This window comes from Bacillus sp. KNSH39 (genome assembly GCF_052656585.1).
The window spans coordinates 4,600,001-4,830,686 of sequence record NZ_JBQXYO010000001.1; the positions used below are offsets into that span (position 1 = coordinate 4,600,001).

233 protein-coding genes, 20 tRNA genes, 2 rRNA genes, 14 pseudogenes and 5 riboswitches (2 of these 274 cut by a window edge) are annotated in these 230,686 nt (G+C 35.1%); of the genes and pseudogenes, 202 read left to right on the top strand and 67 right to left on the bottom strand.

Going from position 1 to position 230,686, the window contains the following annotated elements:
- The 24 genes from ACUL40_RS23410 to ACUL40_RS23525 form a co-directional block, all read left to right on the top strand.
- Positions 1 to 2,393: ribosomal RNA gene (locus ACUL40_RS23410) — 23S ribosomal RNA — on the top strand; it begins 529 nt to the left of the window's first position.
- Positions 2,394 to 2,495: 102 nt separating this feature from the next.
- Positions 2,496 to 2,611: ribosomal RNA gene (gene rrf / locus ACUL40_RS23415) — 5S ribosomal RNA — on the top strand.
- Between the two features lie 5 nt (positions 2,612 to 2,616).
- Positions 2,617 to 2,692, top strand: a tRNA-Val gene (locus ACUL40_RS23420).
- An 8-nt stretch (positions 2,693 to 2,700) separates the two neighbouring features.
- Positions 2,701 to 2,784, top strand: a tRNA-Tyr gene (locus ACUL40_RS23425).
- Positions 2,785 to 2,795: 11 nt separating this feature from the next.
- Positions 2,796 to 2,870 (top strand) — tRNA-Gln (locus ACUL40_RS23430).
- 4 nt (positions 2,871 to 2,874) lie between these two features.
- Positions 2,875 to 2,950 (top strand) — tRNA-Lys (locus tag ACUL40_RS23435).
- 14 nt (positions 2,951 to 2,964) lie between these two features.
- Positions 2,965 to 3,045: transfer RNA gene (locus ACUL40_RS23440), tRNA-Leu, on the top strand.
- A 29-nt stretch (positions 3,046 to 3,074) separates the two neighbouring features.
- Positions 3,075 to 3,149 (top strand) — tRNA-Gly (locus ACUL40_RS23445).
- 16 nt (positions 3,150 to 3,165) lie between these two features.
- Positions 3,166 to 3,254: transfer RNA gene (locus ACUL40_RS23450), tRNA-Leu, on the top strand.
- 3 nt (positions 3,255 to 3,257) lie between these two features.
- A tRNA-Arg gene (locus tag ACUL40_RS23455) sits at positions 3,258 to 3,331 on the top strand.
- A 10-nt stretch (positions 3,332 to 3,341) separates the two neighbouring features.
- A tRNA-Pro gene (locus ACUL40_RS23460) sits at positions 3,342 to 3,415 on the top strand.
- Positions 3,416 to 3,431: 16 nt separating this feature from the next.
- Positions 3,432 to 3,504: transfer RNA gene (locus ACUL40_RS23465), tRNA-Ala, on the top strand.
- 20 nt (positions 3,505 to 3,524) lie between these two features.
- Positions 3,525 to 3,617 (top strand) — tRNA-Ser (locus ACUL40_RS23470).
- A 55-nt stretch (positions 3,618 to 3,672) separates the two neighbouring features.
- Positions 3,673 to 3,765 (top strand) — tRNA-Ser (locus ACUL40_RS23475).
- A gap of 20 nt (positions 3,766 to 3,785) precedes the next feature.
- Positions 3,786 to 3,862, top strand: a tRNA-Met gene (locus tag ACUL40_RS23480).
- Between the two features lie 3 nt (positions 3,863 to 3,865).
- A tRNA-Asp gene (locus tag ACUL40_RS23485) sits at positions 3,866 to 3,941 on the top strand.
- An 8-nt stretch (positions 3,942 to 3,949) separates the two neighbouring features.
- Positions 3,950 to 4,025 (top strand) — tRNA-Phe (locus ACUL40_RS23490).
- A 9-nt stretch (positions 4,026 to 4,034) separates the two neighbouring features.
- Positions 4,035 to 4,107: transfer RNA gene (locus tag ACUL40_RS23495), tRNA-Thr, on the top strand.
- A 6-nt stretch (positions 4,108 to 4,113) separates the two neighbouring features.
- Positions 4,114 to 4,184 (top strand) — tRNA-Trp (locus ACUL40_RS23500).
- Positions 4,185 to 4,194: 10 nt separating this feature from the next.
- A tRNA-Ile gene (locus ACUL40_RS23505) sits at positions 4,195 to 4,271 on the top strand.
- Between the two features lie 8 nt (positions 4,272 to 4,279).
- Positions 4,280 to 4,354, top strand: a tRNA-Asn gene (locus ACUL40_RS23510).
- Between the two features lies 1 nt (position 4,355).
- A tRNA-Glu gene (locus ACUL40_RS23515) sits at positions 4,356 to 4,427 on the top strand.
- A 128-nt stretch (positions 4,428 to 4,555) separates the two neighbouring features.
- On the top strand, positions 4,556 to 4,975 hold the full coding sequence (locus tag ACUL40_RS23520; RefSeq protein ID WP_000199006.1) for a CBS domain-containing protein: 420 nt from the start codon (positions 4,556 to 4,558) through the stop codon (positions 4,973 to 4,975).
- Between the two features lie 321 nt (positions 4,976 to 5,296).
- Positions 5,297 to 6,448, top strand: coding sequence for a DUF3965 domain-containing protein (locus tag ACUL40_RS23525; protein ID WP_000648912.1), 1,152 nt, complete (start codon positions 5,297 to 5,299; stop codon positions 6,446 to 6,448).
- 240 nt (positions 6,449 to 6,688) lie between these two features.
- Here ACUL40_RS23525 and ACUL40_RS23530 read toward each other — a convergent pair whose 3' ends face one another.
- Together ACUL40_RS23530 and ACUL40_RS23535 are read right to left on the bottom strand one after the other, a co-directional pair.
- Positions 6,689 to 7,021, bottom strand: coding sequence for a hypothetical protein (locus tag ACUL40_RS23530; RefSeq protein ID WP_445422764.1), 333 nt, complete (start codon positions 7,019 to 7,021; stop codon positions 6,689 to 6,691).
- 5 nt (positions 7,022 to 7,026) lie between these two features.
- Positions 7,027 to 8,181 (bottom strand): SH3 domain-containing protein, encoded by a 1,155-nt coding sequence (locus tag ACUL40_RS23535; RefSeq protein WP_445422763.1) that lies wholly within the window; start codon positions 8,179 to 8,181, stop codon positions 7,027 to 7,029.
- 269 nt (positions 8,182 to 8,450) lie between these two features.
- Positions 8,451 to 8,562, top strand: a riboswitch (TPP riboswitch).
- A gap of 60 nt (positions 8,563 to 8,622) precedes the next feature.
- Positions 8,623 to 8,726, top strand: a riboswitch (TPP riboswitch).
- Between the two features lie 85 nt (positions 8,727 to 8,811).
- On the opposite strand from ACUL40_RS23535, the gene tenA reads away from it, so the two are divergent.
- The 18 genes from tenA (at position 8,812) to kdpDN (ending at position 23,784) form a co-directional block, all read left to right on the top strand.
- The gene (gene tenA / locus ACUL40_RS23540) at positions 8,812 to 9,507 is read left to right on the top strand and encodes a thiaminase II (RefSeq protein ID WP_000666827.1); all 696 of its coding nucleotides are present in this window, start codon (positions 8,812 to 8,814) and stop codon (positions 9,505 to 9,507) included.
- Positions 9,476 to 10,225, top strand: coding sequence for an ABC transporter ATP-binding protein (locus tag ACUL40_RS23545; protein ID WP_001256799.1), 750 nt, complete (start codon positions 9,476 to 9,478; stop codon positions 10,223 to 10,225). The genes tenA and ACUL40_RS23545 overlap by 32 nt, the downstream gene beginning before the upstream one ends.
- The gene (locus ACUL40_RS23550) at positions 10,225 to 10,977 is read left to right on the top strand and encodes an ABC transporter permease (RefSeq protein WP_001080855.1); all 753 of its coding nucleotides are present in this window, start codon (positions 10,225 to 10,227) and stop codon (positions 10,975 to 10,977) included. Before ACUL40_RS23545 ends, ACUL40_RS23550 begins: the two co-directional genes overlap by 1 nt.
- Positions 10,974 to 11,975, top strand: coding sequence for an ABC transporter substrate-binding protein (locus ACUL40_RS23555; RefSeq protein WP_000670416.1), 1,002 nt, complete (start codon positions 10,974 to 10,976; stop codon positions 11,973 to 11,975). Before ACUL40_RS23550 ends, ACUL40_RS23555 begins: the two co-directional genes overlap by 4 nt.
- Positions 11,976 to 11,985: 10 nt before the next feature.
- Positions 11,986 to 12,606: a thiazole tautomerase TenI gene (gene tenI, locus ACUL40_RS23560; protein ID WP_000787170.1), complete on the top strand. Its 621-nt coding sequence runs from the start codon at positions 11,986 to 11,988 to the stop codon at positions 12,604 to 12,606.
- Positions 12,599 to 13,708, top strand: coding sequence for a glycine oxidase ThiO (thiO, locus tag ACUL40_RS23565; RefSeq protein WP_445422762.1), 1,110 nt, complete (start codon positions 12,599 to 12,601; stop codon positions 13,706 to 13,708). The genes tenI and thiO overlap by 8 nt, the downstream gene beginning before the upstream one ends.
- A 15-nt stretch (positions 13,709 to 13,723) precedes the next feature.
- Entirely contained in the window at positions 13,724 to 13,927 is a 204-nt protein-coding gene (thiS, locus tag ACUL40_RS23570; protein ID WP_001049502.1) for a sulfur carrier protein ThiS, read from the top strand.
- A 2-nt stretch (positions 13,928 to 13,929) separates the two neighbouring features.
- Positions 13,930 to 14,700 (top strand): thiazole synthase, encoded by a 771-nt coding sequence (gene thiG, locus ACUL40_RS23575; RefSeq protein ID WP_000931981.1) that lies wholly within the window; start codon positions 13,930 to 13,932, stop codon positions 14,698 to 14,700.
- Positions 14,693 to 15,712 carry a thiazole biosynthesis adenylyltransferase ThiF gene (gene thiF, locus ACUL40_RS23580; protein ID WP_445422761.1) on the top strand — a complete coding sequence of 340 codons (1,020 nt, stop codon included), beginning with the start codon at positions 14,693 to 14,695 and terminating at the stop codon, positions 15,710 to 15,712. The genes thiG and thiF overlap by 8 nt, the downstream gene beginning before the upstream one ends.
- 15 nt (positions 15,713 to 15,727) lie before the next feature.
- Positions 15,728 to 16,540, top strand: a complete 813-nt coding sequence (gene thiD / locus ACUL40_RS23585; protein ID WP_048655918.1) for a bifunctional hydroxymethylpyrimidine kinase/phosphomethylpyrimidine kinase — start codon at positions 15,728 to 15,730, stop codon at positions 16,538 to 16,540.
- Between the two features lie 85 nt (positions 16,541 to 16,625).
- Positions 16,626 to 16,773, top strand: a riboswitch (cyclic di-AMP (ydaO/yuaA leader).
- 93 nt (positions 16,774 to 16,866) lie between these two features.
- Positions 16,867 to 17,253, top strand: a complete 387-nt coding sequence (locus ACUL40_RS23590; RefSeq protein WP_000424087.1) for a hypothetical protein — start codon at positions 16,867 to 16,869, stop codon at positions 17,251 to 17,253.
- Positions 17,254 to 17,266: 13 nt separating this feature from the next.
- Positions 17,267 to 17,500, top strand: a complete 234-nt coding sequence (locus ACUL40_RS23595) for a hypothetical protein (RefSeq protein ID WP_001985933.1) — start codon at positions 17,267 to 17,269, stop codon at positions 17,498 to 17,500.
- A 260-nt stretch (positions 17,501 to 17,760) separates the two neighbouring features.
- Positions 17,761 to 17,906: riboswitch (cyclic di-AMP (ydaO/yuaA leader) on the top strand.
- A gap of 96 nt (positions 17,907 to 18,002) precedes the next feature.
- Positions 18,003 to 18,107, top strand: a complete 105-nt coding sequence (locus ACUL40_RS23600) for a SipW-dependent-type signal peptide-containing protein (protein WP_000887894.1) — start codon at positions 18,003 to 18,005, stop codon at positions 18,105 to 18,107.
- Entirely contained in the window at positions 18,107 to 18,184 is a 78-nt protein-coding gene (gene kdpF / locus ACUL40_RS23605; RefSeq protein WP_223153441.1) for a K(+)-transporting ATPase subunit F, read from the top strand. The genes ACUL40_RS23600 and kdpF overlap by 1 nt, the downstream gene beginning before the upstream one ends.
- A gap of 19 nt (positions 18,185 to 18,203) precedes the next feature.
- The gene (gene kdpA, locus ACUL40_RS23610) at positions 18,204 to 19,871 is read left to right on the top strand and encodes a potassium-transporting ATPase subunit KdpA (protein ID WP_000638330.1); all 1,668 of its coding nucleotides are present in this window, start codon (positions 18,204 to 18,206) and stop codon (positions 19,869 to 19,871) included.
- A 13-nt stretch (positions 19,872 to 19,884) separates the two neighbouring features.
- Positions 19,885 to 21,975: a potassium-transporting ATPase subunit KdpB gene (gene kdpB, locus ACUL40_RS23615; protein WP_001248003.1), complete on the top strand. Its 2,091-nt coding sequence runs from the start codon at positions 19,885 to 19,887 to the stop codon at positions 21,973 to 21,975.
- Between the two features lie 16 nt (positions 21,976 to 21,991).
- Positions 21,992 to 22,573 (top strand): K(+)-transporting ATPase subunit C, encoded by a 582-nt coding sequence (gene kdpC / locus ACUL40_RS23620; RefSeq protein WP_445422760.1) that lies wholly within the window; start codon positions 21,992 to 21,994, stop codon positions 22,571 to 22,573.
- A gap of 56 nt (positions 22,574 to 22,629) precedes the next feature.
- Complete coding sequence (kdpDN, locus tag ACUL40_RS23625; protein ID WP_003269552.1) at positions 22,630 to 23,784, top strand: KdpD-like non-kinase potassium sensor; 1,155 nt, start codon at positions 22,630 to 22,632, stop codon at positions 23,782 to 23,784.
- 24 nt (positions 23,785 to 23,808) lie between these two features.
- Here the strand turns inward: kdpDN and ACUL40_RS23630 are convergent, their stop codons facing one another.
- Positions 23,809 to 24,990 (bottom strand): MFS transporter, encoded by a 1,182-nt coding sequence (locus ACUL40_RS23630; protein ID WP_065212395.1) that lies wholly within the window; start codon positions 24,988 to 24,990, stop codon positions 23,809 to 23,811.
- A 140-nt stretch (positions 24,991 to 25,130) separates the two neighbouring features.
- On the opposite strand from ACUL40_RS23630, the gene ACUL40_RS23635 reads away from it, so the two are divergent.
- Together ACUL40_RS23635 and ACUL40_RS23640 are read left to right on the top strand one after the other, a co-directional pair.
- Positions 25,131 to 25,592 (top strand): MarR family transcriptional regulator, encoded by a 462-nt coding sequence (locus ACUL40_RS23635; RefSeq protein WP_000679681.1) that lies wholly within the window; start codon positions 25,131 to 25,133, stop codon positions 25,590 to 25,592.
- Positions 25,593 to 25,720: 128 nt separating this feature from the next.
- Entirely contained in the window at positions 25,721 to 26,575 is an 855-nt protein-coding gene (locus ACUL40_RS23640; RefSeq protein WP_000892679.1) for a patatin-like phospholipase family protein, read from the top strand.
- A gap of 125 nt (positions 26,576 to 26,700) precedes the next feature.
- On the opposite strand, the gene ACUL40_RS23645 is transcribed toward ACUL40_RS23640, so the two are convergent.
- Entirely contained in the window at positions 26,701 to 28,002 is a 1,302-nt protein-coding gene (locus ACUL40_RS23645) for an NCS2 family permease (RefSeq protein ID WP_000482713.1), read from the bottom strand.
- Positions 28,003 to 28,204: 202 nt separating this feature from the next.
- On the opposite strand from ACUL40_RS23645, the gene ACUL40_RS23650 reads away from it, so the two are divergent.
- The 3 genes from ACUL40_RS23650 (at position 28,205) to ACUL40_RS23660 (ending at position 30,254) form a co-directional block, all read left to right on the top strand.
- Entirely contained in the window at positions 28,205 to 29,071 is an 867-nt protein-coding gene (locus ACUL40_RS23650) for an SDR family oxidoreductase (RefSeq protein ID WP_001136261.1), read from the top strand.
- A gap of 66 nt (positions 29,072 to 29,137) precedes the next feature.
- The gene (locus tag ACUL40_RS23655; RefSeq protein ID WP_025921749.1) at positions 29,138 to 29,899 is read left to right on the top strand and encodes a L,D-transpeptidase; all 762 of its coding nucleotides are present in this window, start codon (positions 29,138 to 29,140) and stop codon (positions 29,897 to 29,899) included.
- Between the two features lie 103 nt (positions 29,900 to 30,002).
- Positions 30,003 to 30,254 (top strand): hypothetical protein, encoded by a 252-nt coding sequence (locus ACUL40_RS23660; protein WP_000834195.1) that lies wholly within the window; start codon positions 30,003 to 30,005, stop codon positions 30,252 to 30,254.
- Between the two features lie 13 nt (positions 30,255 to 30,267).
- Here the strand turns inward: ACUL40_RS23660 and ACUL40_RS23665 are convergent, their stop codons facing one another.
- The 13 genes from ACUL40_RS23665 to ACUL40_RS23725 all read right to left on the bottom strand — a co-directional run bounded on the left by ACUL40_RS23665 (position 30,268) and on the right by ACUL40_RS23725 (position 42,030).
- The gene (locus ACUL40_RS23665) at positions 30,268 to 31,209 is read right to left on the bottom strand and encodes a carbohydrate kinase family protein (RefSeq protein ID WP_445422759.1); all 942 of its coding nucleotides are present in this window, start codon (positions 31,207 to 31,209) and stop codon (positions 30,268 to 30,270) included.
- A complete protein-coding gene (gene scrB, locus ACUL40_RS23670) occupies positions 31,206 to 32,681 on the bottom strand; it encodes a beta-fructofuranosidase (RefSeq protein WP_000049750.1) in 1,476 nt (491 codons plus the stop codon). Before scrB ends, ACUL40_RS23665 begins: the two co-directional genes overlap by 4 nt.
- A 17-nt stretch (positions 32,682 to 32,698) precedes the next feature.
- Positions 32,699 to 34,075, bottom strand: a complete 1,377-nt coding sequence (locus ACUL40_RS23675; RefSeq protein WP_445422758.1) for a sucrose-specific PTS transporter subunit IIBC — start codon at positions 34,073 to 34,075, stop codon at positions 32,699 to 32,701.
- A 135-nt stretch (positions 34,076 to 34,210) separates the two neighbouring features.
- Positions 34,211 to 35,197, bottom strand: a complete 987-nt coding sequence (locus tag ACUL40_RS23680; RefSeq protein ID WP_001140401.1) for a LacI family DNA-binding transcriptional regulator — start codon at positions 35,195 to 35,197, stop codon at positions 34,211 to 34,213.
- Positions 35,198 to 35,314: 117 nt separating this feature from the next.
- Positions 35,315 to 35,530: a DUF1540 domain-containing protein gene (locus ACUL40_RS23685; protein ID WP_001115482.1), complete on the bottom strand. Its 216-nt coding sequence runs from the start codon at positions 35,528 to 35,530 to the stop codon at positions 35,315 to 35,317.
- 72 nt (positions 35,531 to 35,602) lie between these two features.
- A complete protein-coding gene (locus ACUL40_RS23690) occupies positions 35,603 to 36,058 on the bottom strand; it encodes a thioredoxin family protein (RefSeq protein WP_000738435.1) in 456 nt (151 codons plus the stop codon).
- Between the two features lie 12 nt (positions 36,059 to 36,070).
- The gene (locus tag ACUL40_RS23695) at positions 36,071 to 36,490 is read right to left on the bottom strand and encodes a disulfide formation protein C (protein WP_000532265.1); all 420 of its coding nucleotides are present in this window, start codon (positions 36,488 to 36,490) and stop codon (positions 36,071 to 36,073) included.
- Between the two features lie 165 nt (positions 36,491 to 36,655).
- The gene (locus ACUL40_RS23700; RefSeq protein WP_001195459.1) at positions 36,656 to 36,904 is read right to left on the bottom strand and encodes a YhdB family protein; all 249 of its coding nucleotides are present in this window, start codon (positions 36,902 to 36,904) and stop codon (positions 36,656 to 36,658) included.
- Positions 36,905 to 37,024: 120 nt separating this feature from the next.
- Positions 37,025 to 37,537 carry a PCYCGC domain-containing protein gene (locus tag ACUL40_RS23705; protein ID WP_000761036.1) on the bottom strand — a complete coding sequence of 171 codons (513 nt, stop codon included), beginning with the start codon at positions 37,535 to 37,537 and terminating at the stop codon, positions 37,025 to 37,027.
- Between the two features lie 54 nt (positions 37,538 to 37,591).
- Entirely contained in the window at positions 37,592 to 38,692 is a 1,101-nt protein-coding gene (locus ACUL40_RS23710) for a GerAB/ArcD/ProY family transporter (RefSeq protein ID WP_001095038.1), read from the bottom strand.
- Between the two features lie 16 nt (positions 38,693 to 38,708).
- Positions 38,709 to 39,794 carry a Ger(x)C family spore germination protein gene (locus tag ACUL40_RS23715; RefSeq protein WP_445422757.1) on the bottom strand — a complete coding sequence of 362 codons (1,086 nt, stop codon included), beginning with the start codon at positions 39,792 to 39,794 and terminating at the stop codon, positions 38,709 to 38,711.
- Positions 39,791 to 41,308 carry a spore germination protein gene (locus ACUL40_RS23720; RefSeq protein WP_000467485.1) on the bottom strand — a complete coding sequence of 506 codons (1,518 nt, stop codon included), beginning with the start codon at positions 41,306 to 41,308 and terminating at the stop codon, positions 39,791 to 39,793. The genes ACUL40_RS23715 and ACUL40_RS23720 overlap by 4 nt, the downstream gene beginning before the upstream one ends.
- Before the next feature lie 125 nt (positions 41,309 to 41,433).
- Positions 41,434 to 42,030, bottom strand: a complete 597-nt coding sequence (locus ACUL40_RS23725) for a hypothetical protein (RefSeq protein ID WP_000276978.1) — start codon at positions 42,028 to 42,030, stop codon at positions 41,434 to 41,436.
- A gap of 238 nt (positions 42,031 to 42,268) precedes the next feature.
- Between ACUL40_RS23725 and ACUL40_RS23730 the strand changes: the two genes are divergently transcribed.
- Positions 42,269 to 42,829 (top strand): nitroreductase family protein, encoded by a 561-nt coding sequence (locus tag ACUL40_RS23730; protein ID WP_000214819.1) that lies wholly within the window; start codon positions 42,269 to 42,271, stop codon positions 42,827 to 42,829.
- A gap of 235 nt (positions 42,830 to 43,064) precedes the next feature.
- On the opposite strand, the gene ACUL40_RS23735 is transcribed toward ACUL40_RS23730, so the two are convergent.
- Genes ACUL40_RS23735 through ACUL40_RS23745 form a run of 3 tightly spaced genes read right to left on the bottom strand, consistent with a single transcriptional unit; the run spans position 43,065 to position 45,755 of the window.
- Positions 43,065 to 43,370 carry a YkgJ family cysteine cluster protein gene (locus ACUL40_RS23735; protein WP_000627670.1) on the bottom strand — a complete coding sequence of 102 codons (306 nt, stop codon included), beginning with the start codon at positions 43,368 to 43,370 and terminating at the stop codon, positions 43,065 to 43,067.
- The gene (locus ACUL40_RS23740; protein WP_000739847.1) at positions 43,367 to 44,731 is read right to left on the bottom strand and encodes a hypothetical protein; all 1,365 of its coding nucleotides are present in this window, start codon (positions 44,729 to 44,731) and stop codon (positions 43,367 to 43,369) included. The genes ACUL40_RS23735 and ACUL40_RS23740 overlap by 4 nt, the downstream gene beginning before the upstream one ends.
- 10 nt (positions 44,732 to 44,741) lie before the next feature.
- On the bottom strand, positions 44,742 to 45,755 hold the full coding sequence (locus ACUL40_RS23745) for a hypothetical protein (RefSeq protein WP_001130767.1): 1,014 nt from the start codon (positions 45,753 to 45,755) through the stop codon (positions 44,742 to 44,744).
- Between the two features lie 735 nt (positions 45,756 to 46,490).
- Between ACUL40_RS23745 and ACUL40_RS23750 the strand changes: the two genes are divergently transcribed.
- From ACUL40_RS23750 to ACUL40_RS23760, 3 genes are all read left to right on the top strand, one after another.
- Positions 46,491 to 47,318, top strand: coding sequence for a hypothetical protein (locus ACUL40_RS23750; RefSeq protein ID WP_445422756.1), 828 nt, complete (start codon positions 46,491 to 46,493; stop codon positions 47,316 to 47,318).
- Between the two features lie 970 nt (positions 47,319 to 48,288).
- A complete protein-coding gene (gene spoVR / locus ACUL40_RS23755; RefSeq protein WP_001202693.1) occupies positions 48,289 to 49,707 on the top strand; it encodes a stage V sporulation protein SpoVR in 1,419 nt (472 codons plus the stop codon).
- Positions 49,708 to 49,814: 107 nt separating this feature from the next.
- Positions 49,815 to 51,077, top strand: a complete 1,263-nt coding sequence (locus ACUL40_RS23760; protein ID WP_000048638.1) for a neutral/alkaline non-lysosomal ceramidase N-terminal domain-containing protein — start codon at positions 49,815 to 49,817, stop codon at positions 51,075 to 51,077.
- Between the two features lie 108 nt (positions 51,078 to 51,185).
- Here ACUL40_RS23760 and ACUL40_RS23765 read toward each other — a convergent pair whose 3' ends face one another.
- Complete coding sequence (locus ACUL40_RS23765) at positions 51,186 to 51,656, bottom strand: MarR family winged helix-turn-helix transcriptional regulator (RefSeq protein ID WP_000372891.1); 471 nt, start codon at positions 51,654 to 51,656, stop codon at positions 51,186 to 51,188.
- A 146-nt stretch (positions 51,657 to 51,802) separates the two neighbouring features.
- On the opposite strand from ACUL40_RS23765, the gene ACUL40_RS23770 reads away from it, so the two are divergent.
- The 11 genes from ACUL40_RS23770 (at position 51,803) to ACUL40_RS23820 (ending at position 59,540) form a co-directional block, all read left to right on the top strand.
- A complete protein-coding gene (locus tag ACUL40_RS23770; RefSeq protein WP_065212394.1) occupies positions 51,803 to 52,387 on the top strand; it encodes a DUF3238 domain-containing protein in 585 nt (194 codons plus the stop codon).
- A 135-nt stretch (positions 52,388 to 52,522) separates the two neighbouring features.
- Positions 52,523 to 53,107 (top strand): DUF3238 domain-containing protein, encoded by a 585-nt coding sequence (locus ACUL40_RS23775; RefSeq protein ID WP_000182101.1) that lies wholly within the window; start codon positions 52,523 to 52,525, stop codon positions 53,105 to 53,107.
- A gap of 201 nt (positions 53,108 to 53,308) precedes the next feature.
- On the top strand, positions 53,309 to 54,973 hold the full coding sequence (cdr, locus tag ACUL40_RS23780; protein ID WP_017673121.1) for a CoA-disulfide reductase: 1,665 nt from the start codon (positions 53,309 to 53,311) through the stop codon (positions 54,971 to 54,973).
- 184 nt (positions 54,974 to 55,157) lie between these two features.
- A complete protein-coding gene (locus ACUL40_RS23785; RefSeq protein WP_000456206.1) occupies positions 55,158 to 55,421 on the top strand; it encodes a metal-sensitive transcriptional regulator in 264 nt (87 codons plus the stop codon).
- 88 nt (positions 55,422 to 55,509) lie between these two features.
- Complete coding sequence (locus tag ACUL40_RS23790) at positions 55,510 to 56,070, top strand: sulfurtransferase TusA family protein (protein ID WP_445422755.1); 561 nt, start codon at positions 55,510 to 55,512, stop codon at positions 56,068 to 56,070.
- Between the two features lie 38 nt (positions 56,071 to 56,108).
- Positions 56,109 to 57,239, top strand: coding sequence for an MBL fold metallo-hydrolase (locus ACUL40_RS23795; protein ID WP_000382623.1), 1,131 nt, complete (start codon positions 56,109 to 56,111; stop codon positions 57,237 to 57,239).
- A gap of 27 nt (positions 57,240 to 57,266) precedes the next feature.
- Positions 57,267 to 57,497: a sulfurtransferase TusA family protein gene (locus ACUL40_RS23800; protein ID WP_002093886.1), complete on the top strand. Its 231-nt coding sequence runs from the start codon at positions 57,267 to 57,269 to the stop codon at positions 57,495 to 57,497.
- A 38-nt stretch (positions 57,498 to 57,535) separates the two neighbouring features.
- Positions 57,536 to 57,895, top strand: coding sequence for a rhodanese-like domain-containing protein (locus tag ACUL40_RS23805; protein WP_001092318.1), 360 nt, complete (start codon positions 57,536 to 57,538; stop codon positions 57,893 to 57,895).
- A 14-nt stretch (positions 57,896 to 57,909) separates the two neighbouring features.
- The gene (locus tag ACUL40_RS23810; RefSeq protein WP_000661810.1) at positions 57,910 to 58,206 is read left to right on the top strand and encodes a rhodanese-like domain-containing protein; all 297 of its coding nucleotides are present in this window, start codon (positions 57,910 to 57,912) and stop codon (positions 58,204 to 58,206) included.
- Positions 58,207 to 58,263: 57 nt separating this feature from the next.
- Entirely contained in the window at positions 58,264 to 58,743 is a 480-nt protein-coding gene (locus tag ACUL40_RS23815; RefSeq protein ID WP_017673123.1) for a DsrE/DsrF/DrsH-like family protein, read from the top strand.
- Between the two features lie 32 nt (positions 58,744 to 58,775).
- Positions 58,776 to 59,540, top strand: a complete 765-nt coding sequence (locus tag ACUL40_RS23820) for a sulfite exporter TauE/SafE family protein (protein WP_000017249.1) — start codon at positions 58,776 to 58,778, stop codon at positions 59,538 to 59,540.
- Between the two features lie 32 nt (positions 59,541 to 59,572).
- Here the strand turns inward: ACUL40_RS23820 and ACUL40_RS23825 are convergent, their stop codons facing one another.
- Both ACUL40_RS23825 and ACUL40_RS23830 read right to left on the bottom strand, forming a co-directional pair.
- Positions 59,573 to 60,013 carry a hypothetical protein gene (locus tag ACUL40_RS23825; protein ID WP_000642362.1) on the bottom strand — a complete coding sequence of 147 codons (441 nt, stop codon included), beginning with the start codon at positions 60,011 to 60,013 and terminating at the stop codon, positions 59,573 to 59,575.
- 148 nt (positions 60,014 to 60,161) lie between these two features.
- A complete protein-coding gene (locus ACUL40_RS23830) occupies positions 60,162 to 61,361 on the bottom strand; it encodes an LCP family protein (RefSeq protein ID WP_000437391.1) in 1,200 nt (399 codons plus the stop codon).
- 314 nt (positions 61,362 to 61,675) lie between these two features.
- On the opposite strand from ACUL40_RS23830, the gene ACUL40_RS23835 reads away from it, so the two are divergent.
- Positions 61,676 to 62,671 (top strand): YhdH/YhfP family quinone oxidoreductase, encoded by a 996-nt coding sequence (locus ACUL40_RS23835; RefSeq protein WP_163061606.1) that lies wholly within the window; start codon positions 61,676 to 61,678, stop codon positions 62,669 to 62,671.
- 37 nt (positions 62,672 to 62,708) lie between these two features.
- On the opposite strand, the gene ACUL40_RS23840 is transcribed toward ACUL40_RS23835, so the two are convergent.
- On the bottom strand, positions 62,709 to 64,364 hold the full coding sequence (locus ACUL40_RS23840; protein ID WP_000456278.1) for a Na/Pi cotransporter family protein: 1,656 nt from the start codon (positions 64,362 to 64,364) through the stop codon (positions 62,709 to 62,711).
- A 351-nt stretch (positions 64,365 to 64,715) separates the two neighbouring features.
- Positions 64,716 to 65,918, bottom strand: coding sequence for an MFS transporter (locus ACUL40_RS23845; RefSeq protein WP_000503239.1), 1,203 nt, complete (start codon positions 65,916 to 65,918; stop codon positions 64,716 to 64,718).
- A gap of 319 nt (positions 65,919 to 66,237) precedes the next feature.
- Here ACUL40_RS23845 and ACUL40_RS23850 point away from each other — a divergent pair, with 319 nt between their 5' ends.
- The 7 genes from ACUL40_RS23850 (at position 66,238) to ACUL40_RS23880 (ending at position 72,804) form a co-directional block, all read left to right on the top strand.
- Positions 66,238 to 67,326: a DUF871 domain-containing protein gene (locus ACUL40_RS23850; RefSeq protein WP_001253349.1), complete on the top strand. Its 1,089-nt coding sequence runs from the start codon at positions 66,238 to 66,240 to the stop codon at positions 67,324 to 67,326.
- A gap of 76 nt (positions 67,327 to 67,402) precedes the next feature.
- Positions 67,403 to 69,343 (top strand): BglG family transcription antiterminator, encoded by a 1,941-nt coding sequence (locus tag ACUL40_RS23855; protein ID WP_440042430.1) that lies wholly within the window; start codon positions 67,403 to 67,405, stop codon positions 69,341 to 69,343.
- Between the two features lie 110 nt (positions 69,344 to 69,453).
- Positions 69,454 to 69,774, top strand: a complete 321-nt coding sequence (locus tag ACUL40_RS23860) for a PTS lactose/cellobiose transporter subunit IIA (RefSeq protein WP_000774631.1) — start codon at positions 69,454 to 69,456, stop codon at positions 69,772 to 69,774.
- 1 nt (position 69,775) lies between these two features.
- Entirely contained in the window at positions 69,776 to 70,081 is a 306-nt protein-coding gene (locus ACUL40_RS23865) for a PTS sugar transporter subunit IIB (RefSeq protein WP_000275641.1), read from the top strand.
- Between the two features lie 83 nt (positions 70,082 to 70,164).
- The gene (locus ACUL40_RS23870; RefSeq protein ID WP_001013053.1) at positions 70,165 to 71,475 is read left to right on the top strand and encodes a PTS sugar transporter subunit IIC; all 1,311 of its coding nucleotides are present in this window, start codon (positions 70,165 to 70,167) and stop codon (positions 71,473 to 71,475) included.
- Positions 71,451 to 71,729 (top strand): hypothetical protein, encoded by a 279-nt coding sequence (locus tag ACUL40_RS23875; RefSeq protein ID WP_000900048.1) that lies wholly within the window; start codon positions 71,451 to 71,453, stop codon positions 71,727 to 71,729. The genes ACUL40_RS23870 and ACUL40_RS23875 overlap by 25 nt, the downstream gene beginning before the upstream one ends.
- Positions 71,719 to 72,804: a DUF871 domain-containing protein gene (locus ACUL40_RS23880; RefSeq protein ID WP_000440054.1), complete on the top strand. Its 1,086-nt coding sequence runs from the start codon at positions 71,719 to 71,721 to the stop codon at positions 72,802 to 72,804. The genes ACUL40_RS23875 and ACUL40_RS23880 overlap by 11 nt, the downstream gene beginning before the upstream one ends.
- Before the next feature lie 276 nt (positions 72,805 to 73,080).
- Here the strand turns inward: ACUL40_RS23880 and entC are convergent, their stop codons facing one another.
- The 4 genes from entC to ACUL40_RS23900 all read right to left on the bottom strand — a co-directional run bounded on the left by entC (position 73,081) and on the right by ACUL40_RS23900 (position 77,885).
- Entirely contained in the window at positions 73,081 to 74,472 is a 1,392-nt protein-coding gene (gene entC, locus ACUL40_RS23885; protein ID WP_000421966.1) for a cell wall-binding protein EntC, read from the bottom strand.
- A 457-nt stretch (positions 74,473 to 74,929) separates the two neighbouring features.
- Positions 74,930 to 76,084: an ABC transporter permease gene (locus tag ACUL40_RS23890; RefSeq protein ID WP_001986269.1), complete on the bottom strand. Its 1,155-nt coding sequence runs from the start codon at positions 76,082 to 76,084 to the stop codon at positions 74,930 to 74,932.
- Positions 76,085 to 76,110: 26 nt separating this feature from the next.
- Positions 76,111 to 76,785, bottom strand: a complete 675-nt coding sequence (locus tag ACUL40_RS23895; protein ID WP_000609104.1) for an ABC transporter ATP-binding protein — start codon at positions 76,783 to 76,785, stop codon at positions 76,111 to 76,113.
- On the bottom strand, positions 76,782 to 77,885 hold the full coding sequence (locus ACUL40_RS23900) for an efflux RND transporter periplasmic adaptor subunit (protein WP_000728807.1): 1,104 nt from the start codon (positions 77,883 to 77,885) through the stop codon (positions 76,782 to 76,784). Before ACUL40_RS23900 ends, ACUL40_RS23895 begins: the two co-directional genes overlap by 4 nt.
- A gap of 211 nt (positions 77,886 to 78,096) precedes the next feature.
- On the opposite strand from ACUL40_RS23900, the gene ACUL40_RS23905 reads away from it, so the two are divergent.
- The 3 genes from ACUL40_RS23905 to ACUL40_RS23915 all read left to right on the top strand — a co-directional run bounded on the left by ACUL40_RS23905 (position 78,097) and on the right by ACUL40_RS23915 (position 80,805).
- Positions 78,097 to 78,831, top strand: coding sequence for a YwaF family protein (locus ACUL40_RS23905; protein ID WP_000388698.1), 735 nt, complete (start codon positions 78,097 to 78,099; stop codon positions 78,829 to 78,831).
- Positions 78,832 to 78,932: 101 nt separating this feature from the next.
- Positions 78,933 to 79,799: an ABC transporter permease subunit gene (locus ACUL40_RS23910; protein WP_141547924.1), complete on the top strand. Its 867-nt coding sequence runs from the start codon at positions 78,933 to 78,935 to the stop codon at positions 79,797 to 79,799.
- Between the two features lies 1 nt (position 79,800).
- Entirely contained in the window at positions 79,801 to 80,805 is a 1,005-nt protein-coding gene (locus ACUL40_RS23915; protein ID WP_000269966.1) for an ABC transporter permease, read from the top strand.
- 41 nt (positions 80,806 to 80,846) lie between these two features.
- Here ACUL40_RS23915 and brnQ2 read toward each other — a convergent pair whose 3' ends face one another.
- The 4 genes from brnQ2 to ACUL40_RS23935 form a co-directional block, all read right to left on the bottom strand.
- Positions 80,847 to 82,163, bottom strand: a complete 1,317-nt coding sequence (gene brnQ2, locus ACUL40_RS23920) for a branched-chain amino acid transport system II carrier protein BrnQ2 (RefSeq protein ID WP_001260934.1) — start codon at positions 82,161 to 82,163, stop codon at positions 80,847 to 80,849.
- A 217-nt stretch (positions 82,164 to 82,380) separates the two neighbouring features.
- The gene (cotJC, locus tag ACUL40_RS23925; protein ID WP_000265278.1) at positions 82,381 to 82,950 is read right to left on the bottom strand and encodes a spore coat protein CotJC; all 570 of its coding nucleotides are present in this window, start codon (positions 82,948 to 82,950) and stop codon (positions 82,381 to 82,383) included.
- Positions 82,951 to 82,962: 12 nt separating this feature from the next.
- Complete coding sequence (cotJB, locus tag ACUL40_RS23930; RefSeq protein ID WP_001075543.1) at positions 82,963 to 83,226, bottom strand: spore coat protein CotJB; 264 nt, start codon at positions 83,224 to 83,226, stop codon at positions 82,963 to 82,965.
- A gap of 8 nt (positions 83,227 to 83,234) precedes the next feature.
- On the bottom strand, positions 83,235 to 83,450 hold the full coding sequence (locus tag ACUL40_RS23935) for a spore coat associated protein CotJA (protein WP_000362187.1): 216 nt from the start codon (positions 83,448 to 83,450) through the stop codon (positions 83,235 to 83,237).
- A 34-nt stretch (positions 83,451 to 83,484) separates the two neighbouring features.
- Here ACUL40_RS23935 and ACUL40_RS23940 point away from each other — a divergent pair, with 34 nt between their 5' ends.
- Together ACUL40_RS23940 and ACUL40_RS23945 are read left to right on the top strand one after the other, a co-directional pair.
- Positions 83,485 to 83,913 (top strand): VOC family protein, encoded by a 429-nt coding sequence (locus tag ACUL40_RS23940; protein WP_162837398.1) that lies wholly within the window; start codon positions 83,485 to 83,487, stop codon positions 83,911 to 83,913.
- A gap of 14 nt (positions 83,914 to 83,927) precedes the next feature.
- A complete protein-coding gene (locus ACUL40_RS23945) occupies positions 83,928 to 84,707 on the top strand; it encodes a DUF2935 domain-containing protein (RefSeq protein ID WP_000440988.1) in 780 nt (259 codons plus the stop codon).
- Between the two features lie 18 nt (positions 84,708 to 84,725).
- On the opposite strand, the gene ku is transcribed toward ACUL40_RS23945, so the two are convergent.
- Positions 84,726 to 85,538 carry a non-homologous end joining protein Ku gene (gene ku / locus ACUL40_RS23950; protein WP_000557740.1) on the bottom strand — a complete coding sequence of 271 codons (813 nt, stop codon included), beginning with the start codon at positions 85,536 to 85,538 and terminating at the stop codon, positions 84,726 to 84,728.
- A 352-nt stretch (positions 85,539 to 85,890) separates the two neighbouring features.
- On the opposite strand from ku, the gene ACUL40_RS23955 reads away from it, so the two are divergent.
- From ACUL40_RS23955 to ACUL40_RS23970, 4 genes are all read left to right on the top strand, one after another.
- On the top strand, positions 85,891 to 86,172 hold the full coding sequence (locus ACUL40_RS23955) for a YkvA family protein (protein WP_000733844.1): 282 nt from the start codon (positions 85,891 to 85,893) through the stop codon (positions 86,170 to 86,172).
- A gap of 17 nt (positions 86,173 to 86,189) precedes the next feature.
- Positions 86,190 to 86,795 carry a DedA family protein gene (locus tag ACUL40_RS23960; protein ID WP_000435017.1) on the top strand — a complete coding sequence of 202 codons (606 nt, stop codon included), beginning with the start codon at positions 86,190 to 86,192 and terminating at the stop codon, positions 86,793 to 86,795.
- Between the two features lie 98 nt (positions 86,796 to 86,893).
- On the top strand, positions 86,894 to 87,262 hold the full coding sequence (locus ACUL40_RS23965; protein WP_001277537.1) for a DUF3992 domain-containing protein: 369 nt from the start codon (positions 86,894 to 86,896) through the stop codon (positions 87,260 to 87,262).
- Between the two features lie 20 nt (positions 87,263 to 87,282).
- Complete coding sequence (locus ACUL40_RS23970; RefSeq protein WP_106823068.1) at positions 87,283 to 87,627, top strand: DUF3992 domain-containing protein; 345 nt, start codon at positions 87,283 to 87,285, stop codon at positions 87,625 to 87,627.
- 56 nt (positions 87,628 to 87,683) lie between these two features.
- On the opposite strand, the gene ACUL40_RS23975 is transcribed toward ACUL40_RS23970, so the two are convergent.
- Positions 87,684 to 88,067: an S-Ena type endospore appendage gene (locus ACUL40_RS23975; RefSeq protein ID WP_232306849.1), complete on the bottom strand. Its 384-nt coding sequence runs from the start codon at positions 88,065 to 88,067 to the stop codon at positions 87,684 to 87,686.
- Here ACUL40_RS23975 and ACUL40_RS23980 point away from each other — a divergent pair.
- From ACUL40_RS23980 to ACUL40_RS23995, 4 genes are all read left to right on the top strand, one after another.
- Positions 87,952 to 88,200 (top strand): hypothetical protein, encoded by a 249-nt coding sequence (locus ACUL40_RS23980; protein WP_002025365.1) that lies wholly within the window; start codon positions 87,952 to 87,954, stop codon positions 88,198 to 88,200. The genes ACUL40_RS23975 and ACUL40_RS23980 overlap by 116 nt on opposite strands.
- 261 nt (positions 88,201 to 88,461) lie before the next feature.
- Complete coding sequence (locus tag ACUL40_RS23985; RefSeq protein ID WP_445422754.1) at positions 88,462 to 90,921, top strand: LamG-like jellyroll fold domain-containing protein; 2,460 nt, start codon at positions 88,462 to 88,464, stop codon at positions 90,919 to 90,921.
- Positions 90,922 to 91,000: 79 nt separating this feature from the next.
- The gene (locus ACUL40_RS23990; protein ID WP_000435797.1) at positions 91,001 to 91,204 is read left to right on the top strand and encodes a hypothetical protein; all 204 of its coding nucleotides are present in this window, start codon (positions 91,001 to 91,003) and stop codon (positions 91,202 to 91,204) included.
- Between the two features lie 12 nt (positions 91,205 to 91,216).
- The gene (locus ACUL40_RS23995) at positions 91,217 to 91,387 is read left to right on the top strand and encodes a hypothetical protein (RefSeq protein WP_001174839.1); all 171 of its coding nucleotides are present in this window, start codon (positions 91,217 to 91,219) and stop codon (positions 91,385 to 91,387) included.
- 28 nt (positions 91,388 to 91,415) lie between these two features.
- Here ACUL40_RS23995 and ACUL40_RS24000 read toward each other — a convergent pair whose 3' ends face one another.
- Positions 91,416 to 92,876, bottom strand: a complete 1,461-nt coding sequence (locus ACUL40_RS24000; RefSeq protein WP_210734248.1) for an amino acid permease — start codon at positions 92,874 to 92,876, stop codon at positions 91,416 to 91,418.
- 105 nt (positions 92,877 to 92,981) lie between these two features.
- Between ACUL40_RS24000 and ACUL40_RS24005 the strand changes: the two genes are divergently transcribed.
- The 9 genes and pseudogenes from ACUL40_RS24005 (at position 92,982) to ACUL40_RS24045 (ending at position 100,685) form a co-directional block, all read left to right on the top strand.
- Positions 92,982 to 94,205, top strand: a complete 1,224-nt coding sequence (locus ACUL40_RS24005) for a cation:proton antiporter (RefSeq protein ID WP_060852387.1) — start codon at positions 92,982 to 92,984, stop codon at positions 94,203 to 94,205.
- A gap of 124 nt (positions 94,206 to 94,329) precedes the next feature.
- Positions 94,330 to 94,644 carry a hypothetical protein gene (locus tag ACUL40_RS24010; protein WP_000704958.1) on the top strand — a complete coding sequence of 105 codons (315 nt, stop codon included), beginning with the start codon at positions 94,330 to 94,332 and terminating at the stop codon, positions 94,642 to 94,644.
- A 29-nt stretch (positions 94,645 to 94,673) separates the two neighbouring features.
- Positions 94,674 to 95,537 (top strand): MurR/RpiR family transcriptional regulator, encoded by an 864-nt coding sequence (locus tag ACUL40_RS24015; RefSeq protein WP_000648168.1) that lies wholly within the window; start codon positions 94,674 to 94,676, stop codon positions 95,535 to 95,537.
- Positions 95,538 to 95,692: 155 nt separating this feature from the next.
- Complete coding sequence (murQ, locus tag ACUL40_RS24020) at positions 95,693 to 96,577, top strand: N-acetylmuramic acid 6-phosphate etherase (RefSeq protein WP_000892350.1); 885 nt, start codon at positions 95,693 to 95,695, stop codon at positions 96,575 to 96,577.
- A gap of 24 nt (positions 96,578 to 96,601) precedes the next feature.
- A complete protein-coding gene (locus tag ACUL40_RS24025; RefSeq protein WP_065381884.1) occupies positions 96,602 to 97,966 on the top strand; it encodes a PTS transporter subunit EIIC in 1,365 nt (454 codons plus the stop codon).
- A 48-nt stretch (positions 97,967 to 98,014) separates the two neighbouring features.
- Positions 98,015 to 99,088 (top strand): DUF871 domain-containing protein, encoded by a 1,074-nt coding sequence (locus tag ACUL40_RS24030; protein ID WP_445422753.1) that lies wholly within the window; start codon positions 98,015 to 98,017, stop codon positions 99,086 to 99,088.
- A gap of 152 nt (positions 99,089 to 99,240) precedes the next feature.
- Entirely contained in the window at positions 99,241 to 99,645 is a 405-nt protein-coding gene (locus ACUL40_RS24035; RefSeq protein WP_001077751.1) for a DoxX family protein, read from the top strand.
- A gap of 154 nt (positions 99,646 to 99,799) precedes the next feature.
- Positions 99,800 to 100,201: a nuclear transport factor 2 family protein gene (locus ACUL40_RS24040; protein WP_001126706.1), complete on the top strand. Its 402-nt coding sequence runs from the start codon at positions 99,800 to 99,802 to the stop codon at positions 100,199 to 100,201.
- A pseudogene (locus tag ACUL40_RS24045) lies at positions 100,201 to 100,685 on the top strand (PRK06770 family protein). Before ACUL40_RS24040 ends, ACUL40_RS24045 begins: the two are co-directional and overlap by 1 nt.
- A gap of 34 nt (positions 100,686 to 100,719) precedes the next feature.
- Here the strand turns inward: ACUL40_RS24045 and ACUL40_RS24050 are convergent.
- Positions 100,720 to 101,631: a DMT family transporter gene (locus ACUL40_RS24050; protein WP_001146242.1), complete on the bottom strand. Its 912-nt coding sequence runs from the start codon at positions 101,629 to 101,631 to the stop codon at positions 100,720 to 100,722.
- A 205-nt stretch (positions 101,632 to 101,836) separates the two neighbouring features.
- On the opposite strand from ACUL40_RS24050, the gene ACUL40_RS24055 reads away from it, so the two are divergent.
- Together ACUL40_RS24055 and ACUL40_RS24060 are read left to right on the top strand one after the other, a co-directional pair.
- Positions 101,837 to 102,331: an Lrp/AsnC family transcriptional regulator gene (locus ACUL40_RS24055; RefSeq protein WP_000446097.1), complete on the top strand. Its 495-nt coding sequence runs from the start codon at positions 101,837 to 101,839 to the stop codon at positions 102,329 to 102,331.
- Between the two features lie 129 nt (positions 102,332 to 102,460).
- On the top strand, positions 102,461 to 102,916 hold the full coding sequence (locus tag ACUL40_RS24060; protein WP_000686663.1) for an N-acetyltransferase: 456 nt from the start codon (positions 102,461 to 102,463) through the stop codon (positions 102,914 to 102,916).
- 80 nt (positions 102,917 to 102,996) lie between these two features.
- On the opposite strand, the gene ACUL40_RS24065 is transcribed toward ACUL40_RS24060, so the two are convergent.
- Positions 102,997 to 103,767, bottom strand: a complete 771-nt coding sequence (locus ACUL40_RS24065; protein WP_336766386.1) for an SDR family NAD(P)-dependent oxidoreductase — start codon at positions 103,765 to 103,767, stop codon at positions 102,997 to 102,999.
- A gap of 134 nt (positions 103,768 to 103,901) precedes the next feature.
- Between ACUL40_RS24065 and ACUL40_RS24070 the strand changes: the two genes are divergently transcribed.
- The 6 genes from ACUL40_RS24070 to ACUL40_RS24095 all read left to right on the top strand — a co-directional run bounded on the left by ACUL40_RS24070 (position 103,902) and on the right by ACUL40_RS24095 (position 108,739).
- Positions 103,902 to 104,261, top strand: coding sequence for a MerR family transcriptional regulator (locus ACUL40_RS24070; protein ID WP_000288068.1), 360 nt, complete (start codon positions 103,902 to 103,904; stop codon positions 104,259 to 104,261).
- Between the two features lie 782 nt (positions 104,262 to 105,043).
- On the top strand, positions 105,044 to 105,634 hold the full coding sequence (locus tag ACUL40_RS24075; protein WP_063220057.1) for a VanZ family protein: 591 nt from the start codon (positions 105,044 to 105,046) through the stop codon (positions 105,632 to 105,634).
- Between the two features lie 297 nt (positions 105,635 to 105,931).
- On the top strand, positions 105,932 to 106,276 hold the full coding sequence (locus tag ACUL40_RS24080; RefSeq protein ID WP_000790626.1) for a DMT family transporter: 345 nt from the start codon (positions 105,932 to 105,934) through the stop codon (positions 106,274 to 106,276).
- Positions 106,277 to 106,278: 2 nt separating this feature from the next.
- The gene (locus tag ACUL40_RS24085) at positions 106,279 to 106,593 is read left to right on the top strand and encodes a DMT family transporter (RefSeq protein WP_000539671.1); all 315 of its coding nucleotides are present in this window, start codon (positions 106,279 to 106,281) and stop codon (positions 106,591 to 106,593) included.
- Between the two features lie 152 nt (positions 106,594 to 106,745).
- Positions 106,746 to 107,324: a TetR family transcriptional regulator gene (locus ACUL40_RS24090; protein WP_002025356.1), complete on the top strand. Its 579-nt coding sequence runs from the start codon at positions 106,746 to 106,748 to the stop codon at positions 107,322 to 107,324.
- Between the two features lie 212 nt (positions 107,325 to 107,536).
- The gene (locus tag ACUL40_RS24095; protein ID WP_445422752.1) at positions 107,537 to 108,739 is read left to right on the top strand and encodes an MFS transporter; all 1,203 of its coding nucleotides are present in this window, start codon (positions 107,537 to 107,539) and stop codon (positions 108,737 to 108,739) included.
- 33 nt (positions 108,740 to 108,772) lie between these two features.
- On the opposite strand, the gene ACUL40_RS24100 is transcribed toward ACUL40_RS24095, so the two are convergent.
- Complete coding sequence (locus ACUL40_RS24100; protein ID WP_061113258.1) at positions 108,773 to 109,111, bottom strand: winged helix-turn-helix transcriptional regulator; 339 nt, start codon at positions 109,109 to 109,111, stop codon at positions 108,773 to 108,775.
- A gap of 169 nt (positions 109,112 to 109,280) precedes the next feature.
- On the opposite strand from ACUL40_RS24100, the gene ACUL40_RS24105 reads away from it, so the two are divergent.
- Entirely contained in the window at positions 109,281 to 109,820 is a 540-nt protein-coding gene (locus ACUL40_RS24105; protein ID WP_234574362.1) for an ester cyclase, read from the top strand.
- Positions 109,821 to 109,843: 23 nt separating this feature from the next.
- Complete coding sequence (locus ACUL40_RS24110; RefSeq protein WP_000789191.1) at positions 109,844 to 110,392, top strand: NAD(P)H-dependent oxidoreductase; 549 nt, start codon at positions 109,844 to 109,846, stop codon at positions 110,390 to 110,392.
- A 72-nt stretch (positions 110,393 to 110,464) separates the two neighbouring features.
- On the opposite strand, the gene ACUL40_RS24115 is transcribed toward ACUL40_RS24110, so the two are convergent.
- Positions 110,465 to 112,204: an SgrR family transcriptional regulator gene (locus ACUL40_RS24115; RefSeq protein WP_445422751.1), complete on the bottom strand. Its 1,740-nt coding sequence runs from the start codon at positions 112,202 to 112,204 to the stop codon at positions 110,465 to 110,467.
- Positions 112,205 to 112,310: 106 nt separating this feature from the next.
- Here ACUL40_RS24115 and ACUL40_RS24120 point away from each other — a divergent pair, with 106 nt between their 5' ends.
- A complete protein-coding gene (locus ACUL40_RS24120; protein ID WP_065212388.1) occupies positions 112,311 to 113,573 on the top strand; it encodes an MDR family MFS transporter in 1,263 nt (420 codons plus the stop codon).
- A 52-nt stretch (positions 113,574 to 113,625) separates the two neighbouring features.
- Here the strand turns inward: ACUL40_RS24120 and ACUL40_RS24125 are convergent, their stop codons facing one another.
- Positions 113,626 to 113,829, bottom strand: coding sequence for a hypothetical protein (locus ACUL40_RS24125; protein ID WP_001063866.1), 204 nt, complete (start codon positions 113,827 to 113,829; stop codon positions 113,626 to 113,628).
- A gap of 99 nt (positions 113,830 to 113,928) precedes the next feature.
- On the opposite strand from ACUL40_RS24125, the gene ACUL40_RS24130 reads away from it, so the two are divergent.
- Positions 113,929 to 114,078, top strand: coding sequence for a hypothetical protein (locus tag ACUL40_RS24130; protein WP_162900581.1), 150 nt, complete (start codon positions 113,929 to 113,931; stop codon positions 114,076 to 114,078).
- 62 nt (positions 114,079 to 114,140) lie between these two features.
- Here ACUL40_RS24130 and ACUL40_RS24135 read toward each other — a convergent pair whose 3' ends face one another.
- The 4 genes from ACUL40_RS24135 to ACUL40_RS24150 all read right to left on the bottom strand — a co-directional run bounded on the left by ACUL40_RS24135 (position 114,141) and on the right by ACUL40_RS24150 (position 119,554).
- Positions 114,141 to 114,656, bottom strand: coding sequence for a type 1 glutamine amidotransferase domain-containing protein (locus ACUL40_RS24135; RefSeq protein WP_043936798.1), 516 nt, complete (start codon positions 114,654 to 114,656; stop codon positions 114,141 to 114,143).
- Between the two features lie 23 nt (positions 114,657 to 114,679).
- Complete coding sequence (locus tag ACUL40_RS24140) at positions 114,680 to 116,677, bottom strand: catalase (RefSeq protein ID WP_001035773.1); 1,998 nt, start codon at positions 116,675 to 116,677, stop codon at positions 114,680 to 114,682.
- Positions 116,678 to 116,869: 192 nt separating this feature from the next.
- On the bottom strand, positions 116,870 to 118,069 hold the full coding sequence (locus ACUL40_RS24145) for an ABC transporter permease (protein ID WP_445422750.1): 1,200 nt from the start codon (positions 118,067 to 118,069) through the stop codon (positions 116,870 to 116,872).
- Positions 118,070 to 118,129: 60 nt separating this feature from the next.
- Positions 118,130 to 119,554 (bottom strand): amino acid permease, encoded by a 1,425-nt coding sequence (locus tag ACUL40_RS24150; RefSeq protein ID WP_001186301.1) that lies wholly within the window; start codon positions 119,552 to 119,554, stop codon positions 118,130 to 118,132.
- A gap of 147 nt (positions 119,555 to 119,701) precedes the next feature.
- A riboswitch (Lysine riboswitch) is annotated at positions 119,702 to 119,883 on the bottom strand.
- Between the two features lie 201 nt (positions 119,884 to 120,084).
- Here ACUL40_RS24150 and racE point away from each other — a divergent pair.
- Together racE and ACUL40_RS24160 are read left to right on the top strand one after the other, a co-directional pair.
- On the top strand, positions 120,085 to 120,915 hold the full coding sequence (gene racE, locus ACUL40_RS24155; protein WP_000109674.1) for a glutamate racemase: 831 nt from the start codon (positions 120,085 to 120,087) through the stop codon (positions 120,913 to 120,915).
- A 110-nt stretch (positions 120,916 to 121,025) separates the two neighbouring features.
- Positions 121,026 to 122,111 carry a DUF3626 domain-containing protein gene (locus ACUL40_RS24160; protein WP_445422749.1) on the top strand — a complete coding sequence of 362 codons (1,086 nt, stop codon included), beginning with the start codon at positions 121,026 to 121,028 and terminating at the stop codon, positions 122,109 to 122,111.
- A 78-nt stretch (positions 122,112 to 122,189) separates the two neighbouring features.
- On the opposite strand, the gene gapN is transcribed toward ACUL40_RS24160, so the two are convergent.
- The gene (gene gapN / locus ACUL40_RS24165) at positions 122,190 to 123,629 is read right to left on the bottom strand and encodes an NADP-dependent glyceraldehyde-3-phosphate dehydrogenase (RefSeq protein ID WP_000213634.1); all 1,440 of its coding nucleotides are present in this window, start codon (positions 123,627 to 123,629) and stop codon (positions 122,190 to 122,192) included.
- A gap of 596 nt (positions 123,630 to 124,225) precedes the next feature.
- On the opposite strand from gapN, the gene ACUL40_RS24170 reads away from it, so the two are divergent.
- The 5 genes from ACUL40_RS24170 (at position 124,226) to ACUL40_RS24190 (ending at position 130,523) form a co-directional block, all read left to right on the top strand.
- Positions 124,226 to 125,986 carry an ABC transporter ATP-binding protein gene (locus tag ACUL40_RS24170; RefSeq protein WP_000953783.1) on the top strand — a complete coding sequence of 587 codons (1,761 nt, stop codon included), beginning with the start codon at positions 124,226 to 124,228 and terminating at the stop codon, positions 125,984 to 125,986.
- The gene (locus ACUL40_RS24175; RefSeq protein WP_445422748.1) at positions 125,983 to 127,983 is read left to right on the top strand and encodes an ABC transporter ATP-binding protein; all 2,001 of its coding nucleotides are present in this window, start codon (positions 125,983 to 125,985) and stop codon (positions 127,981 to 127,983) included. The genes ACUL40_RS24170 and ACUL40_RS24175 overlap by 4 nt, the downstream gene beginning before the upstream one ends.
- A gap of 294 nt (positions 127,984 to 128,277) precedes the next feature.
- Entirely contained in the window at positions 128,278 to 129,075 is a 798-nt protein-coding gene (locus ACUL40_RS24180) for an amino acid ABC transporter substrate-binding protein (protein ID WP_000732840.1), read from the top strand.
- On the top strand, positions 129,062 to 129,760 hold the full coding sequence (locus tag ACUL40_RS24185; RefSeq protein WP_000281501.1) for an amino acid ABC transporter permease: 699 nt from the start codon (positions 129,062 to 129,064) through the stop codon (positions 129,758 to 129,760). Before ACUL40_RS24180 ends, ACUL40_RS24185 begins: the two co-directional genes overlap by 14 nt.
- Positions 129,761 to 129,788: 28 nt before the next feature.
- The gene (locus ACUL40_RS24190; RefSeq protein WP_000623610.1) at positions 129,789 to 130,523 is read left to right on the top strand and encodes an amino acid ABC transporter ATP-binding protein; all 735 of its coding nucleotides are present in this window, start codon (positions 129,789 to 129,791) and stop codon (positions 130,521 to 130,523) included.
- 51 nt (positions 130,524 to 130,574) lie between these two features.
- On the opposite strand, the gene sasP is transcribed toward ACUL40_RS24190, so the two are convergent.
- On the bottom strand, positions 130,575 to 130,778 hold the full coding sequence (sasP, locus tag ACUL40_RS24195) for a small acid-soluble spore protein, SasP family (RefSeq protein ID WP_000013338.1): 204 nt from the start codon (positions 130,776 to 130,778) through the stop codon (positions 130,575 to 130,577).
- A 458-nt stretch (positions 130,779 to 131,236) separates the two neighbouring features.
- On the opposite strand from sasP, the gene ACUL40_RS24200 reads away from it, so the two are divergent.
- Positions 131,237 to 131,482, top strand: coding sequence for a hypothetical protein (locus tag ACUL40_RS24200; protein ID WP_000510476.1), 246 nt, complete (start codon positions 131,237 to 131,239; stop codon positions 131,480 to 131,482).
- A 19-nt stretch (positions 131,483 to 131,501) separates the two neighbouring features.
- On the opposite strand, the gene ACUL40_RS24205 is transcribed toward ACUL40_RS24200, so the two are convergent.
- Together ACUL40_RS24205 and ACUL40_RS24210 are read right to left on the bottom strand one after the other, a co-directional pair.
- Positions 131,502 to 132,959, bottom strand: a complete 1,458-nt coding sequence (locus ACUL40_RS24205; RefSeq protein WP_000658062.1) for a YheC/YheD family endospore coat-associated protein — start codon at positions 132,957 to 132,959, stop codon at positions 131,502 to 131,504.
- Between the two features lie 20 nt (positions 132,960 to 132,979).
- On the bottom strand, positions 132,980 to 134,032 hold the full coding sequence (locus ACUL40_RS24210) for a YheC/YheD family endospore coat-associated protein (protein ID WP_000242825.1): 1,053 nt from the start codon (positions 134,030 to 134,032) through the stop codon (positions 132,980 to 132,982).
- A gap of 129 nt (positions 134,033 to 134,161) precedes the next feature.
- Between ACUL40_RS24210 and ACUL40_RS24215 the strand changes: the two genes are divergently transcribed.
- The 12 genes from ACUL40_RS24215 (at position 134,162) to ACUL40_RS24270 (ending at position 146,732) form a co-directional block, all read left to right on the top strand.
- Positions 134,162 to 135,298: a DUF445 domain-containing protein gene (locus ACUL40_RS24215; RefSeq protein WP_002195186.1), complete on the top strand. Its 1,137-nt coding sequence runs from the start codon at positions 134,162 to 134,164 to the stop codon at positions 135,296 to 135,298.
- Between the two features lie 142 nt (positions 135,299 to 135,440).
- A complete protein-coding gene (locus tag ACUL40_RS24220; RefSeq protein ID WP_000164614.1) occupies positions 135,441 to 135,797 on the top strand; it encodes a YlbF/YmcA family competence regulator in 357 nt (118 codons plus the stop codon).
- A 320-nt stretch (positions 135,798 to 136,117) separates the two neighbouring features.
- Positions 136,118 to 136,363 (top strand): hypothetical protein, encoded by a 246-nt coding sequence (locus ACUL40_RS24225; RefSeq protein WP_063220063.1) that lies wholly within the window; start codon positions 136,118 to 136,120, stop codon positions 136,361 to 136,363.
- A gap of 542 nt (positions 136,364 to 136,905) precedes the next feature.
- Positions 136,906 to 139,206, top strand: coding sequence for an ATP-binding protein (locus tag ACUL40_RS24230; protein ID WP_445422747.1), 2,301 nt, complete (start codon positions 136,906 to 136,908; stop codon positions 139,204 to 139,206).
- Between the two features lie 63 nt (positions 139,207 to 139,269).
- Complete coding sequence (locus ACUL40_RS24235) at positions 139,270 to 139,929, top strand: response regulator transcription factor (protein WP_063220065.1); 660 nt, start codon at positions 139,270 to 139,272, stop codon at positions 139,927 to 139,929.
- Positions 139,930 to 140,265: 336 nt separating this feature from the next.
- A complete protein-coding gene (locus tag ACUL40_RS24240; RefSeq protein WP_445422746.1) occupies positions 140,266 to 142,884 on the top strand; it encodes a WxL domain-containing protein in 2,619 nt (872 codons plus the stop codon).
- Positions 142,885 to 142,937: 53 nt separating this feature from the next.
- Positions 142,938 to 143,285: an LPXTG cell wall anchor domain-containing protein gene (locus ACUL40_RS24245; RefSeq protein ID WP_445422745.1), complete on the top strand. Its 348-nt coding sequence runs from the start codon at positions 142,938 to 142,940 to the stop codon at positions 143,283 to 143,285.
- Positions 143,286 to 143,308: 23 nt separating this feature from the next.
- Positions 143,309 to 144,058 (top strand): WxL domain-containing protein, encoded by a 750-nt coding sequence (locus ACUL40_RS24250; RefSeq protein WP_445422744.1) that lies wholly within the window; start codon positions 143,309 to 143,311, stop codon positions 144,056 to 144,058.
- A 52-nt stretch (positions 144,059 to 144,110) separates the two neighbouring features.
- Positions 144,111 to 144,851, top strand: coding sequence for a WxL domain-containing protein (locus ACUL40_RS24255; RefSeq protein ID WP_445422743.1), 741 nt, complete (start codon positions 144,111 to 144,113; stop codon positions 144,849 to 144,851).
- A gap of 112 nt (positions 144,852 to 144,963) precedes the next feature.
- Positions 144,964 to 145,983: a DUF916 and DUF3324 domain-containing protein gene (locus ACUL40_RS24260; protein ID WP_445422742.1), complete on the top strand. Its 1,020-nt coding sequence runs from the start codon at positions 144,964 to 144,966 to the stop codon at positions 145,981 to 145,983.
- Between the two features lie 351 nt (positions 145,984 to 146,334).
- Positions 146,335 to 146,490 carry a hypothetical protein gene (locus ACUL40_RS24265; RefSeq protein ID WP_201107610.1) on the top strand — a complete coding sequence of 52 codons (156 nt, stop codon included), beginning with the start codon at positions 146,335 to 146,337 and terminating at the stop codon, positions 146,488 to 146,490.
- A 68-nt stretch (positions 146,491 to 146,558) separates the two neighbouring features.
- Complete coding sequence (locus ACUL40_RS24270; RefSeq protein ID WP_326038010.1) at positions 146,559 to 146,732, top strand: hypothetical protein; 174 nt, start codon at positions 146,559 to 146,561, stop codon at positions 146,730 to 146,732.
- A 549-nt stretch (positions 146,733 to 147,281) separates the two neighbouring features.
- On the opposite strand, the gene ACUL40_RS24275 is transcribed toward ACUL40_RS24270, so the two are convergent.
- A complete protein-coding gene (locus tag ACUL40_RS24275; RefSeq protein ID WP_445422741.1) occupies positions 147,282 to 147,887 on the bottom strand; it encodes an NDxxF motif lipoprotein in 606 nt (201 codons plus the stop codon).
- A gap of 21 nt (positions 147,888 to 147,908) precedes the next feature.
- Positions 147,909 to 148,469, bottom strand: a complete 561-nt coding sequence (locus ACUL40_RS24280) for an HAAS signaling domain-containing protein (protein ID WP_445422740.1) — start codon at positions 148,467 to 148,469, stop codon at positions 147,909 to 147,911.
- 436 nt (positions 148,470 to 148,905) lie between these two features.
- Here ACUL40_RS24280 and alsS point away from each other — a divergent pair, with 436 nt between their 5' ends.
- Entirely contained in the window at positions 148,906 to 150,594 is a 1,689-nt protein-coding gene (gene alsS, locus ACUL40_RS24285) for an acetolactate synthase AlsS (RefSeq protein WP_000103533.1), read from the top strand.
- A 16-nt stretch (positions 150,595 to 150,610) separates the two neighbouring features.
- Positions 150,611 to 151,369 carry an alpha-acetolactate decarboxylase gene (gene alsD, locus ACUL40_RS24290; RefSeq protein WP_259416871.1) on the top strand — a complete coding sequence of 253 codons (759 nt, stop codon included), beginning with the start codon at positions 150,611 to 150,613 and terminating at the stop codon, positions 151,367 to 151,369.
- 221 nt (positions 151,370 to 151,590) lie between these two features.
- Here the strand turns inward: alsD and ACUL40_RS24295 are convergent, their stop codons facing one another.
- On the bottom strand, positions 151,591 to 152,208 hold the full coding sequence (locus ACUL40_RS24295) for a DNA-3-methyladenine glycosylase (protein WP_445422739.1): 618 nt from the start codon (positions 152,206 to 152,208) through the stop codon (positions 151,591 to 151,593).
- 134 nt (positions 152,209 to 152,342) lie between these two features.
- Between ACUL40_RS24295 and ACUL40_RS24300 the strand changes: the two genes are divergently transcribed.
- Together ACUL40_RS24300 and ACUL40_RS24305 are read left to right on the top strand one after the other, a co-directional pair.
- Positions 152,343 to 153,215 carry a Cof-type HAD-IIB family hydrolase gene (locus tag ACUL40_RS24300; protein WP_000640431.1) on the top strand — a complete coding sequence of 291 codons (873 nt, stop codon included), beginning with the start codon at positions 152,343 to 152,345 and terminating at the stop codon, positions 153,213 to 153,215.
- 393 nt (positions 153,216 to 153,608) lie between these two features.
- Positions 153,609 to 157,406, top strand: a complete 3,798-nt coding sequence (locus tag ACUL40_RS24305) for an MSCRAMM family protein (RefSeq protein WP_445422738.1) — start codon at positions 153,609 to 153,611, stop codon at positions 157,404 to 157,406.
- 67 nt (positions 157,407 to 157,473) lie between these two features.
- On the opposite strand, the gene ACUL40_RS24310 is transcribed toward ACUL40_RS24305, so the two are convergent.
- Complete coding sequence (locus ACUL40_RS24310; RefSeq protein ID WP_063220041.1) at positions 157,474 to 159,177, bottom strand: S-layer homology domain-containing protein; 1,704 nt, start codon at positions 159,175 to 159,177, stop codon at positions 157,474 to 157,476.
- 251 nt (positions 159,178 to 159,428) lie between these two features.
- On the opposite strand from ACUL40_RS24310, the gene ACUL40_RS24315 reads away from it, so the two are divergent.
- Both ACUL40_RS24315 and ACUL40_RS24320 read left to right on the top strand, forming a co-directional pair.
- Positions 159,429 to 160,919, top strand: coding sequence for a coproporphyrinogen III oxidase (locus ACUL40_RS24315; protein ID WP_445422737.1), 1,491 nt, complete (start codon positions 159,429 to 159,431; stop codon positions 160,917 to 160,919).
- 322 nt (positions 160,920 to 161,241) lie between these two features.
- Positions 161,242 to 162,798 carry a fatty acid--CoA ligase gene (locus ACUL40_RS24320; RefSeq protein WP_000281991.1) on the top strand — a complete coding sequence of 519 codons (1,557 nt, stop codon included), beginning with the start codon at positions 161,242 to 161,244 and terminating at the stop codon, positions 162,796 to 162,798.
- Positions 162,799 to 163,349: 551 nt separating this feature from the next.
- On the opposite strand, the gene ACUL40_RS24325 is transcribed toward ACUL40_RS24320, so the two are convergent.
- A complete protein-coding gene (locus ACUL40_RS24325) occupies positions 163,350 to 163,547 on the bottom strand; it encodes a hypothetical protein (RefSeq protein WP_001098258.1) in 198 nt (65 codons plus the stop codon).
- 134 nt (positions 163,548 to 163,681) lie between these two features.
- Positions 163,682 to 164,146, bottom strand: a complete 465-nt coding sequence (locus tag ACUL40_RS24330) for a hypothetical protein (protein WP_000954998.1) — start codon at positions 164,144 to 164,146, stop codon at positions 163,682 to 163,684.
- A gap of 187 nt (positions 164,147 to 164,333) precedes the next feature.
- Between ACUL40_RS24330 and ACUL40_RS24335 the strand changes: the two genes are divergently transcribed.
- The 4 genes from ACUL40_RS24335 to ACUL40_RS24350 all read left to right on the top strand — a co-directional run bounded on the left by ACUL40_RS24335 (position 164,334) and on the right by ACUL40_RS24350 (position 170,900).
- Positions 164,334 to 165,803 (top strand): SulP family inorganic anion transporter, encoded by a 1,470-nt coding sequence (locus ACUL40_RS24335; protein ID WP_000486653.1) that lies wholly within the window; start codon positions 164,334 to 164,336, stop codon positions 165,801 to 165,803.
- 335 nt (positions 165,804 to 166,138) lie between these two features.
- Positions 166,139 to 167,659, top strand: a complete 1,521-nt coding sequence (locus ACUL40_RS24340; protein ID WP_001043999.1) for a putative polysaccharide biosynthesis protein — start codon at positions 166,139 to 166,141, stop codon at positions 167,657 to 167,659.
- 143 nt (positions 167,660 to 167,802) lie between these two features.
- Positions 167,803 to 168,891 (top strand): polysaccharide pyruvyl transferase CsaB, encoded by a 1,089-nt coding sequence (csaB, locus tag ACUL40_RS24345; RefSeq protein WP_001241591.1) that lies wholly within the window; start codon positions 167,803 to 167,805, stop codon positions 168,889 to 168,891.
- Between the two features lie 146 nt (positions 168,892 to 169,037).
- Positions 169,038 to 170,900 carry an S-layer homology domain-containing protein gene (locus ACUL40_RS24350; protein WP_000847509.1) on the top strand — a complete coding sequence of 621 codons (1,863 nt, stop codon included), beginning with the start codon at positions 169,038 to 169,040 and terminating at the stop codon, positions 170,898 to 170,900.
- A gap of 42 nt (positions 170,901 to 170,942) precedes the next feature.
- Here the strand turns inward: ACUL40_RS24350 and ACUL40_RS24355 are convergent, their stop codons facing one another.
- On the bottom strand, positions 170,943 to 172,337 hold the full coding sequence (locus ACUL40_RS24355; protein ID WP_000247538.1) for an O-antigen ligase family protein: 1,395 nt from the start codon (positions 172,335 to 172,337) through the stop codon (positions 170,943 to 170,945).
- Between the two features lie 301 nt (positions 172,338 to 172,638).
- Here ACUL40_RS24355 and ACUL40_RS24360 point away from each other — a divergent pair, with 301 nt between their 5' ends.
- From ACUL40_RS24360 to ACUL40_RS24370, 3 genes are all read left to right on the top strand, one after another.
- The gene (locus tag ACUL40_RS24360) at positions 172,639 to 173,451 is read left to right on the top strand and encodes an enoyl-CoA hydratase (protein ID WP_001999174.1); all 813 of its coding nucleotides are present in this window, start codon (positions 172,639 to 172,641) and stop codon (positions 173,449 to 173,451) included.
- Positions 173,452 to 173,560: 109 nt separating this feature from the next.
- Positions 173,561 to 173,878 (top strand): hypothetical protein, encoded by a 318-nt coding sequence (locus ACUL40_RS24365; protein ID WP_000738198.1) that lies wholly within the window; start codon positions 173,561 to 173,563, stop codon positions 173,876 to 173,878.
- A gap of 17 nt (positions 173,879 to 173,895) precedes the next feature.
- On the top strand, positions 173,896 to 174,222 hold the full coding sequence (locus tag ACUL40_RS24370; RefSeq protein ID WP_001277350.1) for a nucleoside triphosphate pyrophosphohydrolase: 327 nt from the start codon (positions 173,896 to 173,898) through the stop codon (positions 174,220 to 174,222).
- Between the two features lie 21 nt (positions 174,223 to 174,243).
- Here the strand turns inward: ACUL40_RS24370 and ACUL40_RS24375 are convergent, their stop codons facing one another.
- Complete coding sequence (locus tag ACUL40_RS24375; protein ID WP_001027083.1) at positions 174,244 to 174,423, bottom strand: hypothetical protein; 180 nt, start codon at positions 174,421 to 174,423, stop codon at positions 174,244 to 174,246.
- 126 nt (positions 174,424 to 174,549) lie between these two features.
- Here ACUL40_RS24375 and ACUL40_RS24380 point away from each other — a divergent pair, with 126 nt between their 5' ends.
- From ACUL40_RS24380 to ACUL40_RS24390, 3 genes are all read left to right on the top strand, one after another.
- Positions 174,550 to 175,599, top strand: a complete 1,050-nt coding sequence (locus ACUL40_RS24380) for a M42 family metallopeptidase (RefSeq protein WP_000930028.1) — start codon at positions 174,550 to 174,552, stop codon at positions 175,597 to 175,599.
- A 391-nt stretch (positions 175,600 to 175,990) separates the two neighbouring features.
- On the top strand, positions 175,991 to 177,583 hold the full coding sequence (locus ACUL40_RS24385) for an N-acetylmuramoyl-L-alanine amidase (RefSeq protein ID WP_033695769.1): 1,593 nt from the start codon (positions 175,991 to 175,993) through the stop codon (positions 177,581 to 177,583).
- Between the two features lie 153 nt (positions 177,584 to 177,736).
- Complete coding sequence (locus tag ACUL40_RS24390; RefSeq protein WP_001059321.1) at positions 177,737 to 178,690, top strand: TRM11 family SAM-dependent methyltransferase; 954 nt, start codon at positions 177,737 to 177,739, stop codon at positions 178,688 to 178,690.
- 105 nt (positions 178,691 to 178,795) lie between these two features.
- On the opposite strand, the gene ACUL40_RS24395 is transcribed toward ACUL40_RS24390, so the two are convergent.
- Positions 178,796 to 179,071, bottom strand: coding sequence for a YflJ family protein (locus tag ACUL40_RS24395; RefSeq protein ID WP_113732248.1), 276 nt, complete (start codon positions 179,069 to 179,071; stop codon positions 178,796 to 178,798).
- A 105-nt stretch (positions 179,072 to 179,176) separates the two neighbouring features.
- Between ACUL40_RS24395 and ACUL40_RS24400 the strand changes: the two genes are divergently transcribed.
- The 11 genes from ACUL40_RS24400 to ACUL40_RS24450 all read left to right on the top strand — a co-directional run bounded on the left by ACUL40_RS24400 (position 179,177) and on the right by ACUL40_RS24450 (position 190,418).
- Positions 179,177 to 180,181 carry a proline racemase family protein gene (locus tag ACUL40_RS24400; protein WP_000868679.1) on the top strand — a complete coding sequence of 335 codons (1,005 nt, stop codon included), beginning with the start codon at positions 179,177 to 179,179 and terminating at the stop codon, positions 180,179 to 180,181.
- 19 nt (positions 180,182 to 180,200) lie between these two features.
- On the top strand, positions 180,201 to 181,178 hold the full coding sequence (locus ACUL40_RS24405; protein ID WP_000960320.1) for an ornithine cyclodeaminase family protein: 978 nt from the start codon (positions 180,201 to 180,203) through the stop codon (positions 181,176 to 181,178).
- Between the two features lie 361 nt (positions 181,179 to 181,539).
- Positions 181,540 to 183,126: an ABC transporter substrate-binding protein gene (locus ACUL40_RS24410; RefSeq protein WP_016125551.1), complete on the top strand. Its 1,587-nt coding sequence runs from the start codon at positions 181,540 to 181,542 to the stop codon at positions 183,124 to 183,126.
- 55 nt (positions 183,127 to 183,181) lie between these two features.
- Positions 183,182 to 184,132, top strand: coding sequence for an ABC transporter permease (locus ACUL40_RS24415; RefSeq protein WP_000278778.1), 951 nt, complete (start codon positions 183,182 to 183,184; stop codon positions 184,130 to 184,132).
- Between the two features lie 6 nt (positions 184,133 to 184,138).
- Positions 184,139 to 184,990 carry an ABC transporter permease gene (locus tag ACUL40_RS24420; RefSeq protein WP_001065278.1) on the top strand — a complete coding sequence of 284 codons (852 nt, stop codon included), beginning with the start codon at positions 184,139 to 184,141 and terminating at the stop codon, positions 184,988 to 184,990.
- A gap of 26 nt (positions 184,991 to 185,016) precedes the next feature.
- Positions 185,017 to 186,009, top strand: coding sequence for an ABC transporter ATP-binding protein (locus tag ACUL40_RS24425; protein ID WP_001291146.1), 993 nt, complete (start codon positions 185,017 to 185,019; stop codon positions 186,007 to 186,009).
- Positions 186,002 to 186,973 carry an ABC transporter ATP-binding protein gene (locus ACUL40_RS24430; protein ID WP_000544136.1) on the top strand — a complete coding sequence of 324 codons (972 nt, stop codon included), beginning with the start codon at positions 186,002 to 186,004 and terminating at the stop codon, positions 186,971 to 186,973. The genes ACUL40_RS24425 and ACUL40_RS24430 overlap by 8 nt, the downstream gene beginning before the upstream one ends.
- A gap of 603 nt (positions 186,974 to 187,576) precedes the next feature.
- Positions 187,577 to 188,197 (top strand): DsbA family protein, encoded by a 621-nt coding sequence (locus ACUL40_RS24435; RefSeq protein ID WP_000448622.1) that lies wholly within the window; start codon positions 187,577 to 187,579, stop codon positions 188,195 to 188,197.
- 326 nt (positions 188,198 to 188,523) lie between these two features.
- Positions 188,524 to 189,345 carry a cytoplasmic protein gene (locus ACUL40_RS24440; protein ID WP_063220033.1) on the top strand — a complete coding sequence of 274 codons (822 nt, stop codon included), beginning with the start codon at positions 188,524 to 188,526 and terminating at the stop codon, positions 189,343 to 189,345.
- Positions 189,346 to 189,349: 4 nt separating this feature from the next.
- The gene (locus tag ACUL40_RS24445; protein ID WP_001046359.1) at positions 189,350 to 189,742 is read left to right on the top strand and encodes a nuclear transport factor 2 family protein; all 393 of its coding nucleotides are present in this window, start codon (positions 189,350 to 189,352) and stop codon (positions 189,740 to 189,742) included.
- Between the two features lie 151 nt (positions 189,743 to 189,893).
- Entirely contained in the window at positions 189,894 to 190,418 is a 525-nt protein-coding gene (locus ACUL40_RS24450) for a nuclear transport factor 2 family protein (RefSeq protein WP_445422736.1), read from the top strand.
- A 419-nt stretch (positions 190,419 to 190,837) separates the two neighbouring features.
- Here ACUL40_RS24450 and ACUL40_RS24455 read toward each other — a convergent pair whose 3' ends face one another.
- Entirely contained in the window at positions 190,838 to 191,122 is a 285-nt protein-coding gene (locus tag ACUL40_RS24455) for a hypothetical protein (protein ID WP_016125553.1), read from the bottom strand.
- A complete protein-coding gene (locus tag ACUL40_RS24460; RefSeq protein WP_001265863.1) occupies positions 191,122 to 192,216 on the bottom strand; it encodes a response regulator aspartate phosphatase in 1,095 nt (364 codons plus the stop codon). Before ACUL40_RS24460 ends, ACUL40_RS24455 begins: the two co-directional genes overlap by 1 nt.
- A 204-nt stretch (positions 192,217 to 192,420) precedes the next feature.
- Here ACUL40_RS24460 and ACUL40_RS24465 point away from each other — a divergent pair.
- A pseudogene (locus ACUL40_RS24465) lies at positions 192,421 to 192,647 on the top strand (hypothetical protein); the annotation flags it as partial.
- Positions 192,648 to 192,902: 255 nt separating this feature from the next.
- Complete coding sequence (locus tag ACUL40_RS24470; protein ID WP_445422735.1) at positions 192,903 to 193,346, top strand: DUF5065 family protein; 444 nt, start codon at positions 192,903 to 192,905, stop codon at positions 193,344 to 193,346.
- Between the two features lie 202 nt (positions 193,347 to 193,548).
- Here the strand turns inward: ACUL40_RS24470 and ACUL40_RS24475 are convergent, their stop codons facing one another.
- Complete coding sequence (locus ACUL40_RS24475; RefSeq protein ID WP_000394762.1) at positions 193,549 to 193,704, bottom strand: hypothetical protein; 156 nt, start codon at positions 193,702 to 193,704, stop codon at positions 193,549 to 193,551.
- A gap of 843 nt (positions 193,705 to 194,547) precedes the next feature.
- On the opposite strand from ACUL40_RS24475, the pseudogene ACUL40_RS24480 reads away from it, so the two are divergent.
- From ACUL40_RS24480 to ACUL40_RS24520, 9 genes and pseudogenes are all read left to right on the top strand, one after another.
- Positions 194,548 to 194,733 (top strand): annotated as a pseudogene (locus ACUL40_RS24480) (DUF4176 domain-containing protein); the annotation flags it as partial.
- Between the two features lie 116 nt (positions 194,734 to 194,849).
- Positions 194,850 to 195,002, top strand: coding sequence for an ornithine cyclodeaminase (locus ACUL40_RS24485; RefSeq protein WP_230641402.1), 153 nt, complete (start codon positions 194,850 to 194,852; stop codon positions 195,000 to 195,002).
- A 126-nt stretch (positions 195,003 to 195,128) separates the two neighbouring features.
- On the top strand, positions 195,129 to 195,425 hold the full coding sequence (locus tag ACUL40_RS24490) for a WXG100 family type VII secretion target (protein ID WP_000918587.1): 297 nt from the start codon (positions 195,129 to 195,131) through the stop codon (positions 195,423 to 195,425).
- Positions 195,426 to 195,587: 162 nt separating this feature from the next.
- On the top strand, positions 195,588 to 195,863 hold the full coding sequence (locus tag ACUL40_RS24495; RefSeq protein WP_212105571.1) for a TIGR04197 family type VII secretion effector: 276 nt from the start codon (positions 195,588 to 195,590) through the stop codon (positions 195,861 to 195,863).
- Between the two features lie 40 nt (positions 195,864 to 195,903).
- Complete coding sequence (locus tag ACUL40_RS24500) at positions 195,904 to 196,266, top strand: DUF3958 family protein (RefSeq protein WP_063220031.1); 363 nt, start codon at positions 195,904 to 195,906, stop codon at positions 196,264 to 196,266.
- The gene (locus ACUL40_RS24505; RefSeq protein WP_445422734.1) at positions 196,263 to 197,552 is read left to right on the top strand and encodes a T7SS effector LXG polymorphic toxin; all 1,290 of its coding nucleotides are present in this window, start codon (positions 196,263 to 196,265) and stop codon (positions 197,550 to 197,552) included. The genes ACUL40_RS24500 and ACUL40_RS24505 overlap by 4 nt, the downstream gene beginning before the upstream one ends.
- A gap of 1 nt (position 197,553) precedes the next feature.
- On the top strand, positions 197,554 to 197,745 hold the full coding sequence (locus ACUL40_RS24510) for a hypothetical protein (RefSeq protein ID WP_001147556.1): 192 nt from the start codon (positions 197,554 to 197,556) through the stop codon (positions 197,743 to 197,745).
- A gap of 30 nt (positions 197,746 to 197,775) precedes the next feature.
- Positions 197,776 to 197,964: a hypothetical protein gene (locus ACUL40_RS24515; protein ID WP_445422733.1), complete on the top strand. Its 189-nt coding sequence runs from the start codon at positions 197,776 to 197,778 to the stop codon at positions 197,962 to 197,964.
- A complete protein-coding gene (locus tag ACUL40_RS24520; RefSeq protein WP_000771612.1) occupies positions 197,965 to 198,213 on the top strand; it encodes a DUF4176 domain-containing protein in 249 nt (82 codons plus the stop codon).
- A gap of 18 nt (positions 198,214 to 198,231) precedes the next feature.
- Here the strand turns inward: ACUL40_RS24520 and ACUL40_RS24525 are convergent.
- A pseudogene (locus ACUL40_RS24525) lies at positions 198,232 to 198,495 on the bottom strand (tyrosine-type recombinase/integrase); the annotation flags it as partial.
- A gap of 127 nt (positions 198,496 to 198,622) precedes the next feature.
- On the opposite strand from ACUL40_RS24525, the gene ACUL40_RS24530 reads away from it, so the two are divergent.
- The 18 genes and pseudogenes from ACUL40_RS24530 (at position 198,623) to ACUL40_RS24615 (ending at position 205,661) form a co-directional block, all read left to right on the top strand.
- Complete coding sequence (locus ACUL40_RS24530) at positions 198,623 to 199,291, top strand: hypothetical protein (protein ID WP_000742398.1); 669 nt, start codon at positions 198,623 to 198,625, stop codon at positions 199,289 to 199,291.
- Between the two features lie 129 nt (positions 199,292 to 199,420).
- Entirely contained in the window at positions 199,421 to 199,684 is a 264-nt protein-coding gene (locus ACUL40_RS24535) for a DUF4176 domain-containing protein (RefSeq protein WP_050821693.1), read from the top strand.
- Positions 199,685 to 199,694: 10 nt separating this feature from the next.
- Positions 199,695 to 199,875 (top strand): annotated as a pseudogene (locus ACUL40_RS24540) (ornithine cyclodeaminase family protein); the annotation flags it as partial.
- Positions 199,876 to 200,010: 135 nt separating this feature from the next.
- A complete protein-coding gene (locus ACUL40_RS24545) occupies positions 200,011 to 200,319 on the top strand; it encodes a hypothetical protein (protein WP_445422732.1) in 309 nt (102 codons plus the stop codon).
- A 1-nt stretch (position 200,320) separates the two neighbouring features.
- A complete protein-coding gene (locus ACUL40_RS24550; RefSeq protein ID WP_445422731.1) occupies positions 200,321 to 200,539 on the top strand; it encodes a hypothetical protein in 219 nt (72 codons plus the stop codon).
- 275 nt (positions 200,540 to 200,814) lie between these two features.
- The gene (locus tag ACUL40_RS24555; protein ID WP_212105565.1) at positions 200,815 to 201,078 is read left to right on the top strand and encodes a hypothetical protein; all 264 of its coding nucleotides are present in this window, start codon (positions 200,815 to 200,817) and stop codon (positions 201,076 to 201,078) included.
- A 14-nt stretch (positions 201,079 to 201,092) separates the two neighbouring features.
- Positions 201,093 to 201,302, top strand: a complete 210-nt coding sequence (locus tag ACUL40_RS24560) for a hypothetical protein (protein WP_001036924.1) — start codon at positions 201,093 to 201,095, stop codon at positions 201,300 to 201,302.
- A 1-nt stretch (position 201,303) separates the two neighbouring features.
- Entirely contained in the window at positions 201,304 to 201,567 is a 264-nt protein-coding gene (locus ACUL40_RS24565; protein WP_166572431.1) for a DUF4176 domain-containing protein, read from the top strand.
- Between the two features lie 80 nt (positions 201,568 to 201,647).
- Positions 201,648 to 202,085, top strand: a complete 438-nt coding sequence (locus ACUL40_RS24570) for a hypothetical protein (RefSeq protein ID WP_013141783.1) — start codon at positions 201,648 to 201,650, stop codon at positions 202,083 to 202,085.
- Positions 202,086 to 202,236: 151 nt separating this feature from the next.
- The gene (locus ACUL40_RS24575) at positions 202,237 to 202,404 is read left to right on the top strand and encodes a hypothetical protein (protein ID WP_000490949.1); all 168 of its coding nucleotides are present in this window, start codon (positions 202,237 to 202,239) and stop codon (positions 202,402 to 202,404) included.
- Between the two features lie 201 nt (positions 202,405 to 202,605).
- Complete coding sequence (locus ACUL40_RS24580) at positions 202,606 to 203,178, top strand: imm11 family protein (protein WP_000707085.1); 573 nt, start codon at positions 202,606 to 202,608, stop codon at positions 203,176 to 203,178.
- Between the two features lie 133 nt (positions 203,179 to 203,311).
- Entirely contained in the window at positions 203,312 to 203,962 is a 651-nt protein-coding gene (locus ACUL40_RS24585; RefSeq protein WP_445422730.1) for a Yip1 family protein, read from the top strand.
- Between the two features lie 33 nt (positions 203,963 to 203,995).
- A pseudogene (locus ACUL40_RS24590) lies at positions 203,996 to 204,109 on the top strand (EndoU domain-containing protein); the annotation flags it as partial.
- A gap of 33 nt (positions 204,110 to 204,142) precedes the next feature.
- A complete protein-coding gene (locus ACUL40_RS24595; protein WP_000877046.1) occupies positions 204,143 to 204,496 on the top strand; it encodes a type II toxin-antitoxin system toxin in 354 nt (117 codons plus the stop codon).
- 108 nt (positions 204,497 to 204,604) lie between these two features.
- Positions 204,605 to 204,835: pseudogene (locus tag ACUL40_RS24600) on the top strand (hypothetical protein); the annotation flags it as partial.
- A gap of 117 nt (positions 204,836 to 204,952) precedes the next feature.
- Complete coding sequence (locus tag ACUL40_RS24605) at positions 204,953 to 205,078, top strand: hypothetical protein (RefSeq protein ID WP_069461631.1); 126 nt, start codon at positions 204,953 to 204,955, stop codon at positions 205,076 to 205,078.
- Position 205,079: 1 nt separating this feature from the next.
- Positions 205,080 to 205,172 (top strand): HNH endonuclease, encoded by a 93-nt coding sequence (locus tag ACUL40_RS24610; protein WP_088351714.1) that lies wholly within the window; start codon positions 205,080 to 205,082, stop codon positions 205,170 to 205,172.
- Positions 205,173 to 205,190: 18 nt separating this feature from the next.
- Positions 205,191 to 205,661: an SMI1/KNR4 family protein gene (locus ACUL40_RS24615; RefSeq protein WP_445422729.1), complete on the top strand. Its 471-nt coding sequence runs from the start codon at positions 205,191 to 205,193 to the stop codon at positions 205,659 to 205,661.
- A 154-nt stretch (positions 205,662 to 205,815) separates the two neighbouring features.
- On the opposite strand, the pseudogene ACUL40_RS24620 reads toward ACUL40_RS24615, so the two are convergent.
- A pseudogene (locus tag ACUL40_RS24620) lies at positions 205,816 to 205,890 on the bottom strand (integrase); the annotation flags it as partial.
- Between the two features lie 9 nt (positions 205,891 to 205,899).
- Between ACUL40_RS24620 and ACUL40_RS24625 the strand changes: the two are divergent.
- The 4 genes and pseudogenes from ACUL40_RS24625 to ACUL40_RS24640 form a co-directional block, all read left to right on the top strand.
- Positions 205,900 to 206,358 (top strand): annotated as a pseudogene (locus tag ACUL40_RS24625) (hypothetical protein); the annotation flags it as partial.
- Between the two features lie 129 nt (positions 206,359 to 206,487).
- A pseudogene (locus ACUL40_RS24630) lies at positions 206,488 to 206,635 on the top strand (DUF4176 domain-containing protein); the annotation flags it as partial.
- A 178-nt stretch (positions 206,636 to 206,813) separates the two neighbouring features.
- Positions 206,814 to 207,284 (top strand): hypothetical protein, encoded by a 471-nt coding sequence (locus tag ACUL40_RS24635; protein ID WP_065211932.1) that lies wholly within the window; start codon positions 206,814 to 206,816, stop codon positions 207,282 to 207,284.
- A gap of 3 nt (positions 207,285 to 207,287) precedes the next feature.
- Positions 207,288 to 207,496 (top strand): annotated as a pseudogene (locus ACUL40_RS24640) (hypothetical protein).
- Between the two features lie 80 nt (positions 207,497 to 207,576).
- Here the strand turns inward: ACUL40_RS24640 and ACUL40_RS24645 are convergent.
- Positions 207,577 to 207,823, bottom strand: a pseudogene (locus tag ACUL40_RS24645) (tyrosine-type recombinase/integrase); the annotation flags it as partial.
- A gap of 127 nt (positions 207,824 to 207,950) precedes the next feature.
- Here ACUL40_RS24645 and ACUL40_RS24650 point away from each other — a divergent pair.
- The 5 genes and pseudogenes from ACUL40_RS24650 to ACUL40_RS24670 all read left to right on the top strand — a co-directional run.
- Complete coding sequence (locus tag ACUL40_RS24650; protein ID WP_445422728.1) at positions 207,951 to 208,619, top strand: hypothetical protein; 669 nt, start codon at positions 207,951 to 207,953, stop codon at positions 208,617 to 208,619.
- Positions 208,620 to 208,640: 21 nt separating this feature from the next.
- Positions 208,641 to 208,724, top strand: a pseudogene (locus tag ACUL40_RS24655) (DUF4176 domain-containing protein); the annotation flags it as partial.
- A gap of 11 nt (positions 208,725 to 208,735) precedes the next feature.
- The gene (locus tag ACUL40_RS24660; protein ID WP_001147552.1) at positions 208,736 to 208,927 is read left to right on the top strand and encodes a hypothetical protein; all 192 of its coding nucleotides are present in this window, start codon (positions 208,736 to 208,738) and stop codon (positions 208,925 to 208,927) included.
- A gap of 110 nt (positions 208,928 to 209,037) precedes the next feature.
- Complete coding sequence (locus tag ACUL40_RS24665; protein WP_445423160.1) at positions 209,038 to 209,472, top strand: AHH domain-containing protein; 435 nt, start codon at positions 209,038 to 209,040, stop codon at positions 209,470 to 209,472.
- Between the two features lie 34 nt (positions 209,473 to 209,506).
- Positions 209,507 to 209,656, top strand: a pseudogene (locus ACUL40_RS24670) (imm11 family protein); the annotation flags it as partial.
- A gap of 95 nt (positions 209,657 to 209,751) precedes the next feature.
- Here ACUL40_RS24670 and ACUL40_RS24675 read toward each other — a convergent pair.
- From ACUL40_RS24675 to ACUL40_RS24685, 3 genes are all read right to left on the bottom strand, one after another.
- Complete coding sequence (locus tag ACUL40_RS24675; protein WP_001045663.1) at positions 209,752 to 209,994, bottom strand: hypothetical protein; 243 nt, start codon at positions 209,992 to 209,994, stop codon at positions 209,752 to 209,754.
- Between the two features lie 88 nt (positions 209,995 to 210,082).
- Positions 210,083 to 210,538: a hypothetical protein gene (locus tag ACUL40_RS24680; protein ID WP_445422727.1), complete on the bottom strand. Its 456-nt coding sequence runs from the start codon at positions 210,536 to 210,538 to the stop codon at positions 210,083 to 210,085.
- A 579-nt stretch (positions 210,539 to 211,117) separates the two neighbouring features.
- On the bottom strand, positions 211,118 to 212,440 hold the full coding sequence (locus ACUL40_RS24685; RefSeq protein ID WP_044783267.1) for an MFS transporter: 1,323 nt from the start codon (positions 212,438 to 212,440) through the stop codon (positions 211,118 to 211,120).
- A 225-nt stretch (positions 212,441 to 212,665) separates the two neighbouring features.
- Here ACUL40_RS24685 and ACUL40_RS24690 point away from each other — a divergent pair, with 225 nt between their 5' ends.
- The 13 genes from ACUL40_RS24690 to ACUL40_RS24750 all read left to right on the top strand — a co-directional run.
- The gene (locus tag ACUL40_RS24690; RefSeq protein WP_134266344.1) at positions 212,666 to 214,255 is read left to right on the top strand and encodes an ATP-binding protein; all 1,590 of its coding nucleotides are present in this window, start codon (positions 212,666 to 212,668) and stop codon (positions 214,253 to 214,255) included.
- A gap of 19 nt (positions 214,256 to 214,274) precedes the next feature.
- Positions 214,275 to 214,952, top strand: coding sequence for a response regulator (locus tag ACUL40_RS24695; protein ID WP_134266343.1), 678 nt, complete (start codon positions 214,275 to 214,277; stop codon positions 214,950 to 214,952).
- Positions 214,949 to 215,929, top strand: a complete 981-nt coding sequence (locus tag ACUL40_RS24700; RefSeq protein ID WP_445422726.1) for a tripartite tricarboxylate transporter substrate binding protein — start codon at positions 214,949 to 214,951, stop codon at positions 215,927 to 215,929. Before ACUL40_RS24695 ends, ACUL40_RS24700 begins: the two co-directional genes overlap by 4 nt.
- A gap of 258 nt (positions 215,930 to 216,187) precedes the next feature.
- On the top strand, positions 216,188 to 217,996 hold the full coding sequence (locus tag ACUL40_RS24705) for a DNA cytosine methyltransferase (RefSeq protein ID WP_445422725.1): 1,809 nt from the start codon (positions 216,188 to 216,190) through the stop codon (positions 217,994 to 217,996).
- Between the two features lie 92 nt (positions 217,997 to 218,088).
- Entirely contained in the window at positions 218,089 to 219,573 is a 1,485-nt protein-coding gene (locus ACUL40_RS24710) for an ATP-binding protein (protein ID WP_000379807.1), read from the top strand.
- Positions 219,554 to 222,247, top strand: coding sequence for a Z1 domain-containing protein (locus ACUL40_RS24715; protein ID WP_000285202.1), 2,694 nt, complete (start codon positions 219,554 to 219,556; stop codon positions 222,245 to 222,247). Before ACUL40_RS24710 ends, ACUL40_RS24715 begins: the two co-directional genes overlap by 20 nt.
- On the top strand, positions 222,240 to 223,250 hold the full coding sequence (locus ACUL40_RS24720; RefSeq protein ID WP_000608322.1) for a PD-(D/E)XK motif protein: 1,011 nt from the start codon (positions 222,240 to 222,242) through the stop codon (positions 223,248 to 223,250). Before ACUL40_RS24715 ends, ACUL40_RS24720 begins: the two co-directional genes overlap by 8 nt.
- A gap of 12 nt (positions 223,251 to 223,262) precedes the next feature.
- Positions 223,263 to 225,110: an AIPR family protein gene (locus ACUL40_RS24725; protein ID WP_001006071.1), complete on the top strand. Its 1,848-nt coding sequence runs from the start codon at positions 223,263 to 223,265 to the stop codon at positions 225,108 to 225,110.
- A 169-nt stretch (positions 225,111 to 225,279) separates the two neighbouring features.
- Complete coding sequence (locus ACUL40_RS24730) at positions 225,280 to 226,110, top strand: HNH endonuclease (RefSeq protein ID WP_000381208.1); 831 nt, start codon at positions 225,280 to 225,282, stop codon at positions 226,108 to 226,110.
- Positions 226,111 to 226,528: 418 nt separating this feature from the next.
- A complete protein-coding gene (locus ACUL40_RS24735) occupies positions 226,529 to 226,813 on the top strand; it encodes a hypothetical protein (RefSeq protein WP_000747922.1) in 285 nt (94 codons plus the stop codon).
- 1,082 nt (positions 226,814 to 227,895) lie between these two features.
- The gene (locus ACUL40_RS24740; RefSeq protein ID WP_001137575.1) at positions 227,896 to 228,903 is read left to right on the top strand and encodes a DUF6731 family protein; all 1,008 of its coding nucleotides are present in this window, start codon (positions 227,896 to 227,898) and stop codon (positions 228,901 to 228,903) included.
- Positions 228,904 to 228,908: 5 nt separating this feature from the next.
- A complete protein-coding gene (locus tag ACUL40_RS24745) occupies positions 228,909 to 229,400 on the top strand; it encodes a hypothetical protein (protein ID WP_000818544.1) in 492 nt (163 codons plus the stop codon).
- 759 nt (positions 229,401 to 230,159) lie between these two features.
- Positions 230,160 to 230,686 carry the 5' end (the start) of an AIPR family protein gene (locus ACUL40_RS24750; RefSeq protein ID WP_000048911.1) on the top strand. Its footprint extends 1,240 nt past the window's final position, so 527 of the gene's 1,767 nt are visible here — the first part of the coding sequence; it begins with the start codon at positions 230,160 to 230,162; the stop codon falls past the right edge of the window.

Sequence of the window (230,686 nt, forward strand, 5' to 3'; positions counted from 1 at the left end):
ACCCCGGAAGGGGAGTGAAAGAGATCCTGAAACCGTGTGCCTACAAATAGTCAGAGCCCGTTAATGGGTGATGGCGTGCCTTTTGTAGAATGAACCGGCGAGTTACGATCCCGTGCGAGGTTAAGCTGAAGAGGCGGAGCCGCAGCGAAAGCGAGTCTGAATAGGGCGTTTAGTACGTGGTCGTAGACCCGAAACCAGGTGATCTACCCATGTCCAGGGTGAAGTTCAGGTAACACTGAATGGAGGCCCGAACCCACGCACGTTGAAAAGTGCGGGGATGAGGTGTGGGTAGCGGAGAAATTCCAATCGAACCTGGAGATAGCTGGTTCTCCCCGAAATAGCTTTAGGGCTAGCCTTAAGTGTAAGAGTCTTGGAGGTAGAGCACTGATTGGACTAGGGGTCCTCATCGGATTACCGAATTCAGTCAAACTCCGAATGCCAATGACTTATCCTTAGGAGTCAGACTGCGAGTGATAAGATCCGTAGTCAAAAGGGAAACAGCCCAGACCGCCAGCTAAGGTCCCAAAGTGTGTATTAAGTGGAAAAGGATGTGGAGTTGCTTAGACAACTAGGATGTTGGCTTAGAAGCAGCCACCATTTAAAGAGTGCGTAATAGCTCACTAGTCGAGTGACTCTGCGCCGAAAATGTACCGGGGCTAAATACACCACCGAAGCTGCGGATTGATACCAATGGTATCAGTGGTAGGGGAGCGTTCTAAGGACAGTGAAGTCAGACCGGAAGGACTGGTGGAGTGCTTAGAAGTGAGAATGCCGGTATGAGTAGCGAAAGACGGGTGAGAATCCCGTCCACCGAATGCCTAAGGTTTCCTGAGGAAGGCTCGTCCGCTCAGGGTTAGTCAGGACCTAAGCCGAGGCCGACAGGCGTAGGCGATGGACAACAGGTTGATATTCCTGTACCACCTCTTTATCGTTTGAGCAATGGAGGGACGCAGAAGGATAGAAGAAGCGTGCGATTGGTTGTGCACGTCCAAGCAGTTAGGCTGATAAGTAGGCAAATCCGCTTATCGTAAAGGCTGAGCTGTGATGGGGAAGCTCCTTATGGAGCGAAGTCTTTGATTCCCCGCTGCCAAGAAAAGCTTCTAGCGAGATAAAAGGTGCCTGTACCGCAAACCGACACAGGTAGGCGAGGAGAGAATCCTAAGGTGTGCGAGAGAACTCTGGTTAAGGAACTCGGCAAAATGACCCCGTAACTTCGGGAGAAGGGGTGCTTTCTTAACGGAAAGCCGCAGTGAATAGGCCCAAGCGACTGTTTAGCAAAAACACAGCTCTCTGCGAAGCCGTAAGGCGAAGTATAGGGGGTGACACCTGCCCGGTGCTGGAAGGTTAAGGAGAGGGGTTAGCGTAAGCGAAGCTCTGAACTGAAGCCCCAGTAAACGGCGGCCGTAACTATAACGGTCCTAAGGTAGCGAAATTCCTTGTCGGGTAAGTTCCGACCCGCACGAAAGGTGTAACGATTTGGGCACTGTCTCAACCAGAGACTCGGTGAAATTATAGTACCTGTGAAGATGCAGGTTACCCGCGACAGGACGGAAAGACCCCGTGGAGCTTTACTGTAGCCTGATATTGAATTTTGGTACAGTTTGTACAGGATAGGCGGGAGCCATTGAAACCGGAGCGCTAGCTTCGGTGGAGGCGCTGGTGGGATACCGCCCTGACTGTATTGAAATTCTAACCTACGGGTCTTATCGACCCGGGAGACAGTGTCAGGTGGGCAGTTTGACTGGGGCGGTCGCCTCCTAAAGTGTAACGGAGGCGCCCAAAGGTTCCCTCAGAATGGTTGGAAATCATTCGTAGAGTGCAAAGGCATAAGGGAGCTTGACTGCGAGACCTACAAGTCGAGCAGGGACGAAAGTCGGGCTTAGTGATCCGGTGGTTCCGCATGGAAGGGCCATCGCTCAACGGATAAAAGCTACCCCGGGGATAACAGGCTTATCTCCCCCAAGAGTCCACATCGACGGGGAGGTTTGGCACCTCGATGTCGGCTCATCGCATCCTGGGGCTGTAGTCGGTCCCAAGGGTTGGGCTGTTCGCCCATTAAAGCGGTACGCGAGCTGGGTTCAGAACGTCGTGAGACAGTTCGGTCCCTATCCGTCGTGGGCGTAGGAAATTTGAGAGGAGCTGTCCTTAGTACGAGAGGACCGGGATGGACGCACCGCTGGTGTACCAGTTGTTCTGCCAAGGGCATAGCTGGGTAGCTATGTGCGGAAGGGATAAGTGCTGAAAGCATCTAAGCATGAAGCCCCCCTCAAGATGAGATTTCCCATAGCGTAAGCTAGTAAGATCCCTGAAAGATGATCAGGTTGATAGGTTCGAGGTGGAAGCATGGTGACATGTGGAGCTGACGAATACTAATAGATCGAGGACTTAACCATATAATATGTAGCAAATGTTATCTAGTTTTGAAAGAATATAAAAAACTTGTTGACTTTCGAGGTCAAATGAGTTACAATGATTCTTGTCTTAAATGAATACAGTCTGGTAATGATGGCAGAGAGGTCACACCCGTTCCCATACCGAACACGGAAGTTAAGCTCTCTAGCGCCGATGGTAGTTGGGACCTTGTCCCTGTGAGAGTAGGACGTTGCCAGGCAAAATGGAGGATTAGCTCAGCTGGGAGAGCACCTGCCTTACAAGCAGGGGGTCGGCGGTTCGATCCCGTCATCCTCCACCATATATGTCGGAGGGGTAGCGAAGTGGCTAAACGCGGCGGACTGTAAATCCGCTCCTTCGGGTTCGGCAGTTCGAATCTGCCCCCCTCCACCATTCTTAATTAATGGGCTATAGCCAAGCGGTAAGGCAACGGACTTTGACTCCGTCATGCGCTGGTTCGAATCCAGCTAGCCCAGCCATTAAGAGCCATTAGCTCAGTTGGTAGAGCATCTGACTTTTAATCAGAGGGTCGAAGGTTCGAGTCCTTCATGGCTCACCATTTTAATGAAATATGCGGGTGTGGCGGAATTGGCAGACGCACTAGACTTAGGATCTAGCGCCTTTGGCGTGGGGGTTCGACTCCCTTCACCCGCACTTTTAATAAAATAACTCATACATGTCTTGCGGAAGTAGTTCAGTGGTAGAATACAACCTTGCCAAGGTTGGGGTCGCGGGTTCGAATCCCGTCTTCCGCTCCAATTTTCAATATGACATGCCGGGGTGGCGGAACAGGCAGACGCACAGGACTTAAAATCCTGCGGTGGGTGACCACCGTGCGGGTTCGACCCCCGCCCTCGGCACCATATGCGCCCGTAGCTCAATTGGATAGAGCGTTTGACTACGGATCAAGAGGTTAGGGGTTCGACTCCTCTCGGGCGCGCTTTTATTAACGGGAAGTGGCTCAGCTTGGTAGAGCACCTGGTTTGGGACCAGGGGGTCGCAGGTTCAAATCCTGTCTTCCCGATATTCCCAAAAAACATGGGGCCTTAGCTCAGCTGGGAGAGCGCCTGCCTTGCACGCAGGAGGTCAGCGGTTCGATCCCGCTAGGCTCCACTTTATTTAATATATGTCTCGGAGGTATACCCAAGTTCGGCTGAAGGGATCGGTCTTGAAAACCGACAGGCGGTGAGAATCGCGCGGGGGTTCGAATCCCTCTACCTCCTCCATTTTTTCTTTAATGGCTTAGACATATAATAATAAAATATTTATTTTTTCCTTCATGGAGGTATACCCAAGTTCGGCTGAAGGGATCGGTCTTGAAAACCGACAGGCGGCGAGAGTCGCGCGGGGGTTCGAATCCCTCTACCTCCTCCATTTTTAAAACTTTATATTGTCGCGGGGTGGAGCAGCACGGTAGCTCGTCGGGCTCATAACCCGAAGGTCGCAGGTTCAAATCCTGTCCCCGCAACCAAATGGTCCCGTGGTGTAGTGGTTAACATGCCTGCCTGTCACGCAGGAGATCGCCGGTTCGACCCCGGTCGGGACCGCCATTTATGTTGGCTCGGTAGCTCAGTCGGTAGAGCAGAGGACTGAAAATCCTCGTGTCGGCGGTTCGATTCCGTCCCGAGCCACCATTTTTTTATGCCGGCTTAGCTCAATTGGTAGAGCAACTGACTTGTAATCAGTAGGTTGGGGGTTCAAGTCCTCTAGCCGGCATCATTTAGGGGCATAGTTTAAAGGTAGAACTGAGGTCTCCAAAACCTCCAGTGTGGGTTCGATTCCTACTGCCCCTGTAAAGTATATGGGCCTATAGCTCAGCTGGTTAGAGCGCACGCCTGATAAGCGTGAGGTCGATGGTTCGAGTCCATTTAGGCCCACCATATATTATTCCGCAGTAGCTCAGTGGTAGAGCTATCGGCTGTTAACCGATCGGTCGTAGGTTCGAGTCCTACCTGCGGAGCCATGGCCCGTTGGTCAAGTGGTTAAGACACCGCCCTTTCACGGCGGTAACACGGGTTCGAATCCCGTACGGGTCATACCAAAAAGAGTCAGCATTATGCTGGCTCTTTTTTATTTTGTTAATCCTTTTTATTACGTTACTTTCCAGAAATAAATAAAGGAATTTTGGAAAAGCTATGGTATGTATAAAAAGGAGGAAATCATAATGACACGAGTGAGAGACTTAATGAGTACCCATATTGTACATTGTACACCGCTAGACAATGTATATGAGGCAGCTGTAAAAATGAAGGAAGAATCGATTGGATTAATTCCTGTTGTTGAAAATGAGCAAGTTGTTGGGCTTGTTACTGATCGTGATTTAGTCGTTCGAGGGATTGCTGAAAAACATCCTGGATCTAATAAGATTACAAATGTAATGACAACAAATATTATCTCAGTTTCTCCAAATGATTCTATTGAAAAAGCTACAGAGCTAATGGCACAGCATCAAATTAGACGATTACCAGTAGTTGATAGTGGTCAACTTATTGGCATGTTAGCACTAGGAGATTTAGCTATAAGGGAATCAGCAGATGATCAAGCTGGATTTGCCTTGAGCGAAATCTCAGAGCGTACAGAGTAAATTGAAACTTTCATTAACCGAGAGTTTAATGGTCACTCATAAAGAGCTAAATTATATATAAATTTCAGATACATTATTCTAGTATATATGGATTAAACTAATATGTTAGCGTGATGTATCTGAGACATTATATAATAAGTATGTGGTTAATAATTTCGACATTTTTTTAAAATTTGTTATTCTTAATTTTTAATAAGAGAAAAGATGATATACTGATAGATATAAGTATTATGAGAGATTTTGAATATAACAATATTAATTTTTAGTGGTGCGATAATAAATTAATATTTCCTACATAGATGAAAAGGGAAGGGGAATTATATGAAGGCTGTACAGGGCGATCCAAATTGGAATTTGGTTACAGATACATATATAGAACCAAATAATTTCGCTGAATTATTTTCTTTGCTTGTACCTTGTCACCCAAAAGGTGAGGGGAAAGAACGAACTATATTAGTATGGAAAGAGAAAGAATTTTATAAAGAAGAAAATTTAGCGGCATTTATCGTATATGGCATGAATAAAGCAAAGAAATTACCGCAGTTTCATAAAGATGAAATTCCAACTTTAGTGCGTATTCTTCGCTTATGCCAAGAGATTGGTTGGTATGAAGAGGCAAATGATTTTATGATAGCGCAAGGATTAGCTGAGTTTGTTCATACTTCATTGGAATATGAAACATGGGATCTTTTGACGCAATCAGTTGCTTTAAATTATTTAATTATTAAATATCGTATAGGTGAATTGACAGATAGGGATATTGAAATTTGGGATAGAGTTAAATTTAATGAGAAGTGTATAACCGATTGTAAACATTTATTATCTCATAAAGAAGTATTGGAATTTACATTCTTTTATATGTGCAAGAGAGCGAAATCATTATCAAAAGAGCAATTAAATAGTGATATGATGAGTTTAGCAATGTATTGTAATACTTTTGTATATGATTTGTATACACATGATTTATTACGGAAATATCGTAAGTGTACAGATTTCCTATCATATTATGGACCTAGTCAGGCAGTTTTAGCATGTCAAAGAGCTGTATTATCTCAAATTTCCGATCGCTTAGACCCATTAAAGACAACGCATGTAGATGATTATTTATATGTGATGAAAGAAATGATGGAGCATATGACGATAGGAGTAATGGATCGATATGGTCATTTTATTGGAAAGCTACTATCTTATGTGCCATTTTTCGAAATGATACAAGTTCCACAGCATGCATATTATTGTGAAGAATTACTGTATATTTGTAAGGGCATTGAATATAAAGAAGAAACACTACGCAATTATATATTTATACAATTACATGATTGTTTACCATCATTTTTTAGGCTATTTCTTAAAAATAAGCGTTACGCAACGATTCATGATATTCTTTTCTATTGGTGCGATGACGAACAACGAATGAGCTTAGAGAAAAAATATAATCTGAGCTTTATTTATGAAAAATATGCTTGTGGATAAACAATATTTTCGATATGAAAAATTAATATAAATTAAAAAGGATCTCCAGTTTATGTGAGATCCTTTTTTGTTAGTAAAACAAGGAGAAAGTGATTAAGACAAGAAACAACATTCCATATAGGAGAAGTTGTGCAGTATAACTTCCTTGTATACCAAAAAAAGTATTGGCTTTCTTATACAAATGCAATATGTATTTTATTGGAGTATCTTTGAAAGATTGGTACACAGTGTCTCCTCTTTCTAAGCTTCTTGTTTTCGTTTTTGGTTATAAGGGACATTAATATATCTAGCTACAAATAATAAAACAGCCATAAAGAATACTGGAAATACAGTAGATAAATAAAAGCCATTACTAATTATATTTGTTATGAGAGCACTCAAAAGAAAAATAGCATTATAAATATGGGCAATTTTTTGTTTTAGTTGCACTTGAAATGATTCCATCATAATTTCTAATGCAACAAAAGCAATAATAATAGATAAAAATACAATGTTTGTATTGTAAATGATTAAACAACAGATTAAACCTAAAAAGGCTACGTATTCAATTATAAGAGGTATATTGCGTGGCATACAATTTACCTAACTAAATATGGCAGTGGATTTACTGCATTTGTTTTTTCAAAATTCCATTCTCCATTATGTAATTCAAAATGAAGATGTTGCCCGTATGAATGACCTGTGTTTCCCATATGACCTATTAATTGTCCAGTTTGTACTTGATCACCAGCTTGTACAGTGCGATCCTTCATATGAGCATAAACAGTTGTATATAATTTCCCATTGATTTGATGCGCAATGAAAACAACATTGCCATAGCTAGCTGAATAATAAGATTTCACAACTTTACCTGCAGCAGCAGCTTGGATAGAGACGTTTCCTGGAGCGGCAATATCTATACCATAATGCATTTGTTCCCAGCGTATATCAAAGGTTGAGCTAATTCTTCCTTGAGCGGGGAATTTGAAAGCAGCTGGAATTGATGAAGGCTGATCTGTTTTAGCTTGTGGTTGATTTTGTACTACATAGTGTTTTGCTACATATCCGTATCCTGTGCCAAAACGAATTTTATACCAAGTACCTACAGTTTCTACTACTTGTACTTGAGTACCGTTTTGTAATGAACCGAGTAGAGCGCTACTTGTACTAGCTGTGCTACGTACATTTAGATTAGGTGTTGCAACAGTATATTTTGTATTATTTTGAACGGTGATTCCTTTTACTAAGGGTTGTGAACCATTAGAGATGAATGCTTTTTGTACGTAACCTGTTTGGCCATTATGTGATATTTTATACCATTCGCCTTGATCTTCTTGAACGGTAATAAACTTACCATTTGGTAATACATCTAAAATGGAAGATTCTAAATTAGGTTCAGAGCGAACGTTTAATGCATTAGCATTAACGATGTATTGATCATTAGATTGAAGTTTGTTTTTTAGTAAAATAGCATCTTTTTGTACATAACCTACTTTATTATGAACAGACACTTTATACCAACCATTAGTTGTTTCAATGATGTTCACTTTTGTATTAAAGCGAATTGTATCAATTGATGTGCTTTTTACGTTATCTTCTGTATGTAATGCTACTTGATCGACTTTGACATACCCAGTTTTAATATTAGATAATTGTTCAGCGTTTGCTTTTTGTACATTTGTTTCACCCATAGAAGGAAGTAAAGAAGCAATCACTACAGTAGTTGCTGTTAAAGCAGTAGCTTTCATATTCATGGAATAGAGACCTCCTCTAGTTGTATAGTTGTAATTTTATTATAGTATAAAGATATAATATAGTGGGGGTATTCACATAAATGTAATATGAAATCAATATAAAAATAAATTTTTTGAGGATAATGATTCCTTTTTATACAATTAATTGGGGTTTTATTTTCTAAAATAGAATGTATGTATTGTATAATTTTGATATTATGTTGACAATTAAGAAAATTAAAAAAGTTGATGATGTCTTATTAGGGTGTTATACTGACAGTGATAATTTTATAGTTTGCTAGGAGAGCTGGTGTTGCCAGCTGAGAGTAGGCCGTAAGCCTTTGATCCTTTTTATTACCTGATCTAGATTATGCTAGCGTAGGGAAGCAATTCGGACACTAACAATGAGTCCCCGTTTCTTTGCGTATAGAAACGGGGCTTTTTTATTTGAAAATTTCATATTGAAACCACTAGGGGTGCTTGACTTGCTGAGAGAGGAATAATCCTTAACCCTTACAACACCTGATCTAGGTAATACTAGCGAAGGGAAGTGGAACATCGAATAAATGTATAACTTTATTTGCTGTAACCACTTCTTATATATAGAAGTGGTTTTTTATTTAGATACATATATTGAAAGGGGATAGAGAAATGAAATTTTGCGATAGATTATTAGAAACTGTGCAACCGGTTTGGGAGATGAGTCATAATCATCCGTTTGTAGTGGGTATGGGAGATGGCACGTTAGAAAAAGATAAATTCCAGTATTATATTATTCAAGATTATTTATATCTGCTAGATTATGCAAAGTTATATGCGATTGGTGTTGTAAAAGCAACGAATCCACAAGTGATGGGAAAGTTCGCTGAACAAATTGATGGAATATTAAATGGCGAAATGACAATCCATAAACAATATGCAAAAAGACTTGGAATTTCTATAGAGGAGATAGAGTCTGCGAAACCATCTGCTAAAAATTTAGCTTATACAAATTACATGATGTCTGTATCTCAAAATGGCACACTTGCGGAATTAATAGCAGCGCTTCTTCCATGTATGTGGAGCTATTGGGAAATTGGAAAGCGTTTAAATGATATTCCTGGAGCAAGAGATCATGAGTTTTTTGGTGAGTGGATTCAAGGATATAGTTCGGAAGAATACGGTAATCTTTGTATTTGGTTAATAGATTTATTAAATGAAATGGCAGTTGGAAAGTCTGAGAAAGAACTAGAAAGATTAGAGGAGATCTTCTTATATTCCAGTCGATTTGAATATTTATTCTGGGATATGTCCTATCGTAAGGAGATGTGGGGATTTGAGGAGCAAGAACATACTACAGTTTCATAATGTTTCTTTTCATTACGATGAGAAACCAATCATCCATGAATTAAATGCTTCTATATATGAGAAAGAGTTTGTCAGTATTATCGGACCGAGTGGATGTGGAAAAAGTACTTTATTTCGCCTTATTACAGGTCTAGAAAAGGTAAGTACTGGACAGATAGAACTGACAGAAACAAAGAACCATCCTGTAGGATATATGCCGCAAAAAGATATGCTTTTGCCGTGGAGAACAATTATTGAGAATGCTGCCCTGCCGCTAGAGTGCCAAGGTGTACAGAAGAAAGAAGCAGAAGTAAAGGCAAAGGAACTGTTACATAAATTTGGTTTGCAAGGGTATGAGCAAAAATATCCGAAAGATTTATCTGGTGGGATGAGACAACGTGTATCTTTTATTCGAACTTTATTAACAGGCGGGGAGATATTGCTGTTAGATGAACCATTTAGTGCGTTGGATGCTTTAACGAAGACCTCTTTGCAAGAATGGTTGTTTGAACAATGGCAAGAGTGGGAAAAAACAATTTTATTCATTACTCATGATGTTGAAGAAGCGTTATTTCTTTCAAACAGAGTTTTAGTAGTGGAACAGCAGCCGATAACGACTTTGACTGAGCGGACTGTACCGCTTGATCATAACAGAACACGAAAAGATTTATATAAACCGGAAGTATTAGCGCTGAAAGATGAGCTTCTTAGTATGTTACAAAGGCAGGTACTTGTGTGATGAACCGATTGAAAGAATTAGTTCCTGCTATTACACTTTCTAGTATTTTACTAGCTGTGTGGGAAATAGGAGCAAGAATTGTAGATGAGATGTACATTTTACCGTCACCGTCTGCGATTGTAATGAAGATATGGAAACTAAAAGACATATTATTTACAGTTCATTTACCTGCAACGTTATACGTCGTTTTAATAGGTGTTGTTATCTCTATCGTATTAGGTGTAGGGCTAGCGATGTTAATGAATGCGAGTACATGGATGGAAAGAGCATTTTATCCATTATTAGTTGCTTCACAAACGATTCCAATTACTGCGCTTGCTCCGCTATTTGTTTTATGGTTTGGATATACAATTTGGAGTAAGGTTGTTGTCACAGTTTTAATTACGTTTTTCCCAATTGCGGTCAATACGTATGATGGACTGCGTAGTACGAAAAAAGAATGGGAGGAGCTCTTAGTTACATATGGAGCAACAAAAAGAGATATTTTTCTTAAATTAAAGTTGCCGTCTGCTCTTCCTTATTTTTTCTCAGCTTTAAAAATTGCAGTTCCGCTTAGTGTTATCGGAGCAGCAATTGGAGAATGGCTCGGTGCACAAGCTGGGCTTGGATATTTCAGTAAGAGAATGATGACGCAGTTAGATGGAGCTGGCGTATTTGCACCTATTGTATTGTTATCATTATTAGCTATTTTCTTCGTCGTAATTATTTCCATATTAGAAAAGAAATTCATTAGTTGGAGGAAGCATTCATGAAATTTTTAAAGCGCATCTTTGTGTTTACATTATTAATTGCAATAATTGCAGGATGTTCGAGTAATTCAGCATCAGATAAAAGTAAAAAAGAGAAAGAAATAACAGTCATGTTAGATTGGTATCCAAATGCGGTACATAGCTTTATCTATGCAGCAATTGAAAAAGGATACTTTAAAGAAGAAGGTGTAAAGGTAAATATTAAATTCCCTTCTAATCCGACTGATCCATTAACGCTAGCAGCAGCAGGGAAGGTGACAGTTGGCTTGTATTATCAGCCAGATGTTGTTATGGCGAGAGCGAATGAGCAAATTCCAGTGAAATCAATTGGGGCTGTCGTACGTTCACCATTAAATCATGTTGTATCACTGAAATCAGCGGGCATTCAATCACCGAAAGATTTAGAAGGAAAAACAGTAGGATACTCTGGAACACCATTAAGTGAGATGTATTTAAAAACGATGGTAAAAGAAGCTGGTGGTAATCCTGATACAGTGAAAGTAGTAGATGTTGGCTTTGATTTAGTACCAGCATTAATTACGAAGAAAGTAGATGCGGTAACAGGGGCATACATTAACCATGAAGTACCTGTTATGCGTCATGAAGGCCATGAACCAGCGTACTTTAATCCAGCTGATTACGGAGTACCAAACTATCATGAGCTTGTGTTTGTAACAGGTGATAAAACGTTGAAAAAAGATAAAGAGGCGTTGCAAGCTTTCTTACGTGGTACGAAAAAAGGCTATGATTTCATGAAGAAAAACCCAGATGAAGCATTGAATATTTTATTAAATCATCAAGAAAAAGAAAACTTCCCACTTGTGCCAGAAGTTGAAAAGGAAAGTATGAAAATTTTATTAGAGAAGATGGAAACGAAAGATGAGCCATTCTTATCAGATTCAAAAGAATCTTGGGAGAAACAAAATAAGTGGCTGAAGGACAAAGGAATGACGAAAGAAACCGTCCCAGCCGATGAATTATTCGAAAATATTTTAAAGTAGGCGAATGAATATGAAAAATGAGCTCCACGTAATCTCAAATGGCCATATGCCATTCGAAGAGTTAGTGAATGTAGCGATGCAAATTGAGAGTGAGATTGATTATTTGCATATTCGTGAGCGTGAGAAGAGTACGAAGGAATTATATGAAGGTGTGGAAAGTCTATTAATGGAGGGCTTTCCAGCTTCTAAAATTGTCATAAACGATCGAATTGATATTGCAATTTTATTAAATATTCCTCGTGTTCAACTAGGATATCGAAGTACAGATGTAAAGTCAGTGAAAGAAAAGTTTTCGTATTTGCATGTCGGTTATTCTGTGCATTCGCTAGATGAAGCAATAGTAGCTTTTAAAAATGGAGCGGATTCACTCGTTTATGGCCATGTATTTCCGACAGATTGTAAAAAAGGTGTGCCAGCGAGAGGGCTTGAAGAAATTTCAGACATTGCAAGGTGTTTATCTATACCGATTACAGCAATTGGAGGAATTACCCCAGAAAACACAGTGGATGTTCTTACTAACGGTGTAAGCGGTATAGCAGTTATGTCTGGAATTGTAAGTAGTAGTAACCCGTATAGCAAAGCGAAATCTTATAAGGAATCAATAAGAAAGTGGGCGGAAAAACATGTGTGAGAAGTATGATGTAGCGATTATTGGTGGTGGTGTAATTGGTAGTTCAGTTGCACATTTTCTAGCAGAAAGAGGACATAAAGTAGCGATTGTGGAGAAGCAAAGTATTGCATCGGAAGCTTCAAAAGCAGCTGCTGGTTTACTTGGTGTTCAGGCAGAATGGGATGCGTATAATCCGCTATTTGAACTTGCTAGAGAAAGCCGAGCTATATTTCCACAACTTGCAGCAGTTTTACGTGAAAAGACGGGTGTTGATATTGGATATGAAGAAAAAGGAATTTATCGTATTGCTCAAAATGAAGATGAGAAGGAAAGAATTCTTCACATTATGGATTGGCAGCAGAAAACAGGTGAAGATTCTTATTTTCTAACGGGAGACCATGTGCGGGAAAAAGAGCCATATCTATCCGAATCTATTATAGGAGCAGTATATTATCCGAAAGACGGTCATGTTATTGCACCAGAGCTTACGAAAGCATTCGCACATTCTGCAGCGATTTCCGGTGCTGATATATATGAACAGACAGAAGTATTTGATATCCGTATTGAAAATAATAAAGTGACTGGAGTTATTACAAGTGAAGGTATTGTCACATGTGAGAAAGTCGTTATTGCAGGAGGTTCATGGAGCACGAAGTTACTCAGTTATTTTCACCGCGATTGGGGTACATATCCAGTTAAAGGAGAAGTGGTTGCGGTAAGAAGTAGAAAACAACTTTTAAAAGCACCTATTTTTCAAGAAAGATTTTACATTACTCCAAAGCGCGGTGGACGTTACGTAATTGGGGCAACAATGAAGCCACATACGTTCAATAAAACTGTGCAGCCAGAAAGTATAACTTCTATATTAGAGCGTGCTTATACAATATTGCCAGCTTTAAAAGAAGCAGAATGGGAAAGCACGTGGGCAGGATTAAGACCACAATCGAATCATGAAGCTCCTTATATGGGAGAGCATGAAGAAATAAAAGGTTTATATACTTGCACGGGCCATTATCGAAACGGTATTTTATTAAGTCCTATTTCTGGCCAATATATGGCTGATTTAATAGAAGGAAAGCAAGAGAATCATTTGCTAGATTCATTGCTTTCTAGAAGAGTTTAGAAAGGGGATGGAAGTTTGAATTTAAAAATTAATGGTAACCAAATTGAAGTGCCAGCGAGTGTAAAAACAGTAGCTGAGCTACTTACACATTTAGAGCTAGATAACAGAATTGTTGTAGTAGAGCGTAATAAAGATATTTTACAAAAAGATGATCATACAGATACATCTGTTTTTGATGGAGACCAAATTGAGATTGTAACTTTCGTAGGAGGCGGTTGATTATGTTAAACATTGGACCATTTTCATTTCATTCTAGACTTTTATTAGGAACAGGTAAATTCCCTGATTTTGACGTACAGCAAAAGGCAATTGACGTTTCTGAAGCTGAAATTTTAACGTTTGCAGTACGTCGTATGGATATCTTTGATGCAAAGCAACCTAATTTATTAGAGAAACTTGATGTGAAAAAATATACGTTATTACCAAATACAGCAGGAGCAAAAAACGCTGAAGAGGCTGTTCGTATTGCAAAATTAGCAAAAGCTTCTGGGCTTTGTGACATGATAAAGGTAGAAGTTATTGGTGATGATAGAACGTTATTACCTGATCCGGTAGAAACATTAAAGGCATCTGAAATGTTACTGGAAGAAGGATTTATCGTACTTCCGTATACATCTGATGATGTTGTATTAGCACGTAAATTACAAGAGCTTGGCGTGCATGCGATTATGCCAGGAGCATCTCCAATCGGATCAGGACTTGGTATTGTAAATCCATTAAATTTGAGCTTCATTATTGAACAAGCGACAGTACCAGTTATCGTTGATGCCGGTATTGGTAGCCCAGCTGATGCGGCATTTGCAATGGAATTAGGAGCAGATGGCGTGTTATTAAATACAGCTGTATCAGGAGCAAAAGATCCTATTAAAATGGCACAAGCAATGAAATTAAGTATTGAAGCAGGCCGTTTAGGATTTGAAGCAGGTCGCATTGCACGTAAGCGTTGTGCAACTGCAAGTAGTCCTTTAGAAGGAATGAGCGTAGTTGAATAATCGATATTCTCGCCAAGAACTATTTTCTCCAATTGGAGAAGAAGGACAGCAAAAGATAAGAGAAAAGCATGTGCTTATTATCGGTGCAGGTGCATTAGGTAGTGCAAATGCAGAGATGTTTGTAAGAGCAGGTGTTGGCAAGATAACAATTGTTGACCGTGATTATGTAGATTGGAGTAATTTACAAAGACAACAATTGTATGCAGAGAGCGACGTAAAGAATAATCTTCCAAAAGCTATAGCGGCTAAAAAACGTTTAGAAGAGATTAATAGTGATGTAACAATAGAAGCTCTCGTTCAAGATGTAACAGCTGAAGAGCTAGAAGAACTTGTTATAAATGTTGATATAATTATTGATGCGACTGATAATTTCGAAACGCGCTTTATTGTAAATGATATATCACAAAAATATTCTATTCCATGGATTTACGGTGCATGTGTAGGTAGTTACGGTCTTTCTTACACAATCCTTCCTAGTAAAACACCATGTTTATCATGTTTATTACAGTCGATTCCGCTTGGCGGGGCAACATGTGATACAGCGGGTATTATATCACCTGCTGTATCTCTTGTCGTTTCTCATCAAGTAACAGAAGCTCTTAAACTGTTAGTAGAAGATTACGAATCACTTCGAGATGGGCTTGTATCGTTTGATATGTGGAAGAATGAGTATTCATGTATGAATGTGCAAAAACTTCGCCAGCATAATTGTCCTTCATGCGGAGAGAATGCATTATATCCGTATTTAAATAAAGAAAACACATCAAAAACAGCAGTTTTATGCGGGCGAAATACAGTTCAAATTAGACCACCTCATAAAGATGAAATGAATTTTGAACAATATAAAGAGTTGTTGGAAGGTCGTGTAAATGATTTAAATATAAATCCATATTTACTATCATTTTCTGTTGAAGACAAGAGGTTAGTAGCCTTTAAAGATGGCCGTGTGCTCGTACATGGAACGAAAGATATAAGCGAAGCAAAAACAATTTATCATCGCTATTTTGGATAGAAAAGGATGAGTGGGATGAAAGTGAATAAAGCTTTAACAATTGCAGGGTCTGATAGCGGCGGCGGTGCTGGAATTCAGGCAGATTTAAAAACATTCCAAGAGCTTGGTGTATACGGAATGACGGCTATTACGGCAATTACTGCTCAAAACACGCTTGGCGTTCAAGGGGTATATCCTGTTCCGTTAGAAGGTATTACAGAACAGCTGAATTCAATTGGTACGGATTTAACACCAGATGCAGTGAAACTAGGAATGTTATTTAGTAGTGAAATAATTCAAATTGTTGCAGAACAAATTAAAAAATTTGGCTGGAATAATATTGTGCTAGATCCCGTTATGATCGCAAAAGGCGGTGCATCATTATTACAGCAAGAAGCAGTTCATGCATTAAAAGAATATTTATTACCAGTAGCAACCGTTATAACACCGAATGTTCCAGAAGCAGAAGTGTTAACTGGGGTGGAGATTCATAATGTTGAAGATAGTAAGGAAGCTGCAAAAGTATTGCACAAATTAGGTGCTAAATATGTGCTTATGAAGGGCGGACATGCAGAATATCAAGGTAATGAAGTAATTGATTTCCTCTTTGATGGAGAAGAATTTATTGAGTTTAGAAGCGAGCGAATTCCTTCAAAGCAAACGCACGGAAGTGGGTGCACATTTGCTTCAGCGGTTACAGCAGGACTTGCGAAAGGATACTCAATTGAAGATGCTGTTCAAGAAGCAAAACGATTTATTAGTATAGCAATTGAAGAGCCATTGAATATTGGTAGTGGTCATGGACCAACGAATCATTTTGCGTATAAAGTGAATAGAACGCGTGTATAGATAAGTGAAAAGCCAGTTTTATAACTGGCTTTTTTTCTGTTTACTTTTTCAAAATACAGGAGTAATATATCAGCCAGAATATATTTTTTTGTAAACGCTGAGTCCAATTATATGGAGCGGAGGAACCAATTTGTGCAGTGTCACTAGGGGTGAATCTTTCAAATTTGAAAGTAGGGCTACTCTCAAAGCCCGAATCCGACAGCTAACTTCGTAAGCGTCTTGAGAGAGGACGGTGCCATGATGGATACATCACTTCATCGATCTGATTAGTATAGGGGAATATCAATCTATGTTTGATTTCTTTTATACTAAGGAGGATGAGGTACATGGAACTAACACTTATTTGTGTTGGAGAAGAAAGTAAGGTAAATAGTTTAAGAGATCTAGTTGCATTTCAACATGAGTTAGTTATTTTTACAGCAAATGAAGAGGTAGCGGCTGAAGTTAGGAATTGTGGGTTTGATTGGACTTATAGTTGTAGTAAGGAGCAGGATTTTACTAGTATTTGTGAGTGTATTAAGAAGGTCATTTTACTAGGGGATGAGCTTCCAATCGTTAGTTTCTTCACAGAACACATTCGTTTTTCTTTTCAAGCACCTATTACTGTTGTTACAAGGAATAAACGATATCCAGCGAGGCTCTATGAAACAATTGGAGCTAAGTTTGTCGTGTTTACAAATTGTGATAATATTTCTTTTTTATTTTTTGAATAGGGCGGGGGAAGAAATGATGAAGGTACTATTACTTGGAGATATAGCAAATCGTTGGGCAGTATCGGTAGAGCGAGTTCAAGAATTGGTTCAGATCGATCCCCTTTTTCCAGGGCCGTATATTATATTACCATCAAAAGATGCTTTGTATTTAGAGGTAGATATTACCGAGTATGAGCAGCTACATGCAGAATTGACACAAGTTTATATTCGCGGGAGAAATTTACGTGCATTTTTACGAGGAGAATAAAGGTTGAATAAAAAAGAGCGAATGCTGAGTGCAACAAGCTATGCACTTCATGTCATTCGCTTTTTTTATTTCATATTTAAAAGGTCATTTTTAAGAAAAGAAAAGAGAAATAAAGAAAATAGATGAAATAACAGTAATAATCTTCAATGTAAGCGTTTAAATGAATGTAAATATTATTATTTTCAGTAATTTACCCCTTTACAAGTGAAATATAGAGGAGTATATTTACTCTCATAAATCATTCATAAAATTTCCAAAAAAACCTAAAATCGCTGAGTTCCAGAAATGGAGCGGGGGAACCAATTTTGTGCATCGTCACTTGGGGTGAATCTTTCAGTTTTGAAAGTAGGGCTACTCTTTAGGCCCGAATCCGACAGCTAACCTCGTAAGCGTTTAGAGAGGAGGTTTACTTTTTGTTGTTCATTTTTTGAACACTGAGTAGAGCTCAGTGTTCTTTTTTAATATTTAAATGGTAAATTTTAACAAAAAGAGAGGGATAGTTATGTTAGATGTTGTAATGGTCGGGATTTTTATTTTATTAGTTGCATCGATGGCAAGTCTTGCAAGTTGGTCAGATAAAGTTGTGAAAGAAGGAAAGCAATCATGATGATTGTCTTATCGGTTATTGTCGCAGCAATTACAGTGTATTTAGTGTATGCATTATTAAATCCAGAGAAGTTTTAATTAGGGGGAATCATTCATTATGATTTGGGTTGCAGTCATTATTACAATGCTCTTGTTTATTTTAGTAGCAAAGCCAACGGGGATTTATTTAGAAAAAGCTTTTCAAGGTAGCAAAACGTTAGATAAAGTATTCGGGCCTTTTGAAAAACTTATTTTTAAAATTACGGGTGTAAAAGCATACAATCAAACGTGGAAACAGTACGCATTATCATTAGTTTTATTAAATGGATTTATGATCGTTGTCGTATACTTCATTTTCAGATTACAAGGTGTGCTGCCGCTAAATCCAGCACATATTGAAGGGATGGAGCCTACGCTCGCTTTTAATACAGCGATTAGTTTTATGGCTGATACAAATTTACAGCATTATAGCGGTGAAAATGGTTTATCCTATTTATCACAATTAATCGGGATTACATTTTTAATGTTTGCGGCACCAGCAACGACATTAGCGCTCGTTATGGCTTTTATAAGAGGACTTGCTGGAAAAGAACTTGGTAACTTTTTCGTTGATTTTACGAGAGCGTTAACGAGAGTGTTTCTTCCTATTGCATTTATTGCGGCACTAGTTTTTGTCGCACTTGGCGTACCACAAACGTTAGATGGGGCGGTTACAGCACAAACGATTGAAGGTGCAAAGCAAAGTATTTTACGTGGACCTGTTGCATCATTCGTTTCCATTAAGGAACTTGGAAATAACGGCGGTGGATTTTTCGGAGCAAATTCTACGCATCCTTTCGAAAATCCAGGACAAATGAGTAATATTTTGCAAATGATGCTTATGATGTTATTACCAACAGCACTTCCATTTACGTACGGACGAATGGTCGGAAATAAAAAACAAGGCCGCATCCTTTTCGTGTCACTATTTATGGTATTTTTACTAGGGTTTATAACGATTACGACATCTGAACTAAACGGGAACCCGGCATTAAATGGAATGGGTATCGAACATGTACAAGGAAGTACAGAAGGGAAAGAAGTACGATTTGGAACAGTATTTTCTTCACTATACGCAACGGTAACGACAGCTGCTGAAACAGGCGCTGTTAATACGATGCATGATACGTTAACACCAATTGGCGGTTTAGTTCCGCTTGTAAATATGATGTTAAATACTGTGTATGGCGGCGTTGGAGCAGGTTTTGTAAACATTATTATGTATGCAATTATCGCGGTGTTTATATCTGGGTTAATGGTTGGACGGACACCAGAGTTTTTAGGTAAAAAGATTGAAGGTAAGGAAATGAAATTAATCGCGGTCACGATTTTATTTCATCCATTGCTCATTTTAGGATTTTCGGCATTAGCTCTTTCAACAAATTTAGGGACGGATGCTATTTCTCATTCCGGTTTCCACGGTTTGACGCAAGTGGTATATGAATATACATCGTCAGCTGCGAATAACGGATCTGGATTTGAAGGATTAGGAGATAATACACCGTTTTGGAATATTACGACTGGTTTAGTTATGTTTTTAGGACGTTACTTCAGTTTAATTACGATGCTAGCTGTGGCAGCTTCATTGAAAGAAAAAACGGTAGTGCCAGAAACAGTCGGAACGTTCCGTACAGATAATAGTTTATTTGGTGGCATCTTCATCGGAACAATTGTAATTGTCGGTGCATTAACATTCTTCCCGATGTTAGTACTCGGTCCAATTGCAGAATTTCTTACATTGAAGTAATGGAGGGTAAATGATGAGACCGGTAGTAGTAAAAGAAAAACAATTAAATGAGTCACAAATACATGCTGTAGAAGATGAAGTTAGACAAGCGAAAACGATGGATCGTGATATCGTAACACATGCGATGAAGCAATCCGTTGCGAAATTGAATCCGAAAGTCATGATAAAGAATCCGATTATGTTCGTTGTGGAAATTGGATTTATCATTACGTTCATTTTATCTTTTCTTCCAAGCAGTTCTAGTAGTATACCAGGATGGTTTAATATAACAGTTTCTCTCATTCTATTATTTACAGTTTTATTTGCGAATTTTGCAGAAGCATTAGCAGAAGGTCGTGGTAAAGCGCAAGCCGATTCTTTAAAGCAGTCGAAGAAAGATGTGTTTGCAAATGTAGTAAAAGAAAATGGAGACATTGTCCAAGTTTCAGCAACTGATCTTAGAAAAGGTGACGTTGTTATCGTAAAACAAGGAGAAATGATTCCAAGTGATGGCGAAGTAATCAAAGGATTAGCATCTGTAGATGAATCTGCAATTACAGGTGAATCAGCTCCTGTTATAAAAGAAGCAGGCGGTGATTTTTGTTCCGTAACAGGTGGAACGATGGTCGTAAGTGATGAAATTACAATTGTCATTACGAGTAATCCTGGTGAATCATTTATCGATAAAATGATTTCTTTAGTAGAAGGAGCTGCTCGTCAAAAAACGCCGAATGAGATTGCTTTAAATACAGTATTAACGAGCTTAACTCTTATTTTCTTAATCGTCGTTGTGACGTTGCCGATTTTTACAAATTATTTAGGTTTTCAAATTGATACTGCTGTACTTGTAGCGTTGTTAGTATGTTTAATTCCAACGACAATTGGTGGTTTGCTATCAGCTATTGGTATTGCGGGGATGGATCGGGTGACAAAATTTAACGTGCTAGCGATGTCAGGGAAAGCAGTAGAAGCTGCGGGCGATATTAATACAATTATTTTAGATAAAACAGGTACAATTACTTTTGGGAACCGAATGGCTCATACATTATTGCCTGTAGGAAATGAAACGATTGAGCAAGTTGGAAAGTGGGCCGCTATTAGTTCTGTTTTAGATGAAACACCAGAAGGTCGATCTGTTATCGAGTATGTGCAGGGAAAATCTATATCATATAATAGAGAACTTGCAGAACAAGGTGAGTTTGTTCCGTTTAAAGCAGAAACGAGAATGAGTGGTGTTGATTTACAAGACGGAACGAAAGTGAGAAAAGGTGCTGTAGGTGCCGTTATTGAATGGGTTGAGTCACAAGGCGGAACAATTCCGAAAGATGTAAATCAAAAAGCAGACTTAATTTCAAAAGAGGGCGGAACACCACTTGTAGTTGCAGTAGATAATCGTATTTACGGTTTAATTTATTTAAAGGATACAGTAAAACCGGGTATGCGTGAGCGTTTTGAACAGTTACGCCAAATGGGGATTAAAACGGTTATGTGTACAGGTGATAATCCGTTAACAGCAGCAACCATTGCAAAAGAAGCTGGAGTAGATGAATTCGTTGCCGAGTGTAAACCGGAAGATAAAATTGCTGTCATTAAAGCAGAGCAAGATAAAGGGAAACTTGTAGCGATGACAGGTGATGGTACAAATGATGCTCCAGCATTAGCACAGGCGGACGTTGGATTAGCGATGAACAGTGGTACGACAGCAGCGAAAGAAGCGGCAAACATGATTGATCTAGACTCGAATCCAACGAAAATTATTGAGGTTGTAGGAATCGGTAAGCAATTGTTAATGACGCGAGGTGCTTTAACGACGTTTAGTATTGCGAATGATATAGCAAAATATTTTGCAATCATTCCAGCAATGTTTACACTTGCGATTCCGCAAATGGAGGCATTGAACATTATGAAATTAACATCACCACTGTCAGCGATTTTATCAGCATTAATATTTAACGCTGTTATTATTCCATTACTCATTCCGTTAGCGATGAAAGGTATTGCATATAAACCGATGAGTTCTAATGCATTGCTTAGCCGAAACTTACTTATTTATGGGCTTGGCGGAGTTATCGTTCCGTTCATTGGAATTAAAGTAATTGATATAATTGTCGGCTTGTTCATATAAGGAAGAGGGGAAAAAGATGGAGAAGAAACAAAGTATACTATCACCAATTATCCGTATTACTTTTACATTTCTAGTGTTGTGCGGACTTGTATACCCGCTTATTGTTACTGGTATTGCACAAGCCGTGATGAAGGATAATGCGGATGGAAGTCTAATATATAATGATAAAAATGAAGTGATTGGTTCTAAATTAATCGGGCAAAACTTCACGGATCCACGTTATTTTCAAGGGCGTGTTTCTAGTATTGAATATAAGGCTGAAGCATCTGGTTCAAATAACTATGCACCATCTAATCCAGATTTAGAGAAACGAGTAGAGAAAAGTATTGAAGAGTGGAAGAAACAAAATCCGAGCGTTCCAGTTACAGAAGTACCGATTGATTTAGTGACAAATTCAGGTTCAGGGCTTGATCCTGATATTAGTCCGAAGGCAGCTTCTGTGCAGGTGGATCGCATATCGAAATTAACGAATATTCCGAAAGAAAAACTTAATCAATTGATTAAAAATCAAACAGAAGGTGCTGCGCTTGGTTTATTTGGAGAGACCCGCGTAAACGTCTTAAAGCTAAATTTGGCATTACAGGAATTAATGAAATAGTAACAGTGCTACCTCAATCTAACGGATTGAGGTAGCGTTGTTTCGAATGAAAGGTAGTGTTTATTTTGTATGCAGATGATTATGAACCGAAGTTTCAAAGGCGAACGCCAGAGGAATATTTAGAATATATTCGTCAGCAAAATCGCGGAAAGTTAAAGTTATATGTAGGAGCAGCTCCAGGCGTAGGAAAAAGTTATAAAATGCTCTTTGATGCAAGGGAAATGAAAAAAGATGGAATTGATATTGTAATTGGTTTAATTGAAACGCATGGAAGAAAAGAGACGGAAGAAGCAATTGCTGATTTAGAAAAAGTTCCTTTGAAAGAAATACAGTATAAAGGAAAGGTATTTTATGAGCTTGATGTGGAAGGAATAAAAAAACGCGCGCCTCAAGTAGTCGTAGTGGATGAACTTGCGCATAGTAATGTTCCTGGTTCTAAACATAAGAAACGTTATATGGATGTGCAGGAATTGTTAGAGGCTGGTATATCGGTATTATCAGCTTTTAATATTCAACATTTAGAAAGTGTTCATGATATTGTAGCTCAAATTACGAATGTAAAAGTAAGAGAACGAATTCCAGATTTTATTTTACAAAAAGCAAATGAAATTCAGCTCGTTGATGCAACACCGGAAGTACTTCGGAAGAGGTTAATAGACGGAAAGATATATAAAGAAGAAAAAATTCAGCAAAGCTTACAAAATTTCTTTACGCTTAATAATTTAGGAGCACTTAGGGAATTATCGCTTCGTGAAGTCGCTGACGATATGGACGAAAAGATTAGTCAAACAGTGATAGAACCAATCGGAGTGAAAGAAAAAATTCTCGTTTGTGTACAATACAGTTCAACAGCGGAGAAATTAATAAGACGGGGATGGCGCATGGCTGATCGGTTAAACGCTGAATTGTACGTATTAAACGTTGAGAGGGAAAATATAGATTCTATTTCAGCTGGAAAAAAGCAGACGATTGAAGAGTGGAAGTTGCTAACGAATCAATTTGATGCAAGTTTTGTATTAGAAGAAGCAAAGGGAAGAAAGCCAGCAGATGTTATTATTGAAGTGGCAAAAAGATTACAGGTGACGCAAATTTTACTTGGACAATCGGCTAGAACAAGGTGGGAAGAAATACGAAAAGGCTCTATTGTAAATGAAATTATGAGACAAACAAAGTATATTGATATTCATATTGTTGCGGATCAAAGAGGATAAATAGAGCCGACCTTTTTGGGGGCTCTATTTTGCTTTTTGTACAGAATGAAAACTTAGCATTTTCATTGTATATAAGATTACAAGTAAAAACATAATTGCGCCTAGGAAGAAAATCCAAAAGTAATTTTGGTTAAATAAAAGAAATCCACCTATAAGTGGCCCTGTGCCCATACCAAGATAGCGGATGAAGTTGTACATACCGATAGCTGTTGCGCGTTCTTGTACGAATTCTTCTGTTAATAAAGTAGTGTGAGTTGGCATAGAAAGTCCCATACTAAAACCGTACAAAGATGTAACGATAATAATGAATGGGATATTGATGCTATATGTGAAAGAGAATAAAACGACACATATAATATTGAAGAAACTCGTAATAAATAAAGCTTGCTTTGTTGTGAGTCGTTTTTGCAAAAACTTGTAGCAAAAACTTCCTAGCATGATAGAAAGAGACATTGGTACAAACATAAGACCAATTTTATTTACAGTTAAATGAAATGAATTTGTTAAAATACTCGGTAAAAAAACGAGAAAGCAAAAGTAAATACAAAATTGAATGAAGCCAATAAGAGTAATAGAAAATCCAGTTTTATTTTTTAAGATAAGAGAGTAATTCTTTTGTGCTTTAGATTGTTTAATTATATTTGGCCTTGTTTCTGGGAGTAGTGAAATGTTTATAATTAATAAGATAATGCCAAGTGTAGATAAAAAGAGAAATACAGATAAGTGACCATTTATACTGCCAAGATAACCACCTATGAGAGGAGCCATTGCAGGTGCGAGGGCAAGTAACATTTGGTATAGGCTCATCGCTTCTCCGCGTTCTTTTCCTTCAAATAAATCGCCGATAATCGTTGCTGAAACTACAGGTATAGCCGCTATTCCTATAGCTTGAACAGCTCTAAAAAAGAGAAATAAATAAATGTTTGCCGAAAAAGCACATCCGATTGAACCAATTGTACTAATGACTAAACTAGGGATAAGGACAGATTTTCTCCCTTTTGTATCAATTAAAGGTCCATATACGAGCTGCATAATTGCAAGAACGAATGTGAAAAGTGAAACTGTTACATTTACAAGATAAAGAGAAGTGTGAAAAGAATTTTGAATCATCGGTAAGATAGGTGTGTAAATATTTTGAGCGAAGGAACCGAGTAAGGCACTAATACAGACAACATATAAAATGAAAGTTAGTTTAGATTTTTTCATCTTGTTAACCTCCTTGTAATTTAGTTTCCTTGGAAACTAAATTTATTTTAACATGATTTTCTTACTTGTAAAGATGAAAAAATGGTTTTAAAATGGTATATAGTTAAATTGTTTCTTTGGAAACTTAGGAGGCGAACGGATTGAAGCATGCAACGAAGCAAATGGAAATACTGTCGGACATTCGTACACTTTTGCATAAAAAAGAAGAACATTTAAAACGACAAAATGAGAAGTTTCTTCGTGAGACAGGCGTAAGTAGTATGTCTTTATCTGAGTTACATGTAATCGAATGTATCGGAAAAAATGGTTTGATGAATGTAACGGCAATTACGACAGAAATGGGCATGACGAAGGGAGCAATCTCTAAAATTTGTACAAAGTTGTTTCAAAAACAATTCGTTGAGAAGATGCAAATGTTAGATAATCAAAAAGAAATCTTCTTCAGCTTAACGGAGAGTGGGAATGAAATATATAAAGCTCATGAAAAATTGCATAAGCAAGCTGAAGAAAAGTGGTTGTTACTTTTAGATGGATATACGAAAGAAGAGCAAGACTTTATTCAAAGGTTTATAAAGGATGTCTCCGGTCATTTGGAAATATAATTGGAAGAAAAAACTCCTTTTTCTCAAGTCTTTTAAATATAATTTCTGAAAGAACTCATATATAATAGAAAAAGATACTTAACATGGTGAATAATTAAAGAGTCAATATATATAGAGGAGAGAGTAACATGCTTGAAAATACGGGGTTAGTATTAGAAGGCGGCGGTATGCGTGGTGTATACACGGGCGGGATATTAGAATACTTTATGGAACAAGATTTATATTTTCCATATGTAATCGGTGTATCAGCTGGTGCTTGTCATGCAGCGTCGTATCTTTCCAGACAAAGAAATAGAAATAAAACGGTCAATATTGATTATGCATCACATCCGAAATATTTATCGTATAAAAACTTATGGAGAAAACGTCAGCTATTTGATATGGATTTCATTTTCCACGAAATCCCAGAAAAGCATGTGCCGTTTGATTTTGAAACATACTTTAATAGCCCGGAACGTTTCCTTGTAGGAACGACGGATTGTGAAACAGGGCAATCAGTTTATTTTGAAAAAGAAGGCACGAATGATGATGCGCTAAATTTATTACAAGCGTCTAGTTCATTGCCTTTCATTGCACCAGTAGTAAATTATCGTGGCAAGCAACTGTTAGATGGCGGGATTTCTGATCCAATTCCAGTTCGTAAAGCACAGGAAGATGGATTTAAAAAATCAGTCGTAATTTTAACGAGAAATCATGGTTACGCAAAGAAAAAATCAAGATTTGGGTGGATTGCTGCGAAAGCTTATAAAAAATATCCGAACCTTGTGAACACGATGCTAAATCGTTATGAAGTGTATAATGAAACACTTCACTATATTGAAAAAGAAGAACAAGCTGGCAATTTATTTGTTATTCGCCCAGAAGTGCCGCTTCAAGTAGATCGTATGGAAAAAGATACAGCAAAACTACAAAATTTATATGAGCAAGGCTATGAAGATGCAAAGAGGCAATTTGCAGATTTGCAGGCGTTCTTGCAAAAATAATAATTAGGCTGTGGAGATGGAGTTCTCTGCAGTCTTTTTATATTGCTTTTAAAAAAGGAAAATAGAACATCGAATTTCGATGCTCTACTTTTTATGTATAAAAAAATCCCTCTTTATGAGAGATTTTAATGTGGTAAGAATATCAATTGATAAGCAAACAAAATTCCAAATACATATACAAGTGGGTGAACAGCACGGAATTTACCTTTTGCCACTTTCATAAGTGGGTATGAAATAAATCCAAGTGCGATACCTGTTGCGATACTTGATGTAAGTGGCATGCTTAAGATTACTAAGAATGCTGGGAATGCTTCATCAAATGCGTCCCAATCGATGTGGCGAACTGAACCCATCATAAGACTACCAACGATAATTAATGATGGTGCAGTAATAGCTGATACACCAGAAACAGCACTTACTAATGGGCCGAAGAATGCTGCTAGTGCGAATAGAACCGCTACTGTAACAGTTGTTAAACCAGTACGACCACCAGCTGCAACACCAGCAGATGATTCAATGTAAGCTGTTGATGGTGTCGTTCCGAACATAGAACCAATAGTTGCTGAGAATGAGTCAGATAGAAGAGCTCGTCCTGCTTTTGGAAGCTTTCCGTCTTTCATAAATCCACCTTGTTGTGCAACGCCAAGTAATGTACCTGTTGTATCGAATAGTGTAACAAGGAAGAATGAGAATACAACGCCGTATAATCCGTAGTTAATTACGTCAGATACAGCAGTAATTGGATTTGAAACGATAATTCCTTCTGGTAAACCAGGCATTGATGTAACACCGTTTGAGAATGATAATTGTCCCGTGAAGAAAGCGATAATACCAGTTAATAGCATCCCGATAAATAGTGCGCCATTTACATTTAAAGACATAAGGACAATTGTAATTCCAAGTCCAGCTAATGCTAGTAGTACTGGAGCAGAGTGAAGATCACCAAGTCCAACTAAGTTTGCATCATTTTTTGTAACGATACCTGTTAAACGTAAACCGATAAAGGCGATAAATAGCCCGATACCAGCAGTAATTGCATGTTTTAAGTTTTCAGGAATTGCTTCCATTAATTTTGTACGGAAAGATGTAAATGATAGCAAAATTAAAATCATACCTGCTACGAATACAGCAGAGAATGCAATTGCGAAAGTCATGCCTTCATGCGCTTTTACAACAGAGTAAGAGAAGTAAGCATTTAATCCCATACCTGGCGCGATTGCGATTGGTAAGTTTGTAAAGATTGCCATAAATAATGTTCCGACAACAGCAGCGATAATTGTTGCTGTAAATGCTTGTTCAAATGGAACACCTGCATCTCCAAGGATAACAGGGTTTACGACAATGATATATGCCATTGTTAAGAAGGTAATAATACCTGCCATAATTTCAGTTTTAATAGAAGTTTTATGTTTTGAAAGGTTAAACATATAAACATCCTTTCTGTTTACGAATAATTTTCACAACAGTTATATATAATATTCGTTTTTTATCTATTTTGCAATAGTTTTGCATAAAAAGTTTATAACAATTCATATTTTGTGTCTTAAATTCGAATATTAATCGTAAAACGATGTGTGAATTTCAGCTTTTTATTGTGCACATGCTAAGGAAAAGGAGTTGAAAGCAGCTATGCCACAGCAAAAAAACTTTATAACAATGCCTGCGCAACATCAAAATAAGCAGCCAGGTATTGAATCATTAATGAGCCCCCTTCCGCAGTTTGAAGATGCAAACTATAAAGGAAGTGAAAAGTTAAAAGGGAAGAATGTGTTAATTACGGGAGGAGATAGCGGAATTGGACGAGCAGTTTCCATCGCTTTTGCAAAAGAGGGAGCAAATGTTGCGATTGCTTATTTAGATGAGGAAGAAGATGCAAATGAGACGAAACAACGTGTTGAAAAAGAAGGTGTAAAGTGTGTATTGTTGCCGGGGGATTTGAGTAATGAACAGCATTGTAAAGATATTGTGGAAGAGACCGCCCGGCAGTTAGGTAGTTTAAATATTTTAGTGAATAACGTTGCACAGCAATATCCGCAGCAAGGGCTAGAGTATATTACAGCAGAACAGCTAGAAAAAACATTTCGTATTAATATTTTTTCTTATTTTCACGTTACGAAAGCAGCCCTTTCTCATTTGAAGAAAGGGGATGTCATTATAAATACGGCATCTATCGTTGCATATGAAGGAAATGAAACGTTAATTGATTATTCCGCAACGAAAGGAGCAATCGTAGCTTTTACAAGATCACTTTCTCAATCGTTAGTGCAAAAAGGGATTCGGGTAAATGGTGTTGCACCAGGCCCGATTTGGACACCGCTTATTCCATCGAGCTTTGATGAGAAGAAAGTCTCTCAGTTTGGGAGCAATGTTCCGATGCAACGGCCTGGTCAACCATATGAATTAGCGCCGGCATACGTATACTTGGCATCTGGTGATTCATCCTATGTTACTGGGCAAATGATACATGTAAATGGGGGCGTTATTGTAAATGGATAGTTTTCATTTATAAGAGCAAAGTAATGTTAATTCCACTTATTATAGGGAGCGCTAGGGGGGATATAGCTGAAAAAGTTATGTTTCATCATACTATTATTTTTCATCCTACCGGTTAGTGCTTTTGCTAATACAGATCATTTAATATTAGTAAATCTTACGACGAACCAGTTGTCTTTTTTTGAAAATGGAAATTACACAAAAACATTTCCAGTAACGACTGGAAGAGATCGTACACCTACGCCTGAAGGTAATTTTTGTATTATAACTAAATTTAAAAATAAAGAATACCATCGAAAAAAAATACCTGGGGGTGCACCGAATAACCCTCTTGGTACGAGGTGGCTTGGACTAGATAAGAATGAATATGCAATTCACGGGACGAACCGGGAATGGACGATTGGAAGTAGGGAATCAAATGGCTGTATTCGTATGCATGACAGGGATATACAATGGTTATATGACCGAGTACAATTACAAACAAAAGTAATCATTTCTCGTTTTCATACGAGCCCCGAATATGAAGCAAATAAACTTGGTTATCGCGTTGTGAGCTGGAATGGTCGAAAAATAGAAAAAGAACAAATTGGAGTACTTACGTTAGTAGACCGCGCGGATATATATTGGCAAGAACCAAATGGACAGTTAACGAAAGTGAAAACGGTATTGCCAAATGAAAGATATCCAGTGTACTCAAAACGAAAAGATGGAATATATTATATAGGAAACAATTCGTATATTATAGATGAAACAGGAGAGAAAGTTCGTTACGAGCAAATTCCTTCTTCGATTTTAAGTAATATATATAAACGGAAATACAATGTTCCGTAATGGCTACCGTATTATAGACGGTAGCTTATTTATACTTGGAGTTTAACTGCAACTATTGTATTTTGCTGAATATAATACAGTACAGATAGGGGGCGGTTATATTATGAAAAGTGAATTTGCGTTTAAAGTTTTCTTAGTAACGACCTGTTTATTTATCGTGTATTTATATGCGTTTCTCGTCTTTTCTTTTTATGTTCCATATGTTGATTTAATATTATTCTTCGGATTTATTTGGGCGTTTGTGAAAGCGAGGGAAGGAGAGAAGAGTATATATCGGCGCATTACCCTATGCGGGACGGCCGTTCTCGTTATTTTGTACTTTTTTATTATGCATGATTTTTGGAGAGGAATGTAAAAAAAGCATACGATTAATCGTATGCTTTTATATCTGTTAATGATGGAAGAGAGGCAATTGCACCGTAATTTGTACATGTGATAGCGCCTACTTTATTTGCAAAGGAGATAAATGCTGTTAAGTCTTTGAAATGATACGAAAGTGTATGTTCACTTTGGGCAATCTGATATAACATTGCTCCAACGAAAGCGTCACCAGCACCAGTTGTATCGACTTGTTGAATGGAAATAGAAGAGACAATAGTTTGACCTTCATTTGTCGCAAGAAGGGTACCGTCTTTTCCAAGTGTAATAGCTACTACTTTTGCGCCATAATTTAATAATTTGAGTGCAGCTTGTTGTAAATCACTCTCTTTAGAGAGCATAGTAGCTTCCTCTTGACTTACTTTTACGAAGTGTGCATGTTTTATAAAGGTTAGACAATCTTGAGAGAATTGTTCTGTATTTGTAATGAGTGCACTTCGATAATTTGGATCAAAAGAAATAAAATGCCCTTTATCTTTCGCATATTGTAACAACTGAAAATACGTTTCTTTTAATGGGCTTGATAGTAAAGCTGTCGCTGAACCGAAATGTATTAAATCATTCGTTTGTATTTTTGATAAATCAATGCTATTGAATTGATATTCACCATCTGCACCACGCATAAAAGTAAAATCACGTTCGCCATCTTGATCGATGGATACGAATGCAAGTGTTGTTTGTTTATCTTTTATGAGCATGGATGTATCGACTTGCGCACGCTGTAAAGTTTGTTCAAGAAACTCACCAAATGGGTCGTTTCCTATTTGCCCCATAAATGTAGCGTGTCCACCTAATTTTGTAATCGCAGCAGCAACGTTAGCGGGTGCTCCACCAGCTTTTTTTTCGAAATCTGAACCGTTTACTAAAGAAACATTAGTATTTCGGCACACAAAATCAATTAATAGTTCACCTATACAAAAGACATTTCTCATACAATCCCTCTTTTCAGCTTATATTGTGTGATGGTAAAGTTTAGTTTTGCATCTGAAAAGATTGCGATATGATGTTTCATGTCTTTTCGAGGAAAAACTCGGGACGTAAAGACTGTTGAACCATCGTATAAGAAAATTTCCACGATGCTTTTATCTACAAATATTTGTAGTTCTATCGTATCTTGAATATCGATTTTTTTACAGCGTTCAAATCCATATTCTCCGCCAAATTGATGGTAGAAGTTGCCCCTGTCTATAGAAATAGTACCTTGTTCCCGATTAAATGTAATGGGGAAACATTCCTCCTCATTGTGGAAGAGAGAAAGACCAAACCGTTTTGCATCTTCTGTTTTAAGTGTAACAATTAATTCATAGGAGTCTTCATCATCAAGCGTTGATAATACATTTAATCCAGCTGTTATATCTCCTGAAATGTCTTTTTTTGTTGTTCGTAGTTTTGTTAATTCTGAAACTGGTTTTTGTTTTAAGATGTTATCTTCTAATGTTAATTCACGTGGAAGTGTTAGGCAATGAGCCCACATATAATCATCAGAAGGATATGTGATTTCACTTGATCCTGCCCAAGCAAACAATAGGCGACGACTAGTAGAGTCTTCTAAAGTTTGAGGGGCATAAAAATCGAACCCTTTATCAGCTTCGTAATAGGAATCAACATGGAAATATAAATTTTTAATATCGAAATGGCCTATAGCATAAACGACATTGTATACATTGTGAAAGTTTTCTCCGTCTTTTTCAATTCCTTGCGGTGAAAAGAGAAGTACATCTTTCCCTGATAATTGGAAGTAATCGGGGCATTCCCACATAAATCCGAATTCTTTTAAGTTTGTTGTAATTTCGCCTTGGAAATGCCAATTGTATAGGTCTTGTGATTTGTATAGTAATAGAGTTCCTGTTTTATTTTCACGTTGGGCACCGAGTAACATATAGTACATATCATTATGTTTCCAGACTTTTGGATCACGTACATGTTTTGTATATCCGTCAGGAATTATATCAATAACAGGATTATTACTATATTTCGTCATCGTATATTGTGAATCCATTGTTGCCATACATTGTTTTGCATCACGGGAATCATCAGGCTTTTTTATATTCCCTGTATAAAGTAGATGAAGAAGGCCATCTTTTACGATAGCACTACCAGAATATGCACCGTGTGATTCATAGCTTTCAGTAGGGATGATGGCTACAGGCATACGCTCCCAGTTAATAAGGTCTTTTGACCTCACATGCCCCCAATGCTTCATTCCATGAATGGGACCAAATGGATACCACTGATAAAAAACGTGATATTCATCATTGTAGTATGATACACCGTTAGGATCATTCATTAATCCAAATGGTGGGTGGATATGATAAATTGGTTTCCATGAATCTTGGTTTGCAATTTCATATAAAGAATGTAATTCGTCTTTATTAGATTGCAGTATTGTTTTATATTTTGACATAGGTTTTCACCCCGTTATTATTTACTTTCTTTATATAAAATGAATGTGGCAACAAAAGCAGTGATAACTGCAATAGCGAAACCAATTATATAGTGAATCATGTTCATCATGCCAAGAGGTGCAACAATTGTAAGCATCGGAATACCTGTTAAACCGTATGCATTAGCCGCTACTTGCATCCAAACAACGTAAGCGCCTCCAATTGCGCCGCCAATAGCTGCTGCAATAAATGGTTTACCAAGTTTTAAATTGACACCAAAAATAGCTGGTTCTGTAATTCCTAAAAATGCTGAAGCTGCTGCTGGAATTGCAATTTCTTTCGTTTTTTTGTTTTTTGTTTTGAAATAGACAGCTAAAGTAGCACCGCCCTGTGCAACGTTCGCCATTGACCAAATAGGGAGTAAGAAATTGACACCGATATCTTTATTTGCGAGTAAGCCCGCTTCAATAGCGTGGAAGCTATGATGTAAGCCAGTAAGAACAATTGTTGAATACAACCCACCGAATATAAGTCCAGCTACTGGCCCTGCAAATTGATAAATTGTATTTAAAAGGTACGTAATGCCGTCACCGATTTTATATCCAATTGGTCCGATAATAATAAGTGATAAAAAGCCAGTTATAATAATTGTTAAGAATGGTGTAACTAATAAATCTAAAGAGTTCGGAACACGTTTTCGAAGTTCTTTTTCAATTGTACTCATAACATATACACATAATAAAATAGGTAAAACAGTACCTTGATAGCCAATCATATCAATATCCATACCAAGGAAATGTAAAACTGTGGGTTTTGCATTTGAAAGAGTCCAAGGATTTGTTAAGCTTGGGTGAGTTAATATACCACCAACAACTGCACCTAAGAAAATGTTTCCACCAAATTCTTTAGCGGCACTAACTCCAATTAAAATGGGTAAAATGATGAAAGCTGCACTTGAGAACATATCAAGTAATTGGATAAGTGAGTGATCTCCAGGAACTAATTTAAACGCTTTCAACATTCCGATTAGACCCATAAGTAAACCGCTTGCAACGATAGCTGGAATAATTGGAACAAAAATATTAGATAGTGTCTTTGCTAGGCGGGCGATAGGATTCATTTTTTTCTTAGGTATATCGTTTGATGTTGTAGAATCTAGTTCGGCTATTCCAATTAGTTTTGAGAATTCATCATATACTTTGTTTACTATGCCAGTTCCAAAAATAATTTGATATTGCTCGGTCGTTGCAAAAGCACCTTTTACTCCATCGATGTTTTCGATTTCTGCAGCGTTTATTTTCGTATCATCCTTTAATATAAGACGAAGGCGAGTCGCACAATGTGTGGCACGAACAATGTTTTCCTTTCCACCAATATTCTGTATTACTTGAGTTGCAATTTGTTTCATATCCATAAAAATTCCCCCTTACTATAAATTCTCTTTTGTGGAACCGGTTCCGCAATAAGTTAAAATAAAAAACAGGGAAATGATGTTGAAAATCCTGTTTTTAAAATGTGGAACCGGTTTTAATTTTATTATAGAGCGCCTTTATATTTTGTCAACGCTTTCTTGGATTTTTAATGTATAACGGGAGTGTAATATTTTTGGTATAGTTTTGTTTTCAACAAGCTGTGAAAGAGAAGTGGCAGCAAGCTTTCCAGCATACTCATAGTCAAACGCAATTGTCGTTAAACTAGGGTGTACCATTTCTGAAATATCATATCCACCGAATCCTGTTACAGAAATATCACCTGGTACAGAAAGAGAGTGGGAGTGAATGACTTTCATTGCGCCAAGAGCGATGTTATCTGTAGCACATACGATAAGAGTTGGGCAATTATTATCTAAAATATGTTGTACTTGTTTCATGGCATCTTCTATGCGGAAAGTTGTTTCGTAATATGAAACGTTGCAAGTCGGTTCTAAATTTTCAATTGCTTTTTGAAAACCATTTTTTCGATTTATTCCAACAGAAATATCATCTTTTTCTATCCCTAAATAGGCAATATGTCGATGGCCTTGCGATAAAACGTATGCCCCTAACTCATAAGCTGCATCATAATCATCGTGAACGAGGCAATATTGATCTTTATATTCTTGCCCGACGAATAAAATAGGGATGTTTGAATTAGCCATAATTTTTTGATGTTCATTCGTCAATGTTTTTGTTAATAAAATAATGCCAGCTACCTTTTGTTTTATAAAGTTTTCAATTGCTTGTATTTCAGTTCCGGTTGTTTGATTTGCATTTGCTACAAGCATTTGATAGTTATTTTCCTGTAATGTTTTATCGATCCCGATAAGTGTTTTCATTGTAGCGAAGGAGTCTAATCGGGGGATGATGACACCAATTAAATTTGTTGTTTTTGCTTTTAAACTTTGAGCAAATGTATTGGGAGAGAAATTTGTTTCTTGAATAATACCTTCGATTTTAAGTTTTGTTTTATCACTTACATATCCGCCGTTTAAGTAACGAGAGACTGTGCTTTTTGCAACTCCAGCCAATTTGGCGATATCTGCAATTGTTTTAGCCATAGTATTTCACCTTCGTATTCATAAAAATGTTAACTTTATTATAGGGAGAATTAGAGATGACGTAAACAAGAAGAGGGAAAGAAAAGACCACCTCACGTATATGAGGTGGAATAATTGTTAATATCTAGGCTTAAATGTATGACAACAAGTCTCTACACTCGTTGCTACAGAACTTTCTAGCGTCTCGTTTGTTAAAACAGCAGCTGTATATGAATCATTTTCAGTTTGACCAGTTTCATCTGCATCAGGCTGAACGATGATCGCACTTGCTTGACAAAAGTTACCTTGTCCCCAAAAAGAACAGTTGGAAACAGAACATCTTACTTCTGGCATAAAACCCCCTCCTTATACATTAGTGTGGGATTTTACGCCCATTTCATGTGTAGAAGGAGTTTCCTTTTCTAATTACTTTTTCGTTTGTTCAAGCCATTCTTTTAATTTGTCTTTCGGCTGTTCACCGCTAATACGGCTCACTTCTTTGCCATCTTTAAAATGAATGATTGTTGGTGTACCTTGAATTTTATATTCATCCCAAGGAGCATCTAATTTTTCAATATCCATAACTTTCATATCAACGTTCAAGTCTTTAGCCATTGGCACTACGACAGGAGATAATTTTTGGCAATGAACGCAAGATGTTTGATAAAAGTATACTGTTTCTTCTTTTTTCTCTTTTAAGTTCTTTTGAAGATCTGAAAGAGAAATTTTATTTGTGTAGTAGTCAGGACCATCTGTTTGACTACCAGTAGCATTATCAATTTTTTGGCTAGTTGAAGCGTTTTTTTCTTCCATTTGTGTTACAGCGAAAATTGCCGCAAACAAGGCGATAATAATACCACCAAATATAAGCATTTTTTTCATTCTTTCATCTCCTTATTTGTTTTTGATGACAATAAAGCTACAAACAGCGATTGTAATAAAGCCGATAAGTGCTAAAAACGGGATTGTCACAAAACCGAACCAGTTTATGTATTCTCCCGTACATGGTACACGTCCACAAGCTGCCCCAGCAGCTGAAAATGCTGCGACTTTTTGAATTGCATAGTGATATAAAGAAATACAAGCACCAATAGTTGCGATTGGTAAAGAATAACTTGCAATGCGATAATCTTTCTTTGCTACAGCGATACCAAGCCATAAAACGAATGGATACATAAAAATACGTTGATACCAACAAAGAACACAAGGCTCAAATTTCATGATTTCGGAAAAGTACAGACTTCCTAGTGTAGCGATAAAAGAAGCTCCCCATGCGGTAAGTAAAGCATATTCTTGCTTTTTTTCTCGTCCCATATTTTATACCTCTCTTATAATAGTTACATACTAAATTATAGTATGAAGTAGTATGGAAAAGAAAGAAAAAATATGTTTATCAATAAAAGTTTTATAAGGAGAAACTTTTATTGATATAAACATTTTAAAAAAGCGCCATTCTCCGGAAGAGAATAGCGCTATATTTTACATTTGAATTTGTTCTACTTCTTCTACATGCGACTTTTGGGATGCGTGGTCAATATATTGAAATAGGAGCTGCAATTGTTTATCAACTTCTGGAAGTTCTTTACTGTATTGATAAGCGTGTAAAAAATGCTCAATACGTTTAGAAAATAATTGATCGTTCGTTTGAACCATGAGAACGAGTAATTTATCCCAATTACAGCAATACGTGTAATAGAGAGCTTTATCATAGTCGTTATATGTTTGCACTGTGTACCCTCCTTACCGAGAGTTATATATAGTGTGTGATAAGTAAGGGGAAATACACTTGAAAGAATTTGTTAAGAAAAAAAGTGAATGAAAAGAAAAAACGAGGAGTTTCCTCGTTTTTTAAGCTTTTGGCATTGGCGTAGGTGTTGGTTTGCCATAGCCTTCTTTGTATTTATTATCGATATAGTTACGAATTTCAAGCGTTGATTTTCCTTTTTGTTTCATGGAAGCAGATTCAACTGCGATTTCTAGGCAATTGACGCAAGTCGTTGCATGGGAGTCCCAAACAACTTCACCATTCTTTTTAATTTCACGAATAAAGCAGTTTTTATTATTTTTATGTCCTACACTTTCACCGCAACCACAATAGCATGGAATCCAATCTAATAGTTCTGCATTTTGTCCAGCGACAGTGTAGATATCTTTCATTTGTGGATCAAGCTTGTCTAGGAAGGTAGGAAGTGTGTCGACTCCTTTTGTTTTCTCTTGAATGTCAGCTTGCTGAGTGTGCGATGCGTGGTCATGTTCTTCTTTTTTTGATTCAGAAGATTTTTGGTCATTTGTACTAGTACTTCCGCATCCAGCAAGAATTAAGCTTAGTACTGCAAGTAAAGAAAATACATACTTTTTCATTCGCTTGTCCCCTTTATAAATGTATTAATCAAATTGTATCAGACTAAGGGACACCTAGGGAGAAGTTTTTTTTGAACGATTTTTGAAGTACCATCTTAGTGAATGAAACAAAAATAAAATTGGGATATAAGCGTATACAATATATAAACCCGCTTGAGATAGTACGGTATTTAATGTGTTGATACTTTCACGGTTTGTGAAAAGTAGAGAAGCTGAAAATATGATGAAAATAAAAAACGGTAATGTAAATTTAAATGAAATATGAAAGGAACGCTTCATCGTTTGACATGATGACCAAATGGTTAAGCAGAGGTTTGGTAAAATAATTAAAAACCAAACGAAAATAATAATATATTCAAAGCGCTGGATAAAAGGAACTTTAATTATTTTTAACATCGTTAAAGTAGGCCAAATAGTACGGTTTAATTGTCCCTCGCTGTAATACATAAAAGATACGATAGCTAAAACTACATAAATTAAGGTGCTAAAAGCAATTCCAGCATGGGCCCATCGCTTTAAAGATTTTCCTTTTTCAATAAAGGGATAAAAGATAAGAATTGTTTCAAACCCCAAAAATTCCAATGCGGATTGTTTTGCAGATATAAGCATGTCAAAAGGTGAATGTGTAAAAATAGGTAAAATATTACGAAAATGAGCATATTTCATTGGATAGATTAAAAAGAATACAACGAAAATAGGAAGAACAATACCCCAAAAACATATCCCTGTCACAGAACGGAAGCCACCTTTTATAATGTAGTAAGTGACTAATAAAAACATAAGCGTAAGTTTCCATAACTTAATGGTAGGGAAAATCCAAACTTGTATCACTTCCATATACGTACGAAGAACCGTAAGGCAAAATAATAAGCAATAAAGAGTGAAAATTACAGAAAATATAGAGCCAACCCATTTTCCAAAGGTTGTTGTATGAATGCTAATTAAATCTCCGTCTTTTTCAAGCATTTTTAACATACAAAACAGCACAATATGAGTTGCAATTCCCGCAATAATAAGAGAAATCCAGGCATCATAACCAGCGTTTTTTAAAATTACACGTTGATATCCGAGAATTCCTATACCAATCTGGAGAGAATGCAATAAAATAAATGCAAAATATGGAGAGACTGTCTTTGTTTTATTCATTGTATTCATTGCTTATTTCACCTCACTATTCTCCGATTCCAGATTGTACAATATTAAGATCTAAATTTACATCCACCGCTACATTTTTATACATATTTCGAATTTGTGTTATATTCCATTTTCTCGTATGGCTTCTAATTTCATCTCGTATTCCTAAAGGATCAATTTCCTTTTCTTGAAATTGTTTTATTAGATCTTCACAGTCTTTTTCAACATTTCGTTCAATTTGTTTTTTTATATAGTTGATATTTGTTTCTTTTCTTAAATCAATCCAATTAGGAGAGTTTTTAATTAATCCATTTAATTTTAAATGGATTTTTACTTTTGGTATGTCGCCAGTTTGATCTATATTATACTTATTTTCCCCAGCTAAGTTTTGTATAACAACCATACCTTTATGTTTATCCTTTTTTATCGCTGCTTCGTAACGTCCATTTTTCGTAGGATTAATAAGTAATTTTGCTAAAACAGAATGTCTTTTATCCGTATACATGACGACTTTATCGCCTTTTAAAAAGGCAAGCCCTTTGACAGCGACAGAATGATTATCGTCCATTTTAATATAAGGAACATAGGCATCACATACGGAAGAGTAATAATTATATAAAAAAGTGTTTAATTCGGTTTGTGGAATGTTTTCATTTCTTATATTTTGTTCGAGTAAATCAGCAATATATAAAGACCCATTTTTTTTTCCGTAATTTAAAAGCTCTTCAGCTGATCCATCTACAATTGCTAGTTGTACATCACGCCCGATATTTGGGTCACGTTGTAAGTTAGTAATAATCTCTCCCATTCCGCGTTCTCCTAGAGCTTTTCCAAATAGGACGACACGCATTTGACCTACAACGACATTGTGAGGAGATTTTGCATTTAATCGTGAAGCGATTGTCTCAAGTGAACGGGCAGATGTTGATTGCGTTTCTGGTTTAGACTTTACACCATGTGTGTACTCTGGGAATAGAATAGTTCCTTGGAATCTTTTCTTTTTTGTGATGTCAAATCCAGCGATATGAATAATACGCTGCGTATCCACTATATAGGTTTGTGTACAGCCAGTTTGTAAAATGAAGAAGATAATGATAATAAGGTGCAATGAAAATTTTTTCATTCATTCTCACCATCACGTTTTTGCTTCGCTTTGTTTGGATTATAGCGCCATTTTGATTTTGGTCTAAGAAAAGAAGGTCTTTGAGCTGTTTGACTAAATGGTAATCGAAGAAAACCTTCTGCTGTACCTAAACCACGAAATGGATATAAAGGTAATAAATAAGGTGATCCAAGTGATTTTAATTTAATTAAATGAGCTAAAATAAATACAAATCCGACAATAAGACCTAATCCTCCGAATGCACCGGCTAAAAGAATAAGTGGAAAGCGTAATAACCGGATAGTAGAAGACATCTTTACGGTCGGTGTTGTGAAAGATGCAAGAGCGGATAAAGCAACTGCAATTAATAAAATTGTACTAGTCAAAGCTGCCTCCACGGATGCTTGGCCAATTACAATCCCCCCAACAATACCAATCGTTTGTCCGACTTTTGTCGGTAAACGCGCTCCAGCTTCACGAAGCAATTCAATTGTAATTTCTAAAAAGAGTGCTTCTAGAATGGGAGGGAAAGGTACGTTAGCTCTCGAGAAAATAATAGGACCTAGTAAATCAGCTGGAATCATTTGATAATGATATGTTAAAGCCGCTGTATAAATAGCGGAGGAAAAAAGAGAAAATATAGCTCCGAAAAAACGAATAATACGAAAGAACGATCCAATCATCCACGGTAAATAATAATCTTCTGGTGAAATGAAAAAATCCAGTAACGTTGTTGGTCCTGATAAAGCATATGGAGAGCCATCTGTTAAAATTAAAACTTCTCCGTTAATTAATGCAAATACAGCTCGATCTAATCGTTCTGTAGGTAATAGAACTGGAAAAGGTGAATTGCTATTATCACTAATAAATTGCTCAATCATAGTTGAATCAAATGGGACATCAAAGTCAATGTCTTCTAGCCGTTGAATTGCGGTGTTGATGAATTGTTCATTTGTAACTCCTTCTATATAAGCAACTGCTACTTTCGTTTTTGACATAGATCCGACGGTAACTTCTTTAAAAATGAGTTGCTCCGTTACGATATTTCGGCGTAATAAGTGTATATTTGTATCAAGGTTTTCAACGAAACCGATTTTAGGCCCGATTACGCTATACTCATTTTCTGTATCGTTATATAATCGTGTTCCTAAAACAGTACTTTCGGCACGAATTAAAGCATATTGATCAGGATTCGAATTGTTTTTTAAGCGTATTAAAATATATCCACCTAATAATTTCTCACGAATATCATCAATAGAAGGGGAGATAATAATGTCTTCAATAGAGACGATATTACATAAATCAGAGATGTTTTGGATTTGTTCCGATTCCTTTTTTAGAGGAGTTAAAATGAATTGTTTAATAATAAGTGCTTCCACGACAGATCTATAATAAAACAAGCACAATGTTTCATTTTCAAGTACGTTATGAGAAACAAAGTCGCTTGATTCTTTCATGGTTTGTATAAATTCTGGAATAGAACAAAGTGTTTTTGTATTAGTCTTTTTTGATTTTTTAGATGATAAACCGAACATTTTCTCACCCCTAACATATATCATTTACTTGTGTTAGTTTTTGGGAAAGACGGGAATTTATACTTAAAAATTGAAAGTTCATAAAGAAAAGGAAGAGTGGTGAATGCCTCTTCCTTTTTAGCATTTTAATTTGTTTTTTGTTCTTTAATAGACTTCACTAATTTCATCATTTCCGCTCGTATATCTTCTCTTTTTACATTTAATTTTTCGGCAATTTGTTTAATGTCCATTCCATCTTTTTTCATCTTTAATACATCATCAAGAGGAGTATTGCTTTTTTGAGAGATGATTGTTAACACAGTAAGATGACGCAATTTGATGTTATATTCTTTCATTTTTTGCTTTAGCTGATCCGGTGTGGATTTTTGCATAGTTGCTAACTGTTGTAGCAGTGCTTGCTTTGTTTCTTTATTCATATGATGCTTTTTCAGCTTACTTGGATCTATACCGAAATGCTCGGCTGTTTTCTCCCAAGATTTATTTTGCTTATAGTAAGCTAAAACATCTTTTATTTCTTTATTACTAATTCTTGCAATATGAGCAGCTTTCCAAATTTCATGTTTGTTATAGCCGAGTTTTTCTAGCGATTGTATTTCTTCATCTGAAATTGGTTTATGGTGATGCATTGTTACTTCTTTTGGGGTGGCAGCGGAAGCGGGGAAGATAATTGCTCCGCATAATAATGCTGCCATAGTCATACTTACCGCGATTTTTTTGTACATGTAAACTCCTCCTAGATGGATAATGTAGAAAACTGTACACATATCATTTCCATAAAATGTGAAATACTTGTGAACAAGTTAAGTTTTTTTATTCACAGCATGGAATGACGTTTTTAGAAGTTTTCCAACATAAAACATTGATTAATAGTAAAAAACTAAGGTATAATCGAAATTGAAAATCAATATCAATACTAATGATAAACTTATACATATAGATAAAAATAAGGGAGAGATAAATATGACTACATATACTTCCATCGCTAATGTGATTAAAGAAAGACGCTCTGTTCGTACATTTACAGACAAAGCAGTAGAAAAAGATTTATTAATTGAACTATTAAACGATGCAACATGGGCACCTAATCATAAGCACCGTGAACCATGGAATTGTAAACTATACATCGGAGAAGGCCGCAAGAAATTAGTAGATGCGGTATTAAACTCTTTCACGGAAGAAGAAAGAGCGAAACGCGGTAAAATTTTATCAGATCGTTTTTTAAGCACGCCTGCACAAATCGTTGTATATATAAATGAAGATCCACGTCAAATTCAACGTGATGAAGATTACGCTGCAACATGTGCATTTATGCAAAACTTCCAACTTCTTGCTTGGGAACGTGGATTAGGTTGCGTTTGGAAATCAGGCGGATTAAACTACAATCCATTATTTATAGAAGGAATCGGTTTAACAAGAGGCCAACGTATCGTTGGAATTCTTCATATCGGCTATTTCGATAAAGCACCAGAAGGAAAAGCTCGTACTCCGATTACGGAGAAGATGGAGATTATTGAAGGTTAAATAGGTAAGGCATCCTTGTTAAAAACAAGGATGTTTTTTGTTTTTGAGAAGACTATGAAATAGCACTCTAGCTATGTTAGTAATTTTTGAGAATAAAGGTTTTATTTATTATATTTTTTATGTAGAGAAGCTACTCTTTTATATGATAATCATAAATATGTAATTAATTTAAATAGGCGTAGGGAGAATAAATACAAACAAGCACATTCCTCAATTAGGATGCGCTTGTTTGTATTTATTCATCAATTTGTTTAATATCAGTTCTATATATGGAAGAGATGTTATGCATTTCCTGTAATTCATTACATGATTTAGCATTTAGGAGATAAAAGTCCTTTTTTGATATAGATTTTTTAAAAAGCTCCTCATATGCTAGTTCGATATTGCAGAGAAGAGGACGTTCTTCATAAATTTTACATGACCGATTGTCAATATCATAATGGATACAACAGCCATCACCTCTGTTTAAATGAGATAGGGAGTCAATACCTTGTATGTTTTGACAACAGATTCCACATTGGGTACAAGGAAAAGTTATCATAATATGAATGACTCTTCACTTAGCATAAATGAATTGAACTCATCTTGATTTTTAAATTTAAACGAGACGTTTAAATTTTCGGCAAGTTGATGAATAGTCGCTTCTATATTTTCACCTGTATGAATCGTTTGTTTAACCAATCCAGTTACGTGTTCTATTTTTGCACCAGTTTCTTGATAAAAGTTACAAATACGTTCTTCTTCTTGTTTAATGTAATCTATAAGGACTTTACTTAATTCTTCAGCTCTTTTTCGTTCCTCAATTGTTAATTCCAATTCTTGTTGAGCACGAGTGAATGCTCCATAAAGTTGTTTCATTCCTAGCATAGCGACGGTGGCGCCGACAGCTGCACCGACAGGACCGAGAAGCATTGCTCCTGCTGCGCTGAATACAATTCCAGAAAAAGTAGTAACAGCGTTTTCACCAACTATTTCTAAAAATTCTTCAATAGATAATTTTCCTTTTATGAGTTGGTAGGAGCTTTCCGTTAGTCGAACAGCTGAAGAAGCAAGAGCTGCTGCTACGTTTCCTTTCATCATCACACTATCTTTACCAATAAATTTAATGCCATGAGCAATGCCTGCAACAGCAGCGCTTTTTCCAGCTTGTTTGCCACTATCTTTTCCTACTTGTATAAATCCATCTTTTATTTGCTTTTCGCTTTTACAAATCTCAACAGTTTGTTGTACAAGTGATACTCCGCCACCTACACATGCCCCTGCTAAAGCACCATTCATCATAGAAGAGAATGTTCCTTCAGCAAATGTATATATTTTTTCTTTTAGTGCGTATGTTTGTGGTTGATTTGTAGCTTTTAAAGCTTCCTCATATGTAGTGCCACCACTTGTAATGTTGTTTGCTTCTAGTTTTCCGTTTATGTGAGGAGCTGCTTGTTCGTAGTCTTTTGCATAAATACTTTGGGAATTTGCACGTTTCTCAACTAATTCTTTTACTTTATCAGCTTTTTCACTGTTAACTAAACGATCCATATCCCCATACTTTTCGCTCGATACCATTCTTGCTAGTGATGCAGCTTTAGCACCAGACTTTGCTTGTACTTCTTTAATTAATGTATCACCATCTTTGATTAAGATATCAGCCGCGGCATGTGGATCTCCTAAAGAGTCTGTTGTAAAAGCACGCAAACTTTCACCTTTTAAGGCTGCGTCTTTATTAAATTTGGTTGCTTCAATAATTTCAAAAAGCCGTCCTTGTGTGATATTGGGTGAACAGTTCATATATTGTTTTGCTACTTTGGTTAGTGTATCCATTCCAGCAAATGTTTCAATAGTAGCATTTCCATAGCGCTCAATTTGCTCAGCTACAATTTGAGTTGCGAGAATATCTAGATTTTTCTTCATATGCAATTACCTAGTACATGTGTTTAATTGATTTTTCTGTGGTTTTAAGAATATTTTCCAAGGTTTTGGATCGGTTGCCACCTTCATCAATAACAGGTGTATCTAATAATTTTTTCAAAATAATTGCAAGTTCAGCAGTATAACGGATCGCAAGTTGTTCATCATCGGAGAAGTTACGATAGTCGATACCCTTTTCATCGATGATAGAACTCATTGTTGCAATATAATCAGCAAAAAGTGTAGTTGTTTCAGTTGTTAAGTTTGATAATTTAATAGTGTACAATTTTATCTCTTTTAAGATAGAAGTGGCACTTTGTAATTTTTGCATTTCTACTGAAACTTCTTCTTTTTTAATTTTCATTTCTTCTAGCTTCTTTTTAGTGGATGCAGCAAAGATCATACTTCCTAATGCTAAAGCAGGAGCAAGAGCAATTCCACCTAGAACAGCCATGCCACCAGCCATTCCTAATCCACCAGCAGCCAGTGATCCACCACCTAAAAATGCTAACGTTGCATTGGTCGCTGCTACTCCGCTTAAAGAAGCAATAGCTGTCCCAGTTGAAGCGGCACCAAATGTTGTTGCTGCTCCGAGTGCTCCGAAAGCTGCAAGTCCACCGCCAGCAATTGCAGAAACGCCAGATTTTAATAGATCAGATGCAGCGATGACTTGTTTTTCTATTTCTTGCATGAAGTGTTTAGAATCAGAAACATCTTCTAGAGAATCAATAGTTGTTTTATCTGTAAAATCAACATTTTTTAACTTCTTGAATTCTGAAATGAATTCTTTCATTGTTCCATTAAGAATATTCAGTTTTAATTCTCCATACTTTTCAAATTGAGTATTTGTATCTTGACGTACTTGATCAAATATATTAAATACAGTTTTGTATTGCTTATCCATCGATTGAGCAATATTCTTTGTTTCTTTCATGTTTTTGTATGAGTCATGTCCTTTTTTTCCAGCGACTGCAGTGGCAACTGCAGCACCAGCAGCAACAGCTAATGGAATAAATGGTAATGGCATTCAAATCGTTCCCTTCATGATAAAATTTTCCTATAATATAATTAAAATATTACAATATTATCGAAGGATATTACAGGTTTTTTGTGAAAAACAAGAAATGTTAGATTGATTTAACATAAAATTCTATATGTATGTTTGAAATATAGAAAGATTGAATTGGGTAGGAATCATGTATTAATCTGTAAGGTATAACAAATATGAAATTCCAAAAATATTTATAAGAAATGGACAAAAATGCTTTTTTGATCCAATTAGAAAGAAATGAGTTTTAATTACTCCTGAAGAAATAGTAAGGTAACAAGGTATTCAGTTTGTAATTAAAGATAGCAAGTTCCAACTGAGTATATTGAGGTTAAAGTACTGATGTCTTATTTTAAGAAAGGTTTAAAAGGAAGTATTTAATTTGCATGATATTTTTGGAAATAGTTATGAAGATATAGAAAATGATCTTAAACAATTAAATGAACCAAATCTAATTATTTTAAAATAAAGTATAAATGATGTGGAAGATGTATTAAGAGAGTTGTTAGAGAGTGTAAATTATCACGGAGATTAGCTAGGCTTAAAAATAATTAATAGGGTTTTGAATGCGTAATACTAAATAATGGGGTAATATTGTGAAGTGAATTTATAACAAAAAGGTACTGTCGTCCTAATAGGCTTCAGTACCTTTTTGTTATAAGACATTCTTCCTTTTTCATATGGTTTATAAATAAAAGAAGGGGAGAAGAGAACATGCAGCTTAGTAATATTCGCTTAGAGTTGGTGAAAATACAAAGCATCGTCCCTATTTATGCTGAACATGTTTCAAAAAGTGCTGTGAAGAAACTAGTTCGAGCTTTGGAACAAGGAAGTATGTTAAGTAGTAGCATCATAGTTGAAAAAGATAAGTTTGAGGATAAATATTGGCTTGTGTCAGGGTTTCCAGAATATATAGCTTATCTCGAGATTGATGATGCAAACCTACAATATAATACAGTCTATTGCGTTGTACAGCCTTATTCTAATGAGACAGAACAAAGGTTGAAGTTGTTACAGAGAATGTTCCACCACCAAGTTACCAAATGGATAGATAAACACATATTAATCAGTCAAATGGTTTATGATGAAAAAAGCATAGATACAATTTCGAAAAAATTAGGGGTCAATAAATCTGATATTAAAAGATATTTCATTCACCCTGATATTCCAATAAGTGTTATTGAAAAGGCTTATCAAAACAGTGGTAGCTTTATTAATTTAGAACAGATTCGAAAGTTGAAATTACATTCATTTTTGAAAGATAGATTGTACGAAAAAGTGGTGCTGCCACAAAGACACATTGATCGTTTAACAACGGACAAATTACAAAAGCTCAAGTGGGTTTTAAAAGAGAAAAATTTTTATGACTTAAAGCGTGAGGATCAATGGGATTTGATACAGCAAGCTTTAAATTACAAAGGAACATTACAGAGCAGTTGGAGTCGAGAAATTCAAAAAAGATTAAAGCATAATGTAAGAAGTAACTACATTATAAGAATGAATTGTAATAATACAAATCATTCTTCAGAGCATAAACATTAGGAACAATTTAGTGAGGTTTTATATATTTTGAAACAGGATAACAACAATTGAGTATAGAAAATGTATTTAGATATTATGCAGGAATTTAAATGGAAATAACGAGGATTATATAATGAAAGATACTATCAAATGATTGGAGTAAAAGGATGACAATTCTTCAGGACTATGGGCAAATGCCACCGCTGTATCGTTTTATTTATTATAAAGTAAGATTTTATGACGGAAAGGATATACACAAATTTGTATCCAAGATGATAAAGGACATCGAGAAGAAATTTATCAACAACTCATGTTAAGTGGAGATGCGAAGGTTAAATGGAAGAATGAAGCGGAGTTATTTAAACTCGTAGTAAAACATTATCCGGACGCAATTTTCCAGTATAGAGCAGATTGACTTGATAAATAGTCTCTTGATGTGTATATTTCTAGTTTGAAAACTGCTATTGAATTTCAAGGACAATAACATTATGAGCCTGTTGAATTTTTTGGAGGAGAAGATGCTTTTCTATATCGCCAAAAACTCGATGCATTAAAAAAAGAAAAATGTAAGGGAAATAAAGTTAAATTGATTGAATGGCATTATCAGGATGTGATATCCATGACAAATTTGAAACGAAAGATTAATCAATAAGAGAGGTAGGCTACCTGTTTCATAAACTAAAGAGGAGAATTTTAATTGAAGAATTTTTGAAAGTATGAAAAGGGTAAAGAATTTACATATTGAATAAATAGGACGATGTAGTATAAACCATCATCTTATTTAATCGTTTTTATTTTATATAATGTCAATACTAAAACTAATAAATTAATTAGACAAGTAGCTGAATATCCTTCAGATTTATAAATAGGTGATGAATGATGGGGATATTAAATCTTTAAATTGAATAAATGAAGTAACTACGTTTATTTTTCATGAAAGCTTGTTCTTCATCATACACTTTCTTAAGGGAAAGTGTAAGGAGGGAAAATAATGAGAGCAAGTGATGATAAAGCACTGCAATATGCGATTGCGGAAATTACGGAAATTGCGACTGGATTTGGGCTTGATTTTTATCCGATGCGTTATGAAATATGTCCAGCGGAAATTATTTATACATTTGGTGCATATGGGATGCCGACAAGGTTTTCACATTGGAGTTTTGGAAAACAATTTTTCAGAATGAAATTACAATACGATTTAGGACTTAGTAAAATATACGAACTCGTTATTAACTCTGATCCATGTTACGCCTTTTTATTAGATACGAACTCTTTAATTCAAAACAAATTAATTGTAGCGCACGTTTTAGCACACTGTGATTTCTTCAAAAATAATATTCGTTTTTCAAATACGAAGCGAGACATGGTGGAGAGTATGGCGGCAACAGCGGACCGTGTGAAAGCGTATGAGCATAAGTACGGAAAGGCAGAGGTAGAAACATTTTTAGATGCCGTACTTGCCATTCAAGAGCATATTGATCCGTCGCTTATGCGTCCGAAGCTCGCATGGAGTATTGATGATTTAGAAGATGAAGAAGTAGAAAAGAAAAAGGTGTCGCAATACGATGATTTATGGAATTTAGATAATCGCAATAAAAAGCAGGAACGTTCTAATGTGCGTAAAAAGAAGAAAATTCCACCACAACCAGAGAAAGATTTACTGCTCTTTATTGAAGAATATAGCCGTGAGTTAGAAGATTGGCAGCGTGATATATTAACGATGATGCGCGAAGAAATGTTATATTTTTGGCCACAGCTTGAAACGAAAATCATGAACGAAGGCTGGGCATCCTACTGGCATCAACGCATACTTCGTGAAATGGACTTAACCTCTGATGAAGCAATTGAATTTGCGAAATTAAATGCAGGTGTTGTACAGCCATCAAAAACAAGTATTAATCCATACTACCTCGGTATTAAAATCTTTGAAGATATTGAAGAACGGTACAATAATCCGACTGAAGAAATGAAACGACGAGGCGTAAAACCAGGATCTGGCCGTGACAAAATGTTTGAAGTACGCGAAATTGAATGGGACGTATCGTTCCTAAGAAACTACTTAAATAAAGATCTTGTTATGCGAGAAGATATGTACTTATTCCAGCGCCAAGGAAAAGAATATAAAGTAATAGATAAAGAATGGGAGAATGTGCGTGATCAACTCGTAAATATGCGGACAAATGGTGGGTTCCCGTACTTAGTAGTAGAAGATGGAGACTACTTAAAGAACGGAGAATTATACATTAAACATAGTTACGAAGGAATCGAGCTCGATTTAAAATACTTAGAAAAAGTATTACCATATCTTCATCAGCTATGGGGAAGAACGGTGCATATGGAGTCGATTGTGGAGAGTAAGGGCGTTGTGTTTTCTTATGATGGGAAGATGGTGCATCGGAAGTATGTGTGAGGGGAAGAACGGACATAGGATACTGTGTCCGTTCTTTTTATTTGGAACAAAGTTAAATATGCTATTCTTGAAAAAAGGGAGTTACATAGAGAAATGGAGTGATTTAAATGAGCAAAGTAGGGATATGTAAGGTTGATATTACGCCGCCTGTAGGTATTGATTTTGTCGGATATCATAGAGAGACAGGCATAAATAATGTTGAAGAACGTATTTACGGGACAGTTTTTGTATTTGAAAAAGATGAAATGAAGACTGTGTTTATAAGTATTGATAATATTGGGATGCTAGTAGAAGATACGAATATGATTCGTGAGCGAGTAGCAAGTAGGCTTCATGTGCCATTTGAGCGAATAACGGTTGTTTATACTCATACGCATTCCGGTCCAGAGACAGTCGGTGATAATCCGCTAGTGCAGTCGTATAAAACGATTTTAGTAAATAATGTAGTGCATGGTGCTATTACTGCGAATAACAACTTGAAGCTATGTGAAGTTGGCTGGGGTGTTACGACAGGTGATATTGGGGTAAATCGAAGAGAGAGAACATGTGATGGAAGAGCGAAGATGGGAACAAATATAGATGGTGTTGTAGATAAGCGAATTGGTATGTTAGCAATAAGAGATGCTGAAACGAAGGAGTTATCTGGGATTTTAGTATTTTGTACTGCGCATCCTAATGTTTTAAAAGGTGATAGTGATGAATTATCAGCGGATTATCCTGGAATGACGAGAGAGATTTTAGAGCAGATAGTGAACTGCCCTGTTATTATCGTTCAAGGTGCCGCTGGAAATGTGAATGCGAAGTACCGCGGTTCAAGTGAAGCGTTAAAACAAATGGCCTATTTACTTAGTGGACATGTATTAATGATGTTGCCAACAGTTACATATAGCTCAATTGTAAATTTAAGGACAGTTTCGAGTATGATGCAAATGAAGTTGAAGGATATTCCTGAATTTGATGAGATACGAAGCATGGCTCGATTAGCCGAGAAGCAGTGGGGCGTGAATACGGATGAATGGCTTACTATCGTTTTAGAGAAATATGAGCAAGGTATTCGGCGGTTAAGTATTGATTTAGAAGTGCAGTTATTTCAAGTTAATGATGGTATGTTTTCAGGTTTACCGATGGAACCTTTTTCGGAAACGGCATTAGAAGTGAAAGAGAATCTTCAAAATGAATTAGCTTTCTTTGGTGGATATACGAATGGATATATTGGTTATTTACCAACGAAGGAAGAATTCTTATATGGTGGGTATGAAGTGGAATTAAGCCCTGTTGTGTATGGATCGGTTACGAATTTATTGATACCACCGGAGGAGAATACTGCGGAGTTGGTTGTGAAGAGAGTTATGGAATTATATAACGCGTAAAAAATATATTTAGTAGAATAAAATTTAAAGAAATTAATGATTTTTAATACATCTGTAGAAAACGAATCCATTTTGAAGAAGATGAATCAAAATGGATTCGTTTTTTGTTTACCAGACAGGTCGTATATTTGATGATAATTTCTCTGTATTTTCTTTAGTAACGAATGTTGTTAAATCCTCTTTCAGTATTTGCATTCGTTCTATACCTATGTTTTCAATCCATCGCTGTTCTATTTCAGCTACTATTTCTTCTTTTACTTTCATTACTGACAAACCACGTTCGGTTAAAACGATGATTTTACCTCTTTTATCAGTAGGATGTGTTTTGCGTGTAACGTAGCCATTACTCTCAAGAGAATCCACCATTTTACTTACAGCTTGTTTGGAAATCCCCAAATACTCAGCTAGCTCTATACCAGTTGCCCCATTAGGAAGGATGCGTTTGAACATAAAACCATGTGCTGGCCTAATATCTTCAAATCCTAATTCACTTAATTTGTCATGTAGCTCAGTGATTAATGTGCTAAATGATAATGATAAAAGCGATGTAAGATCTAACTCGTTAAATGTTTGATCCATGTATATAACCTCCGCGCTTGTAGTCAATTAAGTTGACTATGTGTAATGCCTATTGTACTATACATAATATAGTCAATCAAATTGACTATATTATGTCGGTAGAACAAATAATGATTTATATAATATAGAATCAATGGAGGTTTCACATGGTTAATATCGTGAAAATTAGAGGGAGTGTATTTGCACCGTATGCATCGCTGGAACCTATTAAGGACCCTGCAACAGGAAGAGTGTTTGAATATGCTGGAGATGCACGTGAGTTTACACCACAAGCTGTGAACACAAAGCGTTCAAGGTTAGAACAAGAAGTGAATATTGATTTTTATAAAAGAGAAATTTTCACATATGCAGATGCTTGTATCGTCACCGTGAAGATTACAAATTCAGATGGCTCAATTGAGTATCAAAAGGGAGAAACAAGTACAGAAAACATTGTATGTACAAATATTGTATGGAGTGAAGGTGAAGTTTCATTTGAAATGAGAGCAAGTGCAAGTAATCCTTTAAACGCAGCAGCACCTGCAGCTGATTATTTTTTGACTATACGAGCTAATGAAAGTGGCACTGTGAATATTGAAGGTGTACATGATGGTTTCCCTTGCTATGAATTTTATAAACAAGTAGATTTTGGTTCGTTTGAATTGATATACACACATGATTTCAGAAAAACGGATGATACCCCAGCAGCACTAGCTGGAGAGATGGAATATAGCTTTAAAACGACAGTCTAAACATAAATATAGCGCTATTTTTTAGAAGGAAATAGAAAAGTAAAAGAGAAATCTATTGGTTTTAGGATTGAAATTATGGTCTGTTTTATTTAATAAGCATTCAGCATCTAAAATAAAATTATAGAGGTGTTTCTTATGACTAATATCGTGAAAATTAGAGCCAGTGTATTTATTCCAATGTCTTGGACTGAGGCTAAGAAGGATATGGAAACAGAAAAAGTAATTCAATTCGAAGGTGATTCACGTGAATTCACACCGTATGCGGTAAATGCGATGCGCTCTAGAGTTGAGCAAGAGGTAGTAGTTGATTTCTATAAAGAAGAAGTGTTTTCATATGCGAACACGGGTATTACGACCGAGAAGATTACAAGTCCAGATGGTTCTGTGAGTAAAAGAACAGGGAAAGCAAGTACAGAAAATATTGTGTGCACTGATATCACATGGAATTCTGAAGGTGTGCAATTCAAAATGAGTGCGAGTGCAAGTAATCCATTAAATGTATATGCACCTCCTGTGGATTATGTATTAAATGTATGTGTGAAACAGGATGGTAGTATTGATATTCAAGGGGAGCATGATGGATTCCCTTGTTTTGAATTTTATAAGCAAGTAGATTTCGGTTCATTTGAAAAAATATATACACATGATTTTAGAGAAACTGGTGATACAGCGGCAGCTCTAGGCGGGAACATGGAGTATAGTTTTACAAAGAGATTATAGGAAGTATGATAATAGAACGATGGATTGATTCATTCGTAAAGAACTTGGAAATATCTAAGTTCTTTTTTTGTTTCAAATTTGTGAAAGACATATTGATTGAAATTAAATTTTTTATAATTTATTATATACCCGTACAGGTATAGGTTTTATATGTGTGATATATGAGGGAATTAAATAATAAATAGTATGGAGGTTTGACATATGTCTAGAAAAATTGTTGTAGTAGGCGGAGTTGCTGGCGGGGCATCAGTAGCTGCAAGGCTTCGTCGTTTAAGTGAGGAAGATGAAATTATTATGTTTGAACGCGGTGAATACATTTCGTTCGCAAACTGTGGATTGCCATATTATATTGGCGGTGTCATTACAGAAAGACAAAAGTTATTAGTACAAACTGTTGAAAGGATGTCAAAACGTTTTAATTTAGATATACGTGTATTGAGTGAAGTTGTAAAGATTAATAAAGAAGAGAAAACAATTACGATAAAGAATGTAACTACAGATGAAACATATAACGAGGAATATGATGTTTTGATTCTTTCACCAGGGGCGAAACCAATTGTTCCACCTATTCCGGGCATTGAAGAAGCGAAGGCGTTGTTTACGTTACGAAATGTACCTGATACAGATCGTATAAAAGCGTATATTGATGAGAAGAAACCACGTCATGCGACGGTTATTGGTGGAGGATTTATTGGAGTGGAAATGGTTGAGAATTTAAGAGAACGCGGGATTGAGGTTACTCTTGTAGAGATGGCAAATCAAGTGATGCCACCAATCGATTACGAAATGGCGGCATATGTACATGAGCATATGAAGGTGCACAATGTTGAGCTTGTTTTTGAAGATAGTGTAGATGCGTTAGAAGAGAATGGGACTGTTGTACGTTTAAAAAGTGGCTCAGTTATAAAAACAGATATGATTATTTTAGCAATTGGTGTACAACCAGAGAGTAGTTTAGCGAAAGATGCAGGATTAGCATTAGGAGTTAGAGGAACGATAAAGGTAAATGAGAAATTTCAAACATCTGACCCATATGTATATGCAATTGGTGATGCGATTGAAGTGAAAGATTTTGTTACAGAAACAGAAACGATGATTCCTTTAGCGTGGCCCGCTAATCGTCAAGGTCGCATGTTAGCAGATATTATTCATGGTCATACGGATTCTTTATATAAAGGTACGATGGGAACTTCTGTGGCTAAAGTTTTTGATTTAACAGTTGCTTCGACTGGAGTAAATGAGAAAATATTAAAACGATTAAATATACCCTATGAGGTAGTACATGTACAGGCAAATTCTCATGCGGGATACTATCCGAATGCTACGCCAGTGCTAATAAAATTAATCTTTAATAAAGAAAGCGGAAAAATTTACGGAGCACAGGCTTTAGGGCGTGACGGGGTAGATAAGCGTATAGATGTTATCGCGACGGCAATGAAGGCAAACTTAACTGTAATCGATTTACCGGATTTAGAATTATCATATGCCCCGCCGTATTCTTCTGCAAAAGATCCAGTAAACATGGTGGGGTATGCCGCAAGTAATATAGTAGATGGTTTTGTGGAAACGGTACAATGGCATGAAATAGATCGTATTGTTGACAATGGTGGATATCTTATAGATGTTCGGGAGCCCAATGAACTAAAACAAGGAATGATTAAAGGTTCTATTAATATTCCGTTAGATGAATTACGTGATAGATTGGATGAAGTGCCAATGGACAAAGAAATATATATCACTTGTCAACTTGGTATGAGAGGGTATGTTGCAGCACGTATGTTAATGGAAAAAGGATATAAGGTAAAGAATGTAGATGGTGGTTTTAAATTGTATGGGACAGTATTGCCAGAACGTGTTGTATATTGATATTTTTCATCTTCTACTTCAAGATTTAGTGAAAGATGAAAACCTATAGATTAAGGTTTTAATTTTTGTTTCGCGAACATATAAGACAAAAATTAAAAATAGGGGTTTACAAAATACCCTATAGGGTATAATATATTGTCATAGGTTATAAATGGTGACATAATGGTAATGAGGTGATTATAGAATGGAATATAATCAAGATATGAAAAATAGATTGAAACGTATTGAAGGTCAAGTTCGTGGTGTGCTTCGTATGATGGAAGAAGGAAAAGATTGCCGAGAAGTTATTACACAGTTAACAGCATCTCGTTCTGCACTTGATCGTACAATTGGACTCGTTGTTGGAACGAATTTAGAGCAGTGTTTGCGTGAACAGTTTGAAAGTGGTAATGGTTCAAATGAAGAGTTAATTAAAGAAGCTGTTCAATTACTTGTAAAAAGCCGATAATCTGTCAAACGTAAGTGTTGACAGATTTTCAAAAACGTTTTAATATACCCCTACAGGTATGTGTATATGAATTGTGGAGGAATCGATTATGAGTATAAAAGTGGATATGAGTTTAGATTGTAAAGGTTTGGCTTGTCCGATGCCGATTGTGAAAACGAAGAAGGCGATAGAAGGATTAGCACCAGGGCAAGTGATTGAAGTTAAGGCAACAGATAAAGGATCTACGGTAGATATAAAAAGTTGGGCGAGTAAAGTAGGACATCAATATATCGGAACGAAACACGAGGGTGATGTATTGGTGCATTATGTTAGGAAAGCAAACGAGCATGCAGTGAATGAAGTTGTGAAATATCCACATACAATTACGAATGCAGAATTACAGTCTATATTGTCTCATGGAGAAGAGAGCATTGTATTAGATGTTCGCGAAGCAGCGGAATTTGCTTTTGGCCATATTCCATCCGCCATTTCGATACCATTAGGTGAATTAGACAGCGCAGTATTAGATAAGATGAAGCAAATTTATGTTATTTGTCGAACTGGTAACCGTAGTGATGTAGCTTGCCACATGTTGAAAGAGAAAGGTTATGCAAATGTGAAAAATGTCATCCCAGGCATGTTAGAGTGGAAAGGGAATGTGGAAAAATAAAATTTTTTAAATAAAAATATACCTATGGGGGTAATGAGATGGATGTTAAAGCATTACAAGCAAAAGATGTTGCAGAGAAAGTTTTATTCGGAGAGTTATTCATTTTAGATGTTCGTAATGAGGCGGATTATGAAGATTGGAAAATTGAAGGGAAACAAGTTTCTTCTATTAATAAACCTTATTTTGACTTGTTAGATGGTGTAGATCATATTGTCAGTGAACTACCTAAAGATAAAGATGTTTTAGTAGTATGTGCAAAAGAAGGGTCTTCTATATTTGTGGCAGAGCAATTAACAGAGGCTGGATTAGAAAATATTTATTATTTATCTGGTGGTATGAAGGCTTGGAGTGAATATGTAAAGCCTATAAAAGTGGGAGATTTAAAAGATGGCGGAAGTATGTATCAGTTTAACCGTCTTGGAAAAGGTTGTTTATCATATATGGTTATTTCAAACGGTGAAGCAGCAGTTATTGATGCGGTAAGGACAGCCGAGGCATATGAAGAGTTTGCGAAAGAGCATGGCGTTACGATTAAGAATGTAATGGATACACATTTACATGCAGACCATATTTCTGGAGGACGTAAGTTAGCGGAAAAAGTAGGGGGTACGTATTGGTTACCGCCAAAAGATGCGGAGGAAGTCGTTTTCTCATACGAACCGCTCGTTGAAGGATCTGTTATTACGGTGGGGGGTACTAAAATTGAAATTGACGCGTTATACTCACCAGGGCATACGATTGGAAGTACGTCATTCATTGTAGATGATTCTTATTTATTATCAGGCGATATTTTATTTGTAGATTCAATTGGGCGTCCTGATCTTGCTGGTAAGGCTGAAGATTGGGTGAGTGATTTACGTAATACTTTGTATAGCCGATATAAAGAGCTATCTCAAAATTTAGTTGTGTTACCGGCTCATTATTCAAAAGTAAGTGAAATGAACGAAAGTGGTATTGTTAGCGCAAAATTAAAAGATTTGTTTGCGAATAATGCGGGGTTAAATATTGAGGATGAGGGAGAGTTCCGTAAAGTTGTAACAGAAAACTTACCACCTCAGCCAAATGCATATGAAGAAATTCGTCAAACGAATATGGGGAAAATTCACCCAAGCGTGGATAAAGAGCGTGAAATGGAGATTGGTCCAAATCGTTGTGCAGTGCACGAATAATGAAATAAATAAAAAATGGAGGAATTGATGATGAATATAAAACAAGTATTAGATGCGAAAGGTTTAGCATGTCCAATGCCGATTGTAAGAACAAAGAGAGCAATGGATGCTCTACAAACTGGAGAAGTGTTAGAAATACATGTAACGGATAAAGGGTCAGTTAAGGATATTCCAGCGTGGGCAAATAAATGTGGCCATGACATCGTAAAGCTTGAAGAAGAAGGCGATGTGCTGAAGTTTTGGATTAGGAAGGCGTAGTGAAGCAATAGTTTTGTAAATATAGAGAGGTTGGTTATATGAACACAATATTAAGTACGCTTTTCATTGTACTTGCTGCATGGTTTGTTATTTCACGATTTTTACCAGTGAAAGGTGTTCAAAATATAAATGGCAAAGAATTGAAAAGTATAGTGGGGAAAAAGGGGAAGTATTTTATTGATGTCCGTACAGTAGGTGAATATAGAGGGAATCATATGAAAGGCTTTCAAAATATCCCCCTAAATGATCTAGCAAGTAAGGCGAATCAATTAGATAAGAATAAGGAAGTAATCGTTATTTGCCAAAGTGGAATGAGAAGTAAGCAAGCAGCAAAGGTATTGAAAAAACTAGGGTTTCAGCAAGTAATAAACGTTTCAGGTGGTATGAATGGTTTGTGAGGAGGAAATTTAAAATGAAAGAAATGACTACAAAAGAATTAGAAGAAAAATTGTTGCGTAAAGAAGCGGTAAATATTGTGGATGTACGTGAAGTAGAAGAAGTAGCTGAAGGGAAAATTCCAGAAGCATGTAATATTCCACTAGGACTATTAGAGTTTCGTATGCATGAATTAAATAAAAATCAGGAATATATTATCGTTTGTCGTTCAGGCGGGAGAAGTGCAAGAGCTGTTCAATTTTTAGAAAGTTACGGTTTTCAAGTAATCAATGTGGTAGGTGGTATGTTAGCTTGGGAAGGAAAAGTAGAATAGGGAGAAACAATTTTTATAAATAAAAATACCCCTATAGGTAATTGGAGGGAGAACAATATGGAACAACAGAAGAAAACAACAATCGTTTTATTTAGCGGAGATTACGATAAAGCAATGGCTGCTTATATTATTGCAAATGGTGCAGCAGCGTATGATCAAGAGGTAACTATTTTTCATACTTTCTGGGGATTAAATGCTTTAAGGAAAGATGAATATGTGAATGTAAAGAAAACATTTATAGAAAAAGTATTTGGAAGAATGATGCCACGCGGTGCTGATAAGATGGGGTTATCCAAAATGAATTTTGCTGGTATGGGACCAAAGATGATTAAAGGCATTATGAAAAAACATAATGCAATGCCTTTGCCAGATTTAATTGATTTGGCAAAAGAACAGGGGATTAAACTTGTAGCTTGTCAAATGACAGTAGATTTATTAGGGTTAAAAGAGAAAGAGATTATGGAAGGCGTAGAGTTTGCAGGTGTAGGGGCATATTTAGCAGATGCTTCGGATGGGAATGTAAACTTATTCATTTAATCACCTTCTTTTTAGAAGGAGGGGGATGTAAGGTGAGTGGAGTATTATTACTTTTTATAATTGGGTTTATAGGATCGTTTATATCAGGAATGGTTGGAATTGGCGGTGCAATTATTAATTATCCGATGATCTTATATATTCCAGTATTGTTAGGATTTACTGGCTATACGTCACATGAAGTGAGCGGTATTACAGCGGTACAAGTATTCTTTGCAACTTTTGCAGGCGCCTGGGCATATCGGAAAAGTACTGATATGAATAAAATGTTAGTTGTGTATATGGGAGCTAGTATATTAATAGGAAGTTTTATAGGAAGTTTTAGTGCAAATCTATTAGATGAACACGCTGTAAATGTTGTTTATACAGTATTGGCGACCATTGCAGCTATGATGATGTTTGTACCGAAGAAAAATAATAGTGGAGCAGTTAAGTATAATAAATGGTTAGCAAGTGTGTTAGCGTTTATTGTAGGAGGTGTTTCGGGCATTATTGGAGCTGGAGGTGCGTTTCTTTTAGTTCCTATTATGCTAGTTATTTTAAAATTACCATTGCGCATGACGATAGCGACATCTATCGCTATTACGTTTATTTCCTCAGTAGGGATTACGACTGGAAAAGTGATTACTGGACAAGTAGTTATCATTCCAGCTCTAATTATTGCGGTTGCAAGTATATTTGCTGCGCCACTTGGAGCGCGAGTCGGGAAGAGGATAAATCAAAAAGTACTACAATATATGTTATCGATTTTAATTGTCGGCACTGCTATTAAGATGTGGATTGATATGATATCGAAATAAAAGGATGGGCTGCTTGCAACCCATCCTTTTATTTATGCCCAAATAACTTTCATTAAGTTTTTATATTCGTCATTCGCTAATTTATATAGCATTCTCGTATGTTCAAAGACAAGTGCTGGATTAAAGTTTGGTTCTGAGAATGCAAGAGATGTTGAAATATCAATTGCATTTTGCTTATTTAATGTGAATTTTGCAAAGCGATAAGATGTATTTAATTCATTGATGACATGTAAAATATCATTTGTTGATGTTGCATCAGGTACGTGAGCAACATTGAAGCAGTATATATCCACCGTAGGATGTTCGTTTTGGAAAGCAGCGATAAGTTGAATTTTTGCGCCAGCTTCAGTCTCTAATCCTACTGAAAAATGAACAGAGCCATCATTTTCATCTATATTTTCTTCCATGTATATATCGTTGGATTTTAAGTAGTCTTTAAAATCTGAGATGTTATGTTTTACTGCAGCTTTCATATGTATGAGCCCCCTGATAATTGGAATAGATTGCTACTATTTATTATAATTTAAAAATATTAAAAAAGATAGTTAGAAAGTTCTGATTTTTAATTCTGAAGAAATAAAAAGAAGCCGTACTCTACCTCCATAGAGTACGGCTTCTTTACTATTCATTGTCGTTAGACGATGTTTCTGTATCTTCACTGCTATTTTTGTTCTTATTTTTCACTTCATTGTTACTTGATTCGCGTTCACTTGAATTTTCAGACTTAGATTCTTTTGTCTTTTTCGAATCAGAGTCTGAGTCAGACTTTGTATATGCAGGTAGCCCAAGATGAGTACGAAGTTCATTTGTAACATTAGCTAATTCTTTTTTATCTGGATTGTAGTAGTAAGTTCGACCACCACCAGCAGATTTGCTACATGTATCGTCACCTTTTGCCATATAGCAATCATCACCTTGGATTTGTAATTTCTCAATTTCCGAATCCGATCCATATTTATAGAATGAAAGCATATCATCAAATGTTAAGTTTGTAACGAATTGTCCGTTAATATCATCAATGATGTTGCCAACTTTTGTTACAGAACCAACACTTGTTAGTTTCTTTAAAATAGCCTCGATAACGAGTTGTTGACGTTGTCCACGCATTGCATCGCTATCGATGTGTCTTGTTCTAGCAAGAGCAAGAGCTTCTTCGCCATTTAACTTTTGAACACCTTTTTCTAGATGAATTGCCTCAGCATTATCATTGCTATCTTGCTCAGTAAATTCAACTGGTACATCAACTTCAACACCGCCCAAGTCATCGACGATTTTTATAAATGATTTAAAGTTAAATTTCACAAAATAATCGACAGGAACATTCATTAATTTTTCAACTGCATCAATGCTTGCTTGTGGTCCACCATTTTTTCCGTTTTTAGCAGAACCGAATGCATGAGCGTGTGTAATTTTATCTTTTTTCTTTTCTATTGGAATATAAGTATATGTGTCACGTGGGATACTTAATAGTTTAACAGTTTTGCTATCTTTATTAAATGTTGCAAGTAAAAGCGCGTCTGTTCTTATAGCTTCACCATATTCTTTTCCACGGACATCGCTTTCATCAACACCCATTATTAAAACAGAGACATTGTTTGTAATAGGTTTTACAGCTTTATCACGTAAATCAGATTTATCACCGCGTGCTAAATCGTGTGCGGCATTTCGAACAGCAGAAGATGCTTTATTTACTAAAAACCAAGTATAACCGCCGCCTATTAATAAAACGAATAGTATAGCGCTTATAATAATTTTTATTTTTTTCTTATTTTTTTTCGGTTTATTGCGTGTATTTTCTTGCAAAGATGGGTTTTGCTCCATTTCCTGTACTCCTTCATTTGGATTGAAATACGACACTCATATCCACTTATTATAATGAAATTTAGCGAAAAAAAACATTACAAAACATTTACATTTCGTAAAAATTCAATATATTTATAAAAAGTCAGATTTTCTATATTATATTTTTTAGATGTAGAATAAGTATAAGTTGTTTTAGTAGAAATGAAAATATGTATTGTGAGAAAGTGATAGAGAAGTAAGATTTGTTGAAATATAGCCAAGAAGAAATGAGTAAGCTTACTTATTTCTTCTATATAATAAAGAAGAATTTGACGGATAAAGGAGAGAGCATAATGAATCATACATCATTCCGAGCAATCGTTGTGAACGAAAAGGAAAATCATCAGTTTGTAAGAAAAGTTATTGAGAGAGAAGTAAGTAGTTTACCTGAAGGAGACGTATTCATACAAGTTCATTATTCTTCATTAAATTATAAAGATGCTCTTTCAGCTACTGGTAATAAGGGTGTTACGAGAACATATCCTCATACGCCAGGAATTGATGCTGCAGGAGTGGTTGTGAGTAGTGAAGATGCTACCATTAAAGCAGGAGATCAAGTTATTGTAACGGGATATGACTTAGGTATGAATACCTCTGGTGGTTTCGGAGAATATATTCGCGTGCCATCATCTTGGGTCGTGCCTTTACCGGAAGGAATGTCATTAAAGGAAAGTATGATGTATGGGACAGCAGGTTTTACTGCGGCTTTGTCGGTATATAAGCTTATTGGAGCAGGAGTCAAGCCTAGTATGGGAGATGTTTTAGTAACGGGTGCTACAGGCGGCGTAGGGAGTGTAGCTGTTAGTATATTAAGTAAGCTAGGGTTTAACGTAGTAGGAGCGACAGGAAAAATGGAAGAGGAAGATATGCTACTACGTCTAGGAGCGAAAAAGGTGATTCATCGCGCGGAATTGAATGATGAATCAGGAAGACCGATGTTAAAAGGGATATACGCGGGAGTTATCGATACTGTAGGTGGACATATGCTAGAAACAGCTTTAAAAACAGTAAAGTATGGTGGTTGTGTAACGACATGCGGTAATGTGGCAGGCCAGGAACTACAAACAACGGTATATCCGTTTATTTTACGAGGTATAAGCCTTTTAGGGATAGATTCCGTGCAATGCCCAGTAGATGTGAGAAGAGATGTTTGGACGCTTTTAGCGAAAGAATGGGGAAATAAAGAGTTACTATCTTATACAGAAGAATGTACATTAGAAGAATTAGAGAAGAAGTTTGCACTTATATTGCAAGGAAAGTTAAAAGGAAGAACAGTTGTTAAAATATAATGAAAAAAGAGACGCTTAAGTTAGCGTCTCTTTCTTATTATAATGATTGTTTTAGATTGATTTTTCCTTGTTCACCTAAAACACCGTCAGCGATATTTACAGCGTGATCGCCAATGCGCTCTAAGTTACTTACCATATCGACGAAGATGATACTTGCATCACCTGAACAGCTGCGTTCGTTTAGACGTAATACGTGACGTTTACGAAGAACACGTTCCATTTGGTCGATTTTGCGTTCTTTGGCAATAACAGTTTGAGCTAGTTCAGTATCGAAGTTTGTTAAAGCTTCAACTGAGTCTTGCAGTGTTGAAATTGTTAACTCAAGCATTTCGTTTAATTCAGCTAATGCTTCATCTGATAGTGAAACACGGTTTGAAATTTGGAAATCTACAAGTTCTACAAGGTTTTCTACATGATCACCGACACGTTCAATATCTCCAACAACACCTGCTAAAACAGAATGTTTTTCAGAATCCGTAGGTGAAAGTGGCTTTTCTGATAGTAAAACTAAATACTCGGTAATTTTTTTATCTAAATTGTTAATAGCTCCTTCTAATTGAGTAGCCATGTTTGCGTGTTTTTTGTCTTGTGTATTTAAAAATTGATTTGCTTCTTTTAATCCATGTAATGAGAACTCAGCCATACGGATAATCTCTTTTTGAGCTTCAGTTAAAGCGATGGCTGGAGATTGTTCAATAAAGATTGGATTTAAATGTTGTGGTTTGAAGTCAATCGCTGCATCTTCACCACGAATAATTTTAGTTACAATCCATGCTAACACTGCAATGAACGGGAATTGAATGATTGTATTTGTTACGTTAAATGTTCCGTGTGCAAATGCAATAGTCATTTCTGGATTCAAGTTTAATGATGTTTGGAAATATTGAATTAAACTTGTAAATGGTATTAATAAAATTGTAAAGATAATTGTACCGATAATATTAAAGATAACGTGAACTAATGCTGCACGTCTTGCTGCAATTGAAGTACCGATTGCTGCTAATACAGCTGTAATTGTTGTACCGATGTTATCACCGAATAATACAGGAAGAGCTGCTTGTAAATCGATTGCACCTTGACCGAATAGTTCTTGTAAAATACCGATTGTTGCACTTGAACTTTGTACAATTAAAGTAAAGACTGTACCGACAACAATTCCTAAAATTGGATTATCACTCATGCTCACTGTTAATTCTTGGAATGATTCTAAAGAACGAAGAGGTTTCATACCTGCGCTCATTAATTCTAAACCGAAGAATAACATACCAAAACCGAATACAACTTGACCTACAGAATGTACTTTTTTATTTTTAAAGAAGAATAGTAAGATTGCTCCAACTGCCATAACTGGGAGAGCATATTCTCCGATTTTAATTCCGATAATAAATGCAGTAACTGTCGTACCGATGTTTGCACCCATAATAACACCGATTGCTTGTCTTAATGTCATAAATCCGGCACTTACAAGTCCGACTGTTAAAGCGGTTGTTCCTGAACTGGATTGGATTAATACAGTAACTAACATACCTGCTAGTACACCCATAAGTGGGTTAGTTGTAAAACGATCTAGAATATCGCGAAGACGATCTCCAGCTGCTTGTTGCAGTCCATCGCCCATGTATTTAATCCCGAATAAGAAAATACCTAATCCACCAATGAACTGGAAGATCATATCTTGAACATTATATTCCACGCATTCCACTCCTTAAATTTCATGTACGATGTAATTATTAACTGAACCTTGAGTCACTGTAAACGGTTTGCTAGTAAAATTTACACTAAATTTACAAAGGGAATAAAAGTTTACAATCCCTTAAAGAAACAACTGCATTTCATTGGTTTTTATCTTGTATAAATCTTAATTTTGTAAAGAAATCACACTTTTTAGAATAATGTTGTTCAGTCGAATATCAAGGAAAGCGTCTGCAAGTTCATCGTATATTTTTTGATGAACTTAAAAAAAATATGTAGGGAAATGCATGTAGTTTTAGAACAGCAAAATGAGGGAAAACAATTCTTTTAACATGATAAAAAAGCCACTGAATTATCCAGCAGCTTTTTCCGTGTTTTTATCGCCATGCTTTTGTTTTCTTATGCTTGTAATGTAAATGAAGAGAAAAGCAATAAGTAATAGAGAGGAGTAACGATATACAGTTGCATAGTTTGTAAAGTGAGCAATAAATCCAAAGATAATCGCTCCAGCGCCGATTCCAAGGTCAAATGCGGAGAAGAATGTAGCAGTTGCTACGCCGCGTCGATGCGGTGCTACGCGGTCAATCATCCATGCTTGTAGTGCAGGTTGGATCGCTCCAAAACCACTTCCGTAACATGCTGCAGCAATAATTAAGCTCGGAATTGTCGTCGTATACGACAATAAAATAATACCTGTAAACGTTATAATAACTCCCGGAATGATGACGAATGTATGGCCTTTCGCATCATATAGCTTTCCAGAGAATGGACGAGTCACAGCGATTGCTAGTGCGTTACATAAAAAGAAGAGACTAATATCAGCTATGCCGACTTCTGTAGCAAATAGTGTGATAAAACTTCCGATTCCTCCGTACATTAATGTAATACATAATATTAATAATGAAGGAAGTAAAGCTTTACGCTCAATAAATCCATCGAGAAAAGTACTAGATGATTGTTGTGGAGGCTGTTTCGTTTTTTGGATTTGAAGTAGTTTCGTTAATATTAATGAAACAATTGTGCACGATAATGCACATAAAAAAAGAATTGTGAAGTTATATGTTTGCATAAGCCATAGTCCGATAAGTGGACCGAGGGCCATTGCAATTGTTCCAGAAAGGCCAAAATATCCCATGCCTTCTCCGCGGCGAGCTGAGGGAATTAAATCAGAAACGACAGTTCCATATGTAGTCGTTGTAATACCGAAACCAGCTCCGTGCAAAATACGAACAGCAAGCAAGAGAAAAATAGTTGAGGCGAAAAGGTAACTGCCCATAGCGAGTAAACAAATAGCAGTACCGATCATTAAAATGATTTTTTTATTGAATTTTTGCAAGGCGTTCCCAGTTAGCGGTCTAACAAAAAGTGCCGCAACGGTAAACATACCGACAACAAATCCGATATTTGAACTTGTGCCACCAATTTCTTTCACATAAACAGGTAAGGTTGGAATTAACATTTGAAACCCTAAAAACATACATAAGTTTGCAAAAATTAAAGCAACAAACTCTTTTGTCCATAACGGTTCTCGTTTTACGAGTATTGCTTCTCCCATATATTCATCCCCTATATAAAATTTTCTCTTTTCTTTCGAGTATATGTATTGGCCAATGCAACAGTCAAGGAAGGTGTCTTGAAAACGGATAACAATTTTTAAGGTGAAAAACTGACAAATTTGTGTAAAGGCTACACAACTATGAAAAAAAGATGTAAAGTATAGATGTATAGACTTGTAGGTGTTAAGAATGATAGAAATTGTTTTTTCTTTAAAGAAAGCGGATTCAAAGGAGTAGTGAACAAGAAGGGGATATATACTTTTTCACTACATATATTTGAAAAGGTTTACAATATGATGAAGAAAGAGGCGTGTACATATGAGACGATTAGGTATTTCTATTTATCCAGAACATTCAACAGTAGAGAAAGATAAGGAGTATTTAACATTAGCAAGTAAATATGGGTTTACACGTGTGTTCACATGTTTATTATCTGTGGATGGAGAAAAAGAGAAAATTATTGAAGAATTTAAAGAAACGATCTCACATGCGAATGCATTAGGGTTCCAAGTATTAGTGGATATTAGTCCATCTGTTTTTGAACAATTAGGTATTTCGTATAATGATTTATCATTCTTCCATGAATTGGGTGCGTACGGTATTCGTTTAGATGTTGGTTTTTCAGGATTAGAAGAATCAATTATGACTTATAATCCGTATGGTTTGAAAATTGAGATTAATATGAGCAATGGTACGAAGTATGTAGATAACATTATGAGTCATAGACCAAATCGTGAAAATTTAATTGGTTGTCATAATTTTTATCCGCATCGTTATTCAGGGTTATCATACGATCATTTCATTAAATGCTCGAAACAATTTAAAGATTACGGTATGAGAACGGCTGCTTTTATTTCATCATTTGATGCAACATATGGACCTTGGCCAGTAACAGAAGGGTTATGTACATTAGAGCAGCATCGTGAATTACCGATGACAACACAGGCGAAACATTTATTCGCGACGGAATTAATTGATGATGTTATTATTGCAAACGCATATGCGTCAGAAGAAGAATTACAAGCACTAGGTGCATTAAATAAAGAGAAACAAACATTTGATATAGAAATATATGATACAACGACAGAACTAGAAAGAATTATCGTATTAAACGAACCACATTTTTATCGCGGAGATGTATCTGAATATATGATTCGTTCTACACAAAGTCGTGTGAAATATAAAAAAGAAGAGTTTAAACCTCATAATACGCGTGAAATTAAGCGTGGGGATTTATTAATTGATAATGAACAATATGGTCAGTATAAAGGCGAATTACAAATTGCATTAAAAGATATGGTGAATACAGGAAAAACAAATGTAGTTGGTCGAATTGTAGAAGAAGAGATTTTCTTACTAGACTATTTACAAGCATGGGATAAATTCGGATTTACATTAAAGAAATAGAGAGAATATAAAGGGGAAAAACTACTGATTTCAGCAGCTTTTCCCCCTTTATATATAAAGAGCGAGAGGAAGAGCTATGACAAAGGTGCATCAGCGATTAATTTCTATTTTAGAGGAATTTTTAGAAGAGAAATCGATGTTAAATCGAGCTTTTTTAGCGGGCCGTTTACATGTATCGACGAAGACGATTCAAAAGGATATAAAATTATTAAATGATATATTGGAAGAAAATGGAGCGAAAATCGAATCGCAAAGAGGGACTGGGTACGAATTAGAAATTATACAAAAGAAGAAATTTGAAGACTTTTGTGTGAGTCTATTTCAAAAACAGACGGAAAAGATCCCAACTTCTTATGAAGAAAGAATAGCGTACATTCTGCAGCGTGTTTTAATGACAGAGGGATATGTGAAGCTTTCAGAATTAGCGGAAGAGATGTATGTGAGCAAATCAACGGTCAATTTAATTATGAAAGATGTTACAGATATATGTGGTCGCTATAAATTACAAATTGAGAAGAGACCGTATTATGGTATACGTATTGTTGGAGAGGAATTTAATATTCGTTCTTGTTTATCACAATATGGTTTACCGCGTTATGACCATACTCCGTTTCATGAGCAATTTGAGCAGACGGAGACATATTTATCGCTACCGCATATATCACTCATTCGTTCAATTATATTAAAGTATATTGAAGGCGGAACAATATATTTATCTGATTTAGAAATTGATAATTTAGTCATTCATATTGCAATCGCATTAAAGCGTTGTCAAAGCCAACATTATATGAAAGGACTGCATGCGGAGCAATCAGAACTTATAATAAAGAAAGAATATACAATTGCGAAGCAGATTTTAGGAGATTTAGAGAAAGCGTTAAAATTTTCATTTCCAGAAGAAGAAGTATTATATGTGACGATGCATTTATTAAGTACTGCTGTTACAACGAGAAATCGCTATGAAAATATAGAAGAGCTATTAGGGAAAGATATATATGCATTTATGCAACATATTCTTTTTAAAGTAGCGGAAGAACGGAATCTTATTTTTTATTATGATGAAGAATTATTATTTGGATTTGGTATTCATTTAAAAACGTTATTAAATCGTTTGAAGTATAAGTTAAATACGAGAAATCCTCTTTTGGCAGAAGTGAAAAAGAATTATCCGTATGCTTTTGAAATTGCGGTTCTCGTTGGAGATATCATTGGTGAATATACGGGTGAATCGATCCCTGAAAGTGAAATTGGTTATATTGCAATTCACTTCGGTGGAGCTATGAGCCGTTTGCAGGAGCAAAATCAAAAGAAAAGATGCTTATTAGTTTGTGCGACTGGTCAAGGAAGTGCCCAACTATTAAAATATAAAATTTTATCACAGTTCCGAGATAAATTAGAGATTGTAGGTATTACAGGCTATTATCAATTGAAAGTAGAAGATCTTTATAAAGAAAAAATAGATTGTATTATTAGTACGATTCATATACCGAGTGGCTTGCCTGTTCCAGTTATAAAAGTGAATTCAATATTTGATGATAAAGAGATTAAATCGATTGGTCAGCGGTTGTTTACGCATGTGAATACTAGTGTGCAGCCTTATATTAAGGAAGATTTAATCTTTTTAAATTATAGTGCTTCTACGAAAGAGGATGTTATTCAGTTTTTATGTGAGAAAGCTGCTGAGAAACGCTATGTACCAGAAAACTTTTATGCTTCTGTTATGGAAAGAGAAAATACGTCTCCGACAGCGGTTGGGAATTCAGTTGCAATCCCGCATCCGATGCAGTTATTAAGTGAGGAAACTTTTTTGATGTTTTGCACACTTGAAAAGGCTGTTGATTGGGGAGATAAAAAAGTACAAGTAATTATTTTATTTAGTGTAAAGCGCAATAATAATGAAGATTTGCAAAGGCTTTATGATTTTTTATATGATATTATGTCTAGTCAAACTACGATAGAGAAACTTACTCAGACCGAGGTAATTGAAGATTTTCAAGAGATTTTATTATCATTTTGAAAAAGTATATAAAAACTTCCGTTACATAACGGAAGTTTTTTATGTTTAATTGTATGCGTTTTCATAATAAGATGGAAATATAGAAAACATATAGCTTGGGGGAATTTAAAATGGCTGATATGCAAACTCCATTTGCGTTAATTTTACATGGTGGCAATGCGAGAAGTGCGGCGCTTGAAGCAATTGCTTTTGCAAGACAAGGAGATTTCGGGAATGCCGGTGAAAAGATGAAACTTGCTAGTGAGGAAATTTCAGCAGCGCATCGTATTCAAACGGATTTAATTCAAGAAGAGGCAAGAGGAAATCATGCAGAAATTAGTTTACTGTTGGTGCACGCACAAGATCATTTAATGAATGCAATTACAGTGAAAGAACTGGCTGAAGAATTTATTGCTCTTCATAAACGAGTAGAAGAGAAAGTGACCGTATAAGATGTACATTTTATTATGTTGTGCAGCAGGTATGTCAACGAGTATGGTCGTAAGAAAAATGCAAGAAGAGGCAAAGAAACAGGGGAAGAATTATAAAATTAAGGCAGTTGATTCAGAACTAGTGAAGCTTGAAATTAAGGAAGCCGATGTCGTTTTAATTGGCCCACAGGTGAAATATTTATTTCCAGCTGTAGAGTTTCTTGCAAATTCATACAATATACCAGTTGCGATTATAGACCAACGAGATTATGGCATGTGTGATGGTTTGAAGGTGCTTAAGCAAGCAGAACAATTAGCTTTAGCATAATTATATCTTTTTAAATATAAACATTATAATGTTATAAAGTTTATTTCGTTCTTTTATAGTAGAGAGAAAGAGGAGGGCTATTGATGAATGGGTTTATGAGTTTTATGGAACAAAAGATTATGCCAACAACGCAAAAGATTGCAGGACAACGACATTTATTAGCAATTCGAAACGGGGTTATTTCTACATTACCGTTAACGATCGTCGGATCATTTTTTGTTATCTTTTTAAATTTACCAATTGATGCATATATGGAATGGATCGCACCGTTTCGCCATATTTTAGATATTCCATTCCGATTTACAGTAGGACTAATGGCGTTATACGCAGCGTTTGGTGTAGGGGCTTCGCTCGCGAACTTTTATCAGCTCAATCAGTTAAGTGCAGGGTTATTATCTGTACTCGCCTTTTTACTAGCATCAGTTGAACCAATTCAAATTACGAAAGCTGTACCAGGTGTTATTGATGCAGGGAGATATATTTCAGTAGGAACATTAAGTGCAACGTCTTTATTCGGCGCAATTGTTACAGCATTAATTGCAGTAGAAATTTATCATTTTATGATTAAGCATAATATCTCGATTAAATTACCAGATAGTGTACCACCAGCAGTTTCAAATTCGTTTGCAGCATTAATTCCAACATTAGCAGTTATTCTTTTATTCTGGGGCATTCGCTACGGTTTGAAATTTGATGTGAATACAACGATCACATATTTAATCGCACCATTAAAATCAGTATTAGTAGGAAATAATTTATTCGGTGGTTTATTAACAGTATTCTTAATCGTGTTTTTCTGGTCATTCGGTATACATGGACCAGCGATTTTAGGACCAATTATTCGTCCGATGTGGGATTCAGCAATTCTTGAAAATATGGAAGTATTCACGGCTACAGGAAATGCACATCAGTTACCAAACTTATTTACAGAGCAATTTATTCAATGGTTCGTGTGGATTGGCGGATCAGGCTCAACGTTAGCTTTAGTAATTATGTTTATGTTCTCTAAATCTAAGTTCCTAAAAGAGTTAGGTAGATTATCATTCGTACCAGGTTTATTCAATATTAACGAACCAATTATTTTTGGGGCACCGATTGTAATGAACCCAATTCTAATTATTCCGTTCGTTATTACACCGTTAGTGACAACGACAGTATCATATTTTGCAGTTGTTTCAGGTATGATTCCACTTATGATGGCGAAACTGCCATTTACGATGTTAGCACCAATTGCAGCGGTAATTAGTACGGACTGGACAATTATGGCTGGTGTACTTGTACTTGTTAACTTTGTCATCTCATTCGTTATTTACTATCCATTCTTCAAAATGTATGAGAAACAACAATTAGCAGGAGAGGAGAAAACAGAATGCTCGGAGCAATTATCATCTTAATTACATTCGTGGTCGGACAGTGTATTGCCCATTATTCGAAATGGGTACAAAGTAAATCTTTATTAGTGTTACTACTAGTATCAGTTTTATTTATCGGTTGTTCAATGGGTGCATATGTAATGTTAGGATTGCAATCACCGTACGTAATTATTGTACCGACAATTTTATGTGCAACGTGTTTATCTGCAAAATATAGATTTACGAGCATGGCATTAATACAACGTGTGAAGGAGATGCAAAAGCATGGAGCGTAAATTAGGAATTTCACTTTATCCAGAACATTCAACGAAAGAAAAAGATATGGCTTATATTTCCGCAGCGGCACGACACGGTTTCTCAAGAATATTTACTTGTTTATTATCTGTGAATCGTCCGAAAGAAGAAATTGTAGCTGAATTTAAAGAGATTATCAATCACGCAAAAGATAACAATATGGAAGTTATTTTAGATGTAGCTCCAGCTGTGTTTGATCAGCTTGGTATTAGTTATAGCGATCTATCATTTTTCGCAGAATTAGGCGCAGACGGTATTCGTTTAGATGTAGGTTTTGACGGATTAACGGAAGCGAAAATGACGAATAATCCGTACGGTTTAAAAATTGAGTTAAATGTAAGTAACGATATTGCGTACTTAGAAAATATTCTTTCGCATCAAGCGAATAAATCAGCTTTAATTGGTTGCCATAATTTTTATCCGCAAAAATTCACTGGTCTTCCATACGATTATTTCATTCGCTGTAGTGAACGCTTTAAAAAGCATGGTATTCGCAGTGCAGCCTTTATTACATCACATGTCGCAAACATCGGTCCATGGGATATTAACGATGGATTATGTACATTAGAAGAGCATCGTAATTTACCAATTGAAGTACAAGCGAAGCATTTATGGGCAACAGGGTTAATTGATGATGTCATTATCGGAAATGCTTATGCGAGTGAGGAAGAGTTAGAGAAACTAGGAAACTTAAATCGCTACATGTTACAGCTAAAAGTGCACTTTGTAGACGAAGCGACTGAAGTAGAGAAGAGAGCTACGCTGCAAGAATTACACGTAAGGCGCGGCGACATAACAGAGTATATGGTACGTTCTACAGAAGTACGTAAAAAGTACAAAGATTATGACTTCCCAGTGCGTGAAAGTGTGCTGCAGGAAAGAGGGCAAGTTGTAATTGGAAACAATTCATTTGGTAAGTATAAAGGTGAACTGCAAATCATTCTGAAAGAAATGCCGATAGATGAACGGAAAAATATCGTCGGTACAATTGCAGAAGAGGAGTTATTCTTACTAGATTATGTAGGAGCTTGGACGCAGTTTACTTGTGTGGAATAGGGAAGATAGGGGGCGTTCCAAATTTTGGACCGCCTTTTTAATATTAAAGTACTTTTAACGTCAAAATTTGTCGGTAAATCGATATCTCTTGTCGAATCGTTGATATATTATAAGTTACGATAGATATATTCGAAAAATCGTTGATATATTGTAGGTTACGATAGATATATTTGAAAAATCGTTGATATAATTTCATTTACTATGTTATTTTTCAGTAGTTTAATAGAGTAAAAAAAGAGCCAGTCTCAACGATGAGACTGGCTCTTTTTTTACTAACTAGTTTAATACTTTAACTGTAACTGTTTTACGTCCCCAGCTACTTGATGAACCTTTATCTGGCATTAAAACATCAATTTTATTTCCTTTAATAGCTCCACCAGTATCACCAGCAATTGCTACTCCGTAACCTTCAACCCATACTTTTGAACCTAATGGAATGACACTTGGATCAACTGCAATTAGTTTCATGTTTGGATTAGCTGTTAAGTTGTGGCCTAAAGCTGATTTTACTTGGTCGCCTGCTTTATAACCATTTTCAAGTGGATCTGCTGTGTAAGCTGTTGCTACAACACGTAACTCACGAGAAGATGATGGTGCACTTGTTTCAGTTTCTTTTGCAACAGGTTGTTGTGTAGCTGGTTTTTGAGCTTTAGCCGCTTCTTGAGCCTTAGCCGCTTCACGAGCTTCAGCTGCTTCTTGAGCCTTAGCTGCTTCACGAGCTTCAGCTGCCTCTTGAGCTTTAGCTGCTTCACGAGCTTTAGCTGCTTCTTGAGCCTTAGCCGCTGCTTGAGCTTCAGCATCTGCTTGAGCTTTAGCTGCTTCACGAGCTTTAGCTGCCTCTTGAGCTTTAACTTCTGCTTGAGCTTCAGCATCTGCCTGAGCTTTAGCTGCTTCTTGAGCCTTAGCTGCTTCACGAGCTTTAGCCGCTTCTTGAGCTTTAACTTCTGCTTGGGCTTCAGCTGCTTCGCGAGCTTTAGTTGCTTCCACTGCTTTAGCTTTTGCTTGAGTTTCAGCTACTTCCTGAGCTTTAGCAGCTTCACGAACTTTAGCTGTATCTTGAACTGTAGTCGTTTTTTCAACTTTAGCTACTGGTTGAACTTTAACTGGTGCTTTACCTGTTAAGTAAGGAACATGAACATAAGCTGTTTTTCCGTTATATTCAAATTGAATCCAATCATTTTGTACTTGGTGTGTTGTTTCAATTACATCATCTTTTTTCAACTTACCAAGAATCTCTGAGTCTGTGTTTGCCCCAGCACGTACGTTTAATACGTTTGCTGTTACGTAGTAAGTGTCTTTTGTATAGTCAGCGCTTATGAAAGCTTCTTTACCGCTATTCAATTGAACTTTTGACCAACCATTTTCTGTATGTAAAACATTTACTTTATATCCATCTAATAATTTTCCTACAACTTTTGATTCAGTAGTTGGGTTTTCTCGTACGTTTAGTACGTCAGTCGTTACGATTGTTTCTGCTTTAGCAGATGTTGTGAAAATCCCAAGACCAAAAACCGCTGCTGTTGCTATACCCATAAATTTTTTCATAATAGCCTCCATTGCATTTGTTTTCGTTGACCTCATTATAGCAACCATTATTTTCTTATTTGCGAAAAACATAAAATTACAAAGCTTTCGTAACGGGGCATTAATATTCTGTAACAATTCCATAAATATCCTGATAGCGCTTCCTTGTTGTTTTTTGGCGTATTAGGGCATATGAAACACAAAATGAGTAGTATTTCAATTACTGTAACGTTAATAATGTTACAGTAATATTTCTTGATGATATCTATAGCGTTACAAAAACAGCTTATTTTACTGTTTGAATGGAAATTTAGTTATGAAACGATAATCTTTTTAGGCGTGAAAATATATAAATGAGGTGAAATTTAATAAAATATCGATATAATTGTTACAAAATCAGTCGAAGTATGGAAAAAATTACGCCTTGATTTTCGTCTATTACATAGTATTTTTGCAATAATAGAATTAGATAATAGCCTTAGTACCTATAAATAATGAAGAGTATTAGAATGGTAGTTGTAACGTGAAACATATATAATAGAAGAAACTCAATTTAGTAGATAAATAAAAAACGCGGGAGTGTAAACTCCTACGTTTTTGTTTATTCATATCGTAAACATTCAATTGGATCCAGTTTGGCAGCTTTGTTAGCTGGCAGTAAACCGAATATAATACCGATTAACATTGAGATACCTACTGCAAGAAGTCCAAGTTCTTTTGAGACAACGAGTGGCCATCCAGCAAAGATTGAGACGATCCAAGCGAAGAAAATACCGAGCATGAATCCGATGAAACCACCAAGTCCTGTTAATATACAAGATTCGATTAAGAATTGTGTTAATACTTTACCACGTGTTGCACCAAGTGCTTTACGAATACCAATCTCACGTGTACGTTCTGTTACAGATACGAGCATGATGTTCATTACACCGATACCACCAACAAGTAAGGAGATAGCGGCAATACCACCGAATACCATTTTCATCATACCGATTGATTCGTCTAGTTGTTTCGTAAATTCACCTAAATCTTGTGCTTCGAATTTGTGCTCAAATTTAGGAGCTTTCATTTCGTTTAAGACAGAAACAGCTTGTTTTTCTACACTTTTACGTTCTGTCGGAGAGGTCATTGTTAATCTTACAGAGTCATACTCATTTACTCCTGAAATGACGGGCGCATTTTCGAGTGATGTATAACCTTCAGGCATAGGCATTCCAAAGTCATTTTTCGTTTCGTATACACCAACTATTTTATACGGCTTTCCTTTTATATCTGTGTATTGATTTGATTCCCAACCACTACTAAATAATTTGTTGAAAGCTTCTTCATTTAATATAACAGCAGGGATTGCTTGATTTAGTTCACTGTCATTTAATTCACGACCGTGAACTAATTTTATTTTCGAATCTGTCATAAAGGCGCCTGTTCCACCTTTTAAATCAAGATTTACATCTTTTGAACCAGCAGATGCTTTTACTTTCATACTTACGTCTGGATACACATCTTTAACGCCTGGTACAGTTTGCAGACGGTTTAGCATATCAGGTGTGATTTTGGCACTATCTGTTCCGTAATCAGGATTGTTGTAGTAAATCGTTACTTCGTTATCTTTTCCTTGGCCTAATTCTTTTTTAAACTTTGCGTTTGTACCATCACCCATTGAAATGATAGTAATAATGGCACTAATACCGATAATAATACCTAACATCGTTAAGATAGAACGCATTTTATGAGCAAAGATAGAGGAAAGGGCCATGCGTATATTTTCACTCGTATTCAAAATTAACCTCTCCAATCTTGGACGATATTTCCGTCACGAATTACAATTTGACGTGCTGCAGCTTCCCCGATTTCACGGTCATGGGTAATCATAATGATTGTTGAGCCTTGTTTATTTAATTCGTAAAAGAGGTCCATAATTTGTGTACTTGTTTTCGTATCAAGTGCTCCCGTCGGTTCATCGGCTAAAATGAATTTCGGGTTATTTACGATTGCGCGGGCAACGGCGACACGTTGCTTTTGACCACCGGATAATTCGTTCGGTAAGTGAGTAGCGCGATCAGCTAAACCGACTTTTGTTAAAGCGGCTAATGAGCGCTCGCGTCTTTCTTTTTTATCGACTCCAGCGTAAATAAGAGGTAGTTCTACATTTTGAAGCGCTGTAAGTCTCGGTAATAACATGAAGTTTTGGAATACGAATCCGATCTCTTTATTACGTACGTGTGCAAGTTCTGTTTCAGTCATGTTTGAAATATTTTGACCGGCTAGTTCGTACGTACCTGTCGTCGGTTTATCTAAGCAACCGATAATGTTCATTAGTGTTGATTTACCAGAACCAGAAGGTCCCATAATTGAAGTGAATTCTCCTTGGTTCAGTGTTACGTCAATTCCGTGTAATATTTGAACGGACTCTGCACCATTTTGGAAGGATTTCGTGATGCCTTTTAAGTTAATCACTGGGCGACAACCTCCATACCATCTTTTAAGTCTTTTTCAGGTTTAGAGATAATTTCCTCTCCTTTTTTCACTCCAGAAACTTTTGCTTCGCTATCAGTCTCGAATTCAACAGTAACTGCTTGTTCTTTCGCCTTACCGTCTTTTACAACGAAGACAACATTTTTGTCACCTTTTTTCACGATACTGCTTTTCGGAACAATTGTACCAGTTGCTTCGCCAGATTTACTTGTTACGTAAACGTGGAAGCCGTTTTGTAATTCGTCACTATTATCTAATGTGACAGTGAATTGATAGTTAGAAACAGTTTTATTTTCATCCATGCTCTTTAATGGTGTAGAACCGATTTCTGTTACTTTTCCTGTCCAAGTCTTACCAGCGACAGTTTTTGATGAAACAGTTACTTCTTGCCCAACTTTCATACTAGCAAGCTCATATTCAGAAATTTGACCTTTTACTTTAAATTGACCAGCGTGACGAAGAGTAATTCCGCTCATACCTGTTTTTTCGTCAGCAGTTTTTACGATATCATCAATTACGCCATCAGCAGGACTTGTTACAGAAAGATTGTTTACTTTCTCTTTTGCTGCTTTAATCATTTCATCAGCTTTTTCAACTTCAAACTTTTTCATTTCAATTTGTGATTCTAATTGCCCAACTTCGGCTTCTGATGCTTTTAATGCTTCAGCAGGAAGGCCTGCATTTTTATCTTTTTGTAATTTTTGTTTCGCTACATCAATTTGTTTTTGGAGCAACGTTACTTCTTTTTGTGCGATTTTCTTTTGCATTTCTGCTTCTGTTACACCTTGTTTCGCAGTCGGATCATTGTATTTAAATAGAAGCTGACCTTTTTTCACTTCATCGCCTTTTTTCACAGCTAATTCATATGTTCCTTTTGTTGGATCGAATGAAATAGTTTCAATTCCATTTGGAATAACTTCGCCACCAAATTTTTGCGCGTTTTGGATTTGTTTTTCGGTTACTTTATATCCGCTATATGCCATTGCTACATCTGAACCGCCACCAGCAAATGCAAAGTATGATCCAGCTGCAATTCCGATTGCTACTACACTAGTAATTAACACTTTATTTTTCTTCTTCATCTATTTATCACCTTTTCGTTCGTTTTAGTATCTACATTAAGTATAGAAGAGGTAAAGAATCTGACAAATCGTTTTAGCTTACAATAACCTTACAGTTTTGTAAGGTATGAATATGTAAATGTAAGGTAGAGGTTGTCCTAGTGTAAGCAAATGAATTGACTCGTCGTTTCTTTCTTACAATAATATTGTATGGAGGAAAGGAGGAAGGAAGATGGAAGCTTATTTTAGCGCACACCCATTAAAACCATTTATTCCATACTCAAGGCAACATGCCCTTATATTATTTATTATGTTGGTGGGGATATTTTTTCTGTATCAATACCAAGATGTATTACGTCAAAGTGAGTGGAATATAACGGTTCGATATGCAATTGCATTTTTATTTATAGGTAGTGAAATTGGGCTTCATATGTGGGAGTGGAAAGCGGGGATTTTTGAGCTAGCTACTTCATTACCGTTTGAATTATGTACGATTAGTTTATTATTAGCGTCGATTATGATCGTAACGAAAAGTTACCGCATATATGAGATTGTATTTTTCACGGGAATTATTGGTGCATCACAAGCTATTTTAACGCCAAACTTGCAGTATGCTTTTCCGCATTTTCGTTTCATTGAATATTTTATCGCGCATATATTGCTCATTTGGGCACCACTCTTTATGACTTGGGTGGAAGGCTATAGACCGACCTTGCAATCTATTAAGCGTACGATGATATTTTTAAACATATTGATTCCGCTTGTTTCGTTTGTGAATTATAAAACAGGCGGTAATTATATGTTTTTAGCTCATAAGCCAGAAACAGCTTCATTACTCGATATGTTAGGACCGCATCCTTACTATATTATTTCATTAGAACTCGCAGCGCTTATTGGGTGTTTTATTTTGTATATGCCGTTTGCAAAAAGAGAAAGGCATGCGCATAAAGAATCACTAGGATCATAACCTAGTGATTTTTTATGTTTGAATATTTATAATTCAGAAAATTAAGAATAAAATTAGAGAGTAAAATATAAAGTAAAATATAAAGAGAGAGAAGGGAAAACGTGGTCAAAAAAGTTTTTCTGAATGGGATGGAAGTGACAATTCAATTTATTATTTCGATTTTGGGGATTATTATGTTAGGGGCTCTGCCGAAATTGTTTTATGGATTTAAGCTGGATGTATCAAAGTACATACAGAGTTTAAAAGAAGTGTTTGTGAACTTAATGGATATTTCCAATTTGCAATATGTGAAAGGTAAATTTTTATTTCCGCAGCTGTTCGTCCATTATAAAGAAACGATTATTATTTTTTTAGCTGCTTTTTTTATTTCATTATTTGTAGCATTTTGTATTGTTTATGTAATTATGAGTAGTTCACCGCGTATGCAACATCGAATTAAATCATTTCTTATCTTTCTAGAATCTATTCCAGATATCCTTCTTATTTTAGTATCACAAATTTTAGTTATATGGTTTTTTAAACAAACAGGTTTTTTACCTTTTCAAATTGCTTCAATTGGAGGCGAGTCAATTAGAGGATTGCCGATACTTTGTTTGAGCATCCCGACTACGATTATGTTTGTAAAAATGGTCGTGCTTCGTTTTGAAAATGAACTAGAAAAAGATTATGTACTATTTGCTAAGGCGAAAGGGCTGGGGCGCTTTCATATTTTAAATCGTCATATTTTACGAAATGTGTTGCTTAGCACATTATTCTTTGCGAAAACGAATATCTTTTTTATGTTATCTAATTTATATATTATAGAATGGATTTTTAATACGGGTGGTATTTTTATGTTTTTGAAATCTTATTTTGGTATTAGAGTTGAGGTTTTCATCGTTAGTGTGCTTCTTATATATATTCCGATTTTTATTTTATTTAAATTGTTTCATTATCTCATTCCGGCTGCGATGAAGGAGAGATTATAATATGTGGACGTATATAAAACGTGATAAAAGATTTTGGATAAGCATTGGGTTTCTTCTCCTATTAGTTCTTTTGAGCATCGGAAATACGTTATGGAATGATGGACATATTAGACAAGTTACATTGCAATATGATGCGGATGAAAATCCACAAGTGCCACCGTTTTCACCTTCATTCCAATTTTTACTCGGGACAGATCGGAAAGGATACGACCTTTTACATTTAGTTATTGAAGGCGCGAAGTGGACGATTGGTATATCTATTTTAATTGCGGCACTTAGAATGGTAATAGGTGTGTTTTTCGGTGTCGTACTCGGAACGTATATAAAAAGAGGATTTTCAAAAATTGAGGCTTTCTTTGATAGTTTTACAGTTATTCCGACAGTTATGATTGCGTATTTTTTTCTTCAATCTGCAAATGCATTTGGAAGCGGGGAGGAAACAACAACCTTTTTTGAAAGGGCTTCGTTTCAAGTTGTCTTACTTGTAATGCTTGTAATGCCAGTTATTGCACTGTATGTTGCGAAGGAAGTTCGTAAATTGCGAACGGAGGAATTTGTTGATGCCGCACGCATATTAGGTGGATCGAGAAGACATATTGTTATAAAGCATCTTTTCCCGCACCTTTATATGACGTTTATACTTGTATTTTTTCAGCAGTTTACGCAGACTCTTACTATTTTACTGCACTTAGGGTTACTAGAAATATTCTTTGGCGGAACGGTTAAGTTTTTAGGACCGATAGAAGAAATAGAATCTTACACACATGAATGGTCAGGGCTAATTGGAGTCTATTTTAGATCTTTAACAGTGCATCCATGGATTCCTCTCGTCCCAATTACATTTTTCGGGCTTACCATTTTTTCAGGAAATATGATTGTAAAAAGTCTAGAAGAGGCGATGTTGAAAGTTCGATTAGGGGGAGAGATAAAGAAGGAAGTTGTAGAAGAGGAACAATCTGCTGTACAGTCAAAGGAAGAGTTGTTTACGTTTAAACATACGATGTGAAGAGAAAAAGAAGTAAGCATGGATTTCATGCTTGCTTCTTTTTACTTTGCAGAAACTTCACCTTCAGCTTCTGTTTGCGGAATAAAGTATCCGATTATACCACCAATTATTGCTGGAACGATCCAGCCGATTCCTAAGTTATAAAAAGGAATCGTGTGTACGATATTAGCGATAAAACTTGGTATCATTCCCACATTATCGAGTGCATGAATACAGCTAATAATGAATGCTGCGATCATTGCTCCGATGTAGACAGAAGGTTTACGTTTCGTATATTTATCGATAAATGATACGAAAATTAAAATGATTGTAATTGGGTACAAAATAATTAATACAGGTAGTGTGATTTTAATTAATAAGCTTAATCCTAAGTTTGAAATAACGAAACTAAAGATACAAACGTATAGTACGAGCTTTTTGTAAGAAACATTTGTTAATACTGTTGCGAAATAGTTGGCGAATGCACTTACAACACCAATTGCTGTTGTTAAACAAGCGAAGATAATGGCGATACTTAATAAAACATTACCGCTTGTCCCAAAGAATTGGTACATAACAGTTGCTAATAGTTGACCACCGTTCTCGAATTGTCCCAAGTTTCCGTTTGAAGCTCCGATATAACCGAGTAAGAAGTAAACAATTGTTAAGAATAGAGCAGCGATACTTCCGCAAATGATTGTATATTTCGCGATAGATTTCTTCTCTTGTATACCGTTTTGACGAATTGCATTTACAACAATTGTTGATAGTACGAGAGCGCCAATTGCATCTAACGTTAAAAATCCTTCAAGAAATCCTTTGAAAAACGGGATGTCTTTATAGTCACCGATAGGCTCTGCAAACGTTCCTGGTGAAAGAATCGCTTTTGTTGCCATAATTGCAATAATTACAAGTAAAATTGGCGTTAATATTTTACCAATATGATCTACTAGCTTGGATGGATTTAATGATAAGAAGTAAACGACTGTAAAGAAAATCGCACTAAAAACTAACATAGAATACCATTGATCTGGGAAAAGTGGTGCAATCCCAATTTCATAAGATACAGATCCAGTTCGTGGAATAACAAATAGTGGGCCGATTGAAAGATAAATAATGATAGCGAATACTGCTGCGAATTTTGGATGAACACGGCTCGCTAAAGTGTTAAAACTACCACCAGCAAGGGCAACAGCAACGATAGCAAGTAAAGATAAACCGACGTCTGTAATAATAAACCCTGTAATGGAAACCCACATATTTTCTCCGGAAGAAAGACCAAGAAGGGGCGGGAAAATCATATTACCAGCACCGAAGAAAACTGCGAATAGTAATAAACTAATCGAAAGTATTTGCGCTGGTTTCAAAGTTGTACGCATATAAAGAAAATCCTCCTAATGAGTATTTTTGTCGAAAATTCAAATAATTTGTCGAGTAACTGTTATTATTTTAAAGGTCTGATGACTAGAAAGCAATAGGGAATTTTGAAAAAATTAAAAAATAATGCATTAAATCGAATAAATATACTATTTGTATGTTTAATAGGGAGGATTTAACTTTTAACGTAAAAAAACACATATCGCTAGGATATGTGTATTAAAAATATATTTTTCTATCGCGTTCTTCTTTTAAAATTTCAACGGCTTCTCGGAAGCGTTGTGAATGGACAATTTCTCGTTCGCGTAAAAAGCGTAAGCTGTCATTTATGTCGGGATCGTCAGATTGGTTGATAAGCCATTGATATGTGGCACGCGCTTTTTCTTCAGCCGCAATATCTTCGTATAGGTCGGCAATTGGATCACCTTTAGCTTGTATATAGGTTGCAGTAAATGGAACACCAGCTGCGTTATGGTAATGAAGTGCGCTGTCATGATCGACGTAATGAGGGTCGAGACCAGCTGCCTTCATCTGTTCAGGAGTCGCATCTTTTGTCAGCTTATAAACCATCGTAGCAATCATTTCAAGATGCGCAAATTCTTCTGTACCAATATCGGTAAGGAGGCCAATGACTTTATCCGGGATTGTATAACGCTGATTTAAGTAACGTAGTGCAGCAGCTAATTCTCCATCTGCACCACCGTATTGCTCAATTAATAATTTTGCAAGTGCTGGATTACAAGTTCCTACTTTAACAGGGTATTGTAATTTTTTTTCATAAATCCACATAGTTTCTCTCCTTTATATTTGCCATGGCCAAGGACCTTTGCTCCATTCCCAAGGGGCATTAGAATAGCTATTTCCATACTGTTGAAGCGGTCCATATTTTTCTTCCATCTGTTGTTTTAATACTCTTCGTTTATAGGAAAAATCATTAAATTGGTTAATAGCTGCTGTATCGTCTGGGTGGGTGTCTAAGTAAAGGGTTAGTTCAACTAATACAAAGTCTAATTCTTGGAGATTCTCTAAAAGTCGATAATACTCTTCTGGTAGTGGCTGGTTCACGTCAGTAGTCACCGCCCTTTTTTATAAGGATTTTCGTAATAATCATAAAAGATAGGCCATAAGGTTCCTTTTTGTAGTGCTTCTTTCGGTGAGAATTGTGGTAAATTTGGCGGTTGAAAACCTAAATATAAATTAGGAGGGGTAGAGTAATATTTTTTACCAATAGGAGGACAAGGATCTTGAGGACTATGATATGGCACATATGATTTCATATATTTATCCATTAATAAACCTCCCTATATTCTTCATCACTACGTATTGTATTCAGACATAATAGGCCTTTATGACACATATAAAAAAGTAATAGGTACGGGGGGAATGAATGTGGAGAATGTGAAACAATTCATTGTATTGGAAGTGAAAAACTTAAAGGAAACTTTGTATTTTTATGAAGGGATTTTAGGAATCAAGCCTAGTTTAGAAAGACCCCAATTAGATGTAACAGGGGTTTGGTATGATGCTGATTCAATGAGAGTTAGTTTTGTAATGAATCGTAGTTTGGGTGGGCGGGAGAAGAGTGTTACGGATTCGGTTGATGTACTAATGTTTTCAATTTCTAACATAGAGAACTTAAAGAAGAGGTTAGTGTTTTATAAAATTGCATATACAGAAAACAAAAGTGAGAAGAGTATTGTAGTACAAGACCCAGATGGATATAAAATTCAAGTGATAGAGAAGGACGAATAAACGGAGGGGATTTAGTGGAGAGGAATTATGAAGAAAGTGCATTGTTTGAGCATCAATTTTGGCTAAAGGTGCTTACTGATCATTCGCAATTTTTACTTGATGCATTAGCTCCGAAGGAAAAAGAGGATATAAAAAAGGCCACTTATTTTGTTGAAACATTTACGAATCTGTTAAATAAAGTTCGTAATGTGAATCTCATTGCGTTTTCAAAAGAGGCAGAACGAGCCGCAAAGGAAATACGAACGTTTAAATTAAGTATTATACAGAAACAACTCGAGGGAAAAATCACTATTCATTTTACGCCAACTTTCATCAATCATATGGTAAACGAAGTAGAAGAGTATATAACAGTGTTAGAATTTTTAAATAAAGGAGAAGTTCCGCCTGTTTTTCATGAATTACATTATCATCTCGTTTGGTTAACGGATGCGGCTGGCCATGCAGGGTCTATTTCTGGTGGATTAGATCTTGTTGAAAAAAGATTAAAAGAGAAAAGCGAAGAATTTACGAAGCACTTTGAACAATTTTACTTAAAGGCAGTTGAAATGACGGGGTATTTACGGACAGAGCTTCATCATTTTCCTGCATTAAAGAAGTTTACAAAAGATGTTTCACTTGAGTTAAAATTATTTTCGCATTTTCTCCATGAGGTCGAAGAGCTGGAGTTATCGAATGAAATATTAAGTGCATTATCTGCTAGAATGGCGGATCATATGGCAAGAGAAGAATGTTATTACTTATTAAAATTAGCGCAATCGTCTGGACTTGAGATGCCAAAATGTAATCCGCTTTAAAGAGAAAAGAGGTCAATTTTATTTGGCCTCTTTTTCTGCTTTATTTTCTCTTTTTATTTTTGCTTGTTCAATACTTGCCTGTAATGTCTCCATAATATTGATGATGTTTGGAGTTGGAGAGATTGTTTCGGTTTTTTCCTGTTGTTCAATTTTGTTTTCGATTAGTTCGGTAAGGGCTTCTTTATACTCATCTGTATACATCTCTTGTTCAAAAGGATTTGTAAGATGGTGGATTAAATTGATTGCTGCTGTGAGTTCTTGTTTTTGAATCGGATAATTTTCGTTACTTGGTAAGTTAGGTGTATTTGTTATATCGCGAATTTCATTAGGGTAGTGAATAGTTTGTAATATAAGCCCATCTTCAAAGTTACGGATAATAGCTAAATGTTGTTTTTTTCTAATGGAAATATGGATAAGACCAAGTTTATTCGTACGTTCAAGTGCTTCTTTTAATAATAAATATGATTTTTCATGTCCTGAGGTAGGGCCTATAAAATAAGAACGATCGTAGAGAACAGAATCAATTTCGTTATTTTGGACAAAAGATATAATACGAATAGATCTTGGTTCGTGAGCTTTTTGCAACTCAGCTAATTCTTTTTCATCCATAATAATGTACTTATGGGGTGCGTATTCATAGGCTTTTACAATATCTTTATCATCAATTTCTTCATCCGTACAATCAGGAGCAAATTTTTTATATTTAATAGGTGTTAAGCATTCTTTATGAAGACTTAAAAATTTTATATCGTTTTCTTCTACGGCACTGTATAGTTTGATTCCTATATTTAATAGTCCAAGTGAAAGTGCGCCTTTCCATACGGTATGCAAATGAAACATCTCCTTTCATTCAAAAACGATTATGTATATTATGAGATAGTAAGAAATTTCCTATACGTTTATTTGTTTTTAGTAAAGAGTAAGCGAGAGAGCTTGAGATATAAAATATATTGACAAGCCCCCCAAAATATTTTAATGTGATTGTATAAAATTGTGTATATAAAGGGGAGTAACTTATTACAGTAAAGTCGTCATTACAGGGAGAAACCCTCGGCTTTATTGGCAACGTTTCGTTGTTAGTGAGACCTTTACCAGCAATGGTAAAGGCCCCTTATTGTCTTTTTTAGGACCCTTACCATGTTTGGTAGGGTCCTTTTTGTATACAAAGAGAGGAGATATAAAAATGAAAAAACTTATTAGTAGATTAAGAGTTGTATTTCATGTTCGCCGATTTGTTCCATTCCTATTTGACTTTTTCACTTCAAAAGAGGTTTCAATAAAGAAGAAAATTTTATCTATTGCGTTTTTAGTTGGTTATGTTGCGATGCCGCTCGATTTAATTCCAGACTTCTTACCGTTTATCGGTATTTTAGATGATATTGGAATTGTATTATTTATTTTGAACCGAATTGTAAAAATGGCGCCAGTTCAATTACAAGAAAAGCATAACGTAAACGTAGGATAGGAGTTGGGGTAGAAAATATGGAGCAAATTATTTTAGATATAATCGAGTTTTTAAAGCAATTTTCTTATTTTGGAGTTGTGTTAGCATTAACGTTTGAATTTATTCCAGCAGAAGTAGTTTTGCCCATGGTTGGTTATTGGGTGTACGAGGGAGATATGAATTTTTGGCTTGCTGTATTAGCCGGAACCCTCGGCGGAACGACAGGACCTTTAACGTTATATGCACTCGGTTATTACGGTGGTCGTCCTCTATTAATAAAATACGGGAAATACTTCTTCATTAAAGAAGAACAAATTCAAAAAGCAGATGATTTCTTTGAGAAATATGGACCGGTTGTAGCATTTGTTGGACGCTTTGTGCCAGGAGTTCGAACGCTTATTTCTGTTCCATGTGGTATGGCGAAAATGAACATATGGAAATTTAGCATATATACATTTGTAGCAATGTTCCCGTTAACGACTTTGTATGTTTATTTTGGAATGAAATTAGGTCCACATTGGGAAAAGGCAGCGGACGTTGTTGGACAATATATGCTACCAATATTAGGAGGCGTTATTCTTATCGTTGCTAGTATCTTTGTCTATAAATATATGAAGAAAAGAAATAAAACGGAATCTATTTAGTCATTTGAATATTTTTTGAAAATAGATGAATAGTACAGGCAAAAGACTCTGAGGGACATACACATATAGGGAATATAAAAGAGAGAGGGGAAACAACTATGTCTTGTGAGTGCTCAGGGTCAGCATTAACTTGTTGTCCAGATAAAAATTATGTGCAAGATAAAGTGTGTAGTCCGTGGTCTGCTACTGTAGTTGCAACAGCAATTGATAATGTTCTCTATACAAATAATATTAACCAAAACGTAATTGGTACTGGCTTTGTTAAATATGATGTTGGACCAGGCCCAATTACTGTAGAGGTACTTGATTCTGCTGGGGGTACAATTGATACACAAACATTAAACCCAGGAACGAGTATTGCTTTTACGTATCGCCGCTTTGATAGTATACAAGTTGTGTTACCTGCAACACCTGCTGGAACGTATCAGGGAGAATTTTGTATTACAACACGTTATCCACTTTCATAGCAGAATAGGAGAGGATCGAAATGGGAATGAGAAGTTCCAGTTTGTCTTGTTGTTCTAATAAAACACTTGTGCAAGACCAAGTATGTACAGACTGGTCTATTACAGGTGCTGGTACTCAAATTGTATATACAAATAATATCACGCAAGAAGTATATGGTTCAGGTTACGTGAAGTATGATGTAGGTGCCAACCCGATTACAGTTGATTTTTTAGTAGGTGCAATAGTGGTTGATACAATTACTGTACAACCACAAAGTAGTGGTACTTTCACTGTCCGATATTTTACTACTGTCCGAATTACTACGACAGGAACGACTGTTAATCAAGGAGAGTTTTGTATTACAGTACGTTATCCAATCTCATAAAAAGCATACCGTGAACGGTATGCTTTTTATATTAAGGAAATAATGAAATTGGTATTCTATAAGCAACATGTAAATTCGCAACAGTACTTGCCTTCTAAATATAGTGAAGGATTACTTGTTATATTGATAATATTGATCGACTGTAGGTCTTTTCCTGTGTACGATATTGTATTACCAGGAAACACAGTGAAAATATTGGTTACTGTTCCAACGATTTGAATTGTAATTGCTTCGTTGCTGCTAGTACTATTGTAAACCGAGACAGTACCTGATATAAGTAGTATCCCATCACTTTGCCATAGTATCATTAATTGTGATGTATCTTTGGCAGAGGAGATGGTGTTATTAGTTATGAGGAAATTCCCTGCAAATTCATTTGTTACTCGCTCGCAATTTGGATTTGGAGGAGGGGGCGGTGGACAAGGGTCTGGACAAATAATAGATAAAGGAGCGAAACAGCCGATATTTTTTTTATTCTTCAATACAACCCCTCCTTTTAAGTTGTCTTTTATTACTATTAAATGTAAAAGCATGGCCGATGTGTTAAAAAAAGAAGGAAATATTAAAAATTAAGATTGTCTAATAGGCTTAAACCTTAACTTATCATTAGTGTTATAGAAAAGATTATATGTGAATAGTCATAGGAAAAGAATGATCAGACTCTTTTAGACAAAAGGTGGTTGTATACAATAGTACGAGTAATGTTGAACTTAATTTCTAATTAACTGTATATTTACAAAAATCTAATAAAGTTCATTTGTTATTTAAACGACATTAACATGTATTAGATAAAATAGCCCTTGTAATGAATCAATTATTATGAGGAGGATTCACGTGGACAGAAATGCTTTAAGAAAAGTAAAAGGCCTTATTGGATTATTAATGGTTTTTGTATTAGCATTCGTATCATTTCCATGGAGTACATCAGTCAAGGCGGAAGAGAAAAAGCAAGAAAAGGCATCAAGTGAGAAGAAGATAGTTTTTCCAGTTGTAAGTGATGTGCATATTAAAAACAGTGGAACAGATGATACGTTTCGCTGGAAAAGAGCGATTGAACAGTTTAATACACTAGCACCAAAGCAAGATGCATTTGTTATTGTAGGTGATTTCACAGATACAGGATCAGTGCAGCAATATGATCGTTTCATGCAAGTGTATAATGAAAATGCAAATAAAGATGCCGTGAGAATGAATTCTCTTGGTAACCATGATTATTGGAACGGTTTATCTGTAGAGGGCGCACAGAAGCGTTTCTTAGAAAAAACAGGTATGGAATCAATTTATTATCATAAAGTGGTAAAAGGTTATCACTTCCTTGTTATGTCTCCAGAGAATGGAACAACTCATGGCTATTATTCGGACAAGCAAATTAATTGGTTAAAAGAAGAAATGGCAAAAGCGCAAAAAGATGATCCAGAAAAACCGATTTTTGTATTTTTACATCAACACATTAAAGAGACAGTATACGGTAGTCATGAATGGGGAACACAAGATAGCGCAAAAATTAATGCAGTATTAAAAGAATACCCACAAGTTATTACGTTTTCAGGTCATTCACATTATCCATTAGATGATCCGAGATCGATACATCAAAAAGACTTTACATCAGTTGGTACATCTTCAGTAAGTTATATGGAAGTTGAAGGTGGTAAAGTACAAGGGAATATCCCGCCAGGAGCTAGTACGTTAAGCCAAGGTTTATTAGTAGAAGTAGATGATAAAGAAGTAACGATTAATCGTCGTGATTTCCATACGAATTCTTGGACAGGCGAGCCTTGGAAAATTAAATTACCAGCAAAGAAAGACACATTTACACATGTAGAAGATCGTGATAAAGAAAAGCCTTACTTTGCTAAGGATGCAAAGCTTGCTGTATCAAATGTAACAGAAAATGCGGCAACAGTAACATTCCCACAAGCATTGGACAACCTCCTTGTTCACTCTTACCGTGTGCAGGCTAGAGATAAGCAAACGGGTGAAATAAAAAATAAATTGTTAGCATTCTCAGAGTTTTATCGTGATCCAGTGCCGAAAGATCTTACGTTTACGCTTGCGGGGTTAGATGGCGGGAAAACATATACACTTGAAGTCGTTGCAATTGATTCGTTTGGTAATGAAAGTGTGCAGCCGTTAACGGCAGAAATTACTACGAAAAAAGATGATATTGATCCGAATGTAAAAGTGCCAAAGGCTGATGTTTTTGATGTGAATTTTGCAGATGGTACATTTAAAGACAATTCACCATTTGGAACAAAAGGTGATGTGAAGGGCAATGTGACTATTGAATATGATAAAGCATTGAAAAAGAATGTTATGAAGTTAAACGGACAATCTAATACATTTGGATACCTTCCATTTTCAGCAGCACAAAAAGAGAAAGTAGCAAATACATTTACGTTAGAAACGGTATTTTCAATGAATCAAATCCGTGGACAAGGTATTTTGCAAAATACAGAGAGCGGTGGAATTGGATTTGAGTCTACCGGAAGCGGCTATGTTGAATTATGGGCTCACATTGGCGGCAGTTATAAACGTGTTGGAGTTCAATTAGAAGCAAACAAAACATATCACTTAACAGGAACGTATAACGGAAGTGAAGTAGCTATTTATGTCGATGGTAAAAAAGTAAATAGCCAACCAGCTACTGGGAAAGTATATCATCCAAATGTACCATTTGTACTTGGAGCGGATCCTGATAGTAACGGCAATGGTGGTATTCCGTTAAACGGTAAAATCGCGCTTGCGAAATTATATAGTAAAGCGTTAAGTTCTTCAGAAGTATTAGCAGCGTACAATGAGTTTTCTAACCGTACGAAGTTAGAGCAAGTAAATGCGTTATATGAAGAACTTGGAAAAGTAAAAGAAGTGTTAGCTGGTACGTATGAGTTTGGTGATAAGCCAGGTCAATATTCAAAGGAAGCATTTCAAGAACTAGAGAAAAGCTATAATAATGCAAAACAAGTGTTTGAAAATATAGGAAGTACGGGAGAGCAAATCGTTCAAACATATAACGAATTAAAAACAGCTAATGTAACATTTGTACAATCTAAAGTAGTAGAACAACCGAAAACACCGAAAGAAAAATTACAAATCAATATTGAATCTGCAAAAGTAGTAGTGAAAAAAGCGCAAGATGCAAATGTAACGGACGGTTCAGTGAAAGCACTGAGTCAAAAAATTACAGTGGCCGAAGCTGTAGTGAAAGATGTAAAAGTAAAAGATGCACAGGTAGAAACGATGAATCGTACATTAGAGTATACGATTTCACTCGTTGAAAAAAGCATAAACAAGTAAGAGAGAAGAAAAGAAGCTTATCATGATAGGCTTCTTTTTTGTTATACTAAAAATAGCATAGAATGAAGGAGCGAATAATTTGGAACAGAAAAAGCTAAAAAGAATTCTTGAATATGTATGGATCGCGGTTGTGCTCCTTGTAGGATATTATTTCTTAAAAGAAAAAAGTATATGGGTTTTATTTTTAATGACGTTTTTATTAGCGGGTTTAGGCACGTTATTTATTAATTTCTTCTTTGATAGTTTAAATGCCTGGAAGAATAAAAAGAAGGGAACGAAGTAAAGGAGGGAATATATGCAAAAGTGGAAGCTCATATATCAGGTGATTATTTTCCTATTGCTTGTAGGTATTGGAATTGTGAAATACGCAACGCCAATAGGAAATTGGGCATGGTTTACAGCTTGCATCGGCATATTTTTCATTTTACAATCGTTGACGAAAAAATATAATAGTACAGAAAGATAGCTCGCCGCTAAAACGGCGAGCTATTTTGTTATGCTTTTTTCTTTTCATCATTTGTTTTTTCAATAGCTAAATGACTATGTTTCCTAGAGTAGAAGAAATAGAAGCATAAGCCGACCATAAGCCAAACTGCAAAGCTAATCCATGTTGTTTTAGACAAATTGATCATTAAATATAAGCAGCAAAGAATCGCGACAACTGGTAATACAGGTACGAAAGGTGTACGGAATCCACGTTTTAAATCAGGGTGTGTTTTTCGTAAAATAAGTACTGCGCAGCAAACGAATGTAAAGGCTGTTAACGTACCGATGTTTACTAAATTCGCTAGCAAATGTAAGTCTAAAAGGCCTGCTAATAAAGCAGCAACAACGCCAGTAATCCACGTATTTAATAAAGGGATTTTTACTTTTTTATTTACACGTGCTAACGCTTTTGGAAGTAAACCGTCACGGCTCATCGCATACGAAACGCGAACTTGTCCATACATAACGACTAAGAGAACGGTTGTCATTCCAGTCATCGCTCCAACAGCGAGTAGTCCTGCAATTGTATCCTCACCAACGAAATGCAATGCAAATGCAACTGGATCAGAAACGTCTAATTGCGTATAAGGAACCATACCTGTTAAAACGAAAGATACGATCATATATAAAACAGTACAAATAAGAAGAGAACCGATAATACCAATTGGTAAGTCACGCTGCGGTTTTTTCGTTTCTTCTGCAGCTGTTGCGATTGCATCAAATCCTAAGAAGGCGAAGAACACAGTGGCAGCCCCAGTAATAATACCGTCGTATCCGAATGGGATGAACGGTGTCCAGTTTTCAGGTTTTACATATTTTGCACCTGCTACGATAAAGGCGATAATAACGGCTAACTTGATAAGAACCATAATATTATTAATGCGTGCGCTTTCGCGTATACCAAAACTTAAAAGGCCCGTAATAAGAAGTAAAATACAGACAGCAGGTAAATCGATGAGACCACCTTTTCCTACGCCGGGGGCCGAGGCGATTATGGCGGGCAGGTGTATATTGAACCCTTGTAGTAATGATTGCAAATAACCAGACCAACCGACAGCTACTGCTGCAACGGCAAGTAAATATTCGAGCATTAAACACCATCCGACGATGAAGGCGACGACTTCTCCGACTGTCATGTATGCGTAAGTATACACACTTCCTGAGACAGGAATAGAAGAAGCAAATTCAGCGTAACAAAAGGCTACACAAGCACAAGTAAATGCAGCAATAAGGAATGATAGCATAATACCAGGACCAGAATGTTTTGCTGCAACAATACCTGTTAATACAAAGATCCCTGTCCCAATTACGGCGCCGATTCCTAAAAATGTTAAATCGAGTGCAGTTAATGTTCTAGCTAGCTGCTTTGGTGATTCAGTACTAAGCGCTTTTTTTCGTAATAATGACTTCACTTTGGACTCTCCCCCCGTTTTTTCATTTCCATAACTGCGACTATAGTATGAGTCCATTAAAAAAGAGTAAGTAAGGAAGTGGAGGTGCAGTTATGGTATGTAGTTTTTTAAAATTGCTGGATTAATCTTAATATAATTCAGAATATTTTGTCAAATGAAAATATGACAAATAAAATGCGGATCAATAGGGGAAACTACTTGCAGAAATGGACGGGGGTTAACGACCCACTGATTAAAGTTAAAGTAGGAGCAGATGCTATGTTATTTTATTTTGAACTTGTCGTCATTTTACTTTGTACGAAATTAGCTGGTGACATTAGTGTAAGACTTGGTCAGCCTTCTGTACTTGGTAAGTTAATTGTTGGTATTATTATCGGTCCGGCTGTACTTGGTATTATTAATAGTTCTGAACTGATTGATGAATTGAGTGAGATTGGTGTTTTGTTACTTATGTTTATGGCGGGACTTGAAACAGATTTAGAAGAGTTAAATCGGAATTTGAAATCGTCGTTTGCAGTAGCGGCCGGTGGAATTATTTTTCCTTTCATCGGTGGTTATGTAACAGGATTGCTGTTTGGATTAATACAATCCCATGCCATTTTTTTAGGGTTATTACTTTGCGCAACATCGGTTAGTATTACGGTGCAGACGCTACGTGATCTAGGAAAAATGAATACGAGAGAAAGTACAACCATTTTAGGTGCTGCCGTATTTGATGATGTCATTGTCGTTATTTTATTAGCATTTGTAATGAGTTTTTTAGGAACGCAAGATGTGAATATAACACTGGTCATTGTAAAGAAAATTATTTTCTTTGTAAGTATTGTTTTTATTGCTTGGAAAGTCGTTCCTTGGATTATGAAAATGCTTGTCCCGCTTCGTGTAACAGAAGCGTTAATTAGTGCAGCTCTTATTATTTGCTTCTCTTTTTCTTATTACAGTGAAATGATGGGAATTGCAGGCATTATTGGAGCATTCGCAGCAGGAATTGCTATTTCTCAAACAGAGTATAAGCATGAAGTGGAACATAAAATTGAACCGATTGCTTATGCAATATTTGTTCCAGTATTCTTCGTAAGTATCGGAATGGAAATTACATTTCAAGGCATTGGAAGTCAGCTTTGGTTCATTATTATTATGACTCTCGTTGCGATTTTCACAAAGTTAATCGGATCCGGCTTAGGCGCAAGACTGACAGGATTTAATCGCCAATCTTCTATCAGTATTGGTGCGGGGATGGTATCACGTGGTGAAGTAGCGCTTATCATCGCAGCAAATGGACTTACGGCGAATTTATTAGCGAAAGAAAATTTCACAGCGATTGTTATTGTTGTTATATTGACGACGATTATTACACCGCCACTTTTGAAGAAATATTTTGTATAGACAGGAAGGGCTTATCTGATGTAGGTAAGCTCTTTTTTTATTCCCAAAAGCAATGATCATATAGCATGAAGGGTTTGTAATTATGGTAAAATCTATGTATGTGATATGACAAGGAGAGGGAAGTGTGAAGATTACGAAGGAGAAGGTTATCGGTGTAATCGTACTTATTGCAGTATGTATACCATTTACTGCATGGAAAGAATCAAAAGTGAAAGATTTTCCGGTTTCTATTTTTTCGGAAGAAGCAGATGGTGAGTACGGTCAGAAGCTGAAATATACTGCTTTTTTACCTGATGTTGCGATTTGGATGAACGGTTGGGAAAAGAAGTGGACAGAGGGGGAAAGAACTGTTTATCAAAAAGGGAATCGCATTGTAAATGTGTTTCATCCTCCTGGCGATGATGGTTATTACCTTCTTGAAGCAAGAGAAAATAAGTGAACGCAACCGTAAGAAGTGGAGGTTAAATAGTGAAAGCTTCAACATTACTATTTAAAATTGAAAGTAATATGGATCAATTTTCACCAGCTGAGAAGAAGGTTGCCATGTACATAATGGAGAATGCAGAGATTGTACCGAATTTAACGACGAAAGAAGTGTCAACGAATGCTGGCGCAAGTGAAGCGAGTGTCGTTCGCTTTTGTAAATCGATTGGAATCGGAAGTTTTAAAGCATTTAAGATAGCACTCGTTCGTGAATTAACGATTGCTGATTATAATATTAACGATTTTTCAGTGATGAATACAGAAGATGGACCGTATGATTTATTTAATAAAGTTACTTATGTGAATAAAGCTGCAATTGAGGCGAGTGTTACTGCGATAGATAAGAAGGAACTTGAGAAAGCAGCGGATCGTATCGTCAATGCGGGCAAAATTATATTTTACGGCGTAGGTGGATCAGCTACGCCAGCGATGGATGGGGCGTATAAATTTACACGGCTTGGATTTACAGCGATGATGCTATCTGATTTTCATATGATGTTGCCGCTTGTGACGAATTTAAAAGAAGGCGATATATTTGTTGCGATTTCAACATCTGGTCGAACGAGAGATGTGCTTGAAATGGCGCAGTATGCAAAGAGACAAGGTGCAACTGTTATTGGAATTACGAAATTAGATCAATCATCACCCCTATATAAAGAAGCGGATATTCGCCTTTGTATGCCAGATGTAGAACAAGATCATCGTATTGCGAGTATTGCTTCGAGAATGACACAATTGAATATGATCGATGCTTTATATGTTATTACTTTCAATCGAATTGGTAATAAAGTATTGGATCAATTTATGGAGACGCGAGAAGAAGCGTTGCGGTTACGGAAGTTAAAGTAGAAGAAAAGATGAGGAGACTCATCTTTTTTATTATCTTTGACACAAATATGTCATGTTGTGAAATTTTATTTCATAAAATAAGAAAGGGTTGTTGATTTTTAGTTTCTTAAAGTTATAATAAAAGTGTGAAATATAATTTCAAAGAGGGTGGAAATATGTTAGAAAATTTATCGACAGAACATCGTAATGAGAAAACAATGAATCTGGATGAAATGAGCATAAAAGAAGTATTGCAAAGTATGAATGAAGAAGATCGAACTGTTGCGTTAGCAGTTGAAAAAGAGATAGAACAAATTGAAAAGGTTGTACAGACTGTTATTAAATCTTTTGAAGAAGAGGGACGCTTAATTTACATTGGTGCTGGTACGAGTGGTCGTTTAGGTATCCTAGATGCAGTGGAATGTCCGCCGACATTTGGCACGGATGATAAAATGGTGCAAGGATTTATAGCAGGTGGATTGAAAGCGTTTACTAAGGCGGTGGAAGGTGCCGAAGATCGCGAAGAGTTAGCAGAAGAAGATTTAAAAAGTATTGGATTAAATGAGAAAGATACAGTGATTGGAATTGCTGCCAGTGGCAGAACTCCTTACGTAATTGGCGGCTTGAAATACGCACAGAGCGTAGGAGCGAGTACAGCGAGTATTTCTTGTAATAAAAATGCTGAAATAAGTAAATATGCAAATTTAAATGTGGAAGTAGAAACAGGTGCAGAAATATTAACAGGATCAACGCGTTTAAAAGCTGGTACAGCACAAAAATTAGTGCTGAATATGATTTCAACAGCTTCGATGATTGGTGTAGGAAAAGTATATAAAAACTTAATGGTAGATGTTCAATCCACAAATGAAAAGTTAGTAGAACGGTCAAAACGAATTATTGTGGAAGCAACAGGCGCTAGTTATGAAGTAGCGGCAGAGTATTATGAAAAGGCAGAACGTAACGTAAAAGCTGCCATTGTTATGGTGTTGTTGCAGTGTGAGTATGGGGAAGCACTGGAGAAACTAAAATACGCAAAAGGGTTTGTGAAGAAAGCACTATAAAGTAATAGGGAGGGGGATTCTATTATGAAGAAAGAAGAGAGAATGGCCAAGGAAATTTCGGAGCAACTTGGTGGAATAAAAAATATTCGTAGTATTGCTCATTGTATGACGAGACTACGTTTAACGCTTCATGATGAAAGTAAAGTAAATATGGACCTTTTGAAAAAAGTTGAAGGCGTTATGGGTGTTATAGAAGATGAGACGCTTCAAGTTGTCGTTGGTCCGGGAACAGTAAATAAAGTGGCAGCTGAAATGGAAGGTTTGACAGGACTACGAATTGGTGAGGTAGCAGATCATCACCTTGAAGATATTGGGCAAGAGATGAAATCAGAGATTAAGAAGAAAAATAATACACCGGTGAAAAACTTTTTACGAAAAATAGGAAGTATTTTCATTCCGTTAATTCCAGGACTTGTTGCGTCAGGAATTATAAACGGGATTGCTAACTTTGCGAAAAACGCTGGTGCTGATCCAAATGCAACGTGGTTACAAATGTTACTACTCATTGGCGGCGGTATCTTTACATTCTTAGGAATTTTAGTCGGCTGGAATACAGCGAAAGAATTTGGCGGGACACCGGTTCTTGGGGCAATTGCTGGTATTTTAATTTTCAACCCGGCGATGGCAAACGTAAAATTGTTTGGTGAAGCATTAGTGCCCGGACGGGGCGGATTGTTTGCAGTTATTTTTGCAGCATGGCTTATGGTTGTAGTGGAAAGACAAGTTCGAAAAGCAGTGCCAAACGCAGTTGATATTATCGTGACACCACTCATTACTGTATTAGTTGTAAGTATCGTAACGATGTTAGCCATTCAGCCATTAGCAGGTTTCTTATCAGATGGTATTACGAGCGGAATTAATGCTATTTTAAATATTGGCGGAGCATTTGCTGGCGCAGTACTTGCGGGAACATTTTTACCTCTCGTTATGGTCGGATTGCATCACGGTTTAACACCAATTCATATGGAATTTATTAATCAAACACACGTAACACCTTTATTACCAGTGCTCGCAATGGCTGGTGCTGGCCAAGTGGGCGCAGCAATTGCGATTTATGTGAAAACAAAAAACAAACGACTTCGAAATGTAATTAAAGGTGGATTGCCAGTTGGCTTTTTAGGAATTGGTGAGCCGTTATTATACGGGGTGACATTACCACTTGGGAAACCGTTTATTACTGCTTGTTTAGGAGCGGCTGTCGGTGGTGCATTCCAAGCAGTTATGCAAACAGCTTCTCTTGGAATTGGCGTATCAGGGCTATCTTTAATTCCGTTAATTGCTGACAATAAATATTTACTCTATTTCTTAGGTTTAGTAATTGCATATGCTTTCGGATTTATCTTTACGTATTTCTTCGGATTTAAAGAAGAAATGGCAGAAAACATATAGAGAAAGGGATTCCTTTCTCTTTTTCTATTAATAGAAAGGGAGATTTATATGATCGGAGTTTCCATTTATCTTTCAAAAGAACGAGTAGAGAAACAAGAAGAGTGGCTAAAAGTAGCGAAGGAAAATGGGTTTACATCTATTTTTACATCACTGCACATTCCAGAAGATGATCCAAATACGTATAAAGAGTTAATTCAAATATTAGGGAAACAAGCTCTTGCACATGAAATGGAGTTAATGGTTGATGTTTCTCCAAAATCGTTACATCATTTAGGGCTAATATATGAAAATGTGGAAGAACTATTGGACTGGGGCATTACCGGTTTAAGAATGGATTACGGCATTGCGCCAAAAGAAATTGCAAGCGTATCTCATAAGATGAAAGTAGCTTTAAATGCGAGTACGATTACAAAGCCATTTTGGAAAGAATTACTTGCAGAACATATAAGAGTAGAGAATGTAGAAGCGTGGCATAATTTTTATCCACGTCCAGAGACGGGACTAGCAAAGTCCTTCTTACAAAAACAAAATCAATATTTACAGGAGTGCGGAATAAAAACGATGGCATTTATTCCAGGAGATGCGGAAAAACGTGGTCCGTTATATGAAGGGTTACCAACGTTAGAAAAACATCGCAATATGCGCCCGCTTGAAGCGTACTTAGAACTTGTTCAAGATTGTGGTGTTGATAAAGTATTGATTGGAGATATAAGCGCAAGTTTGGAAAGTATGCAAGAAGTAGCTAGTGCGAGTAGAGGGATTATTCCATTGCGTTACAAATCATTTATAACTGATAAAGAAGTATTAAAAGTGGTGGAGCAAGTGCATACAAATAGACTAGATCCAGCTCGTGATGTTATTCGATCTGTAGAATCAAGGGAAGGAAATAGAGTGGTGTTACAGCCGATGCATACAATTGTAAGAAAGAAAGGCAGTATTACAATTGATAATGAATTGTACGGTAGATATGCAGGGGAGATGCAAGTTGCTACACATGATTTACCTGTAGATGAGAAAGTGAATGTTGTTGGAATAGTTGTGGAAGAGGACGTTTCTTTACTGCCTTATATTGGCGCTGGAAAAATGTTTCAACTTTTTCTATGCGATAGAATAAAAGCTTGAATTAGCGCTATTTTGTAGGAAAACATTATCCGTAAAACGGATAATGTTTTTTGTTTTCTTTAAAAAAGTATTTGACGAATGAAATAAAATACCGTATTGTTTTGACTTGTAAATAAAAGTTCACCATAACAAAACAAAAAGGAGAGTTCAAAATGAATCAATATATTGGGAATTTAATTATTCGTATCGTGTTAGGAGTTACGTTCTTTGCACACGGTTTAGCAAAGTTTCAATCAGGTATCGATAATGTAGCAGGATGGTTTACAAGCATCGGTTTACCAGGTGGCCTTGCATACGGCGTAGCAACTGTAGAATTAGTTGGTGGTATATTATTAATTATCGGTTTAGGTGTACGATATGTAGGATTGTTATTCGCTCTTATTTTAGCTGGAGCTATCGTAAAGGTAAATGGAGCAGCAGGTTTATTAGGAGATGGAAAGAATCCAGGATATGAATTAGATCTTGCATTATTATCAATGGGTGCGTATTTATTCGTAGTAAAAGCAGAAGGATATGTAGATCGTTTCTTAAAAGAGAAAGTAATGAAAACGAAGTAAATTTTATTTATAAATTGTTGACTTGAAGAATTATTGTAACTATAATGATTACAATTAATGAATTACGAATGAAACAATTTAAATATTTTTTTACACAAGATGTAACTGTATAGGTTACATCTTGTGTAAAAATAAATAAACGGGAGGAAGTAATATGCCTAAATCAAATTTAGAAATTATTCAAAGCACGTATGAAGGATCAGCTTCTTCGAATGCAAAGCATTTAGCAGAAGCCCTCTCTGAAAAAGTGGAATGGACAGAGGCAGAAGGTTTCCCGTATGGCGGAACATATACAGGCGTAGAAGCTATAATGGAAAATGTATTTAGCCGTTTAGGATCAGAATGGGATGATTATAAAGCAAGGGTAAATACATATCATGAAGTAAACGGAAAAGATGCAATTATTGCTGAAGGTATGTATTCTGGAGTTTATAAAGAAACAGGAAAATCATTTGAAGCAGAATTTGTTCATGTATGGCAACTTGAGAACGGAAAAATCGTGAAGTTTAAGCAATATGTAGATAGTCATATTGTTAGGGAAGCGATGAAGAGATAATGCTTTTTAAATGGATCTTAGGTATATGCATTACAATTATAGTAATTTTCTCGTCTATAGTTGGCGGAAAGAAATTGCTTGCATATGTGGAAAAAGAAAATGAAAATATTCAAATCGAGCGAGCGGCAAACGAAAAAGAGAAAAAGCTGCAGAAGAAGCTCCGCAAATTAGTGAAGGTGAAATTATTTCTACTATGCATAAAATGGTGCACCAAAAGGTAAAATCCTCTGAAAAATGGGGATTTGTAGAGATGACAAAAAAGGAAATTTCTAATGTAAAAAGAGATATTGAAAATAGTACAGGTTTTCAATATAAAATGAAGTTATTTTCTATTATAAATAGATGGGAAAAAGGAGATTTTTCTCAAACTGTTGAGGAGCATAACTTTTTATGGAGCCTTCAAGGTGGAGATACTGGCAAGGCGACGGAACGTTTATCGCCAGAAGAGGAAAAGCAGTATATAAAAGAAATGAAGAGAAAATAAAAACATCGCCAACCCAGATGACGATGTTTTTTCATTAAGAATGTTTTCGCATTAAAGGTCTAACAGGCTGAACGGCAACAGTTTTGAAATGAGAAAATAAATAACATCCTGTTACAACGACAATTGTCCCTAAAATTTGTATCCACGTTAATTCTTCTCCGAGGAATATGAATGCTAAAATGGCTGTGAAAATTGGATTGAAGTTTAGAAAAATACCTGATGTAGTTGCGCCTAATTTTTGTACGCCAATATTCCAAAATACCATACAAAGAACTGTCGAAATAAGCCCAGTATATAAAAGTGATGTGATGAAAGAAGTATTTATATTTGAAACAGTGAAGCTACCTATGTTAAACGGTAGTAATAAAATAACGCCGAAAATACCAGAGTACAACGTTGCCATAAGTGGTGTAGTTGTTTTTGTTGCCCATTTACTACAAACAGAATAGATTCCCCAAATACAAACTGCTGCAATCATCCATAAATCGCCGCTATTAAAATGTAGTGAAAATAAAAGCGAGAAATCACCTTTTAATAGGACGAGGATAACCCCGAAGAATGAAAGAATCATGGATAGGATTTGAAGTGTATTTACTTTTTCTTTTAGAAATAATACTGAAAATAATGCGATTGAAATTGCATTCAATGTAGAGATAAGACCTACATTCGTAGCGGATGTTTTTTCTAATGCTAAAAATTGAAAGATGTTAAAAAGAGCGACCCCTGAAATTCCCATCAATATTAAAGGAAGTATTGCGGTACGTGGTGGAAGGATTTTCTTTTCTTTAAACCATACCATCGGTAATAAACAAACAATCGCAATCATCCATCTTAAATTTGTCAATGTCATCGGCGATGCATGATCGACGAGTGATTTTCCAACGACAAAATTTCCTCCCCATAATAAGCTCGTTAGTAATAGTAAAAAGACGTAAAAATAAGGCATGCTAAAATCCCCTTTTTTGTAATCAATACGAATTGTAAATAATTTTAGCATTTTTCTTTATTATGTAATATATTCTTTTGTATAATGGTGAAAACTCGATAAAATCTTTAGTTGAGAATGATATTTACGGAATGATATTCAGTTTTTTGTAAGGTATAAGGTGTTTTTTCGAATAATCATCGGTAAGAAAAAAGGGGGAATTGTAATGGAGTCGTCTGTTATTAAAGTGTTGGATGATTTGGATGTACAAATTTTAGATATATTGCAGAAGGAGTCACAAGTAAGTAATGCAGAGCTGGCACGTCGCGTTAATTTATCACCGGCTGCGATGCATGCAAGAATAAAAAGATTGGATGGGGAAGGTTTCATCGATAAGCAAGTTGCGATTTTAAATCAAGAAAAGCTTGGGTTTGATTTATTATGTTTTATTTTTATGAGTACGAATATTCATCAATTTGACAAGTTGGAAGTGTTGGAGAAAGAATTAGAATCGATGCCGGAAGTGTTAGAATGTCACTGTTTAACAGGAGAGTACGATTATTTATTAAAGGTTGCAAATCGTGATCGTAAAGAACTAGAGCAGTTTATTAGAAAGTTGAATAAGCTTGGTATTACAAGGATACAGACAAGTTTAGCACTTCGTGAAATTAAATATTCGACGGTATTGCCGATACGAAATGAGGAACCGAGCATCGATTAGATTGCTTGGTTTTTTGTTTGTATAAATTGATTGACGAGGAGAAAAGAGAGATGTATTATTATATAAAATTATGAATTAAAATTCATTTTAAGTTATAAATATTAATATTGAGGGGCAAGGGGATGTAATATGAAAATCTGTAATGCAGTGACGAGTGATGTGAAAGAAATTTATAGTCTTATTGAGGTTTATGCAAAAGAGGGAGTTGTTTTACCACGTTCTCTTTTGTCTCTTTATCAATATTTGCAATGTTTATATGTTATGAAAGAAGATGAGAGAATTGTTGGAGTTGCTGGATTGCATGTATTAGGAGAAGATCTTGCAGAAATACGATCGTTAGTAGTTTCGCATACATATGCAGGGAAAGGGATAGGGCGTATGCTTGTAAATCATGTAATGGAGGAAGCTACGAAAATAAATGTAAGAAGAGTAATTTCCTTAACATATGAAACAGTATTTTTTCAAAAGTGTGGATTTGATTTTATAAATAAAGAAGCGTTGCCAGAGAAAGTATGGATTGATTGTAGACATTGTCCAAAGGTGGATTATTGTGATGAAGTGGCGATGGTGCGGTATGTTGGATGAAAATTTTATAGAGAAAAAGTTCCCACTATTATTTACATATATAGTGGGAACATATATTTCCATAAGAAATGGACAGGTTATTAAGAATTTGAATTCTTTTGTCTCACGGCAAAATTATAAAGTGGATCTTTAAGTTCATAGTTATACGTTAAACCGTCGACAATTCCTACAACTTTATCATTATCATAAAGGTCGAGCATAAATTGTGCCATTTGTTTTGCAGTGTGGAATTTTGGTACAACATTATCGTATTGGAATTCATCAATATCAAATGAACGCTTCGCAAATTCTGTTTCAGTTGCAGCAGGAGCTAAAACTTTTGCTTGCAGTTTTGCGCCTTGTTCTTTCAGTTCGTGAGACAGCCCTTCTGTAAATGCACTTACATAGAATTTCGTAGCGCAATACGTAACAGCATCAGCAACAATTGTGTATCCGCCGCCCGATGAAACGTTAATAAGCTGTGTTCCGTCAACCATTGAATAATCTCGAACGAAAAGAGAAGAGAGTATTGTTAGTGCTTCTATATTGACATGCAACATCGTCTCGATTTTATTTAAATTTTGTTCAGCAATTGAGGCGAAATTACCAAAACCTGCATTGTTAATCCACGTTTCAATTTGAAAAGCTTGTAGGCTTTCATAAAGTTTATAAACATCTTCAGTAACAGATAAATCAGTTTTTCGAATGACAACATCCAATTCTGGATGCATTTCGTTAATTTTCAATTTTAATTCGTTTAATTCTTCTTGTCTTCGAGCTACAAGTACTAAATTTTTTCCGCGAGATGCAAATGCTAAAGCTGCTTCATAACCAATTCCGGAACTTGCGCCAGTAATAACAGTGTATTTCATATAAAATCCCCCTAAATTCAAATTCATTTATGGTTAGATTGTATTTGTTAGAGTATACTCTAAGTCAAACGTTTTTTATAAATTTGATACGGTTATAAAATATATGAGGGTAAGCATGTGAAGGGAGTTTTAGTATGTACACAATTAGCGAGGTAGCAAAATTATTAGGCGTGAGCACACATACACTACGTTATTATGAAAAGGAAAATATATTAATTGCAAATCGTGATACAAATGGAAATCGACTTTACGAAGAGTCACATATAAAGTGGTTGCAGTTTGTAATGAAATTAAAACAAACGCAAATGCCAATAGCGAAAATAAGAGAATACGCTAGATTATATACAGAAGGGGAGCATACAACAGAAGCTCGTTTACAGCTCCTAGAAGATCATAGGAAATCTATTCAGATTCAAAGAGAAAACTTAGAAGTTACAGAGAAGATGCTCGAGAATAAAATTAGTGCATACAAAAACTTATTGGAAAATAAATAGATGGTTGTTATGTGATGAAAAATGGATTTGATCTATGAGTATTTCATCATAAGTGTGCGGACAAATAAAAAAGAGCAGCTAGCAAAAGCTAACTGCTCCATTCAAGGGATCTCTCCAAGGGGGAGTGGAGAAAATATTATGTTACTAGCAGTATTGACAGATTATTGAGAAATATACAGTGGACGATAGAATTTTTTCTAACTACATGTGGAATCAGAAATAAATTGTCTGGTAGGACAGTTTATTCGACTATTTACAGACTGATTGAATCTTCATTTTATGTTTAATTTATCTGCTTATCGTTGATAATTAGCTATTTTTTTACTGAAAAATAATAGCTTTAACAATAAAGTTTATAAATAAAATAAACATAGTTATATATTACATTATATTTATAATATAATGTGAATTATGAAGTAAATCTATTATGGATAATAACAAAGAATATGTAAGCAGACTAGGTTATTCTTATCCTGATATTACTTATAAATAAACTAACAATGATAGATGGTGATTTAACAATAGAACAGGGGATAAAAATAAAAGATGCATTCAAGAATAAATTTGAAAATAAATAAGAGTTGAAAAAACTAATTATTATTTCATTCCACAATAACTAGTAGGGAAATTTCTAACTCAAAATTAGGCTGAAGCAAAGAAGTTAGTGGGCAGTCGTGCTGTCCGTTAATGTCCGATTGGTTCAATTAATAATCAGTGTATAATGAACAAAATTCCTACTGATTAAGTTTTACTTTATATATTATTTAAGGAGTTACGTTAAAATGGCGACATATTTTACAAGAACTTTTTCCGAGATGATTCAATTTAGTCCCCCGTATGTTTCACCTATTATTGGAACAATATTTTTAATAATAGCGATAATACTTATATGGAAATACAAAAAAAACGACCTCTCTTTAAAGTTTTTGATCTTACGATTATTGCTAGTAAGTGTATCTTTTATTTATACAATGGGAGTATTAATAATTACAAGAATCGAGGCGATACCGTGGTCTATTTATGAAAGAGTGCTTGAGAATAAATCTATTTTTAAATTTTCTACACCACAATTAATTCCTTTTGATTCTATAATTCATATATTAAATATATATGGAATCGGAACTGTTATTTTAGGTAATATATTACTTTTATTACCACTAGGATTTTTTCTGCCGTTATGGTTTCGAAATCTATTCAATTCTTATGTAGTAATATTCTTAATCATATTAACGTCAACAACAATCGAATTTTTACAATATCTTTTTGGGGTGGGAATACCTAATGTTGATGATGTGTTATTAAATACGATAGGAGGAGGAATTGGATATGGTTTACTAAAAGTAATCGTATGTTTTAAAAGTACATACAAATAAATAATACACATGAATAATAAGGGGATGCTTGTATATCAATTCGTATCGTATTCCCTTATTCTAAATTTCTGCACATATTTATTATGAAAATCGATTCTTGACACAGTATGATTTATTCATATACAATATGCATGAATGACATTCAGTCATTTTCTGTGGCAGGATGTAGTTAGTTTGAAAACGGAACAAATATAAATGGTAAATGAGGATGATAGTTGTTTATATATAGTAGTGATGAAAGAGCATATTTTTTTTAAAACAAAAATGACTGATAGTCAGTCATAAGAGGTGAGAGGTATGAAAAATAAAGCTTGGTTATATGTCATATTAACATGTATCTTTGAAATTTTTTGGGTGTTTGGTTTTAATACGGCTAATACTTGGTGGCATTGGATTATTATTTTAGGAGTTATCGCTGTTGATTTTCACTTCCTTTCTAAAGCGTGTGAACATCTTGCAACAGGGACTGTATATGCTGTTTTCGCCGGAGCTGGTACGGTAGGTACTTTCTTGATGGATGTATTTCTTTTCGGCGGAAGTTTCAGTGTAGGGAAGTTATTCTTTATCGTGATGGTTGTAGCTGGCGTTATCGGTTTAAAGCTAGCTGATAATAAAGAAGAAACTGTGGAAGGAGCTGCTTAAAGATGGGTTGGTTTTTCGTATTTTGTGCTGCAATTAGTGAAATAGTCGGTGTGATAGGACTTAAAATGTATAGTAAAGATAAAACATTAGCCAATGGTGCGATTTATATAGGCGGGTTTGCTACATCCTTCGCATTCTTGTATACATCTTTCTTATTTTTACAAGTCAGTGTCGCGTATGCGGTTTGGATCGGTATTGGAACAGCAGGTGCCGTTTTATTAAACATGTTCTTGTTTGGGGAGTCGAAAAGTAAAGCGCGTATTATTAGTGTGTTTCTTATTGTATGTGGAGTTACAGGATTAAAGGCACTTTCTTAAAGATATATTGCATTTTTATCTCCTAATTGTTTATTAGGAGATTTTATTATAAAAAAAATGATTTCCTCTTAGAGTTCACTATCATTGACAGTACAATCGATTATCTTATAAAATGAGTGACAGTCATTCAATATGCGTGTGAAAGGGTTTAGATGATGAATAAAAAAGAGAAAATTGTCTATGCAGCTATTGAAGTGTTTCAGGAAAAGGGCGTCGAAAAAACGAAGATTTCTGATATCGTGAAATTAGCTGGCATTGCGCAAGGAACTTTCTATTTATATTTTCCTTCTAAGCTATCTGTTATGCCTGCAATAGCAGAAGTGATGGTTGAAAAGATGATACTTGCAGTGAAAGAAAAAGTACAAAAAGATGTACCTTTTTCAAATAAAGTGGCACAAGTAATCGATGCGGTGTTTCACTTTATAGAGGAATACCGTGAAATACAAGCTTTAATGTATGCAGGTCTTGCATCTACTGAACATATAAAAGAGTGGGAAGCTGTGTATGAGCCTCTTTATATGTGGTTAAGCGAATTTTTAAGTGAGGCGAAAGAAGCCGGTGAAATTCGTGATTCGGTTCACGCAGAGCGAACAGCGAAGTTATTTATCGCTCTTGTTGAATCAGCAGCGGAACAAGTTTATTTATATGATCATAAAGATGATGAGCAAGTGGATTTGCAAAAGGCAGAAGTACTAGATTTTTTAACACATGCACTACATATAAAGAAGTAGTAAGATGAACCTGTCTGAAAAGGTAGGTTCATTTTTGAGGAAAACTGAATGATAGTCATTCACCTAATACTTATGTATGTGTAGAAGGATAGAGTGAAATTCTAATGAGTGGAGGCATCCTCACTCATTACTAGCCCGCAAAGAGCAGGATAAAGAAAAAGCTTCTTGGGTATTATTTTTTGAGAGGAACTTATGGGAAGAGGTGTTAAAAAGTGAAGAAACCGATAAAAGAACAAAAGATGGTATTGGTTATTCTTTTGAGTAATATATTTATCGCTTTTTTAGGGATTGGATTAATCATTCCGGTTATGCCGTCCTTTATGAATGATATGCATTTAACAGGGAAGACGATGGGATATCTCGTTGCAGTGTTTGCAATGGCACAGCTCATTACTTCACCTATTACAGGCCGATGGGTTGATCTTTACGGTAGGAAGAAAATGATAATCATTGGATTATTTATTTTTGGTGTTTCAGAGCTTCTTTTTGGATTAGGAAAAGATGTGTGGATGCTTTATGTGGCAAGGGTGTTAGGCGGAATTAGTGCTGCTTTTATTATGCCTGGTGTTACGGCATATGTTGCGGATATTACATCTATTCAGGAACGTCCAAAGGCGATGGGATACTTATCTGCAGCGATTAGTACTGGATTCATTATAGGGCCTGGAATCGGCGGATTTATTGCAGAATACGGTATACGTGTGCCGTTTTTCGTTGCAGCAGCAATTGCTTTTATAGCATGTGTGATTTCAATCTTTATTTTAAAAGAACCGTTAACGAAAGAAGAACTTGCAGAGATTTCTTCTAATACGAAAGAATCAAGTTTTATTGGTGATTTAAAGAAATCATTACATCCAATGTATGCAATTGCATTTATTATCGTATTTGTACTCGCATTCGGATTATCTGCGTATGAAACGGTGTTTAGCTTATTCTCAGATCATAAATTTGGTTTCTCGCCGAAAGATATTGCAGCAATTATTACAATCAGTTCAATCTTTGGGGTAGTTGTGCAAGTATTTATGTTTGGCAAATTGGTAGACATGTTCGGTGAGAAAGTATTAATTCAAATATGTTTAATTGTAGGTGCAGTATTAGCATTCGTCTCAACTATAGTCTTTAATTATTGGATTGTACTTCTCGTTACTTGCTTCATTTTCTTAGCATTTGATTTACTTCGTCCAGCTTTAACGACGTTTTTATCAAAAGCAGCTGGAAAAGAGCAAGGATTCGTTGCTGGGATGAACTCGACTTATACGAGTTTAGGAAATATCGCAGGACCAGCGATGGGCGGAATATTATTTGATATGAACATTCATTACCCATATGCATTTTCAGGAGTTGTTTTAATAGTTGGTCTCGCTATTACATTTATGTGGAGAGAGAAACAGTTGGCTGAAAGTTTTGCGAAGTAATAAAACCCCTTACGACGGTAAGGGGTTTTTGTTTTATAAACTTAACCCAAACCGTTTTAATTCAATAAAAATCCCCTCTAATTGCTTTCCTTTATCCGTTAATGTGTACTCTACACGAGGCGGAACTTCTGGATATACTTTTCTTGTTATAATGCCTTGCGATTCTAATTCTTTTAGTCGAAGCGATAATGTTTTTGGACTAATCCCATTCATTGATTTTTGTAAATCACTAAAGCGTAATGTTCCTTCGATAAGAAGATCACGAATGATTAAAAACGTCCATTTTGTACGAATTACATCAAGCGTTTTAGCGATAGGACAAGGTATGCCAGGTAAACCTTTCGTTAATTCAACTGGATCTATATTGTTCATGGAACTAGCCTCCATAAAATTTTTTTGGATGAATTTGCTTTATAGTATCACAAAACTATACTTTTGGTAACTATATGAAAAAAATATCACTACTTCCATAAATAAAGTTAGTGCATATACAATAGCAATACGAAACATAAAGGATTTATATGAGGGGGTGGTGATTTCCATGGGGATAAAAAAGTTATTTGGATTCCTTAGTTTGTTTGTTATTTGTATTGTGCTTGTAGCATGCGGCGCGGAACAAAAAGGTGAAGTTCAGTTATTAAAAGAAATGCCAAGGCCAAAAGCAATGACAATTGATCCCTCACTAAGTAAAAAAGAAGCGACAGAAATGGTTCATGCGGCGCAGCGTTTTTATGCATTTTGGGATACAGGTAAGGAGGAACTTATTCCGCAGACTGTTACTGAAAAATTTTTCGATAATACATTGCCGAAAGGGCGACCACAAGGCATTGAAGGATTAAAGTTTGCAGCGCAAAATTTTCGTAAAGTTGTGCCTGATATACATTGTGAGATTGAAGACTTATTAGTTGTTGGTGATAAAGTAACAGCCCGTCTTTCTTTTACAGGAACGCATAATGGTAAGAAAATTAATTTTTTTGCAATTGATATTTTACATGTGAAAGACGGAAAGATAACGGAAGATTGGCATTTAGAAGATAATCTTACACTACAGCAGCAACTCGGCTTAATAGCCGAAGAGTAGATCATATAGGGGAGAGAAAAACGATGAAAAATATATTTATTATAAATGGACATGAAAAATACGGTACAAAGGAAGGACGATTAAATAGAACGTTAGTAGATTATATGGTTACTGTATTAGGCGAGAATCATCATGTGAAAACAACAACGATTCAAGATGGTTACAATATTAAAGAAGAACAAGATAAGTTTTTATGGGCCGATGTTGTTATTTATCAAACACCGATTTATTGGTTTAGTGTACCGGGCTTATTTAAAACGTATATGGATGAAGTGTATGAATACGGTTTGTTCTTTAAAGGTGCAGATGAATATGGAACAGGTGGTTTATTAAAAGAGAAAGAGTATATGTTCTCTACAACTTGGAATGCACCTGAAAAAGCATTTGGAGATAAGACGAAGTTCTTTGAAGGAGAAAGTTTAGAATCAGCGCTTAGTCATTTACACCGCGTGCAAAAGTTTCTCGGTATGAGTCCGTTAAAGAGTTTTGCTTGTTATGATGTGGTGAAGAATCCAGATATTGAGCAATATTTATTGAACTTGAAAGATCACTTAGATGAAGTAATTAAATAATAGTTTATATTTGTATGTGAAGAAGGTACTACTATGGATGTAGTACCTTCTCCTTTTATAATGAATCGCATTTTAAGACATGGATGGCTGTATCCATAACTTCGCAAAATTTGCCCAACCAAATGAATCAATTGTTACGTTTTTTAAAGAAGAAGGGTATGTTTTTCTTTTTAAAACGTGATAGTTAAATAAAATGATGTGTTCTGCTTGTAAAAACTCTTCAATCTCATACATGAGTTCATAACGCTTTTCTTTATTTTCTTCTAGTAAAAATGTATCTAGTAAACAGTTAATTTGTTTTTTGTAGTGCGGGTCCATGAACCGATTTACGAAGCAACTTTTATTTTTAAATACATTTAAGAATGCAATTTCATGATTGGCAGCAAAGACTTCTCCCATGAAAATAATATCAGCATGTTTATCAATAGAGCGATCCATATAATCTGAAACGGGAAATGGGTGAAGCTCTACTTGTATACCTAAACTTTCACATCGTTCTTTTAAGAAATATGCATCATTTGCACTATCTTTAAATGCGAAGAAGTAAATATGTATCGTTTCTCCATTATATGTACTCTTTTTCAAATACTCTTTTGCTTTTTCTAAAGAGTAGGATCTTCTTGTTGCAAGGCGGCTTCTATCAGGGAAGAAGCTTGATGCAGCAATTGTCCGTCTACCCTCTATGTTACGAAGTATCATTTCAACATCATATAGTTCTCTCCAAGCTTTTCGAAAGTAAATGTCGTGATGAGGACCAGTTTTTTTAAAGTTGAAGCTAGCATAAATACAACCTATTTCTTCTATTTGTATATCATGCCTTTCATTTTCCTCTTCGTTTGGTAGTTCATAATCAGCATCTATTTGCACATGGTCAGGAATACCCCAAAATTCAATACGGTCTAATAACGCGCGCTCTTTAAAATAATGGGTGAACGCTTCGAGTACGATATTATCTTCAGAGTAATGAGCAAGTTTGAAAGGTCCAGTACCTATATAATGATGATTTTGAATACTCGTATCACGCGGTAAAATTGCGAGCTGCATGGAACTTACATAGTGTAAGAAAAATAAATTTGGTTTTGCTAAATGGAATCGAATTTGCAGTGGGGATGGCGTTTCAATTTGAATAATTTCTTCTGTTAACCATTCGAAAGGGGATTGAACTTGTTTTAGTCTTTCAAATGAAAATTGTACATCTTTAGAAGTTAAAATTGTTTCGTTATGAAAATATATATCTTTTCGTAAATAAAAGGTCCACGTAAGTCCATCTTCACTTAATTCCCACGTATGCGCAATGTGATGCTCCATTTTTTCAGTAACATCGTTATAGACGACTAACGTATCAAAAATTTGACTCGTAAGATGGCTCTCTGTAGTTACAGCCACAAAAGCCGGATCTAAAGGGAATATCTTTCTCGATATAGGAATCTTTAATACGTCGTACATATCATTTGAAGGTTCGTATCCAAAATGATGATGTAGTTTATTTTCTATCTTTTTTTGAAGTGCAAGGGGTAGAGGTTCTTTTAAAAGAAGAAAAACATCCTTTAATTTTTCTTGCGCTAACAGTTCATCTGTATAGGATTCAATCGCTTCTACGAAATTATGTATAAATAGAATTTCCGTTTTATTTCCGCGGCCTCGCCCTGGAGTCCAGCTAATTAATTGTTCCTCGCTCATTTTCTTTAATAAAATCTTTACGTTTTTCGTACTGCAATATAAAACATCCGCTAATTCTTGTAAGCTATTTTGTATATGTTTTTGATCTTGTGCATGTAGTCTTAGTCTAATGTAATAGTCCATAATTTTCATATATACACTTCCTTCTATCTATAAAAGGGGAAACTCTTTAGAATATTCTAACCTTTTTCTTCCTTTTTTTCAAAGTAAAATAAGTAAGCATAAGGAGGAGGAAACAATGGGATTTTGGAGTATGCATCGAAATATAAAAATTAGAATTATAACTTCGTTTTTAACACGTACTGTGTCCACGATGATTTTTCCATTTATGGCGATTTATTTTTCAATAAAGTTAGGTAGTGCGATTGCTGGTGCTTTACTACTCATTAATGTCATAGCTTCATTAGTAATTGGTTTATACGGTGGATATGTTGGGGATCGGCTTGGGCGTAAAAAGGTTATGATTATCGGTCAAAGTATACAAGTCATTTCTATTGCTTGTATGGGAGTTGCGAATTCGGATTATGTAGATTCACCGTGGTTAACATTTATCTTTATGCTAGTGAATAGTTTAGGATCTGGACTTATGAATCCTGCGACAGAGGCGATGTTAATTGATGTGAGTACACCTGAAAATCGAAAAGTAATGTATAGCATTAATTATTGGGCTATTAATTTATCCATTGCGATTGGAGCAATATTTGGTGGGTTACTATTTGAAAACTATAGATTGCAATTGTTTATCGTATTAACGCTTGTTGCAATTATTACTTTATATGTGATGACTGTATATATGGAAGAAGTGTATGTAGTGAGAAAAACAGTAGAGAAGAAAAATGTATTAAAAGGTATGGCAGATAGTTATAAAGTCGTGATGAAAGATAAAGCATTTTTAATTTTTTGTGCAGCGAGTATATGTACATTGTCTTTAGAGTTTCAAATTAATAATTATTTAGGTGTTCGCTTGCAGAAGGAATTTGAAACGGTGCACTTTTTATTCGGGAATGGTATTACGTTTGATTTAACAGGGATTCGCATGCTGAGCTGGATTTCTGCAGAGAATACAATTTTAGTTGTGTTATGTTCAGCACTTCTTATTAAAATGCTGAAAAGCTTCAACGATTTGAAAATCTTATATGTAGGTTTATTTATTTATACAATTGGATTTACAATACTCGGAACGAGCAATAGCTTATGGATTTTATTAATTGCAGGGCTTTTCCAAACGGTAGGTGAGATGATGTATGTGCCAGTGCGTCAATCTATTATGGCAGATATGGTGCCAAATGAGGCAAGAGGTTCTTATATGGCGATTAACGGAATGGTCTTTCAAGTGGCAAAAATGAACGGGGCATTAGGTGTTATGCTAGGTTCATTTATTGCCTCTTGGGGCATGAGTGCTCTGTACTTTATCGTTGGTATGAGCAGTATTTTACTATTTATGAAAGCGATAGGGAAAGAGAAGTATGAGGATGAGAGAAATGTTTCTCAAATTGGATGAAACTATATAAAAAGCGAACCAGTTATACTGGGATTCGCTTTTTATATAATTTTTAGAACGGATCAACTTCAGCTAAATTTGGAGTAGTACTAGGCTGTAGCAAAAGATTTTTTAATGTGCCTACTTCAGAAAGCGTTACTAATATGTAGCCACTAATCAGTACAATTAGCCCAATAACGCGTAACGTTTGTAAGCTCACTTCATTATTATTCGTTTCCGTTGGATTTGGGGGCGTTGAAGGTGGATTGTTATTCATAAATAAGGCTCCCATCTTTTGTATTTATATATGTGCGAAATCATTATTTAACTTATGGATAGGAATTATATAGTCATTTTCACTATATGAGAACTGCCTATGAAAAGTGATAAGGAATTTTTGGGCGAGAAAAAGGGGGAATCCAAAAGATTATTAAAACTGAACTTTTGGATTCCCCTCTTTTTATTTATCTTGCTATTTGTGGTGGTCGGATTGCCTGTAAACGACCAGTTGGTGGGGGCTAATTAATCAGTGGGGGATGAATAAAACCTCACTGATTAACTATTTTCATGTAAATAAAAGGAGGTTAGTTATCCTAATATACGCAACGATTCTTCAATAAACGCTGGGATGTCCTCTGGCTGTCTACTTGTTACTAGCTGATTTTGACATACGACAACCTCTTTGTCATGAAAGTTCCCGCCGGCATTTTTTAAATCGACTTCAATAGATTTATATCCAGTTACATCACGTCCTTCAAGTGTTTGTGCAGTGATGAGTAGCTGAGGTCCGTGACAAATAGCGAAAACGGGTTTGTCCGCATCCATAAATGCTTTACTAAAGCGAACAAAACGTTCATCTGCACGAAGTATATCTGGGGAGAACCCGCCTGGTATGAAGAGGGCATCAAAGTTTTCTGGAGAAACATCGTCAATACTTTTATCAATTACGACTTCACTTTTTCCTTGTTTACCGTGTACCGTTTTCCCTTTTTCCATTTCAATAGTTGTTAATTCATATTCCTTTTGATTAAAAGCTGCTACTGGCTCTGTGTATTCTGTGTCCTCAAAATAATCCGTTATTAAAATAGCAATTTTTTTACTCATTCTAATCCGCTCCTTATATTATATTATCGGTTCCAGAATCTTCCTTGGGCAATACCTTCTATAAATGATTCAATTGAAGTGTTTGTTAGGTTATAAACTCCTGCTCCATCCAGTTTAATCTTACTATTGTCCAAAGCATGAGGATTACTAAGGATATGAGCTATCGGTTTAAAATGTTTAAAAGTAGTTTCTGTAAATTCTAAAACAGGGGGGTGAATGACAGACTCACTACTAAACACTAATACTGCATCAAAAAGCGAAGAGTCTGTTGTTGTATAAGTATCAGTTACTTTAATGGAATCATTGAAATGATAAATTTTATTATCTATGATGCTATAGTTCATTCGGTGCTGTGCAAAAGCTTGAATCCATTCGGACAGAAGGGAGACGCTTGGGTCACCATTTAATAGAATTGCGACATTTTTAGAATCAGATTTAAAAATAGTATTGGACATACTTAGTGCAGGTGATTTTGCATCTGAATTTACTTCGTGATTTTCTTTAGGTAAAGGAGCTCCAACAATGTTAGCGACTTCTTGTGCTAATTGACGATCGACGTGGTTTAGGAGAGCAATTACATTTGCCTTCACCATGTCTGATTTACACTTCCCAACTTCAAAGCAAAAAGCTTCTTTTATGTGCTGCTTTTCAATAGGGCTCATACTATTGTAGAAAAGTTTAGCCTGAGAATAAAAGTTAAGAAAGCTTTTACTACGACCTCTAATTTTATGCCCATCAATCTTTTCTTGATAATGTTCATATCCTCCTTGTTCGGCTTGGACGGTTGCAGGTTGATTGTTATTTAATCCGTTAGGATGATAGCTTGTTTGACCGCGATGAATCTGCATTTGATGCATACCATCACGTTGATTATTATGAAAAGGACATACGGGTTGATTGATAGGGATTTGATGGAAATTAGGGCCCCCTAAACGAGATAATTGTGTATCTGTATAGGAGAATAATCTTCCTTGCAGAAGAGGGTCATTTGAAAAATCAATACCTGGTACGACATGACCAGGGTGAAAAGCTACCTGCTCTGTTTCAGCAAAGAAGTTATCAACATTTTTGTTCAATGTCATTTTACCAACTAATTTTACGGGAACTTCTTCTTCTGGCCATAATTTCGTTGGATCTAAAATATCAAAATCAAATTTATGTTCATCTTCTTCTGGAATTAACTGTAATCCAAGCTCCCATTCAGGATAATCCCCTTTTTCAATTGCTTCGTATAAATCTTGACGATGAAAATCAGGATTTTTCCCAGCAATCCTTTGAGCTTCATCCCATACTAATGAATGAACCCCAAGGGTAGGTTTCCAGTGAAACTTTACGAAATGGGCTTTTCCTGCTGTGTTAATGAGTCGAAATGTGTGAACTCCAAAACCTTCCATCATTCGTAAACTACGCGGAATAGCTCGGTCGCTCATTTGCCACATGACCATATGAGTGGACTCAGGATTATGCGCAACAAAGTCCCAAAAGGTATCATGAGCGCTAGCTCCTTGAGGAATATCATTATGTGGTTCTGGTTTAACTGCATGGACAAAATCAGGAAATTTAATAGCATCTTGGATAAAGAATACGGGCATATTATTACCCACTAAATCATAGTTTCCTTCATCTGTATAAAATTTTGTGGCGAATCCGCGTACATCTCTTACTGTGTCGTTGGATCCTTTAGAACCTTGAACGGTTGAGAACCGTACAAATACAGGTGTTTTCTTTGAAGGATTAGTAAGAAAATCTGCTTTCGTATATGCTTCTAACGATTCATAAAGCTGAAAATAACCATGAGCGCCAACTCCGCGTGCATGAACAATCCTTTCAGGAATTCGTTCATGATCAAAGTGGGTCATTTTCTCGCGAAAGTGAAAATCCTCCATTAAGGTTGGGCCTCTTAAGCCCATCTTTAAAGAAAATTCATCCTCGGCTATTTTTACTCCTTGGTTTGTTGTTAAAGCATGTTTGCGTTGATTATCCGTAACATGGTGCTTCAATTGCTCCATTTTTTTATTCACAATATAGGCCCCTCCTTTACTTTGTTAATTTAATAGATACCCTTTTTATTAGGACGTAAACATGTATTATGATTTTTGTATGTAAAAATCATAATACATTGGTTGTGCTGGTGATTCTTGTTTGAGGAAGAAAAATAAAAAGGCCAAGGAGAAAGTTTATTTTCTCCTTGGCTTTTAAGATAATTCTTTTCGTTAAAATGCGGAAATTCTTTGCTTCGTTTTTGGTACAATAATAAATTTGATCCAGAGTAACCCGACAATCATAATGATAAGGATATGTAAAAATTGACCTGTAGCAATGAGTATAACACTCGAAAATACAATGAGTTGAATACTTAGCAATATAAAGATTAAGTGAAGAAATTGCTTCATCCTTTCTTCAGTATGGATTGGATATAATGCCACAATAATATTTCCCGAAAAATATTTCCATAGTGAACGGAGCTGCATAGAGATCATATATAGAACGATGTAAGTGATAGCGCCTTTTACGTATATATTTGGTATGAAATATAAGGCGAAAGCACCGATCAATCCTAAGCGAATATATATACCGAAATAATCATTTCCACGTAAAAATGCTAATGTATGTAAATAGAAGAAAGTTGCTCGTTTTTTATGTAATAAAGGTTCAATCCAATTTGTAAGCCATTTTCTTTTATTTACTTGTTTATTCAGTTGCGGAACATCTGTGAAAATGCTAGCAAATTGATAAAAACGAACGTTCATTTTTTCTTCTTGCTCGATTATGTAATCCCACGGTATTCGTTTTGTAGGCTGTTTTTTCGTATATAGAAGTAGGAAAGCAAGTAGTAAGAGTAGTCCGCCCAATATGAGAACATTTGCGGAATAAAACAGCATGTAAATGATTAGGGCGTTACAAGTAATACGAATGATTAGCCATATGTTTTTTTCGTGACTATCACGCCACATCCAATGTATGTACATGTTCCAGGCTTTCGTAATCATTAACACGATAAAGATTGTACATAAAAAAGGTACAGTTAATTGCAATGATTGCATAGCAAGTGGAACGAGAATAAGGAACGTAAATAATAATGGGAAAAGCTGCATGATGTAATTGTATAGAAGAGATTTTTTAAAATAAGATGTTAGTCTCTCTTCTAGTGCTAGTAAATAGACAGCATCAGGTTTTTGAATAAATGTACGGATAGGGCATCTCGTTATAATGAATGTAAGTACAATCGTTATAATTATTAAAGATATTCCTTTAGAAGGAGATGCTTTTAGAAACTGAGCATAATAATATGCACCAACGCATGAAATAAAGATAAAGCTATATAGTAAACCGTTAATCATACGTGCAAAGTATGTAATGATATTTTGAATATGTTGTTGGAAGCGACTGCTCCATAGCGATTCGATTGACATGTTTTTCACCTCTTTGTTCTATTATATATGTTTTACAAAAGAAAAAACGAGCAAATTGCGTTATGCAACTTGCCCGTTTTTCTTTTCGTTATTTTTTTTCTGATCACGATTCATTAATGGATAGAAAGCAAATCCGATTACGAATAAACCAATTCCGAGAAGGAACGTTTTTATATCGGATGCGCCCGTTTTAATAACCCATAGTGCGTAGCAAAGTGCGATAACTGCGACTATGCCATCTGTAATTCTTGCCCGCATTTCATTTTTATATGTTTCACCAGTTGCGACTAGTTTTAACTGGAAGATTGGTGAAACGAGATATGGAATGAGGTAAGCCAGTGTCGATACGGTAATAACGAATGTATAAGCTTCCGCAATGGTTCCTGATAATGTTGAGAATAGGAATACTTGCGACATAATGTTTGTTAATCGTAATGAGTAAATTGGACTTCCTTTTTTATTTGTTTTCGTGAAGAAGGAAGGGAAGAAACCTTCTTTTGCTGCTTGATAAGGTACTTCTGAGCTTAATAAAATCCAGCCTAAGATAGAACCGAACAGGGAAGTAAGAGCAAGTAATGCCATCAGTTTCCCGCCGCCATGACCCATTGCAGCGTTTAGTGCATCTGCTAATGGACGTTCAGAAGCTTGTAATTTATCAACGTGAAGTACACCCATTGTTAAAATTGTAATTCCTAAGTAGATGGCAACTGTAATAAGTAATCCCGCAACTGTTGCGCGTTTTACCGTTTTTGGAGAAACAGCACGGTTTGATAAAAGAACGGCTGATTCAATTCCGATAAACGCCCAAAGTGTTGTAAGAGCAGCTAAATTCACTTGTGAAAGAAGACCGTGTGATGCCCCTGATTTATCAATCATCGGTGTGTACCATTGTCCAAATTTAGAAGCTTCGAATGCAAATAACGTAACGACGATGAATAAAAGGAATCCAGTTACTTTCGTTGTTGTTGCTAAGAAGTTTAGTTTTCCAGCTCCGCTTACACCGTTTGTTAATATAATATGAGTTCCCCAAAGTAAGATGGAACAAATCGTAAATGTAATTAGTTTTCCGACTTCTACGTTAAACGAACCGATTGAAAATAGTAGTCGCGTATCTTTCATAATTGGGAAGAAGAGTGATAAATATCCCGCAAATGATGTAATGATGGCAACGTTACTTGCCCAGTTTGCAACCCAATATCCCCATACCATACTGAAACCAGCCATTTTTTTCTTTTTTGGTGTCGAGAATAAAGCATATGCATGACTTTGTGGCCCTGTCGTTAAATCAGGACGACGAATTGCTAAATTACCGAAAACAAGAGCTAGCATTAAAACACCAAACCCTGTAGTTAACCAAGCTAAAGTGACACCGAGTGGGCTTGCTGTTTGTGCCAACGTACTTGGCACCATGAAAATACCAGCGCCAACCATGTTACCGACAACGAAAGCTGTTAGTACCCAAAAGCCCCATTTTTTTTGTTGCATAGAAAATACCTCCAAAGTTAGTATAACCAAGTCAAGCGAGGAGATATGTATGTCTTCCTGAGTTAGGAAGAGAAGTCCCAAACAAAACAAAAAAAGCATGTAATTTGCCGCTACATGCTTTCTATCTTATAAGAAACCCACGACATACCTCTCGATAGCTCTCCACAAACGAAACGTTTGTGACAGTTCTGCACTTATTAAATGCAGACCCAGCAAGCGTGCATGGTGGACACGACTTACTTCGGCAACCATTCCTTTCTCATTCCTTCATCAATGCCACTACATCTCCTGAAATGATACTCTTAATGATTGCAACCTCTACCTCACCGAGATACGAATGAGGATTTAAATATTAAATTAACGTCTTTAAGAGTAACAAATGAATTTTTATACGTCAATGGATATAGTAATAATCAGATTATAGAGAAGAGTTTGTGATTAAAAGTAAGAGGGGTTGTTATGTGATATTTGAATTTTCGTAATATAATACATATTATTAGCGCTAGATGATTGAAAAGGGGATGAAGTAAATGTCTGTATGTCATAAACATTCAGTAATAGGTGTGCTAGATTCGGGAGTTGGGGGATTAACAGTTGCGAGCGAAATTATAAGACAATTGCCTAAAGAAAGCATTTATTATATTGGTGATAATAAGCGTTGCCCGTATGGACCAAGAAGTGTAGAGGAGGTGCAATCTTTCGTATTTGAAATGGTTGAGTTCCTCAAACAGTTTCCATTAAAAGCGCTAGTCGTAGCATGTAATACTGCTGCAGCTGCTGCATTGACTGAGCTGCAAGAAGCACTTTCCATTCCAGTTATTGGCGTTATACATCCAGGAGCAAGAGCGGCAATTAAAGTAACAAAGAAAGGGGAAATCGGGGTAATTGGAACTGTAGGTACGATAAAATCTAATATGTATGAAAAAGCATTACACGAGCTGGATACATATTTGGAAGTGCATAGCTATGCTTGCCCGACTTTAGCCACAGTTGTAGAAAATCAATTAGAAGATACAGCATATGTCACGCAGCAAGTGAAACAAGCTTTACTTCCATTAACGAAAGAAGATATAGATACGTTAATTCTTGGATGTACGCATTATCCACTTTTAGAGTCCTATATAAAAAAGGAACTAGGAGAAGATGTAACGATTATTAGTTCTGCAGAAGAAACAGCGATAGAGTTAAGTACCATTTTACAGCACAAAGGAATTTTGTCTGACAATCTGAATCCGAAGCATCGTTTTTTTACAACGGGATCTGTTTTATCATTTGAACATATTGCTGAGCGATGGCTAGGGTATCAAATTTCTGTAGAATGTGTACATTTGCCTATGAAAAATGCGTGTATGCATAATTAAGATTTAGTAAATTACGTTTTTAAATAAATTAGGTTCGTTTCATAAGAAGGAAAGAATAAGCTTTTAATTGAAATCATTAAGGTCATTTTAATTAAAGGAGAGGTTTGATTATGGAATTATCAAGATCTCAATTATTTGCTTTGGAGTATATTTCAAAATATGCAGAGAACGAAAAACGTGAGGCTAAAGCAACGATTAATCATATACTTAAAATGTCAAATATTACAGATGAAATATTTGAAGAGGCTGTCGCTAATTTAAAATCTCACGCAAGGATTGCTTTACACTTTCATCCAGACAGACTAGATTCGAGTAAGAAAAGTGTTGCTGAAGCACTATTTGAGCAAGGAGTATATAAAAGTCAGTTTGAAACATTGCTATCTAATGGAAGCGTATCTGCTTATCCTGGTGGTGAACGTGACCTTTGGGAAAAGAGAATATTTGGAGGGGCATATCAATTAGAAGGCGTAACGAATGATCAACGTCCAAAATACGGAGCGCTAAATTTAATGTTACATCCAGATGGGCCAGCTCCGCGTTTTGGTTCCTGTTATTTTCTCTTATCTCCAAAAGTTTCTTCGCGTTCTACATATACATATTTAGATTCGCATCAAGATCCGAAAGAAAAGGGGACTTATGAGGAGTTTGATATGATTTTAGCTGCTCTTTTGGAAGAGACATTCGTAAGAGATTTTGCAATTGGTGAAGGAAATTTGACTCCAACAATATTAATTAATCATTTACTGGCTAACCTGAGAAGGCCGTTTATAGATGTAGTAAGCAAAGAGCCAGCCCGTAATCTTAATCATTATATCGAAGCGCAAATTCATGGAGAGATTTCTCTTAAAGAAGACGTAGAGGTGCTTGTTGCAGATCCTTCATTTAAGGGTACGGATGTAGGAAGAGTTTTAGAAGAAATTTGCCTGAAGTATGCGATTGACTTGTATTGGCACATCGGTTTTGTACTTGCGGTAGACGAAGTTCCGATGGATTTTAGAGGTTCAAAAATGCCATCTTTAGCAAGACGCATTGCACGGAATCATTGTATCGATGCAAATATAATTGGCTCTGCTGTAGTGGATTTGAAGTGCAATCCATTATCTTGGAGTGATCGTGGAACTTATGAAGAAGTGCTTCAGGAATTAAAATTATTATGGCATGTTTTAGTTCGATTTGGAAAATCAAATCGGAAGTAGAATGAAATACTCCATTTTTGGAAGTGTTTATATAGAAAAGAAGCTGATCTATTTATAGATCAGCTTCTTTTTATAAGATTAAACTAAGTTTAATACAGTTACTTTTTCACGTGTCATAGACTCAAGGCTCTTACGAATACCTTGTGCGCCCATACCTGAACCTTTTACACCGATGAATGGGAAGTGGTCAGGGCCGCGCTCTGTGCGTCCGTTAATTTGAACAGAACCAGTTTCGATTTTGTTAGCAATTGCAAATGCTTTGTTAATGTCTTTAGTGAAGACACTTGCTTGCAGACCGAACTCTGATTTGTTAGCAATTTCAATTGCTTGTTCATCTGAAGAAACACGGATGATTGGAAGGATTGGGCCGAATGGCTCTTCCCAAGCAACTTTCATCTCTTCTGTTACGTGATCGATTAATGTTGGGTAAATTAAGTTACGCTCACGTTTGTTACCGATAACGATTGTAGCACCTTTTTCTACAGCGTCGTCAACTAAACCTTGAACGAAGTCAGCAGACTTGTCGTCGATTAATGGAACGATTGTGCTGTCTTGTTCTGGAGATCCAACTGATAGTTCAGCTACTTGCGCTTTTAATAAGCTAACAAGCTCGTCCGCTACGTTTTCGTGTACAAGTACACGTTTAATAGCTGTACAACGTTGACCAGAGTAAGAGAATGCACCGCTTACGATATGGTTTGCAGCATCTTGTAAGTCAGCATCTTCACGAACGATACCAGGATCTTTACCACCAAGTTCTAATACAAGTGGAATCATTGAAGCCTTTTTCGCTAAATGTTTACCTGTGTTTGTACCACCTGTGAACGATACCATATTGATGCCTTCGTGCTCTACTAAGTAGTCACCAATTACAGAACCGCGTCCTGTAGCTACGTTTACAAGACCTTTTGGAAGGCCAGCTTTATGAAGTGCTTCAACCATTTTAATACCACTAATTGCACCTTGAGTTGCTGGTTTGAAAATAACAGCGTTACCCATAATTAATGCTGGTGCAAGTTTTGCAGCAGATAAGTTTACTGGGTAGTTAAATGGTGCGATTGCTAATACAACACCAAGTGGTGCGCGTTGGATAATCGCAAGCTTAGATTTTGTACCGCCCGGGAAGCTATCGCCCATCATGCTTTCTCCGTGCATATGTAAAGCTTCTTCGATCGTGTAACGAATGAAGTCAGCTGTACGAACAACTTCTTTCTTCGCATCTTTATATCCTTTACCGACTTCTTTCATAATGATATCGGCAATTTCATCCTGCATATTTACGAGCTCATCAGCCCATTTATATAAGTATTTTGCGCGATCTTGTAGGGAAGCTTCAGCCCATGATTTTTGAGCTTCTTTTGCAGATGCAATTGCTTCATCTACTTCTCCGCGAGTAATTGCTTGTACTTGTCCAATTACTTCGTGTAAGTATGGAGATGGAATTTCGATTGTTTCTCCTGAAGAGCTTTCTCTCCATTCTCCGTTTAAATAAAATTTGTACGTATTGCTAGTTGTCATGATTAGTCCTCCTAAAATAGCAACTTGTAAGAGTGAGTATAAGGTGATTGTAGGGGGTTTGATAACATTTTTCAAATGAAATGTTTGTGAAAACGATTTCTTATTCTTTTTTTATTTTGTATGCCCTTTCTTACAGAACATTCCCTTATTTCAAAATGGTGTATCATATATTTTTATTTAAAGTGTGAAAAAATAATTGACAGAATACTCAATAAAGTTGTAAGATTATAAATGGAAAATAAATGAAAGGGGTGTGCGTAATGATTGTAATCGTAAATGTAATGGGCTTAGCTCTGTTAAATGGCAGAAAACATTCATATCATTACGCAACCCGTACGGATATATAGGGCATCTTTGTCTTATAAGAAGCGTACGTTGCGTATATCGTAACGTACGCTTTTTATGCATTCCTGTGCATATCGTCAAGCGGCGGTATGCTTTTTTTTGTTTATTTTCCCTTGTTTAGTTCCGATAAAAAACTTTGGAAGGTGGAAAAATGTGATGAGATTGTATGGGTTACGAAATGTAAATGTGATAGGTCTGGATAGTGGATAAAGAAATGAGAGGTAAACGAGAACGAGAAGGGAGAGGTTACATTGTTATCAGTATTACTAAAGCTAAAATGGTTTTTTAGGGAGCACTGGAAGAGATATAGTATTGCCATTGGAGCTCTTTTAATTGTGAATATAGTTGAAGTGATTCCCCCGAAAGTGTTAGGGGTTACGATAGATAACATAAAAACAGGAACGTTATCGAACGAAGCTATTATACAGTCTATTCTTATTTTAATAGGGGTTACGATCGTTGGATATGGCCTTACTTTCGTATGGCAACATCAATTGTTTGGCGGTGCATTCGTACTTGAGAAAACGATGCGCTCTAAATTTATGGGGCATTTACTTAAGATGACGCCGACTTTTTATCAAAAAAATCGTACTGGTGATTTAATGGCGAGAGCGACAAATGATTTGAAAGCAATCGCTATGACAGCTGGTTTTGGTATATTAACGCTTGTGGATTCTAGTTTATATATGCTTACGATTGTCTTTATGATGGGGTTTACAATTAGTTGGGAGCTTACATTTGCAGCGCTTATTCCGCTTCCAATTATGGCGTATGCGATGAATATATATGGAAAGAAATTGCATGAAAGATTTACAGTTGCACAAGATGCGTTTGGTGATATGAACGATAAAGTGCTTGAATCAATCGCTGGTGTGCGCGTTATTCGTGCATACGTACAAGAGAATGCAGACGAGGAAAGATTTCATCATTTAGGAGATGACGTCTACGAAAAAAATATGAAGGTAGCAAAGATTGATGCATTATTCCAACCAACTGTGAAAATGCTTGTCGGTCTTAGTTATTTAATCGGCTTAGTGTACGGTGCATACCTTGTGTTCCAGTCAAAGGTGACGCTTGGTGAACTCGTTTCTTTTAACGTGTATTTAGGGATGATGATTTGGCCGATGTTTGCAATTGGGGAATTAATTAATGTTATGCAAAGAGGAAATGCTTCGCTTGACCGTGTGAATGAAACGTTAGCGTATGAGCCAGATGTAAAGAATCCGAAACATCCAAAGCTTGTGCAAGAGCCGGATTATATTCAGTTTGATGATGTGTCTTTCTCATATCCTTCATCAACTGAAGAAAATTTAAAAAAGGTTTCTTTCACATTAAAGCAAGGAGAAACGCTAGGGGTTGTCGGAAAAACAGGAAGCGGGAAAACGACGCTTGTACGTCAGCTTCTTCGCCAATATCCGCTTGGAGATGGAGATATTGCAGTTTCTGATGTGACTTTAGATAAAATGACGAATGAAAATGTACTCGGCTGGATTGGTTATGTACCGCAGGAGCATATTTTGTTCTCAAAAACAGCGCGAGAAAATATTTTATTCGGAAATAGGGAAGCGACTGAAGAAGAACTAGAGAAAGCAATTGAAATTGCTGCGTTTAAAAAGGATTTAGAGTTTTTACCAGAAGGGTTAGAAACGCTCGTTGGAGAGAAAGGTGTTTCTTTATCAGGAGGGCAAAAACAAAGGATCTCGATTGCACGAGCTGTTATTCAAAATCCAGAAATTTTAATTTTGGATGATTCTTTATCAGCTGTAGATGCTCGTACGGAAGCAGCGATCATTGAAAATATAAGAACGGAAAGAAGCGGAAAGACGACGATTATTACGACGCATCGTTTATCTGCAGTGCAACATGCGGATTGGATTCTCGTTATGGATGAAGGCGCAGTTATAGAAGAAGGTACGCATGATCAGCTTATCCAAAAGGGAGGCTGGTATGCTGAGCAGTTTGAAAGACAACAAGGTGAAAGTGAAAGTGCGGATAGTGGGGTGAAAATATGAGCGTTTCAAAACGGTTGTTTCAATACGCGATGAAAGTGAAGGGGACGATTTTTGCTGCGATGTTAATGTTATTTATTTTCGTCATCGCAGAGCTTGCTGGTCCTTTCGTCGCTAAAACGATGATTGACGATCATATCGTCGGGATAGAGAAACCTTGGTATGAAACAGAACAGAGTGAAGATGCTGTTTCGTATAATGGGGCTTTTTATAAGCGAAGTGATCGCTTTGAACAAGGCGAGAAAAAAGGAAAAGAAGTACGCGTAATGCAAGTCGGTTTTCAATATTATTTTGTACCGAATAAAGTAAATGCGGAAGGGTCACGGACTGTAAAAGGGGATATGATTACCGTTCAAAATGGTAAGGCGGTGCAAGTGTATAAAGCGAAAGCATTAACGAAAGAAGAAGTGTTTGCATTTTATAAACCAGAAATAAACCGTCTATTATTACTTGGTGGTGGCTATTTCGCTTTATTAGTAGTCGTGTCATTATTTGCATACGGAAAGCAGTTCTTCTTGCAGAAGGCAGCGAACAAAATTATTCAAATTATGAGGGAAGATGTTTTTTCTCATATTCAAACGTTGCCAATTCGGTACTTTGATCATTTACCGGCGGGGAAAATTGTTTCGCGTGTGACGAATGATACAGAGGCCATTCGTGATTTATATGTAACGGTGCTGGCAACATTCGTTTCTAGTATCATCTATATTATTGGGATATTCGCTGCGTTATTTTTATTAGATGTGAAGCTCGCTTCATTATGTTTATTAATTATCCCAATTTTAATTGTTTGGGCGATTCTTTATAGAAAATATGCGTCTGTATACAATCATAAAATGCGCTCTCGCTTATCTGATATTAACGGAACAGTGAATGAATCCATTCAAGGGATGCCAATTATTCAAGCGTTTCGTCAAGAGCGTGAAACGAAAAAAGAATTTGAAGAATTAAATGGCGATTATTTTAAGTATCAAAATAAAATTTTAAATTTAAATGCAGCAACTTCGCATAACTTAGTAGCCGTATTAAGAAATATCGCTTTCACAGGAGTAATTTGGTATTTCGGCGTTGCGTCATTAAGTGCTACAGGTATTATTTCACTTGGGGTACTGTATGCGTTCGTCGATTATTTAACACGATTATTCTCGCCAATTACGAATATGGTGAACCAGCTTGCAAACTTAGAGCAAGCGCGCGTTGCATCAGAACGTGTCTTTGAATTGTTAGAGGAAAAAGGGGAACCGGTAGAAGAAGAACGTATGCCTCGTTTAAAAGGAAATGTAAAATTTGATAATGTATCATTTTCTTATAATGGAAAAGATGAAGTGTTAAAAAATATTTCTTTTGAAGCGAAACAAGGCGAGACAGTGGCACTTGTCGGTCATACTGGATCAGGAAAAAGTTCTATCATGAATGTACTCTTTCAATTTTATGAGTTTGAAAAAGGAAAGCTTACGATTGATGGTCACGATGTAAAAGAGATGCCGAAACAAGCAACCCGTGAACATATGGGAATCGTACTGCAAGACCCGTTTCTTTTTAGCGGGACGGTCGCTTCCAATGTAAGCTTAGAAAATGAAAAAATTTCAAAAGAGCGTATCATAAAAGCATTGCATGATGTTGGTGCTGAAAGATTTGCGAATAATATAAATGAAGAAATTACAGAAAAGGGAAGTACGCTTTCCACTGGAGAACGTCAGCTTATTTCATTTGCTAGGGCGCTTGCTTTTGATCCAGCTATCTTAATTTTAGATGAAGCAACGTCTAGTATTGATACAGAAACAGAGGCGATGATTCAACAAGCACTAGAAGTTGTAAAAAAAGGAAGAACGACATTTATTATCGCTCACCGCCTTTCAACGATTAAAAGCGCAGATCAAATTATTGTGCTCGATAGAGGGACGATTTTAGAAAAAGGGTCTCATGATGAACTCATGAAAAAGCGTGGGCGTTATTACGATATGTATAAAACGCAAATGGAAGGCAATCAGAGTGCTTAATATGCATGGAGGAGAACTTGTGATTTTCACAAGTTCTTTTTTATTGATGAACATGTCGACTCTTTAGCGAATTACGACAGTTAAATAAGAAGTATTGTTTTACCTTTTTCTCCATAAATGCTATATTAAAAAATGTTACTTATTTTTTGTATGTAGCGTTATTTTTCCCTTTTGTTTGATTATGAAGAAAAAGGATAAACTAAATAAGAACATTTTCATTGAAAAATTGTTCAAGATTGCATACAATCAATATAGTTTTTAAATTCCTATCAGAATACTTGGAGGATTACTATCATGAAGAAATTATTTTCAGTGCTTGCAGTAACTACATTAGCGATCGGGATTGTAGCCGGCTGCGGTAAAGAAGAGAAAAAAGATACAGCTAGTCAAGACGCGTTACAAAAGATTAAACAAAGCGGTGAACTTGTAATTGGTACAGAAGGTACATATCCACCATTTACGTTCCACGATTCAAGCAATAAATTAACTGGATTCGATGTTGAATTAGCAGAAGAAGTTGCAAAACGTTTAGGTGTAAAACCTGTATTTAAAGAAACACAATGGGATAGCTTACTTGCTGGCCTAGATGCAAAACGTTTCGATATGGTTGCAAACGAAGTTGGTATTCGTGAAGATCGTCAAAAGAAATACGATTTCTCTAAACCATACATTTCATCTTCAGCGGCATTAGTTATCGCAAAAGATAAAGATAAGCCTGCTACATTTGCTGATGTAAAAGGGTTAAAAGGAGCGCAATCTTTAACGAGTAACTATGCAGATATTGCTAAGAAAAACGGTGCAGAAATCGAAGGTGTAGAAGGATTTAGCCAAGCGGCAGAATTATTAGCTTCAGGACGCGTTGATTTTACAATTAATGATAAGTTATCAGTATTAAATTATTTAGAAACGAAAAAAGATGCAAAAATTAAAATTGTAGATACAGAAAAAGAAGCTTCACAAAGTGGATTCTTATTCCGTAAAGGTAGCGATAAGCTTGTACAAGAAGTAGATAAAGCGTTAGAAGATATGAAAAAAGACGGTACGTATGACAAAATAACGAAAAAATGGTTCGGTGAAAATGTATCTAAGTAGTGCATTAGTTTCAGATCGATTGTCTACTTGGATAGATATTATGCAGACTTCCTTCATGCCTATGCTGAAGGAAGCTGTTTTTACAACAATTCCATTAACGCTTATTACATTTATTATCGGTCTTATACTTGCGACGTTAACAGCGCTCGCACGTATTTCAGGTAGTCGTATTTTACAATGGATTGCTCGTATCTATGTATCTATCATTCGCGGAACGCCACTTCTTGTACAGTTATTTATTATTTTCTATGGTCTTCCAACTCTTAATATTGAAGTTGAGCCATATACAGCAGCAGTTGTTGGATTTTCATTAAATGTCGGTGCATATGCATCTGAAATTATTCGTGCTTCTATCCTTTCCATTCCGAAAGGGCAGTGGGAAGCAGCTTATACAATTGGGATGACATATCCACAAGCATTAAAACGTGTTATTTTACCACAAGCAACGCGCGTATCAATCCCGCCGCTTTCAAATACATTTATTAGCTTAGTGAAGGATACTTCATTAGCATCGTTAATTTTAGTAACAGAAATGTTCCGAAAAGCGCAGGAAATTGCGGCGATGAACTACGAGTTTTTAATTGTTTATTTTGAAGCAGGTCTTATTTACTGGGTTATTTGTTTCTTATTATCAATCGTACAACAGATGTTAGAAAAGCGTTCAGAACGCTATACATTAAAATAATCCTTTTACAAAAGGAGTTTTTGTTTTTATGATTTCAATTCAGCACTTACAAAAAAGTTTCGGAGATAATACCGTACTAAAGCATATAGATTTAACAGTTGAGAAGGGCGAGGTTGTTGTTATTATTGGGCCGTCTGGATCTGGTAAAACGACATTCTTACGTTGTCTCAATGTATTAGAAACGCCAAACGCTGGTAATATTCGTATCGGTAATAAAGAGCTTAACTTCTCTCAAAAAGTAACGAAGAAAGATATTGTTAATCTTCGTACGCAAACAGGTATGGTATTCCAGCACCATAATTTATTCCCGCATTTAACAGCACTTCAAAATGTAATGGAAGGGCTCGTTACAGTGAAAAAGATGGGGAAAGAAGAAGCGAAGAAAAAAGCAAACTATTTCCTTGAAAAAGTTGGTTTAGCAGATAAAGTGGATTTATATCCGTTCCAATTATCAGGCGGACAACAACAGCGCGTTGGAATTGCGCGCGCACTTGCGATGGAGCCGGAAGTGTTACTATTTGATGAGCCGACGTCAGCGCTTGATCCTGAACTCGTTCAAGAAGTTCTGAAAGTAATGAAAGAACTTGCTAAAGAGGGCATGACGATGGTTATTGTAACGCACGAAATGCGTTTTGCACATCAAATTGCGAACCGTGTTATTTTCATGGATGGTGGTGTCGTTGTCGAACAAGGTACACCAGAAGAAGTATTTACAAATCCAAAAGAAGAACGCACGAAGAAGTTTTTACAAATGTTGCAATAAATTAAGGAAGGTCTCAAGGCATATGCCTTGAGACCTTTTTGCCATATATATTTATTTGTGGAATCCGCCAAGGCTTTGCTCAGCCATTGCAACTAGACGTTTTGTGATTTCTCCACCAACTGAACCGTTAGCGCGAGCCGTAGAATCTGCTCCTAATTGTACACCAAATTCTTGAGCGATTTCGTACTTCATTTGATCGATTGCAGCTGTTGCACCTGGTACTACTAATTGATTTGAAGAATTTTGGTTTGCCATAGGAATATATCCTCCTTAGAGTTATAAAAGTTTTTTTGGTTGGACTAGCTGGAGTTGAACCAGATTATCGCCCCGGTTGGCGCTAATCCATCGGTAATTAAGTTTGTACTCATAGTATGGATGTTACCTAGAAAGATATACAAAATAATAATTTGTAAATTTTGTCAAAAAAACGTATTGATTTCGTAAATTATGAAATAAGAGTAATCGTTGTATTTTTAAGAAAACAGGCCAAACTAAGGGTGATATTAAATATAATTTTTTCATTGTAGCCTGCTACTTGTAGGCTAATTATTAGCTTCTTATTTATGATTTATTGAAATAAAAATGAAATCGGTAGCAACTTCATAGTTCTATTTTTAAGTAGGGATGGAGTGGGCGCTCCTATGTCTGGATAGGTTGCTCTCTTCACTCTAAAAAAGAGGGGCTTATAAACGATAACGTATGGAGGAATCATGATGGGGATTTGCCCGCTTTGTAACGCATTAGAATCACAAACATATTCTTGTCAAAATTGCCAAAGTATACTCCAAGATTATGGGAAGTCTGTAGATTACATAGACGATTATAGTGCCTATATGGATCAAGAATTATTAAGTGCAGTAGATGGTTTAACGCATAATAATTCAAATGAATATTGCAATCATATTTTTTATTGCAGAGTATGTAACGTGGAAACTGAGGTTGTAGTAAAACTTGTGTAAATAGAAAACTTCCACCTTATTATCTAGGTGGAAGTTTTTGTTTTTGTATTTGTGAGTGAATCATAGGAGAAGGGATATGTTCGGTGTTTGATGAAGCCCCTGATTTTATTTGAGACATTTTTTCTTTTGTATCACGTAAAGAATGTTCAGTTAAGTAGACGGCATATTCGTAAAATAACTGGCGCGTCAGTTCACTTTGCTCTTTTAATTTTTTATCTTGGAATACAGTTCGCCCAGGTTTAGAGTTGGCTTCAAAGAGCCACGGATTTTCCTTTGTGTCTAAACCGATATCAAAACCGATTTCTCCAATATTTCCAGTTACTTGTTCATCGAGCGCGTAACTTATTTGTAAGGCAGTATGTTTTAATTTATTTTCAATTTGAACTTGTTTCGTTGAATCTGGAAAAAGCTCTTGTAATAATTTTGTATCACCGCCACTATTTACGTGCGTTGTTAAACTGCCTTTGCCGGCGATTTTGGCGACGATTGCACTAACTATCCAATTACCGAAATGGTTTTTATTTGTATGAATGCGGAAATCAACAGGTTGCCCATCGAAGCGAAGTAACGAAATACCTTGCTGTACGATAAACTTTTTTAAATCATGTCCTTTTAATACGTGGTTTAGAAGCGTTTCTAATGATTGATACTTTCTCAGTTTATTTTCTTCATTTTCGCGATAACGACAGTAGTAGCAATTCTCTGTTTGAGAATAAAATATTTGATGAATATTTCTACCAAAGCTCCCGTGTATTGGTTTCATGTACACTGATTTATACGTGCCAAGAAACCGTTCTACTTGTTCAAAATGCTGAAATGCTTCTGTATTTGGTAATAAGGGTTTAATTGATTCGTCTTTCGTAAGAAGTTGATGAACTTCCCATTTATTGAAAAAACCTGGGTTAAACCATGGAATGCAGTAGTCTTGTTCTAATTTTCTTTTTGCCCTGACGATTGGTTTATAATTTTCCGCTTGCCGATTCGGTAAGCGATCGTAAATGACATTTGGTAAAGGGACTTTTTTCTTTATCCATTGTTTCTCTTGAAAGAAATATCCTTCAATCGTTTCTTCTTCCCAGTGTATATGTTGAACCCCAAAGACGAATACGAACGGTCGTAATGAGAATGGTGGTGTTAACAACTCACTCAGAGCAATTGAACGATTTCCTAAAGGGTTAGAAGAATCATCATTAAAGCCAGTTGTAAAAATGCCGATTAATGGTCCGAAAATAATTGTTTGGTTTTGTGTAAATGCATGAATAGTAGTTGATTGAGGCAGTAAAAGTTTTTCGGCAATATGCTTTCCGATAATAATTTCGCGAGTAAAGGAATAATGAATTTTCACCTCTTCACTTGCAATATGACGTATGCCGAAGGAGAGAGATGTAATAGGCGGTGTAATAGAAAAAACGTAAGGTAAAGTAATGCTATTTGGATGGTCATCTGAAATATTTAATGTATATATATGCTCTTTCAAAATAGGTTTACCTCCTTTCATTATGGTGTAAAGCGACTGAATTTAAGTGGTCCGTGAAATATCTTTTCAGCTAATGAATCACTATGACGAATGTATTGTTCGTAAGGAGGAATCGTGTTGACATACATAAGCCAAATTGCGCCTTTTTGATCCATAATTGTGGAAAGTTCTAGTTCGAATAATGAAGAATAAGACTGATCTAGTGTTTGGAATACTTCATTTATAATGTCGTGTAAAGCGTCTTGCAATAGTTGCACACCTGTACTAGATAGTACGTATTTAATTTTTGAAAATGAATGCAATGAATCATCGTCTGTTGCTGAGGGTAAAAGTTGATTAGGAAATGAACTTTTTTGTATAAATTGACCTATAACATTCCAAGTTTGTTCTTTGTTTTTTTGCAAAATAGTTCGAATGTGGAGTGGGTATGTTAATTGATTTGGTGGTTGTAGCATGGTATGCACTATGTAGCGTGATGAACGTATGTTAGATTTACACCAAGATATAAATTCATCTGTCCGCTTGATTGAAAGAGAAGTATGGTATTTTTCATTTACTGTATCGATATGAAACGTTTTATTTTTGTAAGCGACTCGATATAAGTTATCTTTAGAATGTATATTAGTGGGGCGTATAATAATATCTTTAGATTTTAACAACAATTTGAAAATGTTTTGTATCGTTGCCACTTCAAATTTGGGTATATAAGGAGACAGTTTTTTATTAGTGAGAAATAAATCATGTAGTTCACTTAAGTTAATAAGTGTGTTATTTAAAAAGGTAGTGGAAGGACGGTTGTGCAAAGAGTGAATAATTGATTTTGCTTTTTCAAAGTCTGTTTCCTCGTGAAAAGAATAACGATCATATATATAAGAAGGAATAGGGAATGTTTGCTCTTTCCATTTTCCTGTATCTGTATCGTAAATAAGACCAGAAACAAGGTCTGTTTTAGAATCAATACAAAATGGCGTAAACTGGGCAACGACATTATGATAAAGCCGAGCGCGTTTAGCGATTTCGGTGTAATACGTTTGCTCATAATGAAGTTTAGAAGTTAAAAGGCCGAGAACCAACGAAATCACTCCTTTACTACTATTTGCATAATAGGCGAAGCTATATATTGCAAATACGTTTTTATACCATTATACTTTTGTCCGTATGATGATATGCTATAGTTTTGGAGAAGTGAAAGGTTGATTGTAATGAATATATGGTTAAATATGTTAACGACGACAGGACTCGGAGCAATTATTGGGGGATACACGAATCATTTAGCGATAAAAATGTTATTTCGTCCTCATCGTCCTATTTATATCGGAAAGTTTCAAGTTCCATTTACACCAGGGTTAATTCCGAAGCGTCGTGATGAACTTGCTGTTCAATTAGGAAAAATGGTTGTAGAACATTTGTTAACACCAGAAGGAATTGGAAAAAAGCTAACAAATGAAGAGTTTCAAAAAGGTTTAATTCACTGGGCGCAAGTGGAAGTGGATAAAGTAATTACGAATGAACAATCACTGCGACATATGTTAGAAAAATGGAATGTAGCGCATGTAGAAGAAGAAGCGACTCGAAAAATCGAACATGTGATTACAGAAAAAATTCATGCATTTTTAGCAGAGTATTATACATATACATGGGAACAGGCTTTACCTCATTCTGTAAATGAAAAAGTAGAGAATGCGATTCCGAATGTCTCGGCGTTTATTTTAGAGCGAGGAATTAGCTTTTTTGAAAGTGAAGAAGGGAAAGCACGTCTTTCAAAAATGATTGATGATTTCTTTGCTTCTCGCGGAACGCTACTTAACTTAGTCGGAATGTTTTTAGGAAATGTAAGTGTTGTGGATCGTGTGCAGCCAGAAGTTATTAAGTTTTTAGGGCAAGATGCTACAAAGCAGCTTTTAACTGACGTACTACAAAAAGAGTGGGAAAAGTTAAAAGGAAGAGATGTAAAAGAATTAGAAGCATTTGTAGAGAAAGAAATGATTGTAAGCTCCGTGCTGTCAGCAGTTAAAGTAGAGGAAACAGTGAGTAAGTTTTTAAATCAATCTGTTCAGCAAGTATGTGAACCAGTTCGAGAAACAATTATTGAAAAAGTGGTTCCAAGTGCAGTAGCGAAAGGCTTAAAGTGGGGAACAGAAAATGTAGAGAGTATACTAAATAATCTACACCTTGCGGAAATTGTCCAGCAAGAAGTGTCTACATTCTCAACAGAAAGATTAGAAGACTTAGTTCTGTCTATTACGAAAAACGAATTGAAAATGATTACGTATTTAGGAGCGTTATTAGGCGGAATGATCGGGCTCGTACAAGGATTGTTACTATTGTTTCTTAGATAATAAGGTGAGTACATAGAAATAAAAGTGAAATTTCTTCACATCTCTTGCATAGTTTGATATGGTAAGAAGAGGTGCGTATGTAAATGCACGTAAAAGGCAGTGCGAGTGAAAAGCGCTAGCCTTCTAAAGGAGGAAAAATAAAATGACAAAGAACATTCATGATGTTGCATATGAATTACAAAAAGCAATCGCTGAAAACGAAGACTTCAAAACTTTAAAAGAGAGCTACGCAGCAGTTCAAGCTGACACAGCTTCAAAGAACTTATTCGATGAGTTCCGTACAATGCAACTTAGCCTACAACAAAAAATGATGCAAGGCCAAGAAATCACTGAAGAAGATAACCAACAAGCACAAGAAGTTGTAGCTCGCATTCAACAAGATGCTAAAATTACAAAATTAATGGAAACTGAGCAACGTCTAAACGTTGTAATCGGTGACGTTAACAAAATTATCATGAAGCCACTTGAAGAATTATATAGCGCGCAACAACAAGCGTAATAGTGGAAGACGCTCCTATGGGGGCGTCTTTTTGGTGCTTATGGAACTCAGAATGTAACTATATATACGATAGGAAGTATTTTATGCTTTCTTTTGCGCGTATTTATATTGCGGTGCATCGTATTTGAAGATCAATAAAAGAGTAAAGTAGTCGGGAAAGTTAAATGCATAAAAAGTGTATCGAGGGAATTCTCTTTCGGTAATCGCCTATCTATTTCGTAAGAGCGCATTAGTATTTCGGTGAAACAATCGTGTTTTTTACATATAATGTATTTACTAATGAGACAATTAATAGAGATAAATGGAAGAGGTTAGAATAGATGGAGACCCTTATAGATTTAAATAGTTTTAAAACGGAAATATTAGCGAAACATGTACTTCATATGATGATAGAAAATGACTTCTTTTATCAAGGATCGCAATTGGTTGAAAATATTTGGGTAAATGATTCAACTATTTTTATAAATAATGTAAAGATACTTACAAAAGGTATTGAGATTTATAAGAAGAATAATGAATTTTATTTAACACATCACCCAGATAGTACGAAAGTAATATTATATTAATATATTATAGAGGGTGAGAAAGTAGCTTATATTTTTTAAAACTTTGTGTTATAATCTTTTCCTAATCTCATGATGGTGAGTATATATTTTTATGGGGGGTTCTAATTTTTTAGAAGGGTATGCAATCTATTTACTTTTGAAAAATATAGAGCTATTTTTAATTTTTTGAGTGTAAGATAAATAATTCTATCTTTATTGAGGAATGAAAATAAAAAAACTTTCCTTTTAAGAATATCTAGGGAGGGCAATGTATATTTTATTTACCTTTGAAAAAAATGCGGATTTATTTTTAATGTTGAAAGTATAAGGTGAATAATTCTATCTTTATTGAGGAATGAAAATCAAAAAAATTTTAAAAGAATACCTAGGTAGGGCAATATATAATTTATTTACCTTTGAAAAAAATGCGGATTTATTTTTAATGTTGAAAGTATAAGGTAAATAATTCTATTTTTATTGAGAATGAAAAGTAAAAAAATTTCCCTTTAATAATACCTAGGGGGGGCAATGTATATGGTTGTGTTTGCAAAAGGAGTTATGCAATGATAGCGAGAATGTGGAAATCTAAGTGGCAGTTGTTGATTCTATTATTTTCCCTTATAGTTAGTGGTTATCTAGCTAATTTAATAAAAGAATATCCTGAGATAGGTATATCTGTAAAATATGAATCTAACCAATATGTTATAAATGACTTATCAAAATATAGTTGGGCGGGAAAAAGAGATTTCCAAATAGGAGATATTATAGAAAAAATAGATGGCGAATCACCATCTCAACATTTTACAGTTGTAGCGTATCATTCAATTGAACAAGCAAAAAAAATCATATTAAATAGGGACGGACAAATAAAAGAATATGAGATAAAATATACACCTTATAGCAAACAATTATTTTATCATTTTATCATTCCGGTTGGATTTTATATAGTATGTTTTTTGATGGCGTTATATCTTTTAATGTTTGTTCCTGAAATGAATCGTAGTACCACTAATCTAGTATATTTTTTAATTTCTCTTGGATTAAATTTTATTAGCATTATGGCTGTTGAAAGAGAAGATATATTCTCTTTTATTATGGCTTCAATTTCATTAGTGTGTTCATTTACTTTCTTTATTCGATTCATGATGTTGTATTTCTTGCATAATGAAATAAAGTTTTTAATACCAAAACAATTAAAAGTTTTAAATGCAATATCGGTATTCCTTATTATAGTGAGTATTTTTGTATATGTAGAACATAATGAATGGGCTAATTTGTTTACAGTCACTTTAAGTTTTATATTATTTTGTTTTACAGTATACCTTTTAGTAAGGTTTTATTTGAAAAGTAAAAATAGTAGTTACATTAAATATTTAAAAATTATTATTATTAGTTTTTTTGTATCGGCAACCCCATTTGTTTGTTTATATTTAATTCCAAATTTATATTATGGGGAAGAATTTATAAGCAGTGAAACAACGGGGATTTTCTTTTTATTCATCCCAGTGTGCTTATTTTATTTAGTAATTGCAGGGAAGTTGTTTGATTTTAGATTTATCGTTCAGCGACTACCGCATTATATTATTTTATCTGTAGGGATTAACATATTTTTGGCCGTATTAACGATGGTACTATTTGAAGAGAGTGAGGCAGGTTTATTAGAGTGGATAAAATTTAGAATTATTGCTATCATTATCTGTATTTGTTTTTTATATATTAAGGATTATATTGATTTTAAGTTGAGGAAAAGTTTATATCATCATCAAAAAAATTATCAATTCAGTTTGCATCGATTTTTACATCAAGCCAAAAATGAATATAAACTATCAAATTTAATTTATAGTATGCGAAGAGAGATAGCGGATATTTTAAAACTTGAAGAGACGTGCTGCGTAGAAATAAATAAAATTGAGAAGTCTGTCCGTATTTTGGATAGTGAATATGTTCCGCACCGGACGATAGAAACGTTATTTAATCATCAACTAGACACCTACAAGGTTGGTTCCACCGTACAGTTAGAAAAACACTTTGGGTTTGTTTTATCTGCCTCAGCAGAAAAAATGCTTATTTTATTGTGTAATTATAATGGAAAAGAAAATTTAAATGTAGATGAAATAGTTTGGATTGAAACATTATGTAATTATACAGATTTATTATTAGAGTGTTCTAATCAAATTGAAGACCTATTAAGGCAATTACAAGAGATAAAAAATTTAGAGCACCCACCAAAATGGTTGGCGAGACTTATGTTCAAACTATCGGAAAAAGAACGAACAAATCTTGCAAGTGATATACATGATGGAGTTTTGCAAGATCAAATACGTTTAACAAGAAAATTTGAGAGTTATAATGAACGTGTTAAAGATGAGGAAATGAAAGATATACTTAATGAAATACATGAAGAACTGTTAGATCATATTTATACAATTCGTGAAACATGTAATAATTTGAGGCCACCATTTCTATATGAGTTAGGTTTAAAACAAGCGCTACTGAATTTATTTAAGCAAGTTAATTTAAAAGCGACCTTTTTCTTTTATTATGATATTCCTGAAAGAATTGTTGTGCCTAGTATTGAACATGAACAAGCGATTTATCGAATTATACAAGAACTATTAAATAATGCAATGAAACATTCAAAAGCGACAAATGTAACGATAAGATTATTTCATAAAGACGATCACCTATATTTAACTTATGTAGATAATGGGATAGGTGTTAAGTTAGATGAAGTAAATCATTCTTACAACACGTTAGGTTTATCTGGAATTATCACTAGGATACAAAGTCTGAATGGAGAGATGTCTGTTGAATCTAAACCTAATCTCGGTTTGCAAATAATTATAAAATTAAAAGATAATTAGTTTCCAATGAGTCATCAGATGATGGGATGATGTTGTGTGTAATGATATTAAAGGGGTGAGAAGATGATTTCAGTACTTGTAGTAGATGATCATGTTGCAGTAGGATTAGGGACGAAGGCATTAATTGAAAAATACGATGAGATGAATGTAGATGTAGTACATGATAGCATGGAAGTAGAAAAAATAATTAAGAATCAAAAATATGATGTTTACTTAATTGATCTACAAATGCCAAATATAAACGGTTTAGAGTTATCTAAGAAAATATTAAAGATACATTCAGAGGCATCGATTCTTATTTTTACAGGATTTGACGTACTTTCGCACTATAATCTACTTATAGACAGTGGAGTTTTAGGGGTTTTAAGTAAAACATCGTCAGAGGAACAAGTAATTACTTCGATTCGTCATGCAGTAAAAAAAGAAGTGGTTCTATCCCAGCAATTTGTTAAGCAGTTAAGAATAAAAGAAGCGATTTCGAATATAGCTACCGAACATGGAGAGGTTTCGAATAGAGTTTCATTAAATGAAGATGAAAAACAAATTCTAATAGAAGTGAGTAAAGGGAAAACAAATAAAGAGCTTGCTGGAATTTTGAATTTAAGTCAGCGTTCTATTGAGTATAAATTGACAGATATATTTCATAAATTAAAAGTTTCTTCTCGGATGGAAGCTGTTCAGAAAGCGAAGGAGCTGTGGCTTATTCCTTCTCTTGATTTATAACCTTAAATGGTACTTAGTGATATAAGCTCGGAAATAAAATGTTTGATAAGAGGTTCTTTTCCAATTTTGTTTGGGAAGGAACCTTTTTTGTTAGAAAGGGGATTTACTTGCGTTGTAGCGCAAGTGTTTTTGCGTGGCATTACTTTGTTTTTTCGTTTCAGAATTTGGGAAAAATAGTTAATATGAGGATGGGATTGGGTGTCCTTTAATATTAGTGTAGATAACAGAAGCGATAATGAAGTGACACGGAGAGAAAAATAATCAAGTTAGGGAATTGTACAACAATAATCCCATAAAATTTAGGCATTTTTTAATAAGAAAGAAAGGGGGAGTAAATTGAGAGGAAGAACAAAGAAATTTGGGGAAATATGTTTAGCTAGTGGGATTCTATTTACTCAGATTAGTACTTTGGGTGTTTTTTCGACCACCGCTTATGCTGTTACAGGTGATGAGATATCAACTTTTATTATGCAAGCAAATAAAAGTAAGGCAAAGGTAGATGAGAACATCGTTTTAGAAATCGAAAACCCAGGGAATCAAGATGATAAGGTTGAGTTGCAATTACCTGAAGGCGTAAATTTCAATGAAGAAGCTACAAAAAAGTTGAATGAAACTAATGAAGCAATTGAAACAATCCGTGTGGTAGAGCATTCAACAATTCAAATCCAAAGAAAAGCGCAAAGTAGTGGTTTAGGTAAGGTATTTTTGTCAATTAAAGGAAATAAACCAGGGGACTTTGCATTTGTGGCAAAGGTTCAATATGGGGACACTGAAGTAAAAACGAAAGCAGTTAATCTGAATGTTTCAGAAAATGTTCAGGAAGCTATTCAGGAACCAGATAATCTTTTAATAGAGAAAACAGAGGAATTGAATGAAGAGACGAGAGTAGTTGAAAAGACTACTAGTGATGGAAAAGTAGATGTTCAGCCAACTGAGGGAATGTCTGGTCAGATAGATGAAAATGCCCAAGAGGAAGAAAAATCAGAGGCTACATTAAATGGGAACTCTAAAGAAGGTAATAACGTAACTAGTAATGGAGAAGAACTAAATGCTGCCAATGATATGAACGCAGAAATAGTAGAGGTAGAGGAAGAAAAGCAGACTGCTACTGCCTTGGTAGAACATGCAGATGAAACTCATCAGAGTATAATTCAGTATCCAAATGTTAATGTAATTAGTTCAAAGGATGGTACGGGATCTATGATTCCAGGAGAATATGCTCTTCAATGGAGATGGAGTACACAAGTAAAGTATAAAATTGTTGGGAGTACAACAGATACTAACTCAACATACCAGTCTTATGACTTTACAAACGTAAATCCCGATAAGGAATCGTATGTTCATATAGAAAAAGCCGGAATTTATATGGGCAGATGGCTAGATATACGTGTCAATATTATAAAGTTCGATGGAGTCACCAAAGTCAATGTAGCCACTCCGCGTAAAGTAAGTGGTAAAAAGGATTTCTTGCAAATGAGGTATTGGGGGCGAGTTGGATCTTCGGCTGATATTTCTTATGAATTTTATGACCATGAAACGGGAGAGTTAGTGCCTGTATCTGGTATGTGGAACATTAATAAATTGAATAGTCATAAGGCTATAGACTTAAATGTAGATAAAAAGCATTTCAATTCTTTATACACGTATGACAATACGACAATAACATATAAAAATAATGGTGATGGCACTGCTAATTTTGTGGGAACTGCTGGTGGTGCAGCTGGAAAAGATACAAATATGACATTCACTTATACGGGGATAACAGAATTACCGATGCGTATCCATCGGTTAGGAGACTCAACATCACGGGTAAGGTATGAACATGAAGCTATGTCCAAGGTTGGTATACCGCATCCTGAAGTAATAGGTGAAGTGACGGAGGGAGCTGATAGAGAACTATATTATCATGTATATCAAGATATGCCTCCGCAAGCCATTGCATCTTCTAATCCAACTTCATTTGTACTTGAGAGTAAAGTAAATCCAGATTTCAATGTAAAAAATGTAAAGATTTTAGATGAAGATGAAAAGGATATAAGTAGTTATTTTGATATTACACGTGAAAATGATAAGGTTACGGCTACTGCCAAAGCTAATATTGTAAATAAGTCAGAGTTCGGTGGTAAATTTTATGATATGCAAATTCGAGGCTCCTTGAAAGAAGGGGCTGACTTTAAGAAGTATTATAAAAAGGGTTATCTAGAGGTCCCTGTTTCTGCCAAAAACTATATTGATGGAGATAAAAAGGGACAAGAAGGTAATCAAGGTATTGCGAAAATGCAGTACAAAGGTACCCCTACAGGAAAAGCGGTTCCACAAACTGTAAGAATTAACACAGATTTATCAAAGATGGATATTTCGACCTTTGTAACAGAATTATCTGTAGATACGGATGATAATATTGATAAACCAATATCTGTAGTTCGTTTGGAGAACATTCCAAAAACAAATGTTATAGGAGAGTATTTTGTTACAGCTGTAATTCGCACTGCACAAGGAGTAGAGGAAAGAATACAAGTACCTATAAAAGTAGTAGTGGGAACTTTGAAATTAGTGAATGTTCCACAAACGATCTCTTTTGAAAATTTGCTTATCCCATCCAAACCAACGATATATAATCCTACTTCTATGAATGGGAAATTGACGGTAGCAGATGAAAGGATAAAGAGACAGAAATGGCGTGTGGATGTAAAGGAAACAAAACCACTTACGTCTCGTACTAACGATAAATTAGAAGGTGCGATGATCTATACAACAAAGGATGGAACTGACCTTACGTTAAGTAAAGAGAGCGTAGAAGTAATTTCACATACATCGACAGATGATAAGAGTATTGAAGTGAACTGGGAACAAAATGAGGGAATTAGACTTCAAGTAGTACCAGGGCCGAATGTGAAAATGAATACAAAATATCAAGGTGAATTAACATGGACACTAACGGATGCTCCTAATTAAGATGATATATCTAAGAGAAATATAGATATAAATTTTAGAAAGGAGAGAATGTAATGTTAAAAAAATGTTTATGCTTGATGTTGTTTATGCTTGCTTTAATACCAATATTCTCATTTCATGAAAAGGTATTAGCAGACAAGGTGAATTCAAAAGCAGGAATTACTTTTTCAAATAGTTATGTTCCCACTATAATTATTGATTCATTGATACCGGATGGATCTAATTTAGTAATCGATACATCTGATGACCGGATAAATAAGAGGGAGCTACCGAAAACAGGTGGACAATCTTTTTATCTATTTCAATATTTAGGTTTAAGTAGTATTATAGCGGCTTTTTTTATGTTACTAACACTAGCTAGAAGTAAAAATAGAAACGCAAGTTTTTATTTAAATAAATAGAATTATATAAATGGAGGCAATTTATGAAATTAACAAAATTAGCATTAGTAGGAGCAGTATCATTTTCAACGGTATTAGCAGCAGGAGCACCAGCATTTGCAGAAGAAGCTGCAACAATGAAATCGGTTACAGATGTTTCATTTACAGAAAGTGAAGAAATTACGAACCCAGTTAACCCACTTAATCCAGATGAAACAGTAGAATCGAAAGATCCTAATGATAAAGAAGATCCACACGAGCCAGGAACACAAGGTCCATTAAGTATTGATTATGTATCAAATTTCCATTTTGGCAAGCAAGTTATGTCAGGTAATGATCAAGTATATAACGCAAAACTTGATACATTGAAAGTAAAAGGTGCAAAAGAATCAACAGAAGTACCAAACTACGTACAAGTAACAGATAACCGTGGAACAAACAAAGGATGGAAATTGACAGTAAAACAAAATGGTCAGTTTATAGCCGATGATAAAGATAAAACAGTATTAGACGGTGCTGAACTGAAGTTAAGCAATCCAGTTGCAAAGTCTGCAACAAATGAGAAATATGCTCCAGAAGTAAAAGAAGTAACATTAAATCCAAACGGAGATACACAAGAAGTAGCAATTGCTGCAGCTGAAAAAGGTATGGGAACATGGGTAACTATGTATGGTGAAGATGCTAAAAAAGGAGTAGAAAGTGTTACGTTATCTGTACCAGGTTCAACTGCAAAAATAAAAGATGCGAAATACCAAACATCATTAACTTGGACTTTAGAAGATACACCACAATAATTCATCGCAAATAATCATGAAACGAAAAAAGAGATAAAAGGAGATAAATTATATGAAATTAACGAAATTAGCATTAGCAGGAGCGGTATCATTTTCAACAGTATTAGCAGCAGGAGCACCAACGTTTGCAGCTGAAGATGGTGGAACACTAAACTCAAAAGCATTTATCAAATTTGAGAAAAATACTGAAATTGTAAATCCAGTTAGTCCACTAGATCCAAGTATTGAAGTAGAAACAAAAGATCCAAAAGATCCAAAAGACCCACATGAGCCAGGAACACAAGGTCCATTAAGTATTGACTATGTATCAAACTTCCAATTTGAAAAACATAAAGCGTCTGGTAACAACGAAATTTACTACGCTAGTTTAGATTCAGTAACAAAAAAAGATACAACTGAGACAATGAAAGTACCAAACTACGTACAAGTAACGGATAACCGTGGTACAAACGTAGGATGGAAGTTATCAGTAACACAAAACGACCAATTTAAAACTGCAGAAGGCAGGGATTTAACAGGAGCAGCTTTAACGTTGAAAAATGGAACGTTACATTCAGCATCTGGAAGTGAGGTGCCAAAAGCTGCACAAGATATTACGTTAACTCCAGGTCAAGCATCTGATGTTGTAACTGCGCAAGAAGAGCAAGGTATGGGAACATGGGTCAACACATTTGGTAAATCAGTAGAAGATGCGAAGAAGAGTGTGGAGCTAAGTGTTCCAGGTAAAACAAAGAAAGAACAAGCTGAGTACACAACTTCTCTAACTTGGGAATTAAAAGACGCACCTATGTAATATAACTTTGTAAAGATTAATCATATAGGGCATAGAAAGAGATAAGGATAGATTTAATATCTTTATCTCTTTCGTTTGTATATCAAATTATTGAATATGAGAGGAATATAGTATGAAATCTATTAAAAAAATATTGAGTAGTTTATTAGTCATTTTATTTATTTTAAATATTGCTAGTGTTACAACGCACGCAGCAGAAATGAAATTTGCAGTAACAGCAGTAATTCCAGAAAACCAAGTTGACAAGAATCAAACATATTTCGATTTAAAGATGGAACCAGGTAAAAAGCAAACAATTCAAGTGCAAATGAAAAATGATACGGATAAAGAGGTTATAGTAGAAACTCATGCGAATACAGCTATTACAAATAGCAATGGTATTACTGACTATAGCATGATTGATCCTCAATTAGACTCTACACTTAAAACCCCATTTTCTAAAATTGCTAAAGTACAAAAAGAAACAAAAATTCCAGCGAAAGGTAAAGTTACATTAGATGTGAGTATTGAAATGCCAGTTGAATCATTTGATGGTGTTATTTTAGGTGGATTGTATTTTAAAGAAAAAGAAGATGAAAAAGAAAAAGGAACATCTGATAATGTACAGATTGAAAACAAATATGCATACGCAATTGGTGTTGTCTTAAGAGAAACGGACGCCCAAGTAAAACCAGATATGAAATTAAATGAAGTAAAGCCAGGACAAGTGAATGCACGTAATGTAGTGACAGCAAATTTACAAAATATAAAACCAGCAATGTTAAAGAATTTAAGCGTAGATGCAAAGGTGTACACTGAAAAAGGTAAAGATATACTACATGAAACGAAAAAAGAAAATTTAAGAATGGCACCAAATTCTAACTTTGATTATGCAATTAGTTGGGACAATAAAGCTTTAGAACCAGGAACATACCGTCTAGAAATGAAGGCAACGGATGGTGATCAGAAATGGGAGTGGATCAAGAAATTTACGATTGAAGGAAAAGAAGCACAGAAGTTAAATGATACAGCTGTAGAGGCCAAAAAGGATTATACTCTGTACTATATTATAGGTGGAATTTTATTATTTGTAGCATTACTAGTTTTAGTATTCTTACTAGGAAGACGCTCTAAGAAAAAAGGCGGCGAATAAGGATAATAAACGAAATATATTGATTAAGTAATAATAAGAGAAGATAGCATGATACAAAACACTGTTAAGAAATAGTGTTTTGTATTTTTTTATAAAGTATTTAAAAGAAAGAGAATATTGGCTAGAATGGCAAATTTACAGATTCACAAGGCTGTGAATTAACAGGTGCGAAAAGTACGTTTCATAAATGAAGTGACTTAAGAAATATATGAAAAGTGATATTTTGTAAATATTAAATGATTTCGGAGGAATTCGGATAATATACGGGGTGTGAAAGAGAAGGGTATGTAATATAAAAATGTTTTTATATTATGTTTAAAATGTGCACTGCGTTATGAATGGGAAAAGAGGGTGATAGAAGATGCGAATGATGGCAGTATGACAGAAATACAAACAGATGGTACAAATGAATTAGTTACTAAAAAGTATAAGGGGTATAATCCAGACTGGATGAATTCATTTGCAACGGATATACATACGTATCATCCCTCCGTCGCGAATTATTGAGAAGGAGGGATGATCGACCTGAAAAAAATGCGTGGAAGATATACGTTAAAGAGACAGAGCCGTTAACTTTGGACGGAAAAGAACAGCTAATTGGTGCTATGAGGTATGTAAAGGGGAGTCAACAATATTTGTTAGGTGAAACGGCTGTAGAAGTAGCTGCGTCTATTTTAACGAATAACGAACCGACTGAAGTAGCTTGGAATGACGAATCAAACGGTATCCGCTTATTAAAGTGGGACTAGAGTATAAAGGAAAGTTAGAGTGGGTGTTAGCCGATACGCCGATGTAATGCGGTATTCACGCAAGAAAAATGCGTGAATACGAGAGGAATGTTCGGTGATATAAATGGAAGAATATAGTATAGTTACATTAAAGGCAAAATAAACTCGCGAGGACTAACAGCTTAATATATTGCCTTTTATTAGGATGTATAGTCGTATTCAAGTATATACTAATTAATAACAATCAATATAAATAGAATTATTTGAAAGACAGTCAATTATTTTAAGACACGGTAAAAAATTGCTGTAATAAGTTATTAGTATTGCATTGTTAAAAGAGTAATTTAGGGTTGAGTTACTCCAACTGATAAAAATCCTATACTTTGTCAATATAGTGATTTTATCGTCCATTATTTGTTGTTATTTTGCGTTTGTTGTTTTTGCTTGGGCCTCCTTTAAGGAGGCCTTTTTTTATGGGAAACGGATGAAGTGCATCCTCAGATATTAAAAAAACCTTTCAAAATAGCCATTTCTTATTGGTTATTTTGAAAGGGATATGTAACACATCTGTTAATTTTTTTTATTGCTGTTAATTGAAGTTTTAATATTTTTTTCGTTCAAAAACGTTTCAATCTCTTTTTGTTTCCTCCCATTTATTTTCTCAAGGCGTTTTGTAAAAGAAAAATTGGCTTTGAATAAGTTACCATCTTGGGTGAGTTTGTCTAATTCTTGATCTAGTTCTACGAAAATAGCCGTAGATGAGGACATAAATTCATAGATTTCTTTTGAAGGTTTTTTATAATCATTAGGTAAATTATTATTACTAATAAACTCATGGAAATTCATATCGTTTTGTTTCGCTAAATCAATTAGTTTTTGTAATTTTTCTTGGTCAGATTCCGTGAAATTCTTATCAGAATTTGTTGAAGCGAGAGGGATGATATTTTCAGATAACTCCCAACTATAATCTATATAATTTTTTATATTTTGTTTCATTTCGTCTTCATTAATAGTTTCGTTTTTCTTTGAGGAACTAAATATATTTTCTGGAACTTTAATAGCAACATCTTTAATAGATTGTACATCGTTTTCTTCCTTAGGTTGTGCACTGTTTGAACAAGCTGATAGAAATAAAAGAGTAAGTAGCATGAGTGAATATAAAGTATATTTCTTCATTTTAATCTCCTTTTACATTCATTAGTGTCTTTGTAAAATAGCAATATTCCATTTCAAATACTTTACTAAAAGTGCATATAGATGTTTTACCATTTGATAAGATATGACGGATATGAGTAAACCGACGCAAAAAGCTATAAATACATTATAAACATCGGAATAACTAATTTGATGAAACCCTTTAAAGAATCCTAATCCTATTAATAAGATAGGTGAAATAATTAATAATGGTGTAGCAATGATAAGTGCTAGAAGAATCGGTAATAAAAAGAGTAGTACGAAAAAGGCGATAAAGATAAAGGCAAAGTTTAAAACACTTAAACTCATAACAGAAAAAAGTGCAATTATCATATTTTTGAAGCTTCGTTTACTGTCAGCATTGCTTATTGCATAGGAAACAGTAAGTTCTTTAGCAATGGTTTTAGGATTTCCTAGCTTTTTAGAAATTTCCTCTTCAGATATTCCATCTTGTTTACCACTAATAAAATGAGTTTCGTACTCCCAGATAATATCCTCCTTTTCTGAATTAGGCATATTCCGTAGGGAAGAACTAAGTTGTTCTAAAAATTCACTCTTGTTCATAACGATCACTTTCCTTTATAAAATGATGAATTATGGCTGAAAATCCTATCTTTTTTCTAAACAGCACACACAATCTATATCTACTTTTTGAAAGGAGATATACTAATCGTGAATAAAATTACAAATAATGGATATTCCGTTATTTACAAATATATCACTTACTATTATTCTTTGCAAGGTACTATAAATTTGTTAATAATGTGAATAGGTGGAAGTATTTTTGTACATTTTTAGAAGAGATATAAAAATGTTATTTTAAGATAAACAAAAGGTTGTAAGCGCATTCTTTAAAACTTGTCAAAATAATGTCGAATTCATATTGTTGGAAAAATAATGCATTTGTAATATAATGATAAATGATACTTCACCAGCTTAATTAACTAGGTGAAATTAAAATCTTTATTACACACATTATGAAATAAAGGGATGATTAGTTTTGAGTACAGGTGTAAAAGCAAACGACGTGAAGACAAAAACAAAAGGAGCAGATCTTGTTGTTGATTGTTTAATTAAACAAGGTGTTACACATGTTTTCGGTATTCCAGGAGCAAAGATTGACTCTGTATTTGATGTATTGCAAGAAAGAGGACCAGAGTTAATCGTTTGTCGTCATGAACAAAATGCAGCATTTATGGCAGCTGCTATTGGTAGATTAACAGGGAAACCGGGCGTATGTCTTGTAACTTCAGGACCAGGGACATCAAATTTAGCGACAGGTCTTGTTACTGCGAATGCGGAGAGTGATCCCGTTGTTGCTTTAGCTGGTGCAGTACCGCGTACGGATCGATTAAAACGTACGCATCAATCTATGGATAATGCTGCACTATTCGAACCAATCACAAAATATAGCGTAGAAGTAGAGCATCCTGATAATGTGCCAGAAGCACTTAGTAATGCATTTCGAAGTGCGACTTCCACAAATCCGGGAGCTACTTTAGTAAGTCTTCCGCAAGACGTTATGACTGCGGAAACAACTGTAGAGTCTATTGGTGCGCTTTCTAAGCCACAGCTTGGAATCGCTCCCACAAATGATATTACATATGTAGTAGAAAAAATAAAATCAGCGAAATTACCAGTTATTTTACTCGGTATGAGAGCGAGCACAAATGAAGTGACGAAAGCTGTTCGTAAATTAATTGCGGATACAGAACTTCCTGTCGTTGAAACATATCAAGCAGCTGGTGCGATTTCACGTGAGTTAGAAGATCATTTCTTCGGCCGCGTTGGATTATTCCGTAACCAACCAGGTGATATTTTACTAGAAGAAGCAGACCTTGTGATTTCTATCGGTTATGATCCAATCGAGTATGATCCAAAGTTCTGGAATAAACTTGGCGACAGAACGATTATTCATCTTGACGACCATCAAGCAGATATCGACCATGATTACCAACCAGAGCGTGAATTAATTGGTGATATTGCCTTAACGGTAAATAGCATCGCGGAAAAATTACCGAAACTTGTATTAAGTACGAAATCAGAAGCGGTATTAGAACGATTACGTGCGAAATTATCAGAACAAGCAGAAGTTCCAAATCGTCCTTCAGAAGGTGTTACGCACCCACTTCAAGTGATTCGTACACTTCGTTCTTTAATTAGTGACGATACAACCGTTACATGTGACATCGGTTCCCATTCTATTTGGATGGCGAGATGTTTCCGTTCTTATGAACCACGTAGATTATTATTTAGTAACGGTATGCAAACGCTAGGTGTTGCACTTCCTTGGGCAATCGCAGCTACTTTAGTAGAACCAGGTAAAAAAGTAGTTTCCGTATCAGGTGACGGTGGTTTCTTATTCTCTGCGATGGAGTTAGAAACGGCGGTACGTTTAAATTCTCCAATCGTCCATCTTGTTTGGAGAGACGGCACATATGATATGGTTGCATTCCAACAAATGATGAAATACGGCAGAACATCAGCTACAGAGTTTGGCGATGTTGATCTTGTGAAATATGCGGAAAGTTTCGGGGCGTTAGGTCTTCGTGTTAACACGCCTGATGAATTAGAAGGTGTGTTAAAATCCGCGCTAGCAGCAGATGGTCCTGTCATTATTGATATTCCAATTGACTATCGTGACAACATTAAATTAAGCGAAAAATTATTACCAAACCAATTAAACTAATGGAGGCAGATTTGAGATGACTGTTGCGCAATTAATTGATATTGATGCGAAAAAAACGAAAACGAGTAATGAAGTATATCAAACATCTACAATGCTTGCGCTATTAGATGGTATATATGATGGTGTAATTAGCTTTGAAGATTTGAAAAAACATGGTGATTTCGGCATCGGCACATTTGATCAATTAGATGGTGAAATGATTGCATTTGATAATGAATTTTATCATTTACGTTCAGACGGTTCAGCGGAAAAAGTAGAGCCAGAAGAAACAACGCCATTTGCGACTGTAACGTTTTTTGAAAAAGAAATGAGTTATACGGTAGAGCGTCCGATGAATCGTGAAGAAGTTGAAGCGTTATTACATGAATTAATGCCAAGTAAAAACTTGTTTTACGGTATTCGAATGGACGGTACGTTTCGTGAAGTAAGGACGAGAACTGTTCCAAGACAAGAAAAACCGTATACACCGCTCGTTGAAGTGACGAAATCACAACCAATCTTTTCATTTGAAAATACAGAAGGTACGCTTGCTGGATTTTGGACACCAGATTATGCGCAAGGTATTGGGGTAGCTGGATTCCACTTACATTACATTGATGATGAAAGAAGCGGGGGCGGACATGTTTTCGACTATGTTGTTGAAAACTGTACGATCCAAATTTGTCAAAAAGCTCATATGCATTTAGCACTTCCAGAAACAGCTGATTTTATGGCGGCTGAATTATCAAGAGAAAACTTAGAGGATAATATTGCGACTGCGGAAGGTGCGGAGTAAAAAGGGAGAGACTGTTCCATTTTGGAACAGTCTTCTTTTATTCGTAATGTTATTATTTGTCGATAAATCTATATTTCTTGTCGAACCGTTGATATATTGTAAGTTACGATAGATATATTTGAAAAATCGTTGATATATTGTAAGTTACGATAGATATATTCGAAAAATCGTTGATATATTGTAAGTTACGATAGATATATTTGAAAAATTGTTGATATCGCTTATTTTTTTGAAACAAACGGATGTCCCTCATAATAAAAACGCCACGGATAGTGTACAGCTTCTTCTGCATAGTCGATATTAATACGAGGTCCTGCTGTTATTTTATATTGTGATGATATGTGTTCTTCTTTTGGAACTAATTCAATATGTAACGTATCACTTTGTAACGATACACCGCGTTCTTTTAAAGTGATGCCAAGTGCACGGCATAGTTTGCCAGGACCGTTCGTTAAATTTTTGTACTGCGCTTTTGTAATTTCGGTCTTATTGTAGCGCGCTAGTTTTATTTCTTCTATTCCATCTACCGGTTCAAGAGCTCGAATGAGAACACCTTGTGGGGTGCCCACTGGCGCTGTAATAACGTTAAAGCAATGATACATACCGTAAATTAAATATACGTAAGCATGCCCTGGTGCACCAAACATAACTTCTGTGCGATCTGTCCGTCTGCCTCCATAACTATGTGCGGCCTTATCATCTGGGCCTTTATATGCTTCTACTTCTACAATGATTCCGCTTCGCTTTATTCCGGCTACAATATGAACAAGTTTTTGCCCGAGTAATTTTTTTGCGACTTCTAACGTATCGCCTTCATAAAAAGAAGGAGGTGCCTGCATTGTACTATCTCCTTTGCTAAGTGTATATGTATATAGTAAACCAAATTTTCAGTAGTAATTCTAACTCGTTCTATTTGCTACATTTATTTCATAAATTATGGATAGAGTACAACAGCGAAGAGGGGGAGTGCGACATGATTTATCGCTTACTAGCTCTTAATATAGATGGGACACTACTATACAACAATGGAAAAATTGCAAAAGGATTAAGAGAAACAATTGAATTTGTGAAAAGAAAAGATGTATACGTTACGTTATTTACGAGTCGTAATTTTCAATCCGCTCATAAAGTAGCAAAGGCGTTAAAATTAGATTCTATATTAGTGACACATGGTGGTGCTTTCGTTTCAGCAACGTTAGATAAGCCGTACGTTCAAAGAAGATTGTCTGAAGAGAAGACTTTTAACATTGTGCAAGTGTTAGAGCACTTTGATTGTAACGTACGCATTTCTCATGAACGGTTTTCGATAGGAAATCGTGAGAGAAATACACCAAACTTAATTGCGCGCACTGTATTATCAAGCGCAGATCCCTTATTTTATCCAGTTCAATTTGTAGATTCGTTAGGTGACGCGCTTCGTGACCATCCGGTAGCGGCGCCAAAAATTGATGTTCTTTTCCAAACTAAAGGTGAAAAAGAACGCGGGCTAAATACATTAAGAAAAGCGTTCCAAGATGTAGAGTATGTTGAATGTGATTCAAAACGAATAGAAATTTTACCGCAAAATGTATCAAAGTTACGCGGGTTACAATTGCTTGGAGAGCATTTAAATATTTCGCTAAATGAAATGGTTGCGATTGGAGATAGTATGGAAGATTTAGAGGTTATTGAAAACGTGGGACTTGGGGTAGCGATGGGGAACTCGCCTGTAGAATTAAAGCAAGCAGCCGATTGGATTACACGTTCAAATAGTGAAAACGGTGTAGAGTACATGATTAAAGAGCATTTCCGTAAGCAGTTCCCGCTTCCGTTTTTGAAGAATCATAAAAATACACCGAAACGATAAAAGAAAAACGTAGCTTTTTGGCTACGTTTTTTGTTGAGCTTATTAAAATGAATGAAAACGTTTTAAAATGTGAATTGTGTATGAAATCTATACAATTCACTTGAATCCTTTAGAAAACTAATGTAAAGTGAAGGATGTTGTCAAAATAGTTACACCACATGAAATATTCTTCAGATTAATTTTATTGGGCTCCCATACGTAAAAGTATTTCCGCATGACAGTTTAGTTCACGTATTATTTCAAAAATGAATTGTAGTAATTTTATTAAGTAGTTGTAGCGTTCCTTTGTTGTATTTAAATGGATTATTTTAAGTTAATGTGAGTAAGACCTGGTACATATGAAATGTACTTCTTTTTGTGATTTTAGGAAGTTTAAAAGGGGGAATGAATTTCTTGAGGAAATCATTTAATCAAAAAATTAAAAAGTTAAGTAGTAGTTTAATAGTTGTATTACTAATATGTATGAATTTTTTAATCCATTTACCATTTAAAGCAGAGGCAGCTACAACAGAGTTAAAAGGTTTAGGTGATGTATCTTATTACAACGCCATCATTTTTGGGGATCATAGTGCAACGAGTGCTGATATTGAAGGTGCGATGGCTGTTCAGAAAAATATGAACGCATCAAGTTATACAGTCGTAGCGGCTGCAACTGGAGCAAATAACTTAGCTGGAGCAACTTGGATAGATGAAGGATATCCATCATTATTACTAGGCGGTCAATTTACGAAAGCGGGAGCAGGACAGGTAATTATTCAAGATGGAACAGTGGCGATGACAAAAGACGGTGACCCAGATGGCGCGATGAAAACATCATATGACCGTATCTCTTATAAAGAGCAAGCGGAGATTGATGCTAAGTTTAAAGAATTTAGAAAAGACGTTGATGGTGTAATTGGGGATGCAAGTAAACTACACACTGATAAGCCAAAACCTAATATGAGCTTTGGAATCGGTGAAGATGTAAACAACCCTAATATTTATGTCTCTTCAGGCCAGACGGGAAAGAAAGCATTCGATGTAAAAGACGTTTTTCTTCCGAATGTAGAGAATAAAGACTTTATTGTTATTTATTCAGATGCAGAAGAAGTGAGTTTTGGTGGCGGTGCAATTTTGTATGATACAAGAAATACTGGGATGGCGACGGATTTAATTAATACATCTCAAGCATACGACCCTAATTCATCTTTTACTGAGTTAGCTAGTAAGGTAATTTGGGTATTTCCTAATGCTACAAAGATAACAACTAAAGGTTATGGTGTAGTAGGTAGTGTGTTTGCACCTAATGCAGTTGTAGAAACAAAAGGTGGTTCTATTAATGGACAAGCCTATGTTGGAGGATTACACCAAAGAGATGGTTTTGAGGTTCATAACTTTAAATTTAACTGGCCAAAATGGAATAAACCAGCAGCTGAAAAAGGACATTTACAAATTAAAAAAGTTGATGAAAACGATGGAAATATTGTTTTAAAAGACGCAAAATTTGATGTTATAGACAAAGATAATAACGTTGTGGCTACTGTTACAACAAACGAAAAGGGTATTGCGGAAGTTAAAGATTTACCACTTGGTGACTATTTTGTAAAAGAAATAAATGCACCAGAAGGATATATAAAAGTTGATACACCAGTCAAAGTAACAATTGATAATACAAACGTAATTGAACTTGTTATGAAGAATACGAAAAAAGTAGAGAATGGCCAATTTAAATTATTGAAAAAAGATAGTGAATCCGGTCAACTTCTGCCAGGTGCAAAATTTGATGTTATCGATAAAGATGGGAAAGTTGTGGAAACAATTGTTACAGATGATAAAGGTGAAGCCTTATCGAAACGACTTCCAGTTGGAAGCTATACATTAAAAGAAGTAGAAGCACCGAAAGGGTATGAATTATCATCTAGTTCAGTTTCTGTTGATGTAGAGGCTAATAAAGTATTGACTGTAGATGTGGTGAATAAAAAGATTCCCGAAAAAGTAACAGGTCAATTTGAAATTGTGAAAGTAGATGCGGAAGATAAAACGAAGGTATTATCAGATGCAGAATTCGAAGTGTATAAAGAGGGTAAAAAAGTAGATACGTTACGAACAGATAAAACTGGTAAAGTAGTTTCTCAGAAATTAGAACCAGGAAAGTACACATTAAAAGAAACGAAAGCACCACAAGGATATAAATTGCTAAAAGAAGAAATTGAAGTCGTTGTGGAAGCGGACAAAGTAGTAGAAGTACAAATAGAAAACGCAAAAGAACTAGGAAGCTTACAAGTAATCAAAAAGGATGCAGAGAGTGGAAAAGTTCTAGCAGGTGCGGAATTTAAATTAAAGAACGAAGCTGGTCAAGTAGTTGGAGAAGCGAAAACAACGAATAAAGACGGCGTTGTGAAATTCGAAAGCTTAGTGCCAGGAAGGTATACGTTAGAAGAAACGAAAGCGCCGGAAGGTTATAAGGCGTTAGAAGTAACAGTAGAAGTAAATGTTGTAGCGAACGAAGTAGTAAAACAAGAAGTTATGAATGAAAAAGTAACAGGTCAATTCGAAATCGTGAAAGTAGATGCGGAAGATAAAACGAGATTGTTATCAGGTGCAGAATTCGAAGTGTATAAAGATGGTAAAAAGGTAGCGGAACTGAAAACAGATGAGAGTGGAAAAGTGATGTCACCAAAATTACCGCTAGGTGAATACACAGTGAAAGAAACGAAAGCACCAGCGGGCTACAAGCTTTCAAATAAAGAATGGAAAGTAACAATTCAAAACGAGAAAGAAGTAGTAAAAGTAGAGGCAGAAAACGAAAAAATCTTAGGTTCTCTACAAATTATTAAAATGGATGATAAAGATCAAACGAAACGCTTAGCAGGCGCAGAATTTACATTGAAAGATGCGAAAGGAAATGTTGTAAAAGAAGGAATTACAACAGATAAGTCTGGAACGGTTAAGGTAGACGGACTTGTGCCAGGTGAATATACGTTAGAAGAAACAAAAGCACCAGAAGGTTATGAGTTAACAAAACAAATAATTCATGTAACAGTTGACGGTGAAAAAGTTATTGATGTAAAAGTAACGAACGGTAAGAGCCTTGGGCAATTCGAAATCGTAAAAGTAGATGCTCAAGATAAAACGAAAGTATTATCAGATGCAGAATTCGAAGTGTATAAGGATGGTAAAAAAGTAGATACGTTACGAACAGATAAAACTGGTAAAGTAGTTTCTCAGAAATTAGAACCAGGAAAGTACACATTAAAAGAAACGAAAGCACCACAAGGATATAAATTGCTAAAAGAAGAAATTGAAGTCGTTGTGGAAGCGGACAAAGTAGTAGAAGTACAAGTAGAAAATGCAAAAGAACTAGGAAGCTTACAAGTAACCAAAAAGGATGCAGAGAGTGGAAAAGTTCTAGCAGGTGCAGAATTTAAATTGAAAAATGAAGCTGGTCAAGTAGTTGGAGAAGCGAAAACAACGAATAAAGACGGTGTTGTGAAATTCGAAAACTTAGTGCCAGGAAAGTACACGTTAGAGGAAACGAAAGCGCCGGAAGGTTATAAGGCGTTAGAAGTAACAGTAGAAGTAAATGTTGTAGCGAACGAAGTAGTAAAACAAGAAGTTATGAATGAAAAAGTAAAAGAAGAAATTACAGGTCAATTAGAAATTACAAAGGTAGATGCTAATAATACAAATAAAACATTAGCAGGCGCAGTGTTTGAAATTTGGAAAGACGGAATAAAAATCGACACATTAACAACAAATAAGAGCGGTAAAGCGACTTCTAAGAAGTTAGAACCAGGAGATTACACTTTAAAAGAAATCCAAGCGCCAGAAGGATATACTTTATCCAATAAGGAAATGAAATTTACGATTTCTAATGAAAAAATTGAAGTTGTAAAGCTTCAAATTACAAATAAAAAAGATACAGATAAAGATCCGGAAAAACCAGGTGAAGGAACAGGAAAACCAGGTGAAGGAACAGAGAAGCCTGATGAAGGAACAGGAAAACCAGGTGAAGGAACAGGAAAGCCGGGTGAAGGAACAGAAAAGCCAGGTGAGGGAGTAGAAAAACCTAATTTACCAGAAAAAGGACAAGGTTCTTCTAATAATCAACAACTCCCAGCTACAGGACACAATACGAATTACGTTCCATTCATCGGTTTTATGCTTCTGTTACTAGGAATACGTTTAAGATTCATGGCTAAAAATAGTTAACGGATGTATAAAAGGCATCAGAGATATACAATCTCTGATGCTTTTTAAATTAATACAGATAAATATTTTAAGCTTCAATTACGCTAAGCATTCTGTTTATAAATGCAGCTGCGTGAGCACGTTGTGATGGTCCTTTTGGTACGAATTGATTCAATTCATTACCTTTTACAATTCCATATCCATACACTCTTTGTACTTCTTCTTTAGCGTAAATTAAGTTTTGGTCTACGAATGGTAGTTCAACTTGTTTTGCAAAAATACCAGCGTGTTTTAGAGAACGATCGATCATAATAACAGCTTCTTCGCGTGTAATTGTAGTATTTGGGTCAAATGTATTATCACCACGTCCGCGGATTATGCCTGCGCTTGCTGCACGATTAATACCGTCTCGTAACGATGGGTGTACTTGTTCTAAGTCTGTGAAATTAGCATTTCCACTTGGTAATTGTAAAGCACGAGTAATTAATGTAGCAAATTCAGCACGCGTTACAAGACGTTCTGGGAAGTACTTGCCGTTTCCTTCTCCTTGCATAATGCCTCTAGCTGCTAATTGACGAATGTCTTGTTCATACCAGCCACCTGTAATGTCATCAGTTACTGGATTTTTTTGATTTTCTTTATAGTATGTTTCAGTTCCTTTTAAGAAAGCATCCCATTGTCCGCGTTGAATCATAAACGCAGGGCAGTTTTTTCCTGACCAAAATTGGTGTTTTTGGACCTTATCTAGAGAAATATTTAAGTCGTTCATTAAATAAGCTGCCAATTTACGGGCATTTTCTACCGCTTTTTCATAGTTTCCATCTTGATTAACGGCAATTTCAATTCCGATAGATTCATAGTTACCAGTTTTATTTCCAGCATGCCATCCAACTTCATTTACCGGAAGATGTTGATAAATTTCTTTATCATCTACTGTGAAATGCCAAGATGCGGCGCGATCAGCTGTTCCGCGTGCTTGATTATCTAAGAATTTTGCATGATTTAGAGCATTAGCACCTTTCGCTGTATTAGCCGTTTCGTGAATCGTAATATATTTAGGCACCATCGGGTAGCCAGGGCGAATATCGTCATTTCCTTTTGGGACAATCATTTCTTTAAATGTAACGCCATAAATATTGTTTGTTTGTAGAGCTTCTGGCGATCTCAATAAACTATTTTTAGCAGTACGACTGTTTTTTAATAATGAAGCTTTTGTACCTTCAAATGTAGCAGAAGGTGTATAAATCCATTTTGCTGTTTCATTTATTTGGACTTTAAACCAATTTCCAGCTTGTTCAGTAGGAGTTATGACTTGTGGCTCTAGTTTTCCTTCTTCTTTAAACGATTGGAACGGAAGTGCATGTATGGAAGCTTCTTCTTTTACGATTAATTTTTGGTTAGATAGTTTATGAATCTCTTGAACTTCTAAGCTATTATCATTGTTATCTATCCATCCAGCGCCAGTTGACGTCGTTATGTAATAAGCATTTCCTTTTTTCTTTGTCGCCGTTACGACTTGTTCTGTAATCTCGATATTCGATTTGTTTTTTAAATCATTCGCGGTATATAATGAATGTTTTTTTGAAGTGTATAGTAGGAATTGGCCAGTAACCTCGATATCTTCTTCATGAGTACTATGCTCATTAACATGTTCTTTAATACTTTTAAAAACTTGATCCTCCGTATATACTTCGGCAGATTTTTCAGCACTCTCTGCAAATGAATAAGTAGGTGCAAGAACAGTTTGTAATGCAAGAGAGAGAGTTAAAACACTATAAAATTTCTTTTTCATATTTGTTTTTAACACATTAGATTGTGGAATCTAGTGTTAACAGTCCTCCTTTTTATATTGTATTTTCACTATGTATCGATTTTAACACTAATAAATTTTAACAAGAGAAAATCATGATGTCTATATACATGAGCAATATTCATAAAAAGAATTATTTGAAAAAATGTAAGAGAAACAGGTAAAACCTTCTGTATTGACCTGTAAACGCCCTTCAAGTAAACTAAAGAGAGTTTGCAAATGAAAAGGTGATAATGTTGTTAATTTCAATTAAAACGTTACAAGATGATCGTTTTTTACGTCCGCTACAAAATATTGGCGGCTTATTTTTTGAAGAGAGTACGATTGGATTTGAACAAGAGGAAGCAAATCTTATCGTTGATATACACATTGAAGAGAATGTGAAAGCATCTGCTCGTTTAACAGATGTTGCGACTGGAAATGTGTATGAAGAAACATTCGCAAAAGATTTATCTGCTTTCACAGATGAAAAAGAGCGTATGAAGCAAGTGAAACACGTTGTTTCTTATGTATATCTTTCTGTTCTTCAGCAGTTAACTGGTATTGAACAAAGCTGGGGTATTTTAACGGGAGTACGTCCGACGAAACTTCTTCACAAAATGCTTCAAAATGGTATGTCAAAAGAAGAAGCGCATCAAGAACTTCGTGAAAGTTATTTAATTCATGAAGAGAAAATTGAACTTCTTCAGCGCATTGTTGATTGCCAATTAGCAGTTGTTCCGGATTTATACCGTTTGAAAGAAGAAGTAAGTATTTATATCGGTATTCCGTTCTGCCCAACGAAATGTGCATATTGTACATTCCCGGCTTATGCAATTAATGGACGCCAAGGATCTGTTGATTCGTTCTTAGGTGGTTTACATTATGAAGTTCGTGAAATTGGTAAGTTTTTAAAAGAAAAAGGTGTAAAAGTTACGACGATTTATTACGGCGGCGGTACACCTACAAGTATTACAGCAGAAGAGATGGATATGCTGTATGAAGAAATGTATGAAGCGTTCCCAGATGTGAAAAATGTGCGTGAAGTAACAGTTGAGGCAGGTCGCCCAGATACGATTACTCCAGCAAAGCTAGAAGTGTTAAATAAATGGAACATTGACCGTATTAGTATTAATCCACAGTCATACCATCAAGAGACACTAAAAGCAATTGGACGTCATCATACTGTAGAAGAAACAATTGAGAAATACCATTTAGCTCGTGAAATGGGAATGAACAATATTAATATGGACTTAATTATTGGTCTTCCTGGTGAAGGGTTAGAGATCTTCAAGCATACGTTAGATGAAACAGAAAAGTTAATGCCAGAATCATTAACAGTTCATACGTTATCATTTAAACGTGCTTCTGAAATGACGCAAAACAAACGTAAATATAAAGTAGCAGGTCGCGAAGAAATTACAGCGATGATGCACGAAGCAGAAGAGTGGACGCAAAAGCATAATTACGTACCATATTACCTATATCGTCAAAAGAATATTTTAGGTAACTTAGAGAATGTTGGTTATGCAATGCCGACGCAAGAAAGTATTTACAACATTGTCATTATGGAAGAAGTACAATCAATTATCGGACTTGGTTGTGGTGCATCAAGTAAATTTGTTCATCCGAAGACGGGAGCAATTACGCACTTTGCGAATCCGAAAGATCCAAAATCATATAATGATGGCTTTGTGAAATATACAGAAGATAAACTGAAAATTTTAGAAGAGCTATTTGCATAAGAAGAAAGAGGTTGTTCCGAGTCGGAACAACCTCTTTTTTATCCTGCAGTAACGGGCGGTCCGATTATATCTTATCAGTTTTTGTCGGTAAGTCGATATATTTGAAAAATCGCTGATATAAATTGAGTTGTGGTTGATATATTTCAAGTTACGGTCGATATATCTGGAAAATCGCCGATATAATTTCATTTACCGCCTAGCGGTACCGTATGTAAAACTATGTCGATAATAATCAGAAAAATTAGTCAAATCATTAGAGGACAATGTCTACTTATGGACGAAATGATAGATTTATGAAAGAGAAAAGGGGGAAATTGTTGGCATGTATATGACGATAGGGAGAATTTTTGATTTATCAGTTGGTAAGTATCCAAATAAAGAGGCGTTAGTGGAACCTGAAAAAAATATTCGCTGGACGTATAAACAGTGGGATGAACAAATAAATAAAACAGCGCACGCTCTATTAGAAGAAGGGGTAAGAAAGGGAGATACGGTATCTGTTTACTTATATAATTGCCATGAATTTGTAAACGTTTACTTAGCCTGTGCGAAAATTGGAGCGATCTTTAACCCGATTAATTTCCGCTTAAAAGCAAAAGAAGTATCTTATATTCTTCAGGACGCATCCTCGAAAGTCGTTGTCTTTGAAAAAGCAGTTGAGTCAACTGTTGCTATAATTGAAAGAGATTTTCCAAATACATCTTTTTGGTCTATAGAAAATGATAAACCTTCCTATGCAAGTTCCTACCATGAAAAAGTGAATGAAGCATCTTCTGAGAAAGTAAATATCGAAATTGATGAAATGGATTATTGTTCTATGCTGTATACGAGCGGTACGACAGGTCATCCGAAAGGCGTGTTACATCGCCATCGTGAAATGGCTGAGCATAGTATGATTTGTACGTATTTCCTAAAATATAATAGAGATAGCGTTGGGCTTGTTGTTGCACCTTTATATCACTGTGGTGAATTAAATGCCGGAATCATACCACGCATTCAAGTTGGCGGAAAGAATGTTATTTTGCATCATTTTGATACAGAAACAGTATTACATACGATTCAAGAAGAAAAGATTACGACGTTCTTTGCAGCGCCGACGATGTGGAATATGTTGTTGCAAAAAGATTTAGCTCAGTATGATTTAACGTCAATGAAAATCGGTATATATGGCGGAGCAGCAATGGCACCGGCGTTAGTGAAGGAATGTAAAGAACGTCTTTATATTGATCTTGTTCAAATATACGGAATGACAGAAATGGGGCCAGTTGTTGCATTTCTCGTAGAGGAGGATCAAATTACGAAAGCTGGTTCAGCAGGCACGCCATGTTTTAGCCATGAAGTTCGTATTGTGAAACCGAACGAGGATGCACCGGCAGAACCAGATGATGTATTACCTCCTTATGAAGTGGGAGAAATTATTTTACGCGGCCCAACTATGATGGCTGGCTATCATAATCGTGAAGAAGCGAATAAAAAATCGATGTATAAAGGATGGTATCATTCTGGTGATCTAGGCTATTTTGATAAAGACGGTTATTTATTCGTTGCTGATCGCGTTGATGATATGGTAATTAGCGGTGGCGTAAATATTTATCCTCGTGAAATTGAAGATTTCCTTCATAGTCATCCAGGTATATTAGATGTGGCGGTACTTGGTGAGCCAGATGAATTATGGGGAGAGCGTGTTGTGGCAGTTATTGTGAAGAAAGATGAAACAATAACAGAAGCTGATTTAGAAACGTATTGCAAAGAAAGTGATGAACTAGCAGATTATAAACGTCCGCGTCATTATTTATTTGTAGATGAACTCCCTCGTAATGCGAGCGGGAAGTTGCAGAAGTTTGTACTGAGGGAGTCGTTGAAAGGTGCGAAAAAATAGAAAATGCAGGATGCCCCATATCTATGGGGTATCCTGCATTTTTCTGTATTAAACAGAAGAAACAATATCTTTGTTAATTCTCATTTTTTCTTGGTGAAGGTTAATTAGCGCATTTGAAATAAGGTGGAAACACAAAGTGGATGTAATACAAAAAGAAAAGACACCCTAAGGTGCCTTTCTCCGACTTGAACCATTTCATTTCATACGAATCGGAATCTATCCGTATTACCATTACCCCTTTGTTATGAGTGTAAACACACACTATAAAGCAGAATCGTCTATATACACTAGATTGTTAGTTCACAAAAGACAAGAGATTTGAGATCAATATCGAAGTGACGCCACATCCCCTATAATAATTGATATGTTACGCCTTTTAAAAGAATCTGCTTTATAGAACGTGCCCACAAGTTATATTTTACTACATGTAATATTCATTCAGTGTATTTTTTGATGAATATGTATAATTACATAAACTGTATGAAAAAAGAGAGTATACTCTGATGTTGTGTAATAAAGATAAAGCCCGCCTACGGAATAGGGGGCTTTTCTTACTTTTTATAAATATTTATTCCAATTATATTATCAGATGAGTCTAAACGAATATAAACGTCAGCTGATAAAAGGTGTGCATTATATATTCGTTGTTTATATGTTGATATCTCGAAGCGTTTTCCATTTAATTCACATTCTAGAATAATCATATCGCCATGTTCTTTCCAATTTATTAATTTAGCAGTTGTATTCATATAAACCTCCTCTGAATCATTTTATGAAAATTAATAGAGATAGTGTGAGAAAGGAGTTTATATAACAAAAAAAGACACCTTAAGTGTCTTCTTTGATTACTATAAAAGTCGTTGAATGAAATAGGTTTCTATTTTTATTTGCGTGAAAAGCCTTCTTCATCAAGGTATTCCGCAGCTTCTGGATAAGAGTTGAATGTACCGTCTAAGTTTACACCAGCGTACACGTTCCACATGTCATCCTCTGAAATAAGAGTAAGAATATGACCATCTTCGTTCTGCCATTCTTCTTCTTTCGCAGGTTCTACAGGTGCTACTACTTCTTCTTGTGATAGAAGGTCAATTGATTTCTCAATTACTGAACGTAACTCCTCTGCTGAAAACTCACGGATGTTAACCATGCCTTTATCATCTGTTTTATAACCTTTAATACCGCTTGCATATACAAATCCATTTCCATTTGGGTGTAAATGAAATACAACGTTCTTTTTATCTAAACGACTTTCTTCAAAGTGGAAGTTTACACGTTTTAATGATACGTTCTTTCTTTCTAGTTCTGGGAAAGATTCAATAATCGATAATTTTTCTTCAAAAGTTAGCATAGTGCCTCCAAGTATATAGTAAAAGATTTAATTTGTTCATTATAGCATAGTTGCAATTGTTTCCAAAGATAAGGGGGAAACTTTTCGTTGAATACGTTTACGTCACGAGAATGTAAAAAGTGAGCTAACGAATGTATCTTTTTAGGTGTACAATGGAACATGGACTTTATACAAAGGTGGTTTTTTTATGTTTCAAAAAATAGCAAAGGAATGTTTAGCAGGATTTACTGTTGCGATTGTTGCGTTACCACTTGCGATTGCATTTGGTATTGCCGCGACAGGAACGTCTGAGGGAGCGCTTGTTGGATTGTATGGTGCGATTTTTGCAGGTTTATTCGCAGCGTTATTTGGCGGGACACCTGGGCAAGTAACAGGACCAACAGGACCAATTACCGTTATTGCAACAGGAGTTATTGCGACGCACGGGTTAGAGGCAAGTTTTATTGCCTTTATGATGGCAGGGTTATTTCAAATTTTATTCGGTGTATGTAAGCTCGGTTCTTACGTTCGATATATTCCGTATCCTGTCGTTTCGGGATTTATGAATGGTATTGCATTAATCATTATTTTAGGCGAAATAAAGCACGTACAAAATAGTTTTTTACTTGTTGTGTTAACGATTATTGTAATGATTGTTTCTGGTAAATGGATTAAGGCGATTCCGTCTAGTTTAGTAGCACTAGTCGGTGTGACAGCTTTGCTACCTTTATTTTCTTCCTTACTCGAAGGACTTACAGTAAAGTTACCGATTATCGGAAATCTTTCACTAAATAAAGTAATTGAAAAGATTGGAACCATTCCAGAAGCGATGCCTACGCTTCATATTCCATCTTTAAGTGGAACAGGAATAGCAGCACTTATTTTGCCAGCGCTTAGTATTGCTTTATTAGGATCGATTGACTCGTTGTTAACATCGGTCGTAATGGATAATGTGACAGGTACACGTCATAAAAGTAATAAAGAACTGGTCGGACAAGGTATCGGTAATATGATGAGCGGATTGTTTGGCGGATTAGCAGGTGCAGGTGCGACTGTAAGGTCTATCGTGAATATAAGAAGTGGCGGTAAAACGGCACTTTCGGCATGTATGCATAGTGTTATCTTATTTATTTTTATTATGGGTCTTGGTTCGGTCGTACAATATATTCCACTTGCTGTATTATCAGGTATTTTAATTTTAACTGGTATTGGAATGTTCGATTGGGGAAGCATGAAAAAGATGCATGTCGCTCCTAAAGGTGATGTCGTTGTTATGCTCGTAACGATGATTGTAACGGTGAAGTTCGATTTAATGATTGCTGTTGCATTCGGTATTATTCTTTCGTTCATCATATATATGGTGAAATGTAAAGAACGTAAAACTTCTATCGTAAAGGAAAAAGAAGAAACGTACACAATTCAAGGACCGCTCTCTTTCCTATCAGTAGATCGTATTTTCTCTACTTTACAAGATGTGAAGTCACCGGTTATTTTACGTATGAAAGATGTGCGTTATATGGATGTATCAGGAGCTATGGCCTTATTAAATTTTGTTGAGCAATCAAATAAAGTAGGAGCAAGTGTAAAGCTTGAGCAAGTACATCCGAGTATTGAAAAAACAATCGCAGTAATGGCAAGCGATGAACAGAAAGAGCAATTGAAAATCTTAAGTGTTTAGATGGTAATTAGAATATCTCACAATCTTACATAAATTATAATGTAGAGTTGTGGGATATTTTTATAATGTTTTTAGTAATATGTATCGCAGTGATAGGGAGGAAGGGCTCTTTTTGCGTAACAGAAACGGTTATAGTGTGTACATACATAATGGAAGGAATTAGAAAAAATATTGTGAAGAGACAGGCTTAAATGGGTTCTCTTTTCTATTTTGAAAAAAAAACCAAGTATTCAACCTATAATAAATTTGTTATGATAACCAATGGGATAAAGTGAATTCCTATCGTTTAAAACAATATGTTTGAGAGTATATGTATAAAAGAAAAGAGAAAAAATATGAATAAAACATTTGTAAAAGGAGCAGCAATTTTAACCATTACAACTTTTTTGTCGAAATTGCTGGGTAGTTTTTTTCAAATTCCATTACAAAATATTGCAGGAGATGAAGTGCTCGGTATTTTCCGCCTTGTTTTTCCTGTATATATGATTGCTCTTACATTATCGGTAGCCGGAGTTCCACTTGCAATTTCGAAACTAATTGCAGAGTTGAACGAAAAAAATAAGCAAAAGGAAATTGCAAAATTATTTAAATCAGCGTCAATTATTGGGATAGCATTTGGCGTTTTCGGCTGTTTAGTCATTGTATTATTTTCTATTGAAATTGCAAATATGCTTGGTGGACAAGAAACTAGAATGCCGTTGCTTATTACTTCATTAGCGTTACTCATTGCGCCATACATGGCGGTGTATAGAGGGTATTTTCAAGGTTTCGGTGATATGAAACCAACAGGGGTATCACAGGTCATTGAGCAATTTGTACGTGTGTTTTTTATGTTAATAATTGCTTACATACTAGTATCATGGGATAAGAGTAATACTGTTATTACTAGTGGTGCGATGGTTGGCTCTTTTCTTGGAGTCATTAGTTCGCTTATATATTTGCGTATAAAATATAATAGAAGTCCATACTACAATAAAAGCAATTCCTATTCGCTCCGAGATTTAAGAGAAAACGGCAAAAAGATATTGCGGGTATCGATCCCAATCGCTATTGGAGCTTTATCAATGCCACTTTTAAATTTAGTAGACTCGCTTACAATACCGCATGTATTACAAGGATCATCAACAGAAATTCAAGAACAATTTGGAATATACAGTCGCGGTTTTGCATTCACGCAAATAATTGTTATTTTTGCAAGCGCAATTGTATTTCCGTTAATACCACTCTTAACTTCCGCATTGGCCAAAAGAGATATAAATTTGGCGAAAATAACAATTCAAAATACAAATCGACTAGCGCATGTTTTGACAGCACCGTTAACAATATGGTTGATGGCATTAACAGTACCGTTAAATGTCGGATTGTTCACAGATGTAAAAGGCAGTAGTATGTTAACAGTTATGATTGGCAGTTCGTATTTTACTGCGGTTATGGTATTATCAATAGGTGTTTTACAGGGCATTAACCGTTCTGCACAAGCTGCATGGATTGTTATTGGTGCGAGTTGTGTGAAAGTCGTGTTAAACATAATGTTCGTGCAGAAGTTTGGCATAGATGGAGCGGCGTATAGTACATTCATTACTTACGTATTGATTTGTATTGTAAATCATTTGTATATTCGAAGCTATATTGCCTATTCTATTCATTTAAAAAGCTTTTTTGGTGTGCTAGCAATAGCATGTATTTTGGGACTAGGATTGTATGAACTATGTAATGTGATAAATATTACATCTTCAAGAATTATGACGTTATTATTCAGTGGTATAGCATTAAGTATTACAACCATTTTGTATGGTGTATGTGCTTTGAAATTAAAATGGATATCAATAAACAAAATACCATTTTTGAAAAGATAAATATAGAAATTTAATTTTTTATTATAATTCATATGAACTGATAAAGAGGAAACTATGTAGGGTATCAAGTGTTTAGGTAAGGAATGGGTACTAGTTTATGTTAGATGAAATAAACGGTTACCTAGTTTTGGAGGAGATTTAGGGTGCGTTTAGTCTTATCAGGATATTATGGTTTTTATAATGTTGGAGACGAGGCGATTCTACAATCAATTATTGAATCGTTAAGTAAAGAGAACCCGGATATAGAACTAGTAGTACTATCAAATGATTCTAAATATACAAAGGAAATGTATGGTGTAGAATCGGTAGATCGCTGGGATATAAAAGCTGTTTATCATGCAATCAAAAACAGTGATGGAGTTATTAGCGGTGGCGGGAGCCTTCTTCAAGATCAGACAAGTACGAAGAGTATTCTATATTATACGGGTATTATGGGACTCGCTCGATTATTAAAAAAGCCGTATTATATTTATTCACAAGGAATAGGTCCAATTACAAAAGGATATAATCGTCTATTAGTAAAATGGAACTTGTCAAAAGCTTCCTATGTATCAGTTCGAGATGAGGATTCGTTTTTATATTTAAAAGAACTTGGCATAAAAAACGATATTGAAATTGTTCCAGACCCTGTTTTAACATGGAAACGGACAAAACAATCGGATTGGTTGCAAAAGCATTCGATACATGGAAAAGTAATTGCGGTTAGTGTGCGTTATTGGAATGCAAAAGAAGATTATATAAAAAAATTAGCTGCGGCATTAAAAAAATTAAAGCAAGAAGGATACCAAATTCTATTTGTTCCAATGCATGAGCCATTTGATCAAAAAGCTTCGCGTGAAGTAGTAGACTTAATGGGAGAAGAGACGTATATGCTTCCATATAAAATGGATATCGACGAGAAAATATTCATTTTATCACAATGTTCATTACTAATTGGTATGCGTCTTCATGCACTAGTTTTTTCTGCTGTAGCCAAAACTCCAATGGTCGGGATTTCATACGATCCGAAAATTGATTCGTTTTTAAGTCAAGTGAATCAGCCAGTTATAGGAAGTGTGGATGGCGAATGGAGTGCTGAATATTTATATGAAATTGCGAAAAAGCAATTAATGCAACAAGGAACTGTGCAGCAAGAGTTACAATTGACAATAGATGAGCTTCGGTTGCAAGGCAAACAGGCAACAAAGAAACTCATTGATCATATGGAAAAAGGCACTTTATTAAAAAAGTAAAGTGTCTTTTATTTTGTTTTGAATGTAATGAAAATTCAAATTAAAAAACGTTTTATTTTAATTCCTATTTATTATGCTAAAATGATTGTGATTATTATATAATCAAATTTGTGATAATAAATTCGTAGATTACGAGGAGGATAACCTTGAAGACTTTTTCAAAAGGTATAACAGCAGTGGCATTAACGGGATCATTACTTTTAACTCCTATTTCAAGTTATGCGGCAAATGATGATATTACAGGACATATGTTTGAGACGAATATGCGCTCACTTATTACTAAAGGAGTTTTAATGGGGTATGGGGACAATGTATATGCGCCTGATAAATTAGTAACAAGAGCAGAGTTTGCTACATTCATAGCGAGAGCTTTAAATTTACCGAAAGCTGATTCGAATTTCGAGGATGTGCCGAAGACTTACGGTTTATATGATGGTGTAAGTAGAGCATATGGAGCGAAAATTATTAATGGTCGTACGAACGAGACGTTCTCACCAAATGATGTGATTACACGTGAAGAAATGTCGATCATGGTAAAGCGAGCGTTAGACTATAAAAATATTAAAGTAGCTGTAAGTCCGCTTACCTTTACTGATAAAGATAGTATTAACTATAAAGAGCATGTGCAAGTTATGGTGGCTACTCAAATTATTAAAGGGTATCCAGAAGATAATACATTTAGACCACATTTATCAGCTACAAGAGGGATGGCTTCAGCTATGTTGGATCGCATGCTTCAGACGATTGAAAAAAACGGAAATACCAATCCTGTAGAAACTAAGAAATATGTTGTGACAAATGTAAGAGAAAACGGAACAGAGCAAGAAGTAGAGCGCTATAATACGTATAAAGAAGCGGTTACGGCTGCTCAAAATAAAGGTATGAATGCGGTAAAATATGAGAACGAATTTTTATGGATTAAAGATGGTTTTGCAAGTGCGAAAAGAATAACTGGGCAAAACATCATTAATATTTATGATGAGAATTTAGCAACAGTATATACGTATATTCAGTATGGAACAGAATTGAAAGTGTTAGAAGTTGGCGAAGATCGTGTGAAAGTTCAACTTTCTGGTTTGACAGGTTATGTGAAGAAGAATGAAATCACTTTAATTCCTACAAATGAAATGAAACAGTCGTCTTATTATGTGAAATCAGATGGATATTTATACCATAAATATTATACATATAATACAAGTTCACCTGGATATACAGAATTTAGATATGGTGTGGCACCTTCTTTCATGAAGCAAGGACAGCAAATGTATAGTGTAGATGGAAAGACATTCGGAGACGAAACTTTCTATCAATATTTCAATTATTTATCATTACGTTCGAAAACAGATTATACAGCTGAACAACTAGATAGTTATGTGAAATCGATTAAGCCAGACTCTCCATTAATTGGTTTAGGAAAGAAATTTAAAGAAGTAGAAAGCAAGTATAATGTAAATGCATTATTCTTATATTCATTAGCAATTCATGAAAGTTATTATGGAACAAGCGCTCTTGCAAAAGACAAAAATAATTTATTTGGTTTAAAAGCAACAGACGATAGCCCATATGGTAACGGGGAAGCATTTAATTCAAAAGAAGATTGTATTGAACATGCAGCAAAATTATACATGAATGAAGGATATTTAAATCCAGGACATTGGCGTTATACAGCAACATATACAGGTGATAAAGCTGCTGGTTTAAATGCGAAATATGCATCTGATGCGAACTGGGGTAAAAAAGTAGCGGGGCATATGAACCGTTTTGATTCTTATTTAGGTAAAAAAGAGTACAACAAGTACAAACTTGCACGTGTGATGAATAACGTGGAAGTGAAAAAGAATCCTAGTATATCAAATGAGCGACTGTATCGTTTAAATACAAATGTAGTTGTTACAGTTACTGGTGAAGAAATAATAAATGGAAAAGCGTGGGTTAAAGTTATTTCAGATAATCCTACTGTAACAGAAGCGTATATTGCAAAAGAAAGCTTAGAATACGTAAAACATTAAATAAAAAAGAAGGTGCTACTAATATTTCGTAGCACCTTCTTTTTATTCAATTTCAAAATCAACAATGATATAAGCGAGAATAACAACGAAGAAAATGCTAACGGCTGGCGCTGTTAATACGTGGCCAGACATAAAGCCAATGCCAAGTGATAGAATGAGTGTGCTCGCTAATAGCATATACTTTACGGTCATGATTTTCTTAAAGTTTGTGATCATGCGGATGAATAATGTAATACCAAAGTATAGAAGTGGTATTAAGTAAATAAGGAAACCGACAATTCCAAATGCGAAAAATAGGTCATGGAAGTCCATTTCAATTAATTTAATTTTATCTGTGTAGTTACCAGCGTAACCCATTCCGAATAGTTTTTGTGAAAGCGGTGCGTCTTTATAGTACTGTTTGTATGTTTTTAAGAATTTGTCGCGATCGCTGTAAATTAAACTTTTTACTTCAGAATCTGTAAGTTCACCTTTTGCATGTTTTTTTGCATCTTCTGGATCTTCTTTAATTACTTTTCCTTCTTTTCGATCTTTCTCTTCTTGTACTGATTTTTTGTATTCGTATATTTGCATGTGAATGCCCATATTTTTTGCGATAGGAGTATGCGGTGTAAGAACAATTAAACCTCCTAGTATAACAGCGGCAACAACGGTATTTACAATATGTGTGAATCCTTTTCCTTCTTTTTTACGATTTATCATGTACTCAATGAATGAGAAGAAAAGTGCTACGCCTAATGTAATAACAATTGCGCCATATCCGACTTTCGTTCCGACCATAATACTTGCATACATCGCAAGTATTGTTGGAATCCAGTAATATATTTTCGAGAAAGAAGTTGTTTTATGAATCGAATATAAGACAATGATTGGGAACATAATGGCGAAAAGAGAACTTAAATCATTTCCAGCGAAGAACCAACCTCTTGAACCGACTTTTGAGTGAGGATAGCTTGGGAAATCCGTTCCAGTTTGCATTGCGACAATCATTGTGATGCTTAAAATTAAAGTTGCATATAAGAAATATGTAATGATTTTATGAAATACATACTCTTTATTTTTTAGCTCTTTAAAGGCGATAATATATCCAAACAGTAGCACAATTGGATATACGCTCTTTAAAATAAATTTAACTTCTTCTCCAAATGAAACTGGAGATTTAACCATCATATTATTTACAAGACCGATTGCGAGTGCGATTCCGAGTAAACATAAATAGAGGATGTACTTTTTCGCATCTTGTTGTTTGTGATGAAGAAGTAGGTATCCTAATGCAAGAAGCATAAAGGCGAAACGGACTACAACTCCAACTGTTGCGCTCATGTGTAGTATATAGATTGAAAAAGATGTTAATAAATCTAAAATTGGTTGAAACACAATGAATAGCAATAGGAAATGTGGGAAGTAGTTATCCGTTTGTTTCAACTTATTAACCATATGTTCCTCCAGTTCTTCATTCCTTTATTACAACACCCAAAAGATGGGTATAAAGCCTTTTTTACATAGTAAGGCGAATGAATTTCAATATTTGTTTTTTTATCAAACTTAAGAATACACCATTTCATTGTAATGGTAAATAGATGAAAAGCATGGATAAACCGACTTTAATTTCTATATTTTTCAACGGAATTGTATGTTTTATACGGTATATGTACAAATTGCGAGATTATTAGACAGAAAATTGAGAAAAAAGAAGGATTTTTCAGTGGTTTTCTATAATTATATAAGTATAATCTTTATGGAGAAAAGAGGGGTATATATAATGGAAATAACAAGTAAAACAGAATCTGTCGTTGTGAAATATGAAGGCCACGTTGCAACGGTTATGGTCAATCGCCCAGAGGTGTTAAATGCGTTGGATGAGCCGACCTTAAAAGAGTTATTACAAAAGTTGAAAGAAGTAGCGGAAAGTTCTGCGCATATCGTTGTGTTATGCGGGAACGGCCGTGGTTTTTCTGCGGGTGGGGATATTAAATCGATGCTTTCAAGTAATGATGAAAGTAAGTTTGATGGTATTATGAATACCATTTCTGAAGTTGTCGTGACATTATATACGATGCCAAAGCTTGTTATTAGTGCAATTCATGGACCAACTGCAGGTCTTGGATTAAGTATTGCGTTAACAGCTGATTATGTAATGGCGGATATATCATCTGTTATTGCAATGAACTTTATTGGAATCGCTTTAATTCCAGATGGAGGCGGTCATTTCTTCCTTCAAAAGCGTGTCGGTGAAAATATGACGAAGCAAATTATTTGGGAAGGTAAGAAATTATCAGCGACAGAAGCGCTTGATATCGGCTTAATTGATGAAGTAATCGGCGAAGATTTCCAAACGGCTGTGAAGCAGAAGATTAATGAATGGTCACAAAAGCCGATTAAAGCAATGATTCAAACGAAGCAAATTTTATGTGAAGTAAATCGTTCTAATTTAGAGCAAACATTGCAATTAGAAAAGCGTGGTCAATATGCAATGAGACAAACAGCGGATCATAAAGAAGGTATTGCTGCGTTTTTAGAGAAACGTTTACCAGCATTTAAAGGGGAATAAAGTTTGTCCATTCCTCACTGATTATTAGCTCGTTAATTCGGGATAAAGGGGAGAAAGTGCTAACACATTTTAGTATAATTGTGTTAGCACTTTTTTTTAGGAGTAATACATGAAGAAAATGATCGGTGTTATCACTATTATTTTGCTTACATATTCTGCTTTGCATAGTACACCATCTTTGGCAGTTCGGACTGCGTTATTTTTTGAGGGACATCCAAGTGTTGCATTTTCTGACGGGGTGACGAAAGAAAAAGATGTGAAAAAAGAAGCGATTCCAGATGAGTATCAAACTCTATATGGTAAGGACGAAGACTTAGAGCACTATTTCTTTCCACATGTAAGAGCACATGGATCAGGAATTGATATGTTAAGTGCATGCGTGAAGAAAAAATGGTTTTTCTATAAAGCAGAGCTCGGATGTTATTAAATATAGGAGGATGAATGATGTCAGCATATAACAAGTTAGTAAGAGATCGTGTTCCAGAGAAGATTTTAATGTCTGGAAAAACATATACAGCACAAAAATTAACAGGTCAAGCCTACATACAAGCTTTAGCGAAAATTGGAACGGAAGAAATTCGTGAATTTGCTTCTATGAAAGAACGCGAACATGCACTAGATTCTCTTGCAGATGCGCTAGAGGTTATCATTTCATTAGCACGTGCAGAAGGTGCATCGATTGAAGATGTGGAACGCCTTCGTAAGCAAAAAGAGATAGAGCGCGGTGGATTTGAAAGAGGGATTTATTTATTAGACGTTTCAGAAGAATAGTTTTATAGGAAAAGCATAGCGTTAATGAGTAACACTATGCTTTTTTGTTGCAATGAAGCTAATAATGAAGAAGATAGCTGTTAATATCCAGCCGATTGTAATAGAAGTAGTAGTATGAATGGCATAAGAGATTTGTAAACAAAATAATGATGCTAAAAACCAAATGAGTGCAATGTGTATATATTTTTTTGATATATTCATATTTCAGGACTCCTTTTGTATACTAAAAAGAATTTTACTACAATTCAGAAAATTAAACTATATAAGTAGAGGTTTTCTGGTGAATTTTGTATACTGAATAGTAGAGAAAATGAGGAGGAAACGACAATGGCACATCATGCGAAAGAAACGATGGAACTGATTAAGGAGCTTGTCTCTATTCCGAGTCCGTCTGGAAATACAGCAAAAATTATTAATTTCATTGAAAACTATGTCAGTGAGTGGAACGTAGAAACGAAACGTAATAATAAGGGAGCTCTTATTTTAACGGTAAAAGGGAAGAATGATGCGCAGCACCGCTTATTAACGGCACACGTTGATACGTTAGGTGCGATGGTGAAAGAAATTAAGCCTGACGGTCGCCTGAGTCTTTCTATGATTGGTGGATTTCGCTGGAACTCTGTAGAAGGGGAATATTGCGAAATTGAAACATCAAGTGGCAAGACATATACAGGAACGATTTTAATGCATCAAACATCTGTACATGTATATAAAGATGCAGGTGAAGCAAAACGCGATGAGAAAAATATTGAAGTTCGTATTGATGAGCGCGTATTTTCAGCTGATGAAGTACGCGAATTAGGAATTGAAGTAGGAGACTTCGTTTCATTTGATCCGCGCGTTCAAATTACAGAGAGTGGATACATAAAATCACGTCATTTAGATGACAAAGTAAGTGTTGCGATTTTATTAAAATTAATTAAAAGATTACAAGATGAAAACGTAACATTACCATATACGACGCATTTCTTAATTTCTAATAATGAAGAGATTGGATACGGTGGTAATTCTAACATTCCTGAAGAAACTGTTGAATACTTAGCAGTTGATATGGGAGCGTTAGGTGATGGACAAGCATCTGATGAATATACAGTATCTATTTGTGCAAAAGACTCTAGCGGCCCGTATCATTACGCACTGCGTAAACATTTAGTAGAGCTTGCGAAAACGAATCATATTGAATATAAAGTAGATATTTATCCATACTACGGATCTGATGCATCAGCTGCGATTCGCGCGGGATTTGATGTGAAACATGCTTTAATTGGAGCGGGTATTGATTCTTCTCACGCATTTGAACGTACACATGAAAGTTCTATTGCGCATACAGAAGCATTAGTGTATGCATATGTAATGTCTAATTTAATTGAAGAATAATTTCATAGATAATAGAGAGCTGATTAAAGATATTATTTTTAATCAGCTTTTTATTTGGCAAAGCGATTAGGAGACATGTTCTAATCGCTTTTTAATCCCGCTATTTGCCGAGTAGTAAGACCCCTACCTCAAAATTCAGCGAAAGCAAAAAAGTTAGATGGGGACCGGGCTGCCTGTAAAAGCCCGATTGGTGAGGGCTGATTAAAGTTTTTTATATACATTCATTATAAGTTATATATATGCGATTTTTGTTATACGACCGGAAACGTATTTACTATAGATATATAATGTTATACACTATGAAAGGAATTAATTAATAGTTAATATTTTTTAGTTAGCTTGATTAAAAAAATTGTATGAATATGAAGTTTTGAGAGGAGATTTATTTTTCATGAAGTACAAAGCAATAGCCGCAGGTTTATTAGCAGCAAATTTACTAGCACATCCAATTAGTAGTTTAGCAGAAACGAAGAAATTTCCTGATGTTTCAGATAGTGCGTGGTCGAAAGACGCAATTTATTATTTAGTAGAGAGAAATGTAATTAACGGTATGCCAGATGGTAACTTTATGCCATACGGAAATTTAACACGTGCCCAGGCAGCAAAGATTATCGCAACAGCAATTGGTGCTAAAGTAGATCCAAATGCAAAGCCGTCTTATAATGATGCAAAAAATAGTTGGGCAGCTTCATTTATTGCAGCCATGGAAAAAGAGAATATTATTAAGGGACGAGAACCAGGAGTATTTGATCCTGAAGGAAAAGTAACTCGTGCTGAAATGGCAGCTATGCTTGTAAGAGCATATAATCTGAAAAGCAAAGTAACAGGACCAGTTCCTACAAAATTTGCTGATTTAGAGAATCATTGGGGTAAAGAAGAAGTTAATATTTTAGTAGAATTAAAACTTTCTTTAGGTACAGAGAATGGCTGGAAACCGAATGATTCTATTACGCGTGAACAAGCAGCTCAGCTTACTGCGCAAACAGATAAATTTAGCAAGAATAGTGATCGTCCAGTAGAAACAAAGAAAATGTACATAGATAGAAAATTCATTACATATCACGCACCATCATTAAGTTCTGGGATTAGTGCAAATCAGCATAATCCACAAATGGTTGAAATTAAAGAAGAACGAGATGGATGGATCAAAATTGCAACAAGTAACGGTGATAAATGGACACCTTTAGTAGAGAAAACAGAAGTTATTAATGAAGGATTCACTACTTATGCAGAAGCTTCTTCTTCGTCAAAAGTAATGGGAACACATAACGCACAGCAAGTAACTGTTATTGAAGAGAACGGCAGCTGGATTCGTATCCGCATGGGCGCTGGTTTCCAATGGGTTAATAAAAATCAATTAAATCCAGTGAAGCAAGGGAATTTCTTAGAAGGCAAAGCGATTATCATTGATCCAGGTCATGGTGGAGTTGATCCAGGGCATTCTGGTGTGAAAATGGATGAAAGTGCTATTGTATTAGATACATCTTTACGTGTACAAAAACTATTTGAACAAAAGACACCATTTACTGTTTTATTAACACGTAATGATGATACGCGTCCGGGAAATACTCCTGGTGAATCTTTGAAAAAACGTGTAGAATTTGCACAAGAAAATAAAGGTGATATTTTCGTAAGTATTCATGCAAACGGGTTTAATGAACAAGTAGAAGGAACAGAAACGTTCTACTACAGATCGGCAACAAATCCAAACTCAGAAGAAAGCCGTGTACTAGCAGAAAAAGTACAAAAACGTTTAGTACAAGCACTTCAATCAAATGATAGAGGTGTAAAGACAGAAAACTTCTATGTAGTGAAATACAATACAATGCCTGCTATTTTAGCTGAACTAGGTTTCATCGATGCTAAAGGTGAAGGTGAAAAACTAGCTACTGAAGAATGGAGACAACGTGCAGCGGAAGCGATTTATCAAGGCATTTTAGATTACTATGAAGAAATGGGTAACAACGTGTCTTCTTTCCGTTAATAAATAATAAGAGATTGCCATTGGCAGTCTCTTTTATTTATTAACGTTTCTCTTTATTTCCGGCATATGATATCATTTAATTTTATATACAAAAGAAAAGTATTTGAGTAATTGTAATCATAACAATTTTAAACGATAGAGGATGATAATAGATTGAATAATCATAGTAAAACACCTGCCTGTATATATACGTATGCATTTCGTGAGGAGGAGCGTGCTTTATGTTACTTGGAAATGCGCTCGTTCTTTGGAATGGAGTCCCACGTTAATATTTTAAAAAGTGATGTCAAGATTGACCCGAGTAGAAGTGCGTTTATGAAAGAGCGCGTTGAGGTTATGTATGAAGGGGACGACTTAGAAAGCATTTTAAAACAAGTGGAACAAATTGATTTGGCGGGAGCGACATTTAAAGTTATCTTCGTTAAAATCAATGACCTCGTTGGGGAGAATAAAATTGAATATGGAGAAAGACGTCTTATTGAACGAGACCTTGGCATGCATATTGAAGGAGAAGCGGATGTTCGTAATCCAGAGCGTGTATTCGGGATTGTTCCTCTTGGAGGACGCTGGTACTTCGGGCACTATGTAGAAAGCGAACCAGTTTGGTATCATCACATAAAAAAACCGCATAGTTATTCGACATCTCTTAGCACACGTGTTGCGAGATCAGTTGCAAATATCGCTGTACCAAATCCAGAGGGAGTACGAGCAATTGACCCGTGCTGCGGTATTGGAACAGTAGTAGTAGAAGCACTTTCTATGGGGATTAACATCGTTGGTAGAGATATAAATCCACTTGTAGTTCTTGGAACAAGAAAAAACATCGCACATTTCGGATTTGAAGGAACAGTAACAAAAGGACCAATCGAGGAAATTACTGAGAACTACGACGTTGCCATTATCGATATGCCGTACGACCTATTTACGCATGCCACACCAGAAGACCAGCTCTCCATTCTTTCAAGTGCGCGCCGCATCGCTAAAAAGGTAGTCGTTGTAACGATGGAGACAATGGACGACATGATCCATGAAGCAGGGTTTGAAATTACAGATCGCTGTATTACCAGAAAAGGATCATTTACTAGACAAATTCTTGTTTGTGAATAAGAAAGGAAGGTCACCCGTTTGGGTGACCTTTTTAGTGTAGTTTGATGTGTGATTGATTGGCAGTTTGTAGGCGGCGATAAGTTGATATTGTGATAGGAGAATCTATTACTGTTCTTTTAATTTCTCTTGTTGTGCGATTAATAAATTGCGTAATACGTGTCCGCGGTAACTTTCTAATTTTCGTCCTTCATGATAGCGTACGCCTAATTTTTTTAGTTCAGCTACGTACCAGCCCTTTGTTCCGTAGTACATTGGATCACTTCCTTTTTGCTTTTGAACAGTATATGTTGGGGAGCGAAGTAACTTTACATTGAAAATAATAAGACTGGTTGTATCAAGGGGGCCCCCATAACATAGACTCTGGACAGTGTATAAAAAAATAGACAGTAGTGTATGTTTTTCTAAAAATGCATACAAATTTATACCCTATGCGTTGGCATGATATTTGCAATGAAAAGAGTATCAACGTATAGGGGAGAGATCGAAATGAAGGTTAGTAAAATATATACAACGATTGATGCACACGTAGCTGGGGAGCCGCTTCGAATTATTACGGGCGGAGTGCCAGAAATAAAAGGAGAAACGCAGCTGGAAAGACGCGCCTACTGCATGGAACATTTGGATTACCTTCGTGAAATTCTGATGTATGAACCGAGAGGGCATCACGGAATGTACGGTTGTATCATTACACCGCCAGCAAGTGCCCACGCTGATTTTGGTGTTTTATTTATGCACAATGAAGGATGGAGTACGATGTGTGGTCATGGCATTATCGCTGTTATTACAGTTGGAATTGAAACAGGCATGTTGGAAGTAAAGGGTGAAAAACAAAAGTTCATTATTGATAGCCCAGCCGGAGAAGTTATTGCGTATGCAAAATATAACGGGAGTGAAGTAGAATCTGTATCATTTGAAAATGTTCCTTCATTTGTATACAAAAAAGACGTTCCTATTAAAATAGATAACTATGAATTTCAAGTAGATATCGCGTTTGGAGGAGCATTTTACGCTGTTGTAGACTGTAAAGAATTTGGTTTGAAAGTTGATTTCAAAGATTTATCTGCTATTCAAATGTGGGGCGGTAAAATTAAACATTATATAGAGAGCAAAATGGAAGTGAAACATCCACTTGAAGAAGGATTGAAAGGAATATACGGCGTTATCTTTTCAGATGAACCGAAAGACAAAGGTGCTACGCTACGAAATGTAACGATTTTTGCTGATGGGCAAGTAGACCGTTCTCCTTGCGGTACAGGAACTTCAGCGAGAATCGCAACTCTTTTTGAAAAAGCTACCTTGCAAAAAGGAGAAGTATTCATCCATGAATGCATTACTGATGGGAAATTCCAGGGAGAAGTATTATCCGTAACCGCAGTAGATACATATGAAGCTGTCGTTCCGAAAGTAACGGGGAATGCCTTTATTACAGGATTTCATCAGTTCGTTGTAGATCCGAGAGATGATTTGAATCGAGGATTTTTGTTAGGATAAGAGGAGGGGGTGGAAAGATATGCTTGTCATAAGCGCGAACGAACAAAGAAACTTAGTAAATATGAATGAAGTTATTGAATACGCGGCGCTTGCTTTAAAAGAATTTTCCGCAGAAAGAACGATTACACCAATAAGAGGCTCATTACCATTTGCGAACGAGCAAAATACGGCATTAATTATGCCTTCAGTAGCGGAAGGACTTGAGGCACTTGGAGTAAAAATAGTAACGGTAGTCCCGCAAAATAAACAGATAGGAAAGAAAACGATCAATGGGATTGTGATGCTATCAGACTTTCAAACGGGAGAACCGCTCGCACTTCTAGAAGGATCGTACTTAACGATGATCCGAACGGGCGCCTTATCAGGAGTAGCGACAAAATATTTAGCTCGTCATAACGCAAAAACTTTATGCATTATCGGCACGGGTGAACAAGCGAAAGGAATTGCCGAAGCAATATTTGCGGTTAGAGATATCGAAAAAGTCATCTTATACAATCGCACAGAAGAAAAAGCGTATGCATTTGCGCAATATATACAAGAGAAATTTGGTAAACCTGCTTACGTTTACAAGGATCCAAATGAAGCAGTACGTGAAGCAGACATCATCGTCACAACTACGAACGCAACCACACCAGTCTTCTCAGAAATCTTGCAAAAAGGCGTCCACGTAAACGCCGTCGGCTCATTCAGACCGAGCATGCAAGAACTACCCTCACATGCCATAGCTAAAGCAAACAAAGTAGTAGTCGAATCAAAAGAAGCAGCACTAGACGAAACAGGAGACCTTCAAGTTCCGATAAAAGAAGGTCTATTCAAAGCAAACGCCATTCACGCTGAACTTGGTCAAATTATAAGCGGAGAAAAAGCTGGGCGCGAAAATGATGAAGAGATTACTATTTTCAAATCAGTTGGTTTGGCGGTAGTAGATATTATCGTTGCGAAGTATTTGTATGAGAGAGCGTTGGAGCAAGGGGTAGGGAATAAGATTGAGTTTTGAGACTGCCTTTTGGTGGTCTTTTTTTCAATTCATCAAATGTCATGATAACCTCCTAAATGTGTTTTTTGTCTTTAATCCCATTCTACATTTTCGATCATATAAAATAATCATTTTAGAGGGATTTTCTGTAAGTTGATAGTTTTTTACCTCATTTTATGAGGCTACTTATTCGTGGTCTTTTTATTTTCTCCTCCGCATAAATATAGTTTATTGCAAGAATGCATTAATAGATTACAAACTTTCTACCTTTGCGAAAAAGTTTGACTTTATATAAGGGTAGTGGTAATTTAAAACCTATAAGAAAACTCGGTATTAATTCCGAGTTTTCTTATAGGTGTAAATAGTCGAGAGGGGTCGAAATATGAAGAAGAAGTTGTTTGTATTACCATTTGTCCTACTATTATTTATTGCATTAGCTGCTTGTTCAGGGGAAAAAGATTCGAAGCAAGCGGGCACTAGTAAATCAGGGACTCCGAAAGATGGAGGAACGTTAACGATTGGTGTTAGCGATAATCCAGATACGATGAATCCGCTTTATGCGAATGATCGTGTGTCATTAACTGTGCAGCAAGCTTTATATGCGCCGCTATATCATATGGAAAACGGTAAGAAAAAGTTTGTTCTTGCTGAGAGCTTTACGCCTTCAGAAGATCAATTAACGTGGACATTGAAATTAAAAGATAATTTGAAATGGCATGATGGTAAGAAAATTACATCAGACGATATAGCATTTACATTCCAATCTATTTTGGATGAGAAGCAAAATAGCTCAAGTCGTGAAAACTTTATTTTTAAAGGAAAGCCGCTTGAGGTGAAAAAGGTAGATGAGTTAACAACTCAATTCGTTTTACCACAAGTAAGCGCATCTTTCGAAGGTGTGATGAATGATTTCTTCCCAATTCCGAAACATGTATTTGAAGGGGAAGCAGATTTAGCGAAGAGTAAGAAAAACTTACAGCCTGTAGGTTCAGGACCGTTTAAGTTTAAAGAGTATAAATCAGATGAGTACGTTGCATTAGATCGATTTGATGATTATGTAGGTGGGAAAGCTAAATTAGACTCTATCGTATACCGCGTTGTAAAAGACCGTAATACAGCAAATGTTTCACTGCAAAATGGTCAAATCAACATGAAGATGATTGAGCCACAAGACTTTAAGAAATTAGATAGCACTGGGAACTTCTCAATGGTGACATTCCCTGAAGGTAGATTATTCTACTTATCTTATAACATGAATACGGAGCTTATGAAGAAAAAAGAAGTGCGCCAAGCAATTGCACATGCGTTAGATAAGAAAGAAATGATTAACTCAGCATTCGTTTCAGGTGAATTTGCAGAACCAGCAAATTCAATCTTAACGCCAGACGCTATGTATTATGCGAAAGATATTAAAGACTATAAGTATGATAAAAAAGAAGCGAAAGATTTATTAGCAAAAGCTGGCGTGAAAGATAAAGAAAAAGTACGTGTGATGTATGTAACGAATAATAAAATTATGGAAAGCTTAGCGCTTTATACACAACAAAAATTAAAAGAAGTTGGCTTAGAAGTTGAACTAAATGCATTAGATGCTAGTGCAGCAAGTGAAAAAGGCTTAGATAAAGAGAATAAAGAATATGACATTACATTTGGTGGTTACATAATGGGACCTGAGCCAGATTCATATAAGAGCTTATTCTTAAGTAATGCTGAATACAATTATGCACGATATAAAAACGCTGATTTCGATAAGTTATGGGAAGAAGCTGCAGTTGAAACAGATAAAACAAAACGCGCAGAGCTATACCATAAAATTCAAGAGACAGCTAGAGAAGACGTACCTTATCTACCAATCGCGTATCCGAAAGCAGTTATTGCAGTAGATAAAAAGTTTGATGGATTAAAAGAAGCGAAAGCAATTCCTGTCACAATGTTTGAAGATCTATCTAAGATTTATGAAGTGAAATAAGAAACAATAAAGAAGCTGGTGGAAATCAGCTTCTTTAGCTTGAGGGGGGAAGTTTGTGTATAAAGTAATTGCGAAGAGGCTTTTAAATGCAATTCCGCTTTTATTTGTTATTTCTATTATTTCTTTTCTATTAATAAAGCTAGCGCCGGGGGATCCCGTTCGAAACTTTGTAACGCCAAACATGAGTCCAATTGATGTGGAGCGTATTCGCAAAAGTTTAGGACTAGATCAACCAATTTACGTGCAGTATTTTTTATGGTTAAAAAACATTTTAACAGGAAATTTTGGTTACTCACTTCAAAATCATCGTCCTGTTTTGGAACTTATCACAGAAAGATTACCTGCAACAATTGGGTTAATGGGATCATCTTTACTCGTCTCATTCGTAATCGCAATACCACTTGGACTATTTACAGGTGTGAAAAAGAATTCATTCTTTGACCGCATTGTAAACTTTATTTCATACGTTGGTATTTCTATGCCGGTTTTCTGGTTTGCACTACTATTAGTCTACTTATTCTCTTTAAAATTGAACCTACTTCCGAGTATGGGTATGCGCACCGTAGGTAAAGATTCTGTCTGGGATATTGTGCAACACGGCATTTTACCTTGCATGGTGCTAGCGTTCCAAAACGTATCTGTTTATATGAGATATATTCGTTCAAGTACGATTCAGCAATTAGAAGAAGAATATGTACAAATTCAATATGCGTACGGCGCTTCAAAGAAAACGGTTTTATTTAATCACGTACTTCGAAATGTATTAATACCGATCATTACAATTTTCGGATTATCGATTCCAAGTTTAGTAGGCGGAGCGTTTATTACGGAAACAGTATTTTCATGGCCGGGTCTTGGTTCACTTGGGGTAAATGCTATTTTTAGATTTGATTATCCGATTATCATGGCAATTACATTACTATCATCATTCATGTTAATTCTCGGTAACTTAATTGCTGATATTTTATATGGCGTAGTAGATCCGCGCATTCGAATGAGGGGGTGATTTGGAATGAATAATAGGAGATTTCAAACGATAAAACATAGCTTTACGAAAAATAAGTTTGTTGCAATGGGAGTTATTATACTTGCGATTTTAACGGTCGCATCAATTTTCGCATTCGTGTCGCCGTACGATCCTAGCAAAATGTCGATTCCAGATCGCTTACAAGAACCGAGTATGAGTCATCCTTTCGGAACGGATGATTACGGAAGGGATTACTTAACGAGAGCGTTATATGGCGGACGAGTTTCACTTGCGGTCGGTTTCCTTGCGATGGTTGTTTCTATTACAATCGGGACCGCAGTCGGAACAATTAGCGGATATTTTGGAGGAAAGTTAGACAACTTTTTAATGCGAGTTGTTGAAGTGCTTATGTCAATTCCATCATTCTTTTTAATGCTACTATTAAATGCGTATTTAAAACCAGGAATTACGACGCTAGTTCTTATTATCGGATTACTAACATGGATGGACACCGCCCGTATTGTAAGGGCAGAAACGTTATCTGTAAAAGAGCGTGAGTACGTTTTATACGCAAAAGTATCAGGACAAAAGTCACTTATGATTATTGTAAGACATATCATTCCTAACATTTTATCAACCATTATTATCGCCGCGACATTAACGATTGCGACATCAATTTTAATGGAATCATCACTTAGTTTCCTAGGTTTAGGTATTAGAGAACCAGATTCTTCTTGGGGCAGCATGCTAAACAATGCGCAAGGATATATTGGTGAAGCTTGGTATTTAACGCTCTTCCCAGGATTTCTTATCCTTTTAACGGTACTTAGTTTTAACGTAATTGGTGAAGCATTGAAGAAAGCTTTCGCACCAAAAGGAGCCGGACATGAAAACTAAAGTGTTAAGTGAAAGGAGTGAGAAGCATGTCTGAAAAACTACTAGAAGTGAAAAATTTAAAGACTTCTTTTTTCATAGAAAGTGGCGAAGTTGAAGCGGTTCGCGGCGTTACATTTCGCTTAAATAAAGGAGAAGTAGTCGGTATCGTTGGGGAATCTGGAAGCGGAAAGAGTGTAATGGCGAAGTCTGTTATGTCTCTCGTTATGTCCCCAGGAAAAGTGAAAGAAGGAGAGATTCTTTTTCATAATGAAAACATACTTTCTAAATCTGAAAAAGAATTACGTTCTATTAGAGGAAATCAAATTTCACTTATCTCTCAAGACCCAATGTCAGCGCTGAATCCGGTCGTGAAAATTGGGAAACAAATGATGGAAGTAATTATACGTCATCAAAAAGTGAAAAAGAAAGAAGCAGAGCAAATCGCGATTAACTTGTTAAAACAAGTCGGCCTTTCGTCGCCAGAAGAAAGGGTAAAACAATATCCGCATGAACTAAGCGGTGGTATGAAGCAGCGAGTTATGATCGCAATGGCGATGTCTTGCAACCCTGACCTTCTTATTGCGGACGAGCCGACGACTGCACTTGATGTAACGATACAAGCACAAATACTAGATTTAATGAAAAACTTAAAGAACGAAACGAATATGGCGTTACTTCTTATTACGCATGACTTAGGAATCGTCGCGCAAAACTGTACGCGCGTTATCGTTATGTACGGCGGGCTTATTATGGAAGAAGGACCTGTACTTGATATTTTCCAATCGCCGAATCATCCATATACGAAAGGGCTATTAAACTCTTTGCCAAAAATAGCGAACGGCGTAAAAGAAAGACTCGCTCCTATTCAAGGTGTAACGCCAAACTTATTAAACCCGCCACAAGGTTGCCCATTCGCAGAGCGTTGCCCGCATGCGATGGACATTTGTGAAAAAGAACGTCCGCCATATTTTGAAATCGGAAACGAAAGACGTTCCATGTGCTGGTTAAACGATAAGACAGTAGGTGATTCACATGCATGAAGAAAACTTAATTGAAGTTCGGAACTTAAAAAAGTATTTTCCTATTAAAAAAGGACTATTTGGCAGGAAAACAGAGCAATTAAAAGCAGTTGATGACCTTAGCTTCACCATTAAAAAAGGTGAAACATTCGGATTAGTAGGAGAATCAGGTTGCGGAAAATCAACGACAGGAAGAAGCATCATTCGTTTACACGATGTCACTTCAGGTAACGTTTTATTCGACGGAAAAGATATCGCAAGTTTAAAAGAAAGTGAACTAAAAGAATATCGAAAAAGAATGCAAATTATTTTCCAAGATCCATACGCATCATTAAACCCGGCAATGAATGTATTCCAAATTATTAGTGAGCCAATGAACATTCATGGATCTTATGAAAAAGAAGAACAAAAAGAAATCATATTAGACCTGCTTAAAAAGGTAGGCTTAAAAGAAGAACATTTATATCGCTACCCGCACGAATTTAGCGGGGGCCAGCGCCAGCGCATTAGCATCGCGCGCGCACTATCTGTAAAACCAGACTTTATCCTATGTGACGAACCAATCTCAGCACTAGATGTCTCAGTCCAAGCGCAAGTCGTAAACATGCTGCAAGACATTCAAGAAGAAACAGGAGTCACATACTTATTCATCGCACATGACCTATCGATGGTAAGGCACATATCAGACCGCATCGGAGTCATGTACTTAGGAAACATAGTAGAAATTGCCGACAGCGAAGACTTATACACAAAACCGGCACATCCATACACACAAGCACTACTCTCATCCATGCCAGAACCAGATCCAACAAACACTGGTAAAGAACGGATTATCCTAGAGGGAGAAGTACCAAGCCCACTAAACTCACCATCCGGCTGCAAATTCAGAACGCGCTGCAAATTCGCCACTGAAAAATGCGCACAGGAAGTACCGAAGATGGTTGAGATTGCGAAAGGGCATCAGGTGGCTTGTCATTTGTTTTAGAGGGAGAGCACTAGGGGGACCTGGTGCTTTTTTCTTTTGCGTTGGGGTGTGGGATTGGTTGTTAGTTTAGGAGATAACGCGCTCGAAATTTGTCGGTAAATCGATATGTTGTGTCGAAACGTTGATATATTCGGAGTTACGATCGATATAATCGAATAATCGTTGATATATTTTTTTAAAGAGTGGGATTGGTTGTAGATTAATGTAGAAATTTAATGTTTTCGAAAAAAAGAATTGACTTCTATATTAGTTGTAACTAAAATAGTTACATAAAGATGTAATTGGTTTAGTTACAATTGATATCTGCTAAAAATATGATTTATATATTTAATTAAGGATGGTGGTCCATACGTTGTCACCCGGTGTAGAAAGTTACTAACACATTCAAATCGATGCATATTCTAAGCTTTAGTATTTTCTGTTACGGGGCAATAAGGTGAAACGTTATCTTTTGTTAAAAACCTTGGTGGATCTTTCTTTGGAAATATTAGTTTTGGGGAAATATAGTAAGGTATCTAAAAAAGAATAAGGTATAAAAAGATGTACTTATATAAACCAAAAATTTAGTTGAGCTGGATAATAAAAAAAAGGTAGGAGATTTAAATGGAGACGAAACAAGATAATCTTATTTACGTATGGGATGCATATTGTGGATGGTGCTATGGTTTTTCAGAAAGTATTAAAGGATTTTACAAAAACCACACTGAAGTACCATTAACGGTTTTATGTGGAGGGTTATTTTTAGATAATTTACCAATGAAAAACTTTTCATATATAGAAGAAGGAAATAAAAGAATTAATCAACTTACAGGTGCTGAATTTGGTCCTTCCTATCAAAAATTGGTGGAGGAAGGGACCTTTAAAATGAATTCGAAAGATGCTGCAATTGGTTTTTCAGCTTTACGCTCATTAGCGCCAGACCGTTTATTAGAATTCACTTCGGCTATGCAAAAAGCGTTTTATTATGAGGGCCAAAGTCTGAGTGATCCAGAAACATATCGCAAAATTGCAATCGAGCATGGTTTGGACCCTGAACAAGTATTAGAACGTTTAAACGCTCAAGAAACAATAATAGATGTCCAAAATGATTTCAATAAAGTTCGACAGCTTGGTGTTAATAGCTATCCTTCCTTACTTTTACAAAAGGATAATCAAATTATTCCTATTGGTGGTGGCGTAATGACGCCGGATAAAATTGAAGCGCGTTTTAAAAATTTATATTAAGAAAATTTAGGATATAGTAGCAAACATGTTATCTTAAGCCACCTGACATTTATCTCCGGAATATTCGCCAGTACTATTACACTTTCAGATAAATGGGAGTGGGAGATTTTATCCCGCTTTAACGGGCAGTAAGACCCCCACCTCAAAATTCAGTGGAAGCAAAGAAGTTAGGTGGGGGATCAACTGTCCGTAAAAGTCCGATTGGTGTGGGCTAATAATCAGTGGGGGATGAACAAAACCCCCACTGATTAAAGTTTCACTTTATCGGAACAAGATAAAAATATGATAATTAGTTAATAACTTTAACAAAAGGAGAATAACATACTATGTTTACAACAATCGATACAAATCAAAAAGATGTGAAATTAACGGTGTTTAGTTCGGACGAAAAAAGCTTTATGGTCACAGCAACATTAGTTGAGAAAGCAGGACATGCATTTTTAATAAACTCAAAATTTACTCAGTCTGATTCGAAAGAAATTGTTGAGTATCTGAAAAAAAATAACTTATCTTTAGATAAAATCTTTATTATTCATGGGGATCCAGACTACTACTTTGGATTAGAGAGCATTAAAGCCGTTTACCCAGAAGCTATAGCGTATGCAACAGAGTCTACTGTTGAACATATCGTTCATTCTGTCTTAGGGAAATTAAAAGTTTGGAAAGACGCCCTTGGAGAAAATGCACCAAGTAACGTGGTATTACCTCAAGTATTTAAAGAAAAAGTGATTGATTTTCAGGGGTTAACATTTGAACTAGTAGGCTTAGATCATTACAGAACTAGCCTATTTAATAAAGAACTAAAAGTATTAATTGGTGGTATCGATGTATTTAACGAAATACATGTATTCTTAGCGGATACTAGCTCAAAAGCGGCTATGGAGGCATGGATTGAGAACTTGAAAGTATTACAAGCATTACATGCTGACATAATTGTACCAAGCCATGGATCAATCGAAAAATCTCTAAATAATCAAGCACTTACTGCGACAATGGATTATCTAAGAACGGCGGTTCAAGCTTCTGAGGAAAGTGGAACTTCAAAAGATTTTGTGGCAAAACTTGAAGCAGCATATCCAGACTATGCAAATAAAGGTGTATTAGAATTAAGTGCAAAAGTTGTAACAAAAGAAATGCCTTGGGGTTAATGATATGAATAAATATCAAAAACTATTACATGAAACGTATGTGTTAACTGGCGAAGGGAAATTGGATGCGTTCAAAACATATTTAAGTGAAAATGTATCTTGGACAGAAGCTGCTGGGTTTCCATATGCAGGTACTTATATAGGTCCAGATGAAGTAGTGAAAAACGTACATGAACGTCTTGGCACAGAATGGGATGACTATAGCGCTAAAGATGAAATTTATGCTTTTAATAACAATACTGTTATCGTGTATGGAAAATATAGTGGGACATATAAAGCTACAGGGAAATCGTTCATAGCAGATTTTTGTCACCTTTATAAGTTTGATGAGAACGATAAGGTTAAGAAGTTTATTCAAATTGTGGACAGTGCAACTGTTAATGAGGTATTAAGTTAGAATGAATCGTTTCTAATATGCCTTGTATAGGGGGAGGTTAGGATAAATGAAATTCCTAACATTACCCCTGACATTACATTTTGGGGAAGGTTTCTCCTTCTTCAAACTTTTTATAGAAGAAAACTTATTTAAGTAGAAGAGGTAGGTATATATGAAATTAGAGAAAAGTTTAATCATAACAATTATTTCTGTATTTATTTTAGGAGTAGTTTCGACTTTGGTATATCAAGCTTCCACCGGTAATAACAAAGGGAACTCAATTAAGAGCGAAAATGTCGCTTCTGCATCAAAAGAAGTAAAAGAAAATGAAAAGAATAAAAAGATGGTAGTTGATTTCTATAATGAAGTTTTTAACAAACATAATATCGATATTATCCCTAAATATGTTAGCGAAGATTATAAGCAACATAATCCTTTTGTTGCTGATGGACGAAAAGCCTTCATGGATTTCTTTAAGGAGGATTTTGTTAAAAATCCTAATTCCTCTGCAGAGATTAAACGTGTAGTAGCTGAAGGGGATACAGTTGCTCTTCATGTACATTCTCGTACTAATTCTCAAGATAAGGGAGTTACTATAGTGGATATATTTCGTATCAAGGATGGAAAGATTGTCGAACACTGGGATGTAATTCAAGAGATTCCAAGTGAAGCAGCTAATGATAATACGATGTTTTAGATAGAAGATATATTTAATAATTGTTTAATTGATAGTGCTTTGTAGAATTTAGATAAGTAAAGGAGATGTCCTAGTACCATGCCTGGGACATCTCCTTTTTGTTTTAACGATATTTAATTTATTGTTATTTGTATTTTTTATGTACTACTATTCAAGTACATATCATTTCAGGCGGTTTTCTTTTATCCCGCATTAACGGGCAGTAAGATCCCTACCTCAAAATTCAGCGAAAGCAAAGAAATTAGGTGGGGGCGGGCTGCCCGTAAAAGCCCAATTGGTGAGGGCAAAGTTTCACTTTATGCTTCTATACCTTTTCCCTCTTCTACACTAGCAAAAGCAAATCAGATAAAAATGTAGAGCTTAAGTAACTAAAATAAAGAAAAAGCCATACAAGTAGTATGACTTTCTTTGCGGAACAATTAAGCTTGTGGTGTAGGCGGTCTTCCATGATCGTAAGTAGGTGCACCAGTATCACCATCAGCTATACCCAAAGGCTCCCCGTGTGTGTAAGATGAAGACCACCCTTCTCCATGTGTATATTCTGGAGAAGTACCGATATGCCCATCACTAAATGCTAAATCAGGTCTTTGTGGTGCAGGTGTGTCACCTTTGTTTAATGCCGAAAATTCTAAGTTGTTACTTATACCAAAAGTCATAATTCCAGCTAACGTTAAACCTGCTATTGTTAATCCAAACTTTTTCATTACTTTAACGCCCCTTTAGCTAATAGTTTTTTCTTTGCTTCATTACTCATATAAAAATATTTACTAGCCTTCACATGATGTTCCTCTGCATAAAATTTATTCGCTAATCGTTCTGCATATTCTTCAATGCAATCCCATAACTCTTCTTTTTTAAAGTATGAAACTCCTGCTAATACAACAGCTTCTAATTCTGTAGTGTTAGACGTGTTGTTCAATTTTTCTAAGATTTTAAAGCGATATTGATATTCTTTATTTGCTAATTCATTGCAAATGTTTAAGCCCTTTTCGATGAGTTGAGATGCTACTGCCGTTTCGCCTAATTTTAAATTTTCATCTGCTTGTAAATATAGGGCTTTAAAGTGATTTGGTATATTTTCTGTAACCTCTGATAAGTGACGAATTGCTAAAGAGGATAGATTTTGATTTGCATATAATAGTCCGATGTTATTTCTAACACGTAGTAACAATGTTCTTTCATTTTTACTTTTTAGAATATCTATGGCAGTGTTAAAACTTTCTTCGGCTTGTTCAAATTGCCTTAAATCTATACAAGCTAATCCAAAAACATTGTCACATAATGCTACATTAATTTTATAGCCTGTGTGTTTAGAGAAAATATCTTTAGCTATTCGTATGTAATCAATAGCTAAAAGCGGTTTATAGATTTGATAATAAAATGAAGCTAAACGGTAATTAAATTCAGCTTCTTCTACTTCATTCATTGCGTACATTAAAAGTTTTTTCGCCTTCTCAAAATATTCTTTTGCTTCATTATAGTCTGCAAGAATTGTGCTGTGAATAGCTTTGAAGAAGTGATAATAATAGGATAAAAAACTACTATCAGGTATATCAAAGGAGTTAATTTCATTAAAGCTATCTTTTGTAATGTTAAGTCCATCGGTTAGTACTTTATATCTAAAGTCTAATAATGAATAGTATAATAATAAATTTTTATCTTCTTTTATACTGGAAAGCTTATCTTCAACTTCTTGTTTTAAGTTTGTTGCTTGTACATTTTGATGTTGTAGTATAGCTTGATACCAGTCATTAAATAATTTTGAAATCTGTTCATTCCCCTTCACTGGAACACGCATATAATCCCTTCCTTTTCTGAATAGTCTTACATTAAATAATAGCAAGTATAGAATATAATGGAAATTGAAATTTGTTATTTCTCAACATTTGTTTAACAATTTTATTTTCAATTATATAAATAATCGTATTCATTCTAACTGTTTAGTAAATTCAAATATTTGGTACAGTGAAATAATTCTACACGGTACAATTTTTTTATAAATGCTATGAATGCCGTTAAAGAAAAAGCAAAGAAAGACTTCCAAGATGATTACATGACACAGAATTACGTAGCAGATGAACCATCTAAGGTATTTGATTATATAAATGGTATTGAACTCAAATCTCAGGAAGAACTAAACGTTATGAAGAAAGTGATCAACGACTTCCTTAATGACTTCATGACTACTGAATATGTTTATAACAGATAAAAGCTATGAACAAGCAGTAATAAGATATTATGCTTTTCATTTTTTCGCAAACAAAATATGGATAAATACGTTAAAACAATATTCGGATGGGAGTCCAATACATATTATTAAAATTAAAGTGGTTCAAGTCGGAGAAAGGCCCCTTTTGGTGTCTTTCTTTTGTATTTATAACTTTTTTTAGAAAATATTTGAAATATTATACAGTGAATTATATTATTATGTGTGTATGATTTCTGGTTTTAAAAATTACAAAAATTAATAGGGGGGAAACAATAATGAAGTTAGGAAAATTAGCATTAATTGGGGTGTTAACTTTTAGCGGTTTTACTGCAATAGAAATGAGTAAGCCTACCTCACAAGCAGCTGCAGCTTACTCAGATCCACTTAATGATGATTGGGGATTTAAAACCATTGTGGATTTACAAAATTCAGAGGAAAGTACATATCAACCAGATTGGAAGATTGGGAATTTAATAACTGGTGATACATTTTACTTAGCACAGCACTTTGGTAGAGAACATTTTGGTGCGCAAATGAAAATTTTTAAAATCCACACAAATGGTACCCTAGAACGATTCCAAACAATAGAACCAGTATTTATTCCTGGAACAGAAATTTGGCAAACCCCTATCACAGATAGCTATACAAGTGGTACTTATGTAGCTGCAATTAAATATCGTGGTGAATTCACGTATTCAAATCAATTTACAATCAATTAGGGATGTAATAAATTGAAAAAAGACTCACTTGGGTTTCTTTTCTTCTGTACATTATATCTATTACGTGCTCATTGATTTTTTATGTACGTTTGATATAATTACTGTAGTAGTATTACAGTAATAGCTTGTGTATATAATAAAAGAAGAGATGCGCTAACATCTCTTCTAATAACTGCTACCGTCAGGGTGGTGGTTATATCATTTATTTTTTACGAAACCCACCCTTTTGCTTTGGACGGCGACGAGGAGTGGGTTTTTTGTTATCTTTTTCTAAAATTTGTTTCCTAAAAACATACGCAGAAACTTCACGTACAATGGCTTTCACAAATTCTTTTAAAAGCTCAAACAAAAACTCCATAGGTATATCACCCCCTTTCCTTCCAAATGGAAAGAAGGGATAACCAATCACCCTCACAATATACAGTTAATCCTATTCTATCATACTAGTACAATCTCACCGATATAAAAAAGGACCACCATTACTGGCAGTCCTTTTTTGGTAGTTTTAGAAATTAAATTATAACATATTAATATACAAATTTTAAATATACTTTTCCAAAAGATACTATAAGTTTTTTATAATTCTTGATTTCTAAATTTTCATTGCATGATGAATTTTCTAATAAGTATTAACAACTAACAATAAAATTATCAATCCAATAGATTATTAGAAAAAACTGGTTATCTATATAATCATTTGGTAAAATATAGATATAATTTAAGAGGGTAAAGTTAATATAGATCAACTAAGTAATGCTAAGAAAATGTTTTATTGCATAAAAAAAGGCTCCATTGCTGGAGCACTCAAAATAAACAAACGAATTAAAACAAGAAACAGACAATTTAACTATATAGATAAAACATAAATAAATCTATATATATGTAAAAATGCATATAAAAACTCTATTTATTGATGCTATAATAGGTTTACTCGATGATTGTTATATTTTTTTATGGTTTTTAAGCAATAAATACCTTCTTAACACCAAGTGTACAAGTAAAAGAAGACATCTTAAGCGATGTCTTCTTTTCTTATATAATAACAACACAATAAAATTAAGATGGTTCAAGTCGGAGGAAGGCACCTTTGGGTGTTTTTTCTTTGTCGAATTTGCCTAATAGGGGCAGCACCACATTGCTATCAAGTTAAAAAATTTTTTTCACCCAAAACAAAAAAACGAGCTGAATTCACATAAATAACTATGGAAGAAAACAAAAACTTGGGATTAAAGAACTTGTGATGTATGACTATATTGGCTGTTTTTATCCAGAAGGATACATGAATCCTGATTATACATTTGTATTTAATCATGAGGATATTGAAGGAATTATATTTGTAGGTTTTATAGATGAGGAAGAAGAGGCATTTGTAGGATTGCTTAATTGAATAGGATCTAGAAACAGGTAATCTTCAAATTTTGATAAAACTAGCAATCTCCACGCCGAAATTGGACAAATCCTAAGCAGGGAAAAAACGGACGCGAAAATGATGAAGAGATTACTATTTTCAAATCAGTTAGTTTGGCTGTAGTAGATATTATCGTTGCGAATTATTTGTATGAGAAAGTAGTGGAGCGCGGGATGGGATTGAGTTTTGAGGGACTGCCTTTTGGTGGTCTTTTTTGCATAAAATCTTGTAAAGTAAGAAAAAGTTGAATATTAATATTCTAATATTCAATAGAAAGATAAAATGTTTTAAAGTTCAAAATAATACATTATAATATATTTAGTAAAATTAACCAATTTATATTTTGCTCATTATGTATTAAAGGGGAAATGAAAATGGCTGGACAAATTCGTATGTCACCAGAGGAGCTTAAATCGAAAGCAGCTCAATATGGACAAGGTGCAAATCAAATTGAGGACATTTTAAGTCAACTACAAAATTTACAAAATGAATTAAGAGGAGAATGGGAAGGTCGTGCTTTCGAAGGTTTTGACCAACAGTTCAATCAATTAAAGCCAAAAGTACAAAACTTCGCACAGCTATTACAAGAAATTAATATGCAGCTTAATAAAACTGCAGAGGCTGTTGCTTCTCATGATGAAGAATTATCACGTAATTTCGGTTTGAAATAAAAATTGTCATACTCTATATAACAAGCATTTTAAATGAGCCATACAGCTTATATTGTATGGCTCATTTGATTGCATGCCTAGAGCGAGTGATATTGATAGGGATATATATTTAATGAGATTTCTTTGATGCATTTGGAAAACTTATAGAAAGGGTTTGAAAGAATGGGACAATTTCAAAGTAATTTACAAACAGCAACGCAAATTGCTACGAAAATGGGATCAGCCTCTGATAGGATTCAAAGTGCAACAAGTCGTTCCATAACAAAAGCGACGCGTACAACATTATCTGTTAACTTCAAAGCACAAGAAGCGAATCAGCAAGTTTTAGACTTGACGAAACAATTTTCCGCTGCCTTTCAACAAGCGGTTGATAATATTCATTCGGTAGCTAAAGAATTTGAGAGAATGGATAACGAACTTCACAACACTTTTCGCTAATGTGACACCCTACGTAAAGTAAAATAGTAGGAGGAAAAAGATGGGTCGAGATATTGAAAATAAAATTAAAGAGTTAAATCTAAAGTTACGAAATGTATTTGAAGAACAGGACCGAAATCAATCTGCGATTCAAGCTCAAGAACAAGCGGAAGCAGATTTTTATGAATGTAGAAGTCGAAATCGTCGTTTGTTTGATCGAATTTTAGGAACTTGGCATGGTGATAGAGAAATGTCCCAATTTTTTATGAATACGTATCAAGATGCACAACATATTGAACGAAAAGTCACATTTGAATTGGAAAACAAAAAAGAAACGTTGCTTAAAGAAAGACGAGACCTTAATGATTTAGAAAACGCCCTTTCCTATCAACAACAACAATTAGCAAGGGAGGTCAATGCATGAGTTTAAATATGTATTTGGGAGAGGTACGAAGTCAAACTCAAAGTATGAATGCTGTATGTAACGCTACCATTCAAGGTATGGAACAAGTCATTCAGTCAATTGATGCCTTTGCAATTGATACTGTTCTACAAGGACAAACTTATAGCAGTGCAAAATCATTTTTTGTACAAACCTTTCGTCCTTTAGCGCAAGGAATCATTTATCTGTGTGAAGAGTTAATTCGCCAGAACGATGCTTTTCCAAGTCAATTTCAATCACAAGTCGCTTCCACAGATGTAATTGAACAAGAAATATTAGAACAAATTCGAGAAATTGACCGAATGAAAGCAAGTATGGAAGCCATCAGTCAAGCTATGCCAATCCCAGGTATGGACGCTATGGCGAATCTTTTTACTGTGATGAGGAAAAAACTGCAAGAAAAGCTGGATCATTTGTATCAATTCAATCAGACCTCTAGTAATAATTATAGTACAGCACTTCAATTAGCAGCTAGTATTGCTGCAGGTCTTGCGGAAGTTCAAAGTGGAAAAGGCTTTAGTCCTGCAAGTGGTACATTTAGTACGCAAGGGTTGAACATGGGATGGACAACATCTATTCAAAAAATTACAGAAAAGAGAACTCATGAAGCTGATAAAATAGCACAGGCAGGAACTAAAAAAGATGATAAGGATAACATTAAATATTTTACAGGTAAAGCAGAATGGAAAGATGGAGATCGTGTTGGAGGAGTTTTAGAAGGTTCTGTGATTGATGGTAAGGAGCCTCTTGGTAATAACAGCGAGTGGAACATGAAAGCTTTATCTGGAAAAATAGATGTAAATGTGCCTTTTTCTTTTGATGCTGCTAAAGATGATTTAATGGCTGGAAATATTATTGGAGCAAAAATAGAGGGATCTGCTTTAGAAAACTCCTTTAAAATAACAAAAATAAAGGTTCCAATTACTACTTTTATTGGGCCCATTGGACCTATTAGGTTTACTCCGCAAGAGTTAACCATTACTCAAAAGTTTGGCGAAGCAAACTTTACAACAGGTGTGGATCAATATACATTAAAAATTGCATCGGAACTTACTGCTAACAAATATGAAGCAGAGTTAAATCTTTTTCATATCCCAGATTTCGTTCCATTTATAGGAGACCATGATGTAATAGCAAAAGGGGAATTAGGATTAGGTACATTCGGTTATAAAGTAAAGCTTGGAGCTGAAACCGGGGGATACTTCGGGGAAGAGTTTGGCCTTGGAGGATTTATCAAATTTGAAAAACCAAAGAAAGAGGAAAGCTGATATGCAAGCATTTAAAGTTGGAAAATTAGTCACATTCGTTGCAATTATAATACTTCTTGTAGTTGCTATTTTATCTCCTTACAGTTTATTTAAAAAGATTTATTTTATTATTGGGGTTCTTATTATTGGTGCAATTTCACTTGGTGCAAATAAATTTTTTGAACTGGTACATAGTAAATTTAACAAGAAATGATATTACCTATGTGATAGGGGAATTCAAAATATGAATAAATTGTTAAGGATTCTTACCATTGTTGGGGTACTTATTCCCCTTGTAGTAGTATGGAATTTACCTGAAGCTTCTTCAAAAGAAAAAATCCTTTTTACAGTCATTCAATTATCTATTGGATTTGCTTTTATAATTATTTTAGAATTTATATTCAGATATAAAAAGAAAAAGGAGAGCAAATAAATGAAACTATTACCTATTGGCTCAGTTGTTAAACTAGAAGGTGTAGAACCAATCATTATGATTATCGGAAGAATGGTTATTTCAGCAGATAAACGTGATTTTGACTATGTAGGTGTTCCTTATCCAGTTGGTTATTTAGGTGATGAAAAAGTATTATGCTTTAATTGCGATAAGATTGTAGAAGAATTACACAGAGGTTACATGACTGAAAATGAATTGATATTACGTGAGAAATTGTTGGAAATATAGTTTTTTATTACAATTGAATTAAATACAAAATGTATTTAGTACATTATCTTTCTCTTCTTTATTGATTCCGATATAAGTCAATGTGATTTGCGGTGTACTGTGATTAAGTATTTCTTGCAACATAGCAACATCTTTTGTTTGTTTATAGAACCAATAGCCGAAGGTTTTGCGCATGGTGTGGGTCCCAATAGATTCTACACTGGCAAAATCTCCGGCTTTTTGCAATTTTCGATAAGCCTAGATCTTATTAATGGATTGATCTTCTTTTCGAGAAGGGAATAATATTTCAAAGAAGGTGTAAAATGGGATGCTGATTTAGATGGTGATGGTGAAGATGATAGTATTAAGGATATGGTGAAAACGAGCGCGAAAAAAACTTGGTCAACAGTAGCAGGGTGGTTTAATTAACATGAAAAAAAATACAGATTTTAATAAAAAAGTTTTTGAATATTATATGGCTCTTTATGCTGTAAATGATATAAGATCGACTATAATTACTCTTGTGATTGGGATAGCAGATATATTTGTGCTTTTACCTGCTTTTGCGAATCCTGTTCAACCGATATATATGTACATAATAGTTCCACCAGTTGCTTTTTTAAATGTATGGGCAATATGGATTGTTATAAATCCTAGGAAGCGGCAATTACAATACACTCTATTTCGTGGGGTATTTGGCATCGTATGTTCAGTAGGATTATTAGTTATAACCCAAAAGTTTGCATATGGAATGTTAGGATTACAAACTCCCATCTATTTTATTTTTTCGGTTGGTTTGTATATTTTTGCTTTGAATTATTATTATAAAAATCATATTAAAAAACTTCAGGAACCAATCAAAAAATCAAAATCATCGAAAAAAAACTCTGGTTTCGGAGTAGTGGCGTTTATAGGATTGGGTCAACTCGTTGCTAATATCAGTCTTGGTTTTGCAACACAAAAGATGGTAGCAATTGTATTAATGTGTGTATACTCCATGCTTTCGTTTATTTTGTTTCATTTCATTATGGAACTCCATAGGTACTATTATTTAAGGAAGCATATAGAAGATGGGGGTAGAACACATGAAACCTTTTAAAGAGTCTGTATTGAATATTAAGTATATAATCGCAGTTCTCTTATAGTCAGTAAAGACTACGGAAAAGAAAAGGGAGAAGCAACATCATGAATATAGAATTATATTTAGATAAAGGAAGGATGGGGAGTTATGCCATTTTCTAAAGAAAAGTTTTTACCAAATGGTTCTATTGTTCTATTAAAAGGTGGGACGAAGAAAATTGTGATTTATGGAAGAAAACAAAAACTTATGGTTAAAGAACCTGTGATGTATGATTATATTGGCTGTTTTTATCCAGAAGGATACATTAATCCTGAGTATACATTTGTATTTAATCATGAGGATATCGAAGAAATTATATTTGTAGGTTTTATAGATGAGGAAGAAGAGACATTTGTAGGATTGCTTAATTGAATATGATCTAGAAACAGATGATCTTCAAATTCCGATAAAACTAGTAATCTCCACGCCGAACTTGAACAAATCTTAAGCGGTGGAAAAACTGACGCGAAAATGATGAAGAGATTACTATTTTCAAATCAGTTGGTTTGGCAGTAGTAGATATTATCGCTGCGAAGTATTTGTATGAGAAAGCGGTGGAGTGAGGGATGGTGAATAGGATTGAGTTTTGAGACTGCCTTTTGGTGGTCTTTTTTGCATAAAATCTTGTAAAGCAAGTAAAAGTAGAATATTCAATAGAAAGATAAAGTGTTTAAAAGTTCGGAATAATATATTACAATGTGTTTGGTGAAATTAACCAATATATATTTTGCTCATTAGAAGTTATAGCAGGTATTGACGATTACTCCTTAAAAGCAGCATCGGAAGCTTCTACACTTAAGTATGAAGTAGAAGTAAGTATGCTACATTTTCCAGATTTGTTGCCAATTATTGGAGATACAGGCCTGAAAATTAAAGGTGATTTGGGATTGGGCGCAATAGGTTTGAAAGGTAGCGTTGGAAAAGAAACTGGTATAACAGTTCCTGTTTTAGAGGGGGTTACTGTGGGAAGTAGTTTTAAATTTGAAAAACATGAGGAGAAAAAATGATATGAAAACACCATCGTATAAACCAATATATATTTTAGTTTATGTCGTAATATCCGTATCTATTATAGGGTTAATGATTACTCCATTCAACAATTGGTGGGAAAAATTATTAGGAACTATCGTTCTCATCATTTTGGGAGCAGGTTTAATATGTTTTTTAAAATTCGGACGGTGGGCGCAAGAGAAATTTTATGATAAATTTACAAAAAAACGGGATTAATATAAGACTGGAGTAATTAAGGTATGCGTACAATAAATAGAATTCTGAATTTTACTGTATGTATTATGTTTATGTTGTTAATTGGGCTTCTTCTACTATACGGTTAGAAGATAAACTTTTACTTATAGGTTTGCTGCTAATTTGCAATGTTATTGCATACTTTACAGTAGAGTATATCTATAAACGTATAGACAATAAGAAAAAACAGTAGATTTATAATTCGAAAAATTCATTTAATATTTAGGGGGTAAAAGTATCAATGAAACTATTACCAAATGGTTAGTTTTACAGTAGCTCAAGCTGGAATAGAACAAGAGGATATTGTTTTTGGAGCTGAAGTTACTCTGGTAAAATATGAGAGTGCTATAAAAATTCCTATTCCATTTATGGATAAAAAGTTACAAACTGGGGGATCAGCATCGCTTGGAATACTCGGGGGATCTTTTGAAGCTGGAAAAAGTGGATTCAAATTCCATGCACCATTTGGTCCTGATGGAGGTTTATGGGGATTTGGTTTAGAAGTTAATGTTAAGGAATAAAGGAGATAAGTAGTATGAATAAAAAAGTGAAACAATTTAAATATTTTATGATTATATTAGCTTGTATTGCAATTTTTGGTACAATTTTACCTAATGCATTGGATCCAAATGAAACATTAGCAGGTAACATTTCGGTTGCAGTTTTTGGTACAATTGGTACTTGTTTGTTGTTTTCTATCACTTATTTCCTTATAAAAAAGGCTATTTTAAGAAGGGGAAACTAAGATGGTACAAAATTTAGAGTTAGAACTACTTCCAATAGGTTCGGTTGTGAAATTTAAAACATGGGAGCAACCTTTGATGATATATGGTAGAAAACAGGAAGATTCAAAAACTAAGGAAACTTGGGATTATGTGGCTTGTTATTATCCTATTGGAAATGTTTCAACTGAATATAATATGTTTTTTAACCATGAATACATATCAGAAGTTATTTTTACTGGTTACATAAATGAGGATGAAATTAAGTTGCGTGAATATTCGAAATAATAATTCGGAACTTATAACTATAATAAAAATATATATCTTAATGGATATAATTTTTTATTATAGTTATTTTTATAAGTTTAATGGTGAAAATTTTATTGGGAGTAGAAGGGGTAATGATAGTGAAAATTTTTGAAAATACAATTTTATTTGTTTTGTGTTTAGTAATTCTTAGTGGTTGTTTTACAAGAGAGGGAACTATTGTGGGTGGTAAAGTTCATGGTTCTTCAGATAGTGTATCAGGTAGTATATCTGGAGATTATAGAAAATTTACTGGATCTGCAACTCAAGATAGGAAAGTTAAAAAAGGTGAGAATTGGATTTTTTCTTTTGATGATAAAACTAAACAAGGAACTATAATTGCTTATGTTGTGGATTCAAATGATAATACAATACTAGAGTTTAATAGTGGCGAAGGCGAAAAAAATATTAAAGTGCCTAAGGATGATACATATAAGGTTAAAATTAAAACGGAAGAACATGGTGGGGAATTTCGAATATCATGGAAAAAAGAAAAATAGTTTTTGGATTGAAAAAGGCATCTAAAGAATACAATGTATTTTTTAATCATAATTAAATCGATAGTTTATTTTTTAAAGGTTTTGAAACAGTTGAAGAGCTAGAGTTAAGAAATAAACTCGCGAAATTTTAATGAAAAGGTAGATTAATTATATGTTTTCAGGATTTCAATGGTTTCCTAAAAAATGGGGAAAAAGAAAAGTTTCAGAAAAGTTTCATCAATCAAAGTTTGCTGATGAAGGTAAAGGTATTTTGATTACTATTTATGCTATAGATTTGTATTTTATATCTATTCCTTTAAAGGTAAAAAAATATAATTAGTTTTAATCATACATATATTCTTTATTTGAAGGTTGAGGTAGAACACAGGAAACCTTTTAAAGAGTCTGTATTGAATATTAAGTATATAATCGCGGTTCTCCTATAGTCAGTAAAGACTATGGAAAAGAGAGAAGCAACATCATGAATATAGAATTACATTTAGATAAAGGAAGGATAGAAAAATAACAAAGGAGAGTAAAAATGAAGATTTGGGAATTAAAGAGTTCATTTGATGACTATGAATCCTTTCAACTATTGAACTTAGAAGAAGATTCTAAAAAGTATTTTGAAGGGAAAATTGACTCGGCAGTAAAAGCATCTGATTCATGGGGAGAAATACGTATTAAATGTGTAGAAGAAGGAAATCAAAGTGATTTGCCTCATTTTTGGGGAGAAGTTGGTACGCCAATGGTTAGTGGGAAAGCTAAAAAATTTTTAGAGTCTATACTTGGTGATAATGTAGAATTTCTTCCCCTAATTCATGATGTGACGGGAGAAGTGTATTATATAATTAACGTTTTAAATGCACTAGATGCTATTAACTATGAGAAAGCTATACTAAAGAAACTACGTTCTGGCTTAGTAATAGATTTCAAAAAATACGCATTCTTACCTAATATGGTTAAGAACCAAACAATATTTAAAGTTTACTTAAATGAAATATTACATATTCCTTCCGTTTTTGTATCAGATGAATTTAGAAATACAGTGTTAGAAAGTGATTTAAAAGGTTTTGAATTTATCGAGGTATGGGATTCAGAAGCAAACATGTAAAAGAAAGTCCTAAAATAATTGAATATTTATATTTAAATAATCGACTATTTATGCTTTAATATTTCTATGTACATAACTGGGATAATTAGGAATTTACATTTAATATGTTTTAAGAAAGGGGAATGTTTTTTATATGGAAACTCCAGAAAATCAATTTAAACGTGCGCTTAATCCTTGGTTCTCCATTTGGACAAAACCACGTGATACAATGAAAGAAATTTTTATATCCAAACCAAAGAATGTGTTTTTACTCATTTTACTAGGCTCATTCGTACAGACTTTAGATCGAGCATCTTCTAAAAATATGGGGGATTCAATAAGTAGTCCAGTTTCAATAATCTCAATGGTTATATTCGGTACCTTCGTTGCTTTCTTAATTTATTATTTTTTGCTACCAGCGTTATTTAATTGGGTGGCAAAAAAACTTGGTGGACAAGGTACCTTTGAAAAAACACGTTACGCAGTTGCCTATTCTTATATCCCTTACGTTTACTCTCTTATATTAGTTTGGGTGCCTTCATTTTTCTTGTTTGGGATAGAAAACTTTACGAGTGAGACACCGAAAATGGATAGTAGCATAACTTTAACGATTTTGTTTATTATTTTTGCCATAATTGATATAGTTATTGCAATTTGGACAATCATTATTTCCTTAAAATGTTTAGGAGAAGCACACCAATTTTCAGCATGGAAAGCATTATTAACAATAATAATATCCTTTATGATTATCATTCTTCCTTTGGTAATAATAGTATTTCTTATAGTAGGGGTTACAATCCTTTAATAATTTATTTGCTTCTTATGAACTTAGAGATTTAATAGAACGTATGAATTTGGTAACACATATTCTGGAATAGGTTCAGAGGGTATAAGGATTAGCATGTATATAGATGGGAATGGGAAAATTATCTCTGCTTTCCCATCGGAATAAATTTTATCTTTAGTATAAAGGAGTACAATAGTAATGAAATATCCATATAGCTTTGAAGTACTTACCAATGGAAAACTAGTTATGAGGCTTCCTCAAGAAATTAAACTTATGGAGACTTTTTTAGGCGTTGAAGTTTCTGCGTTTGGAGATTGGATTTTAGAAGAAATACATAGTGTTTTAAATGGGAAAGAAAATTACGTAGTAGTAAATGGAAACATTTGTGGTTTAGAAATTCGGAAAGATACAACCACTGTCCTAGACAATTTGGCTGAAGATGGTAAGGGAGATTTTTGTGAGATAGAAACGATTGAATTAGTAGATTTAATTCATATTTGGCAAGATAAACAAAAAGAATTTAAAAAAGGAAAAAATAAAGAATTGAAATAATAGATAGAGCTGACTTCCTATAGAGGTCAGCTCTATCTATTATTTCATATTTCTCCATTATCTCAGGTTTTAAAGTCTTTTTTCCTAAATAATTATCAGCAATAGTCATTGCAAAAGAATCTAAAGGTATTTAGATATGATGATGGGTGGAGAGATAGTTCACATGAATTTTGGTGTGATCCATTTAGTGGATTAAGAATTCGTTTACAGGAAGAGATTGCTATTGTATCTGATTTTATAGAAAATTTATATGAAGTGGATGAATATATAAAGATTTTAGACGATGCTGTAGAAGGGAAATATCTCAATTTTGAATTAGAATATAATGCTGCAGTAGTAAATTCTAATAGTCCGTGGAAATGGAGGTAGATTAGTGGTGGAGAAAAATTAACAGCTCCCCAAAAAGCTATTATTAAGCAGGTTGCTATTGAGAAAGGTTTAATACCTGATGTTCCTATGAAATTAGGTACACAATATCCTGATTTTAAGAAAGCTGGTTTAATTATTAAATCGGATGAGTTACCAGAGGAAATGTGGTTCGCAAGTGACAAACAACAATTTAAATGGTTAGATGCCAGGTAAAATGGAATTAGTACCATTTGGAATACATAATAGCATATTTCATAAAGGTGGGCGGAGTGAAGGACATTGGTCTTATAGATCTAAAGGTAGGTAAAGAAATGGAGGAATTAAAATGAAGATTAAAAATGGTAGTGAACTTCAATCACCAAATGATGAATTAATTGAATCATTTGAGGAATATTGTGAGATAAAATTACCAACTGATTTTATAGGTTTTTTGAAAAAATATAATGGCTCTATTCCAATTACTAATGTTTTTTCACATGGAAAAAACGAACTTTTAATTGAACGTTTCTTATGTTTGTTGGAGGACCCAGAAGATGATGATGAAAATGGTTGGTATGATATAGAGGTTGTATTATCTGATATCGATACTCGTTTAACGGATGATGAAGATTTAACAGGGATAAATGTTATTCCGTTTGCTGTTTTATTCGCAGGTGATTTTCTTTGTTTAGATTTTAGAGAAAAGGAAATACCATCTGTTGTGGTATGGTATCATGAAGAATCAGAAGAGTTGAATCCGGTAACTAGTGAAGTTGCAGATAATTTTAGTGAGTTTTTAAGTGTGTTAAAAGAATAATGTAAGAAAAATAATTAAATTTTATTTATGGGTTTGAATTTGTATTAAAGTTTTTTTGCTTTTAATATTTTAATTAAAAAAGAAGACTAATATTTGCTTTTTAGTCTTCTTTTATTTGCTTTTTAATAGGTTGATATATATTTTTAAAAAGAAATTAAAGGAGAAATGTATCAAGGATATTATCCTTTTCTTTTTTATTAATACCAATGTATTTAAGTGTAATTTGCGGGCGATATAGATTGTTATAAATCCTAGGAAACAGCAATTACAATACACTCTATTTCGTGGGGTATTTGGCATCGTATGTTCAGCAGGATTGTTAGTTATAACCCAAAAGTTTGCATATGGAATGGTAGGATTACAAACTCCTATCTATTTTATTTTTTCGGTTGGTTTGTATATTTTTGCTTTGAATTATTATTATAAAAATCATATTAAAAAACTTCAGGAACCAATCAAAAAATCAAAATCATCGAAAAAAAACTCTGGTTTTGGAGTAGTGGCTTTTGTAGGATTGGGCCAACTCATTGCTAATATCAGTCTTGGTTTTGCAACACAAAAGATGGTAGCAATTGTATTAATGTGTGTATATTCCATGCTTTCGTTTATGTTGTTTCATTTCATTATAGAACTCCATAGGTATTATTATTTAAGGAAGCATATAGAAGATGGGGGTAGAACACATGAAACCATTTAAAGAGTCTGTATTGAATTTTAAGTATATAATCGTGGTTCTCCTATAGTCAGTAAAGAATGCGGAAAAGAAAAGGGAGAAGCAACATCATGAATATAGAATTACATTTAGATAAAGCAAGGATGGGGAATTATGCAATTTTCTAAAGAAAAGTTTTTACCAAATGGTTCTATTGTTCTCTTAAAAGGAGGGACAAAAAAGGTTGTAATTTAGGGAAGAAAACAACTACTTATGGTTGAAGAACCTGTATAACTACATAGGCTGTTTTTATTCAGAAGGATTATAAAACTAATCCACTTAACGAAGGTAGAACAGCTCCTAAGATTGTTGACAAGGGTACTTTTGATAAATATGGATTTGAAGGTATTGCATACGAATTACCTGACCCCACTAGTTGGTGGTTGGTAGAATATGGATGAAACGCTAAACTTATTAAGTAAGAGAGGAGAACGAGTTAAATGATTAAGCCTTTATACGCCGAAAATATTATAGTGGGTGTAAAATATAAAAATAAGCTCAATTGGTATATAACTGAATCGGATTTATGGTATTTAGATTATAATCAAGCTGGATATTCTCCTAGTGAATATCCAGAGGAAAGAAAAGGCATTAGTATTTTAAATGAGACTACAATAGCTAACTTTTTAGAAAGAATAGAAAAATATAAAAGATTTACAGAAGATATTAGGTTAGAATTTTTAAGGGAACTAAGAACTAATAGAGAAGAAGCCTATTATGATTATAATCCATGTTTCCTAATAGACTTTGAGCGTTTAATTTTTTATTCTAATTATCCGGAATCAATATCTTTTGAAGAATATATTCCGAATAACTGGAGAGGTTATTTACAGCGATTTGATGAACAAGTACCCTATGAATATAGATACTGGGAAGATAAGAATAAAAGCTATTTAGTTAGAGAGAATTAGGTCATGGAAGAAAATAAATTAATTATGATAAAAGAAACATTTGAGAATGAAGAAACTGGTGAACTAACGCCAGGAGTTACTATAATACTTGGTGGGAATGTAAGGGATTATTGGAAATAATTTCAGAGAAACAAGGTTATTCGGATTATGCAGAAGCTCTAAAAGAAGTAATCTTTGAAGGGATTCATCATTTTGTGAAAAGAAATAAATAATAAGCTGACATATACTCTTAAGGTAAAGGGCAATTCTGAAAGGGATATGCCCTTTTTATTTTTTAAATTTGAAATGTAGCTCAGATATTATCTTTTTCTTCCTTATTGATACCAATATATTTTAAGTGTAATTTATGAGGTGCTATGATTGAGTATTTCTTACAACATAGCGAAATCTTTTGTTTGTTTATAGAACCAATAGCCGAAGGTTTTGCACATGGTGTGAGTCCCAATAGATTCGATCCCAGCAAAATCTTTGGCTTTTTGAAATTTTTGATAAGCCTAGATCTTATTAATGGGTTGATCTTCTTTTCGAGAAGGGAATAATATTTCACAGAAGGTGTGAAATGGGATGTTGATTTAGATGATGATGGTGAAGATGAAAGTATTAAGGATATGGTGAAAACAGGTTCGAAAAAAGCTTGGTCAACAATAGCAGGGTGGTTTAATTAACATGAAAAAAAGTCTAGATTTTAATAAGAAAGCTTTTGCACATTATATGGCTCTTTATCCTGTAAATGAAATAAGAGTCCACGTAATTGGTCTTGTCCTTTTGGGGGCGGATGTGTTTGTTCTTTTGCCTGCTTTTGCGAATCCTTTTCGATTACTCTATGTATATATAGTAACTCCTCCAGTTATTTTTTTAAATTTGTGGGCGATATTGATTGCTATCAATCCTCGGAAACGACAGTTACAATACACTCTATTTCGAGGAGTATATGGCGCCATATGTTCAGTCGGATTATTGGTTATAACTCAAAAGTTTGCATATGGAATGTTAGGATTACAAACTCCTATCTATTTTATTTTTTCGGTTGGTTTGTATATTTTTGCTTTGTATTATTATTATAAAAATCATATTAAAAAACTTCGGGAATCAATCAAAAAATCAAAATCATCGAAAAAAAACTCTAGTTTCGGAGTAGTGGCTTTTGTAGGATTGGGTCAACTCATTGCTAATATCAGTCTTGGTTTTGCAACACAAAAGATGGTAGCAATTGTATTAATGTGTGTATACTCCATGCTTTCGTTTATTTTGTTTCATTTCATTATGGAATTCCATAGGTACTATTATTTAAGGAAGCATATAGAAGATGGGGGTAGAACACATGAAACCTTTTAAAGAGGTTTATTGAATTTAAGTATTGTGATTTATGGAAGGAAACAAAAACCTATGGTTAAAGAACCTGTGATGTATGAATATATTGGCTGTTTTTATCCAGAAGGAGGAATGCTGATATGCAAGCATTTAAAGTTGGAAAATTAGTCACATTCGTTGCAATTATAATACTTCTTGTAGTTGCTATTTTATCTCCTTACAACTTATTTAAAAAGATTTATTTTATTATTGGTGTTCTTATTATTGGCGCAATTTCACTTGGTGCAAATAAATTCTTTGAACTGATACACAGTAAATTTAATAAGAAATGATATTACTTATGTGATAGGGAAATTCCCATCTAAATCCTTAATGATTTAGATGGGAATTTCTACAATATGATTTTACTGGATTACGTGGAACTAAATTAGTCCATCACCATATTGGTGGTGGTCAAGCTGTTGGTGTTCCGCTGCCACTACATCCTGGTTTTGGAGGGATTCATAACGCAGAAAAAGCGATTGAAGCATGGGGAAAAGATGCAGGGATTGAACCACCCCCATATTCTAATGCAGCACATCACCTAACACCTTGGAATGATAAAAGAGCTATTGAAGCACAAGAATTATTAAAAGAATTTGGAATACACCATGATTCTGCTGCTAATGGAGTATTTTTACCGTATAAAGTAAATGAATATGTGACTACTGAAGTGTTACATATAGGTAACCATGGTACGGATTATATGAAAGAGGTAACTAAGGTACTAAAAGAAGTTAAAGAATATGGTGGTACTCAAGCAGACGCTGTTGCAGCTTTACATGACATAAGAATACGTTTATTAGATGGCAGCTTAAAATTAAATAGCCCGAAATAATTTATGAATAGATTAAATATAAGGGAGAAGGAAAATGAAAATTTGGGAATTGAAGAGCTCATCTAATAACTATGAGTCTTTCCAACTATTAAATTATAAAAAGGATAAGAAATATTTTGAAGGAAAATTCAACTCCACTACAATTTTACTAGATTCATGGGGAGAAATATTTATAAAATGTATAGTTAGTTAAAAGTCTTTGACCAAGAGAAATAGTATGTTTTATTTTTATGATTTTCTCCCAAAAATATATGTTCATAAAACAAGTATAAGAGTATTTTAAAAAGTGTATATCATATAGATGTAAAGTGCAAAATAGTAACTTAAATTAAATACGGCAAGCATAACGCGTTGGTAAGTTTTACTGGCTCCAGCTGAAAATAAAACGCTTATAAGTGGTGCAAATAAACCAATTTTCCAAAAGATATTCGCTGATCCACCTATTTCTAATGTATGTTCATTTACTATAGTTAAAAGAGCATAAGGTACACATATTAAAGATAATATAGCCCATTTGTTCAAAGTGCCACCTCTTTTCGATGTTTTAATAGAAATAATATGAAAAGATTTTTATGATTTTGGAGGTGTATCCTACATATTTGGAATTAGGCTATAGTAAGTTATTATTTGTACTATTAATATATCCACCTATTGTTCCAGTTTCGAAATCATATTCCAATGTTGTCGTTTCATATTCAAATTTCATTACTATTACAACTTTAGTATTATCTTTCCATGAAATTTCATAGAGGTCTGAACTATTAATTATATTAAAATTAGCTACCCTTACTTTTGTTTTCTCTACAAGTTTGTTTTTTTCTTTAAAGTACATTTTTATGTATTTATCATCGGAGAGATGTCCATAAGAAATTCCCGTAATTTCTATTTGATTTGCTTGGTTGGATGACGTATTTTTTACAAGAGGTTTTTCGTTTTCTTGAAAAAACAGCCAATAAATAGGGTATAGAATAAGTATAAAAATGATACTCATACCTAGTAAAAATTTTAATATGCAACCACCAAAATCATGGTCTGCTATTTTATCATTACTTAGCCATTGGCTCATATTAGTTTCACCACTCAACTTTAGTATAATTAGATAGAAAACTTCTAAATGATTTAAATTATCACCTTGTTTAACTTTTTACTAAGAATAGAATGTTAACTACATTTATAAATTATTATCTTCATTTTGGAACTGATTTTTATATTTCAATTGGTTTAATTTACCACGAAGTGAAACGAACCGCTAGTATTTTCGAATGATAGCTTTACTTACTATATGTAGAAATATGTGTAAATGGTAGACAGGCTTCAAGTTTTAGTGTAAAAAAATGGCTCAAGTATTATACCGCATTTCAAGGCTTGAAATGAGAGAATACTTGAACTTGGTGTATCTTATAAAGTAGGTATATATTTTTCTTAAGTTGATAGACATGAGATGTTACCCCTATAATCTTCTTTTTTCGTTTCATAATGATTTATTACAAATAATACATGTCATAATCAAAAAAGAAGAGAAGTAGATTTGGATATCTTTTTTGTTATAAAGTTTAAAAACCTCTACATATAAGTAGAGGTTTTTAAATTGCATATTAGTGAATTATGCTTTTTCAAATAAACGAAGATACTAGAATACATAATTTTAACTAGACTTATTATTAACTAATTTATCCCCACCACCAAGCTCTGCCTCAATCTGCGAAGTTTTCGATGACTCATCCATACGCCAATACGTAATAAAGCTGATCGCGATACATCCAGCTACATAGAAGTAGAAGAGTGATTCCATTCCGATACTCTTTAGCCATAATGCGATGAACTCAGCTGTTCCGCCGAATATCGCAACTGTCAGAGCATATGGTAAACCTACGCCGAGTGCGCGAATTTCAGTTGGGAAGAGTTCTGCTTTTACAATTGCGTTAATTGATGTGTAACCAGTAACGATAATGAGACCGACCATCATGAGTAAAAATGCTACGATTGGTTCTGTCGTTTTTTCCATGAAGAAGAAGATCGGTGCTGTTAGTAATGTTCCGAGAATACCGAATGCCATTAATAGTGGGCGGCGTCCAATTTTATCGGATAATAGCCCTGCAATTGGCTGAAGTACGACGAATATAAGTAGTGCGACAAAGTTAATCCAGCTTACAACTTCTTTCGGAAGGCCGACTGTGTTTACCATGAACTTTTGTAAATATGTTGTGTACGTATAAAATGCAACAGTGCCTCCTAATGTTAGACCGACTACCGTTAATACTGCTTTCGGGTGTTTCATAAGAGCGCGAATGGTTCCTGCACTTTCGCGTTTTTGTGATTTTATGTTTGAGAACTGCTCCGATTCATCCATCGTGCGGCGAAGCCATAATACAGCTACTGCACCCATCGCTCCAATAATGAATGGAATACGCCATCCCCAAGCTTTCATATCTGGTTCGCTTAGTAATTGCTGAAGAACAATTTGAACGCCTAACGCAACCATCTGTCCAGCAACGAGCGTTACATATTGGAAGCTTGAATAAAAACCGCGGCGTCCACTACTAGCCATTTCAGATAAATACGTTGCGGAAGTTCCGTACTCTCCGCCAAGTGATAATCCTTGAAGTAAACGAGCAAGAACTAAAATAATTGGTGCCATAATACCGATGCTTTCGTAACTAGGTGTACAGGCAATAATTAAAGAACCACCGGCCATAACCGTAATGGAAAGCGTTAATGCCGCCCGGCGTCCATGCCGATCCGCATAACGTCCCATTAATAAACTCCCAATAGGGCGCATTAAAAACCCAACTGCGAAAATAGCTGCTGTGTTCAGTAATTGACTCGTTGGATCTCCTTTAGGAAAGAACTCTGCTGAAAAATAAACAGCGAAAGCAGAGTAAACGTACCAGTCGTACCATTCAATTAAATTGCCGACAGAACCTTTGAAAATATTGCCGGCGACTCGATTAGATTTTGCTTGAGCCATACTAATTCCTCCTCTTGCTTATAAATAAAAAGATAATTATGAAAGCGTGTTCATTGTAGTTGAATTGTACTGTTCTTTAAATGAAATCTCAATATTATGACAATTTTATTCTTTTTGTACTTTATGTACATGGATATTTTTAATAGTTGCTTCATTTTCAGTTTTGTCATAATAATAGAAAAAGGAGATTGATAGTTTTGAATATTTTATCAAAGGATATGAAATATGAAGAAATCACGCAAAGTGTCATTGCAAACGAAAATAGTAAGCTTAATTATTACGTTAATTTTATTTGTCGTTCTCCTATTAGCGGGAATATTTGTTTACATTCAGTCCGTTGATACGAAGCGCCAAGTAGAACAGTTAGCACTGCAAACGGCTAAATCTCTTTCTTTTATGCCAGCGATAAAAGAGGCTTTTCAATATAACGAGCATAAAAGTACCATTCAATCCATTGCGGAACAAGTTCGTGAGCAAGCTGGTGCAGATTACGTCATTGTAGAAGATCGCTTTGGGGTTATGTATTCCCATTCTAATTCGGATTTAATTGGCACAAAGAGTAACAATCCATATAACTATGAAGCGCTCACTTTTGGCGGATACTATACGCTCGAAGGAAATGGTGTAAGTGGTCCGGCTTTAATGGCGAAAGCTCCCATTATTGTTCATAACGGAGACTATGATCAAGTAGTAGGCGTTGTGACAGTAGAGTTTCTAATAAAAGGTATCGAATCTAACATATTAAGCAGAACGAAAGAAATTATACTCTTTTCCTTAGCTGTATTACTAGCTGGCATTGTGGGTGGCATTCTTTTAGCACGTAGCATTCGTAAAGATACACTCGGTTTAGAGCCGAATGAAATCGCAGCGCTATACCGGGAACGAAGCGCGATACTACTATCTATAAAAGAAGGGATCATCGCCATTGATCAAAATGGTTTTATTACGATGATGAACACGTCGGCAGAAGAGATGCTGCATGTACATGATGATTATATGCAGCAGCACATTTCAAAGGTTTTACCGGAATTTAATATGGAAAGAGTGCTAGAAAACGATCAAGAAATCGCGTTTCAAGATAAAGTGTTTATTTTAAACATGACACCGATACTCGAAAATAATAGTACAGTAGGCGTTGTATGTAGTTTTAGAGATAAAACAGAACTGCAAAACTTAGTGAATACGATATCTGAGGTAAGAAAGTATTCTGAGGACTTACGTGCTCAAACACATGAATTTACAAATAAGCTTTTCGTCTTATCGGGATTACTTCAGTTAGGGCACTACAGAGAAGCAATTGAATTCATTCAGCAAGAATCTAACATTCATCAAAGCCAAAACCATATCTTATTCCATCAAATTCATGATGCAAAAGTACAAGCTATTTTATTAGGAAAACTCGGAACAGCGTCTGAGAAGAAAATTTATTTTCATATTGAAGGAGATAGTGCACTTCATCCGTTACCAGGCCATATAAAAGTTTCGCACCTTATTACGATTCTTGGAAACATAATCGACAATGCATTTGATGCGGTGAGTGAACGAGAGGAAAAGAGTGTTTCCTTCTTCGTTACGGATATTGGGCACGATATTGTATTTGAAGTAATAGATAGCGGGATAGGGATACCGACAGAAAAAATAACGACCATTTTTCAAAAAGGATTTTCGACGAAAGGGAATAATCGTGGTTACGGACTAGCAAACGTGAAAGAAATGGTAGATGTACTAGAAGGAACCATTGAAATTCAAAACGAGAAAAATGGAGGAGCTATTTTTACAATTTACCTTCCGAAAACATTGAAAGAAAGTACATGACAAACAGGGGGATGGGCATATGTTGAAGGTTGCAATTGCAGAAGATGATTTCCGCGTCGCGCAAATTCAGGAAGAGTTTTTATCAAAAATAAAGGACGTAAAAGTGATTGGAAAAGCATTGAACGCCAAAGAAACGATAGAACTACTACAAAAGGAAGAAATCGATTTACTTCTATTAGATAACTATTTACCAGATGGAATTGGTACAGACTTATTGCCGAAAATCCATGCTGACTTTCCAAACGTTGACGTCATTATGGTAACAGCAGCGAATGAAAACCATATGTTAGAAAAAGCAATTCGAAACGGCGTAAGTAACTACCTTATAAAACCGGTCACGTTAGAAAAATTTGTTCGCACAATTGAAGACTATAAAAGAAAGAAGCAACTATTACATAGTAACAATGAAGTAAATCAAGCACTCATCGATAATTTCTTCGGGACTTCGCAAACACAAGACATAAAAAACTTACCGACAGGTGTTGATCCGTTAACACTGCAAAAAGTGAAAGGCATTATAAAAGGATTCGAAGAGGGCATTACAATAGAAGAAATGGGAGAACAAATGGGGGCCTCCAGAACAACCGCAAGAAGATATTTAGAATACTTAGTAGCGACAAACGAATGCACAGTAGAGTACACATACGGCATTATCGGACGACCAGAACGAAAGTACCGAATAGGACGAGGAATATGAAAAAACGATTATTACTATGTATATGGATCATGACAGGAGTAATAGCAGGTTGTTCCTCGGAAAAATCCCATATGAATAAAGTGAACATCGACAAAGTAGAAATCGTTGCGCCGAACGTTCAAGGAGCCGGATGGGACTTAACAGCACGGGCGATGCAAAAAACACTAACGGAAGAAAAAATCTTCACAAAACCAATCACTGTCACAAACAAAGTAGGTGGCAGCGGTGATGTCGGATGGAAATATACGAAACAAAAAGGTGGTCACGTACTGGCGATTAACTCAAGCTTACTCATAACGAACAATCTACTAGGCCACAGTAAACTAACATATAAAGACTTCACCCCGCTCGCAACATTAGCATCGGACTGGGAAGTCGTTGTCGTATCAAAAGAATCAAACATAGAAAACGCAAAACAACTAATGGAACAACTAAAACAAAACAAGGAAAACTTCAAAATCGGCGTTGCCCCAGGCCTAGGAAACGACGATCACCTATCCTTCGTACAAGTAAGCAAAGCATTCGGCATAAACCCTGCCGAACTACAATTCTTCGTCTACGAAAACAAAGAAAAAATCATAAACGCCCTAACGAACAAACAAATAGGCGCCGCAACCATGACCCTATCCGAAGCCGAAAAACAATACAAAGCCGGCAAAATAAAAATACTAGCCGTATCCGCACCAAAACGACTAGACCGACTACCAGAAATCCCAACATGGAAAGAACAAGGAATCAACGTCATCTTCCAGCACTGGAAAGGAATTATGGGCCCAAAAGATATGAAGGAGGAAGAGGTTGCTTATTGGGATGATGTGATTAAGAGGATGGTGGAGAGTGATAGTTGGAAGGGGATTTTGAGGGAGCGGGGTTGGGAGAGTTTTTATAAGGGGAGTGGGGAGACGAGGGGGTTTTTGGAGGAGAAAGTAAGGGATATGAGAGGGGAGGGAGGGTTGAAAAATGTGGGGGATACTTAATATGTTTTTAGATATGGGGAATTGCGTTTGGTAATTAATGTTATATATGTAAATTTGATTATGTTTATTTAGCCTTCAAGTATTTTTAAAAGGAGTCTTGTCATGTTATGATATTTACTTATTGTAAACATAATAACTGAAATGTATTTCGTACATAATAAAAGGAGTTTTTTGAGCTGATATTTAAAAATAATTCCTTCCAGTTATTGATTTTTACACCCATTGGATGGTATGCTGCTGTATAGAAGGAAAAGTAGAATGTATGTTCTTGAGAGGTATGAATGTAAAGTGAAAAATAATATAGATGAAAATTTAGAAAAAAAGTATAAAATAATCGATTTATTTGCAGGCGCTGGCGGGTTAAGTAATGGTTTTGAGCAAACAGGGAGATTTGAAATAGTTGGAGCTGTAGAAATTAATAAGGAAGCTGTTGAGACTTATATATGTAATCACCAAAATAATAAAGAGATAATAATAAAGCCAAAAAATAGTGAAATAAGTGATATAAGTAGCATTGATTTTAATGAGTTTATAATGCAAAAAGGAATTGATCCATCAGAAACCGTAGTAATTGGTGGACCACCCTGCCAAGGTTTTTCGAATGCTAATAGACAAAAAAATTATTTGATTTCAGGTAATAATCAGCTTGTAAAAGAATATGCACGTGCTATAGATACGGTTAGACCGGTGGCTTTTTTAATGGAGAACGTTAAAACGATGAGTTCCCCTACACATAAGTTTTTTGTCACAGAATATGTAGAAGATTCAATTTGTATGTATAGTTCTGAACAACATTTAAGTGATATAAGCGGTGATGAAGAACCTTTTTGGCAAGAAGATGAATTAATTCTACTTGAAACTGATAAAGTAGAATATGAAAATTTACTTAACCAAATTTTAAATGTTACATGTGTGCAACCATTTATTACAAGTGAAATGGAACTTTCAAGAATTAGAAGTGTAGTCCGCAAATTGAAGAAGAAAAAGCTTTATAATCCAATTGGCCCTAAAGAGAAGAAAGAACTAAAAGAGATTCAAAAAATTATAAAATCCCTTTCTGAATATAAGTTCGGTGAATTAGAAGATGAAGAACATCTGGTGAATATAGTTAATGAAACTGTCGAGTCATTTAAGAAACTGACTCAAGGTAATAATAAGAGTAATGAAGAAACATTAGCGAGTTTACAGGGATTTGTTGAGATTAATCAACTATTAAGATATTTGAGAGAACTAGAAGAAGAGCGTATTGTAAAATTAGGAGATCCACTTGTATTGGTTGATCAAACATTAAAGGTTATTGTTAAAGTAAAGTCATATAATATCGTTGTTTATTTAGAAAAGTTTTTTAAGCATTTAGGGTATAAAGTAGAGAAAGGGACAGTTCATTCAAATGATTATTTTGTTCCGCAAAAGCGTCAAAGATTTATGATTTTAGGAATAAAATCAAGTGCTACACAGTATAAGGAAATTAAATTTCCTGAGAGATATACCGAAATAGATTTTACTGTGAGAGATGCAATTGCTGATCTAGAAGGTATTACTCCTGCTAAAAGCACTGAATCCCACAAGATTGACTATAATATTGAGCTGAATAAAACTGTAATGCAGCATTATTATCGTTCAGGTATGAACGATAATGTGATTTATAATCATATAAATACAGACAGTGAGCCATTAAGTCAGCAACGTTTTGAAGAGATAAAGAGAACTGACGGAAAAAATTTCCACAGCCTCTCATCTGAGCTTAAGGACGTGTCATATGCGGATGCATCTAGAACACAAAATACGGTATATTTGAGATTAAATTATGATACCCCGTCACCAACAGTTATTAATGTTCGAAAGTCAATGTGGCAACATCCGACGAAAGCTATGGCATTAAGTATAAGGGAAGCAGCTAGATTGCAATCTTTTAAGGATAATTATATCTTTAAGGGATCTAAAGATAGACAATATCAACAGATTGGTAATGCGGTACCGCCTTTGATGGCTAGAGCGATAGCTGAGAAAATGTTGCATTACTTAGGAGAAGAGCCTAATCAATATTTAAAGGATGATTTCGAATAGGATAAAAACAGCAATTCATTTGTTAATGAATTGCTGTTTTTTTTATATGAATTTGCTAGAATAATGTAAGAGTAAAAAAATGGGTGGTTATTATGGATACAATTTATACAGAACCTTCTGCAACTCCTGTAATTCAGGCTTTGAGAAGTATTGGTTATAATGCAAGAACAGCAATTGCTGATATTGTTGATAACAGCATTGATGCAAAAGCTACATATGTTCATCTTGAATTTGAATATGATATGGGAAATGGGTATATCAGAATAGAAGATAATGGAATTGGTATGACAGATGAAGAATTACAAAAAGCGATGACGATTGGTTCAAAGGATCCTAGGGATAAGAGGGGGAAAGAGGAACTAGGGAGATTTGGGATGGGATTAAAAACAGCATCTTTTTCCTTAGGGAAAAGATTATGTATTATTACCAAAAAAGATGGAATAGTTTCAGAGCGTTGTTGGGATTTAGACTATGTTAGTGACGAAAATGAATGGCTCTTATTCAAATCAATTCCCGCTGAAGTTAAGGATAAGGTGGGCCATATAAAGGAAGAGAATGGTACTGTTATTTTTATAGATAGATTAGATAGATTTTGTGGATTTGGGACACATAAAATATTGAAGAAAGAGAGCTATTATTCAAAAATAAAGCGTATACATAAATATTTAGAAATGGTTTTTCATATAAAGCTAGAGCAGGGATTGTTAATCACTATAAATGGAAATAGCTTATATCCTTGGAATCCATTTTTAGAAGGAAACCAGAGAAGAATTGAAGGAGAAGAGCAAGTAATAAGGGTAAATAAAAAGTTAGTCAAAATTACCCCATATGTTTTGCCACATCCATCTACATTTAATCAAGTAGATTATAAGTATGCTGGTGGTGTAAAAGGTTGGCGTGATCAACAAGGATTTTATATATATCGAGAAAATCGATTGGTTAGTTTTGGAGACTGGTTTGGTATGTTTTCGAAGGAGGTGCCGTCAGAACTAGTTAGGATAAAAGTAGAATTTTCAAATGAAGCTGACGATGATTGGAAGATCGATGTGAAAAAGTCTGTTGTTTCTATTCCGGATGAAGCTAAAGAAGATTTAATGGCAATAGCAAAATATTATCGACAGCTATCAAAGGAAATAATGTTATATCGTACAAAGGCTACTCGAACAGGTGAGAAAATAAAAGGTACTTTAAATACATGGGAACTAGCTAGTGATGATGTGAACAGTGTTTATATTTTAAATCGAACACATCCGGTATTAACCGATATTTTAAAAACAGTTAATGATGATGTGAGAAGAAAGTTAAACGTATATCTTAAATTGATTGAACTGGGTTCGCCTAATAATCTCTTGAAAACCGCTAATATGGTAAAAAAAGAAGTGCAGCAGATTGATGAAAAATCAAAAAAATTAATCATTGATTATGCTGAAATCTTATTTAGTACAGGTATCCAATTAGATGCTGAAAAGGTTGCGGAAACAATTTCTATGATGGCGGGATTTGAAGGTATAGAGATTTATACAATTAGAACAATTATTGAGAAAGAAGTGGATATAGATGTATCAAGTAATACGTGATGAATATCTAGGCATTGTAGAAAATTTATACATAGCTTTTAAGAATACTGGTATAGATAGACCATTAGAACTAGCTATGGAAACGGCTAGAAAGAAGATTATCAAATCATATATGGGTTTGGATGCGGATATGTTAGAAAGTATATCTTTAGAAGTCTATTCAAAATATGCTTCAATAAATGTTCAGAAAGCAAGCGTGATGAGAAGTAAAGATAATCATCCGTGGTTTAAAGAAGCACATCCTAACTATTCTTATTTTTGGCCGCGTTATGAAAGATATTTAAAAGAAATTAAAGAATGGTCCCAAGATACAGTTGAAACTATTGATTCAACAACGAATGATATTTTGAAAAGCCTTGGTAATCCGAAAGGTAAAGAAGACTTCGATAAAAGAGGTTTAGTTTTAGGGTATGTACAATCTGGAAAAACAGCAAATTTTACAGGCCTAATTAATAAGGCTTTTGATGTTGGATATAAACTAGTCATTGTTTTAGCTGGTATGCATAATGACTTGCGTTCTCAAACACAATTGCGCTTAGAACGTGAAGTGGTTGGAACAGTAGATACAATTACTGGAGAGAAAAAAGGGGTAGCAGTTATTAGAAATGATGGTACACAAATTGAGACTTGGACTACAGTGCAAGATGATATCTCTACTAATAATGCAATTGGTATTAAAAATTTAGATAAACCAATATTACTTGTGGTAAAGAAACAAAAAGATGTACTCCCTAAATTAATTGAACTATTACAACGTAGTATTAATCATTCAGGTATGAAACCACCAGTGCTAATAGTAGATGATGAAGCAGATCAGGCTAGTGTTGATGCTTCGGGGAATAAGGTGGATGATCCTAGTAAGATTAATCAGTTGATTAGACAACTATTAAGTTTGTTTAATAAAAAATCTTATGTTGGGTATACAGCCACACCATTCGCTAATTTACTAATTAAAGCGGATGCCGATCACGCTGAAGTTGGTAAAGATCTATATCCTAAGGATTTTGCAATTGGATTACCTAAACCAGAGGCGTATTGTGGCCCAGCAGAATATTTCAATACAACAGGTTATACGGATGACAATAAGCCAATGTTTATTAGACATTTAAGTTTAGATGATATTTCTATATTAGACAAACTTAGAACAAAAGAGGATGCAGGATTCTTTACTGAGGTTCCTAAATCTATGCAGGAATCCATGTTAGCCTTTTTACTTTCTACAGCAATTAGAAACCTAAGAGGTCAGCGTGGTAATCATAATTCAATGTTAATCCACACATCAAGACTTACAGATGTTCAAAATTCTATGTGTGGTGTTATTAAAGACTTCTATAAAAAATTATCAAATGACCTAATATATAATTCGAAAAGCGAATATATAAATAAAATAAAATACCTTTATGAAAATGATTTTTTGGAAATTCAAAATAATTTCGAGTGTTATAACGAATTCCAAGTGTTTACTTGGGGTGAGATTTATAAAGAAATTAAAGATGTAGCAAGAAAAATTGAAGTAATGGAGATTAACGGAGAAAGTGAAGAAGTCCTTGAGTATGATAAATATAAAGAAAATGGATTATATGTAATTGCAATCGGAGGCAATAAATTATCACGCGGTTTGACATTGGAAGGTTTAACTATTTCTTACTATTATCGTGGTAGTTCTATGTATGATACATTAATGCAAATGGGGCGTTGGTTTGGTTTTCGTAATGGGTATATGGATTTATGTCGTATTTATACGAGTAATGAAATTGCTAAAAACTTTGAATATCTTGCTAGAGTCATGAGGGAATTAAGGGAAGAATTCGAAAAGTTAGCAAAAGATGGTGCGACGCCTGAAGAGTATGCGATAAAGATGTTAAAACATAAGACAATGAAGGTTACAAGCCCAGCAAAAATGGGAACAGCTGAATCGCTTATTGATTATACAGGAACAATGCAGCAAACACGTAGTTTTGAAAAAAATAAAGAGTTCTATATGAATAATATGGAAGCTACATTTCAGTTTATTAATAATATAGAACAAGATTTTAAAATATATAGAAAAGATACTAAGTACCATATTGCGAAAGATGTTCCTAGTCAATTTATTATAAGCTTTTTGAAGAATTACAAAACGATTTCTTCAGCAAGAATTGTTAATAGCAAAAAAATTGCTGATTATATTGGCAAAATGAATAAGGAAAAATTGTTAGAGAAATTCAATGTAGCTGTTGTAGATGTAACAGAGGCTACATTAAGAAGTCAGAAGACAATCGATTATGGTATTACCCCATGGAAGGTCAATTTAGGAAAGATATCAATAGAAAGTGCAGTTATTCGTAGTGTTAATTATGCAAAGAGTAAAGGGATTGGTACTGTAGACTTAGGAGCCATTGTTGCAGCAAATCAAGAGTTTATTGATATTGAACATAAGACTATAGATAAAAAAAAGAATAGAAAGTTAAGAGAAAATGAAAATCCACTTATTTTAATTTATCCATTGCATCCTCAAGTTAAATCATTTAAAACATTAAATATTGATTTTAATGAAAATCTTGTTCCAATTGGTTTAGCATTTTCATTCCCAGATGTAGTATCAGTTACAGGTATTAAATCAGGAGAACGAGTTGGAGAAAAGGGCGACTATATTTACAATAATACAATTGGAAAGGGTGCTTCTAATGATTAATATCTCAGAAAGATTCAAGTTATTAATCGAACAATTAAAAAATGAGGAATCAGATGATGTTTACCGTTTAGAGCCTATTTACTTTCAAAAACCATTTATATTAATTGGGATAGATCTATTAAATCTACAACGAAGAATTTATGTTGATATTACGAATGAAAATTGGGATGAAGAGCAATTACAATCTTTCCCGAAATGGCGGGGTATTGATATAGGACAAGAGTATTTTTCTCAAATTGGCCCATTAAAAGAAAAAAATTTCTTAGTCATTTCTCAAATTGTAGAGGAAGGTGAAGAAATTTTTGAGCGAGTGCTACAAAATTTAGTAGATCATATTTTAATAGAAGAAGAGTTACCATTATATACAGTAGTATATGAGGTTTTAGATCGTTGGCATAACTTTTTCAAGCGGAAATGGGATTCTAAATTAACTCTTGAAGAAGAAATGGGTTTATTTGGAGAGCTTTATTATATTAATAAATGGCTTGAGAATTTCCCGCAAGAGCCTCCATTGATTATTAAAGATTGGAAAGGTCCATTAAAAAATCGAATAGATTTTGTGAGTAAAAATAGTGGTGTAGAAATTAAAACCGTGGCACCTAGAATAAGAGATGAAATTAAAATTTCGAATGAAAAACAATTAGAGCTTAATCCAGTTACTGATAGATTGTTTTTATATGTATTAAAGGTTGAAGTAAATGAATCAGTAGGTAAGTCTCTTCAAAACATAATTGAAGCAATAGAAAAACAACTTATTGAGCGAGCACCTTCATTAGCGGTAAAATTTAACGATCTACTATTAGAGGTTGGAGTAATGAGCGAAGATTATGATGAAAATTATTTTTTTGTACATGAAGAGTTAGCATATAATGCGAATGCGAGTTTTCCAAAGTTGACTTCGGAAAATTTACCAATAGGTATTACTAATGTTTCATATTCAATAGATTTATCACATTGTAATAATTTTAAGGTTTCGTTAGAAGATGTATTTAATTTGAAATAAGGGTGATCCGGAGTGAATGAAACTAAAAGGAAATTAGATTTTTTTTATGAATTTATTGACACAATTGAACAAAAGGGAAGAGTTTTAGGCAGTAGGCATAATCCTTTTTTACAGGAGATGTTACCGTTTATAAATATTGAAGATGAGCCAGCGATTATGTATTTCAGCAAGAAAGAATCCAAGATTCAACTAAATGGCTATTTATATCAAGAAGATATAAATACTTTGAATTTATATGTAGTAGAATATGAACCTTTTTTTGAAGAAAGTGAATTGCCTATTGCAAACATGACATTCTTGAAGGAATATGCCAATAAAGCAAAGCGTTTTTATACAAGTGCCGAACAAATTTTACAATTAGCGGATCGTTCCATGGAATATTATGATGTGACAAAAATGATTGTGGATAAAAAGGGCGAGATTGAGGAGATTAATATTTATGTAATTACAAGTAAATTTTATCTTTCAAATAAACCTATTGACTTAACTATTCCTAACATAGAAACCGTAAATGTACATGTTTGGGATATGGATCGTGTATTTAAATTATCGGAAGCTGAACAAGGTATACGAGAATTCGATATACATTTTGAATCAGAATACGGTTCAGCGTTACAAATGATGCATATTCCAAACGAAAATGAGAATGGATTAATAGATTGTTATATTGGTGTTATCCCAGCGAAGCTCCTAGCTGAATTGTATGATGAATGGGGACCGAAACTAGTTGAACGAAATGTCCGTTCTTTTTTACAAGCGCGTGGTGGAACGAACAAAGGAATAAGAGATACATTAAAAGATGCAAGGCAACGTGAATTATTTATTGCTTATAATAATGGTATTTCAAGTGTTGCAAAGGCCGGAGATATTGAAAGAATTGGAGACTCTAATTTATTTAGTATCAAGACACTAACAAGTTGGCAGATCGTTAATGGTGGCCAAACAACCGCTTCTATACATCAGGCATATAAAAATGATATTGATTTAGAGGGAGTTTATGTACAAACAAAACTTACTATCATAAATGTTCCGCAAGAGATAGAAAATAATGATGTTCAAATGGATCGACATGTGTTTGAAGATGAAATGATATCGAAAATATCCGAATATGCGAATACCCAAAATAAAATTAATAAGTCAGATTTACTTGCGAATACTCGTTTTATGTCTGATATTGAAAAGTTTTCCCGGAATATATGGATCCCAACACAGGATAATCGTAAAGAAGAATCTAAGTGGTATTTCGAACGTGCGCGCGGGCAGTATATGGTGGATATTGGTAGACGTTCAAAAGGGAAAGAACAAACTGCTTTCAAGAAAATGTATCCAAAAGAAAACGTCATAACAAAAGTAGAGATGGCTAAATATTTTATGTCTTGGGAAGGGTTCCCATATGTATCTAGTAAAGGTGGAGAAGAAGCATTTAAACGTTTTATGGACCTCAATAGCCTATATTGGAAACAAAGTTCTATTACAAATGACGAAGGTGAAGTAATCAAAAGTATCTTAAGTATTGATAATGAATACTATAAAAAGTTAATTGCTAGAAAGGTTATTAATGCATTTGTAACTGAAATTGTGGAAAGTATGAAACTAAAAGGCTATAGAGCAAATGTAATCTATTATACAGTAGCGATGTTAAATTATTTATATGGTAAGGAAATTGATTTAATAGAAGTGTGGCAGCACCAGGCCCTTTCGAATAAGTGGGAAGATGTTGTAAGAACAATAGCAAATAATGCTTTAAATTACTTAAGAGAATCTGCAGGGGATCAAAACGTAACACAATGGGCGAAGAAAGAAGATTGTTGGAAAGGGTTTATTAAAGAGTCGGCAGTTGTATTAAGTTCGCTTATATAACAAAAAGGACAGAATAAAAGTTGCTCATTATAGGAGAAAGGAATTTCTTGAATGAAACTGAAAGGTTTAAGAAATTTCAGTTCTCCTAATTTTTTTAATAAAATAAGAAGTCCAGTTAGGTTAAACATACGTGTTTTTGAATACTAATTGGTTCAATAGAGGGGAATATATGGATACAAGAAGAGGTCTCAGTGATATCAATGCATTAGAAATATTAGGTGGATATGAAAAAAGTGAAATAATTAACAGAATACAATTTTTTTACCTAGTGAATAATGAGAAGGTAGTAGTTAAATATTCAAAAATATCTAACGATGGAAAGAAATACTGGTTTGGAATAACACCAAATGCAATCAAATTATATAAATCAGAGAAAATATCACATATAATCTTTATTTTAGGCTATGAAGGAATAGTTAAATTACCAATTGAAATTTTATATAAGTATATTAAGGAAGCGAATGTTACAAGGAAAGAAAGTGGAGAGATAAAAAGGCATCATATTAATATTAATTTTAGTAATGATTTATGTTTATATAATTCAGTTGATAGCTTTATATTGGATGATTACTATTTTTATAATGAAGAAATTGTAGAAAGTGAGCTTGATGAGAAGAAAAGAGATATTATATTAGAGGAAGCCAAAAATTTTATTGATTATAAGGAACAGTATGTAAAAATTGGTGATAAAGCAAAACGGAGAAAAGAAAGTAGTGCTCAAAAAAAGAGAATTGCGATATTAGAAGATCATACCTGTCAAGTCTGTGGGTTTAAAGAAGAATACATAAAGGCTAATAATAAAAAAGGTTGGATAATAGAAGTGGATCATATTATTGAGAAATCAAAAGGTGGAGGAGAATCATTTGATAACCTTTGGGTATTATGTCCTAATTGTCATGCTAAGAAGACAAGGGGGGTTATTATTATTGATCCTATAGAAAAAATAGTGAGAGAAAAAGGTAAGGTTATAACTATTCAGGATAACCATTTGGACTGGTAGTTAATGAACTTGTTATTATTTAATACAAAGGGGATATGTGAACAATAGCTTCTATGTATTGTAATTCCCCTTAAACCTCCACAAACGCTACCCCCTAATAATAAAGAAGACAAATCCCAAAGGGGGGACAAAACCAACAATGAAAAACGTATAAGGGAAAAAGAAACCGGATCATCATGCTACTACTCTTAGTTTCAATAGGGTTTTTTACCACCTTTTATATAGCACACTGGCACGTAAAAATGCAAGTTGAGTACTATTTTAGAAAAGTATTCACCTTGCATTCATTAATATTTCTTCTATGTACTTTTGAGGATTCCTAAAGTAATTGTTGACAGGTTTAAAAGTAGTGGTTTTTATATACATGGAGGTAGTAATTGCTATCTTACATTATAGAGAAAGCTAGGTAGTAAACATGATGAAGAAATCAGAAATAGTACAAAAAGGGTATTTTGTGGATGAATCACAATTTGAGGGTGGGAAAACCGTACTGAGCTCAGAGCAGCTTGTTATACTAAAGGAATTATCACGTGTTTTGAACAACAATCAGGATGACTATCTGGATGGTTTTCTGAACTTATATTCACCGAAAGGACTGAAGGAGCTTCTTTCGGTACAGGTGAGAACAGCACTGGAATACGACACGATTAACAGCTTAGGAGCACTTAAAGCATATGAGTTAATCGAAGCGCTAAACTTATAAGTCTTTTGGGGCGTGCTCTTTCAGTAAATTAAGAAACCTTCCACAGGGCTTTTTTTATTGCTTGTAAAGATGGGGATATCTTTCTTACCTGTCGAATACATTGGAGATGCCTTTTATTTTTGCAATAGAAAAGCATCCAGAATGCAAACTGGTTCAAATCAGACGCTTATGAGTCCTTAACAGGGCTCTTTTTATTACCTATAATTGTATATAGAGAAAAAAGAGATGGGAATGGATAATAGAACATGGAAAAGCAATTTCTCTTAGAGTACAAGCGAAGATATTAATCCAAGATATGAAATACAAAAGCTTAAATTATGTAGGAAAGAGTAAAAAAAGTTCAAATCGATACTCTTATTAATAAAGCTGCAGCAGAAAAGTATATTCCTGTATATATTTTATAATTATGTTAACGTATTCTCAATGATAACTTGTAAATGTGGTAAGACCATCCATGATGAGTATGAAGGGGGAACTTATAGTTTTGGTCCAACGATACATGGTTTAGTCAAAAAAGGCAAGGCTCGAAAAAGTTATGATTACCACAAAGTCTGTCCTTTATCTGACTTTTTAGTGTGTTTATTCTGTTGTCATGATAAAAGAAAATTAATAAATACAATTGTTGAAACGTATAAGAAATTTACAGAATTGGAAATTGAAAAAGGTTATATAGAAGAGAAGGTACCTAAATATATATAATGTCACCAAACATTATAATAGAAGATGATGATAAAGATTTTAATGTTCTTCCAGAGTATGTTATTGTAACTCAAATAAATTGAGTATTTTTCATTTTATAAAAAATAAGATTGTTAATTACCAAGGAATTATTTTACTAACAAGTGATATTAATAAAATTTTGATTTTAATAATTTCAAGTAGCCCTCTGAGCAGAGGCGGGGATAAACAAACTCCCTTGCCTAAAGAAGAATTTCGATTTATTACGGAGGTTCGCTACCTCTCCTCTCCTTTTCTTTTTTTGTACTAAATACCACTAAAACTGATTATAAAGATAAAACATGGTAAACTAGCAGGAAACTTCCTCCTTTTTGTCGAATTATTGTATAAAAGGGGAGAGAATTATGCCAAGAAAATATGTAAGATTTAACTACTTTGAAGTACAATTAGTTCCTGCGCCAGTGGTACTAAGAGACGAGTTAAATGAGGGATATCAAGAAATTGAATTGTTAGGTGAAGAGGAGCATGCTGCTTCTTGGGATATGTCAGGATTTTTAGACTATCTGATGACGCATTTAGATTTTAACACTAATGTAGCTGTTGGTGATGAATATGCTGAAATTGAAATTGATTCTTATACTTTTGATGAAGTAAGGAATATTTATGGTTTCCAGTTATCAAAATTGAGGGACAAGAACATCCCGTCTAAAAAAAGGTTTGGAGAAATAAAAGAAGAGATCCTACTTGACCAAGATCAGTTCATAGGTGAGTTTGTTTCGGTTTTATTTGATCAATCATATGGATCTATAGCCCTACAATCAAATCTGTATGGATTGTCAGCAAAACAAACTGAAAATGTTTTAACACAATTAAGATTTAGATATCTAGATCAGATAGGTCAAACAGAAGAAGTACCTTTGGTGGTTAGGCTAGCCCCCATTATTGATCGATCAAAAATTGAAAGAGTTATAAGAGCAGATTACTTTAAGAAAATTCGAGTTAAAGGATCTAATGTGATGCTTGATGCTAACCTTGGAGAAGATAGTTTATTGAGTGATGCGAGAAGATTATTAAACGAGGTAGCGGGTATTAATATAGATATAACAATCTCATTAGGAAGAGCTGAAAGAACCGCCTCTCTTGATGATGATAGCATACGGCAACTGATTGATGCGTATAATGAATTACCAGAAGATCAACGACCTCAAATTGAAATAACTGCTTTAGAAAATGAAGAGGCTGAGATAGAAACAATTAACCTTCTAGAACCAAGAATGACTGATAGAATAAGCATAGTGGTCGAAGCAAGAACAACTGTAGGTCATGAATTTCTATTCAATACATTTTTGGAAACATATGACACGAGAAGACCGGACATTAGAAGGGTATTAGTACCTCTCGATTTGGAGTGATAAGTGTGGCTGAAAAACTTTATGATAGGTTAGAAATAATTTGGGAAAAGCATTCATTTGCAATTTCTTTTATTATATGTGTTTTTGTAGGAATACTTTATTTCAATGGATTAGTTACCAATATCCGAATGGTCACTGGAAACGTGGTTATGTTTGCATCGATGGTAGTAGCCGTTAACGGAGTATTTCTCACCCTAATTATAACCCTACAAGAAAGCCCAGCCTTTATAAGACTTAAGGGGATTTTTCCGGATTTTCAAAAGAAATTATACCTAAGTTTAAGAGATCAAATACACTTTGGAATTTTAGTAGTAGCTATGTCAATACTAATTAACATTTTGCCTCCTTCACCCAATAAGTATTTGTCTTCTATAGGTGTAGGAGTTTGGTTCTTTTTCTTTATTTTAATGGGGTTAGGTTCTTTTTTCTCTGTTAAGCTTGTAACTGATATTATTGTGAAAAACTTCAAAACTCCAACCCGCTCAAGAAGGCAATAAATTAGTAAAGCATCCATTAAAGCGATACTTTACTAATTTATTCTAACGATCGTTCAACCGTAATAACAAAATTGGGATAGGCAAGCCTATCTGAATCCAGAGTAAATATTGGATTGGCTGTCATCACTTTACTATCACTTGACCAAGTCAAGAAAGTAAAGAAAGAGGGAGCTTTAACAACTAAAGTGTTTTTAATAAGGCTTTATTGAGTTCGAGTGAATTTCCTTAAATTAGTATATTTGTTGGATCAAAGAACTTCCTTTTCTTGACTGATTTATATATTTTTCCACTAATTTATAATTGAAATGTAAGCATTATATTGTGAAGTAGTCTATATATTTTAGATATTGATCATACGTGATAATTTCAAATGCTAGTTTTTTCTTAACAATAGAAGCAGTTGTTGCTGATAAAACAGAATCAATTACATCTGGAATCTCTTTGAATTATGCTGTTATAAACGTAAAGATTTGTATGTGTTTATGCCTTAAAATAATAGCGAGTGTTAATATTTCTATTGGAATTTATAGAACTAAATGAAGCAAAACAGCTAAACATAAAAATGTGGCTGTTTTTTTGTTGCTTAATAATATATCGATTTTATAAGGTTTTTAATTAATAGTTATTAAATGTTTTCAGTAGCAAATATTTAATTATCATTAAACGAATTAAAGAAAATATGTGACATATTTAAAAAAACATATAAAATGATATATTGAGGTGTAATTTTAATAGAAATATATTTTTTGGAGGGTTATTATGTCAAAAGTTTTATTATTGGAAGCCATTCTTGATGATTTTGCTGATCAGTTAGATATGACCAAGAGCAGTGAACGAGATAGTGTGTTTGAGCTATTTGTTGCCGAGCAATTATTGAAAGATAAAGATCTAGATAGTGACGAATTGGAGAACGGTATAATTGGTGGTAGCTTTGATAATGGGATTGACGGCATGTTTATTTTTGCTAATGATGAGCTAATACAATCAATCGAGCAGGTTTCTAATTTTAAGAGCATAAAGAACATAGAAGTTCATTTTCATCAGTATAAAAATAACGAAAGAATTAGTGAAGATGTAGTACATAAATTTAATACTGCCACATCAAATATCTTAAATCTTAGCCAAGAACTAAGTCCAACTAGTTGGAATATCGACTTAATTGAAAAAGTGAAATTATTAAGAAATTTAACTATACGTAGTGCAGTTGCACATCCAGAATATAAATTTATCTATAGACATATTTCTAAAGGTAATAGAGATAATATATACAATGAAGATAGACCAAA

What these genes read in the sequence shown, in the direction of transcription:
- ACUL40_RS24030 (WP_445422753.1), top strand. Translation starts at nt 98,015, where the DNA reads ATGATCGGAGTTTCCATTTATCTTTCAAAAGAACGAGTAGAGAAACAA.
- ACUL40_RS23775 (WP_000182101.1), top strand. Translation starts at nt 52,523, where the DNA reads ATGACTAATATCGTGAAAATTAGAGCCAGTGTATTTATTCCAATGTCT.
- ACUL40_RS23870 (WP_001013053.1), top strand. Translation starts at nt 70,165, where the DNA reads ATGAATGGGTTTATGAGTTTTATGGAACAAAAGATTATGCCAACAACG.
- ACUL40_RS24440 (WP_063220033.1), top strand. Translation starts at nt 188,524, where the DNA reads ATGTTTACAACAATCGATACAAATCAAAAAGATGTGAAATTAACGGTG.
- ACUL40_RS23660 (WP_000834195.1), top strand. Translation starts at nt 30,003, where the DNA reads ATGAAAAGTGAATTTGCGTTTAAAGTTTTCTTAGTAACGACCTGTTTA.
- ACUL40_RS24730 (WP_000381208.1), top strand. Translation starts at nt 225,280, where the DNA reads ATGGATACAAGAAGAGGTCTCAGTGATATCAATGCATTAGAAATATTA.
- ACUL40_RS24405 (WP_000960320.1), top strand. Translation starts at nt 180,201, where the DNA reads ATGCTTGTCATAAGCGCGAACGAACAAAGAAACTTAGTAAATATGAAT.
- ACUL40_RS24380 (WP_000930028.1), top strand. Translation starts at nt 174,550, where the DNA reads ATGGCACATCATGCGAAAGAAACGATGGAACTGATTAAGGAGCTTGTC.
- ACUL40_RS24660 (WP_001147552.1), top strand. Translation starts at nt 208,736, where the DNA reads ATGCAAGCATTTAAAGTTGGAAAATTAGTCACATTCGTTGCAATTATA.
- ACUL40_RS23935 (WP_000362187.1), bottom strand. Translation starts at nt 83,450, where the DNA reads ATGGATAAATATATGAAATCATATGTGCCATATCATAGTCCTCAAGAT.
- ACUL40_RS24570 (WP_013141783.1), top strand. Translation starts at nt 201,648, where the DNA reads ATGGTGAAAATTTTATTGGGAGTAGAAGGGGTAATGATAGTGAAAATT.
- ACUL40_RS24315 (WP_445422737.1), top strand. Translation starts at nt 159,429, where the DNA reads ATGTTGTTAATTTCAATTAAAACGTTACAAGATGATCGTTTTTTACGT.
- ACUL40_RS24325 (WP_001098258.1), bottom strand. Translation starts at nt 163,547, where the DNA reads ATGAATACAACTGCTAAATTAATAAATTGGAAAGAACATGGCGATATG.
- ACUL40_RS24110 (WP_000789191.1), top strand. Translation starts at nt 109,844, where the DNA reads ATGAAAAATATATTTATTATAAATGGACATGAAAAATACGGTACAAAG.
- ACUL40_RS24075 (WP_063220057.1), top strand. Translation starts at nt 105,044, where the DNA reads ATGGCGACATATTTTACAAGAACTTTTTCCGAGATGATTCAATTTAGT.
- cotJC (WP_000265278.1), bottom strand. Translation starts at nt 82,950, where the DNA reads ATGTGGATTTATGAAAAAAAATTACAATACCCTGTTAAAGTAGGAACT.
- ACUL40_RS24615 (WP_445422729.1), top strand. Translation starts at nt 205,191, where the DNA reads ATGAAGATTAAAAATGGTAGTGAACTTCAATCACCAAATGATGAATTA.
- ACUL40_RS24080 (WP_000790626.1), top strand. Translation starts at nt 105,932, where the DNA reads ATGAAAAATAAAGCTTGGTTATATGTCATATTAACATGTATCTTTGAA.
- ACUL40_RS24530 (WP_000742398.1), top strand. Translation starts at nt 198,623, where the DNA reads ATGAAAAAAAATACAGATTTTAATAAAAAAGTTTTTGAATATTATATG.
- entC (WP_000421966.1), bottom strand. Translation starts at nt 74,472, where the DNA reads ATGGAATTGTTACAGAATATTAATGCCCCGTTACGAAAGCTTTGTAAT.
- ACUL40_RS24445 (WP_001046359.1), top strand. Translation starts at nt 189,350, where the DNA reads ATGAATAAATATCAAAAACTATTACATGAAACGTATGTGTTAACTGGC.
- cdr (WP_017673121.1), top strand. Translation starts at nt 53,309, where the DNA reads ATGTCTAGAAAAATTGTTGTAGTAGGCGGAGTTGCTGGCGGGGCATCA.
- ACUL40_RS23735 (WP_000627670.1), bottom strand. Translation starts at nt 43,370, where the DNA reads ATGATAACTTTTCCTTGTACCCAATGTGGAATCTGTTGTCAAAACATA.
- ACUL40_RS24515 (WP_445422733.1), top strand. Translation starts at nt 197,776, where the DNA reads ATGAATAAATTGTTAAGGATTCTTACCATTGTTGGGGTACTTATTCCC.
- ACUL40_RS23890 (WP_001986269.1), bottom strand. Translation starts at nt 76,084, where the DNA reads ATGGCCCTTTCCTCTATCTTTGCTCATAAAATGCGTTCTATCTTAACG.
- ACUL40_RS24320 (WP_000281991.1), top strand. Translation starts at nt 161,242, where the DNA reads ATGTATATGACGATAGGGAGAATTTTTGATTTATCAGTTGGTAAGTAT.
- ACUL40_RS24060 (WP_000686663.1), top strand. Translation starts at nt 102,461, where the DNA reads ATGAAAATCTGTAATGCAGTGACGAGTGATGTGAAAGAAATTTATAGT.
- thiG (WP_000931981.1), top strand. Translation starts at nt 13,930, where the DNA reads ATGTTAAACATTGGACCATTTTCATTTCATTCTAGACTTTTATTAGGA.
- ACUL40_RS24520 (WP_000771612.1), top strand. Translation starts at nt 197,965, where the DNA reads ATGAAACTATTACCTATTGGCTCAGTTGTTAAACTAGAAGGTGTAGAA.
- ACUL40_RS23810 (WP_000661810.1), top strand. Translation starts at nt 57,910, where the DNA reads ATGAAAGAAATGACTACAAAAGAATTAGAAGAAAAATTGTTGCGTAAA.
- ACUL40_RS23535 (WP_445422763.1), bottom strand. Translation starts at nt 8,181, where the DNA reads ATGAATATGAAAGCTACTGCTTTAACAGCAACTACTGTAGTGATTGCT.
- ACUL40_RS24055 (WP_000446097.1), top strand. Translation starts at nt 101,837, where the DNA reads ATGGAGTCGTCTGTTATTAAAGTGTTGGATGATTTGGATGTACAAATT.
- ACUL40_RS24710 (WP_000379807.1), top strand. Translation starts at nt 218,089, where the DNA reads ATGGATACAATTTATACAGAACCTTCTGCAACTCCTGTAATTCAGGCT.
- ACUL40_RS24185 (WP_000281501.1), top strand. Translation starts at nt 129,062, where the DNA reads ATGTATCTAAGTAGTGCATTAGTTTCAGATCGATTGTCTACTTGGATA.
- ACUL40_RS24450 (WP_445422736.1), top strand. Translation starts at nt 189,894, where the DNA reads ATGAAATTAGAGAAAAGTTTAATCATAACAATTATTTCTGTATTTATT.
- ACUL40_RS23690 (WP_000738435.1), bottom strand. Translation starts at nt 36,058, where the DNA reads ATGAAAAAAATGCTTATATTTGGTGGTATTATTATCGCCTTGTTTGCG.
- ACUL40_RS23720 (WP_000467485.1), bottom strand. Translation starts at nt 41,308, where the DNA reads ATGTTCGGTTTATCATCTAAAAAATCAAAAAAGACTAATACAAAAACA.
- ACUL40_RS23725 (WP_000276978.1), bottom strand. Translation starts at nt 42,030, where the DNA reads ATGTACAAAAAAATCGCGGTAAGTATGACTATGGCAGCATTATTATGC.
- ACUL40_RS23960 (WP_000435017.1), top strand. Translation starts at nt 86,190, where the DNA reads ATGGAGCAAATTATTTTAGATATAATCGAGTTTTTAAAGCAATTTTCT.
- ACUL40_RS23710 (WP_001095038.1), bottom strand. Translation starts at nt 38,692, where the DNA reads ATGAATACAATGAATAAAACAAAGACAGTCTCTCCATATTTTGCATTT.
- ACUL40_RS23855 (WP_440042430.1), top strand. Translation starts at nt 67,403, where the DNA reads ATGACAAAGGTGCATCAGCGATTAATTTCTATTTTAGAGGAATTTTTA.
- ACUL40_RS23765 (WP_000372891.1), bottom strand. Translation starts at nt 51,656, where the DNA reads ATGGATCAAACATTTAACGAGTTAGATCTTACATCGCTTTTATCATTA.
- ACUL40_RS23645 (WP_000482713.1), bottom strand. Translation starts at nt 28,002, where the DNA reads ATGTTTAACCTTTCAAAACATAAAACTTCTATTAAAACTGAAATTATG.
- ACUL40_RS23815 (WP_017673123.1), top strand. Translation starts at nt 58,264, where the DNA reads ATGGAACAACAGAAGAAAACAACAATCGTTTTATTTAGCGGAGATTAC.
- kdpA (WP_000638330.1), top strand. Translation starts at nt 18,204, where the DNA reads ATGATTTGGGTTGCAGTCATTATTACAATGCTCTTGTTTATTTTAGTA.
- ACUL40_RS24740 (WP_001137575.1), top strand. Translation starts at nt 227,896, where the DNA reads ATGCCAAGAAAATATGTAAGATTTAACTACTTTGAAGTACAATTAGTT.
- ACUL40_RS24115 (WP_445422751.1), bottom strand. Translation starts at nt 112,204, where the DNA reads ATGAAAATTATGGACTATTACATTAGACTAAGACTACATGCACAAGAT.
- spoVR (WP_001202693.1), top strand. Translation starts at nt 48,289, where the DNA reads ATGAGAGCAAGTGATGATAAAGCACTGCAATATGCGATTGCGGAAATT.
- ACUL40_RS24145 (WP_445422750.1), bottom strand. Translation starts at nt 118,069, where the DNA reads ATGTCAATCGAATCGCTATGGAGCAGTCGCTTCCAACAACATATTCAA.
- ACUL40_RS23750 (WP_445422756.1), top strand. Translation starts at nt 46,491, where the DNA reads ATGCAGCTTAGTAATATTCGCTTAGAGTTGGTGAAAATACAAAGCATC.
- ACUL40_RS24355 (WP_000247538.1), bottom strand. Translation starts at nt 172,337, where the DNA reads ATGGTTAATAAGTTGAAACAAACGGATAACTACTTCCCACATTTCCTA.
- ACUL40_RS23745 (WP_001130767.1), bottom strand. Translation starts at nt 45,755, where the DNA reads ATGCCATTACCATTTATTCCATTAGCTGTTGCTGCTGGTGCTGCAGTT.
- ACUL40_RS24705 (WP_445422725.1), top strand. Translation starts at nt 216,188, where the DNA reads ATGTATGTTCTTGAGAGGTATGAATGTAAAGTGAAAAATAATATAGAT.
- ACUL40_RS24425 (WP_001291146.1), top strand. Translation starts at nt 185,017, where the DNA reads ATGTCTGAAAAACTACTAGAAGTGAAAAATTTAAAGACTTCTTTTTTC.
- ACUL40_RS24685 (WP_044783267.1), bottom strand. Translation starts at nt 212,440, where the DNA reads ATGGCTCAAGCAAAATCTAATCGAGTCGCCGGCAATATTTTCAAAGGT.
- ACUL40_RS23830 (WP_000437391.1), bottom strand. Translation starts at nt 61,361, where the DNA reads ATGGAGCAAAACCCATCTTTGCAAGAAAATACACGCAATAAACCGAAA.
- ACUL40_RS24720 (WP_000608322.1), top strand. Translation starts at nt 222,240, where the DNA reads ATGATTAATATCTCAGAAAGATTCAAGTTATTAATCGAACAATTAAAA.
- ACUL40_RS24050 (WP_001146242.1), bottom strand. Translation starts at nt 101,631, where the DNA reads ATGCCTTATTTTTACGTCTTTTTACTATTACTAACGAGCTTATTATGG.
- ACUL40_RS24340 (WP_001043999.1), top strand. Translation starts at nt 166,139, where the DNA reads ATGAATAAAACATTTGTAAAAGGAGCAGCAATTTTAACCATTACAACT.
- gapN (WP_000213634.1), bottom strand. Translation starts at nt 123,629, where the DNA reads ATGACAACTAGCAATACGTACAAATTTTATTTAAACGGAGAATGGAGA.
- ACUL40_RS24610 (WP_088351714.1), top strand. Translation starts at nt 205,080, where the DNA reads ATGGAATTAGTACCATTTGGAATACATAATAGCATATTTCATAAAGGT.
- ACUL40_RS23805 (WP_001092318.1), top strand. Translation starts at nt 57,536, where the DNA reads ATGAACACAATATTAAGTACGCTTTTCATTGTACTTGCTGCATGGTTT.
- ACUL40_RS24065 (WP_336766386.1), bottom strand. Translation starts at nt 103,767, where the DNA reads ATGAAATACACTGTTATTACTGGCGCAAGTTCCGGAATTGGTTATGAA.
- ACUL40_RS24550 (WP_445422731.1), top strand. Translation starts at nt 200,321, where the DNA reads ATGAAAACACCATCGTATAAACCAATATATATTTTAGTTTATGTCGTA.
- ACUL40_RS24215 (WP_002195186.1), top strand. Translation starts at nt 134,162, where the DNA reads ATGAATATATGGTTAAATATGTTAACGACGACAGGACTCGGAGCAATT.
- ACUL40_RS24230 (WP_445422747.1), top strand. Translation starts at nt 136,906, where the DNA reads ATGATAGCGAGAATGTGGAAATCTAAGTGGCAGTTGTTGATTCTATTA.
- ACUL40_RS23995 (WP_001174839.1), top strand. Translation starts at nt 91,217, where the DNA reads ATGCAAAAGTGGAAGCTCATATATCAGGTGATTATTTTCCTATTGCTT.
- ACUL40_RS23550 (WP_001080855.1), top strand. Translation starts at nt 10,225, where the DNA reads ATGAACCGATTGAAAGAATTAGTTCCTGCTATTACACTTTCTAGTATT.
- ACUL40_RS24035 (WP_001077751.1), top strand. Translation starts at nt 99,241, where the DNA reads ATGAATCAATATATTGGGAATTTAATTATTCGTATCGTGTTAGGAGTT.
- ACUL40_RS23740 (WP_000739847.1), bottom strand. Translation starts at nt 44,731, where the DNA reads ATGAAGAAAAATCTAGATATTCTCGCAACTCAAATTGTAGCTGAGCAA.
- ACUL40_RS23590 (WP_000424087.1), top strand. Translation starts at nt 16,867, where the DNA reads ATGGAACTAACACTTATTTGTGTTGGAGAAGAAAGTAAGGTAAATAGT.
- ACUL40_RS23875 (WP_000900048.1), top strand. Translation starts at nt 71,451, where the DNA reads ATGCTCGGAGCAATTATCATCTTAATTACATTCGTGGTCGGACAGTGT.
- ACUL40_RS23785 (WP_000456206.1), top strand. Translation starts at nt 55,158, where the DNA reads ATGGAATATAATCAAGATATGAAAAATAGATTGAAACGTATTGAAGGT.
- ACUL40_RS24575 (WP_000490949.1), top strand. Translation starts at nt 202,237, where the DNA reads ATGTTTTCAGGATTTCAATGGTTTCCTAAAAAATGGGGAAAAAGAAAA.
- ACUL40_RS23760 (WP_000048638.1), top strand. Translation starts at nt 49,815, where the DNA reads ATGAGCAAAGTAGGGATATGTAAGGTTGATATTACGCCGCCTGTAGGT.
- ACUL40_RS24220 (WP_000164614.1), top strand. Translation starts at nt 135,441, where the DNA reads ATGACAAAGAACATTCATGATGTTGCATATGAATTACAAAAAGCAATC.
- ACUL40_RS23685 (WP_001115482.1), bottom strand. Translation starts at nt 35,530, where the DNA reads ATGCCAGAAGTAAGATGTTCTGTTTCCAACTGTTCTTTTTGGGGACAA.
- ACUL40_RS23650 (WP_001136261.1), top strand. Translation starts at nt 28,205, where the DNA reads ATGCCACAGCAAAAAAACTTTATAACAATGCCTGCGCAACATCAAAAT.
- ACUL40_RS24430 (WP_000544136.1), top strand. Translation starts at nt 186,002, where the DNA reads ATGCATGAAGAAAACTTAATTGAAGTTCGGAACTTAAAAAAGTATTTT.
- ACUL40_RS23905 (WP_000388698.1), top strand. Translation starts at nt 78,097, where the DNA reads ATGGAAGCTTATTTTAGCGCACACCCATTAAAACCATTTATTCCATAC.
- ACUL40_RS23695 (WP_000532265.1), bottom strand. Translation starts at nt 36,490, where the DNA reads ATGGGACGAGAAAAAAAGCAAGAATATGCTTTACTTACCGCATGGGGA.
- ACUL40_RS23795 (WP_000382623.1), top strand. Translation starts at nt 56,109, where the DNA reads ATGGATGTTAAAGCATTACAAGCAAAAGATGTTGCAGAGAAAGTTTTA.
- ACUL40_RS23865 (WP_000275641.1), top strand. Translation starts at nt 69,776, where the DNA reads ATGTACATTTTATTATGTTGTGCAGCAGGTATGTCAACGAGTATGGTC.
- ACUL40_RS24275 (WP_445422741.1), bottom strand. Translation starts at nt 147,887, where the DNA reads ATGAAGAAATATACTTTATATTCACTCATGCTACTTACTCTTTTATTT.
- ACUL40_RS23835 (WP_163061606.1), top strand. Translation starts at nt 61,676, where the DNA reads ATGAATCATACATCATTCCGAGCAATCGTTGTGAACGAAAAGGAAAAT.
- ACUL40_RS24310 (WP_063220041.1), bottom strand. Translation starts at nt 159,177, where the DNA reads ATGAAAAAGAAATTTTATAGTGTTTTAACTCTCTCTCTTGCATTACAA.
- ACUL40_RS24190 (WP_000623610.1), top strand. Translation starts at nt 129,789, where the DNA reads ATGATTTCAATTCAGCACTTACAAAAAAGTTTCGGAGATAATACCGTA.
- scrB (WP_000049750.1), bottom strand. Translation starts at nt 32,681, where the DNA reads ATGTCAAAATATAAAACAATACTGCAATCTAATAAAGACGAATTACAT.
- ACUL40_RS23680 (WP_001140401.1), bottom strand. Translation starts at nt 35,197, where the DNA reads ATGGCTAAAACAATTGCAGATATCGCCAAATTGGCTGGAGTTGCAAAA.
- ACUL40_RS24100 (WP_061113258.1), bottom strand. Translation starts at nt 109,111, where the DNA reads ATGAACAATATAGATCCAGTTGAATTAACGAAAGGTTTACCTGGCATA.
- ACUL40_RS23530 (WP_445422764.1), bottom strand. Translation starts at nt 7,021, where the DNA reads ATGCCACGCAATATACCTCTTATAATTGAATACGTAGCCTTTTTAGGT.
- ACUL40_RS24280 (WP_445422740.1), bottom strand. Translation starts at nt 148,469, where the DNA reads ATGAACAAGAGTGAATTTTTAGAACAACTTAGTTCTTCCCTACGGAAT.
- murQ (WP_000892350.1), top strand. Translation starts at nt 95,693, where the DNA reads ATGTTAGAAAATTTATCGACAGAACATCGTAATGAGAAAACAATGAAT.
- ACUL40_RS24635 (WP_065211932.1), top strand. Translation starts at nt 206,814, where the DNA reads ATGATTAAGCCTTTATACGCCGAAAATATTATAGTGGGTGTAAAATAT.
- ACUL40_RS23880 (WP_000440054.1), top strand. Translation starts at nt 71,719, where the DNA reads ATGGAGCGTAAATTAGGAATTTCACTTTATCCAGAACATTCAACGAAA.
- ACUL40_RS23715 (WP_445422757.1), bottom strand. Translation starts at nt 39,794, where the DNA reads ATGAAAAAATTTTCATTGCACCTTATTATCATTATCTTCTTCATTTTA.
- ACUL40_RS24070 (WP_000288068.1), top strand. Translation starts at nt 103,902, where the DNA reads ATGTACACAATTAGCGAGGTAGCAAAATTATTAGGCGTGAGCACACAT.
- ACUL40_RS23555 (WP_000670416.1), top strand. Translation starts at nt 10,974, where the DNA reads ATGAAATTTTTAAAGCGCATCTTTGTGTTTACATTATTAATTGCAATA.
- ACUL40_RS24565 (WP_166572431.1), top strand. Translation starts at nt 201,304, where the DNA reads ATGGTACAAAATTTAGAGTTAGAACTACTTCCAATAGGTTCGGTTGTG.
- ACUL40_RS23900 (WP_000728807.1), bottom strand. Translation starts at nt 77,885, where the DNA reads ATGAAGAAGAAAAATAAAGTGTTAATTACTAGTGTAGTAGCAATCGGA.
- ACUL40_RS23790 (WP_445422755.1), top strand. Translation starts at nt 55,510, where the DNA reads ATGAGTATAAAAGTGGATATGAGTTTAGATTGTAAAGGTTTGGCTTGT.
- ACUL40_RS23595 (WP_001985933.1), top strand. Translation starts at nt 17,267, where the DNA reads ATGATGAAGGTACTATTACTTGGAGATATAGCAAATCGTTGGGCAGTA.
- ACUL40_RS23825 (WP_000642362.1), bottom strand. Translation starts at nt 60,013, where the DNA reads ATGAAAGCTGCAGTAAAACATAACATCTCAGATTTTAAAGACTACTTA.
- ACUL40_RS24580 (WP_000707085.1), top strand. Translation starts at nt 202,606, where the DNA reads ATGAAGATTTGGGAATTAAAGAGTTCATTTGATGACTATGAATCCTTT.
- ACUL40_RS24505 (WP_445422734.1), top strand. Translation starts at nt 196,263, where the DNA reads ATGAGTTTAAATATGTATTTGGGAGAGGTACGAAGTCAAACTCAAAGT.
- ACUL40_RS24000 (WP_210734248.1), bottom strand. Translation starts at nt 92,876, where the DNA reads ATGGACTCATACTATAGTCGCAGTTATGGAAATGAAAAAACGGGGGGA.
- ACUL40_RS23800 (WP_002093886.1), top strand. Translation starts at nt 57,267, where the DNA reads ATGATGAATATAAAACAAGTATTAGATGCGAAAGGTTTAGCATGTCCA.
- ACUL40_RS23845 (WP_000503239.1), bottom strand. Translation starts at nt 65,918, where the DNA reads ATGGGAGAAGCAATACTCGTAAAACGAGAACCGTTATGGACAAAAGAG.
- ACUL40_RS24735 (WP_000747922.1), top strand. Translation starts at nt 226,529, where the DNA reads ATGAAGAAATCAGAAATAGTACAAAAAGGGTATTTTGTGGATGAATCA.
- ACUL40_RS23525 (WP_000648912.1), top strand. Translation starts at nt 5,297, where the DNA reads ATGAAGGCTGTACAGGGCGATCCAAATTGGAATTTGGTTACAGATACA.
- alsD (WP_259416871.1), top strand. Translation starts at nt 150,611, where the DNA reads ATGACTGTTGCGCAATTAATTGATATTGATGCGAAAAAAACGAAAACG.
- ACUL40_RS24250 (WP_445422744.1), top strand. Translation starts at nt 143,309, where the DNA reads ATGAAATTAACAAAATTAGCATTAGTAGGAGCAGTATCATTTTCAACG.
- ACUL40_RS24025 (WP_065381884.1), top strand. Translation starts at nt 96,602, where the DNA reads ATGAAGAAAGAAGAGAGAATGGCCAAGGAAATTTCGGAGCAACTTGGT.
- ACUL40_RS24585 (WP_445422730.1), top strand. Translation starts at nt 203,312, where the DNA reads ATGGAAACTCCAGAAAATCAATTTAAACGTGCGCTTAATCCTTGGTTC.
- ACUL40_RS24400 (WP_000868679.1), top strand. Translation starts at nt 179,177, where the DNA reads ATGAAGGTTAGTAAAATATATACAACGATTGATGCACACGTAGCTGGG.
- ACUL40_RS23600 (WP_000887894.1), top strand. Translation starts at nt 18,003, where the DNA reads ATGTTAGATGTTGTAATGGTCGGGATTTTTATTTTATTAGTTGCATCG.
- ACUL40_RS24690 (WP_134266344.1), top strand. Translation starts at nt 212,666, where the DNA reads ATGAAGAAATCACGCAAAGTGTCATTGCAAACGAAAATAGTAAGCTTA.
- ACUL40_RS24295 (WP_445422739.1), bottom strand. Translation starts at nt 152,208, where the DNA reads ATGCAGGCACCTCCTTCTTTTTATGAAGGCGATACGTTAGAAGTCGCA.
- ACUL40_RS24365 (WP_000738198.1), top strand. Translation starts at nt 173,561, where the DNA reads ATGAAGAAAATGATCGGTGTTATCACTATTATTTTGCTTACATATTCT.
- ACUL40_RS23630 (WP_065212395.1), bottom strand. Translation starts at nt 24,990, where the DNA reads ATGAAAAAATCTAAACTAACTTTCATTTTATATGTTGTCTGTATTAGT.
- thiO (WP_445422762.1), top strand. Translation starts at nt 12,599, where the DNA reads ATGTGTGAGAAGTATGATGTAGCGATTATTGGTGGTGGTGTAATTGGT.
- ACUL40_RS23705 (WP_000761036.1), bottom strand. Translation starts at nt 37,537, where the DNA reads ATGAAAAAGTATGTATTTTCTTTACTTGCAGTACTAAGCTTAATTCTT.
- ACUL40_RS24490 (WP_000918587.1), top strand. Translation starts at nt 195,129, where the DNA reads ATGGCTGGACAAATTCGTATGTCACCAGAGGAGCTTAAATCGAAAGCA.
- ACUL40_RS24255 (WP_445422743.1), top strand. Translation starts at nt 144,111, where the DNA reads ATGAAATTAACGAAATTAGCATTAGCAGGAGCGGTATCATTTTCAACA.
- ACUL40_RS24330 (WP_000954998.1), bottom strand. Translation starts at nt 164,146, where the DNA reads ATGCTAACTTTTGAAGAAAAATTATCGATTATTGAATCTTTCCCAGAA.
- kdpB (WP_001248003.1), top strand. Translation starts at nt 19,885, where the DNA reads ATGAGACCGGTAGTAGTAAAAGAAAAACAATTAAATGAGTCACAAATA.
- ACUL40_RS24650 (WP_445422728.1), top strand. Translation starts at nt 207,951, where the DNA reads ATGAAAAAAAGTCTAGATTTTAATAAGAAAGCTTTTGCACATTATATG.
- ACUL40_RS24135 (WP_043936798.1), bottom strand. Translation starts at nt 114,656, where the DNA reads ATGAGTAAAAAAATTGCTATTTTAATAACGGATTATTTTGAGGACACA.
- ACUL40_RS23965 (WP_001277537.1), top strand. Translation starts at nt 86,894, where the DNA reads ATGTCTTGTGAGTGCTCAGGGTCAGCATTAACTTGTTGTCCAGATAAA.
- ACUL40_RS24470 (WP_445422735.1), top strand. Translation starts at nt 192,903, where the DNA reads ATGAAGTTAGGAAAATTAGCATTAATTGGGGTGTTAACTTTTAGCGGT.
- ACUL40_RS24180 (WP_000732840.1), top strand. Translation starts at nt 128,278, where the DNA reads ATGAAGAAATTATTTTCAGTGCTTGCAGTAACTACATTAGCGATCGGG.
- brnQ2 (WP_001260934.1), bottom strand. Translation starts at nt 82,163, where the DNA reads ATGCGTACAACTTTGAAACCAGCGCAAATACTTTCGATTAGTTTATTA.
- ACUL40_RS23640 (WP_000892679.1), top strand. Translation starts at nt 25,721, where the DNA reads ATGCTTGAAAATACGGGGTTAGTATTAGAAGGCGGCGGTATGCGTGGT.
- ACUL40_RS24700 (WP_445422726.1), top strand. Translation starts at nt 214,949, where the DNA reads ATGAAAAAACGATTATTACTATGTATATGGATCATGACAGGAGTAATA.
- ACUL40_RS24175 (WP_445422748.1), top strand. Translation starts at nt 125,983, where the DNA reads ATGAGCGTTTCAAAACGGTTGTTTCAATACGCGATGAAAGTGAAGGGG.
- ACUL40_RS24260 (WP_445422742.1), top strand. Translation starts at nt 144,964, where the DNA reads ATGAAATCTATTAAAAAAATATTGAGTAGTTTATTAGTCATTTTATTT.
- ACUL40_RS24500 (WP_063220031.1), top strand. Translation starts at nt 195,904, where the DNA reads ATGGGTCGAGATATTGAAAATAAAATTAAAGAGTTAAATCTAAAGTTA.
- ACUL40_RS23675 (WP_445422758.1), bottom strand. Translation starts at nt 34,075, where the DNA reads ATGGATATGAAACAAATTGCAACTCAAGTAATACAGAATATTGGTGGA.
- ACUL40_RS24495 (WP_212105571.1), top strand. Translation starts at nt 195,588, where the DNA reads ATGGGACAATTTCAAAGTAATTTACAAACAGCAACGCAAATTGCTACG.
- kdpC (WP_445422760.1), top strand. Translation starts at nt 21,992, where the DNA reads ATGGAGAAGAAACAAAGTATACTATCACCAATTATCCGTATTACTTTT.
- ACUL40_RS24420 (WP_001065278.1), top strand. Translation starts at nt 184,139, where the DNA reads ATGAATAATAGGAGATTTCAAACGATAAAACATAGCTTTACGAAAAAT.
- ACUL40_RS24300 (WP_000640431.1), top strand. Translation starts at nt 152,343, where the DNA reads ATGATTTATCGCTTACTAGCTCTTAATATAGATGGGACACTACTATAC.
- ACUL40_RS23665 (WP_445422759.1), bottom strand. Translation starts at nt 31,209, where the DNA reads ATGAGAAATGTCTTTTGTATAGGTGAACTATTAATTGATTTTGTGTGC.
- ACUL40_RS24160 (WP_445422749.1), top strand. Translation starts at nt 121,026, where the DNA reads ATGGAATTATCAAGATCTCAATTATTTGCTTTGGAGTATATTTCAAAA.
- kdpF (WP_223153441.1), top strand. Translation starts at nt 18,107, where the DNA reads ATGATTGTCTTATCGGTTATTGTCGCAGCAATTACAGTGTATTTAGTG.
- ACUL40_RS24005 (WP_060852387.1), top strand. Translation starts at nt 92,982, where the DNA reads ATGACAAATAAAATGCGGATCAATAGGGGAAACTACTTGCAGAAATGG.
- ACUL40_RS24085 (WP_000539671.1), top strand. Translation starts at nt 106,279, where the DNA reads ATGGGTTGGTTTTTCGTATTTTGTGCTGCAATTAGTGAAATAGTCGGT.
- ACUL40_RS23970 (WP_106823068.1), top strand. Translation starts at nt 87,283, where the DNA reads ATGGGAATGAGAAGTTCCAGTTTGTCTTGTTGTTCTAATAAAACACTT.
- ACUL40_RS23520 (WP_000199006.1), top strand. Translation starts at nt 4,556, where the DNA reads ATGACACGAGTGAGAGACTTAATGAGTACCCATATTGTACATTGTACA.
- ACUL40_RS24040 (WP_001126706.1), top strand. Translation starts at nt 99,800, where the DNA reads ATGCCTAAATCAAATTTAGAAATTATTCAAAGCACGTATGAAGGATCA.
- ACUL40_RS24130 (WP_162900581.1), top strand. Translation starts at nt 113,929, where the DNA reads ATGAAAAGTGATAAGGAATTTTTGGGCGAGAAAAAGGGGGAATCCAAA.
- thiD (WP_048655918.1), top strand. Translation starts at nt 15,728, where the DNA reads ATGAAAGTGAATAAAGCTTTAACAATTGCAGGGTCTGATAGCGGCGGC.
- ACUL40_RS24385 (WP_033695769.1), top strand. Translation starts at nt 175,991, where the DNA reads ATGAAGTACAAAGCAATAGCCGCAGGTTTATTAGCAGCAAATTTACTA.
- ACUL40_RS23730 (WP_000214819.1), top strand. Translation starts at nt 42,269, where the DNA reads ATGACTACATATACTTCCATCGCTAATGTGATTAAAGAAAGACGCTCT.
- ACUL40_RS24200 (WP_000510476.1), top strand. Translation starts at nt 131,237, where the DNA reads ATGGGGATTTGCCCGCTTTGTAACGCATTAGAATCACAAACATATTCT.
- sasP (WP_000013338.1), bottom strand. Translation starts at nt 130,778, where the DNA reads ATGGCAAACCAAAATTCTTCAAATCAATTAGTAGTACCAGGTGCAACA.
- ACUL40_RS24460 (WP_001265863.1), bottom strand. Translation starts at nt 192,216, where the DNA reads ATGCGTGTTCCAGTGAAGGGGAATGAACAGATTTCAAAATTATTTAAT.
- ACUL40_RS24360 (WP_001999174.1), top strand. Translation starts at nt 172,639, where the DNA reads ATGGAGAAAAGAGGGGTATATATAATGGAAATAACAAGTAAAACAGAA.
- ACUL40_RS23850 (WP_001253349.1), top strand. Translation starts at nt 66,238, where the DNA reads ATGAGACGATTAGGTATTTCTATTTATCCAGAACATTCAACAGTAGAG.
- ACUL40_RS24510 (WP_001147556.1), top strand. Translation starts at nt 197,554, where the DNA reads ATGCAAGCATTTAAAGTTGGAAAATTAGTCACATTCGTTGCAATTATA.
- ACUL40_RS24595 (WP_000877046.1), top strand. Translation starts at nt 204,143, where the DNA reads ATGAAATATCCATATAGCTTTGAAGTACTTACCAATGGAAAACTAGTT.
- ACUL40_RS24680 (WP_445422727.1), bottom strand. Translation starts at nt 210,538, where the DNA reads ATGAGCCAATGGCTAAGTAATGATAAAATAGCAGACCATGATTTTGGT.
- ACUL40_RS24235 (WP_063220065.1), top strand. Translation starts at nt 139,270, where the DNA reads ATGATTTCAGTACTTGTAGTAGATGATCATGTTGCAGTAGGATTAGGG.
- ACUL40_RS24150 (WP_001186301.1), bottom strand. Translation starts at nt 119,554, where the DNA reads ATGCAACAAAAAAAATGGGGCTTTTGGGTACTAACAGCTTTCGTTGTC.
- ACUL40_RS24090 (WP_002025356.1), top strand. Translation starts at nt 106,746, where the DNA reads ATGATGAATAAAAAAGAGAAAATTGTCTATGCAGCTATTGAAGTGTTT.
- ACUL40_RS24455 (WP_016125553.1), bottom strand. Translation starts at nt 191,122, where the DNA reads ATGAAAAAGTTTGGATTAACAATAGCAGGTTTAACGTTAGCTGGAATT.
- tenA (WP_000666827.1), top strand. Translation starts at nt 8,812, where the DNA reads ATGAAATTTTGCGATAGATTATTAGAAACTGTGCAACCGGTTTGGGAG.
- ACUL40_RS24695 (WP_134266343.1), top strand. Translation starts at nt 214,275, where the DNA reads ATGTTGAAGGTTGCAATTGCAGAAGATGATTTCCGCGTCGCGCAAATT.
- ACUL40_RS24105 (WP_234574362.1), top strand. Translation starts at nt 109,281, where the DNA reads ATGGGGATAAAAAAGTTATTTGGATTCCTTAGTTTGTTTGTTATTTGT.
- ACUL40_RS24120 (WP_065212388.1), top strand. Translation starts at nt 112,311, where the DNA reads ATGGGATTTTGGAGTATGCATCGAAATATAAAAATTAGAATTATAACT.
- ACUL40_RS23955 (WP_000733844.1), top strand. Translation starts at nt 85,891, where the DNA reads ATGAAAAAACTTATTAGTAGATTAAGAGTTGTATTTCATGTTCGCCGA.
- ACUL40_RS23860 (WP_000774631.1), top strand. Translation starts at nt 69,454, where the DNA reads ATGGCTGATATGCAAACTCCATTTGCGTTAATTTTACATGGTGGCAAT.
- tenI (WP_000787170.1), top strand. Translation starts at nt 11,986, where the DNA reads ATGAAAAATGAGCTCCACGTAATCTCAAATGGCCATATGCCATTCGAA.
- ACUL40_RS24375 (WP_001027083.1), bottom strand. Translation starts at nt 174,423, where the DNA reads ATGAATATATCAAAAAAATATATACACATTGCACTCATTTGGTTTTTA.
- ACUL40_RS23770 (WP_065212394.1), top strand. Translation starts at nt 51,803, where the DNA reads ATGGTTAATATCGTGAAAATTAGAGGGAGTGTATTTGCACCGTATGCA.
- ACUL40_RS23915 (WP_000269966.1), top strand. Translation starts at nt 79,801, where the DNA reads ATGTGGACGTATATAAAACGTGATAAAAGATTTTGGATAAGCATTGGG.
- ACUL40_RS24475 (WP_000394762.1), bottom strand. Translation starts at nt 193,704, where the DNA reads ATGGAGTTTTTGTTTGAGCTTTTAAAAGAATTTGTGAAAGCCATTGTA.
- ACUL40_RS24125 (WP_001063866.1), bottom strand. Translation starts at nt 113,829, where the DNA reads ATGAATAACAATCCACCTTCAACGCCCCCAAATCCAACGGAAACGAAT.
- ACUL40_RS24560 (WP_001036924.1), top strand. Translation starts at nt 201,093, where the DNA reads ATGAATAAAAAAGTGAAACAATTTAAATATTTTATGATTATATTAGCT.
- ACUL40_RS24535 (WP_050821693.1), top strand. Translation starts at nt 199,421, where the DNA reads ATGCCATTTTCTAAAGAAAAGTTTTTACCAAATGGTTCTATTGTTCTA.
- ACUL40_RS24605 (WP_069461631.1), top strand. Translation starts at nt 204,953, where the DNA reads ATGAAATTAGGTACACAATATCCTGATTTTAAGAAAGCTGGTTTAATT.
- ACUL40_RS24225 (WP_063220063.1), top strand. Translation starts at nt 136,118, where the DNA reads ATGGAGACCCTTATAGATTTAAATAGTTTTAAAACGGAAATATTAGCG.
- ACUL40_RS24715 (WP_000285202.1), top strand. Translation starts at nt 219,554, where the DNA reads ATGTATCAAGTAATACGTGATGAATATCTAGGCATTGTAGAAAATTTA.
- ACUL40_RS24245 (WP_445422745.1), top strand. Translation starts at nt 142,938, where the DNA reads ATGTTAAAAAAATGTTTATGCTTGATGTTGTTTATGCTTGCTTTAATA.
- ACUL40_RS24555 (WP_212105565.1), top strand. Translation starts at nt 200,815, where the DNA reads ATGGTTAGTTTTACAGTAGCTCAAGCTGGAATAGAACAAGAGGATATT.
- racE (WP_000109674.1), top strand. Translation starts at nt 120,085, where the DNA reads ATGTCTGTATGTCATAAACATTCAGTAATAGGTGTGCTAGATTCGGGA.
- ACUL40_RS24370 (WP_001277350.1), top strand. Translation starts at nt 173,896, where the DNA reads ATGTCAGCATATAACAAGTTAGTAAGAGATCGTGTTCCAGAGAAGATT.
- ACUL40_RS24435 (WP_000448622.1), top strand. Translation starts at nt 187,577, where the DNA reads ATGGAGACGAAACAAGATAATCTTATTTACGTATGGGATGCATATTGT.
- ACUL40_RS24410 (WP_016125551.1), top strand. Translation starts at nt 181,540, where the DNA reads ATGAAGAAGAAGTTGTTTGTATTACCATTTGTCCTACTATTATTTATT.
- ACUL40_RS24335 (WP_000486653.1), top strand. Translation starts at nt 164,334, where the DNA reads ATGTTTCAAAAAATAGCAAAGGAATGTTTAGCAGGATTTACTGTTGCG.